209 protein-coding genes, 2 tRNA genes, 4 pseudogenes and 1 riboswitch (1 of these 216 cut by a window edge) are annotated in these 230,686 nt (G+C 57.5%); of the genes and pseudogenes, 108 read left to right on the top strand and 107 right to left on the bottom strand.

Features of this window, described 5'->3' with window-relative positions:
- Positions 1-1,464, top strand: partial view of an AAA family ATPase gene (locus FHK92_RS03025; RefSeq protein WP_181286758.1) — the 3' portion only. 546 nt of this gene lie to the left of the window's left edge; the window shows 1,464 of its 2,010 coding nt (coding positions 547-2,010); its start codon lies off the left edge, out of view; it ends in the stop codon at positions 1,462-1,464.
- 486 nt (positions 1,465-1,950) lie between these two features.
- Here the strand turns inward: FHK92_RS03025 and FHK92_RS03020 are convergent, their stop codons facing one another.
- On the bottom strand, positions 1,951-2,883 hold the full coding sequence (locus FHK92_RS03020) for a LysR family transcriptional regulator (protein ID WP_181286757.1): 933 nt from the start codon (positions 2,881-2,883) through the stop codon (positions 1,951-1,953).
- 166 nt (positions 2,884-3,049) lie between these two features.
- Here FHK92_RS03020 and FHK92_RS03015 point away from each other — a divergent pair, with 166 nt between their 5' ends.
- The 7 genes from FHK92_RS03015 (at position 3,050) to FHK92_RS02985 (ending at position 9,479) form a co-directional block, all read left to right on the top strand.
- Entirely contained in the window at positions 3,050-4,390 is a 1,341-nt protein-coding gene (locus FHK92_RS03015) for a cation:dicarboxylate symporter family transporter (RefSeq protein ID WP_181286756.1), read from the top strand.
- A 15-nt stretch (positions 4,391-4,405) separates the two neighbouring features.
- Positions 4,406-4,966, top strand: coding sequence for a carboxymuconolactone decarboxylase family protein (locus tag FHK92_RS03010; RefSeq protein WP_181286755.1), 561 nt, complete (start codon positions 4,406-4,408; stop codon positions 4,964-4,966).
- 10 nt (positions 4,967-4,976) lie between these two features.
- Positions 4,977-5,795 carry an SDR family NAD(P)-dependent oxidoreductase gene (locus FHK92_RS03005; protein WP_181286754.1) on the top strand — a complete coding sequence of 273 codons (819 nt, stop codon included), beginning with the start codon at positions 4,977-4,979 and terminating at the stop codon, positions 5,793-5,795.
- A 61-nt stretch (positions 5,796-5,856) separates the two neighbouring features.
- Positions 5,857-6,801 carry an amidohydrolase family protein gene (locus tag FHK92_RS03000; protein WP_219915927.1) on the top strand — a complete coding sequence of 315 codons (945 nt, stop codon included), beginning with the start codon at positions 5,857-5,859 and terminating at the stop codon, positions 6,799-6,801.
- A 26-nt stretch (positions 6,802-6,827) separates the two neighbouring features.
- The gene (locus FHK92_RS02995) at positions 6,828-7,763 is read left to right on the top strand and encodes an SMP-30/gluconolactonase/LRE family protein (protein WP_181286753.1); all 936 of its coding nucleotides are present in this window, start codon (positions 6,828-6,830) and stop codon (positions 7,761-7,763) included.
- Between the two features lie 28 nt (positions 7,764-7,791).
- On the top strand, positions 7,792-8,583 hold the full coding sequence (locus FHK92_RS02990) for a molybdate ABC transporter substrate-binding protein (protein WP_181286752.1): 792 nt from the start codon (positions 7,792-7,794) through the stop codon (positions 8,581-8,583).
- Positions 8,584-8,600: 17 nt separating this feature from the next.
- Entirely contained in the window at positions 8,601-9,479 is an 879-nt protein-coding gene (locus tag FHK92_RS02985; protein ID WP_181286751.1) for an alpha/beta fold hydrolase, read from the top strand.
- A gap of 56 nt (positions 9,480-9,535) precedes the next feature.
- Here FHK92_RS02985 and FHK92_RS02980 read toward each other — a convergent pair whose 3' ends face one another.
- The 7 genes from FHK92_RS02980 to FHK92_RS02950 form a co-directional block, all read right to left on the bottom strand.
- The gene (locus tag FHK92_RS02980) at positions 9,536-11,599 is read right to left on the bottom strand and encodes a 3-hydroxyacyl-CoA dehydrogenase NAD-binding domain-containing protein (protein WP_181286750.1); all 2,064 of its coding nucleotides are present in this window, start codon (positions 11,597-11,599) and stop codon (positions 9,536-9,538) included.
- Between the two features lie 61 nt (positions 11,600-11,660).
- On the bottom strand, positions 11,661-12,908 hold the full coding sequence (locus FHK92_RS02975) for an OprD family porin (RefSeq protein ID WP_181286749.1): 1,248 nt from the start codon (positions 12,906-12,908) through the stop codon (positions 11,661-11,663).
- Between the two features lie 81 nt (positions 12,909-12,989).
- Complete coding sequence (locus FHK92_RS02970; protein WP_181286748.1) at positions 12,990-13,985, bottom strand: ABC transporter substrate-binding protein; 996 nt, start codon at positions 13,983-13,985, stop codon at positions 12,990-12,992.
- A gap of 36 nt (positions 13,986-14,021) precedes the next feature.
- Positions 14,022-14,789, bottom strand: coding sequence for an ABC transporter permease (locus FHK92_RS02965; RefSeq protein ID WP_181286747.1), 768 nt, complete (start codon positions 14,787-14,789; stop codon positions 14,022-14,024).
- A gap of 26 nt (positions 14,790-14,815) precedes the next feature.
- Positions 14,816-15,643 carry an ABC transporter ATP-binding protein gene (locus FHK92_RS02960; protein ID WP_181286746.1) on the bottom strand — a complete coding sequence of 276 codons (828 nt, stop codon included), beginning with the start codon at positions 15,641-15,643 and terminating at the stop codon, positions 14,816-14,818.
- A gap of 205 nt (positions 15,644-15,848) precedes the next feature.
- Entirely contained in the window at positions 15,849-17,945 is a 2,097-nt protein-coding gene (locus FHK92_RS02955) for an acetate--CoA ligase family protein (protein ID WP_181286745.1), read from the bottom strand.
- Positions 17,942-18,751 carry an enoyl-CoA hydratase/isomerase family protein gene (locus FHK92_RS02950; protein ID WP_181286744.1) on the bottom strand — a complete coding sequence of 270 codons (810 nt, stop codon included), beginning with the start codon at positions 18,749-18,751 and terminating at the stop codon, positions 17,942-17,944. The genes FHK92_RS02955 and FHK92_RS02950 overlap by 4 nt, the downstream gene beginning before the upstream one ends.
- A gap of 118 nt (positions 18,752-18,869) precedes the next feature.
- Between FHK92_RS02950 and FHK92_RS02945 the strand changes: the two genes are divergently transcribed.
- Positions 18,870-19,667: an IclR family transcriptional regulator gene (locus FHK92_RS02945; RefSeq protein ID WP_181286743.1), complete on the top strand. Its 798-nt coding sequence runs from the start codon at positions 18,870-18,872 to the stop codon at positions 19,665-19,667.
- Here FHK92_RS02945 and FHK92_RS02940 read toward each other — a convergent pair.
- On the bottom strand, positions 19,664-20,989 hold the full coding sequence (locus tag FHK92_RS02940; RefSeq protein ID WP_181286742.1) for an MFS transporter: 1,326 nt from the start codon (positions 20,987-20,989) through the stop codon (positions 19,664-19,666). The two genes, FHK92_RS02945 and FHK92_RS02940, sit on opposite strands and share 4 nt — an antisense overlap.
- Positions 20,990-21,230: 241 nt before the next feature.
- Here FHK92_RS02940 and FHK92_RS02935 point away from each other — a divergent pair, with 241 nt between their 5' ends.
- From FHK92_RS02935 to FHK92_RS02925, 3 genes and pseudogenes are all read left to right on the top strand, one after another.
- A complete protein-coding gene (locus FHK92_RS02935) occupies positions 21,231-22,103 on the top strand; it encodes an alpha/beta fold hydrolase (protein ID WP_181286741.1) in 873 nt (290 codons plus the stop codon).
- A gap of 410 nt (positions 22,104-22,513) precedes the next feature.
- Positions 22,514-22,846 (top strand): annotated as a pseudogene (locus FHK92_RS02930) (DUF4113 domain-containing protein); the annotation flags it as partial.
- Between the two features lie 769 nt (positions 22,847-23,615).
- Positions 23,616-24,584, top strand: coding sequence for a toll/interleukin-1 receptor domain-containing protein (locus tag FHK92_RS02925; RefSeq protein ID WP_181286740.1), 969 nt, complete (start codon positions 23,616-23,618; stop codon positions 24,582-24,584).
- Between the two features lie 1,228 nt (positions 24,585-25,812).
- Here FHK92_RS02925 and FHK92_RS02920 read toward each other — a convergent pair.
- Both FHK92_RS02920 and FHK92_RS02915 read right to left on the bottom strand, forming a co-directional pair.
- Positions 25,813-26,310, bottom strand: a complete 498-nt coding sequence (locus FHK92_RS02920; RefSeq protein ID WP_181286739.1) for a hypothetical protein — start codon at positions 26,308-26,310, stop codon at positions 25,813-25,815.
- Between the two features lie 165 nt (positions 26,311-26,475).
- Entirely contained in the window at positions 26,476-26,757 is a 282-nt protein-coding gene (locus FHK92_RS02915; protein WP_181286738.1) for a hypothetical protein, read from the bottom strand.
- Between the two features lie 202 nt (positions 26,758-26,959).
- Between FHK92_RS02915 and FHK92_RS02910 the strand changes: the two genes are divergently transcribed.
- The 5 genes from FHK92_RS02910 (at position 26,960) to FHK92_RS02890 (ending at position 33,361) form a co-directional block, all read left to right on the top strand.
- Positions 26,960-27,595, top strand: coding sequence for a helix-turn-helix domain-containing protein (locus FHK92_RS02910; protein WP_258232554.1), 636 nt, complete (start codon positions 26,960-26,962; stop codon positions 27,593-27,595).
- Between the two features lie 223 nt (positions 27,596-27,818).
- Positions 27,819-29,024, top strand: a complete 1,206-nt coding sequence (locus FHK92_RS02905) for an ABC-three component system protein (protein ID WP_181286737.1) — start codon at positions 27,819-27,821, stop codon at positions 29,022-29,024.
- Positions 29,021-29,527, top strand: a complete 507-nt coding sequence (locus FHK92_RS02900; RefSeq protein WP_181286736.1) for a three component ABC system middle component — start codon at positions 29,021-29,023, stop codon at positions 29,525-29,527. Before FHK92_RS02905 ends, FHK92_RS02900 begins: the two co-directional genes overlap by 4 nt.
- On the top strand, positions 29,511-31,502 hold the full coding sequence (locus tag FHK92_RS02895; RefSeq protein ID WP_181286735.1) for a DUF3732 domain-containing protein: 1,992 nt from the start codon (positions 29,511-29,513) through the stop codon (positions 31,500-31,502). The genes FHK92_RS02900 and FHK92_RS02895 overlap by 17 nt, the downstream gene beginning before the upstream one ends.
- 299 nt (positions 31,503-31,801) lie before the next feature.
- On the top strand, positions 31,802-33,361 hold the full coding sequence (locus FHK92_RS02890) for an RNA-directed DNA polymerase (RefSeq protein WP_181286734.1): 1,560 nt from the start codon (positions 31,802-31,804) through the stop codon (positions 33,359-33,361).
- A gap of 50 nt (positions 33,362-33,411) precedes the next feature.
- On the opposite strand, the gene FHK92_RS02885 is transcribed toward FHK92_RS02890, so the two are convergent.
- The 3 genes from FHK92_RS02885 to FHK92_RS02875 all read right to left on the bottom strand — a co-directional run bounded on the left by FHK92_RS02885 (position 33,412) and on the right by FHK92_RS02875 (position 39,485).
- Entirely contained in the window at positions 33,412-36,039 is a 2,628-nt protein-coding gene (locus FHK92_RS02885; RefSeq protein WP_181286733.1) for an AAA family ATPase, read from the bottom strand.
- A 244-nt stretch (positions 36,040-36,283) separates the two neighbouring features.
- The gene (locus tag FHK92_RS02880) at positions 36,284-36,652 is read right to left on the bottom strand and encodes a type II toxin-antitoxin system CcdA family antitoxin (protein ID WP_181286732.1); all 369 of its coding nucleotides are present in this window, start codon (positions 36,650-36,652) and stop codon (positions 36,284-36,286) included.
- A gap of 316 nt (positions 36,653-36,968) precedes the next feature.
- Positions 36,969-39,485 carry a UvrD-helicase domain-containing protein gene (locus tag FHK92_RS02875; RefSeq protein ID WP_181286731.1) on the bottom strand — a complete coding sequence of 839 codons (2,517 nt, stop codon included), beginning with the start codon at positions 39,483-39,485 and terminating at the stop codon, positions 36,969-36,971.
- Between the two features lie 430 nt (positions 39,486-39,915).
- On the opposite strand from FHK92_RS02875, the gene FHK92_RS02870 reads away from it, so the two are divergent.
- The 6 genes and pseudogenes from FHK92_RS02870 to FHK92_RS02845 all read left to right on the top strand — a co-directional run.
- Complete coding sequence (locus FHK92_RS02870; RefSeq protein WP_181286730.1) at positions 39,916-41,544, top strand: HamA C-terminal domain-containing protein; 1,629 nt, start codon at positions 39,916-39,918, stop codon at positions 41,542-41,544.
- 101 nt (positions 41,545-41,645) lie between these two features.
- Positions 41,646-43,787 carry a DEAD/DEAH box helicase gene (locus tag FHK92_RS02865; protein WP_181286729.1) on the top strand — a complete coding sequence of 714 codons (2,142 nt, stop codon included), beginning with the start codon at positions 41,646-41,648 and terminating at the stop codon, positions 43,785-43,787.
- Positions 43,788-43,889: 102 nt separating this feature from the next.
- The gene (locus FHK92_RS02860) at positions 43,890-44,219 is read left to right on the top strand and encodes a hypothetical protein (RefSeq protein WP_181286767.1); all 330 of its coding nucleotides are present in this window, start codon (positions 43,890-43,892) and stop codon (positions 44,217-44,219) included.
- An 84-nt stretch (positions 44,220-44,303) separates the two neighbouring features.
- The gene (locus FHK92_RS02855; protein WP_181286728.1) at positions 44,304-45,842 is read left to right on the top strand and encodes an AAA family ATPase; all 1,539 of its coding nucleotides are present in this window, start codon (positions 44,304-44,306) and stop codon (positions 45,840-45,842) included.
- Positions 45,839-46,732 (top strand): hypothetical protein, encoded by an 894-nt coding sequence (locus tag FHK92_RS02850; protein ID WP_181286727.1) that lies wholly within the window; start codon positions 45,839-45,841, stop codon positions 46,730-46,732. The genes FHK92_RS02855 and FHK92_RS02850 overlap by 4 nt, the downstream gene beginning before the upstream one ends.
- Before the next feature lie 964 nt (positions 46,733-47,696).
- Positions 47,697-48,302 (top strand): annotated as a pseudogene (locus FHK92_RS02845) (mechanosensitive ion channel family protein); the annotation flags it as partial.
- A gap of 110 nt (positions 48,303-48,412) precedes the next feature.
- Here the strand turns inward: FHK92_RS02845 and FHK92_RS02840 are convergent.
- Entirely contained in the window at positions 48,413-49,279 is an 867-nt protein-coding gene (locus FHK92_RS02840) for a carboxylate/amino acid/amine transporter (protein WP_181286726.1), read from the bottom strand.
- Between the two features lie 225 nt (positions 49,280-49,504).
- On the opposite strand from FHK92_RS02840, the gene FHK92_RS27725 reads away from it, so the two are divergent.
- A complete protein-coding gene (locus tag FHK92_RS27725) occupies positions 49,505-49,807 on the top strand; it encodes a transposase (protein WP_258232552.1) in 303 nt (100 codons plus the stop codon).
- A complete protein-coding gene (locus FHK92_RS02835; RefSeq protein WP_258232551.1) occupies positions 49,804-50,640 on the top strand; it encodes an IS3 family transposase in 837 nt (278 codons plus the stop codon). The genes FHK92_RS27725 and FHK92_RS02835 overlap by 4 nt, the downstream gene beginning before the upstream one ends.
- A gap of 226 nt (positions 50,641-50,866) precedes the next feature.
- Here FHK92_RS02835 and FHK92_RS02830 read toward each other — a convergent pair whose 3' ends face one another.
- On the bottom strand, positions 50,867-51,466 hold the full coding sequence (locus tag FHK92_RS02830) for an FMN-dependent NADH-azoreductase (protein WP_181286725.1): 600 nt from the start codon (positions 51,464-51,466) through the stop codon (positions 50,867-50,869).
- A gap of 149 nt (positions 51,467-51,615) precedes the next feature.
- The gene (locus FHK92_RS02825; RefSeq protein ID WP_030141160.1) at positions 51,616-51,930 is read right to left on the bottom strand and encodes a hypothetical protein; all 315 of its coding nucleotides are present in this window, start codon (positions 51,928-51,930) and stop codon (positions 51,616-51,618) included.
- 50 nt (positions 51,931-51,980) lie between these two features.
- Between FHK92_RS02825 and FHK92_RS02820 the strand changes: the two genes are divergently transcribed.
- From FHK92_RS02820 to FHK92_RS02805, 4 genes are all read left to right on the top strand, one after another.
- Complete coding sequence (locus FHK92_RS02820) at positions 51,981-52,904, top strand: LysR family transcriptional regulator (protein WP_181286724.1); 924 nt, start codon at positions 51,981-51,983, stop codon at positions 52,902-52,904.
- Between the two features lie 14 nt (positions 52,905-52,918).
- Positions 52,919-53,722, top strand: coding sequence for an alpha/beta fold hydrolase (locus tag FHK92_RS02815; protein ID WP_181286723.1), 804 nt, complete (start codon positions 52,919-52,921; stop codon positions 53,720-53,722).
- 4 nt (positions 53,723-53,726) lie between these two features.
- Positions 53,727-54,281 carry a peptidylprolyl isomerase gene (locus tag FHK92_RS02810; protein ID WP_030141163.1) on the top strand — a complete coding sequence of 185 codons (555 nt, stop codon included), beginning with the start codon at positions 53,727-53,729 and terminating at the stop codon, positions 54,279-54,281.
- 84 nt (positions 54,282-54,365) lie between these two features.
- Positions 54,366-56,198, top strand: a complete 1,833-nt coding sequence (locus tag FHK92_RS02805) for an ABC transporter ATP-binding protein (RefSeq protein WP_181286722.1) — start codon at positions 54,366-54,368, stop codon at positions 56,196-56,198.
- A gap of 187 nt (positions 56,199-56,385) precedes the next feature.
- Here FHK92_RS02805 and FHK92_RS02800 read toward each other — a convergent pair whose 3' ends face one another.
- From FHK92_RS02800 to aceK, 5 genes are all read right to left on the bottom strand, one after another.
- On the bottom strand, positions 56,386-57,510 hold the full coding sequence (locus tag FHK92_RS02800; protein ID WP_181286721.1) for a GNAT family N-acetyltransferase: 1,125 nt from the start codon (positions 57,508-57,510) through the stop codon (positions 56,386-56,388).
- 138 nt (positions 57,511-57,648) lie between these two features.
- Positions 57,649-58,959, bottom strand: a complete 1,311-nt coding sequence (locus tag FHK92_RS02795) for an OprO/OprP family phosphate-selective porin (RefSeq protein ID WP_181286720.1) — start codon at positions 58,957-58,959, stop codon at positions 57,649-57,651.
- Positions 58,960-59,322: 363 nt separating this feature from the next.
- Entirely contained in the window at positions 59,323-60,444 is a 1,122-nt protein-coding gene (locus tag FHK92_RS02790; RefSeq protein ID WP_181286719.1) for a beta-ketoacyl-ACP synthase III, read from the bottom strand.
- Positions 60,445-60,781: 337 nt separating this feature from the next.
- A complete protein-coding gene (hrpA, locus tag FHK92_RS02785) occupies positions 60,782-64,693 on the bottom strand; it encodes an ATP-dependent RNA helicase HrpA (RefSeq protein WP_181286718.1) in 3,912 nt (1,303 codons plus the stop codon).
- Positions 64,694-65,034: 341 nt separating this feature from the next.
- On the bottom strand, positions 65,035-66,756 hold the full coding sequence (gene aceK, locus FHK92_RS02780) for a bifunctional isocitrate dehydrogenase kinase/phosphatase (protein ID WP_181286717.1): 1,722 nt from the start codon (positions 66,754-66,756) through the stop codon (positions 65,035-65,037).
- Between the two features lie 130 nt (positions 66,757-66,886).
- On the opposite strand from aceK, the gene FHK92_RS02775 reads away from it, so the two are divergent.
- A complete protein-coding gene (locus FHK92_RS02775) occupies positions 66,887-67,777 on the top strand; it encodes a DMT family transporter (RefSeq protein ID WP_181286716.1) in 891 nt (296 codons plus the stop codon).
- Between the two features lie 127 nt (positions 67,778-67,904).
- Here the strand turns inward: FHK92_RS02775 and FHK92_RS02770 are convergent, their stop codons facing one another.
- From FHK92_RS02770 to cysK, 3 genes are all read right to left on the bottom strand, one after another.
- Positions 67,905-68,768, bottom strand: a complete 864-nt coding sequence (locus tag FHK92_RS02770) for a DMT family transporter (RefSeq protein WP_181286715.1) — start codon at positions 68,766-68,768, stop codon at positions 67,905-67,907.
- Between the two features lie 336 nt (positions 68,769-69,104).
- Entirely contained in the window at positions 69,105-70,043 is a 939-nt protein-coding gene (locus FHK92_RS02765) for an aspartyl/asparaginyl beta-hydroxylase domain-containing protein (RefSeq protein ID WP_181286714.1), read from the bottom strand.
- 354 nt (positions 70,044-70,397) lie between these two features.
- Positions 70,398-71,372, bottom strand: a complete 975-nt coding sequence (cysK, locus tag FHK92_RS02760) for a cysteine synthase A (RefSeq protein WP_030141173.1) — start codon at positions 71,370-71,372, stop codon at positions 70,398-70,400.
- A 126-nt stretch (positions 71,373-71,498) separates the two neighbouring features.
- On the opposite strand from cysK, the gene FHK92_RS02755 reads away from it, so the two are divergent.
- Positions 71,499-72,575: a DUF748 domain-containing protein gene (locus FHK92_RS02755; RefSeq protein ID WP_181286713.1), complete on the top strand. Its 1,077-nt coding sequence runs from the start codon at positions 71,499-71,501 to the stop codon at positions 72,573-72,575.
- Here the strand turns inward: FHK92_RS02755 and FHK92_RS02750 are convergent.
- Positions 72,572-73,072: a DUF2442 domain-containing protein gene (locus FHK92_RS02750; RefSeq protein WP_181286712.1), complete on the bottom strand. Its 501-nt coding sequence runs from the start codon at positions 73,070-73,072 to the stop codon at positions 72,572-72,574. The genes FHK92_RS02755 and FHK92_RS02750 overlap by 4 nt on opposite strands.
- A gap of 399 nt (positions 73,073-73,471) precedes the next feature.
- Between FHK92_RS02750 and FHK92_RS02745 the strand changes: the two genes are divergently transcribed.
- Both FHK92_RS02745 and FHK92_RS02740 read left to right on the top strand, forming a co-directional pair.
- The gene (locus FHK92_RS02745; RefSeq protein WP_003184225.1) at positions 73,472-74,317 is read left to right on the top strand and encodes an AAA family ATPase; all 846 of its coding nucleotides are present in this window, start codon (positions 73,472-73,474) and stop codon (positions 74,315-74,317) included.
- 34 nt (positions 74,318-74,351) lie between these two features.
- Positions 74,352-75,530 carry a vWA domain-containing protein gene (locus FHK92_RS02740; protein ID WP_003198888.1) on the top strand — a complete coding sequence of 393 codons (1,179 nt, stop codon included), beginning with the start codon at positions 74,352-74,354 and terminating at the stop codon, positions 75,528-75,530.
- A 104-nt stretch (positions 75,531-75,634) separates the two neighbouring features.
- Here FHK92_RS02740 and FHK92_RS02735 read toward each other — a convergent pair whose 3' ends face one another.
- From FHK92_RS02735 to FHK92_RS02705, 7 genes are all read right to left on the bottom strand, one after another.
- Positions 75,635-76,555: a 5-oxoprolinase subunit C family protein gene (locus FHK92_RS02735; RefSeq protein WP_181286711.1), complete on the bottom strand. Its 921-nt coding sequence runs from the start codon at positions 76,553-76,555 to the stop codon at positions 75,635-75,637.
- Positions 76,552-77,256 carry a 5-oxoprolinase subunit PxpB gene (gene pxpB / locus FHK92_RS02730; protein ID WP_181286710.1) on the bottom strand — a complete coding sequence of 235 codons (705 nt, stop codon included), beginning with the start codon at positions 77,254-77,256 and terminating at the stop codon, positions 76,552-76,554. The genes FHK92_RS02735 and pxpB overlap by 4 nt, the downstream gene beginning before the upstream one ends.
- On the bottom strand, positions 77,253-78,005 hold the full coding sequence (locus FHK92_RS02725) for a 5-oxoprolinase subunit PxpA (RefSeq protein ID WP_181286709.1): 753 nt from the start codon (positions 78,003-78,005) through the stop codon (positions 77,253-77,255). Before FHK92_RS02725 ends, pxpB begins: the two co-directional genes overlap by 4 nt.
- A gap of 63 nt (positions 78,006-78,068) precedes the next feature.
- Positions 78,069-79,355 carry an MFS transporter gene (locus FHK92_RS02720; protein WP_181286708.1) on the bottom strand — a complete coding sequence of 429 codons (1,287 nt, stop codon included), beginning with the start codon at positions 79,353-79,355 and terminating at the stop codon, positions 78,069-78,071.
- 217 nt (positions 79,356-79,572) lie between these two features.
- On the bottom strand, positions 79,573-80,115 hold the full coding sequence (locus tag FHK92_RS02715) for a DUF2937 family protein (protein WP_003184238.1): 543 nt from the start codon (positions 80,113-80,115) through the stop codon (positions 79,573-79,575).
- A gap of 12 nt (positions 80,116-80,127) precedes the next feature.
- Positions 80,128-80,904, bottom strand: a complete 777-nt coding sequence (locus FHK92_RS02710; RefSeq protein ID WP_181286707.1) for a class II glutamine amidotransferase — start codon at positions 80,902-80,904, stop codon at positions 80,128-80,130.
- A 31-nt stretch (positions 80,905-80,935) separates the two neighbouring features.
- Positions 80,936-81,430 carry an MFS transporter gene (locus FHK92_RS02705; protein ID WP_181286706.1) on the bottom strand — a complete coding sequence of 165 codons (495 nt, stop codon included), beginning with the start codon at positions 81,428-81,430 and terminating at the stop codon, positions 80,936-80,938.
- A gap of 158 nt (positions 81,431-81,588) precedes the next feature.
- Between FHK92_RS02705 and FHK92_RS02700 the strand changes: the two genes are divergently transcribed.
- Together FHK92_RS02700 and FHK92_RS02695 are read left to right on the top strand one after the other, a co-directional pair.
- Positions 81,589-83,643, top strand: a complete 2,055-nt coding sequence (locus FHK92_RS02700) for a S9 family peptidase (protein ID WP_181286705.1) — start codon at positions 81,589-81,591, stop codon at positions 83,641-83,643.
- Positions 83,644-83,860: 217 nt separating this feature from the next.
- Positions 83,861-84,334, top strand: coding sequence for a cyclic nucleotide-binding domain-containing protein (locus FHK92_RS02695; RefSeq protein ID WP_030141184.1), 474 nt, complete (start codon positions 83,861-83,863; stop codon positions 84,332-84,334).
- 140 nt (positions 84,335-84,474) lie between these two features.
- Here the strand turns inward: FHK92_RS02695 and FHK92_RS02690 are convergent, their stop codons facing one another.
- Positions 84,475-84,759, bottom strand: coding sequence for a hypothetical protein (locus tag FHK92_RS02690; protein ID WP_181286704.1), 285 nt, complete (start codon positions 84,757-84,759; stop codon positions 84,475-84,477).
- Between the two features lie 76 nt (positions 84,760-84,835).
- Between FHK92_RS02690 and FHK92_RS02685 the strand changes: the two genes are divergently transcribed.
- The 4 genes from FHK92_RS02685 to FHK92_RS02670 all read left to right on the top strand — a co-directional run bounded on the left by FHK92_RS02685 (position 84,836) and on the right by FHK92_RS02670 (position 87,130).
- Positions 84,836-85,522 carry a spermidine synthase gene (locus FHK92_RS02685; RefSeq protein WP_181286703.1) on the top strand — a complete coding sequence of 229 codons (687 nt, stop codon included), beginning with the start codon at positions 84,836-84,838 and terminating at the stop codon, positions 85,520-85,522.
- A 49-nt stretch (positions 85,523-85,571) separates the two neighbouring features.
- The gene (locus FHK92_RS02680; RefSeq protein ID WP_003184246.1) at positions 85,572-85,946 is read left to right on the top strand and encodes a YajD family HNH nuclease; all 375 of its coding nucleotides are present in this window, start codon (positions 85,572-85,574) and stop codon (positions 85,944-85,946) included.
- A 258-nt stretch (positions 85,947-86,204) separates the two neighbouring features.
- Positions 86,205-86,675 carry an RNA methyltransferase gene (locus FHK92_RS02675; protein ID WP_030141187.1) on the top strand — a complete coding sequence of 157 codons (471 nt, stop codon included), beginning with the start codon at positions 86,205-86,207 and terminating at the stop codon, positions 86,673-86,675.
- Positions 86,676-86,752: 77 nt separating this feature from the next.
- Positions 86,753-87,130, top strand: coding sequence for a YgaP family membrane protein (locus FHK92_RS02670; protein ID WP_181286702.1), 378 nt, complete (start codon positions 86,753-86,755; stop codon positions 87,128-87,130).
- A gap of 214 nt (positions 87,131-87,344) precedes the next feature.
- Here FHK92_RS02670 and FHK92_RS02665 read toward each other — a convergent pair whose 3' ends face one another.
- Both FHK92_RS02665 and FHK92_RS02660 read right to left on the bottom strand, forming a co-directional pair.
- Complete coding sequence (locus FHK92_RS02665; protein WP_181286701.1) at positions 87,345-88,574, bottom strand: hypothetical protein; 1,230 nt, start codon at positions 88,572-88,574, stop codon at positions 87,345-87,347.
- Between the two features lie 31 nt (positions 88,575-88,605).
- Positions 88,606-89,055, bottom strand: coding sequence for a YcgN family cysteine cluster protein (locus FHK92_RS02660; protein ID WP_030141190.1), 450 nt, complete (start codon positions 89,053-89,055; stop codon positions 88,606-88,608).
- Positions 89,056-89,214: 159 nt separating this feature from the next.
- Between FHK92_RS02660 and FHK92_RS02655 the strand changes: the two genes are divergently transcribed.
- Entirely contained in the window at positions 89,215-89,808 is a 594-nt protein-coding gene (locus FHK92_RS02655) for a nitroreductase family protein (protein ID WP_181286700.1), read from the top strand.
- A gap of 200 nt (positions 89,809-90,008) precedes the next feature.
- On the opposite strand, the gene FHK92_RS02650 is transcribed toward FHK92_RS02655, so the two are convergent.
- From FHK92_RS02650 to FHK92_RS02625, 6 genes are all read right to left on the bottom strand, one after another.
- Positions 90,009-90,941, bottom strand: coding sequence for a D-2-hydroxyacid dehydrogenase (locus FHK92_RS02650; RefSeq protein ID WP_181286699.1), 933 nt, complete (start codon positions 90,939-90,941; stop codon positions 90,009-90,011).
- Between the two features lie 119 nt (positions 90,942-91,060).
- Positions 91,061-91,354: a YcgL domain-containing protein gene (locus FHK92_RS02645; RefSeq protein ID WP_030141193.1), complete on the bottom strand. Its 294-nt coding sequence runs from the start codon at positions 91,352-91,354 to the stop codon at positions 91,061-91,063.
- The gene (gene rnd / locus FHK92_RS02640; RefSeq protein ID WP_181286698.1) at positions 91,351-92,484 is read right to left on the bottom strand and encodes a ribonuclease D; all 1,134 of its coding nucleotides are present in this window, start codon (positions 92,482-92,484) and stop codon (positions 91,351-91,353) included. The genes FHK92_RS02645 and rnd overlap by 4 nt, the downstream gene beginning before the upstream one ends.
- Before the next feature lie 121 nt (positions 92,485-92,605).
- On the bottom strand, positions 92,606-93,247 hold the full coding sequence (locus FHK92_RS02635) for a class I SAM-dependent methyltransferase (RefSeq protein WP_181286697.1): 642 nt from the start codon (positions 93,245-93,247) through the stop codon (positions 92,606-92,608).
- Between the two features lie 69 nt (positions 93,248-93,316).
- The gene (locus FHK92_RS02630; RefSeq protein ID WP_181286696.1) at positions 93,317-94,966 is read right to left on the bottom strand and encodes a phosphoethanolamine transferase; all 1,650 of its coding nucleotides are present in this window, start codon (positions 94,964-94,966) and stop codon (positions 93,317-93,319) included.
- 164 nt (positions 94,967-95,130) lie between these two features.
- The gene (locus FHK92_RS02625; RefSeq protein WP_181286695.1) at positions 95,131-96,513 is read right to left on the bottom strand and encodes a glutamine synthetase family protein; all 1,383 of its coding nucleotides are present in this window, start codon (positions 96,511-96,513) and stop codon (positions 95,131-95,133) included.
- Between the two features lie 461 nt (positions 96,514-96,974).
- Here FHK92_RS02625 and FHK92_RS02620 point away from each other — a divergent pair, with 461 nt between their 5' ends.
- Positions 96,975-97,901, top strand: a complete 927-nt coding sequence (locus FHK92_RS02620; protein ID WP_181286694.1) for a LysR family transcriptional regulator — start codon at positions 96,975-96,977, stop codon at positions 97,899-97,901.
- A gap of 3 nt (positions 97,902-97,904) precedes the next feature.
- Here FHK92_RS02620 and FHK92_RS02615 read toward each other — a convergent pair whose 3' ends face one another.
- Positions 97,905-98,270 carry a 5-carboxymethyl-2-hydroxymuconate Delta-isomerase gene (locus FHK92_RS02615; RefSeq protein WP_181286693.1) on the bottom strand — a complete coding sequence of 122 codons (366 nt, stop codon included), beginning with the start codon at positions 98,268-98,270 and terminating at the stop codon, positions 97,905-97,907.
- A gap of 72 nt (positions 98,271-98,342) precedes the next feature.
- Complete coding sequence (locus tag FHK92_RS02610; protein ID WP_181286692.1) at positions 98,343-99,278, bottom strand: LysR substrate-binding domain-containing protein; 936 nt, start codon at positions 99,276-99,278, stop codon at positions 98,343-98,345.
- A gap of 163 nt (positions 99,279-99,441) precedes the next feature.
- Here FHK92_RS02610 and FHK92_RS02605 point away from each other — a divergent pair, with 163 nt between their 5' ends.
- The 3 genes from FHK92_RS02605 (at position 99,442) to FHK92_RS02595 (ending at position 100,971) form a co-directional block, all read left to right on the top strand.
- Positions 99,442-99,633, top strand: coding sequence for a YegP family protein (locus FHK92_RS02605; RefSeq protein ID WP_039593327.1), 192 nt, complete (start codon positions 99,442-99,444; stop codon positions 99,631-99,633).
- Positions 99,634-99,694: 61 nt separating this feature from the next.
- Positions 99,695-100,501: an AraC family transcriptional regulator gene (locus tag FHK92_RS02600; RefSeq protein WP_181286691.1), complete on the top strand. Its 807-nt coding sequence runs from the start codon at positions 99,695-99,697 to the stop codon at positions 100,499-100,501.
- Positions 100,502-100,602: 101 nt separating this feature from the next.
- Positions 100,603-100,971 (top strand): cupin domain-containing protein, encoded by a 369-nt coding sequence (locus FHK92_RS02595; protein ID WP_181286690.1) that lies wholly within the window; start codon positions 100,603-100,605, stop codon positions 100,969-100,971.
- Between the two features lie 11 nt (positions 100,972-100,982).
- Here FHK92_RS02595 and FHK92_RS02590 read toward each other — a convergent pair whose 3' ends face one another.
- From FHK92_RS02590 to FHK92_RS28090, 3 genes and pseudogenes are all read right to left on the bottom strand, one after another.
- Positions 100,983-101,729, bottom strand: a complete 747-nt coding sequence (locus tag FHK92_RS02590; RefSeq protein WP_181286689.1) for a phytanoyl-CoA dioxygenase family protein — start codon at positions 101,727-101,729, stop codon at positions 100,983-100,985.
- Between the two features lie 13 nt (positions 101,730-101,742).
- Positions 101,743-102,522: a methyl-accepting chemotaxis protein gene (locus FHK92_RS28095; RefSeq protein ID WP_375154597.1), complete on the bottom strand. Its 780-nt coding sequence runs from the start codon at positions 102,520-102,522 to the stop codon at positions 101,743-101,745.
- A 78-nt stretch (positions 102,523-102,600) separates the two neighbouring features.
- Positions 102,601-103,377: pseudogene (locus FHK92_RS28090) on the bottom strand (MCP four helix bundle domain-containing protein); the annotation flags it as partial.
- Between the two features lie 344 nt (positions 103,378-103,721).
- Here FHK92_RS28090 and FHK92_RS02580 point away from each other — a divergent pair.
- Positions 103,722-103,988 carry a short-chain dehydrogenase gene (locus tag FHK92_RS02580; protein ID WP_181286687.1) on the top strand — a complete coding sequence of 89 codons (267 nt, stop codon included), beginning with the start codon at positions 103,722-103,724 and terminating at the stop codon, positions 103,986-103,988.
- 445 nt (positions 103,989-104,433) lie between these two features.
- Here the strand turns inward: FHK92_RS02580 and FHK92_RS02575 are convergent.
- The 5 genes from FHK92_RS02575 to dapA all read right to left on the bottom strand — a co-directional run bounded on the left by FHK92_RS02575 (position 104,434) and on the right by dapA (position 108,123).
- A tRNA-Ser gene (locus FHK92_RS02575) sits at positions 104,434-104,523 on the bottom strand.
- Positions 104,524-104,606: 83 nt separating this feature from the next.
- Positions 104,607-105,320, bottom strand: a complete 714-nt coding sequence (gene purC / locus FHK92_RS02570; protein ID WP_181286686.1) for a phosphoribosylaminoimidazolesuccinocarboxamide synthase — start codon at positions 105,318-105,320, stop codon at positions 104,607-104,609.
- A 28-nt stretch (positions 105,321-105,348) separates the two neighbouring features.
- The gene (locus FHK92_RS02565) at positions 105,349-106,107 is read right to left on the bottom strand and encodes an MBL fold metallo-hydrolase (RefSeq protein WP_181286685.1); all 759 of its coding nucleotides are present in this window, start codon (positions 106,105-106,107) and stop codon (positions 105,349-105,351) included.
- A 4-nt stretch (positions 106,108-106,111) separates the two neighbouring features.
- The gene (gene bamC / locus FHK92_RS02560; protein ID WP_181286684.1) at positions 106,112-107,227 is read right to left on the bottom strand and encodes an outer membrane protein assembly factor BamC; all 1,116 of its coding nucleotides are present in this window, start codon (positions 107,225-107,227) and stop codon (positions 106,112-106,114) included.
- 17 nt (positions 107,228-107,244) lie between these two features.
- Entirely contained in the window at positions 107,245-108,123 is an 879-nt protein-coding gene (dapA, locus tag FHK92_RS02555; RefSeq protein WP_181286683.1) for a 4-hydroxy-tetrahydrodipicolinate synthase, read from the bottom strand.
- A 315-nt stretch (positions 108,124-108,438) separates the two neighbouring features.
- Between dapA and FHK92_RS02550 the strand changes: the two genes are divergently transcribed.
- Complete coding sequence (locus FHK92_RS02550) at positions 108,439-108,999, top strand: glycine cleavage system protein R (RefSeq protein ID WP_030141212.1); 561 nt, start codon at positions 108,439-108,441, stop codon at positions 108,997-108,999.
- 10 nt (positions 109,000-109,009) lie between these two features.
- Complete coding sequence (locus FHK92_RS02545) at positions 109,010-109,483, top strand: peroxiredoxin (protein ID WP_181286682.1); 474 nt, start codon at positions 109,010-109,012, stop codon at positions 109,481-109,483.
- Between the two features lie 136 nt (positions 109,484-109,619).
- Here FHK92_RS02545 and FHK92_RS02540 read toward each other — a convergent pair whose 3' ends face one another.
- On the bottom strand, positions 109,620-110,690 hold the full coding sequence (locus FHK92_RS02540; protein ID WP_181286681.1) for an AI-2E family transporter: 1,071 nt from the start codon (positions 110,688-110,690) through the stop codon (positions 109,620-109,622).
- 30 nt (positions 110,691-110,720) lie between these two features.
- Positions 110,721-110,960 carry a sulfurtransferase TusA family protein gene (locus FHK92_RS02535; protein ID WP_181286680.1) on the bottom strand — a complete coding sequence of 80 codons (240 nt, stop codon included), beginning with the start codon at positions 110,958-110,960 and terminating at the stop codon, positions 110,721-110,723.
- A 98-nt stretch (positions 110,961-111,058) separates the two neighbouring features.
- Here FHK92_RS02535 and FHK92_RS02530 point away from each other — a divergent pair, with 98 nt between their 5' ends.
- Positions 111,059-112,492: a M48 family metalloprotease gene (locus FHK92_RS02530; RefSeq protein ID WP_181286679.1), complete on the top strand. Its 1,434-nt coding sequence runs from the start codon at positions 111,059-111,061 to the stop codon at positions 112,490-112,492.
- Between the two features lie 59 nt (positions 112,493-112,551).
- Here FHK92_RS02530 and FHK92_RS02525 read toward each other — a convergent pair whose 3' ends face one another.
- From FHK92_RS02525 to rpoE, 4 genes are all read right to left on the bottom strand, one after another.
- Positions 112,552-113,982 carry a DegQ family serine endoprotease gene (locus FHK92_RS02525; RefSeq protein WP_181286678.1) on the bottom strand — a complete coding sequence of 477 codons (1,431 nt, stop codon included), beginning with the start codon at positions 113,980-113,982 and terminating at the stop codon, positions 112,552-112,554.
- A 231-nt stretch (positions 113,983-114,213) separates the two neighbouring features.
- The gene (locus FHK92_RS02520; protein WP_181286677.1) at positions 114,214-115,161 is read right to left on the bottom strand and encodes a MucB/RseB C-terminal domain-containing protein; all 948 of its coding nucleotides are present in this window, start codon (positions 115,159-115,161) and stop codon (positions 114,214-114,216) included.
- A gap of 8 nt (positions 115,162-115,169) precedes the next feature.
- Complete coding sequence (locus FHK92_RS02515) at positions 115,170-115,757, bottom strand: sigma-E factor negative regulatory protein (RefSeq protein WP_030138292.1); 588 nt, start codon at positions 115,755-115,757, stop codon at positions 115,170-115,172.
- A gap of 30 nt (positions 115,758-115,787) precedes the next feature.
- Positions 115,788-116,369 carry an RNA polymerase sigma factor RpoE gene (gene rpoE / locus FHK92_RS02510; protein ID WP_003172477.1) on the bottom strand — a complete coding sequence of 194 codons (582 nt, stop codon included), beginning with the start codon at positions 116,367-116,369 and terminating at the stop codon, positions 115,788-115,790.
- Between the two features lie 557 nt (positions 116,370-116,926).
- On the opposite strand from rpoE, the gene nadB reads away from it, so the two are divergent.
- Positions 116,927-118,543: an L-aspartate oxidase gene (nadB, locus tag FHK92_RS02505; protein ID WP_181286676.1), complete on the top strand. Its 1,617-nt coding sequence runs from the start codon at positions 116,927-116,929 to the stop codon at positions 118,541-118,543.
- Here the strand turns inward: nadB and FHK92_RS02500 are convergent.
- Complete coding sequence (locus FHK92_RS02500) at positions 118,512-118,964, bottom strand: protein YgfX (protein WP_181286675.1); 453 nt, start codon at positions 118,962-118,964, stop codon at positions 118,512-118,514. The genes nadB and FHK92_RS02500 overlap by 32 nt on opposite strands.
- Positions 118,948-119,202, bottom strand: coding sequence for an FAD assembly factor SdhE (locus tag FHK92_RS02495; RefSeq protein ID WP_181286674.1), 255 nt, complete (start codon positions 119,200-119,202; stop codon positions 118,948-118,950). The genes FHK92_RS02500 and FHK92_RS02495 overlap by 17 nt, the downstream gene beginning before the upstream one ends.
- A 149-nt stretch (positions 119,203-119,351) precedes the next feature.
- Between FHK92_RS02495 and ygfZ the strand changes: the two genes are divergently transcribed.
- Positions 119,352-120,293, top strand: a complete 942-nt coding sequence (gene ygfZ / locus FHK92_RS02490; RefSeq protein WP_181286673.1) for a CAF17-like 4Fe-4S cluster assembly/insertion protein YgfZ — start codon at positions 119,352-119,354, stop codon at positions 120,291-120,293.
- A gap of 36 nt (positions 120,294-120,329) precedes the next feature.
- Positions 120,330-121,151, top strand: a complete 822-nt coding sequence (locus FHK92_RS02485) for an HDOD domain-containing protein (RefSeq protein WP_181286672.1) — start codon at positions 120,330-120,332, stop codon at positions 121,149-121,151.
- A 189-nt stretch (positions 121,152-121,340) separates the two neighbouring features.
- Here FHK92_RS02485 and FHK92_RS02480 read toward each other — a convergent pair whose 3' ends face one another.
- Both FHK92_RS02480 and FHK92_RS02475 read right to left on the bottom strand, forming a co-directional pair.
- Entirely contained in the window at positions 121,341-122,732 is a 1,392-nt protein-coding gene (locus tag FHK92_RS02480; protein WP_181286671.1) for a sensor histidine kinase, read from the bottom strand.
- On the bottom strand, positions 122,725-123,396 hold the full coding sequence (locus tag FHK92_RS02475) for a response regulator (protein ID WP_030138298.1): 672 nt from the start codon (positions 123,394-123,396) through the stop codon (positions 122,725-122,727). Before FHK92_RS02475 ends, FHK92_RS02480 begins: the two co-directional genes overlap by 8 nt.
- 454 nt (positions 123,397-123,850) lie before the next feature.
- Between FHK92_RS02475 and FHK92_RS02470 the strand changes: the two genes are divergently transcribed.
- The 4 genes from FHK92_RS02470 to FHK92_RS02455 are packed head-to-tail and all read left to right on the top strand — an operon-like array spanning position 123,851 to position 127,914.
- A complete protein-coding gene (locus FHK92_RS02470) occupies positions 123,851-124,843 on the top strand; it encodes a Bug family tripartite tricarboxylate transporter substrate binding protein (protein ID WP_030138299.1) in 993 nt (330 codons plus the stop codon).
- Positions 124,844-124,900: 57 nt separating this feature from the next.
- On the top strand, positions 124,901-125,362 hold the full coding sequence (locus FHK92_RS02465) for a tripartite tricarboxylate transporter TctB family protein (RefSeq protein WP_181286670.1): 462 nt from the start codon (positions 124,901-124,903) through the stop codon (positions 125,360-125,362).
- Position 125,363: 1 nt separating this feature from the next.
- A complete protein-coding gene (locus FHK92_RS02460) occupies positions 125,364-126,878 on the top strand; it encodes a tripartite tricarboxylate transporter permease (protein ID WP_181286669.1) in 1,515 nt (504 codons plus the stop codon).
- Positions 126,871-127,914 (top strand): AbrB family transcriptional regulator, encoded by a 1,044-nt coding sequence (locus FHK92_RS02455; RefSeq protein ID WP_181286668.1) that lies wholly within the window; start codon positions 126,871-126,873, stop codon positions 127,912-127,914. The genes FHK92_RS02460 and FHK92_RS02455 overlap by 8 nt, the downstream gene beginning before the upstream one ends.
- A 128-nt stretch (positions 127,915-128,042) precedes the next feature.
- Here the strand turns inward: FHK92_RS02455 and ung are convergent, their stop codons facing one another.
- Complete coding sequence (ung, locus tag FHK92_RS02450; RefSeq protein WP_181286667.1) at positions 128,043-128,735, bottom strand: uracil-DNA glycosylase; 693 nt, start codon at positions 128,733-128,735, stop codon at positions 128,043-128,045.
- Positions 128,736-128,866: 131 nt separating this feature from the next.
- Here ung and FHK92_RS02445 point away from each other — a divergent pair, with 131 nt between their 5' ends.
- Positions 128,867-129,979 carry an enoyl-CoA hydratase/isomerase family protein gene (locus tag FHK92_RS02445; RefSeq protein ID WP_181286666.1) on the top strand — a complete coding sequence of 371 codons (1,113 nt, stop codon included), beginning with the start codon at positions 128,867-128,869 and terminating at the stop codon, positions 129,977-129,979.
- Positions 129,980-130,138: 159 nt separating this feature from the next.
- Here FHK92_RS02445 and FHK92_RS02440 read toward each other — a convergent pair whose 3' ends face one another.
- Positions 130,139-130,537, bottom strand: a complete 399-nt coding sequence (locus FHK92_RS02440) for a hypothetical protein (protein ID WP_181286665.1) — start codon at positions 130,535-130,537, stop codon at positions 130,139-130,141.
- 304 nt (positions 130,538-130,841) lie between these two features.
- Positions 130,842-130,943, top strand: a riboswitch (guanidine-I (ykkC/yxkD leader).
- 60 nt (positions 130,944-131,003) lie between these two features.
- Here FHK92_RS02440 and FHK92_RS02435 point away from each other — a divergent pair.
- The 18 genes and pseudogenes from FHK92_RS02435 (at position 131,004) to FHK92_RS02350 (ending at position 153,270) form a co-directional block, all read left to right on the top strand.
- Positions 131,004-132,071: a putative urea ABC transporter substrate-binding protein gene (locus FHK92_RS02435; RefSeq protein WP_181286664.1), complete on the top strand. Its 1,068-nt coding sequence runs from the start codon at positions 131,004-131,006 to the stop codon at positions 132,069-132,071.
- A gap of 15 nt (positions 132,072-132,086) precedes the next feature.
- Positions 132,087-132,902 (top strand): ABC transporter permease, encoded by an 816-nt coding sequence (locus FHK92_RS02430; RefSeq protein ID WP_181286663.1) that lies wholly within the window; start codon positions 132,087-132,089, stop codon positions 132,900-132,902.
- The gene (locus FHK92_RS02425; RefSeq protein WP_181286662.1) at positions 132,899-133,687 is read left to right on the top strand and encodes an ABC transporter ATP-binding protein; all 789 of its coding nucleotides are present in this window, start codon (positions 132,899-132,901) and stop codon (positions 133,685-133,687) included. The genes FHK92_RS02430 and FHK92_RS02425 overlap by 4 nt, the downstream gene beginning before the upstream one ends.
- Positions 133,688-133,700: 13 nt before the next feature.
- Positions 133,701-134,426 carry an urea amidolyase associated protein UAAP1 gene (locus FHK92_RS02420; RefSeq protein ID WP_181286661.1) on the top strand — a complete coding sequence of 242 codons (726 nt, stop codon included), beginning with the start codon at positions 133,701-133,703 and terminating at the stop codon, positions 134,424-134,426.
- An 11-nt stretch (positions 134,427-134,437) separates the two neighbouring features.
- Entirely contained in the window at positions 134,438-135,079 is a 642-nt protein-coding gene (locus tag FHK92_RS02415; RefSeq protein WP_181286660.1) for an urea amidolyase associated protein UAAP2, read from the top strand.
- A gap of 297 nt (positions 135,080-135,376) precedes the next feature.
- Entirely contained in the window at positions 135,377-139,018 is a 3,642-nt protein-coding gene (uca, locus tag FHK92_RS02410) for an urea carboxylase (RefSeq protein WP_181286659.1), read from the top strand.
- Positions 139,019-139,040: 22 nt separating this feature from the next.
- Positions 139,041-140,819 carry an allophanate hydrolase gene (gene atzF, locus FHK92_RS02405; RefSeq protein ID WP_181286658.1) on the top strand — a complete coding sequence of 593 codons (1,779 nt, stop codon included), beginning with the start codon at positions 139,041-139,043 and terminating at the stop codon, positions 140,817-140,819.
- Between the two features lie 256 nt (positions 140,820-141,075).
- Positions 141,076-141,687, top strand: a pseudogene (locus tag FHK92_RS02400) (GGDEF domain-containing protein); the annotation flags it as partial.
- The gene (locus tag FHK92_RS02395; RefSeq protein WP_181286656.1) at positions 141,680-141,898 is read left to right on the top strand and encodes a cysteine-rich CWC family protein; all 219 of its coding nucleotides are present in this window, start codon (positions 141,680-141,682) and stop codon (positions 141,896-141,898) included. The pseudogene FHK92_RS02400 and the gene FHK92_RS02395, both read left to right, overlap by 8 nt.
- A gap of 35 nt (positions 141,899-141,933) precedes the next feature.
- Complete coding sequence (locus tag FHK92_RS02390; RefSeq protein WP_181286655.1) at positions 141,934-142,626, top strand: pseudouridine synthase; 693 nt, start codon at positions 141,934-141,936, stop codon at positions 142,624-142,626.
- Between the two features lie 309 nt (positions 142,627-142,935).
- Positions 142,936-143,820, top strand: a complete 885-nt coding sequence (locus tag FHK92_RS02385; protein ID WP_181286654.1) for an alpha/beta fold hydrolase — start codon at positions 142,936-142,938, stop codon at positions 143,818-143,820.
- Between the two features lie 242 nt (positions 143,821-144,062).
- A tRNA-Gly gene (locus FHK92_RS02380) sits at positions 144,063-144,136 on the top strand.
- Positions 144,137-144,818: 682 nt separating this feature from the next.
- Positions 144,819-146,198 (top strand): tyrosine-type recombinase/integrase, encoded by a 1,380-nt coding sequence (locus FHK92_RS27980; RefSeq protein WP_181286653.1) that lies wholly within the window; start codon positions 144,819-144,821, stop codon positions 146,196-146,198.
- A complete protein-coding gene (locus tag FHK92_RS02370) occupies positions 146,195-149,545 on the top strand; it encodes a hypothetical protein (RefSeq protein WP_181286652.1) in 3,351 nt (1,116 codons plus the stop codon). Before FHK92_RS27980 ends, FHK92_RS02370 begins: the two co-directional genes overlap by 4 nt.
- Positions 149,545-150,102, top strand: a complete 558-nt coding sequence (locus FHK92_RS02365; protein ID WP_181286651.1) for a hypothetical protein — start codon at positions 149,545-149,547, stop codon at positions 150,100-150,102. Before FHK92_RS02370 ends, FHK92_RS02365 begins: the two co-directional genes overlap by 1 nt.
- On the top strand, positions 150,092-150,496 hold the full coding sequence (locus FHK92_RS02360) for a hypothetical protein (protein ID WP_181286650.1): 405 nt from the start codon (positions 150,092-150,094) through the stop codon (positions 150,494-150,496). The genes FHK92_RS02365 and FHK92_RS02360 overlap by 11 nt, the downstream gene beginning before the upstream one ends.
- A 3-nt stretch (positions 150,497-150,499) precedes the next feature.
- Positions 150,500-152,341, top strand: a complete 1,842-nt coding sequence (locus FHK92_RS02355; protein WP_181286649.1) for a hypothetical protein — start codon at positions 150,500-150,502, stop codon at positions 152,339-152,341.
- Between the two features lie 356 nt (positions 152,342-152,697).
- Complete coding sequence (locus tag FHK92_RS02350) at positions 152,698-153,270, top strand: hypothetical protein (protein WP_181286648.1); 573 nt, start codon at positions 152,698-152,700, stop codon at positions 153,268-153,270.
- Positions 153,271-153,822: 552 nt separating this feature from the next.
- Here the strand turns inward: FHK92_RS02350 and FHK92_RS02345 are convergent.
- The 4 genes from FHK92_RS02345 to FHK92_RS02330 form a co-directional block, all read right to left on the bottom strand.
- Positions 153,823-154,821 carry a DUF4238 domain-containing protein gene (locus FHK92_RS02345; RefSeq protein ID WP_181286647.1) on the bottom strand — a complete coding sequence of 333 codons (999 nt, stop codon included), beginning with the start codon at positions 154,819-154,821 and terminating at the stop codon, positions 153,823-153,825.
- A gap of 62 nt (positions 154,822-154,883) precedes the next feature.
- Positions 154,884-156,425 carry an LA2681 family HEPN domain-containing protein gene (locus tag FHK92_RS02340; protein WP_181286646.1) on the bottom strand — a complete coding sequence of 514 codons (1,542 nt, stop codon included), beginning with the start codon at positions 156,423-156,425 and terminating at the stop codon, positions 154,884-154,886.
- Positions 156,426-156,487: 62 nt separating this feature from the next.
- Positions 156,488-156,784 (bottom strand): hypothetical protein, encoded by a 297-nt coding sequence (locus FHK92_RS02335; RefSeq protein WP_181286645.1) that lies wholly within the window; start codon positions 156,782-156,784, stop codon positions 156,488-156,490.
- Between the two features lie 303 nt (positions 156,785-157,087).
- The gene (locus FHK92_RS02330) at positions 157,088-157,342 is read right to left on the bottom strand and encodes a hypothetical protein (RefSeq protein ID WP_181286644.1); all 255 of its coding nucleotides are present in this window, start codon (positions 157,340-157,342) and stop codon (positions 157,088-157,090) included.
- Between the two features lie 783 nt (positions 157,343-158,125).
- Here FHK92_RS02330 and FHK92_RS02325 point away from each other — a divergent pair.
- The 3 genes from FHK92_RS02325 to FHK92_RS02315 all read left to right on the top strand — a co-directional run bounded on the left by FHK92_RS02325 (position 158,126) and on the right by FHK92_RS02315 (position 160,672).
- Positions 158,126-158,386: a hypothetical protein gene (locus FHK92_RS02325; protein WP_181286643.1), complete on the top strand. Its 261-nt coding sequence runs from the start codon at positions 158,126-158,128 to the stop codon at positions 158,384-158,386.
- Between the two features lie 18 nt (positions 158,387-158,404).
- On the top strand, positions 158,405-159,802 hold the full coding sequence (locus FHK92_RS02320) for a hypothetical protein (protein WP_181286642.1): 1,398 nt from the start codon (positions 158,405-158,407) through the stop codon (positions 159,800-159,802).
- A 63-nt stretch (positions 159,803-159,865) separates the two neighbouring features.
- Positions 159,866-160,672, top strand: coding sequence for a hypothetical protein (locus FHK92_RS02315; RefSeq protein ID WP_181286641.1), 807 nt, complete (start codon positions 159,866-159,868; stop codon positions 160,670-160,672).
- A 219-nt stretch (positions 160,673-160,891) separates the two neighbouring features.
- Here FHK92_RS02315 and FHK92_RS02310 read toward each other — a convergent pair whose 3' ends face one another.
- From FHK92_RS02310 to FHK92_RS02300, 3 genes are all read right to left on the bottom strand, one after another.
- Entirely contained in the window at positions 160,892-161,398 is a 507-nt protein-coding gene (locus tag FHK92_RS02310; protein WP_181286640.1) for a hypothetical protein, read from the bottom strand.
- Positions 161,379-161,555 carry a hypothetical protein gene (locus FHK92_RS02305; RefSeq protein WP_164673168.1) on the bottom strand — a complete coding sequence of 59 codons (177 nt, stop codon included), beginning with the start codon at positions 161,553-161,555 and terminating at the stop codon, positions 161,379-161,381. The genes FHK92_RS02310 and FHK92_RS02305 overlap by 20 nt, the downstream gene beginning before the upstream one ends.
- 436 nt (positions 161,556-161,991) lie before the next feature.
- The gene (locus tag FHK92_RS02300; RefSeq protein ID WP_181286639.1) at positions 161,992-162,324 is read right to left on the bottom strand and encodes a hypothetical protein; all 333 of its coding nucleotides are present in this window, start codon (positions 162,322-162,324) and stop codon (positions 161,992-161,994) included.
- Between the two features lie 465 nt (positions 162,325-162,789).
- Between FHK92_RS02300 and FHK92_RS02295 the strand changes: the two genes are divergently transcribed.
- From FHK92_RS02295 to FHK92_RS02285, 3 genes are all read left to right on the top strand, one after another.
- Positions 162,790-163,188, top strand: a complete 399-nt coding sequence (locus tag FHK92_RS02295; protein WP_375154596.1) for a hypothetical protein — start codon at positions 162,790-162,792, stop codon at positions 163,186-163,188.
- Between the two features lie 66 nt (positions 163,189-163,254).
- Positions 163,255-164,241 carry a hypothetical protein gene (locus FHK92_RS02290; RefSeq protein WP_181286638.1) on the top strand — a complete coding sequence of 329 codons (987 nt, stop codon included), beginning with the start codon at positions 163,255-163,257 and terminating at the stop codon, positions 164,239-164,241.
- Between the two features lie 116 nt (positions 164,242-164,357).
- Positions 164,358-165,818, top strand: coding sequence for a Shedu immune nuclease family protein (locus tag FHK92_RS02285; protein WP_181286637.1), 1,461 nt, complete (start codon positions 164,358-164,360; stop codon positions 165,816-165,818).
- A 189-nt stretch (positions 165,819-166,007) separates the two neighbouring features.
- Here the strand turns inward: FHK92_RS02285 and FHK92_RS02280 are convergent, their stop codons facing one another.
- Positions 166,008-166,349 carry a GIY-YIG nuclease family protein gene (locus tag FHK92_RS02280; RefSeq protein WP_258232549.1) on the bottom strand — a complete coding sequence of 114 codons (342 nt, stop codon included), beginning with the start codon at positions 166,347-166,349 and terminating at the stop codon, positions 166,008-166,010.
- A 355-nt stretch (positions 166,350-166,704) separates the two neighbouring features.
- Positions 166,705-167,196: a transcriptional regulator gene (locus FHK92_RS02275; protein ID WP_181286636.1), complete on the bottom strand. Its 492-nt coding sequence runs from the start codon at positions 167,194-167,196 to the stop codon at positions 166,705-166,707.
- Positions 167,197-167,422: 226 nt separating this feature from the next.
- Between FHK92_RS02275 and FHK92_RS02270 the strand changes: the two genes are divergently transcribed.
- From FHK92_RS02270 to FHK92_RS02250, 5 genes are all read left to right on the top strand, one after another.
- Positions 167,423-167,815, top strand: a complete 393-nt coding sequence (locus FHK92_RS02270; protein WP_181286635.1) for a DUF6957 family protein — start codon at positions 167,423-167,425, stop codon at positions 167,813-167,815.
- 42 nt (positions 167,816-167,857) lie between these two features.
- A complete protein-coding gene (locus tag FHK92_RS02265; protein ID WP_181286634.1) occupies positions 167,858-168,304 on the top strand; it encodes a hypothetical protein in 447 nt (148 codons plus the stop codon).
- A gap of 90 nt (positions 168,305-168,394) precedes the next feature.
- Complete coding sequence (locus FHK92_RS02260) at positions 168,395-168,778, top strand: hypothetical protein (protein ID WP_181286633.1); 384 nt, start codon at positions 168,395-168,397, stop codon at positions 168,776-168,778.
- 1,363 nt (positions 168,779-170,141) lie between these two features.
- Positions 170,142-171,059: a hypothetical protein gene (locus FHK92_RS02255; RefSeq protein ID WP_181286632.1), complete on the top strand. Its 918-nt coding sequence runs from the start codon at positions 170,142-170,144 to the stop codon at positions 171,057-171,059.
- Positions 171,060-171,074: 15 nt separating this feature from the next.
- Positions 171,075-171,500, top strand: a complete 426-nt coding sequence (locus tag FHK92_RS02250) for a hypothetical protein (RefSeq protein WP_181286631.1) — start codon at positions 171,075-171,077, stop codon at positions 171,498-171,500.
- A gap of 374 nt (positions 171,501-171,874) precedes the next feature.
- On the opposite strand, the gene FHK92_RS02245 is transcribed toward FHK92_RS02250, so the two are convergent.
- The 7 genes from FHK92_RS02245 to FHK92_RS02220 all read right to left on the bottom strand — a co-directional run bounded on the left by FHK92_RS02245 (position 171,875) and on the right by FHK92_RS02220 (position 177,591).
- Complete coding sequence (locus FHK92_RS02245; RefSeq protein ID WP_181286630.1) at positions 171,875-172,351, bottom strand: hypothetical protein; 477 nt, start codon at positions 172,349-172,351, stop codon at positions 171,875-171,877.
- Positions 172,348-172,557 carry a hypothetical protein gene (locus FHK92_RS02240; protein ID WP_181286629.1) on the bottom strand — a complete coding sequence of 70 codons (210 nt, stop codon included), beginning with the start codon at positions 172,555-172,557 and terminating at the stop codon, positions 172,348-172,350. Before FHK92_RS02240 ends, FHK92_RS02245 begins: the two co-directional genes overlap by 4 nt.
- 104 nt (positions 172,558-172,661) lie before the next feature.
- Positions 172,662-174,938 carry a hypothetical protein gene (locus tag FHK92_RS02235; RefSeq protein ID WP_181286628.1) on the bottom strand — a complete coding sequence of 759 codons (2,277 nt, stop codon included), beginning with the start codon at positions 174,936-174,938 and terminating at the stop codon, positions 172,662-172,664.
- 451 nt (positions 174,939-175,389) lie between these two features.
- Complete coding sequence (locus tag FHK92_RS28250; protein ID WP_445758190.1) at positions 175,390-175,632, bottom strand: DUF7693 family protein; 243 nt, start codon at positions 175,630-175,632, stop codon at positions 175,390-175,392.
- 235 nt (positions 175,633-175,867) lie between these two features.
- Positions 175,868-176,488, bottom strand: coding sequence for a glycoside hydrolase family 19 protein (locus FHK92_RS02230; RefSeq protein WP_181286627.1), 621 nt, complete (start codon positions 176,486-176,488; stop codon positions 175,868-175,870).
- A 25-nt stretch (positions 176,489-176,513) separates the two neighbouring features.
- A complete protein-coding gene (locus FHK92_RS02225) occupies positions 176,514-176,912 on the bottom strand; it encodes a hypothetical protein (protein WP_181286626.1) in 399 nt (132 codons plus the stop codon).
- A 1-nt stretch (position 176,913) separates the two neighbouring features.
- Positions 176,914-177,591 carry a hypothetical protein gene (locus FHK92_RS02220; RefSeq protein ID WP_181286625.1) on the bottom strand — a complete coding sequence of 226 codons (678 nt, stop codon included), beginning with the start codon at positions 177,589-177,591 and terminating at the stop codon, positions 176,914-176,916.
- 1,306 nt (positions 177,592-178,897) lie between these two features.
- On the opposite strand from FHK92_RS02220, the gene FHK92_RS02215 reads away from it, so the two are divergent.
- From FHK92_RS02215 to FHK92_RS02205, 3 genes are all read left to right on the top strand, one after another.
- Positions 178,898-179,362, top strand: coding sequence for a 3'-5' exonuclease (locus FHK92_RS02215; protein ID WP_181286624.1), 465 nt, complete (start codon positions 178,898-178,900; stop codon positions 179,360-179,362).
- Positions 179,363-179,820: 458 nt separating this feature from the next.
- The gene (locus tag FHK92_RS02210) at positions 179,821-180,435 is read left to right on the top strand and encodes a hypothetical protein (RefSeq protein WP_181286623.1); all 615 of its coding nucleotides are present in this window, start codon (positions 179,821-179,823) and stop codon (positions 180,433-180,435) included.
- Positions 180,435-182,384, top strand: coding sequence for a caspase family protein (locus FHK92_RS02205; protein ID WP_181286622.1), 1,950 nt, complete (start codon positions 180,435-180,437; stop codon positions 182,382-182,384). Before FHK92_RS02210 ends, FHK92_RS02205 begins: the two co-directional genes overlap by 1 nt.
- A gap of 175 nt (positions 182,385-182,559) precedes the next feature.
- Here the strand turns inward: FHK92_RS02205 and FHK92_RS02200 are convergent, their stop codons facing one another.
- The 5 genes from FHK92_RS02200 to FHK92_RS02180 all read right to left on the bottom strand — a co-directional run bounded on the left by FHK92_RS02200 (position 182,560) and on the right by FHK92_RS02180 (position 187,736).
- The gene (locus tag FHK92_RS02200) at positions 182,560-183,114 is read right to left on the bottom strand and encodes a restriction endonuclease (RefSeq protein WP_181286621.1); all 555 of its coding nucleotides are present in this window, start codon (positions 183,112-183,114) and stop codon (positions 182,560-182,562) included.
- Positions 183,115-183,243: 129 nt separating this feature from the next.
- Complete coding sequence (locus FHK92_RS02195; RefSeq protein WP_181286620.1) at positions 183,244-183,612, bottom strand: hypothetical protein; 369 nt, start codon at positions 183,610-183,612, stop codon at positions 183,244-183,246.
- 134 nt (positions 183,613-183,746) lie between these two features.
- Positions 183,747-184,514, bottom strand: coding sequence for a hypothetical protein (locus tag FHK92_RS02190; protein WP_181286619.1), 768 nt, complete (start codon positions 184,512-184,514; stop codon positions 183,747-183,749).
- Positions 184,515-184,600: 86 nt separating this feature from the next.
- A complete protein-coding gene (locus tag FHK92_RS02185; RefSeq protein ID WP_181286618.1) occupies positions 184,601-186,016 on the bottom strand; it encodes a UvrD-helicase domain-containing protein in 1,416 nt (471 codons plus the stop codon).
- Entirely contained in the window at positions 186,006-187,736 is a 1,731-nt protein-coding gene (locus FHK92_RS02180; protein ID WP_181286617.1) for an ATP-dependent nuclease, read from the bottom strand. The genes FHK92_RS02185 and FHK92_RS02180 overlap by 11 nt, the downstream gene beginning before the upstream one ends.
- A gap of 596 nt (positions 187,737-188,332) precedes the next feature.
- Between FHK92_RS02180 and FHK92_RS02175 the strand changes: the two genes are divergently transcribed.
- Positions 188,333-189,910, top strand: a complete 1,578-nt coding sequence (locus FHK92_RS02175; RefSeq protein WP_181286616.1) for an ATP-dependent nuclease — start codon at positions 188,333-188,335, stop codon at positions 189,908-189,910.
- Positions 189,911-189,943: 33 nt separating this feature from the next.
- On the opposite strand, the gene FHK92_RS02170 is transcribed toward FHK92_RS02175, so the two are convergent.
- Positions 189,944-190,498 (bottom strand): hypothetical protein, encoded by a 555-nt coding sequence (locus FHK92_RS02170; protein WP_181286615.1) that lies wholly within the window; start codon positions 190,496-190,498, stop codon positions 189,944-189,946.
- A 379-nt stretch (positions 190,499-190,877) separates the two neighbouring features.
- On the opposite strand from FHK92_RS02170, the gene FHK92_RS02165 reads away from it, so the two are divergent.
- A complete protein-coding gene (locus tag FHK92_RS02165) occupies positions 190,878-191,474 on the top strand; it encodes a hypothetical protein (RefSeq protein ID WP_181286614.1) in 597 nt (198 codons plus the stop codon).
- A 10-nt stretch (positions 191,475-191,484) separates the two neighbouring features.
- On the opposite strand, the gene FHK92_RS02160 is transcribed toward FHK92_RS02165, so the two are convergent.
- The 3 genes from FHK92_RS02160 to FHK92_RS02150 form a co-directional block, all read right to left on the bottom strand.
- Positions 191,485-191,670 carry a hypothetical protein gene (locus FHK92_RS02160; protein ID WP_181286613.1) on the bottom strand — a complete coding sequence of 62 codons (186 nt, stop codon included), beginning with the start codon at positions 191,668-191,670 and terminating at the stop codon, positions 191,485-191,487.
- 121 nt (positions 191,671-191,791) lie between these two features.
- Positions 191,792-191,986 carry a hypothetical protein gene (locus FHK92_RS02155; RefSeq protein ID WP_181286612.1) on the bottom strand — a complete coding sequence of 65 codons (195 nt, stop codon included), beginning with the start codon at positions 191,984-191,986 and terminating at the stop codon, positions 191,792-191,794.
- Between the two features lie 203 nt (positions 191,987-192,189).
- Positions 192,190-192,666: an Lrp/AsnC family transcriptional regulator gene (locus tag FHK92_RS02150; RefSeq protein WP_181286611.1), complete on the bottom strand. Its 477-nt coding sequence runs from the start codon at positions 192,664-192,666 to the stop codon at positions 192,190-192,192.
- A 144-nt stretch (positions 192,667-192,810) separates the two neighbouring features.
- On the opposite strand from FHK92_RS02150, the gene FHK92_RS02145 reads away from it, so the two are divergent.
- The 3 genes from FHK92_RS02145 (at position 192,811) to FHK92_RS02135 (ending at position 194,333) form a co-directional block, all read left to right on the top strand.
- Positions 192,811-193,440 carry a LysE family translocator gene (locus tag FHK92_RS02145; protein ID WP_181286610.1) on the top strand — a complete coding sequence of 210 codons (630 nt, stop codon included), beginning with the start codon at positions 192,811-192,813 and terminating at the stop codon, positions 193,438-193,440.
- A 266-nt stretch (positions 193,441-193,706) separates the two neighbouring features.
- Complete coding sequence (locus FHK92_RS02140; RefSeq protein WP_181286609.1) at positions 193,707-193,922, top strand: type II toxin-antitoxin system HicA family toxin; 216 nt, start codon at positions 193,707-193,709, stop codon at positions 193,920-193,922.
- Complete coding sequence (locus tag FHK92_RS02135; RefSeq protein ID WP_181286608.1) at positions 193,923-194,333, top strand: type II toxin-antitoxin system HicB family antitoxin; 411 nt, start codon at positions 193,923-193,925, stop codon at positions 194,331-194,333. It begins immediately after the preceding gene.
- 126 nt (positions 194,334-194,459) lie between these two features.
- Here FHK92_RS02135 and FHK92_RS02130 read toward each other — a convergent pair whose 3' ends face one another.
- A complete protein-coding gene (locus tag FHK92_RS02130; RefSeq protein WP_181286607.1) occupies positions 194,460-194,606 on the bottom strand; it encodes a hypothetical protein in 147 nt (48 codons plus the stop codon).
- A 179-nt stretch (positions 194,607-194,785) separates the two neighbouring features.
- On the opposite strand from FHK92_RS02130, the gene FHK92_RS02125 reads away from it, so the two are divergent.
- Positions 194,786-195,190, top strand: coding sequence for a low affinity iron permease family protein (locus FHK92_RS02125; protein WP_181286606.1), 405 nt, complete (start codon positions 194,786-194,788; stop codon positions 195,188-195,190).
- 44 nt (positions 195,191-195,234) lie between these two features.
- Here the strand turns inward: FHK92_RS02125 and FHK92_RS02120 are convergent, their stop codons facing one another.
- The 3 genes from FHK92_RS02120 to FHK92_RS02110 form a co-directional block, all read right to left on the bottom strand.
- The gene (locus FHK92_RS02120; protein WP_030138467.1) at positions 195,235-196,143 is read right to left on the bottom strand and encodes an SDR family oxidoreductase; all 909 of its coding nucleotides are present in this window, start codon (positions 196,141-196,143) and stop codon (positions 195,235-195,237) included.
- A 77-nt stretch (positions 196,144-196,220) separates the two neighbouring features.
- Positions 196,221-196,724: a DUF4142 domain-containing protein gene (locus tag FHK92_RS02115; protein WP_181286605.1), complete on the bottom strand. Its 504-nt coding sequence runs from the start codon at positions 196,722-196,724 to the stop codon at positions 196,221-196,223.
- A 350-nt stretch (positions 196,725-197,074) separates the two neighbouring features.
- Positions 197,075-198,424 (bottom strand): sensor domain-containing protein, encoded by a 1,350-nt coding sequence (locus FHK92_RS02110; RefSeq protein ID WP_181286766.1) that lies wholly within the window; start codon positions 198,422-198,424, stop codon positions 197,075-197,077.
- A 443-nt stretch (positions 198,425-198,867) separates the two neighbouring features.
- On the opposite strand from FHK92_RS02110, the gene FHK92_RS02105 reads away from it, so the two are divergent.
- Entirely contained in the window at positions 198,868-200,103 is a 1,236-nt protein-coding gene (locus FHK92_RS02105; protein ID WP_181286604.1) for an aminotransferase class I/II-fold pyridoxal phosphate-dependent enzyme, read from the top strand.
- Positions 200,104-200,115: 12 nt separating this feature from the next.
- Positions 200,116-201,279, top strand: coding sequence for a multidrug effflux MFS transporter (locus FHK92_RS02100; protein WP_181286603.1), 1,164 nt, complete (start codon positions 200,116-200,118; stop codon positions 201,277-201,279).
- Here FHK92_RS02100 and yiaY read toward each other — a convergent pair.
- The gene (yiaY, locus tag FHK92_RS02095; RefSeq protein ID WP_181286602.1) at positions 201,276-202,424 is read right to left on the bottom strand and encodes an L-threonine dehydrogenase; all 1,149 of its coding nucleotides are present in this window, start codon (positions 202,422-202,424) and stop codon (positions 201,276-201,278) included. The two genes, FHK92_RS02100 and yiaY, sit on opposite strands and share 4 nt — an antisense overlap.
- A 142-nt stretch (positions 202,425-202,566) precedes the next feature.
- On the opposite strand from yiaY, the gene FHK92_RS02090 reads away from it, so the two are divergent.
- Entirely contained in the window at positions 202,567-203,586 is a 1,020-nt protein-coding gene (locus FHK92_RS02090) for a DUF4917 family protein (protein ID WP_181286601.1), read from the top strand.
- A 14-nt stretch (positions 203,587-203,600) separates the two neighbouring features.
- On the opposite strand, the gene FHK92_RS02085 is transcribed toward FHK92_RS02090, so the two are convergent.
- The 5 genes from FHK92_RS02085 to FHK92_RS02065 all read right to left on the bottom strand — a co-directional run bounded on the left by FHK92_RS02085 (position 203,601) and on the right by FHK92_RS02065 (position 207,995).
- Positions 203,601-204,182: a DJ-1/PfpI family protein gene (locus tag FHK92_RS02085; RefSeq protein WP_181286600.1), complete on the bottom strand. Its 582-nt coding sequence runs from the start codon at positions 204,180-204,182 to the stop codon at positions 203,601-203,603.
- 202 nt (positions 204,183-204,384) lie between these two features.
- Complete coding sequence (locus FHK92_RS02080; RefSeq protein ID WP_181286599.1) at positions 204,385-205,602, bottom strand: class I SAM-dependent methyltransferase; 1,218 nt, start codon at positions 205,600-205,602, stop codon at positions 204,385-204,387.
- A gap of 284 nt (positions 205,603-205,886) precedes the next feature.
- Positions 205,887-206,504: a TPM domain-containing protein gene (locus FHK92_RS02075; protein ID WP_181286598.1), complete on the bottom strand. Its 618-nt coding sequence runs from the start codon at positions 206,502-206,504 to the stop codon at positions 205,887-205,889.
- 28 nt (positions 206,505-206,532) lie between these two features.
- A complete protein-coding gene (locus FHK92_RS02070; protein ID WP_181286597.1) occupies positions 206,533-207,279 on the bottom strand; it encodes a TPM domain-containing protein in 747 nt (248 codons plus the stop codon).
- Positions 207,280-207,386: 107 nt separating this feature from the next.
- Entirely contained in the window at positions 207,387-207,995 is a 609-nt protein-coding gene (locus FHK92_RS02065) for a LemA family protein (RefSeq protein WP_181286596.1), read from the bottom strand.
- A 250-nt stretch (positions 207,996-208,245) separates the two neighbouring features.
- On the opposite strand from FHK92_RS02065, the gene bglX reads away from it, so the two are divergent.
- A complete protein-coding gene (bglX, locus tag FHK92_RS02060; protein ID WP_181286595.1) occupies positions 208,246-210,537 on the top strand; it encodes a beta-glucosidase BglX in 2,292 nt (763 codons plus the stop codon).
- Positions 210,538-210,665: 128 nt separating this feature from the next.
- Here bglX and FHK92_RS02055 read toward each other — a convergent pair whose 3' ends face one another.
- The 5 genes from FHK92_RS02055 to FHK92_RS02035 all read right to left on the bottom strand — a co-directional run bounded on the left by FHK92_RS02055 (position 210,666) and on the right by FHK92_RS02035 (position 215,104).
- Positions 210,666-211,823 (bottom strand): phospholipase D-like domain-containing protein, encoded by a 1,158-nt coding sequence (locus FHK92_RS02055; protein ID WP_181286594.1) that lies wholly within the window; start codon positions 211,821-211,823, stop codon positions 210,666-210,668.
- A 1-nt stretch (position 211,824) separates the two neighbouring features.
- Positions 211,825-212,415: a YceI family protein gene (locus FHK92_RS02050; RefSeq protein WP_181286593.1), complete on the bottom strand. Its 591-nt coding sequence runs from the start codon at positions 212,413-212,415 to the stop codon at positions 211,825-211,827.
- A 227-nt stretch (positions 212,416-212,642) separates the two neighbouring features.
- Positions 212,643-212,954, bottom strand: coding sequence for an amidase (locus tag FHK92_RS02045; RefSeq protein ID WP_181286592.1), 312 nt, complete (start codon positions 212,952-212,954; stop codon positions 212,643-212,645).
- Entirely contained in the window at positions 212,951-214,045 is a 1,095-nt protein-coding gene (locus tag FHK92_RS02040) for a serine hydrolase domain-containing protein (protein ID WP_181286591.1), read from the bottom strand. Before FHK92_RS02040 ends, FHK92_RS02045 begins: the two co-directional genes overlap by 4 nt.
- Positions 214,046-214,228: 183 nt before the next feature.
- Positions 214,229-215,104, bottom strand: coding sequence for an acyl-CoA dehydrogenase (locus tag FHK92_RS02035; protein WP_181286590.1), 876 nt, complete (start codon positions 215,102-215,104; stop codon positions 214,229-214,231).
- A gap of 156 nt (positions 215,105-215,260) precedes the next feature.
- Between FHK92_RS02035 and olsB the strand changes: the two genes are divergently transcribed.
- Both olsB and FHK92_RS02025 read left to right on the top strand, forming a co-directional pair.
- Complete coding sequence (gene olsB / locus FHK92_RS02030) at positions 215,261-216,016, top strand: L-ornithine N(alpha)-acyltransferase (protein ID WP_181286589.1); 756 nt, start codon at positions 215,261-215,263, stop codon at positions 216,014-216,016.
- Complete coding sequence (locus FHK92_RS02025) at positions 216,016-216,810, top strand: lysophospholipid acyltransferase family protein (protein ID WP_181286588.1); 795 nt, start codon at positions 216,016-216,018, stop codon at positions 216,808-216,810. Before olsB ends, FHK92_RS02025 begins: the two co-directional genes overlap by 1 nt.
- Positions 216,811-216,926: 116 nt before the next feature.
- On the opposite strand, the gene FHK92_RS02020 is transcribed toward FHK92_RS02025, so the two are convergent.
- A complete protein-coding gene (locus tag FHK92_RS02020) occupies positions 216,927-217,511 on the bottom strand; it encodes an acyl carrier protein phosphodiesterase (RefSeq protein ID WP_181286587.1) in 585 nt (194 codons plus the stop codon).
- 155 nt (positions 217,512-217,666) lie between these two features.
- Here FHK92_RS02020 and FHK92_RS02015 point away from each other — a divergent pair, with 155 nt between their 5' ends.
- The 4 genes from FHK92_RS02015 (at position 217,667) to FHK92_RS02000 (ending at position 221,037) form a co-directional block, all read left to right on the top strand.
- Positions 217,667-217,969, top strand: coding sequence for an ArsR/SmtB family transcription factor (locus FHK92_RS02015; RefSeq protein ID WP_042730869.1), 303 nt, complete (start codon positions 217,667-217,669; stop codon positions 217,967-217,969).
- A gap of 17 nt (positions 217,970-217,986) precedes the next feature.
- The gene (locus FHK92_RS02010) at positions 217,987-219,153 is read left to right on the top strand and encodes an MFS transporter (RefSeq protein ID WP_181286586.1); all 1,167 of its coding nucleotides are present in this window, start codon (positions 217,987-217,989) and stop codon (positions 219,151-219,153) included.
- Between the two features lie 32 nt (positions 219,154-219,185).
- On the top strand, positions 219,186-220,235 hold the full coding sequence (locus tag FHK92_RS02005) for an alkene reductase (RefSeq protein WP_181286585.1): 1,050 nt from the start codon (positions 219,186-219,188) through the stop codon (positions 220,233-220,235).
- Between the two features lie 175 nt (positions 220,236-220,410).
- Positions 220,411-221,037, top strand: coding sequence for a hypothetical protein (locus tag FHK92_RS02000; RefSeq protein ID WP_181286584.1), 627 nt, complete (start codon positions 220,411-220,413; stop codon positions 221,035-221,037).
- 200 nt (positions 221,038-221,237) lie between these two features.
- Here the strand turns inward: FHK92_RS02000 and FHK92_RS01995 are convergent, their stop codons facing one another.
- Positions 221,238-221,870 (bottom strand): TetR family transcriptional regulator, encoded by a 633-nt coding sequence (locus FHK92_RS01995; protein WP_181286583.1) that lies wholly within the window; start codon positions 221,868-221,870, stop codon positions 221,238-221,240.
- Positions 221,871-222,136: 266 nt separating this feature from the next.
- Here FHK92_RS01995 and FHK92_RS01990 point away from each other — a divergent pair, with 266 nt between their 5' ends.
- From FHK92_RS01990 to adeC, 3 genes are read left to right on the top strand one after another with little or no spacing between them, the layout of a single operon-like run.
- Positions 222,137-223,294, top strand: a complete 1,158-nt coding sequence (locus tag FHK92_RS01990) for an efflux RND transporter periplasmic adaptor subunit (RefSeq protein ID WP_030142283.1) — start codon at positions 222,137-222,139, stop codon at positions 223,292-223,294.
- 3 nt (positions 223,295-223,297) lie between these two features.
- On the top strand, positions 223,298-226,462 hold the full coding sequence (emhB, locus tag FHK92_RS01985) for an efflux RND transporter permease subunit EmhB (protein WP_181286582.1): 3,165 nt from the start codon (positions 223,298-223,300) through the stop codon (positions 226,460-226,462).
- Entirely contained in the window at positions 226,459-227,916 is a 1,458-nt protein-coding gene (adeC, locus tag FHK92_RS01980) for an AdeC/AdeK/OprM family multidrug efflux complex outer membrane factor (RefSeq protein ID WP_181286581.1), read from the top strand. The genes emhB and adeC overlap by 4 nt, the downstream gene beginning before the upstream one ends.
- A gap of 234 nt (positions 227,917-228,150) precedes the next feature.
- Here the strand turns inward: adeC and FHK92_RS01975 are convergent, their stop codons facing one another.
- A complete protein-coding gene (locus FHK92_RS01975; RefSeq protein ID WP_181286580.1) occupies positions 228,151-228,504 on the bottom strand; it encodes a DUF6124 family protein in 354 nt (117 codons plus the stop codon).
- Positions 228,505-230,075: 1,571 nt separating this feature from the next.
- On the opposite strand from FHK92_RS01975, the gene FHK92_RS01970 reads away from it, so the two are divergent.
- The coding region (locus FHK92_RS01970) for an OprD family outer membrane porin (RefSeq protein ID WP_181286579.1) at positions 230,076-230,686 on the top strand (611 nt) is incomplete at its 3' end.

The raw sequence follows: 230,686 nt of genomic DNA, 5'->3' as shown, positions 1-230,686 counted from the left end.
TGGCTCGACGAGATGCTTCCCTACGTGGATGAGGACAACGCGAAAGAGGTTGCTCGATGGGAAAGCATCGTCACCGCCTTGGATGATGACGTTGAAATTAATAAATTTCGATTACACCTCAACAAAAACCGACCAGTTTTTGTCCTATACAGCAACTACTTCCGCGTTAAGCCTATCATTCACCTCGGGAATTTAGCTAAGCGTTTGGAAGCCAATAGCTTAGATGACGACGCTTATGACTATGGCAATATGTGCTTGCTTAAGCTGCTTGGATTTACGGCCCAGGAGCTTTCTGACCTTGGAAAAGCGTCTGACCCAAGCCACACCACGACTGACCTTGAAAATTACCGAGCAAAGCTGGATCAGAGGGGGTACGAGCTGAATGCTGCCAGCGTTGAACTGACCCAGCAGATCATTAAGGTCTGGAATCCCGATGATACGAAAGCTGAAGCCAGCAGGCTTAAGCTGAATGCAGATGGCCAGTACCTGAAGGTGGTGGTAGAAGACAATATCGGGGTGGAGGTGGAGCTTGATCAGCGTTCGGAGGGGTTCCAGTGGCTGGTCTCGTTCTTCATCGTTTTCTTTGCTGAAGCGAAAGGTAAGCACAAGAACACCGTCTTACTCTTAGACGAGCCAGGGGTAAGCCTTCACGCCCTGAAGCAGCGAGAATTCAGAAAAACCATTTCGATGCTTGCAGATGAAAACCAAACTATTTACTCGACCCACTCTCCATTCCTAGTTGGCCCGGATGAACTCGACTTGGTCAGAGTAATAGAGCTGACGGATAGAGCAGTCGGTACCAAGGTTCACACAACCGTATCCTCCAGCGATCCTGCGGCGCTGCTGCCCCTTCAAGAAGCGTTGGGTTATGACCTGGCTCAGAGTCTTTTTGCCAGTCAGCGGAACCTAATTCTGGAGGGACTAACTGATTACTGGTATGTCGAGGCAATTGCCAACTTGCTCAAGGAAGGAGGAAAAGCGGCGCTACACGAGAAAATTGCGCTAGTCCCAGCCAACACCGCGAGCAAGATCGTTTATTTTGCAACTATCCTAACTTCCCATAACCTCAAGGTTGCAGCGCTACTCGATTCGGATAATGCCGGAGACCAAGCTGCCCGCCAGGAAACTTTGGTACATCGCCTTGGCAACAAGCGAATCCTTCGCACGTCAGACTATGTAGTTCCCGCGATCAAGCACGCAGAGGTCGAGGACTTGTTACGAAACACATTGGCAAAAGTAGCTAAAACTGATCTCAATTGGGATATCGACACCGCACTTGCCAATGCCCCCGATATGCCTATAATCGAAATTCTTCTGAAAACAGTCGGTAAGGAGTTTTCGAAGTACAAGCTGGCAAAAGCCTTTCTCAGGTGGTCGCGCGACCACTCAGTCTCTGAACTGGCGGCACATGAGATCGTAGGCTGTTCGAATCTCATTAACGCAATCAACGCTGCTTTGAAGTGACCAATTTTATCGAGTGAAGAACCGACCATGCGCGCCCGACAACCGTGCGCCCTTGATCGGTACTTCATCGGCGGATGAATCCGATCTCAAGCCCCTCCCCTCTCTATCGCAACTCCAAAAACAGGGCCGCTCCTGGCCTCAAGTATCCAGATCCTCGCAACGTAAGCGTCCTGTGAACGCGACGTTAAGCGTCTTGTTAAGTCGCCTTCATGTAAAGGATTGGCGGTGGCAAGTCCAACGAAGCTGACGTGATCCTTGCCCCGGTCACTAACGCAGGTTTGCCTCTGAAACAATTGCTGGCGCTGCATTGTTTCTGCAGCAATCGTAACTGGGGGATAGCCATCGGATAGTTCCCTGACCTCTTTCATGCAGGCGACTCACTAAGGCTCGCGTGCGAGGATGAAGCACATAATCCAAGTCTGAAAGCGACAAGAAGCTCGCAGTAGGTTGGCATCTTCCTAACATTGAACTCACCTACACCATCGTTCAGTCATTGTTGATCAGCCATTGCGTTGCATCTTTCCATGCGCCAGTGGTGACCAACTCCTCCAATGTCTCCAAGAGAAGGCTTTCCCAGCTTAAGGCAAGACGATTGGTTCTGCGATCCTTCAGGGTCGTCAAAGACACCGTCGAGCGGATCCCAGGCCTATCGATTGAATGGCCAACTAGCAGGCCACGAGCGATGTCTTCTTGAACGGCTGCGTGAGCAAGGATCGAGTAACCCAACCCTTCGGAAACTAGACGCTTGGTTAAGCTAACGCTGTCGACTTCAAAGGCCACATTGAGGCGAAAACCATTCTGCGCTGCCACCTGATCAACCAAGCGCCGGTTACTGTGAGGTAATCCAGGAAGTATCAGCGGGAAATCTCCAAGCCCGGCCATCCGCACCGATCGGGGGGGCTCACCCGGAGGCCCGACAAGCACCATCTTTTCGCTGAACAGAGGCCTAACGTCGAAAGCCTCTAGCAGCGGCTGGTTGTAGACAACCGCGACTTGGATACGCCCATCCAGGAGCCACTCCTGGAGCGACGTACTCAATCCCTCCAGGGCATGGAAAGAAGCTTTAGGCCATTTTTCTCTGAACCTGCGGATCAGTTGTGGCCCCACGATCATTCCGATGGCTGGAGGGAGCCCAATGGCGAGGTGGCCACGCTCCTCGGCTGCGCTATTGCGCACATGGTCGCTGGTTTCTTCCATGTACCGAAGCATCATCTCGGCGCGCTCAAGCAGCCGTGAACCAGCTGCTGTCAACTGCACGCCTCGGCCATGTCGGACAAAAAGCTCAACCTGGAGTTGCTCCTCAAGCTTCGCAATCTGTCGGCTCAGAGCAGGCTGCGCGATGAATAGCTCACGGGCAGCGCGGCTAAACCCACCGCACTGTGCGACCTTTACGAACGAACGAAGCTCTCTGATATCCATGGTTAATCCTATGCCGGTGCAGCATGGCTTTGTATCAAAATAAGGTTTTTGTGCATAGCCTTAGATTTTTCTATGCTCCAAACAGATAGCTGAAAACTGCTGGCTGGCCATTTTCACTTTGCCTCAACACAAGAATAATTACGCCCGATCCGGGCTAGGAACTGCCATGAATCAGTTAAAAAAGCTCCACGTGCAGGTTCTCATCGCACTTGCCGCTGCCGTAATCCTGGGCTTCGCAGCACCTGAGTGGGCGGTTGCGATGAAGCCTCTTGGTCAAGCATTCATTGCGTTGCTGAAAATGATGCTGGCACCTATCGTTTTCGTCACCCTCGTCCATGGCCTTACGCACGTTCAAGACATGCGCAAGCTCGGTCGCCTCGGCCTCAAATCCCTCCTTTACTTCGAAGTGGTAAGCACCATCGCGATGCTTGTGGGCTTCGTCCTGGTCAATGTCATCGAACCTGGTGTTGGTATGCACGCTGGCGGCATGGCGGAGTCCAGCGATGCCATCAAGGCCACCTCGGCGGCTGGTAGCGTTTCGATGGTGAGCTACCTTCTGAGCCTTATCCCCCACACGCTCGTGGATGCGTTTGCAAAAGGCGACATCATTCAAGTACTGCTGATTTCCATGTTGGCGGGTATCGCAATTAACCGGGTCTGTTCCCCCGACTCCGTGGCCATCAAAGCGATCAACGAAGCACAAAACATTCTCTTCAAAATGCTCAGCTTCATCATGAAACTCGCCCCAATCGGTGCATTCGGCGCTATGGCTGCTGCCATTGGTAGCTACGGTGGAGACACACTGGTTTATCTGCTGAAGCTGATCGGGGTCTACTACGCCGCCTCTATCTTCTTCGTATGCGGTGTGTTGGGCACCATCAGCTGGGCGATCGGCCTGCCGTTCGGCAGCGTGCTTCGACTGATCCGTGACGAAATCCTGCTGGTATTCGGTACTGCGTCCGGAGAGGTTGCATTCCCCCGCCTGATTGAAAAACTGAAGCGCAGTGGCTGTGACGAAGTCGTGGTCGGTTTTGTGCTTCCTGCTGGCTACAGCTTCAACCTTGATGGCACCGCGATCTATATGGCCATCGCAATCGGATTCATCGCTCAGGCGACTGACACACCATTCTCCCTGCTCCAGCAACTCGGCTTGCTGGCCATCCTCAGCATCACCTCAAAGGGTGGTACGACCGTGGCGGGCGGCGCCTTCATCAAGCTCGCGGCAACCCTGCAGTCCGTTCAAACCCTTCCACTGAGTGGACTGGGCTTGCTGTTCGGTATTGACCGGATCATGGCTGTGGCCACGGCGCTGACCAACATTGTTGGCAACACCATTGCAGTCTTCGCTATCGCTCGCTGGGAAGGTGCGTTCAACCCTGAAGACTTCAAGCGAGAAACAGGCCGTACTCCGGGCCGCAGCCTCCTGAAGCCACCAGCGAATGCCGAAGCGCAGACGGAAGTCGATCAGTCTGCCCAGAAAAACCAGCCGCACACCCAGCGTACCTGACAGGAATCTCTACCCATGAACCGTCTGCCTCCAATCGACCCTAACAATTTGAGCGAAGCACAGCGCGAAGTTTATGACCGCATCGCTAACGGCCCGCGCAAAGGGGTACGAGGCCCACTGGCTATCTGGCTGCACCGCCCTGAACTCGCTGAATGCGCGCAGGCTCTGGGCCGCTATTGCCGCTACGACACGTGCCTCGAACCACGCCTTTCTGAGCTCGCAATCTTGCTCATGGGCCGCCACTGGCTCGCAGAATATGAATGGGCGGCTCATAAACCGTTCGCTCTGGAAGCGGGGCTTGCGCCTGAAATCATCGACGCCATTCGTGATGACGATGAACCAGCTTTTGCCCAAAAAGACGAGGCGCTCGTCTACAAATTCGTACGCGAACTGCACGCTCAACGTGGCATCAGCGACGACCTGTACAGCGAAATTGTCGCGCTGATGGGTACCGACGCTGCAGTCGATCTGGTGGGCATCGCCGGCTACTACACGCTGATCTCCATGACCATCAAGGTGTTCGAGGTTCCGCCACCTGCCGGTGCGATCCCTGAACTGCCGACCACCCTTAGCTGAGGATTCAACCATGACCGATATTCTTCCAACCAGCGATCGCCTGAAAGGCAAAGTAGCCATCGTCACCGGCGCTGGCTGTGTCGGCACAGGCTGGGGAAATGGCCGTGCAGTGGCTGTATTGTTTGCCTTGGCCGGCGCCAAAGTCTTCGCCGTTGACCGCGACCTGAATGCCATGGAGGAGACTCTGGGCCGCATTCGCGAAGCCGGCGGTGAAGTCACCGCTCATACCTGCGACGTGACGGACAGCGCTGCAGTCGAAGCCATGGTGGCTGCATGCAAAGCTACCTACGGTACTGTCGACATTCTAGTGAACAACGTGGGCGGTTCAGCTGCTGGCGGCGCAGTGGCATTGTCTGAGGAAAAGTTCGACGCACAGATCGCGCTCAACCTCAAAAGCGTTTTCCTGTCTTGCAAGCACGTACTGCCCATCATGGAAGCCCAAGGAAGCGGGTCGATCATCAATACCGCTTCCACTTCCGGGATTCGCTTCACGGGATCAGCTCAGGTCGCCTATGCCGCAAGCAAGGCCGGCGTCATTCATCTGGGTCGAGTGACCGCTGTCGAATATGCCCCTAAAGGCATTCGAGTGAACACGATCATACCCGGCCAGCTGCACACGCCAATGGTAGAGGTTCGCCTCGCAGGACAACGCACGGGGGGCGACGTGAACAAGCTCCTGGACTCGCGCCTGGCTCGTATCCCAATCGGCTTCATGGGAGATGGCCGCGATACCGCCTACGCGGCCCTTTACTTGGCCAGCGATGAATCTCGCTTCGTCACCGGCACTGAAATCGTAGTCGATGGCGGCATGACGGCTCGCTGCGACTGATTTCTTCGGGGGCCTCTCATCATGGGGCCCCAGTTCTAAAAATAAGAAGAGCCAGGTGACTATGGACGACCTTTCACTCGAACAGGCGGCACGCCGTCTTTTCCTCAAGCAAAGCGCAGTCGCGTCAATCGGCATAGGTTTAGCCGGCGGCGCGTTTGAACAGACTCTTGGAGCTACCGTGTCGACATCCTCTAACCCCTCGGGAGTGTGGGATTGCCACACTCATATCTACGGCCCATGGAGTCAGTTTCCCCTCCCAGCCAATGCCGCGTATACACCTGCCCCGGCTCCGTTTACAGAGCTCCTCGCTCTTCATCAACGTTTGGGTATCAGCAACGGTGTCCTGGTGCAGGCAGCCCCGTATGGCACTGATCACTCGGCCATCCTTGGCGCAATCGCAAGCACTGGGGGGCGTTATCGCGGGGTGGGAATCATTGACGAAAGTACCACTGACGATGAGCTCCAAGCGCTTCACAAAGGTGGCTTGCGTGGTATCCGCTTTAACCTGATGGGCCACCTGCCAGGTGCCCGCGACCCAATAAAGCTTCGGCACATGGCTGAGCGCGTCGGGCCCCTGGGATGGCATGTGCTGGTGCATGGTGAGCTATCTGACTTGCTGCCATTTCTGAAGGAATGGGAAGACCTTGCAACCCCTTTGGTCATTGATCACATGGCACGCCCGGACTTCACTAAACCCATAGACGCGAACCAATTGGCAGAGCTGCGTACTCACCTGAGTCACCCACATCGGTGGATCAAACTGTCGGGAGTAGATCGGGCAATGCAAGGCGCTCCTGGGCCTTGGCCACAAGCTCTTGATCAGGCTCGTGGATTGCTCGAATGCGCACCACAACGCGCAATTTGGGGATCGGACTGGCCTCATCCGAACATCAAAGGCCCTGTTCCTGATGACGCGCAGCTGCTCAGCTTCATTCGTCAGGTATGCAGTACTTCTGCGCTGCAGCAGGCAGTTCTTATCGACAACCCAGCCCGCCTCTACGCCTGAACTTAGATCAACTAGGAGACAAAAAAATGGACGAGTCAACATGGCGTCCAAGCACTCGCGTACCCGATCCGGCAGTGCGAGAGTTGGATCCTCGGTTTGCGCATTACCGCCTTGCCCATGCAAAAGTCGAACGCCTTGGCGGCGGCCTTCGCTGGGCTGAGGGCCCCGCCTGGTTTGCCGACGGCAGATTTCTGCTCTTCACGGATCTGCCAAACGACCGAATCATGCGCTGGGACGAGGCGACTGGAGTACTCGGTGTTTTCCGCCAGCCATCGGATCAAGCCAATGGTATGACGCGAGACCGCCAAGGGCGCCTACTGGTCTGTGAGCACGGCGGTAGGAGAGTCACGCGCACTGATTATGATGGAAGCATCACGGTGCTCGCTGACAGCTACGCAGGCAAGCCATTGAACTCGCCGAATGACATCGTCGTGAAATCGGACGACAGCATTTGGTTCACAGACCCACCCTTTGGCCTGGTAAGTGATTACATGGGGCGCCAAGGCACACCGTCCCTGCCTGCAAACCTCTACCGCTTAGACCGCGACGGCACGCTCAACTGTGTTGCCGAAGATATTGAAGGCCCAAACGGACTCGCGTTCTCGCCCGATGAAACAACGCTGTATCTGGTTGAGTCCCGCGCGCGCCCTCGCCGCATCGTTGCTTACGACGTCAATGAACAAGGCGACATCAGCAATCGCCGATTGCTGATCGATGCGGGTACCGGCCTGCCCGATGGACTTCGCGTCGATGTCGACGGGAATCTTTGGTGTGGCTGGGGTGCGCCGGAGCCAGGTCTGGATGGCGTACGAATATTTGCGCCCGATGGCACTGCAATCGGCCACATAGACCTGCCGGAGCGCTGCGCAAATCTGTGTTTCGGAGGCCCTCGGGGCAACCGTTTGCTCATGGCATCTACCACATCCTTGTATTCGCTGTTCGTAAACACTCGCGGCGCTTAAGCACGCTGCACCTATCGAAGGAAGCACCATGAAAAAAACAAAAACTGCTCCGCTACTAGTGACGACAGGGCTCGCTAGCTTGTTGTCCTTTACCCAACTGTCAGAAGCTGCCGAGCTCAAAGTCATCGCAAGCGGTGCACTCAAAGGGGCAATGCAATACCTGCAGCCCGCATATGAAAAGGCCAGCGGCAATACTCTAAACATCAGTTGGGGCCCTTCGATGGGCGACTCGCTTGAATCGATTCCTCAACGGATCAAGCACAAAGAACCGATGGACTTGGCCATTATGGCTGACGAAACGCTCGACCTGCTCTCGCCGACCGGTGTTTTTGATCTCTCAACCCGGCGCGAAATCGCTGACTCTCGAATAGGTGTCGGGGTACCCGCTGGAAAGTCACACCCGGACATCTCAAGTGTTGAAACGCTGAAATCGGCGCTTCTAAAAAGCGACAGGATTGCCTATTCGCAGGGTGCCAGTGGTGTGTATGTCCGCACTCAGTTGTTCCAGCACCTCGGCATCAGCGATCAGGTGAAAGGTAAGACCGTAGAGATTGAGGGCAAAGAGCTCGTGGGCACAGCGCTCGCCCGGGGCGAAGCCGACATCGGCATGCAGCAAGTGAGCGAGCTGAAAGTAACCCCAGGCGTGGATTACCTAGGCCCACTGCCCGATGAGGTGCAAAAGATCAGTCGCTTCTGTGCTGCCGTCGCCAAGGACACCAACAACGCCCTGCCAGCTCAAGAATTCATCGCGTTTTTGAACAGCCCGGCTGCACGTCAGCTGCTGGAAAAAAGCGGCCTTGAACCAGCACGCAACCAATAACTCTCAGGACAAAAAAAATGACAAAAATTTCCTCTTTCATGCTGGGCGCAGTGCTGACACTTAGTTCGGCTGTTTCCATGGCGAGCAGCACGCTTGAGCACAACGTTGTGAGCTACGATAACGTGCAAATTGAAGTGCTCTCCCAAGGCAAAGGGCCAATCATCGTAATGCTGCCCTCCCTAGGCCGTTCCGGACGGGATTACGACAAGGTTGCCGACTATCTGCAGACATCGGGCTTTCGTGTAGTGAGACCTGAGCCTCGTGGGGTCGGCAAAAGCAAAGGGCCCATGGAAAACCTGTCAGTACACGACTTCGCTCGTGACGTAGCAGCAGTAGTCGAACACGAGAATAAGGGCCCTGTAGTCGTGGTCGGCCATGCTTGGGGCAACTTTCCAGCACGCATGCTAGCTGCCGATCGACCTGACCTGGTGCGCGGGGTCGTTCTAGCCGCTGCATCAGCTGGCAAGGTTCCGCCTGGCTCGACAGAGAAGCCTATCAACGCTGAAATGCGCCAAGCGATCGATGGCGCAGGTGATATGTCTCTGTCTGAAGAGCAGCGCCTAACCTATCTGCGCAAGGCCTTCTTCGCGCCTGGCAATGACCCGACCGTATGGCTTGGTGGTTGGCATGAGGAAACTCACGACGCCGAAGGGCATGCTCGCAACACCACACCTGTTGATGACTACTTCGCTGCTGGTAAAGCCCCTATTCTAGATCTCCAAGGCGAAGCCGATGCGGTTGCACCACGCCGTTTCTCCGGTGTCCTGAAAAGCATGCTTGGTGACCGAGTTCAGGTAGTGGTGCTGAAAAATGCGGGCCATGCAATGGCGCCAGAACAGCCCAAGGCCATGGCTGAGGCAATCTCTAAGTTCGCTCATACGCAGTACAAGCAGTAAAGATAAGCTCAACGAAAAAGGCGCACATAGTGCGCCTTTTTCATTTCTGTGTTGGATCACAGAAACGTCGAACGCTCGCCAAGATAACTAGCAAGTTCGGCGCCGGCGTCTCGGTTGTATGATCGAAGCGACTTCAAAATGTGCTTCAAGCCGAGTTGATCGGCGTAGTAGGTCAATCCTCCACGATGCCTCGGAAATCCGTACCCTTTGAGCCACACCAGATCAATGTCACTCGCTTTTTCGACGATGTTGTTGTCCAGCAACCAAGCCGCCTCGTTGATCATCGCGAAGAGACAGCGTTCCTCGATCTCCTTGTCTGTGATGTGGCGCACCTGGATACCCAAGGCATGGCGATGCTGATTCAATACATCCTCGATCCAGGCGTCGGGCTGGGCACGGCGGCTTCCATCCTCGTAGCGGTAGAAACCCGCTGATGCTTTCTGCCCCAAGCGCCCAGCGGCGTAAAGTTTGTCTACCCAGTCGCAGCGGCGCTCTCGCTCCGTAAGCTGAGCAAGCCGTCCCTGACGATTACGCCAGGCGACATCTACCCCAGCCATATCACGAAGCTCGAATGGCCCGATTGGGAAACCGAAGTCCCGCATCACGCGATCCACGCGCTCGGGTGTTGCGCCCTCCTCCAGAAGGAACATCGCCTCACGCTCGCGAGCAGCAAGAAGGCGATTGCCTACAAAGCCGTCGCAAACGCCAACCGCGACGGTGACCTTCCCCAAGCGTTGACCCAAGACAAGCACTGAAGCTAACACGCCCTTATCGGTCGCAGGCGTGCGCACCACCTCCAAAAGCTTCATCACTGGCGCAGGGCTAAAGAAGTGCATACCGAGTACATACTGGGGCCGATTCGTGCAGTTTGCGATTGCCTCCACATCCAGATAGGACGTGTTGGTTGCAAGCACCGCCCCAGGTTTGCAGAGGTCATCCAGGTGACGGAATACATCACGCTTGACGGACATGTCCTCGAAAACCGCCTCGATGACAAGATCAGCAGAGGCTACCGACGCCAGAACATTACTGGGTTTGATGAGCGCACAAAGAGCAGCAGCGTCTTCTTCACTCAGGCGGCCTTTGAGTTGGGCATCGCGGTAGTACTCCTGAACAACCTGCATTCCCTTGTTCAAGGCGGCGTCCTGGACATCGATGAGTTGGACGCTGATTCCTGCATTGGCAAGGCAGATGGCGATGCCGGTACCCATCGTACCGGAGCCGATGACCGCGACCTCCTGAACCGACGGAGCGTCACTAACGCTTGCGAGCTTACGAACACGACCTGCCAATTCTCGTTCGGCAAAAAAAGCATAGCGAAGAGCCTTGGCTTGAGCGGACTGCCGCAACTCAACAAACATGGCGCGTTCGAGTGCCATCGCGTCATCAAATGGGAGAGAAAGCGCAGCGTTAATGGCCTCAAGCGCTTTCGCCGGAGCGTGCTCACCCTTCTTTTTGCTGAGCAGAGCTGACACCCTTTGCTGAAGTTGATCAGCATCGTTCTCAGGTGGCACACGATCCCGTGTACGAGACCACTCTTTGCTTGCGGCAGTCATGGCCTTGGCTTCGTAGATGGCCGCCGCCAAAACATCCGCAGACACAACCGAGTCCACCAGGCCAGCATTTCGAGCCTGAGTGGCGTTGAGACGGTCACCCCCGATCACCATATCCACGGCGACCCGGTGCCCACACAACCGGGTCAATCGTTGTGTACCGCCCGCACCTGGTATCAACCCCAGACTGACCTCTGGCAGCCCCAGTATTGAGGTATCCAGAGCGACGCGCATATGGCAAGCCAAGGCGAGCTCCAATCCTCCCCCCAATACCGAACCGTGGAGGGCTGCGACAACAGGCTTGATACAGTCCTCAATAACTCGCAGAACATCGGGCAAATGAGGAGGGCCCAATGGAAGGTCAAATTCCTTGAGATCTGCGCCGGCCACAAAGGTACTCCCGGTACACGCCACTACGATGGCTTTGATCTGAGAATCAGCCTGAGCGCGGATGGTGCAATCCAACAACTGCTCTCGTACACGCTGAGACAAGGCGTTGACGGGAGGATTACTGATTTCGATGACGCCGACTTCATCGACAGTTCTAAGGTTTACCGAAAATTCCATGGAGGCTTCCTCATGTGTCAAACATGCGGCCAGCAGCGATCCCTCGACGCCAGCCAAGGTATCAAAGGATCGAGAAGGGATAACTCACGATTACCCGCGTATCGTTGGTGTCGCGGGTAAAATCTGCTCGGTAGATCGCGTTACGAAGACGGATATCAAGAGCCTTGAAGGGCCCGGACTGGACGCGGTATTGCAACTCGATGTCCAGCTCGTGCTCGCGACCGTCATCTGTCGCTAGAACCTCAGCGTTGGAGCCTTTCAGGTAACGAGTCATGAACGTCATTCCCGGCAGGCCCCAAGGAGCGAGGTCACGCTGGTAACGTACCTGCCAGGAACGCTCGTTCTTTTCAGCGAAATCCCCAACCTGCACAAAATTCACCAGGTAGGGATCGGTACCGTCAACATAGGGGAACGCGGAGCTGCCGAACATTTGCTGATACCCTAGGCTGAAGGCGTGGCCCTTCCATTCGTAGGTGGCCATCGCGCTCAATGCCCGGTTGTCGATATCGCCACCATTAGCGTGACCCGTGTCGTCGCTGACGAAGAAGCGAACATCAGATTTGAATCGTCCCCAGCTACCCTCCTGTGAGGTCTGCAAGCCGAAGAAATGCTGCTGGTAAACGTCCTCCAGCCGAGCCAGTTGATAGGTGAGCTGAGCTTTATCCCAGCGGTAAGCCGCGCCACCAACGTCGAACGAACCAGCATCCAGCGTTCCTGAAAACCGCCGATTTTTGTTGTTCAACGATAGCCCTGTGGCTGCCGTCTGATCTCGATCAGTGACTCGATCGAGGTGCCCGCCGACCAGCTCTAACCCACTCCACTCTCGCGACTCAACCATTCCCCCCTGGAACGTTTGAGGAAGCAAGCGCCCAAAATTCGGTTGCAACGTCGGGAGCTTGGGGATCAGCGTTCCGAATCTGAGCACGGTTTTCGAGGCGCGTATTTTTGCGGTCAATCCGGCCTTGGAGTATTCATCCGGAGCGCGTCCGTCGTCGTGGACGGGCAAGATACCGGTGCCTGTCCGATCCGGACTAGAGTCCAGCTTTAGCCCAACCATTGCGATTGCATCAAGACCAAACCCTATCGTGCCTGGGGTGAAGCCCGACTGCGCTCGGAGGATAAAGCCCTGGGCCCACTCGTCGCGCTTTGATTGACCCGACCCGTCTCGAAAATCGCGGTTCATGTAGAAATTTCGGGCCTCCACATCTACCTTGGCATCTTCAAGAAAGCCTGCTGCTTGAGGCGTGCCAAACCAAGGGCAGATCACGCCAACGAGTCCCCATGCCCCAACACAATTCTTATTATTCATACGTTATTCCAGGCAGCACTTCACCTCGCCGCCTTTAGCTGGGCGGCGTGGCTAAGCTTCATTCAGGTAGTTTGGGTTCGACTAACGCATCGAGGTCATGTAGTCAGTTGCGGTACCAGGTATCGACTGGCCTTGCACGTTTCCGAGGAAGCGGATCGCCCTGGCGACATCCTCTTCGCTCAGATAGGGAGTCTGAGGGAATGAGTGCTTGTTGGACTTCCAAGCGGCGGCGTAGACATCGTCCGGAGTACCTTCGAAGCGACTCCGTACAAGCTTCATGGCCTGATCAGGGTGCTCGTTAATCAGTGTGGTTGCCTGGGATAAGGCGCCCATGAAGGCTTTAACGGTTTGCGAATTGTCTGTTGCCCAATCCGTGCGAGCGCTCAGCGCAATGGACGGATACCCATCCAGCTCTTTCACTTGCCCATCGGCCATGTCCAGCAGCGTGAAACCTCGGTGCTCCAAGATGGCGCTATCAGAGGTTGGCGACGACAACGCAAAACCGTCGATCCGACCTTGAGAGAAAGCAGTGAGAATGGCGCTCGCACTGTTCAGATACAGAAGGGTGAAGTCTTTCTCCGCTGATAGCCCGGCTTTCTCGCCGAGGAATCGGACAAGAAAATCCGCGCTTCCACCGGCGCCACTTACCGCGATTTTGAGCCCTTTCATCGCTTTCAAGCGCTGGTCAATCGGCGTGTCAGAGGTGATCCCAAGAGCCGCAGCTTTTTCCTGGCTGATAACCACGTTGCTAGCGTATTGACCGACCATTCGCGCCAAGAGGGTTAGGTCGGCGCCCTTAACTTTTGCGTTGATTGAGTTCTGAATGGCGCAGGAGCAAAACTCGACACTGCGACTCGCCAGACCTGAGGTCGCAGCGCCTCCGCCTTTGAATTTTATGAGCTCAACTTCCAGACCCTTGGCCTTGAAGAAGCCCCCATCAACGGCCACGAACAACGGCATGTGAACAAAACCGTCGGTACCCAGAGCAACCTTGATCTCTTGCGCATGAGCTACCACGGAAGACAGTGCTAGGGCTGCAGAAAGACCGGCGCTGGCTACGATTTTTTTGAAAAACATAAATTCACCTGTTTCTTGTTGTGGTTTATGGACAGGTCATACTGAAGCTTCGCGTTCGTTGAGATCCTTCTTCCAGGGCATCAACCGTGCTTCCACCCATCGCACGACTGCCTGAAGAATCAGGGCAAGCGCGATGATGGCGACCAAGGCCGCAAACACTCCCGCTGTATCCAATTGGCCTGCTGCGTCTTGGAGCAGATAGCCGAGCCCTCTATTGGCGGCCATGATTTCACCGACAATGGCTCCGATCAGTGCGTAAGGAACCGACAACTTAAGGCCGGTGAACACCCACTGGATGGCAGAGGGGAAGACCACCTTGCTAATCAGGTGATGCTCCTTGGCACCCATCAGACGCAAGATCTCCAGCTGCTCGCGGTCAACGGCACGGACTCCGCTGTAGGTATTGAGGAATACCAAGAAAAACACGATCGTCGCCGTCAGGATGATTTTCATCTCGATGCCAATGCCGAACCACATAATGAACAGCGGCGCCAAGGCGACTTTCGGAAGGCTGTAGATCGATATGAGGATGGGGTCGAGCAGTTTCGCCAGTAGTTCGTTGCGACCAAGCAGGAGCCCAACTGAAATACCGGCAAACGCACCGAGAACGAAGCCGGCCAGCGTTTCAACGACAGTAATCCAGCCATGAGCGACCAGCCTGCCGCTAGCAACCAAATCGTAAAATCTAGAGGCAATTTCAACAGGTGAGCTGACAAAGAATGGGTCGATCAATGGGCCAGATGCAACCTGCCAAGAGGTGAAAAGCACGATAAAAATCGCTAAACGGCCAAGGAATATTTTCATTGTTCTATCCTTCACAAAGGGTTGAATCAGTCCTGAAGCGATGGCGACATGAAGTCCCACAGGTCTCCGCAGAGCTGGTGGTATCGTGGGTCTTTACGAAGCTGGAGGATGTTTCGCTCATCCCCCAGAGGAATCGGAACGTCCTTCACGACCGTTCCTGGTCGACCAGCGAAAATCAGGCAACGGTCGCCAAGGGCAACGGCCTCATCCAGGTCGTGGGTAACGAAGATGACTGTCTTGTTCAGCCGTCGACTGAGTCGGAACAGCTCCGTCTGCATCCGCATACGCAACTGAGCATCGAGGGCGGCAAAAGGCTCATCCATTAGCAGTGTTTCCGGATCGTAGGCCAGCAACCTGGCCAGCGCCGCACGCTTGCGCATCCCGCCTGACAGTTGGCTTGGGTACGACCGTTCGAAACCTTCAAGCCCTACTAGCTTCACCAACTCCTGCACTCGGGACTGGCGTTCTGCTTTAGACAGACCACGGATTTCGAGAGGGACAGCGATATTGCTTGCCACGTCGCGCCAAGGGAGCAGATGGTCACTTTGAGTCATGTACCCGGTGCGCCCGTTGATTCCGGTAACCGGCTTGCCGTCGTAAATCACTTGCCCAGTGGTAGGGGTAAACAATCCCGCAACCATGTTCAGTAACGTCGATTTGCCGCAGCCTGATGGGCCCACTACCGTGACGACTTCACCTTTGCGAATGGCGAGGTTAATACTGTGAGATGCCTGCTTGGGCACGCCCTTGACGGTGAACGACTTGGAGACATCGGCGAACTGAATAAGCGAGGTGGCACCGTCGACGCGGTCAGCCCCCATTGGATGAGAAACAGCTTTGAGTGCGACTGACATGGTTAACCCCCGACCTGAGAACGATGAATCGACACACCAGCATCGATGCCAAAATTACTACTCAGCGAAGTCACCCAACCTGCTTGAAATCTCGTGTTCATAGCGACCTACTTGTTTTTATGAGTCGTTGATGAAGCTGATTTGATTATGAGACGACGACCACGAGGGTCAATCAGCCTGTTCCACAGAATGGAACAGGCGAGTTTCAGTTGAGGACGGTTAGGCCATCCACAGCTCTTACGCCTAGGCCCTCGTCAAACACCCGCAAAGGATTGATTTCAGCTTCTTGAAGTTTTTCACCCAGCACCTCAGCCATGTTGGAGAAGGCAAGGATGCAGTCCACTACCGCGCTGACATCTGCCTTCGGTGCGCCCCGATAGCCGTCCAGCAGCGCGAATGTCTTCAACTCCTTAAGCATTGCTGTGGCCTGCTGCCGATCGATGGGCAGCAAACGCATGGTCGTATCCCGGATCAACTCCGCCGCGACGCCTCCCATACCTAAGAGCAACGCTGGGCCAAGTTGAGGATCACGATGGAAGCCCAAGATGAGTTCATGGCCACTGCCGACCATCTCCTGAATTAGGAAGCGGTCGGGTACGATCCCCGCCTTGGAGGAAACAGTTAGCCGCATTTCATCAAGGGCTTGGGCGATCGTGTCTTCGGTCAAACCGAGGGCGACTCCACCGACCTCGGTTTTATGCGTGATCTGATCAGACAGAACTTTCAGGGCAACCGAGCCACCGAAGTCGCGCGCCACCCCAATCGCTTGCTCAGCGTTTTCGACTGCGACCTCCCGCGTCACCGGTACGCCAAATCGAGCGTACAAGGTCTTACTCTGCAGCTCGTTCAAGGTGCCAGGAGGAAGGCTATCGACCTCAGCTGCATTCATTGCAACGACACCAGCCGCTATCTGCTCTTCGACGTGGGACTCCACGGCATTGGTGATTTGAAGAGCCAGCAATGCGCTTGCACAGGATTCTGGTGCGGTGAAGGCGACGCCACCGTTACTGTTGATGCGGAGCAACGCATCGGGGGCATGCGGACTGACATAGGCCAGGACTGGCTTGGCGCTGTCTCGCTGACTTTCCCGTATGGCGTCAGCCATGAGCGATGGACGAGCTACACCAGAGGAACCAACGACGCTCACCACTGCATCGTAGTCCTCGCTCTCCAAGAGGATACGCATAGCCTGCTGCATAATTTCTGGCTGCAAGCCTGCGAGCGTCAGGTCAATCGGGTTGCGATCCAGCACTGCTTGATCCCCGATATCGAGATCCCGCAGTCGTCCCGCCGTGAATTGGCCTGGCGGCGGAGTATCAAAACCACTGACGCCCAAGGCGTCGGCGATCAACGTCCCAGCCCCGCCTGTCGATGTGAGAATCGCAACTCGCTTCCCTGGCATTCTTCGCCGACTGGCAAGGGCGAACGGAAGGTCGAGAAGATCAGCAAAATTTTGCGCTCGGATGATGCCCAATTGATGGAAGTACACATCATAGAGAGCGTCAGCTCCGGCCAGGGCCCCTGTGTGCGATGCCGCTGAACGCGCACCTGCTTCTGACCGGCCCACTTTGAAGACCACAATAGGTTTACCGGCAGCCCGAGCCTTGAGCGCTGCACGGCTGAATTTTTCAGTATCGCGCAGCCCCTCAAGGTACAACGCGATGACTTCAGTGGCCTCGTCTTCAACCAGATGTTCCACAAAGTCGGCGACATCAAGGTCGACTTCGTTGCTCGTCGCAACAAGCTTTGAAAAACCAATACCCGCCGCTGCACCTCGTGACAGGATTGAACCCAGGATGCCGCCGCTTTGAGAGATGACGGCAATATTGCCAGCCCGCAAAGCATCCTGATCCAGTGCTCCGCTCGCGGATAACGTGATTCCCTCGGTCAGGTTGATCAGACCGATTGTATTGGGCCCAAGGATGCGCATTGACCCACGTGCATCCTGGAGAGCTTGCTGACGCACCACTCCACTCACACCGGCTTCACTGTAACCACCGGCCAAAACGATTGCTGCGCGCGTGCCTCGTGCGGCGAGTTCCGCAACAGCTTGGTTGGCACGATCAGGGCCCAGCAAAATGATCGCCGTATCCGGTGCTTCTGGAAGAGCCGAAATGCTCGGGTAGCAAATCGTCCCATCAATGTTTTCGTAGCGTGGATTGACCGGGTACAGACGCCCCTTGAACCCATGCTTTTTGAGAAAGGTAATAGGACGGCCTGCGGTTTTAGATGGATCACCAGAAGCACCAATCACCGCAACGCTTCCTGGGTTAAACAGGAGAGAAATGCTGTCCATGGTCATACCTTCTTCGCTTTAGTGGCCAGGAACGCAGCGACAGATGTCTGATGCTCAGACGAGGTGTAGCAAATACCCTGCGCCTGGCTACCCATTGCCAGAACCTGAGCTTGGGTCAGCTCAAAGGTGTTGTTGAGAATCGACTTACTCAACCCTAGAGCGGTCGCTGACCCCTTGGAGAGTTCCTTCGCCCAACTTGCCGCCTCTGGCAAAAGATTGTCGTGAGCGACCACTCGATCGACCATCCCGATCGCAAGCCCCTCCTCGGCTTCAACCTTGCGCCCAGTGAAGATGAGCTCCTTGGCCTTGGTAAGCCCCACACGACGTGGCAGGACGTAGAGGCCACCACCGTCAGGGATCAGACCGCGAGCGATGTAGCTCATCGCGAAAGTGGCCTGTTGCGATGAAAAAACGAAGTCGCAACTGAGCGCCATGTCGCACCCCAAGCCAGTCGCAGCTCCATTGACCGCAGCAATGGTGGGTTTGGGTAGGTTCATCAACAAGGAAACCGCATGGTGGACGCGCTGCTGACGCCGCCAACCATTGAACGCCACCTCGCCAGCAGGTGCGCTCATCCGCTTCTCCATGCCCTTGATGTCGCCGCCAGCACAGAAGCCTTTGCCTGCACCGGTGATGACCAGCGCACGGATCTCGCTGTTCGCTGCGACTTCTTCGAGGCGCTCAATCAACAGGGTGCGCATCTCGTCGCTAATAGCGTTGCGAGCTTCTGGGCGATTAAGGGTCAGGATGGCAATGCCGTCAGCATCGACGGACATTTCGATGGGCGAGGTAACACTTTGCAACATCGTCATGGCGATTTTCTCTCTTGTTGTAGGCAATGTGTGAAGCTCCTTCGGCTACCTCACACTTGACCCCAGTCTATGGAGAGGCCAGTGTTTAACAATCCAGCTATTCCACAGGGTGGAACAGATGTCTCGTAACGTTGCAGACACGCCAGGCTCCGGCAAAGCCACTCTCAACAGGTCACTGGAGAGAGGCCTAGAGATACTCAGGGCATTCCGAGCGGGCACCGAATACTTGGGGAATGGGGATATCAGCGAGCGTACGGGACTATCGAAATCCACAGTCAGTCGCCTCACGCAGACGCTGATCCACAGCGGCATGCTCGTATATGACGGACAACGAAGTGCATACAGACTTGCGCCGGCGGCGCTGTGCTTTGGCCACGCGATGTACAACAGCAGCTCGTTGCTGCAAATAGCCGCTCCACTGATGAAGGAAGCGGCATCGGAATTGAAGGTCAACGTGGGCTTGGCAGCCGCTGACCGAGACGAGATGATCTATTTGGAGTCCATTCGATTAAGTCGTAAACACACTCCCCGCACGGTCTTGTCGGGCCAGCGTGTGCCCATGGAGTTCACCTCCTTAGGCCGAGCCTATTTGGCAACCCTTTCTGAAGAGAAGAGACAGCCATTGATGGATGTATTCAAATCGCGACGCTGCGAGTCACGATGGTTCACTCTTGAGTCAGAAATATTGAGCGGCATTGAAAGTGTCCGACAGGTCGGATTTTGTGCAGCGTCATGGCAGGCAGAAGTCGTGGCGATATCGACACCCCTTAACATTCATACCTGCAATGATCACGTGCTGAATATCAGCCTGTCGACGCCAGATAGGATCGAAGATGTAGTGAGGTTGTATTCCGACAATCTATTAAAGCTCGCCGATAAAATTCGCACTGCATCGATATCCGCCATCGAACTTTAAGCGGTCACTCCCTGCGCTTGAGTTTTACCAGCATTCGTATTTTTGACAACAACCATCAACACCAATGTCAGCAAAGTAGCCAGACAAAGCATACCAGCCATTGCAATCAACCCCGAATTAAAAGACTGAGTATAGTCTTTGAGCAACCCTACCGCGTAAGGCCCTACTAGTCCGCCCAAACTACCCACTGCATTGATAAATGCAATCCCGCCTGCTGCCGCCTGCTTACTCAGAAATGTACTAGGGATACTATAGAAACACGTTCGTACAGAACTCAATCCGATAAGCGCAACGGTCAAACCAACCATAGCCAGCATGAAGTCGCTATAGATCACGGAAAATATAAAGCCCGCAGCTCCTGTGGCACAAGTAATAGCCAGATGCAGCATGTATCGCCGCTTACGTGCCAGTACTTTCGCCCAAATCAGCATCGCCACACTGGCGATGAGATACGGTATTGCAGAAACCCATCCAATTTGAGTGGTGGTCAGGTCATGAGACTTGAGAATCTGAGGCAACCAGACGCCAATACCCAGAATACCAATGATGTAGCTAAACAGGATTGCAGCCAGCAGCCACACCCGAGCGTCCTTTATAGACTGACGGAAGCTATGTGACTCTTTTGCTTCGTGCTCAGCGTCAATCGCAGACTGCAAAGCCAAACGCTCCTGAGCTGTGAGCCAGGACGCGTCAGCAGGTTTATCCGCAAGGACTTTCAAACACAGAATTCCGAGGAAACAAGCTGGAAGGCCTTGAAGGACTAGCAGCCACTGCCATCCCGCAAAACCAAACAGACCATCCATTCCCAGCATAGCGGCGGACAAAGGCCCACCTAAAACTGATGACACAGGGATGGCGAAAAGGAACCACGCCATTACACGGGTTCGGTAACGAGCAGGAAACCACAGCGAAAGGAAGAAAATGACACCTGGAAAGAAACCAGCCTCAGCAATACCAGCAAACAACCGGATCACGGCATAACTGGTTGCGCCTTGAGCCAGAGCAGTAGCAGCTGAGAACAATCCCCAAGTGATCATTATCCTGGCCAACCAGCGTCGAGCACCGAAACGATAAAGTGCTAGATTGCTCGGAACTTCAAATAAGCAGTACCCTATATAAAAGATACCAGCAGCGAAACCGAATTGAGAGGCTGTTAGCCCCAGGTCTTCGTTCATTGTCAACGAAGCAAAACCCACGTTAGTTCTGTCAAGATAGTTAAAAAAATACGCAATCGCTAACAATGGCACTAGCCGAATTGCAGCCTTTCGACACGCACTAGCTTCTGCGGCCTCATTACTCAACAAGTTTTCAGACGTTACCATACTGACAACTACCCTTTATTTTTGTATTAGAGATATTTCAGGCTATAGGAGATCGGTACGTGCTCGCCAACACCTTTGCGCCATAGCAACTCATAACATCTGAGCATGAGTCGCGCCGCTAGACGACTATGCCGCAATGACATGGCTTTCTATGTCAACAAGGCATTTGATGTTTTCTCGCATATCAATAACCTCGCATTGCTGGCCGCTTCGAGCCCAGCTAAAAAAACAAGAGGTGTACATGCGCTATTTGACTTATCTTGCCCCTGCAATGCTTGCAGCACTATTCAGTTGCTGGGCCGCAGCGTCCGACGCTGTGCAGGTCGTCACTGCCAAAAAAGGTGATGTGCAAATCGAAGCTCTCGTTCAGGGTGACGGCAAATCCATCGTGATCTTGCCTTCCAAGGGACGTGGAGCTCATGACTACGATGAGGTGGCGAGATATCTTGCTGCAGACGGGTATCGTGTGATTCGCCCAGAGCCGCGCGGCGTGAACGGTAGCCGGGCGCCCATGGACACGCCGACGCTTCACGACTTTGCGTCGGATGTGGCGTTGATCATGGATAAAGAGCACACGGGCGCGGCAGTGGTTGTAGGCCACGCGTGGGGCAGCATGCCCGCTCGCGTACTAGCAGTAGACCGCCCAGATCTGGTTAAGGGCGTTGTCTTGGCAGCAGCATCGATCGGTAAACTGCCACCAGGTTCGTCAGAAAAGCCCTATGGCAGGATGATCGAAGCCATCAAAGGCGCTGGTAACTATTCACTGCCAGAGGCACAACGAATCAGCTACCTCCGTGAGGCATTCTTCGCACCAGGCAACGACCCTCGCCCTTGGCTGACCGGGTGGTACGAAGCCACTCATAAGGCGCAAGATCATGCACGGGACACGACTCCGATAGAGAGCTACTGGTCGGCGGGCGATACTGTGCCCATCCTTGACCTTCAAGGCGAAAGCGATGCCGTAGTAATCCCCAACATCCTGAAAGGTATGCTAGGTGAACGGGTAGAACACAAAACCATTGCAGGCTCAGGTCATGCCATGGCTCCTGAGCGTCCCCGGGAAATGGCGGACTCGATTGCGAGTTTTGCTGCCAAAGTGTACGGCGCGAAATAGCGCCCCCAACGAACCGCCTCCAGGGCTATCGCTCTGAGAGGCGAGTATTGATGAACAGCGAAGGTCTAGGTGTCCTTTCAGGCCTTGGCTGAGCGGCACTCTCGCTGCTCTGTCCGCATAACGAGACGACGATTACCGTTCAACCAGCTAAACCCCGTCCCCAACGATCATCATGTATTGGAAGGTCTCTGAACCTATATCGTTTGCGGCGCTGATCAGTTCGAAAAGCGTAATCGTGAACCAGAGCGACCTCGCTTGAAGGATGAACAAGGCGAACCGGAGCAAGGGAGGTAAAGCGATCCGCAAGCCTGCAGAAATCACGGTGATGGGCAACGCATCAGCAGGACTGATTCACAGGGGCTGCGACGCTTCGCGTAGGCCAACGGCGGCAGCATCCAAGCTCGCGCGAATATCCGATCAACGACGTGAGGCTGACGACGAAGGCTGCGACCGAAGCGGTCAATCACCTCTCCCGATCGGGCTACAAATACAGCAAAGCCGAGGTTTTGCTGATGGATCTGCGACAGCCTAGCGAATTCACTGATGACCTCTTTGCGCATTCGCAGCCTGTAATTGCGGACAAAGTGATGCGTGTCCTGGATGAGATCAATATTCGCTGGGGACAGGGAGTGCTGCGTTTAGCCAGCGTGCCTGCCGCGCCTGGTTGGGCGATGCGCAGAGAACTGATGAGCCAGAGCTATACGACGAAGATTAACCAGCTGTGGACTGTCATTGCTAAGTAATGAGCGAATGTTTCAGCCTCACACGCCCAAATCAGCAGCAAACAGCGCATCTCGGAGCGCCGGTGCGACCTGATTACCTAGAACGAGGCGGCGAAGTAAGTACTGCTCAACGTGCTCTTTGAGGCGACCATGCAATTCAACATAAGCGTGCGAGCTCTCACCATTGCCCTTGGGCCACTGCTGGATTAGCGCTTGTCTCAAAGCTTGAAAAGCCTCGTCACCTACCGCGCTCGGGTACAAGCGCTGCATCTCATCGTAGCCGGCGCTGCGCTTGAGCTAGCAAAAGGCCTCACTTAATACCTTGCTCAGAGATTCTCCGAAGACCTGCCACGACTGTTCCCAAAGCAGATTCGCTACCTCATCCTGCACGCTAACCTCTTTAATTTCCTCGGGCACTGCCTAGCTTTCAACCCGTCGCCCTTCACTTACAGAGAGCAAGCTGATGCAAATCGAATTCGACCTTAACCAAAACGACCTAGAGGCCCTGTTACATCACCGTCAATCGCACAAGCCTGTAAGCGGCAACCCTCGGGAAGATCGCCGTTTGGAGTGCGCTCTCGCAGCTCTAAAAGAAGCGCTACTCGAAGCTAACGCACCGACGTGACTAAGAATCGCTCCCAATATATCGATTACCAGAGCTATGACAATTTGCGCTTTATGAATCGCACGACACGCTGCACGTTGCCCTACACGGGAAAGTTAAGGCCTGTACTTCGGCATCGGACAGCCCCTAAGATCTAAGCCGTCACCAATCCATGGAGCGCCGATCTTGCCAAGCGTATTTTTTTCATACTGCCATGCCGATGAGGCGCTTCGTGATCAGCTGGAAAAGCAGCTATCGATGCTCAAGCGCCAGGGCGTTATCGACACTTGGCATGACCGCAGGATCGGCGCTGGTCAAGAAATCGATGCAGCCATCGACGACCACATCAACAGCGACGAAATCATCCTTCTCTTGGTCAGCCCCGACTTCATCGCCTCTGATTATTGCTACAACATCGAGATGGCTCGCGCCATGGAGCGCCACGCCGCGAAGGAAGCGATCGTCATCCCTGTGATTTTGCGCGCGTGTGATTGGCATCATGCTCCGTTCGGTAAGCTGCTTGCCACGCCTGAGGATGGTAAACCCGTCACCCTGTGGCCTGACCGCGATGTAGCTTTCCTGCAAGTAGCGCAGGCAGTACGCAAAGCTGTAGAACGATGCCGCAAGGATGTGCCCATTCCTGCATCGCAAATCGCGCGCTCGGCGCCAGCTATTCCACAGCCGCCCTCCCCGCTACCGGCCACTGGCCCCCGGTCAAGTAACCTTAGAGTTGCCAAGAGCTTCACCCAGCGGGACAAAGATCAGTTCTTGCTGGACACCTTCGAATACATCGCTCGCTACTTCGAGAACTCCCTGCAAGAGCTTCAAGCTCGTAATCCTGGCTATGAAGGTGTTTATCGTAGAATCGACGCCAATCGCTTTTCTGCGGTCATCTACAAGGACGGACGGGACGTTGCTAGGGGGACGGTGTTTACGGGAGGTCAGCTGGGTGCCGGGATTTATTACAGTCAAGGCGATTCGTTCGCGGGCAACAGCTATAACGAGTCACTTTCGGTAAACGCTGATGATCAGACCCTGTACTTGAAAACTCTGGGCATGTCCCACTTTTCCGGACACGACCAGAAGCTGTCTCAAGAAGGTGCTGCGGAGGCGCTCTGGGGAATCGTCATCACGCCATTGCAACGCGAGAGATAAGCTTTCCTGATCAACCACAGGGACTTCGTGATGGAGTGGAGGCGAGACGCGCATCGGGTGCTTATCGCCTGGAGTCAATGTCTGCCACTACTTGGGGCGCTTCGAAGCAATAAGGGCATCGAAGGCCTCCTTGCTCGAACGTCCCTCCCGCATCCTCGCGACCAAAAAATCCGCATCCAACCCTGCTGGGTCAAAATTCTCTCTAGCATGCCGGACGATAGCCAACCAGAGCTCGAAAGGGACTGCAGTAGTATCACCATTTCTGCACCGGTAACTTGGGCGCTGAAGCAACGCCGGCGCTCGTAACACTAGTTCGTCACACAGCCGTTGGAAAATTCGGAAGGGTGTCTCGCTCATCCCGATTAGGGAGGGATGGGTGAGGCGGCTGATCGATTGGATAGCTGACTCGGTATCGACGGTGTGCAGGCTCGATAAAAAACGTACATCGGCCTCGAACGCCGCTGGCCCGATTGACGCTACTAGTCGTTCAACAGATCCGAGTTCTGACAGGTTGTCACGGCCCAGCGTTCTTACGTGCTGCTCCATCATTCTCCTCCTGCGGACTAATTCCCTGCTTCCCACGTTCAAGATGCCACTCTGATCCACTGGAGTAATATCGCGGGCATTCGGGAAATTGCTGTTACTCGTCATCGAGTGCCAATCGATGTTGTTCCACGTGCGCGTCGTCGCGCTCCCAAGCCTCTAGAAAATCAGTCCAGTCATGCCAGTAGAATCCTGCCTCCACGCGACCTGCTGGCCCCAGAGCCACCGCGAAGCGGGATCTCCAAGGTTCTGGGATATCTGCCTCCCGGATAATCCAGCACCCTACGGGATGAGCCTCCCTAGGCAGCCGAACCAGTTCAGCGTGGTCAAGATGGCAGGGGCTCAATGGAACTTCATGATCAAGTCGTTCAAGCTCATCCAATCGTTCCAGGATCGTTCGTGCGCTTTGATCGCCTGGTACCAGTTCAGCGAGCTGCCATAGCGCCTTCCTTCGTTCTCGTTCTCGTAACCAGATATCACTCATTACGACGCCCTGAGAGCACGTAAGTACTCATGGTTAGTTGAGTGGGTGCTGCGCAGTTGTCCGTTAGCTTTATCCATGGATTGCAAGCCCAGCTACGCCACACAAGCGAAGGTCGGACGGGAGACAGGGAGGTCAGCTTCATAAGTTGCGGCCTCTCGACTACCGCAGCCGAAACGCATATCCAAACGACACTTGCGGAAATTAACGAACTTTGATTCCGTGCTGCGCAAAATCGTTAAGGAGTGTCTTGCGACTCAGCATCGCTGGAAGCTTGAAAATGTTCCTGTAGCCGTACCAGAGGCCCATAGGCATGATCACTAACCCAAGCCCAAATGTGGCCGTAGCTGCAATAATGGCCGCTGGGATGGAGCCGAGCGAGAACACCACGCCTTTCAATATTGTCGATCTAGCGATCAATCGGATGTCATCCAGATCGTATTCAGCTTTTCCATTTTTGTTTTCAAAAGCCAGCACCACAATGGTCTTTTTGGAGATTCTCTTGAAATACCAGGTTCGTGGAGTTTCGGTCGCCATCGCACCATGAATTTTTAGGTATTTCGGAACGACCACCTGTTTGAAATAGAATGTTTCTCCTTTTTCATCTTCAAGTCTCACTCGACCGTAAAGAGCATCAAGATCGCCTTGCGCTTGAATGTCATAATTTTTGATCGTCACGGTTATTTTTTCGAGGTCAGCCATTTTTCATCCTTAAGCGCTTCGGTTTTCGGAAGGCGCGGCTATCTGAATACCCATCAAACCCCTCCTAGTGGCGTCGTTCATGCCGTACACGTTTGAAAACGAAGTTGGGGTTATTGTCCTTTCGTCTCCCAATGGGGCTGAAAGACAGTCGGAGCCTTAAGGCTTTCAACAATCGTGCTCGCTTGTGATCACGTAGTGATCTCCTCCGACACTGCGAACCAGCTTGAAGCCGTCTTTCTCGGCGATGCACCGCACGGGAGGTGTCGCGATTGTCATACCGTTTTTCGACACTCCCGACTGGTCGCTGAAGACAAGCGCGACATAGCGCGCGCCCACTCTCGCGGCGCCGAAAAGGAATGCGTCGACACCGACCGACCAGTCGACGTGCTGAGCCCGAACGACTTCTGGAGGCAAGCCTTGTAAGGCGCCCTGGTGTTCCTCAGCCATCTGGCGGTCTCGCGCACAATCACAATTGAACATCTGCTTGGTTCTCGACAATTGGTGAAACTATTACGAACGAGGAGCGATTACGCCGCCCATCTTCCAGTAGGCTCCCAGTACGCGGTGCGATTTAGTAAATAATTGGAGGAATTTAGTGAGCCTCCAACCGCAGTCACGCTGCGTACGCAAACCGTACCCTGGGCTGTGCATGCTGAGCTCGCCGTGTCCTACCACGCCGCTGATTGGTGCGCCGGCCAGCGCAAGCGAGATCACCGACAGCAAGCTGTACGGTTTTATACATCATATGACGTGTAACTGTACACGGCAACATGGCTACATCCTCTCTTTTGAGGACATCATCTTGTTGAAGCCAGCACTGGCAGCGGTCGTTCGAGCAGTTCGAGGGAATCTAGGCTTCACTCAGGAAAACCTTGCCCACGCAGCATCGCGCACATACCTGAGCAAAATCGAGAACGCCGAAAGCAGCCCCACTATTGATAAATTCGTAGAACTTGCCGAGGCTCTTGGCATGAGCCCCTTGGCTTTCATGGCGCTAATTCTCTCAACTCATAAAATGACGCCCTCCTCCACTTTGCTCGCAAAAGCCGCCGAGGAATTGGAGGCCCTCCAAGAACGCGTCAGCGACGCTGACATCGCCGCGCATCTTGCTGGATTTGATCTAGTGAAGCGGCCTGCCGCTCGACCAGTGAATCTGATCAAGCTAAAAAATGTGCTGGAGTGCAAAGAGATTGGCTTGAGCAAGGCAGAGACCGCCAGGCGGCTCGGGATAAGTCGATCAACCGTGGGTTTTCTTTGGGAACGGTCGGTACCGACTGAAGACTGACTGACTCAGAGAGAAGCTTGCAGCATGCTAGGACATGCCAAGCCTAAGGAGTAAGCCACCGTTAACTCCTCGCCTCCCTTACAGAATCCACACCGTCTGCTGCCCCCCGAAAACTATGGCAAAATGACATCTTCGCCGGTACATTTCTGTTTCCATTACGCCATGGATCAAGGATTGGGGGGCATGGGCCCGCCGTTATAAGGGTGGACTGAGAGATGGAAGGATGAAAGATCCAGACGCTAGCCCCAGTGCAGCGGGGTACGGATACCAGTACGAACGCGCGTTGTACCGTATTTTCACAGCACCCAACACGCAGACTAGGTTTGGGATTGAAACGGCTGATGATGTGGAAGAAATCAGCCAGACGGCGACAGGTTCTCGGCGCGTTTCAGAACAAGCAAAACTCTCCGTACAACCTAGCAAAAACCCCCTACAGGACAGCAGTAAGAACCTGTGGAAGACACTCCGCATCTGGCTGAACGGGCTAGCGGCTGCTCGGAAAGAGTATCAGGAGCTGCAATTTCTCCTCGTCACCAATCGGCTGGTGAAGAAGGGAACGCTTGCCATGCGACTTTCTGATGCCGCCTCAGAGCAGGAAGTTGCAGACGCAGTCGTTGCACTTCGAACCCATGCTAGCGGCATGAAAGGCAAGCCTGGCGTAATCGCTCAGGATGTCCTCTCGTACTCGGACGCCGACTTGGCATTTTTGATCGAGCGGATGCACATCGAGGATGGCCAACTCAACGCCCAGATGAAACAGCGCGTAATCGCCTCTCTTCATCTTCCAGAGGATGCAATCGCGAATGCTCAGGACATTTACTACGGCCTTGTCGGCTTTTTGTTTGATAGTTGCCAGGAGAGCTGGGTAGCGCGCAAGCCCTTCTGGACGACCTCACAGCCTTACTTCAACAAACGACAAACGCTCGTTGATGCGTTCATGCACGGCCCATGGGAACCTCTGCCTTTCGAGAGAACCGAGTTCGCACAGTGGGCGGAGAATATCAATCCCACGGACATGCTTTTCGTGGAGCAGCTCAACAAAATCAATATGCCAAAAGACCTGCTGATGCAGCAGTTCAGCTTTTTCTGTGCCGCCTATTCCGAACGTATTCGCCTACTAGATTCAGGTCGAGTTTTGCTCAACGACTTCGATTCAGCTGAGCGGGCGCTGGGTGATCGCTGGGGATCGATCAACAGCCGCCACCGGCTAACAAACTTGAAGGCGGCGGATCAATTCGACATCGCCGATTACAACGCTGTGATGGTCAGCACGCTGTTTCCAGACACCTTTTCAATGAAGGTTGGACGGGTGAACTCTTCGGCGCAATACCTCTTCAGCGGTACCTATCACCGAATGGCCAATGGAGATGGTACGCATTCGCCCATCTATTGGCACCGTGATGCTCCATCCTCAGAGGACGAGTCATGAGTGATGCGTACCTGGATCGTCAACTGATACATAACTCGTCACTGGCTTGCTTCCTCTTGACGCATTTTATCGGCGAATACCAAGAAGCAGGCCTAGGGCAAACCCCAGACTTGCCAAAACTGATGTTAGTACTTCCTCTGGTATGGAGCCAGAGCTCGCGTGAAGCCTTAAGCAGGCGAACCAGCCGCTCCACAATTGCAGCTGTGCTACGCGAGACACCTTTGTTGAAAATTGATCTGCAGCGCAGGGTATCCGCTCATGCGGGTACAACACTTCAGGGTCTCAATCTCGCCATGTCTTCTCGTCTAATTGGAAAAGTTGGGGCGAGAGGGAGTGAGGTGAGCTTTCAAGTCGTGGTCGACCGATGGCCACGAGGCATTAAGAACACCATCCCTGCCTCCATGCTTCAAACCGCTGAAAGATTGGCGAAGTGGTTTGCCACTGACACTACAGAAAATCTGTACAAACTCTTGTTTGGGATACCCCATGAAATTCACGATTGACGCTGTCATCCTCTGGGCTAGATGCCCTGGCTTGGAGCCTCGGGTCATTCCCTTTCAAGAGGGGAAGATCAACATCATTTACGGACTGAGCGGCACCGGCAAATCGTCGATTATTCACATCATTGACTATGTATTGGGCGCGACCAAATGTCAGATCCCTATCGGCATCATCCGTGACACTGTTGAGTGGTTCGGGATGAAAATTCGTCTTCTCGATACGACTTACATCGTAGCGCGACGCACTCCTGGAAACTCGCAAGGCTCGAACGATCTTTGCATGATTGAGGCGGATGATGACGGTATTCCCGATTCCATTTCCCGAACCCACTCATTGATTCAGTACAAAGCCGCGTTTGACGGCATGGTACGTGTAAGTGACCTGCCCCACTCCGACGAGGATGAGCCAGCGAGTTTTGATCGCCGTAGTTCGTACCGGGACATGGCTGCCTTTAACTTCTTGCCACAGCACATCGTGGCCAACCCCAACACGCTGTTCTTCAAAACAGACTCTTTTGCTCACAAGGAACGCCTAACGAGGGCGATGCCGTATGCACTTGGCATGGTGGATGCGAACTACATTATGAATGAGCGCCGTCGGGACGAGGCGCAGCGCGAACAGGATCGACTGCGTAAGCAGATGGCGGTACATGAAGCGGCCAAGGCAAGCCTCCATACTGATGTCGACCAATTGTTTGATCGCTGCATTCAACTAGGCTTACTGGAACGCACTAGCGTCCGAGGCGCTCAGAAAGTTGAGTTGCTAAAAAGCGTCGTGATCGCCACCCATGAGGGACGGCTTGAGCAAACACTTCTGGAACCGCAACGACTGCATATCTCTGAAAAGCTGAAGATGGCCATCGAAGAGGTAGGAAAACAGCAACGTATCCTAGATGACTTTGACGCCCAGATTGACGGCTTCGATCATCTGGCACGTAACAGCAAACAATTCGTCGCCGCGATAGACACTGAGAAGTCTCATGTCATCGGTCTCGATTGGCTGAAACAAAGTGTCTCTGACGGTGGACATTGCGTGGCCTGTGGCTCGTTCACAAATGCCCTGCCCTTGGTGATTGAGAACTTGGAAGAAAGGGTCAACAAGGTTACTCGGATTTCGGACGCGCTTAAGGACAATCCCGTCGTCGACAGGCAACTGGCTACTCTAAAACGTCAGCGCACCAAGGAAGAGCGTGAACTGTCTCGTCTCAAGCGTGAGCAGATTCGTTTGATCCAGGAAGATGCACGTACCCGCAATGCCATTGGTCAAATTTATTACGTTGCAGGCGAAATCAGCCGGCTTCTCAAGCAACTAGATGGTTCTGTTGCCGACGGTAGTCTGGTGCAACGTCTGAACGAGCTTGAGAGCCTAATTAGGCATTACAACTATCAAATATCGTTGACTGACATGGCTGAGCAGGAACGAAAGGTAGACGCGCAACTGGCACCAATGTTTGAGGACTACGCTGACCAGTTTGCCTTGAACGGCACCCCTGGCGCTCAAATTTATCTTGATAGAAAAGAGCTCACGCTTCGCTTCGAGTCGCACGGACAGCGAGACTATTTGTGGGAAATCGGCAGCGGCGCTAACTGGATGGGATACCACATCGCGGCGTTTCTAGGCATCCATGAATACCTGTCAAAAGAGGAAAATCGCAAGCTCCCACCGTTCAGTTTCATCGTGATCGACCAGCCTAGCCAAGTCTACTTTCCAAGCAGCACCGGCGGCGTGAATGCACTAGATGCTGGTTTCAAAGCTGTCAATCAAGCTAGGCCAGCGGACGTTATTGCCACCCGCCGAATCTTTGAAGTATTGGCTGAGGGACTGAAACGAGCAGGTCACTTTATCCAGATTATCGTATTGGAGCACGCAGGCCCCGACATCTGGGGGAATGTGGCTGACACCGTGCCCGTCGCTGCTTGGGAAGGCAAAGACGATGGGCTCATCCCAGCTCAATGGATTCATTCACACATTGATTAACGCAGACTCCCTTGGCCAGTTGTACTTTCGGGGCACAGCTGGCCGAACACCTGAACCTTGTTCCTCCGCGTATTGGCCGCAGCCGTAGGAAGGTGGGGGCTGTTCAACAGGGAAGCGCTACACAGCATCTTGTTTTGCGCCACAAATGAGTCGAGTAACTCCTATGCTGGTAGGAGAGATTCAAAAAAGACAGTCCCGCGCACTCGGGGGCTACAGAAATGGGAAGATATTTCCATATTCCACAGCTTGAGTAAAAATGTTCCTCTCTTCTCGATAATGACCGATCAGCCAGGTAACCCATGCATCTCACGGAAGACGCTCTTGAGTTCGCTCGGCGCCACATCAGCGCTTATTACGATACGGACTTCTTCCCAAAGCCGTTCGAATTTTCTGCCCTGTGGCATTGCTGGGAAGAGGTCAAAGCCTACCTGCTAAATACCCCGTTAAAAGATGTTTTGAGCACTCAACCAAAAGTGGTTGCTTGGCATAAAGCACGCGGTGGGTATCGGGTAGTGCATCAGCTCGATCCAGTAGACGCAATCATCTACACCGCTTTGGCTTTTCTGATCGCAGGCAAAGTGGAGGCTGCTAGAATGGGGCCTCACGTATCGTGCGCTTACCGCATTGAGGTCAGCTCAAATAGCTTCTTCTCGCGCGGCTCAGGATTCGATATCTACCGAAAAAATTGCGAACGTCTCGCAGAGGAATACGACTACGTCCTGGCAACTGACATCAGCGATTTCTACAACCAAATCTACCTCCATCGCGTCCGTAACGCTCTGGAGGACATTGGAGCCGAGCCGGATCTAGCTCAAGAAATCGAAAGCTTCCTGATGAGGCTCAATCATAAGGCATCGCAAGGACTGCCCATCGGGCCAGCGGCCTCCATCATCCTGGCGGAAGCTGCACTCATTGATGTTGACCAATTTATTTACCAGCACGGTTTGGAACATGTTCGGTATGTCGACGACTTCCGTATTTTTGCTAAAAGTGAAGATAAGCTCAAAGCAGTGCTGGAGGAGCTAGTCGTTTACCTGCACCAACAGCATCGCCTGGGCCTCGTTTCGGAAAAGACAAAGATTCACGAATCCCAGACCTTCATTCATGAAGAGCTGAAGAACGCCTATCAACTCGAAAAACTTGATCTCATGCGCAGCATTGAGGCCGGCAATCAATATGGCGAATTCGCCTCCGACGATGATGACGGTCAATTCGAAGATGGAGGGTTCGACGACGATGAGGAAGACGACCCGACTCCACTCGGCGACCGCTTGGCGGAAGCGCTCAGTCGAGCACGCGATTCAGGAGTACTTGACCTGGGAGTAATCCGCGCAATTATTCGCCGTGCAAAGCACGCTCATGATAGTACGATTGTTTCTCTGCTCTGCAAGGATTTGCCATTTTATCTGCCGGTGATAAACGACGTCGCGCTTTACTTCGATTCATTATTTTCTTTCGATCATGATGAAGTGTGCGATGAACTATCGGAAGCCTGCGATAAAGGTGACCTCGCCAGCCAGGGAGCCAAGGTCTGGATAGGTTGGTACCTTGCACGTCATGTTGAAAAGCTCGACATTACCCTTCGAACCTACCTCCAAAGCTGTGACGTACCAACGATCACTATTGCGGAGCTCGGCAAAAAAAATCTGTCTTGGTCGAAAGCAGCGAAGCACAAAGTGTCGAGCTCTGCGTCATGGGATCGAAGAGCCTACATTTACTCTCTGAGCGGATTGTCCACCGACGAGCGTAAGGTAAGTCTCCACACCATCAGACGAACCGTCGCGTTGTCACAGATTGACAACTGGGTACTCAACTGGGTGAGCAATGGAGCTCCGGATCCGAAGCCTGCTCCTCACTGAATTTCCCACATTTGAAAGAGGATGGCCTCTGAAAGATCTCCCCTATCGCCTCAACCGTTTCGCAACGCTTCAAGCCCCCGATCCATCGACATGGCTGCAGCCACGATTGCACTCACAGCGGCTCGGTCAAACTCATGGTCTTGCTGCCCGTCATGAGTACCGCTATTCAGGCAGCCCCATTCTATAGAAGCCCCGTTTATCCCGACCAACGCATCGAGCCCAGCAAGGATCTGGTCAACGCCCTGAGGAGGGTTTTGAAGCCTGGCGAGTCCGCCTCGAAGCTTGACGCACTTATTGTTGAGTTCGAACTTGGCCCGAGGGCCTCCAAGTTTCAACTCTAAAACCCCACCGTGCCTCCGGCCAAACCACGTCCACGCCCGATCTGTCAGACTCTCAATTGCCGCCCTGGAGTGGCGCAATGCATCGCGTTTTTGCTCTGCCTGCAATGAAGCCTGCGCTAACAAAACGTAGTTTTTCGTGGGAGGGTCAGTGTCGATACGTAAATGGTGCTCTCCGTGGTGTGGAAGAAACGAATACTTGCGAATTTGAGCAGCCCGCTTCGCACCAAGCTCCTGCTGGATCCGATGCAGGAACTCCTCAGCGTGAGAGGTCAGAACCACTTGCTTGGCATCAAGCAGGCCGCTTTCAAAGAAGGTACGCCAGATGCCATCTCGATGCTCGTCATCGATCGCGTTGACGACGTCGTCAAAGATCACAATCGGACAATTTTCGGCAAGATTCTTTGCGAGTAGAATAGCTAGGCCGAGGCACCGGATATGCCCCTCGCTCAAGATCATTAGTGCATCGAAGACTTCACCTGGTTGGCCTATGAACTCGATCTCGATTCTTCCGTTTTCAGCCAGGGGCAACCTGAGTGCATAGATCTGTGCAGGCAGAGGATCCTCCCGGTTAAACAGGTTGTAGAGATCTCGGGCACTATCACCTAATCCTTGCAGCAATTGGGCAGGCAATGCAGCGAGGTACGCCTGCAGCTGGGGGAGATAGGCGTCGTAGGCAGCCTTCACCCGCCTATGATGCTCTACCGTCTGTGCTTCAATACGCACCTCTTCGATGAGTTGCTGGTTATCAATTTCGAATTGAGCAATTATTGCCTGCGCTTGCGTGAATGCATCCAACGCTTGTGACCGTAGAAGCTTGCAGCGCTCGATTTCGAGTCTGAACCCATCAACCCTCGTGCGTTGCTCGGCAATCCCTTTTCTTTCCTCGATGGTCTGACGACTAGCCGCATCTGCCTGTTCAATGCGACCTGCTAGCTGCACCAGACCTTGCCACGCTCTCTCGTTGTAATCCATCCAAGGCTGAAGCCATTGGCCCGCTGAAGCAAGCGGTAGAAGCGGTAGATGAGCTGCCTGCAGTTCATCGGGACAGACCTGCGCGGCGACTACAGTCACACGTTGCATCTCAGCCAAGAGCGAACGCAGGGCCTCGTCGCAGTTATTCTTAGTCTCCTCGGACTGTAGCTGTAGCGCTTTGAGTTCAGCGAGTTGCGCTAGGCCTATCCGCGCGCGTTGAAATGGGTCGTACCCAACGCGATCCAGCTGCGTACCACAAGCAGGGCACGTTGTTGCACCCTGCGCCAACTTCAGAACAGCGTCGTAGAGGTTTGAATAGGAAACGTCAGCGGCCCGAGCACTGAGTGCCTGCTGTGCTACCTGGCTTGCCGCGTACAGGTTGTAAACCTGCGCGCGTTTCTCCTCCAGGCCTGCAGCGGTACATCCATGAATCACCGGCAACGGTGATTCCAGGACTCCTTGCAAATACGCCAATAATCCCTGAGTTCCCGGTGTACCCAGAATCCAATCAACACATGCTTGGTAAGGACTGCCCGCATGGATTCTTGTGGCTAAGGCCTCTTCTTCATTAGCAAGCCCAACAAGCCGCTGTGGGTAGCTGTCCACATTCTGCTGCGATGCGGCGACTTGGTTACGCCTCGCCTCCAGCTGAAAAGCTTTGACGCCAGAGACATTCAGGCTTTCGTCAAGCGAGGCATTGAAGCCTCGGACGAACTCGCTGAATTGATCAACGCCGAACAAGGTAGCGATCAATTGCCGCTGGTCGCCTGGAGTCCTGGCAGCTATCCTGCCGAAGTCGTCGAGCCGGTTTTTCTCGACGAAGCAGAACCGAAAGCTTTCTTCATTCGCGAGTACCTCAGCTTCTGGCCCTCCGTTCAGAGAACCCAGTAGCCGTGGCAGCACGTGTCGGCGCAAGCGTGCGTTATTGCAATAGGCACGATGGTCAAAACGCTTCGCATCAGCTTCACTGATCAAACCCACCATCGCCAATTCTAGCGCTTCGAAAAAGCTGCTTTTCCCCGTCCCGTTCGGCCCGTAGACCAGGGTGATGTCATGGCTGAGATCGAAGACCTCAGGCTGCATAAACCCGCGAAACGGGCCGACCTCCAGCCGATTCAATCTCAAATGACTACGGGGCGCCTGAGCGAATTGGGCAGCTTCAGGCAATTCTATAGGTGCACAAGGTAATTGCTGGAGTGCGATCGGAGCCAACCTGATAGAGCGTCCTCGCCGATGAGTGCCAACCTCGGACAAAGTTTGCAGATTGGCCATGACTAGATTAGCCAAGCGTCGCACATCCGCATCAACTTGTTGCGCAGCCAGATAGACCAAAAAACGCTGATATTCCGCGTGTAAACTCGACATAGACGCTCCATGTGTTAACCAACTGGCGGCATCACCTCTTTGGGTAGCTCGGCATTGAGCGTAGTCGCAGTTTTGGATAGCGGCATGACGCCATCAGATACGCTGGAAGAGTGTCTCTGTTAATCGACCATCACCAAGTCTTTCTAGTTGCCGCTTTAAGCACCGAACTGCTCTCGCAGAAATGTCGAGGGGGGAGGAGCTGTGAAACGCTCCGCCGCGTACTGCCGAGGCAAGGGAATGGCAGCTAGGCGCAAAAGCCGTGCGCAAGGCGCTCGATCACTTCCAATGCTTCTTGGGTGTCAGCATCAACTGGACATTTGTGACCTAGGGCGCGAACAGGTGTATTCAGCCACTTTATTGCCTGCGTCTCGTTGCCAAATAAACCAACTGCAGCAGCCAACAGCACGGCATCAATGCCTTCCACTGATCCAGTTGGTTCGGTCTGTCGATTTTCTGCACCGAGGTGCTCGGCCTGAGCGATAGCTTCCAGTAGTGCTTGCTCCAAGGTATCGCCGAGGTTCACATTCAATTCCGCCGCCCTGGCAAGCAGATCAGCATCGATGCTTAGGCTGACGGACTTCTTGGTGGCTCTAGGGTCGTAAACTGCGGGCATGCTTACCTCCTGAATCACCTTGATTTAAGACTATACATCAGTCTTCGAAACGGTCTCAGCCATTGTCAGCATGTGGCCAGGGAGGCGATGCTCCCTTGGCGCTCAGAGCCCCGCTGCGACCAGCTCTCGCGCTTCATCTTGCACGAGAACCTCTCAGTTGCGACGTCGCGTTGCAGCAACAGCTTGTCGACACAGTCAATCACACGAGTCGCAGTCTGACCAACGATCCTGACCAGGAAAATCAAACTCAGATCGCTGATCAAACCGTCCTACAAGCTCAAGCGGGCTGATGCTTACATACGTCAGTTCGACGCCGCTACACGAAGCGTCGGGAGCCCGCGCGACGACCAGCTTTCGCCTTCCAAGGCGCCCTCTGCTGGGCAGCGGCAGAGGGCACTACGTCCCAGCAGTCCAACAGCGGATCAACGTGCCGACTCGCCTTCTCAAATGCTCGGGTTTTGCCTTCCTTACGATCAACATACCAATAGCAATAGGTGACGGCGCGAGTAATGGCGACGTAGGCCGTGCGAAGAGCTTCCTGACGTTGCGACGTATCGTACCCGCACGGATCGCTACCCCCCATCTGAGCTTGACGGAAGACGTCGTTCTTGGAAGGTGAGGTGGTGGTCATTTCGCAATCTCCCAGCAGAAAAACTGCGTCCGCTTGCAGACCTTTGGAGGCATGGTAAGTCAACAGCTTCAAATCCGCTTCGCGCCCTTCTTCCTCCGCTTGGCGGATCAGCCCACTCAGGTATTTCTCCACTGCAGCTTTGGTTCGACCGATTCGGTATAGCACCAAAATCTTCTGGCCAGATTCATAATGGAACGTGGCTTTCTCCCGCAGATGCGTGAAATCCAGATCACGCATCTGCACTGGCACCCTGTTGCCTGTCACCCGAGGGTTTGCCGCTTTACCATTTTTGTTATCAAAGCCCCCAGTACGCTTGACGATGGCTTCCGCTGCATCAATCACCCACTGATGGGAGCGGTGGTTTTCTTGCATGAATACGCGAGTGGTAGCCGGCGCAGGGAAGTACTTGTTGAATTCCACAAAGAACTGCGGAGAGCTGCCGCGCCAACCATATATGCTTTGCCAGTCGTCTCCGACGGCCATCAGAGACGCGTAGCAGCCGGGCCCATCGGTAAGCACGGGTAGGTTTCTGCGCTCGATTTCAGCGAAAGTAGCTCTTACCCAGGAAATCGTGTTTGCCCCGACGTCTTGAAATTCGTCAATCAGTAGGGTCGTCATGGGTTGTAATACGCCGCTGGGTATCGCCCTCAAGTTGGCAGCTCCACGCTCGCCAAACATTGCGAACATCTTGTTGAAGGTCAACACAGGCGGATTCATCGACTCCAATTGCGTGTCTAAAGCACTCCAAAAGATTGCCAACGCGTTAAAGAAATCGACGTCAGGATCGTCGTCCGGTAGATCCATCTGCTTGATCGCGTGGATTACATCGAGGCCAAGGTTTTCGATGAAAGACGCAGCAGAATAGAATGCCTCCAAGATGTATCGCGCAGAGATCTCCCCAGTGACTTTGTACCGGAACTTTGGGCAGGAATTGGCAAGGTTGATCATGGCGTCCACCGACGCACTAGCGTCGGTATAGGCGTTCAAAAAGATGACGGGTTTCGAGCAGAACGCCTGGAACAGAATGCGCTTGTCAGCCACGTCCAAGGTGAGATATGGCCATCGATCAGGATCTAACTTCAGGCTCTTCGGTTCGTCCCCATCCACACCGAGAATCACGTAGGCGCCAATTTGAGGAATGAAGCCATTAGAGTGGAAGGTCTTTCCGAGCAACGTAACGGGCATTCGACTCGGCTGCACGCCTGGAATAGGCCACTTGCCTGCGGCACGCCAAAGCTCTTCGAGTTTTCCGCAAAGGGCGTCATCGATGCCCTCCATCTCTGTGACCTTGTCTTTGCGAGCTTTGGCATCAGGGCTGTCTGCTTCCATGGACTCCAGCATGATGGCGCGCCGCGCAAGCTTAGCGATTAAGTCCTTGAAAACCGGATCACCTTCATACAACGACTGGTAGCATTTGTTCATGAGCGTCAACTGCTCGGGCTTGAGCTTGACCTGAAACATGGAGCCGGCCTTCTCATCATCCTCGCTCTTGAGATCTAGAAACTCAAAAGCCTGTGCCCTTTCGAGGCCAGGAAGGCTTCGAGTAAAGGACAGGATGCGCGAGTGAAACGTCCTGACGATATCCAGCGACTCTTCTTTGGTAATGTCATATTGCCAAAGCTTGAAGACTTCGCGCACCTTGTGCGCGAAGTCCAGTTTCGATTCTCGGGTGAAAGTGATCACCGTAAGACTCTCGAAGCGTATCCCAAGATAGTGATGAAGCACCAAGAGCCTCAGCACCATCGTGGTTGATTTCCCACTCCCCGCCCCCGCGACAACTGAAGTCGTCGGGGTCTTGGAGAGGATCATTTTCCACTGATCTTTTGACGGCTGATGTTCTAACAGCTGGGCAAAGTCATTCCTGATTTCTTGTTCAAGTTCGTCGGTAATTTCAAATGACCAGTTCTTGAAAAGCGTCGGCGGATGCGTCTTCGGCCCACCCGGTTCCTGGCTTGGCCCAGGACGCAACTCAACGATCAGCTTGCCATCCTCAAGCCCTTGTTCATGCCCGTCAGCGTACCCTTTTTTAAAGCCTTCCTTTCGACCCTGGGAGCGCCCAGCACGCCAGGACGAGGCTTGTTCAACACCCACCTTGTCTAAGAACCAGTCGACGATTTTGAATATCAAGCCCTTGGATACATGCGGATCCGCATCATCCGGCGCAAAGGTGGGCGCGGGTATGGATTTGCTGTTTGATTTCACTGCGAAAAAAGCTCCTGCTCATCAAGCCAGGCCCCAATGGCGGGGCTGCTGGAGGATCCGAAACAAGAGAGCCTACCACCGAGGTGGAAAATTCCTACAACCAAACGCAGAAGCTGATGACCCTCGCCTCTCCCGCCCGAGATCGGGATTGTCGTTTTGACTTGTCATCGACCACAGCAAACTGGAGGTGTCGGTAGCCCACGCGAACGAAAAAGCCACTCAAAACGTCGTTCGAAGCATCCATGGCGAGCCTATTTTTTCCGCCAACACGAATTTCGATCATCGAATTATATTCATATTGCGGATAGCAGCCAGTGGCTATTATTGGTAGCGTAACGGGATTCACGAGCTTGCTGTCCATGGCACGACCTGCCTAAGTTGGTGTGCTTGCTTCGGTTATCAGCATGTCTAGCGATACAGGGACGTCATGATGCGTATAAATAGCCCATCCAACAAAGGTGGGCCTGCGGCAAGGCAGGGCTTCAAGTATCAAGACCACGTGGCCGTCAGCTTCATTTTCAAGATGCTGCGTGATAGCAACTATATCCAAGTAGAGTGCGAAACCGCCGACGATATCGTGGTCGTATTCCAGTGCGGGGGTCAGCTCGTCAACGAGTACATTCAGGTCAAGACGACTGAGGGTGACCACAAATGGAATATGGACGAGGTGACCGAGCTGGATGGCACCAAAGCAAACTCGTCCTTGCTTCACAAATCGCTGAAGTGCGATGTGCGCCCAGGCCTTGCTCGCTTCCGAATCGTGACCAAGCGCGACGTCGCTAAGATTCTCGACGGTTTCAAAACGGAGCTGGACAAGAGGGTTCTGCCTGACACCACCACAGCCCGAGGCAAAGTTCTGCTGCGGAAATTCAAGACATTCATCTCCCCACAAAATCGGAATTTCGCCTATTGGGCAGAGAACTCCGTCTGGCAGGTCTACGGTGATATGGAAGCACTGGAAGCGGTCAACATCAAGGCCCTTTCCAAGCTTGCTGAGGATTTCGGGAACCGTCCCAACAATACCCAGATGCAGGCAATTTACGATGATTTCTTGGAGATGGCTGACAAGGCTGCCACGGCCAACGTGAAAACTGGAGCATCGACGAAGATCATTCTGCGGGAACCGGCCCTGGCCCACCTGAAGCAGCTATTAGAGTCGGCTGATGACAAGTCAACGGCTACAGCCAAACCCTATAAAAAGCGTCCAGATCCCTTCCTTGTCGAGTTTCATGCAAGCACCGAAGAAGGTCTGCTGCACTCATTTTCCGGCTTTGACGTACGCTATGCGCTGAAGGCGTGGCGGCATGATGGTTTTGCTAAACATCTCGTCGAATGGCTCCCGGAATTTTCCCTCAAGGCGAGCGAGATCGTGAACATCCTCGCGCACAATGCCGAAGCCATCTTGGCACGATCCATCAATGCGTTCACCGACAGCGAACTGCCTCGCGATAGGCTGATCGCCGAACTGATCCTCCACGCCATCCTGCGTAGCCGCCAAAACAGCGAGCCTGTCGCGTGCAAGGTCTTCTACAAATCCTCAGGCAAGCTTTCCGAGTTTGGCAACGCTCACATCGTGCAGATACCTGGCCAGGACGATCAGTTATGGCTCGGGCTCGCGCGCCTGATTCAGGCAGGTGCCATGGACGCGACCCTGGCACAGATCTGCGGCGTCCTAGACGCCACCATATCGGAGACGGTGTTGTCGTCGGAACGCGAAATCATTATCAACCTGCGCGAGCCCCTCCACCATCAACCGAAAGCGGACGCCTTCAATCAGGCACTGCACAAAAACTCGCCAGTCGATGACATGATGAATGTCCTCTGCTTTCCCATCCTGTTGACCTACGACAGTCACGCACTCTCGTCAGGTTGGCTCGCTGATTACGTGAACCATCTTAGAAAGGAGATCGAGGCCCACTTCAGCACCTTCACCAAACAGCTGCCACAGAACATCAAGCAAGTGAAGGTCATGGTCTTCCTCGTGCCGATGGAAAGCATCGAGAAGCTGATCAATGAATTCAATACCCGGTGCAAAACACTTGGAGACCTGCAGGCATAAGCTGAGGCCTGTGTTCGATCTGCACGGCTGAAAACACTACAGGGTGAAGTCATGCCGAGCTGGTTAAGCCGGCTTCGGTGAACTCAAGGAACGATGCGGTAATGAACTACGAAACGATCAAGAACAGCCTGGCGAACCTCAGTGAAGAAGGCGCTTCGACAGTCGATGTGCTGCTTGCCGTCAACGCCATCGTCAACAGAAGCAACGCTGAGTGGGAAGGACGCGACCTGGTGATCCGCGCGCTCGACAAGTTCGCGCTTTTTGACGTAGTCGAACAATCGCTCTTGCTCAACATGGTGCGAGCCGTTGGGCTCTTTCCTTACATCACGCCACATCTGAGCAACATGGCCCTGTCTGACCGCTTGGCTTACGAGGCTCACAGGGTTGAGGGTGTGGAACCAGGCATGGTGTTTCATCACCTTCAGGCCCACGTTTTCAGCTTGATCATGCAGGGCCGAAACGTCGTCTTGAGCGCCTCCACCAGCGTCGGTAAAAGCTTGGTTATCGACGCGGTACTTGCCCAGCGCCGGTTCAAGAAGGTAGTGGTGATCGTTCCTACCATCGCGCTGATTGACGAAACCCGGCGCCGCTTGGTCAAACGCTTCAGAGACTTCAACCTGATCACACACCCCAGCCAGGAAGCCGTGCTCGACGTCACCAACGTCTACCTCCTGACGCAGGAGCGCGTTATTCAGCGTCCTGATCTGGATGATGTGGAGTTCTTCGTGCTGGATGAATTTTACAAAATCGATTTGGGGGGCGATAAGGATAAGAGCACACGCGCCGTCGATCTGAGCTTGGCATTCCACAAGCTCGCAAAGACCGGAGCGCAGTTCTACATGCTCGGGCCGCACATTCAGAAGATCTCCGGGTTGGACGGTTACGAGTACCATTTCATCCCGTCCGACTACAGCACCGTCGCGGTCGATATCCAGAATTTCAATCTGGGCATGCGCTCAGAGGAGCGAACACAGAAACTCCTGGAACTGGTCAGGACGCTAGAGTCCCCTACCCTGATCTACTGTCAGGCGCCGGCAAGCGCAAACAGGGTTGCAGAGTATCTGATCCAGGATGCCGGGTTGACCCCGGTGCCAGAGACGCAGGAAATCGCTGCATGGATCTCCAAGCATTACCACCCAGAATGGAACGTTGCCAAGGCGATCGCCCTAGGTATCGGAATACACCATGGCGGGGTGCCTCGCGCGCTGCAGCAATACATCGTCAAGCTGTTCAACGAAGGCGTCATCAAGCGAATCATCTGCACATCGACGATGATCGAGGGCGTCAATACCTCGGCTGAGAACGTCATCATTTACGACCGCCGCCTCAAAACGTCGACGTTCGACTACTTTACCTACAAGAACATTTCCGGGCGCGCTGGCCGCATGAACAAATACTTCATCGGCAAAGTGTTTATGCTCGAAGCCCCGCCTATTGAGCAGGGACTGACAGTCGAGTACCCGATCGGCCACCAGGATGAAACCTCACCTATCGGCCTATTAATGCAACTGGAAAACGAATATCTCACGGACATGTCGAGAGGCCGTCTCCAGGAAGCGTATGCCAACCCGGTGCTGTCCCCGGCCACCTTGATCGAAAACCGCCACATCCCTATCGAGCGTCAGGTCGAGGTCGCGAAAACGATCATCACTGACCTTCCTGACAGCCATGAGTTGTTAGGCTGGAAAGGCATTCCTGAGCCGAACCAACTGAATTACTTATGTGAGCTGGTCTACATCTTGGAAGGTAAGAACCTGATGGATTACCTGATCTCGTCCAGTTCTCAGTTGGCTTGGCACATCAATGAACTTCGTAATCAGAAAAACTTGCCGGACTATCTGAGCGAAGCGGTAGAAAATCGGTGGGAGAATGTCTCGGCGAGTGAATCCATTAACCTGCGCTTGAAATTCATCAGGAACATGGTGTGCTTCAGATTACCTCAGGACATCATGGCGATTCACAAAATTCAGCTCGACGTGCTGGAGCAACACGGATACGAGCTTGGAGACTTCAGCTTCTTCGCTGAGCAACTGGAAAACATGTTCCTTGACCCCCTACTCACCGCACTGGACGAGTACGGAATTCCCACTCAGATCTCAACCAAGATCAAGCACCTGATTTTGCCATCAGAGCACCTGAACGATTTGCTGGCAAAACTACGATCGCTTGCCCCTCGGGTGGAGAGCCTTCAGCTCACCGCCTTTGAAAAAGGCCTGATGCAATGGGCGGTCGCTGAAATGTAATGATGGAAGTCAATGGACGTGCGCGGTGTAGTAATGCTCGCGGAGAGTTTGGTCTTCCAGCGTTTGACGAGTTTGCCGAATAACCCTAGAAGCGGAACGACAATGCCAAACCAAGTGGTCATCAAAGGTCAACGTTTTTCATCCCAGACGGAGGCGGAGCGCTTTTTTTATGCAATGCGTGACAAAAATCTCGTTAGCGGTGGAGATATTCAAGGCTCCTCTGAATTCGATCTGCTCGAAGACCTGTACGTCCGATATTGCCAAGCGACCAACTGGCTAACACCAGGACATCCTATTGCCTTTTACGCGCGCACTATAGCGCGTGGGGTTGGCCCCCACGGTGGCACTACGCAAGGCTTTGTCGTGAAGTTCGATGATGGTAGCGAGCAGGAGTTTTCCATAAAGAAGGCCGTTAGGGCTGTGGCAACGTAATTACTATCAACGATCCGAAATTGAAAAGTATAAATTACGAGCGCCGCTCCTCAACAGTCTTCTATAAAATATGAGCTCGTGGACATGATAAGCAAGATCGAAGTAGATGAAAGAGTAATTAGCCTAAACCTTGCACCTGAAGGCACACCAAATATCTTTGACGTCGATTCAATATCGCTAATTATCGGAAATAACGGTTCTGGCAAAACATCCATATTCAGAAAAATAATTAGACAATTTCTTCCCTCATCCAGAAGAGACCCTTATTGCTGCGACATCTATCTCGATAACGGAAAAAGCTTGTCGTTTGCAGAAATGCGCAGCAAGTGGGGAGTAATTTATTACGCACCAATACAATCAGGTCGCCGCCCTCATGCAACTAGAAACTTCGTGGATATATCGCCAAAATGGGGCGAATCACTTTCAGCATTTGATTTACGCCCTCACGCAGACATTCTCGCAGAATTCAATATTTCCCCTAAGATATATGCTGTAAGCAGAATAAATGTAAGGGAAGTATGCAAATCCCTTGTGGACGTTCTGCTGGTGCGACCTTACCCGAATAAAGAGGACATTCCCACTTCGTTTATGGATATATTTCCCGAGCTATTTAACCTTCTAGACGAGAGTCGTCCAATCAAATCGCTCATGACATTAGAATCCATCACCTCAATTGAGTCAATGGAAGCCCAAGAGCAACACCAACTAGAACAAGAAAAATCTAAAAAAAAGGTTATTGACGATTCCGCAGGCAAGCTTTATCGCCGACTTGCTTCGCAAGCCACAACCGAACATAAACTATTTGCCCTACTTGCTGTAATCAACCATCTAATTAAAAACATCCGAAAAAATGAAAAAGTCATACGCTTCATAATTTTTGATGCCATGGGATTACGTGACCGGTGGTTCTTGGGTGATCAGCCCCCAAGGACAGCAGAGTGTCTAGGCGACATAGAATCCCTTGAATTTTTCATGAAACAACGCTCTGCAGAAATCAAACTTGGCAGTTTAGCGTATTCGGAAATCGCCCTAGAGCCATTTGAAGACTCATCCATTTTAAAACCATCAAATCTTGATCGTTTTTTCGATGTTGGCTTCCAAAATATGAGCTCCGGACAATTTGCTGTTATTGCGCAACTTGCACTCATTTCTGAGACAGTAGCATCATATTCAAAAAAAGGACTGAAGAAAATTCTACTCTTGATTGACGAAGGGGATGCGTTCTTGCATCTAGAATGGCAGCGCAAGTACATAGAGCAACTAAATCGAATGTTATCAAGCTTAAAAAAACGAGAAGGAATTGTGTCTCTTCAGTTGATCATTGCCACACACTCACCCTTGCTTGCAACTGATATTCCTAAGCAATTCGTTTGCCGAATGGAATGTCTTGGTGAGAGTGATGCACCCAGCGCATTTGCGGCTCCTTTACACACGTTGCTTACTCATTCCTTCGGCGCCAAAACCATTGGAGAATTCGCATCTGCAAAGATAAAGTCCGCAGTCGAATCCATAAAATCAGGGCATGTAAGTGAAATTGATAGATTCGTGATTGAAAGCATCGACAACCCCATCATTAAGGCCGAGGTGCTCAATATAACAAATCGTCATGGAGGTGGAAATTGATAGCTGCTATACGTGATAACTGGAAAGCAGCAGAAGATGACCACGCCAAATATCACAACAAGATCATTCAGGACTTTATTGATTCTCAATTCAATGAGTGCGGGCCCAAAAAACCGGCATTTTATTTTGTATATAGCACAAGAGAGCTCGTAGTTTCCTCCAAGCTTTCAGACTTGCTGAAAAGCATTGAAATTCTAGAATCTTACTCTAAAGAATTAGGTGATCGTAAAACTCTCTTCATGGAAGAGCTTGAGCAAATATTTAATTACGACAAATTTATCAGCAAATATGGGCAATGGAATGCTTATGCATTATGCAAAAAATCCAAGACAAGAATCTGTCCATATTGCAACCATGCCTATGCGTTCACCATAAAAACTAAGGGAGGCTCATTCCGACCTACGCTGGATCACTTCTTTTATAAGGATCAATATCCGCACCTTGCGTTAACCCTATACAATCTCGTTCCAAGCTGCTCAAGTTGCAACTCCAGCCTAAAAGGAAAGAAAGACTTTTTCAAGAGCCCGCACCTGAACCCGCTATTTGATGACGAACAAATTAAATTCCAACTCTCCAACTCAGGAAACCCTGCTGGTCTTTCTGATGCTATCACTGGCGACAGCGATAAAGTAAAAATCATTGCATGCGCCCCGGACGAGTGTGAAAAATCTCAGAATTCTCTCAAGACGTTCATAGTGAATGAACGGTATGACATACTGTTGATGGAAGCCATTGACTTCTTCATCGCGAAAAGAAATCTTGAAGAAGCCAAGATAAACACGCAACTTGGCCTTTCGTTTAATGAATCCGAACTATTGAGATTTGATCGCACCAACTACAACAAATATCTACTCGGAAAAATGTTTGCTGATATCTATGATTCATTCTGACTCTATAAATGCTTTGATATTTTTAAAGTTCAAGCTTTACGACATCCCCGATATCGTCAAGCCGGAGCTCGGCGTTCGATCACCGAGAGCAGCAGAACGAAGGTCGCTCGGGAATGCAACCAGCTGCCATAACTCGCCCCGTCACCACCTACTGCAGCGGTAGGCGTGGACAGGGCTCTGAGGCTGGTGGGATATGAGATTTTCCGTTTCGGTGCTTCCGAGCTCCTGGAGCCCAATGCCGAAGAGGTGCTGATTGGGTTCTATCGCTCGCTGTTTGAGCGGTACTCGTTGCACGGCGCCATGACTCAGGGCTTTCCCCGCACTAGCGCGGGCGCGATCAGACGCTTGTCTGGACTGCTAGCCAGGCACAGGCACAGGTCATCATGGGAGGGGGGTAAACCAAAAAAATGATCTGTAAAGCATGGAGGTTTACAGTGCATTTTTTGAGTTTACAGCTTGATCTTACTGGGCCCGATGGGCGTCCTGATTGACCGTTATGAATGACGTAAAGCCATGCCGTGCGAACTAGCGCACATAGGCATCAGCCGATACCGTTCGAACCGGCCAGAGACTACGCTGCAGCAGGCCAAACGGTGAAAACGCCGATCACCACGCCATGGGCGGGTGACCGACAATTCACACGATCAAATCAGCCTCTTGGTGAAACCATATCTCCCAATCTTTTTGCTTTTCGTGAAATGCTGATAATTCATATGAGGGATGAGTGCCATATCAGGCTCCTTGTTCTCAAATATAATTACTTGGGAATCTTTGATGGAGCAGCAGCTCTGGGTCTACCTGCAAGGGTCGTGAGGGGCCTGGTGGGATCGAGGATTATGGGACTGCGTGGGTTGCGGGATGGCAGGCTGTCCATCGTCTTGAGGAAAAATGGACAATGGACAAAAAATCTCAAACAGCTGATTTGTATAGGTTTTGCATGTCCATTCAGAGTCTAAGTTCACACGTGCAGAATTTCGACAAGACCATCGTCTCGATCCCGACCTGGCGCTTGATGTCCGAGTCGTTCAAGAACTGGCGCGGAATGCAGCAATCCGGTGGACGGCGGATCAAGCGCAGCCTGTTCATCGACGCCAGTGGCGTGCGTTTCCTGCACGACGAGGAAGAACAGCGCCTGTCCCAGGTTCGCCTGCTGACTGACTATATGGGCCGCAAACAGGCCGAGCTCAAGGCCTGGAACGAGGCCCAGGGCAACGTCGCGGCCATGTCGGCCAACCGTCGGCGCATGACCAACCTGGGCACGTTCCGCGCCTATGCCCTGGCCTATCTGAAAAGCCATCCCGAGATCCAGCCGAACATGACCTGCATGGTCCGCCAGCTACAAACCACCGCCCAAGGCATTCCTCTGGAAATCTACTGCTTCACCGGCACCACCGTGTGGGCCGACTACGAGCGCATCCAAGGGGATATTTTCGATTACCTGCTGGCGGTGATGCCGGAATTCGGCTTGGGCCTGTACCAGCAGCCGAGCGGCACGGATCTGCGGGCGGGGTTGCTGCCGGCGGTGCTGGGGGCGAGTCACCTGCCGGAGCCGCAGAAGCAGGTGGTCTGAAGCCAACCCGATTCCCCTGTGGGAGCGAGCTTGCTCGCGATAGCGGTGTGTCAGAAACATAGATGCTGACTGATAGTGCGCCATCGCGAGCAAGCTCGCTCCCACAGGGGTTAGGGTGAAGGCTGAGATTGGCGTACCCCCAACCGACTGATCCACACCGCCGCCAAAATCACCGACCCACCCAGCAGCAACCGCCCCAGCGCCTCGTGCTGGTTCCAGATCAGCAGGTTCACCAGCAGCCCCACCGGCACGTGCAGGTTGTTCATCACTGCCAGCGTGCCGCCGTTGACCAGGCAGGCACCTTTGTTCCACCAGTACAGCCCCAACGCGGTGGAGACCAGCCCGAGGAAGACCAGCACGCCCCATTGCAACGGCGCCTCCGGCCAGAAATCAGCCTTGCCGAACAGCAGGAACGCCGGCAACGCCACCATCAGCGCGCCGAGGTAGAAATAACCGAAACGCCGATAATGCGGCAGGTCGCTTGGGTGACGCGCCACCAAGTGCTTGTACAACACCTGCCCGGCCGCGTAGGTGAAGTTGGCGAGTTGCAGCAGCAAGAAGCCCATGAAGAAATCCGGGTTGATCCGGTCGTAGCGAATCACCGCCGCGCCAGCCACTGCCACCAGCGCCGCGATCAAGGCCCACGGATTGAAGCGACGATTGAGGGCGTCTTCGATCAAGGTCACGTGCAGCGGCGTAAGGATGGTAAACAGCAGCACTTCCGGCACGGTCAGCACTCGGAAACTCAGATAGAGGCAGACGTAGGTCACGCCAAACTGCAGAGCGCCGATCAGCAACATGCCACGCATGAACGATGGCTCGACCTGACGCCAGCGCGTCAGGGGAATGAACACCAGTCCCGCCAGCACGACGCGCACCAGCACCGCGAAATAACTGTCGACATGCCCCGCCAGGTACTCGCCGATCAGGCTGAAGGAAAATGCCTGGATCAAGGTCACAAAAAGTAGATAGCCCATACCGCCCCTCGTTTTGAATGGCGGCGAAGATAGCGGGTTTTGGTGGTTGTCGCTAATTACCTCCATACACAGACCCTGTGGGAGCGAGCTTGCTCGCGATGGCGGCAGGCCAGTCAACATCTACGTAGCTGATCCACCGCTATCGCGAGCAAGCTGAACTGGCCTAATGATTTTGGACACCTCAATCGGGCGCTATGATGGCGCCCAAATCTGAGGTGTTTGGATATGCGTAAATCTTATTCCAGAGAGTTCAAGCTCAAGGCGGCGAGCTTGGTGTTGGACGAGGGCCAATCGGTCCCTGAGGTCTGTGCCAGTTTGGATATTGGCCCTACGGCCCTGCGCCGTTGGGTTGATCAGGTGCGTCAGGAACGCTTGGGCTCGACCCCGCAAGGAGCCAAGGCAATTACCGCCGATCAGCGAGAAATCCAGCAGCTCAAGGCATTGCTCAGGCAAAAAGACCTGGACATTGAAATCTTAAAAAAGGCCAGTGCTCTCCTGCTTTTGGACTCCAAAGATCGTTCTCGTTGATCAGCGAGCTGGACGAGCATTACGGCGTTAACAATTGCTGCCGGGCGTTTGGAGTCAACCGCAGCAGCTTTTACGCCTGGCGTCAGCGCCAAGGCAAGGTGAAGCCTGCGCGCGAGAGATTGAAAACCATGCTGGTCGAACATCACAAGGAATCCAGAGCGTCCGCGGGATCTCGCACCCTTTCAAAGGAGCTACAAGCAAAGGGACATCGTGTTGGGCGGCACATGGCTCGCAGTTTGATGCGTGAAGCCGGTGTTGTTAGTCGTCAGCGTCGGCGGCACAAGTACAAATCCTCCGGCGTAGAAGCCTTGGTGGTGCCGCACCTCCTCAAGCGCAAGTTTGATGTCTCGGCGATAAATCAGGTCTGGTGCGGGGACGTGACATATATCAAGGTCGGCAAGCGGTGGCTGTATTTTGCGGCGGTTTTGGATTTGTATGCTCGTCGGATTGTCGGGTGGTCGTTCTCGATGATTTCCGACGCCACGCTGACCTGCGAAGCGCTGCGGATGGCGGTCGAGTTGCGAGGCCGCCCAAAAGAGGTGCTATTTCATTCAGATCAAGGCTGCCAATACACCAGCCATAAATTCAAAAATGAAATACGCAAGCATGGACTTGTGCACAGCATGAGTCGTAAAGGTGAATGCTGGGACAACGCCCCGATGGAGCGTTTCTTTGGAAGCTTGAAGTCAGAATGGGTGCCGGAGGATGGCTACAGCTCGGAGCATGAAGCCCGTGTAGATTTGCAGGGTTATGTACTGCGGTACAACAATATCAGGCTCCATAGCTACAACGACTACCGGTCGCCGATAGCTATGGAGAAACTGGCAGCGTGAAACCTTAACTGGTGTCCAGAATTACTTGACCAGTTCAAGCTCGCTCCCACAGGGTCCTTGGCGCCCATCAAATCCCAGGCAAAAAAAAGCCCGATCTCGCTAAAGCGTTCAATCGGGCTGATGCACTCAGGAGCAATAAGTGCAAAGGGAGGTTCGATGCGCAAAACGGTTTGAAGGGAAGCGCCGAGTCACTAGACCACTCGGCGATTACCCGAGGATTAACGCCTCAGGCGACCTGGGACAGCTTGGCGTTGGCCTGATTCAGCCCCTTCTCCTGGAAATCACCACCCAGGTTCATGCCCTCGGCATGGATGAAGGTCACGTCATGGATACCGATGAAACCCATGACTTGGCGCAGGTACGGTTCCTGGTGATCGGAGGCGCCACCGGCGTGAATGCCGCCGCGGGCGGTGAGCACGAAGGCGCGTTTGCCGGTCAACAAACCCTGGGGGCCGGTGGGGGTGTACTTGAAGGTCACACCGGCACGCAGTACGTGGTCGAGCCAGGCTTTCAAAGTGCTGGGGATCGCGAAGTTGTACATCGGCGCGGCCATCACCAGTACGTCGGCGGCCAGCAGTTCGTCGGTCAGTTGGTTGGAGCGCTCCAGCGAAGCATTTTCGATGTCGTTGCGCTGCTCGACCGGCTTCATCCAGCCGCCCAGCAGATTGGCGTCGAGGTGCGGAACCGGATTGACGGCCAAGTCGCGAACGCTGATTTCGTCGGCCGGATGCGCAGCTTTCCATTGGCTGATGAAGGTCTGGGTCAGTTGACGGGAAACCGAATCTTGCTGGCGGGCACTGCTTTCGATGATCAGGACGCGGGACATGGCTTGTAGGCTCCATCTGAAAATGTTGTCAGTCGATGGAGTGAAGGTTAAGCGCGACCATATCGATGGAAAAGCGCAAATAATTGCTGCAACACATCGATATTTTCGTTTATAAGCGGAGCAAGCTTATGGCGCTGCCCCGCCGCCGGCTATTTCGGCTTGCAGGTCAGCTCGATGCGCAGCTTGATGATGTTGCGGTTGAACTTGGCGGTGGCGTTCTTGAACTTACCGGCGGCGACTTCGATGTTGCGGGTGCGCGGCGCTTCCGGGCCGTTGCGAAACACCACCTTGCAGGCCGCATCGGTGCTGCCGTAGTTGTTGACCTGGATCGAGCCGATGTCGGCATCGGTGTCGTAGGCGTTGTAGTCGATGCTCAGGCCGTTGAGGTGTTTTTCCACGTCGATCGGGTAGGCAAAGGCAGTCAGCGGCAACAGGGCCAGCAGCGCACAACAGATTTTTTTCATTCGGCAGTCTCCACCAAGGGACCGCCAGCTTAGGACAAGAGGAGCTCAATATGAAAGCGCCCCGCGTGACCCTTGATCAATGGCGAACGTTGCAGGCGGTGGTGGACCACGGTGGTTTCGCCCAGGCCGCCGAAGTGCTGCACCGCTCCCAATCCTCGGTGAGCTACACCGTCGCCCGCATGCAGGACCAACTCGGCGTGCCGCTGCTGCGCATCGACGGACGCAAGGCCGTGCTGACCGAAGCCGGGGGCGTGCTGTTGCGCCGTTCCCGCCAACTGGTGAAGCAGGCCAGCCAACTCGAAGACCTGGCCCACCACATGGAGCAAGGTTGGGAAGCGGAGGTGCGCCTGGTGGTCGACGCGGCCTACCCGAGTGCCCGCCTCGTCCGGGCGCTGACGGCGTTCATGCCGCAGAGCCGAGGCTGCCGCGTGCGCCTGCGCGAAGAGGTGTTGTCGGGCGTCGAAGAAGTGCTGCTCGAAGGCGTGGCCGACCTGGCCATCAGCGGCTTCAGCATTCCCGGTTATCTGGGCGCGGAATTGAGCGACGTCGAATTCATCGCGGTGGCCCACCCCGAGCATCCCCTGCACCGCCTCAACCGCGAGCTGAACTTCCAGGACCTGGAAAGCCACCTGCAAGTGGTCATCCGCGACTCCGGTCGCCAACAGCCCAGGGACGTCGGCTGGCTCGGCGCCGAACAACGCTGGACCGTCGGCAGCCTCGCCACCGCCGCGACCTTTGTCGGCAGTGGCCTGGGATTCGCCTGGCTGCCCCGGCACATGATCGAACGGCAACTCAATGAAGGCGTGCTCAAGCGTCTACCCTTGGAACAAGGAGGCAGCCGCAACTCGACCTTCTATCTGTTCTCCAACAAGGAAAAACCCCTCGGCCCAGCGACGCAGATCCTAATCGAGCTGCTGCGCACCTTTGACACGGCGCCGCTGGATGCCCCGTTCGCCGCCCCTGAACAAGCCTGACAAGGACTTCGCCGATGGCCTATTTTGCGCACGAAGGTTGCAACCTGCACTACGAGGAATATGGTCACGGCGCGCCCTTGGTGCTGGTCCATGGACTGGGTTCCAGCACGCGTGACTGGGAAAAGCAGATCCCGGTGCTGTCCGCCCGCTATCGCCTGATCGTGATGGATGTGCGCGGCCACGGTCGCTCAGACAAGCCGCGCGAGCGCTACAGCATCGCCGGTTTCAGCGCTGACCTGGGCGCGCTGATCGACCACCTCGAGCTGGGCCCGGTGCATCTGGTGGGCTGGTCCATGGGCGGGATGATCTGCTTCCAACTGGCCGTAGACGAACCCGCGCGGGTCAAGAGCCTGTGCATCGTCAACAGCGCCCCCGAGGTCAAGGTCCGCACGCCCGATGATTGCTGGCAATGGCTCAAGCGCTGGAGCCTGATGCGCCTGCTCAGCCTGGAAACCATCGGCAAGGCCCTCGGCGCCAAGCTGTTCCCCAAGCCTGAACAGACCGAGCTACGACTGGAAATGGCCCGGCGCTGGGCAACGAATGACAAACGTGCTTATCTCGCCAGCTTCGACGCCATTGTCGGCTGGGGCGTGCAGGAACGTCTGTCGCAAGTTGCCTGTCCAACCCTCATCATTTGCGCCGACCACGACTACACCCCGGTGGCGCTGAAAGAGGCTTATGTAAAGCTATTGCCTGACGCACGACTGGCAGTCATCACCGATTCCCGGCACGCTACGCCGCTGGATCAACCTGAACGCTTCAACCAGACCCTGCTCGAATTCTTGACCGCAACCGATTCCACTACCCAGGATCATTGAACCCATGCTGAAAAAACTCGCCCTCGCCGCCGGCACCGTCCTCTTTGCCGCCAACCTGATGGCCGCGCCTGCGCCGCATGTCTTGCTGGACACCACCAACGGCCAGATCGAAATCGAACTGGACCCGGTGAAGGCCCCTATCAGTACCAAGAACTTCCTTGAGTACGTCGACAGCGGCTTCTACAACAACACGATTTTCCACCGTGTGATTCCGGGATTCATGGCCCAGGGCGGCGGTTTCACCCAGCAGATGCAACAGAAAGACACCAAGGCGCCGATCAAGAACGAAGCCAGCAACGGGCTGCATAACGTGCGCGGCACCTTGTCGATGGCCCGCACCTCCAACCCGGATTCGGCCACCAGCCAGTTCTTTATCAACGTGGCTGACAACGCCTTCCTCGATCCGGGTCGCGACGCCGGCTACGCGGTGTTCGCCAAAGTGGTCAAGGGTATGGACGTGGTGGACATCATCGTCAACTCCCAGACCACCACCAAACAAGGCATGCAAAACGTGCCGATCGACCCTGTGATCATCAAGTCGGCCAAGCGCATCGACTAAACCCGCAGGGCAAGCCTGGGCGGCGTCGGCGATCCCGCGCCGCCCACAGCAAAAAAGGAGAGCCCTGCCCGGGCTATGTAACCCATGGTTTATCGCCGTTTCGAAAAACTGATCGACATCTTCCGCGACGCCCCGACCTCGGCCCCGCCGAACCGCGTCCTGCCCTTCTACACCTATTACCTGAAACAAGTCTGGCCCAGCTTCGCCGCGCTATTGGTGGTTGGCCTGATCGGCGCGCTGATCGAGGTGGCGCTGTTCAGCTACCTGAGCCGCATCATCGACCTGACCCAGGCCACGCCCAGCGCCGACTTCTTCAAGGTCCACGGCCTCGAGCTGGCGTGGATGGCGGTGGTCGCGCTGGTGTTCCGGCCGATTTTCGTCGCGCTGCACGACCTGTTGGTGCACCAGACCTTGAGCCCGAGCATGACCAGCCTGATCCGCTGGCAGAACCACAGCTACGTGCTCAAGCAAAGCCTCAACTTCTTCCAGAACGACTTCGCCGGGCGCATCGCCCAGCGCATCATGCAGACCGGCAACTCCTTGCGGGACTCGGCGGTGCAGGCCGTGGATGCGTTGTGGCACGTGCTGATCTACGCCATCAGTTCGCTGGTGCTGTTCGCCGAAGCCGATTGGCGCCTGATGATCCCGCTGTTGATGTGGATCGCCGCCTACATCGGCGCGCTGTATTACTTCGTACCGCGGGTCAAGGAACGCTCGGTGGTGTCGTCCGATGCCCGCTCCAAACTCATGGGGCGGATCGTCGATGGCTACACCAACATCACCACCCTGAAGCTATTCGCCCACACCAACTTCGAACAGCAATACGCCCGCGAAGCCATCGAAGACCAGACCGAAAAAGCCCAGCTGGCCGGCCGCGTGGTAACGAGCATGGACGTGGTCATCACCAGCATGAACGGCCTGCTGATCGCTGGCACCACGGCCCTGGCGCTGTGGTTGTGGACCCAATCGCTGATCAGCGTCGGCGCGATTGCGCTGGCCACCGGCCTGGTGATCCGCATCGTCAACATGTCCGGCTGGATCATGTGGGTGGTCACCGGCATTTTCGAAAACATCGGCATGGTCCAGGACGGCTTGCAGACCATCTCCCAACCCGTCAGCGTTACCGACCGCGAGCAGGCCAAGCCATTGGCGGTGGCTCAGGGCGAAGTGCGCTTCGAGCACGTGGATTTCCACTACGGCAAGAAAAGCGGGGTGATCGGCGACCTGAACCTGGTGATCAAACCGGGCGAGAAGATCGGCCTGATCGGGCCATCCGGCGCAGGTAAATCGACGCTGGTGAACCTGCTGTTGCGCCTCTATGACGTCCAGGGCGGGCGCATCCTCATCGATGGCCAGGACATTGCTCACGTCGGCCAGGAAAGCCTGCGCGCGCGCATCGGCATGATCACCCAGGACACGTCGCTGCTGCACCGTTCGATCCGCGACAACCTGCTTTATGGCAAGCCCGACGCCACCGACGCGCAACTCTGGGAAGCGGTGCACAAGGCGCGGGCCGATGAGTTCATCCCGCTGCTCTCGGATGCCGAAGGCCGCACCGGTTTCGATGCCCACGTCGGCGAGCGCGGCGTGAAGCTCTCCGGCGGCCAGCGCCAGCGCATCGCGATTGCCCGGGTGCTGCTCAAGGACGCGCCGATTCTGATCATGGACGAAGCGACCTCAGCGCTGGACTCGGAAGTCGAGGCAGCCATCCAGGAAAGCCTCGAGACGCTGATGCAAGGCAAGACCGTGATCGCCATCGCCCACCGCCTCTCCACCATCGCCCGGATGGACCGGCTGGTGGTGCTGGAGAAAGGTCGGATCGCCGAGACCGGCAGCCATGCCGAGCTGTTGGCCCAGGGTGGGTTGTATGCGCGGCTGTGGCAGCATCAGACGGGGGGATTTGTCGGGATCGACTGAACCCTGGTTAGGCACAAACCCGTGGCGAGGGAGCTTGCTCCCGCTGGGGTGCGAAGCGCCCCCAAAAATCAAGGCTTCAACACAATAAACGGGTTGGACATCCAGCTTATTGGGGCTGCTACGCAGCCCAGCGGGGATAAATCCCCTCGCCACAGCAAGCTCCCTCGCCACGGGGTCTCAGACAACTTCAGCACTGCCGATAAGGCAGTGCCGTCCTGGCCTCTTCGGCATACGCCATCACGCCCTCGTGTTCGCGCGCGAGAAAATCCGCCACCGCCGCTTTCAGGCCTGGATGACGCAGGTAGTGCCATGAACGCGTGAGCACCGGTTCGAACCCGCGTATCAATTTGTGCTCGCCCTGAGCCCCGGCGTCAAAACGCTGCAGGCCGTTGGCAATCGCATAGTCCATGCCCTGGTAGAAACACGTCTCGAAATGCAGGCGATCGAATTCCGCCAGGCATCCCCAGTAACGCCCATAGAAACTGTCCCCTCCCACCAGGCTGAACGCCATCGCCACCGGCCGCGGACCTTGCTTGGCGAGTACCACGCGAATGGCTTCGGGCATGCGCTCGGCCAGCAGGCTGAAGAACGCGCGGGTCAGATAAGGCGCCTGACGACGCACCGCGTAGGTGTTGGCGTAACAGGCGTAGACAAAGTCCCACTGCGCCTCGTCCAGTTGACGACCTTCCAGCCATTCGAAATCGATGCCCTGCCCCGCCACCTGCTCACGCTCCTTGCGCATCTGCTTGCGCTTGCGGGAACTGAGCGCATCGAGGAAATCCTGGAAATCCCGATAGCCACGATTCTGCCAGTGATATTGGCAGCCGATCCGCTGCAACCAGCCCTCTTGTCGGGCCAGCGCGGCGTCAGTGGAGGTATCGGTGAAATTGATGTGGGCGCTGGAAAGCCCCTCGATTTCCAGATAGCCCGGCAGGCTGCCGAGCAACTCCAAGCCGTCCTCCGCACGCGCCGTCAACAGTCGCGGGCCACTGACCGGACTGAACGGCACCGCCGTCAGCAGCTTGGGGTAATAGTCGATGCCGGCCCGGGCGCAAGCGTCGGCCCAGCCGTGATCGAACACGTACTCGCCGTAGGAATGCCATTTGCGATAGCTGGGCAACGCCGCCAGCAGCAGCCCCTCTTCGATGTGCAGCAAATGCTCGGGCTGCCACCCGGTATGCGAACCCAGGCTGGCGCTGTCTTCCAGGGCGGTGAGAAAAGCGTGGCGCAGGAAGGGTTGGTTGACGGGCACCAACGCGTCCCATTCTTGCGGTGAGATGGCGGACAAGCTGTCCAAGACGTGAAGCGGCATGCGGTTCCCCGAGATCCAGACGACGGATTGCGCGAGTATCGCCGATCCTGACCGGACGGTGATAAAAAAACCCCGCCAGAGGCGGGGTTCAAAGGAGCTGTAACGGATGAAGATGTAGCGGTGTATCAGGTCAGCGATTTAGAACACGTACTGGGCGCGCATGACAAAGCCGTCGCCGTCGTCATCACCGTTGACGTTGGTGACTTTGTCGGTCTTGGCCTTGACGTAGGCGGCCGAGATTTTCACCGCTTCGTTGGCGTACCAGTTCACACCCAGGTTGTGCACCTTGGCTTCGGCGTCGCCCACGTCACGGGTCGCGGTAGCGGTGGTGATGTTGTCGTCTTCGACGGTCATGCTGTCGTAGCGATAGAAGACTTCCCAGGCGCCGATGGACTTGTTCTGCGGTTTGATCGCGTCGAACTTGCCGACTTTATAGCCGCGAGATTCGCCCGTGAGGGTGTAGGCACCCTGGACGTAGAAGCCGTGGCCCTTGATGTCTTCGAAACCGTCCGCGTCAGCCTTGGTCTTGCGGGTGATGTATTCACCTTGGATCGACGCTGGGCCCATGGCGAAAGCGGCTTCCAGGCCGAAAGCAGTGTCACGGTCGTAAGAGCCGGCCGGGGAGTTGTTGGCGCCGCCCAGTACCGGACGGTTGCCGTTTGGACCAGCGTCATTGCCGCCCAGGGTTTCAACACCACGCATGCCCAGACGGGAGCGGTAACGGGCATCAAACACGGTGTCGGATACGTCACGGGAGGCCACGTTCAGACCGAAGTGCAGCACGTTGCCGGCATCGTGCATCGGAGCGAACACGAAGCGACCATTGACTTGCTTGACGCTGTCGCCGTCGGTGTCGTCGGTGTCCTTGCTGAAGACGCCAGCCGAGGCATAGAACGAATCGGCGAAGGTGCTCGACGCCTGGATACCCAGGCCGTTCTGGTGGCTGTTGGCCCAGTCGATCAGGTCGTAGGCGGCGTTACGCTCTGGAGCGGTCACCCACTTGGAACTGGTGGCTTTTTCCAGGCCGAAGTCGGGGTCGAAACGACCAACCTTGATCGAAACAGGCTTGAAGCCGTTGTAGGCCAAGGACGCTTCGTCGAAGTAGCCGTTGTCGGAGTCACCGCTGTTGTGGGACATGTCGTAGTTGATGGTGTAGGCCCAGTCCGTGTACAGCACACCGGACAGTTCCAGGAAGGCGCGACGGATGTAAGCGGCATCCGCCGAGTTGCCGTTGTCGGTGTAGATGCCATCGAATTTGCTGTAGTCAGCCTGCAAACGACCGCCGAGCTTGAAGCTGAACTCTTTGTCAGTGGTAGCGACCTCCAGGCCGCCCTTGGTCTTGACCACGATATCGGCGCCGTCAGTGGTCACGGTGCCGGCGAAAGCCTGGGCGGTTACTGCCATTGCCAGTGCGCTGGCGGCAACACCTGCGAAGTGCTTACGGATCATCGAAGAATTCCCCTAGTTGGTAGTCTATGCGTTAGAAAACACGCGGAACTGGGCCCGCTGGTGTTGGGAGGGGATCTTGGCGATGGGTTATGTCAGGCGAGTTGCTATCACATAAAGATTTTATGACAGCGGAACTTTTTACTTCGAAAGGGAATAACAGAAATACAGCTTCGGGAGGGCAGTTGCGAGCTGCAAGCTAGGGCGGTGGAGAAGCAGTTGCTCTTGTGGCGAGGGAGCTTGCTCCCGCTGGGGCGCGAAGCGCCCCCATACCGACAGGCATCACAGTTCTGGGAGTGATAAGGGCTGCTGCGCAGCCCAGCGGGAGCAAGCTCCCTCGCCACGGGGGGATCGAGCAGCTTCGGATCAATGCTTGCGCAGGATCACGCTGCCGATCGAATAGCCGGCACCAAACGAGCTGAGCACCGCGACCGAGCCGCTAGGCAAGTCGTCCTGGTACATGTGGAATGAAATCACCGATCCGGCCGAGCTGGTGTTGGCGTAGCGGTCGAGGATCACCGGGGCTTCCTCTTCGGTGGCTTCGCGTCCCAACAGCTTGCGCACGATCAGCTGGTTCATGCTCAGGTTGGCCTGATGCAGCCAGAAACGCTTCACTTCGCCGACGTTCAGCTGGTTTTCTGCCAAATGAGCGCCAATCAGCTCCGCCACCATTGGGCAGACATCACGGAACACCTTGCGGCCTTCCTGGACGAACAGTTTGTCCCGCGTGCCGATGCCTTCTTCCGCTGCGCGGTTGAGGAAGCCGAAGTTGTTGCGGATGTTGTTGGAGAACTTGGTGAGCAGCTTGGTGCTGACCACGTCGAACTGGTACGGCGAGGTCGCCTGGTCCGCGCGCTCGATGATCACGGCGGTGGCCGCGTCGCCGAAGATGAAGTGGCTGTCGCGGTCGCGGAAGTTCAGGTGGCCGGTGCACACTTCCGGATTGACCATCAGGATCGCCCGGGCCTGGCCCAACTGCACGCTGTTGGCGGCGGCCTGGATGCCGAACGTCGCGGAGGAACAGGCTACGTTCATGTCGAAACCGAAACCTTCGATGCCCAAGGCTTCCTGGACTTCGATGGCGATGGCTGGGTACGGGCGCTGCAGGTTGGAGCAGGCAACGATCACGCCGTCGATGTCGGCAGCGCTGCGGCCGGCGCGCTCAAGGGCTTGTTTCGCCGCGCCGACGGCCATTTCGCAAAGCACCGACCACTCGTCGTTGGAGCGCTCGGGCAGGCGTGGCGTCATGCGTTGAGGATCGAGAATGCCGTCCTTGTCCATGACAAAGCGGCTCTTGATGCCCGACGCCTTTTCGATGAACGCCGCATTGGATTCAGTCAACGCTTCCACTTCGCCGCGCTCGATGGCCTCGGCGTTATCGGTGTTGAACTGCGCGACATAGGTATTGAAAGATTGCACCAGCTCTTCGTTGGAGATGCTGTTGGCCGGGGTGTACAGGCCGGTGCCGCTGATGACGACGTTATGCATGGTCGTGTCTCTGATCTGTTCAGGCAGAAAATATTGGCACCGACGTACCAACACACAAAGGGACTTTTCCCATCCGGGGGAAGCAGCCCTGGCATCGCTTTATTCCGATCCGCCCGTGACATTGAAGCGCAAAACCACGGGACCGGCATTTATAGCCGCGAAGTTTGCCATAAACGCTGGCGTTTGGCCCATGTTCCATTCGCTACAACGCCTTCCCTGTGGGAGCGAGCTTGCTCGCGATGGCGGCGTATCCGTCAACATGATTGCTGGCTGGACCATTGCTATCGCGAGCAAGCTCGCTCCCACAGGGTCCTGGAGGGTTGTCGGGTTGGTGTGATCACCCCTCCACCAACCCCCACTGCTTGCCCAGGCGCTTGTCGGAAATCGGCACCTTGGTGCCCAGCTGCTGGGCAAACAGCGACACGCGGTATTCCTCCAGCCACCAGCGGTACAGCTCCAATTGCGGGTCGCGCTTGCCTTCCTGGGCGTGTTTGCTGGCGCGGGCCTGGTATTGAGCCCAAAGGTTTGAGAGTTCGCCGCTCCAGACCCGGTCCTTCTGTACCTGGCTGCCCAGCTTCTCGAAGCGTTGCTCGATAGCCTTGAGGTAGCGCGGCAGTTCCTTGAGCCACTGGTGCGGGGTTTCCCGCACGAAGCCCGGGTACACCAGATGGCTAAGCTGCTGCTTGATGTCATTCAGGGCCACGGCCTGGGCCAGGTCGATCTTGCCCTTGAAGCGTTTTTGCAGGCCGTGCCAGAGCTTGAGGATGTCCAGGGTCAACTTCGCCAGGCGTTCGGCGTGCTCGGTCCAGCCGCCGCGCTTGCGTTCGGCTAGGGCTGCCAGCGCGGCGCCGTCACGGGGCAGGCTCGGCTCGCCTTCGAGGATGCAGCTGTCGAGGCTGGCCAGCAGGATGTCTTCCACCAGACCGTCGACGCGTCCCAGATCGCGATAGAGCAGGCCCAACTCCGTCAACCCCGGCAGCTTGCCACGGAGGAATTTCGCCGTTTCGGCGAGTTGCTGCATGAGCAGACGCTGCAAGGCTCGACGATGCTGGAACTCGGCTTCGGCCGGGGTCGGGAAGCGCCCTTCCTTGACCACGCCGCCCTCTTCCACCAACGCCGGGTAGACCGTCATCGACAGCCCGGCGATCTTCTGCTGGGTTTTTTCCGCAACCGGCGCGAAGACTTTTGCCTCCACCGGCGCCTGGCTCTTCGCCGTTTGCGGCACGGCCAACGCCGCCTGGCTGGCTTCGGCAAACCGCGCCGTCAGTTCGGCCAGGTCGCGTCCCTCGCCGAGGAACTTGCCCTGGCCGTCAACGATTTCCAGGTTCATGCGCAAATGGCTGTCCACCTGCTGCGCCGCTTCGGCCCAGGCTTCATCGCTGACCCGCGCGCCCGTCATGCGCAGCAACTCACGCCCCAACGATTGTGGCAACGAGCCCTCGGCAAACGTGATGCGCTGCAGCGCCGCCTTGACGAAATCCGGCACCGGCACGAAGTTCTTGCGCAAGGCCTTGGGCAAGTTGCGCACCAGGGCGATGCACTTGGCTTCGATCATCCCCGGCACCAGCCAGTCCAGGCGCTCCGGCGGTAGCATCGGCAGCAGTGGCGCCGGTACCCGCAAGGTCACACCATCGCGCGGGTGGTTGGGCTCGAAGTGATAGCTCAACGGCAAGGTCAGGTCGCCGACGCGCAAAGTGTCGGGGTACTGGTTGGCCGTCACCTCGCTGGCCTCGCGGGCCAGCACGTCTTCTTCGCGCATGATCAACAGTTGCGGGTCTTTCTGGCTGTTGATCCGGTACCAGCTGTCGAACGTCGCGGTCTGGTGGATTTCGGCGGGCAGGCGCGCATCGTAGAAGGCGAACAGGGTTTCCTCGTCCGCCAGGATGTCGCGGCGACGAGCCTTGGCTTCGAGCTCGTCGAGCTGTTCCAGCAACCGGGTGTTGGCGCTCAGGCACTTGGCCTTGGACTGGATCTCACCGCGCACCAGTGCCTCGCGGATGAACAACTCACGGGACACCACCGGATCCACCGGCCCGTAATGCACCGGTCGGCGACCGACCACAATCAGCCCGAACAGAGTGATCTGCTCATAGGCCACCACTTGCCCGCGCTTCTTCTCCCAATGAGGTTCGAAGTGGTTTTTCTTGATCAGGTGCCCGGCCAGCGGTTCGATCCAGTCCGGCTCGATCTTCGCTACCATGCGTGCGTACAACTTGGTGGTTTCCACCAGCTCGGCGGTCATCAGCCACTGCGGACGTTTCTTGCCCAGGCCCGACGAGGGGTGGACCCAAAAGCGTCGCTGGCGAGCGCCGAGGTAGTCGCCGTCTTCGGTTTTCTGGCCGATCTGGCTCAACAGGCCCGACAGTACGGCCTTGTGCAGTTTCGGGTAGTCGGCCGGATCCTTGTTGAGGCTCAGCTGCATGTCGCGGCAGATCAGGCTCAACTGGCGATGGGAATCGCGCCATTCGCGCAGGCGCAAATAATTCAGGAAGTTCTTGCGGCACCAGTTGCGCAGCGGGCTGGCGGTCAGGGCCTGGCGCTGCTCTTCAAAACCGCGCCACAGATTGACCAGCCCGGCAAAGTCCGAATCCGCGTCCTTCCATTGGGCGTGGGCCTGGTCGGCGGCCTGTTGCCGTTCCGGCGGGCGCTCGCGCGGGTCCTGGATCGACATGGCGCTGGCGACGATCAGCACTTCCTGCAAACTGCCCAGCTTCGCCGCTTCCAACAACATGCGGCCCATGCGCGGGTCCACCGGCAGGCGCGCCAATTGCCGCCCCAACGGCGTCAGCTGGCTGTTGCGGTCCACCGCCGAGAGTTCTTGCAGCAGGTTGAAACCGTCGCTGATGGCCTTGCCGTCCGGCGGCTCGATGAACGGAAAATCGGTGATCTCGCCGAGGCGCAGGTGCAGCATTTGCAGGATCACCGCCGCCAGGTTGGTGCGCAAAATCTCTGGATCGGTGAATTCGGGGCGCGCGAGAAAATCTTCTTCGCTGTACAGGCGCACGCAAATCCCCGGCTCGACCCGCCCACAGCGGCCCTTGCGCTGGTTGGCGCTGGCCTGGGAAATGGCTTCGATAGGCAGGCGCTGGACCTTGGCGCGATAGCTGTAGCGGCTGATGCGCGCGGTGCCGCTGTCAATCACGTAGCGGATGCCCGGTACGGTGAGCGAGGTCTCGGCGACGTTGGTCGCCAGCACCACGCGACGGCCCGGGTGGGACTGGAAAATGCGCTGTTGTTCGGCCGGCGACAGGCGCGCATACAGCGGCAGGATTTCGGTGTGCTTGAGTTGGGCCTTGCGCAGCATCTCCGCGGCGTCGCGAATCTCCCGCTCACCCGGCAGGAACACCAGCACATCGCCGGGACTGCGCCGTTCGCTGCGCTCGTAGGCGGCGATTTCGTCGAGGGTGGCGAGGATCGCCTGGTCGACGGTCAAGTCGTCCTCGACCCGGTTGCCCTCTTCGTCCTGCTCCAGGGTCAGCGGGCGATACCAGGTTTCCACCGGGAACGTGCGGCCCGAGACCTCGACGATGGGCGCGTCATCGAAGTGCTTGGAGAAACGCTCCAGGTCGATGGTCGCCGACGTAATGATGACCTTCAGGTCGGGGCGACGCGGCAGCAGGGTCTTGAGGTAGCCGAGCAAAAAGTCGATGTTCAGGCTGCGTTCGTGGGCTTCGTCGACGATGATCGTGTCGTAGCGCTCGAGGTAGCGGTCGTTCTGGGTTTCGGCCAGCAGGATGCCGTCGGTCATCAGTTTGATCAGGGTGTTGGCGTCGCTCTGGTCCTCGAACCGCACCTGATAACCCACCAGCGCCCCCAACGGCGTGGCCAGTTCTTCGGCGACGCGACTTGCGACACTGCGGGCGGCGATGCGGCGTGGCTGGGTGTGGCCGATCAAGCCATGCTGGCCCCGGCCGATTTCCAGGCAGATCTTTGGCAACTGAGTGGTTTTGCCCGAGCCGGTTTCGCCGGCGATGATCAGCACCTGATGCTTGAGCAGCGCCTCCTTGATTTCGTCGCGCTTGGCGGCGATCGGCAAGTTGTCGTCGTAGCGAATCGACGGCACGCTCGCCTTGCGCGCCAGCACCTGGTCGCACGACGCCTGCATGCGCGCCACCCACTGGGCCAGCTTGGCTTCGTCGGGTTTCTTGCGCAGCTCGAGCAGCTGCCGCCGCAACCGGTGACGGTCGGCGAGCATGGCGTGATCGAGGTTTTTCAGCAGTTTGTCGATTGCGGGGGCTTGGTCAGTCATCAGGTACGCAAGGGTCGTCGGTTTGAGCAAGGGGGCGATTGTCGCAGATTTGCGGCTATTGCGCCGAGCACACAAACAGCCACACCTTGTGGGAGCGAGCTTGCTCGCGATGGCGGTGTGTCAGTCGACATTCATGCTGGTTGATCCACCGCTATCGCGAGCAAGCTCGCTCCCACAGGGGATTCGCGTCAAGGCTGCTTTTGTGGCGCGGGAGCTTGCTCCCGCTCGGTTGCGCAGCAGCCGCTAAATCCTGGGGCCGCTTCGCAGCCCAGCGGGAGCAAGCTCCCTCGCCACAAAAGCCACAAGCCACAAGCCACAGGGACTTCGTTCAACCGGCACGGTTACTCGTTGTCCAGGTCTTTGCGCCGATACGGGAACACGTCGATCACCTTCCCCGCCCGAATCGCCTCTTGCAGGCTTTTCCAGTAGTCGGCGTTGTACAGCTCGCCATGCAATTGGTCGAACAGCTTGCGCTGCCCGGCGTCGGCGAACAGGAATGGTGGGAATTCTTCCGGGAAGACGTCCAGCGGGCCGATGGAATACCAGGGCTCGGAGGCCATCTCGTCTTCCGGTGTACGCGGCTGGGGAATGTGGCGGAAGTTGGCTTCGGTGAGGAAGCAGATTTCATCGTAGTCGTAGAACACCACGCGGCCGTGGCGGGTCACGCCGAAGTTCTTGAGCAGCATGTCGCCGGGGAAGATATTGGCCGCCGCCAGTTGCTTGATCGCCAGGCCATAATCTTCCAGCGCCTCGCGCACCTGGGCTTCATTGGCATTTTCCAGATAGAGGTTCAGGGGCGTCATCCGGCGTTCGGTCCAGCAGTGGCGAATCAACACCGTGTCGCCCTCCACCGACACCGTGGACGGCGCCACCTCGAGCAACTCTTCCAGGCAGGCCGGCTCGAATTTGCCCAGGGGGAAGCGGAAGTCGGCGAACTCCTGCGTATCGGCCATGCGCCCGACCCGGTCGACGCTTTTCACCAGTCGGTACTTTTCGATCACCGTGGCCCGATCGACGTTTTTCGACGGCGAGAAACGGTCCTTGATGATCTTGAACACGGTGTTGAAGCCCGGCAGGGTAAACACACTCATGACCATGCCGCGCACGCCCGGCGCCATGATGAACTGGTCGTCGGTGTTCGCCAGGTGGTTGATCAGTGCCCGGTAAAACTCGGATTTGCCGTGCTTGTAGAAGCCAATCGACGTGTACAGCTCGGCGATGTGCTTGCCCGGCAGGATGCGCTTGAGAAAGCCGATGAATTCCGCCGGCACCGGCACGTCGACCATGAAATACGAGCGAGTGAACGAGAAAATGATCGACACCTGCGCCTCGTCCGTGATCAGCGCGTCGATCTGGATACCGCGACCTTCGCGGTGCAGCAGCGGGATCACCAGCGGCCATTGGTCGTCGCGGGTGTAGATGCGGCCCACCAGGTAAGCGCCCTTATTGCGATAGAGCACCGAGGAAAACAGCTCGACCGTCAGTTCCGGATCCTTGCAGACCCAGTCCGGCAGGTTCTCGCGCAGTTGGCTTTCGAGGCGTTGCAGGTCACCCGGCAGGTCGGCGTAATCCTCGCTGAAGCGATAATCGGCGAAAATCGCCGCGAGCATCTTGTCCAGTTGCCCTTCGGGCTTATAGGTACGGGTCTGGGCCGCGCGGGCACGACGCAGGCTCGGCCGGGTCGTGTGGATGAACATGGTGCCGTCGCTGATCAGGTCATGACTGAACAGGCCGCAAAAGATCGAGTTGTACCAGGTCTCCGACAACTCATCGTCAAAGCGCAGGTCGATCAGGCTGATATAGGCGCTTTTTACCAGTGGCCAGCATCCGACATCCATCAAGGCTTCGGTTGCGAAGGCGTTGCGCAACTTGGCGACGGTCTCGAAGACTTTTTCTTCATACAGATTGATCCGCGCCGCCGACGCCGCCTGCGCCTCCAGCCATTGGGCCTGCTCGAACCGGGCGCGGGCGCCATCGGTGATCTGCCGGAAATGCTCGCGATAATCGTCGAAGCCGTCGAGGATCGAACGGGCGATATCGGTGGCGGGCCATGGCTGCGGCATAGGGTAAACCTCGGCGGGTCATGCTTGTTATTGGCGACTGAGCTTAGAGGCCAATCCCTCGGCAACGCAACCATTGCCATCGGTGTTTGGCGGGGCGACACTTGCGGCCCGATCAAGGAAGGACACATTCGTGAACCTCGTCGATATCCTGCGTTTGCTGTCACTGGCCGCCATCTGGGGCGCGAGCTTTTTGTTCATGCGCATCATCGCCCCGGTCATTGGCACGATTCCTACGGCCTTCTTCCGCGTTTCCATCGCCTTTGTCGGTCTGCTGGTCATTCTCGCGCTGATGCGCGTCGACTGGAATTTTCGCGGCAAGCTGAAAGCCGTGATGGTACTGGGCTTGATCAACTCGGGCATTCCGGCGACGTTCTACTCCCTGGCAGCGCAAGTATTGCCAGCCGGTTATTCGGCGATCTTCAACGCGACGACACCGCTGATGGGCGTGCTGATCGGTGGATTGTTTTTCCGTGAGCCACTCACGGCGGCGAAGGTCAGCGGGGTCTTTCTCGGCCTGATGGGCGTCGCGATCCTCACCCGCGCCGGCCCGGTGGCCTTCGACATGCAACTATTGATGGGCGCCCTCGCCTGCCTGCTCGCAACCACCTGCTACGGCTTTGCCGGTTTCCTCACCCGGCGCTGGCTCGATCACCAAGGCGGGCTGGACAGTCGCCTGTCCGCGCTGGGCAGCATGTTCGGCGCCACGCTCTTCCTGCTGCCGCTGTTTGGCTACAGCGTGATCACCCACCCGCCGGCCAGTTGGGGTGGCTGGAGCGTCTGGCTGTCGCTGCTGGGCCTGGGCCTGGTGTGTACGGCGCTGGCCTACATTCTTTATTTCCGGCTGCTGAGCTCCATCGGCCCGGTCAAGTCCATGACCACGACCTTTCTGATTCCGCCGTTCGGCGTGTTGTGGGGCGCGTTGTTGCTGGATGAGCCGTTGGGCATGGCGCATGTGTATGGCGGGGTGTTGATTGCGGCGGCGTTGTGGTTGGTGTTGAAGCCTGGGGTGTCTAGCCGGTAGTTCATTGGGATGGCCGAAAAGCTTCGCGAGCGGGCTCGCTCCCACAGGATTGCGCGTAACCTGTGGGAGCGAGCCTGCTCGCGAAAGCGATGGTGCTCGCGAAAGCGATGGTGCTGCCAGCGGTTAGCTAGCGGCTCTTACGAAACACAAACACCAACCCAACAATGATCAGCGCCATCCCCAGCAAGCTCAACAACGCCAACCGGTTGCCGAACACCAGGTAGTCCATGATCGCCGTCACCGCCGGCACCAGGTAGAAAAGACTGGTGACGTTGACTAGGTTGCCGCGGGCAATCAGCCGGTACAGCAACAGCGTCGCCAACACCGACACCACCAGCCCCATCCACAGCACCGGCACGATGAAACCCGCGCTGTGCTCGAAGTAGAACGGTTGGAACGGAACGAACACCGCGCACAACACGAGCCCGGCCAGGTACTGCACCGGCAGCGTGCCCAGCGGATTATCGGTGATGCGCTTCTGCATGATGGACCCCGCCGTCATGCTCACCAGCGCCAACAACCCGCACAGCATGCCCGCCAGGGACATACCGGCGAGGCCGATGCCTTGGTAAACCACCATGATCAAGCCCACCAACCCCAGCGCCAGGCCGAACATCCGCTGCCAGGAACGCTGGCGTTCCATGAGCACCACGGTAAGGATCGGCTGCACGCCCATCAGCGTGGCCATCACGCCGGGGGTCACGTTCAGTTGCAGCGCCAGCAGATAAAAAATCTGGTAGGCGCCCAACAACACCAGGCCAGTCGCCGCCGCGTACCACATTGGCTTGCCGGCGCTGGGCAACTTGAACTTCAACATGGGTACCAACAGCACCAACGCACACAGTGCGATAGCAAAACGGATCAGCAGGAAGGCGAAGGGGGACGCGTGGGCGAGGCCCAGTTTGGAAAAGATCGCCCCGCTGCTCCACAGCAGAACGAACAGGCTCGTGGAAGCCGCCGCCAATAAGGCGTTTTTGGAAAGGGAAAACATGAATACCACCTGTAGTCAGGCAAGAAGCCAACTCAGCCGAAGCTGAAATCCAGTCGTTTTTTTTCAGGCGGGCACAGGGAACGGCAACCGTTGCCGATCAGCCCCGAACACCAACACCCGGCGGTGATACGCAGGCGTATACCGGAGAGCGACTGACAGGTGGAGGGTATTGACCGATCTGCTCAGGCGACCGATTCCCGCACGGCACGACGCCAGCGTTGAACGCTGGAACCACAACCGCGGTGAAAGGGAATGCAGGCATGAGCCGATCTCTTGGAGGATGGGTCCGAAAACCGAGCGCCGACTATAACCAGTGCTCGATGTGTAACGCAATATTTAAACAAACAACCAGTAGCCCAGCGCCGTCAACACAGCGACAGCCAGCACCGGACGCATGACCCGATAGGCCTTGGGATGCTTGCGTTTGAATTGCTTGACCTTGCCGCTTATGCCGTCGCTGAACGACTTGCTCCACGCATAAGCCTGGTTAATACCACCGACGCGTTCGTCGTCGAGGTTTTGCGGCGCAGTGGCGCGCCCGAGAAAGGCGCTGATGGCGCGGTTGAGTCGGGTCATGAACCGGTTGCTCAACGGCCGCTCGACATCGCAAAACAGAATTACTCGAGTATGTGGCGTCTCGTTCTTGACCCAGTGCACATAGGTTTCATCGAACATGACGTCTTCACCATCGCGCCAGGCGTAAATCTGCCCGTCGACAAAGATCCGGCAATCATCGGAATTGGGCGTGGACAGCCCCAGGTGATAACGCAGTGACCCGGCGAATGGATCGCGATGGGGGTTCAGGTGGCTGCCCCCCGGCAACAAGGCAAACATCGCGCCTCGCACGTTGGGAATCTGGCTGACCAGCTCGACGGTCCTGGGGCACAGCAACTCGGCTGACGGCAGCGGTTTGTCGTACCACTTGAGGTAAAAGCGCTTCCAGCCTTTCTTGAAGAACGAGCCAAAGCCAGCATCGTTGTTCTTCTCGGCGGCGCGAATGTAGCCCTCGTCGAACAGGTGCATCGCTTCGTCGCGGATCACCTGCCAGTTCTCCTTGAGCACATCCAGCTCGGGGAACTTGCTGCGATCGAGGTAAGGCTTGGAAGGCACGCCGGAAAACAGGTACATCAGGGCGTTATAGGGAGCGAACAATGCCGAATGGTTGACGAACTGGCGCAGCACCGGCAAACGCGCCTTGCCACGCAAGTGCACATAAAGTGTGCTGCACAGGAACAACAGCAACACCGAGGCCTTGAGGGCGAACGAAACGGTCATTCTTTCAACTCCTTGTCTGGAACCACTTGCGCAACGTCATTAGCCCGACGCGGCGGCCGGCAATGTTAAACGTCCTTATCCCGATAAAACACCGCAGGGCGCAACATTCACTGTTGAGGATTACGCAACAAAGCCCTTGTTAACATGCGTCGCCTGAACCTTGGCTGATGCACGGAGCACTCAGTCAACTTGCCTTCTGGATGGCGAAGGGCTTTTGTGGCGAGGGAGCTTGCTCCCGCTCGACTGCGCAGCAGGCGCCTTGGACTTACCTGAATCGCCAAATCCCAGGGGCGCGCTTCGCACGCCAGCGGGAGCAAGCTCCCTCGCCACAAAAAGCGCCCCATGTCGTCCGTATTACTGCTGAATCTCCTGCTCGGTAAACAAATCACTGAACAGCATGCTCGACAGGTAGCGTTCACCCGAGTCCGGCAGGATCACGACGATGGTCTTGCCCTGCATTTCCGGCTTCTCCGCCAGGCGCGCCGCCACGACCATGGCCGCGCCGCAGGAAATGCCGCAAAGGATGCCTTCTTCCTGCATCAAGCGCAGGGCCATGGCCTTGGATTCGTCATCCGTGACCCGCTCGACCTGGTCCACGATCGACAGATCGAGGTTCTTCGGCACGAAACCAGCGCCGATCCCCTGGATCTTGTGGGGGCTGGGCTTGATCTCCTGTCCCGCCAGCGCCTGGGTGATCACCGGCGAAGCCTCGGGCTCTACCGCCACCGACAGGATCGGCTTGCCACAGGTGTTCTTGATATACCGCGAAACCCCGGTAATGGTTCCGCCGGTGCCTACGCCAGCGACCAGCACATCTACAGCGCCATCGGTGTCGTTCCAGATTTCCGGGCCGGTGGTTTTCTCGTGGATCGCCGGGTTTGCCGGGTTATCGAACTGCTGCGGCATGAAATACTTCGACGGGTCGCTGGCCATGATCTCGGCGGCTTTTTCGATGGCACCTTTCATGCCCTTGGCGGGCTCGGTGAGCACCAGCTCCGCGCCCAGGGCCTTGAGCACTTTGCGCCGCTCGATGCTCATCGAGGCGGGCATGGTCAGCGTCAGCTTGTAGCCACGGGCGGCAGCCACGAACGCCAGGCCGATACCGGTATTGCCTGAAGTCGGCTCGACAATGGTCATGCCAGGCTTGAGTTTGCCGGAGCTTTCCGCGTCCCAGATCATGTTCGCGCCGATCCGGCATTTCACCGAGTAACCCGGGTTACGCCCTTCGATCTTCGCCAGGATGGTCACGCCGCGTGGAGCGATGCGATTGATCTGCACCAATGGCGTATTGCCAATGGAATGGGCGTTGTCAGCGTAGATACGACTCATGGCCGGGTCCTTAATGCAGAGAAAATTTAGCGTTCAAAGGTAAGCCTGTTGCCGAAGGCCGTCCAGTTGCACCGAACGTTCCCGTTGTTACGACAGTCAATGGCATTAACAACGGAGACTACTCTTATGAAGCGTCGATACAGCTGGCCACTGTGGACATTCGTCGCCATCGTTGCGTTGCTGGTGGCCCTGCATTTTGCCTTGCCTTATCTGGTGCGCAATTACCTGAACGATAAACTGGCCCACATGGGCGATTACCATGGCCAAGTCACGGACGTCGATCTGGCGCTCTGGCGCGGTGCCTATCGGATCAACGGTCTCAAGATCACCAAGGTCGACGGCAAGGTGCCGGTGCCGTTCGTCGACGCTCCGTTGGTCGACCTGTCCGTAAGCTGGCACTCGCTGTGGTATGACCATGCGGTTGTCGCCGAAGTGGAGTTCGCCCACCCGGAAGTCAACTTCGTCGACGGCGGGGCCAACCGCGAGAACTCCCAGACAGGCCGGGGCACCAACTGGCGTGAACAACTGAGCAAGCTGATGCCCATCACGCTCAACGAGGTGCGTATCAACGACGGCAAGCTGACCTTTCGCAACTTCGACTCCAAGCCGCCAGTGAACCTGCGGGCCACGAATGTCAACGCCAGTTTTTATAACCTGACCAACGTCGTGGACACCGAAGGCAAGCGCGACGCCCGTTTCGAGGGCAAGGCCCTGGTGGCCGAACACGCGCCGCTGGAAGTCCAGGCCACTTTCGACCCCTTGAGTAATTTCGAGGACTTCGACTTCCGCTTGCGTGCCACCAACATCGAGCTCAAGCGCCTGAACGATTTCGCCGCGGCCTATGGAAAATTCGACTTCAACGCCGGCCACGGCGACCTGGTGATAGAGGCCGAAGCCGACAACGCCCGGCTCAGCGGTTATATCAAGCCACTGCTGCGTGATGTGGACGTATTCGACTGGCAGCAAGACGTGGAGAACCAAAACAAGAATATCTTCCGCTCGGTCTGGGAAGCCTTGGTCGGCACAAGCGAAACAGCCTTGAAAAACCAGCGCAAGAACCAGTTCGCTACCCGGGTCGAGCTCAGTGGCAACGTGCATCAGCAGGACATCAGCGCCTTCGAAGCCTTCCTGCAGATTCTGCGCAATGGTTTCGTCCAGGCCTTCAATGCCCGCTACGAGCAACCGCCGCCTTCGAAGGATTAAGTCTTGGGCGTTACGCGATAGCGACCTTTTTGCTCTGCCACTGCTCGGCCCGCTCCGCTTTGCAGCGAGTCCCAGCCCAGGCATGCCAGAGCGAGCGAGCGCGGTACGGCCTCACGACCGCTGCTGTAGCGACTGATGCTACGGGCACTCACGCCCAGCGCTTCGGCCGCCTTGTTCAGTGGCAAACCGGTACGGGCACGCCAGTCGATGAAAATGCGAGTGTTTTCATCCACGGCATTCTGCGCCAGCGCATCGAAATACAAGGTATCAGCGCCGATCTGAATATCCAGATCGGGCCATTCGACGCTCCAGCCATCATCACCCAGGGTTACACCGGAAAACGCGTCCTTATCCAGCAAGGGCCTCAGGCCGGGGTAACGTTGCACATCAGCGCTCAAGTCCAGCGTCAATCGCTGGCCGTCGATAAACGTCAACTCGAGACTGAACGGTAATGAAGGCTGTACGGCCAATAGCCGGGGCCTTTTCATGGGTAGCATCGTTGCCAGTCCTCCAGCAATTGCGCCTGATGGGACCTTACCCAGTCCAGCGACTAAAACATGACTTTCGCGTTGCGCATTTGTGGCGAGGGAGCTTGCTCCCGCTGGGCTGCGAAGCGGCCCCATAAAGTTGCGAGCGCTGCGCACTCGAGCGGGAGCAAGCTCCCTCGCCACAGAAGCTCTTCGCCTTAAAACACTTCGGCTTCAATGTATCGCCAATTTGGCGATATGCAATACTGGCAAGCCGCCGAGACTGAGTCAACATGTGACGACCCATTCAGAGACTGAATACAGCGTCTGCGTTCACAGTCGGCGGGGCCTCGCGTTATAGTCGGGCACGACATTTATTTCGCACGCCCTGCCTCGTCCAGGCCGGCGACACCGTTCGAGGAATTGCAGATGAAGTTCGAAGGCACCAGCGCCTACGTGGCTACCGATGACCTGAAACTGGCCGTCAACGCCGCCATCACCCTGGAGCGACCGTTGCTGGTCAAGGGCGAGCCGGGCACCGGCAAGACCATGCTCGCCGAACAATTGGCGGAGTCCTTCGGCGCGCGCTTGATCACTTGGCACATCAAGTCCACCACCAAGGCCCACCAGGGCTTGTACGAGTACGACGCGGTCAGCCGCCTACGGGATTCGCAGCTGGGCGTGGACAAGGTCCACGACGTGCGCAATTACCTGAAGAAGGGCAAGCTCTGGGAAGCGTTCGAGTCCGAGGAGCGGGTAATCCTGCTGATCGACGAGATCGACAAGGCCGACATCGAATTCCCCAACGACCTGCTGCAAGAACTCGACAAGATGGAATTCTATGTCTACGAGACCGACGAAACCATCAAGGCCAAGCAGCGCCCGATCATCATCATTACTTCCAACAACGAAAAGGAACTGCCGGACGCCTTCCTGCGCCGCTGCTTCTTCCACTACATCGCCTTTCCCGACCGCGTCACCCTGCAGAAAATCGTCGATGTGCATTACCCGGACATCAAGAAGGACCTGGTCAGCGAAGCGCTGGACGTGTTCTTCGACGTGCGCAAGGTGCCGGGCCTGAAGAAAAAACCTTCCACCTCCGAACTGGTGGACTGGCTCAAGCTGCTGATGGCCGACAACATCGGCGAAGCGGTGCTGCGCGAGCGTGATCCGACCAAGGCGATTCCGCCGCTGGCCGGCGCCCTGGTCAAGAACGAACAGGACGTGCAACTGCTCGAGCGCCTGGCGTTCATGAGCCGTCGCGGCACCCGCTGATCCTCTTCGTTTAACAAGAGCGAGGGCGATTGCCATGCTGCTTAACCTGTTCAATGAGATGCGCGCCGCCAAGGTGCCCGTGTCGGTGCGTGAATTGCTGGACCTGATCAACGCGCTGAAACAGCGGGTGATCTTCGCCGACATGGACGAATTCTATTACCTGTCCCGGGCAATCCTGGTGAAGGACGAACGGCATTTCGACAAGTTCGACCGGGCGTTTGCCGCGTACTTCAACGGCCTGGAAAAACTCGACGATCACCTCCAGGCGCTGATCCCCGAAGACTGGTTGCGCAAGGAATTCGAGCGTTCGCTGACCGACGAGGAACGGGCGCAGATCCAATCCCTGGGCGGCCTGGACAAGCTGATCGAAGAATTCAAGAAGCGCCTGGAAGAACAGAAGGAACGCCATGCCGGCGGCAACAAATGGATCGGCACCGGCGGAACCAGCCCATTCGGTTCCGGCGGCTTCAACCCGGAGGGCATCCGCGTCGGCGACGCCGGCAAGCGCCAGGGCAAGGCCGTCAAGGTCTGGGACCAGCGCGAATACAAGAACCTCGACGACCAAGTGGAATTGGGCACCCGCAACATCAAGATCGCCCTGCGCCGACTGCGCAAGTTCGCCCGCCAGGGCGCGGCCGAAGAGTTGGACATCGACGGCACCATCGACCACACCGCGCGGGATGCCGGCCTGCTCAACATTCAGATGCGTCCCGAGCGACGCAACACCGTCAAGCTCCTGCTGCTGTTCGACATCGGGGGCTCGATGGATGCCCACGTGAAAATCTGCGAAGAACTGTTCTCGGCCTGCAAGACCGAGTTCAAGCACTTGGAGTATTTCTACTTCCACAACTTCGTCTACGAATCGGTGTGGAAGAACAACCTGCGCCGCACGTCGGAGCGCACGTCGACCCAGGACTTGCTGCACAAGTACGGCGCCGACTACAAAGTGATTTTTATCGGCGACGCCGCCATGGCGCCCTATGAAATCACCCAGGCCGGCGGCAGCGTTGAACACTGGAACGAAGAAGCTGGTTATGTGTGGATGCAGCGCTTCATGGAGAAATACAAGAAGCTCATATGGATCAACCCGTACCCCAAGGACACCTGGGGGTATACCGCCTCGACCAACATCGTGCGCGAGTTGGTGGAGGACCGGATGTATCCGCTGACGCTGCGGGGGTTGGAGGAAGGGATGCGGTTTCTTTCCAAGTAGGATTTCGGGTGCCCTTTAGGGCCTCATCGCGAGCAAGCTCGCTCCCACAGAGATCTTCGTCACACATGAGATCTCTTGTGGGAGCGAGCTTGCTCGCGATGCTTCTAGCCTTTCAAAAACACCTGCAGGCATTCAACCTGCTGCCGATGCGCAACCTCCTGCACCACCGGCCGCAACCGCACCGGTGTTCCCGGCAGGCATTGCGCCAGCCGGGCCAGGGACAGCGGGGTCAACGCGCCCAGGCGTGGATAACCACCGATGGTTTGCCGATCGTTGAGCAGCACGATCGGCTGGCCGTCCGGCGGCACCTGAACGGCACCCAGTGGAATACCTTCGGAAATCATCGCCGGCCCCTGGTATTCCAGCGCAGTGCCCAGCAGCCGCATGCCCATGCGGTCGGCGCGACTGTCCAGTGTCCACTCGGTATTGAACACATCAAACAGACTGCGCCCACTGAACGCGCCGTTCTGCGCGCCGAGAATCAGGTCCAGCGGCTGCACCTGCTGGAAATCCGGAATCCGCGTGTACGGCATGGGCCGCGGCGTCGCCGGGCCTGAATAGCTCAAGCGCTCACCGCGACTCAGCGCCCGCCCTCGCCCATCCAGGCCACCGAGCTCTTCGCGCACGACGGTCGAGCGGCTGCCCAGGACATGCGGCGCGTCGAACCCGCCGGGCGCCGCCAGGTAGGCCCGGGCGCCAAGCACGGGCTGGGTGAGCGCCAGCACTTGGCCTTTGCGCAAACTGAAGAAGCGCCACGACGCCACGCCCTGGCCATCGATACGCGCGCCGAGGTCCGCCCCGGCCAGCGCCAGCACGCAATCGTCTTCGGCCACTACCGTGAAGCCGCCAAGGGTGATCTCCACCACCGCCGCGTCCAGTGCGTTGCCGAGCATCCAATTGGCCCAGCTCATCGACAGCCAGTCCGCCGCGCCGCCCTGGGTCACGCCCAGATGCCTCACGCCGAACCGGCCGGCGTCCTGCAACAGGCACAGCGGGGTGCTGGCCTCGATCAATAGACGGCTCATGCCTGCGCCTCCAACGGTGTGTCGTCACCGCCCAGGGCGATGAATTCGGCGTGATCGACGGCGGCAAAACGCACCGTGTCACCGGGCTGCATCAAGCTGTAGCCGTCGCGCTCGCGGTCGAACAATTTGGCCGGGGTTCGCCCAATCAGATTCCAGCCGCCCGGTGAGACCACCGGATACGCCGCTGTCTGGCGTTCGGCAATGCCGACGCTGCCTGCCGCTACACGCTTGCGCGGGGTGTCGAGGCGCGGTGCGGCCAGCACTTCGTCCACCAATCCCATGAACGCAAAACCTGGCGCAAAGCCCAGGGCAAACACCTGGTATTCGCGCTCGCTGTGGCGGCGGATCACCTGCTCCACCGTCAGCCCGCTGCGACTCGCCAGCAAACCCAACTCGGGTCCGACGCTGGGGTCGTACCACACCGGCAGCACATGGCATTGCCCAGCAGAGCGGGCATCCGGGGAAAGATTGTTCAGCGCTTCCCCGACCAGATCGCGGGCCTGGGCCGGCGTCAGGGCAAGCAAATCGTAATGCACCATCAAGGTCGTATAGGACGGCACGAGGTCGATCAGATCGTCGGCGAAAACCTGACGTAGACGCTCGCTGGCGGCGAGCATCCACGGCATATTGGCCTCGGCGATTTCATCGAACAGGCGCACCATCAGGCAATCCACCGCCACCACTTCCACCCGTGGTTTCATGGCGTACTCTGCCGGTCCAAGGCTTCGCGGATGCGTTGCACGGCGGCCACCGAACTGGCGTTGTCGCCGTGCACGCACAAAGTGTTGGCCTTCAGGTGCAAAGCGCTGCCGTCGTTGGCGGTCAGCGCATCGCCACGAGCGATCGTCAAGGCCTGCCCGATGATGACTTCGGGATCGTGATGCACCGCGCCTGGCGATTGCCGCGAGACCAGGCGACCGGCGTTGTCGTAGGCCCGGTCGGCGAAGGCTTCGAACCACAGGGTCACGCCGTACTCATCGCCCAAGGCCTGGGCGGCGCTGTTGTCACGGGTCGCCATGAGCATCAACGGCAACTCTCGGTCATAAGCGGCGACGGCCTGGATCACGGCGCGCAGCTGCGCAGGGTTGGCCATCATGTCGTTGTACATCGCGCCATGAGGCTTGACGTAGCTGACGCGTCCACCCTGGGCGCGGCAGATGCCGTCGAGGGCGCCGATCTGGTAGTGCAGCAGATCCTGCAGTTCCTGGGCGCCATAGGCCATGGAACGCCGGCCGAAACCCGCCAGGTCCTGATAGGCCGGGTGCGCGCCGATCCGCACGCCGTGGCTCAGGGCCAGGCTGACGGTCTTGCGCATGATGCTCGGGTCGCCGGCATGAAAGCCGCAGGCGATGTTGGCGCAGTCGATGAAGGGCATCACCTCGGCGTCCAGACCCATGGTCCAATTGCCGAAGCTTTCGCCGATGTCGCAGTTCAATAGCAGGCGGTTCACGGTGAACGCTCCTGTAGGTTCTTTCTTCTATGACCGTGGGATTTGCATCCCACAGGTTATCAGTTACTCGGCTTCCAACTGCTTGCCTTGGGTTTCCGGCAGGCTCAGGGCCGCCAGGATCACCACGCCGTAGGACACCGCCGCGAACGCACCGATGCCGACACTCAACGGCACCTTCTGGCTCAGGATACCGATCAACAGCGGGAACAACGCCGCCACCGCCCGGCCAATGTTGTAGCAGAACCCCTGGCCCGAACCCCGGATGCGGGTCGGAAACAATTCGGTGAGGAACGAGCCCATGCCGCTGAACATCCCCGACGCGAAGAAACCCAGGGGAAAGCCCAGCCAGAGCATCACGTTGTTGCTCACCGGCACCTGGGTATACAGCAATACGATGGTGAACGAGCCCACGGCAAACAGGACGAAGTTTTTCTTGCGACCGAGGATGTCGCTCAAGTACGCGCTGATCACGTAACCCACGTACGAACCGACGATAACCATCGCCAGGTAGCCACCGGTACTCAGGACGCTCAGGCCACGCTCGTTCTTGAGGAAGGTCGGCAACCAGGACGTGATGGCGTAGTAGCCACCGAGGGCACCGGTGGTCAGCAGCGAAGCGCGAATAGTGGTGAAGAGAATGCCGGGGGCGAAGATCTCGTAGAACTTCGCCGGATTTTCTGGCGTCAGCCGCGCCTTGGTCTGGTTATAGACTTCCGGATCCTTGACCAGGCGGCGAACGAAAATCACGAACACGGCAGGCACGATGCCGAGGATGAACAAGGCGCGCCAGGCGTCTTCCGGTGGCAACACCGAGAACAGCAGCGCATACAGGATCGCCGTCATGCCCCAGCCCAGCGCCCAGCCCGATTGCACCATGCCTACCGCCTTGCCGCGATCCTTGGCACGGATCACCTCGCCCATCAACACCGCGCCAGCGGTCCATTCGCCGCCGAAACCGAAGCCCATCAAGGTGCGGGCGATCAGCAGTTGTTCGTAGCTCTGGGCAAAGCCGCACAGGAAGGTGAAGAACGCGAACCACAGCACCGTCAGTTGCAGGGTGCGCACCCGACCGATGCGATCCGAGAGAATACCGGCGACCCAGCCGCCCAAGGCCGAGGCAATCAGGGTGCTGGTGTGGATCAACCCGGCCTGTCCGGTGGTGATACCCCACATCGCAATCAGGGTCGGCACCACGAAGCTGAGCATTTGCGTGTCCATGCCGTCCAGGGCGTAGCCGATCTTGCAGCTCCAGAAGGTGCGGCGTTCCTGTTGGTTGATGTTGCGGTACCAATCGAACGGACCGGAACGGGCCTGGGGTTGGGGGACGCCGAGCGTGTCGGGTGCACTCATGGTGGTTCTCCACGGTTTTATTGTTGTGAGTCTCGACGACGCAGACGTGGAGACCGTTGCCCCGATTCTTGAGCGCACAGCCGATCGCGTCCAACGAATAAAACCTTGGCCGGGTCATAAGAAAAATTTGATTGGGAGGGCGAACAGCCAGAGAACGGAGAGGACACCGTTGTGGCGAGGGGATTAATCCCCTCGCCACAAAAAGCCCGCGGCGGCGCTACAGCCCGCGCAGGTCGCGCTCTTCGATCGGCCGGCTCTGGCGCAGCCGCTTGCCGCCCAGCACCACCCAGTCGATCAGGCGGAACAGGCATTCCAGGCCGAACGATAGCAACATCGCGCCGCTGATGCCCCAGATCATCGCTTCCGGGGTCAGCAGGATCTGGTAGCTGTAGCCGTTCCAGGTTTCCTTGCGAATATCCGGGTCGGCCGCCAGCGCCACTTGCAGCAGGCGGATGTACCAAGGGCCTTGCATCGCCTGGAACTGCTTGTCCAGGGCCTGCTGGCGCACGAGCAAGGTGTTCAGGCTGTCGGCGTCGCTGCGAAAGATCGGGTCTTCGCTGGCGCGGTAATGGGCCACCAGGGCCTGCATGTCACCCTTGAAGAATTGATTGGCGGTGCCCTGGAAACCTTGCAGGCCGGTTTGCGCCTCGATCAGGTGCGCCTCGACCCGCTTGGCGTAATCATTGATGAAACCCGGCACCTGGACCCCGACCAGCAGGCCCACCGCGAACAACACCAGCCGTAGATAACTGAGCAACATAACGTGACGTCCTTATTCGGTGCGGCCATGGCTGACGCATTCACCGCGTCGCCACAGGCTCCATTGACCCGGTTCGTAGCGGGTCCAGGTTTCGTTTTCGGTCAAGGGTTCGGTGGCGATCACCGTGACCACATCGTTGGGGGTGGTTTCAGCCTGGAAATCCACGATGACGTCGACATCCTTGAGCCGCGCCGGGCCGAACGGCGCGCGCCGGGTGATCTGGGCCAGTTTGGTCGAGCAATAGCAGAACAGCCAGTCGCCATCGCTGAGCAGGCAGTTGAACACGCCTTTGCTGCGGTATTCGGTGCAAGCCTCTATCAACGACGGCAGCAACTGTTCCACTTCCACCGGCTCGGGGAAGGCCTGGCGCACGCGGTTGAGCAGATCGCAGAAAGCCGCTTCGCTGTCAGTGTCGCCCACCGGGCGGTAGAAGCTTGCGCCCGGCTGGAAATCGGCAAGCTGGCCGTTGTGGGCGAAACACCAGTTGCGGCCCCACAACTCGCGCACGAACGGGTGCGTGTTGGACAGGCAGACCTTGCCGACGTTGGCCTGACGGATGTGCCCGATGACCACTTCGCTCTTGATCGGATAGCGCTGCACCAAGTTCGCCACTTCCGACTCGCTGCTCGCGGCCGGGTCCTGGAACAGGCGCAGGCCACGGCCTTCGTAGAAGGCGATGCCCCAGCCGTCACGGTGCGGCCCGGTCTTGCCGCCGCGCTGCATCAGCCCGGTGAAGCTGAACACGATGTCGGTCGGCACATTGGCGCTCATGCCCAATAACTCACACATGCTCGAACCCTCGATTGATTGGGCAGCCCGACTACAGGCGTGGTTCGATTCGCGAACGCTGGGGGTTGCTCGGCACGGGTGGCCGACCGTAACGGTCGTCACCGGCCACACCGAACGGCGGCTCGTCATCAGGCTCCGCAGCAGCGGCGGCTTTCGCGGCGGCCGCCCGCTCCCTGCGAGCGTTGGCAGCGCGCTCGATGGGGAAGCGGATCAGCACGAAAAGCAGATAAAGGCCAAACGCGATCATGCCGTACATGAGCAGATCGGACGCCGCGCGCCAGACGTTGTTTCCCACCTTGAACAACAGGTCCAGGGCGGCGATGGCCAGCGCCGGGGCAAACTTTTCCTTCACCGGGTCCACGATGGTGGGGCTGAACAGCAGCACTGCCATCAGCAGCCGCAGCGGCTCGCGCAACCAGCGCCACATGAAGCGGGTCATGCGCATCCAAACCAGGAGGCAGCCCAGGGCGGCAAAGGCGTACAAGCCCCAGGCAATCAGATAGTCGTTCTCGGTCATGGTGTCCATGGCAAGGCAGGCAAAGAGGCGCTTATAGTAACGGCTTTTCGCTCGCCAGGCTGCCCCGGCTTCTGCAGCAGACTGATGCGGTCAAATTTCCAGCTCGGCGACCGAACCGACCCTGCAGGCCACTTGTCCCTTTTCGTATCACGCTCGAGAGTTTTTCCATGCCCCTATCTGCCCAAATTTGCGATGCCCCGATTGCCCGCAAGGACCCCGGCGTCGACCCGTATGCCTGGCTGCAGGAGCGCGACACCGATGCCGTGCTCGAATACCTCAAGGCTGAGAACAGCTATCAGGAAGCAGTGCTCGCCGACCAGGCCGAACTGCGCGAAACGCTGTTCCAGGAAATCAAGGGACGGATCCTCGAGACCGACCTGTCGCTCCCTTCACCGTGGGGCCCGTACCTGTATTACACCCGCACCACGGCCGGCGACGAATATCCGCGCCACTACCGCTGCCCGCGTCCGGCCGACAACAGCCTGACCGTCGACGAAAGCCGTGAACAGCTGCTGCTGGACCCTAACGCCCTGGCCGGTGGTGGGTTCTTTGCCCTGGGCGCGTTCAGCATCAGCCCCGATCACCAGCGCCTGGCCTACAGCCTGGACACCACGGGCGATGAGATCTACACACTGTTCGTGAAGGAATTGTCCAATGACAAGGTCAGCGAACTGTCCTTCGAGAACTGCGACGGCAGCATGACTTGGGCCAACGACAGCCTGACGCTGTTCTTTGGCGAACTGGACGAGACCCATCGCCCGCATAAGCTGTTCCGCTATCGCCTGGACGGCACCGCCGCCGAAGAAGTATTCCACGAGCCGGACGGGCGTTTTTTCCTGCACTGCTACCGTTCAAGCTCGGAACGCCAGCTGATCCTGTCCCTGGGCAGCAAGACCACCAGTGAGGTCTGGGTGCTCGACGCGACGCAACCGCAGCTGCCGTTTACCTGCGTGGCGCCACGGGTAGAAGACCATGAATACGACATCGATCATGGCCTGCTCGACGGTGAATGGACCTGGTTCATCCGCAGCAACCGCGACGGTATCAACTTCGCGTTGTACCAGGCGGCCGACACAGGTGCGGCGCCGATCGAGGCTGACTGGCAGAACCTGATCCCCCACAGCGACACGGTGATGATCGACGGCCTGAGCCTGAACGCCACGGCCATGACCTTGAGCCTGCGCGAAGGTGGCCTGCCGATCATCGAAATTCACCCACAGGGTTCGCCGAAATATCGGGTGCAATTGCCAGACGCGGCCTACAGCCTGCACGTACAGAACAGCCTGGAGTTCGTCAGTGAGCGCATCCGCCTGCGCTACGAGGCGCTGAATCGCCCGGCGCAGATCCGCCAGCTGGACCTGGCCAGCGGCAATCAGGTCGTGCTCAAGCAAACCCCGGTGCTGGGCCCGTTCGATGCCGATGCCTACGTGAGCCAACGACTCTGGGCCACCGCGCCGGACGGCACACAGGTGCCCATCAGCCTGGTGGTCAAGCGAGAATCCCTCGGCAAACCCGTGCCGCTGTACTTGTACGGCTACGGCGCCTATGGCGAAAGCCTCGACCCGTGGTTTTCCCATTCGCGGCTGAGCCTGCTGGACCGCGGCGTGGCGTTCGCCATCGCCCATGTGCGCGGTGGCGGCGAATTGGGCGAAGCCTGGTATCGCGCTGGCAAGCAGGAGCACAAGCACAACACCTTCAGCGACTTCATTGCCTGCGCCGAACACCTGGTCGCCAAGGGATTGACCACCGCCGACCAGTTGGCGATCAGCGGCGGCAGTGCCGGCGGGCTGTTGATCGGCGCGGTGCTCAACCAGCGCCCGGAACTGTTCAAGGTCGCGATCGCGGAAGTGCCGTTTGTCGACGTGCTCAACACCATGCTCGATCCCGAGCTGCCATTGACCGTGACCGAATACGACGAATGGGGTAATCCCGAGGAGCCGGACGCCTATGATCGGATCAGGGCCTACGCCCCGTACGAAAACGTCCGCGCCCAGGCGTACCCGGCCATGCTGGTGATCGCCGGCTACAACGACAGCCGCGTGCAGTATTGGGAAGCGGCCAAGTGGGTCGCGAAGCTGCGGGCCACCAAGACCGATGACAACCCGCTGCTGCTCAAGACCGAACTGGGCGCTGGCCATGGCGGCATGAGCGGTCGCTACCAGGGATTGCGTGACGTAGCACTCGAATATGCGTTTGTGTTGAAGGTTTTGGGAGTGGCCTGAGGAACTCTGGACGATGGCCGGGTCTTAGCTCCATGCGCTGGGCCCCGGATGCAACACAATCCCCTGTGGGAGCGAGCTTGCTCGCGATAGCGGTGTGTCGGTCAACATTGATGCTGGTTGAGCTGACGCCATCGCGAGCAAGCTCGCTCCCACAGGTTCCGCCATACATTCATGGCGATCCATAACCGCAAAAACGATAAGAAAAGACCGTGACGACATGTCAGAACCGACCTTACTGAACAAAGAAATCCGCGATTGGCTGATGGACTGCGGTCTGTTCGACCAATTGCTGCCCGTCGACTTTGCCGCCGCCTCGGGTTACTTCAGCATCAGCACCATCGCCCAGGGCGAGGCGATTTTCCGTGAAGGTGATGCCGGCAGCTTCATGTGCATCCTTCACACCGGCCAGGTGGCCGTGCAGAAAACCGGTCCCGACGGCCAGCCAGTGACCATCGCCACGCTGCGCAGCGGCCGGGCGTTCGGTGAAATGGCCGTGCTCGACGGCGAACGGCGCTCGGCCAGTTGCATCGCCGCCACCGATTGCCAGTTGCTGAACCTGGGCAAGGACTCCCTGGAAAAAATGCTCAACGACGCGCCCAAGATCGCCGCCAAGATCATCCGCGCCCTCGCCGTCTCCCTGTCCAAGCGACTGCGAATGGCCGATGGGCAGTTGCTGTCGCAGCAGGTCTAGCCCCTCTATTAGCTAAAACACAGAACCTGTGGGAGCGAGCTTGCTCGCGAAGGCGGCGGGTCAGTGGGTATCAATGTTGATTGACACACCGCTATCGCGAGCAAGCTCGCTCCCACAGGGAATGGCGTCGTATTCGCAATCTACCCCCCCGGCGACTTGACCTTCGGCGGCTTGGGCTCCAGCCCCGGTATCGGCTGATCCTTTGGCGGCCTGGGCATTTCGATAGGCGGCAACAGGGGCGGGCCGTTCCCTGGCGCCACCTTGGGCACGCCGCTGGGCGTAACCGGCGGATACGGCATCGGCGTGGCGGTGCCCGGCGACCCGGGAATGCTGGGCGGGCTGACCGGAATGGTCGGCTGCTGGGCTTGGGCGCAACTTATCGAGAGCGCCGCCAGGGCAATGGCCGTTAGAATGATGCACTTCATCAATGGCTCCGTGGCTATTGTCTGCTTTCAGGCTAGCCCCTGACGGGCCGGTCTGCTCCTTCCCCATGAGATTTCCATGAAACGTTTTGTTCTGCTCGACACCACGCCTATCCCTGACAACGGCGGCGCCCTGTGCCTGTTCGAGTACGGCGAAGATTTCGTGATCAAGATCCAGGGCGGCGACGGCGGGCAGTTGATGAACACCCGCATGCACGGTTCCGAAGACGCGCTGGCCGAGATCCCCTGCCGCAAGGTTGCCGGTCGCCCTGGCTCGCGCGTGTTGATCGGCGGACTCGGCATGGGCTTCACCCTCGCCTCGGCCCTGAAGCATCTGGGCAAGAACGCCGAAGTGGTGGTGGCCGAGCTCGTGCCGGGCGTGGTGGAGTGGAATCGCGGGCCCTTGGGTGAAAAGGCCGGGCGACCGCTTTCGGACCCGCGCACGGTGATCCGCATGGAAGACGTGGCCAAAGTGCTGCAAGCCGAGCCCCAGGGGTTCGACGCGATCATGCTCGATGTCGACAACGGCCCGGAAGGCCTGACCCAAAAAGCCAACAGCTGGCTGTATTCAGCCGGTGGCCTGGCCGCATGCGCCAAGGCCCTGCGGCCCAAGGGCGTGCTGGCGGTCTGGTCGGCCAGCGCCGACCGGCAGTTTTCCGACAAATTGAAGAAGGCAGGTTTCAAGGCCGAAGAGGTGCAAGTGTTCGCCCATGGCAACAAAGGCACCCGCCACACCATCTGGATTGCCGAGAAACTCAAGGGCTGAGCTAAACTCTGTCCAACCGTCATTCAGTCTTTTCTACAAAGGTGAACCCATGAGTTCGTCCACCCCACCGTCCAACACCGCCAAGCTGGACCGCATCCTCGCCGACGCCCAGCGCGACCGGGAAATGGGCTACCGCGACAAAGCCCTGAAAATGTACCCCCACGTCTGTGGCCGCTGCGCCCGTGAGTTTTCCGGCAAGCGCCTGAGCGAACTGACCGTTCACCACCGCGACCACAACCACGACAACAACCCCCAGGACGGCTCCAACTGGGAGCTGCTGTGCTTGTATTGCCACGACAACGAGCACTCGCGCTACACCGACCAGCAATATTTTGGCGACGGCTCCCTCAGCACGCCGAAGATCGCCAAGGCGACCCACAACCCGTTCGCCGCGTTGGCTGGGTTGATGAAGAAAGACGAGTAACGAGCCTTTGTGGCGAGGGAATTTATCCCCGCTGGGCTGCGCAGCAGCCCCAATATCTCATTGACCTAACGCAGGGGGGCCGCTACGCGACCCAGCGGGGATAAATCCCCTCGCCACAGGAATTCCTTGAGCGACACAAATCCAGTGTGGGAGCGAGCTTGCTCGCGATGGCAATCCACCAGACACCACACATCTCGAACCTGACCTCCCTCCCCCATTCCCCGTATAATCGCGCCTTTTCCCAAAGGCACCCCGTCCGTGGCCAACAAACGCTACAGCTGCATCGGTCTGTTCAACCCCAAGTCACCGGAAAACGTCGGTTCGGTCATGCGCGCCGCCGGCTGTTACGGCGTGGCGTCGGTGTTCTACACCGGCAAGCGCTATGAACGCGCCGCCGATTTCGTCACCGACACCAAGAAGGTCCACTACGACATTCCGCTGATCGGCATCGACGATTTGAAGAAGATCCTGCCCCTGGGCTGTGTGCCGGTGGCCGTCGAGCTGGTGGAAGGCGCCCGTCCATTGCCCGAATACACCCATCCGGACCGAGCGCTGTATATCTTCGGTCCCGAGGACGGTTCGCTGGACAAGGACATCCGCGACTGGTGCGAAGACGTGATCTATATCCCCACCAACGGTTGCATGAACCTGGCGGCCACGGTCAACGTCGTGCTCTACGACCGCATGGCCAAAGGCAACAACACGCGCTCGGGTCCGCAATTCCGCTGACCGGCGGGAAATTCCATGGAACGACGGATTCGCTCTGGCAGTCAGCTTTATACAATTCCCCACACTGGAGACAGATCATGAGCGATAACAATCCGTTCGGGCCGGTGGATACCACCCCTTTCCAATCCCGCAGCCCGCAAAACGTGCACGGCTGGGAGCGCATCGGTTCATTGGCCGGTGGGGTACTGATGATGGGCAAGGGCTTGCGCCGTGGCGGTGTGATCGGCCTGGCTCAACTGGCGATCGGCGGCATGGCCCTGGCTCGCGGCATCACCGGCCATTGCACGGCGAAAAGCCTGCTGGAAAAAAATCGCCAACATCTGCATGACGCCCGCGCCCGCATCGAGCAGGCGGGCGATGAGCTGAGCCGCATGAAAGCCAATGCCGAAGCCGCGACTGGCACGGCTACGGTGACGGGGAATGATTCGTTGAGTTCGCCTAAGGCTGGGCTCTGAATTTGCCCCAGAGCAACTTCCCTTCCACAGATATTTTGGAATTGCACAGCCTCGTGGCGAGGGAGCTTGCTCCCGCTTGACCGGGCTGGCGCTCCAGTGCGAAGCGCTCATCGCTTTTTTGGGCCGCTGCGCGCCCCAGCGGGAGCAAGCTCCCTCGCCACAAAAGCCTCCAGGCCAGCGCGTAAAACTGTGGGGCCTGCTCGCGATAGCGGTATTACTGAAGTAACCGGGTATCCAACACGGTAGAACCCTCACCCAGGATGCTCTCGCTGAGCTGCACAAACTCCGGTGTGTCCACCGTCTCCAGGCGCATCGCCCCTTGCAGCACGTCATCGAGCGAGCGCTTGTTGCGGGTCTTCAGGCGAATCTCCCGGTCCAGTTCCTGCAGCAACAGCACGGCCTTGGCGACCATCGCCGGGCTCACCTGCTCGCCACGCAAGGTCGTGACGCCCTTGCTGTCCCGGGCGAGACGAACATTCAGGGCTTCATAGCGCTCATCGCTCATGCCGCCGGCACGGCGCAACAGTTCGATGGCGTAGTACTCGTTCAATCCTTCGCTGATCCAGTCACTGCGATCTTGATCGTTGATGCGCACCAGCATCTGCATCAACTCCCGCAACAACGGACTGCTGCCCCGTTCGCTGACCAACGGCGGGCGGCTGTGCAGGTAGATCGATTCGTGGCCCGCCTGGACGCCACGCCACATCGGATCCCCGGCACCGACGATCAGCAGTTTGGCCGGATGACGCGGCACCACTGCCTGCACCTGCGGCCAGACAAAAGTCAGCAGCGTCAGCACATCCATCCGCCGCATGCCCTGGCCCAAGGGCGAAGCCACTGTCACTTCGGTCTCGCCCAGGCGCGTGCGGCGACTGCCGAGTTTGCCGGCGAGCATCCAGCCCGTGGGGCGATCGAACAAGCGCGAGGGGTTATCGATGCGAAAGCGTTGCTTGCCGATACGCGGCCAAGGCGTCTCGATGCTTTTCCAGCCGTTGGGCAGTTCGAACTCCAGGCGAGAGACCAACTCGATGCCGTCCTGCTGGTCCAGCTTCGCCGGTGGCACCAGGTCATCGCCGCGCAGCAGCGCCCAGCTCGGCGTCATGCGGGTTTCGAAAGAGCCGTTCTTGCGCGATTCGCTGATGCGCACGCGGTAGGTCAGGCTCGCCTTGTCGGCGGCGGGACGCCAAACGCCCCGCGATGCCTTGCCAGGCGTGAGCTGCCATTGGCCGTCCGCCTTGAATCCGCTGTAGCGACCGTCATCGCCCAGGTCGAAATCCAGGCTACGCACTGCCGAGCCTCGCGCGAGGGTCAGGCGCACTTCAGCCTGGTCGCTCTGCGGCAACAGGTGAACGTGGTAATCCAGATCAACTTTCTGTGCTGCCCACAGCGGCCCGCACACCGCCAGCAGCCCCGCCGCCAGCATCCATTTCAATCCTGCAGCCATGGGCGCTCCCTGGTGATGCGATGCCTTGTGTTCAGCCCGCGCGAAAGATCAGGTGGTCTTCCCAGTCTTCTTCGGCCACGCTGCCTTCGGCCAGCATGCGCCCGGATTGGGAAATGCGTTCGTGGTGCACGGCGTCGCGATCACCGCAGACCAGGTGGTGCCACAGCGGCAGGTCCTTGCCCTCGCTGACCAGGCGATAACCGCAGGTCGGCGGCAGCCATTTGAACTGATCGGCCTTGCCCGGCGTGAGCTGAATGCAGTCGGGAACGAAGTCGCGGCGATGGGCGTAGTCGGTGCACTGGCAGGTTTTCAGGTCCAGCAGTTTGCAGGCGATACGCGTGTAATAGACGGTGTTGTCGTCTTCATCCTCAAGCTTTTGCAGGCAGCACAGGCCGCAGCCGTCGCACAGCGATTCCCACTCTTGTGGATCGAGCTGATCGAGGGTTTTGCGTATCCAGAACGGTTCGACTTTGGCGGCCATGGCTCAAGCATCAACATCATGTGGTGAAAAGGCCGACAGTCTAGTGCCGCGACCTCCCGAGGCCAAGCATTGGCGACTGTCGGTAGAAGGGGCTTGTCAGGCCGGACGCCGGGACGTAGGTTGCTTGATCACGTTTCCGAACCCAGCCCAGGTGAGCCCATGAGCGCCAATTCCCGCATCGCCGATTACACCATCCATCCTCAATTCATCGAGCGCTGGTCGCCGCGCGCCTTCACGGGCGAGACCATTGCCGAAGAAACCCTGCTGAGCTTTTTCGAAGCCGCGCGCTGGGCCCCTTCGGCGTACAACTCACAGCCGTGGCGTTTTCTGTATGCCCGTCGCGACACGCCGAACTGGGAGCGCTACCTGGGCCTGCTCAACGAATTCAACCGTGGCTGGGCCCAACACGCCTCGGCGCTGGTGATCATCGCCTCGAAAACCACCTTCGCGGTGCCCGGCGCCACGGAAGAAACCCCGGCCCAGTGCCACACCTTCGACACAGGCGCAGCCTGGGGCCACCTGGCGTTGCAAGCGAGCCTCAGCGGCTGGCATACCCACGGCATGGCCGGCTTCGACCAGGAGCTGACCCGCAAGGAATTGAAGATCCCGGACGGCTACGCCCTGCACGCCGCCGTGGCGATCGGCAAGCTGGGGGATAAGTCCACCTTGGCCGACTACCTCCAGGCCCGCGAAGTCCCAAGTCCGCGCCGGCCGTTGAGCGAGTTGGTGGCCGAGGGTGATTTCACTCTTTAAAGCAGAACCACGGTGTCTACTCAAGTGTGAAACCGAACCCGTGGCGAGGGAGCTTGCTCCCGCTCGGCTGCGCAGCAGTCGTAAAAACTTTCAGCCGTTGCCTGATGCATTTTGCTGAATGGTTTTGGGGCCGCTTCGCAGCCCAGCGGGAGCAAGCTCCCTCGCCACGGTGGCTCGCACACTTTGAGTAAAGTTGGGCTTCAGTAACCCCGACTGAAATCCACTTCCCCGCGCAGCGCTTCCCCAGCCTGGTAGGCGCGCAGGTTTTCCAGGAACAGCTGCACCATCATCGGCGGCGAGGTCGGTGCCGAGCTGTGGCCAGTCAACAGCAGGCCCCAGGCCGTCCAGAACGGATGACGCTGCGGCAACGGCTCCTGGCGACACACGTCGATCACCGCACCGGCCAGGTGTCCTTCCTTCAAGGCTTGCACCAGATCCGCGTCCACAACCGCCACGCCACGACCGACGTTGATGAACAACCCGCTGGGCTTGAACTGCTTGAACAGCGCCGCGTCGTAGATGTCATGGGTATCGGGCGTGTTCGGCAGCAGGTTGATCACGTAGTCCGCTTCGCCCACCAGGCGCGGCAAATCCTTCATCGCGCCAACCTCGATAAACGGCGCCAACTCACGGGCCTCGCTGGCGATGCCGTACAACTGCACGCCAAACGGCACCAGGAACTGCGCCACCCGCTGGCCGATATCGCCCGTCCCGACGATCAATACCTTGCGCCCTGCCAGGCTTTGCCCCTGGCGGTTGTCCCATTTGCGCTCCACCTGGCTGACCAACCGCGCCAGGACTTCACGTTCATGCCCCAGCATGTAGGTGAGCACATATTCGGCCATCACCTGGCCGAAAATGCCGACCGCGCGGGTCAGGCGATAATCGCGCGTCAGGCCTTCGGCCAACAGCGGCGTGATGCCCGCCCAGGTCGATTGCAACCAACGGGGGCGATGACCTTGACGCAACAGGGTAGCCAACAGGTCAGGCTGGCCGAGCCAGACCGGGCAATCAGTCGCCAGCCGCGACAGCTCGGCGGAATCGCCGCTGGTCAGCACTTCGAGGTCGGGAGCAGCCTGACGCAGTAGCTGGGCATAGACCGCGTGGTCGTGTTCGGCAATCAGAACGCGCATGAATCAAACCTTTCCAAACAGTGCAGACGGCCGCTGACAGAGTGTTGCTCCATCCATGCGGCCCATCGCCAATAATCATTTCAATATTCAAGAGGTCCCAGGACGGGCGCCTCGAAGTATCAGACCGGATCGTTGCGTCGCAGCAACTCTTCGGGCAGATGCTCGATGTATTCGTCTTCAGCCGGTGGCATCTGCAAGTGATAGCCCTGGGTGTCGAGATTTTCCAGCACCTTGTTGATGTCCTCCCGGGACAGCTGCCGCTCCGGGCTCAATACCAGGTCGAAGGCATGGATGGCCTTGCCGAACGCGGCCATCAACGGCTCGGGCACCCGGGCCAATGCCTCGCTTTTGAGCACGTAGAGGTACATTTCGTTTTTCTTCGAGCTGCGGTAGATGGAGCAAATACGTTTCAAGGCTGTTCTCCGGCGGTGGCCAGGCTGTCGAGCAATGCCTGGCCCATCAACTCGCGGCGCCAGCCACGCAGCGAATCGGGCAATTGGTAAGGCCCCTCGGGAAAGCCGCTCTTGATCAGGGCTTCGAGGGTTTTCTTGCGTAGCATCAGTTCCGGGGCAATGCCCAGCCGCTCGGCTTCAGCCTGCCCAAGCGCCTTGAGCTGCTTGAGCAGCGCCGAGGCCTCGATCGGCAGCGGTTCTGGCACTGCGGGCGGCCATTGTTCAGGTGGCAGACTGCCCGCGCGCTTGATCAGGTCGAGCAGGAACTCACCGTCCTGGCGCACGGTACGCGGGTGCATGTCTTCGATCTTCGCAAGCGCACCGAGGTTATCCGGCTGCGTGCGGGCCAGGGGCCATAGCGAATGCTCGCGAATGATGCGGTTGCGCGGCAGGTCACGGGCCCGCGCCTCGCGCTCGCGCCAGGCGCACAGTTCGCGCAGTACGGCCAATTGCGCCCGGGACAGTTTCCAAGCCAGTTTGGCCTCGCGGTACACCTCGTACGGGTCGATCTCGCGGCGCAGGTTGGCCACCAGTTCGGCGCCATCCTGCAGGACCCAGCTGTATTTTTCGTCGGACAGCTTCGGCCGCAGCTGTACGAAAACTTCCGCAAGATGCACTGCGTCCTCGGCGGCATAGCTGATCTGGGTTTCGGACAAGGGTCGTTGCAACCAGTCGGAACGGGTCTCGCCCTTGGGCAATTCGATGCCCAGCACTTCCTGCACCAACCGCGAATACCCCATGGAGAAACCCAGGTTCAGGTAGGCGGCGGCCAATTGCGTGTCGAACAACGGCGCAGGCAGACTGCCGGTCAGGCGCAGCAAGACTTCAAGGTCTTCGCTGCAGGCGTGCAAGACCTTGAGCACCGCCGGGTTTTCCAGCAGCGCGGCCAAGGGTTTCCAATCGTCGATGGTCAAGGGGTCGATCAGGTACGCGCTTTTGCCATCACCGATCTGCAGCAGGCCGGCAATGGGATAAAAGGTGTCGACCCGCATGAATTCGGTGTCGAGGGCGACGAACGGCAACTGTTGCCATTCGGCGCAAAACCGACCGAGGCTATCGTTGTCGCGAATCCAATGAATATCGATGGCCACACGGCTCTCCCTTGAAGAATGGCGCGCAGTATATATCGCCGTCGGCGATTGCGAGCATCTACGGAGCAAGAGCTTTAGAGAAATCGCCTGCGCGCACGTAAGAATAGTCCTACATCCGCCGTTATCCGGTCTTACGTAATACATACACCCGTTTAAATGCCAGGCCAGGCAGGAAATCCTGATGCCACACCACGCTGAAACCGGCCGCGAGAAATTCGGCTTCGACGCAGGCCTTGTCGGCCAGGTTTCGTTGCGAAGCATGGCCGAGCTTGAGACGCCCCTCGATCTGGACTGACACGATCACCGTGTCCCGGCTGACCCGGTGGAATTCCCGCAGCAAAGCCAGGCGATGTTCGCTGGCCTGGATGTGCATAAACAATTGCAGACAAAAAATGCAGTCCACCGCGTTCGCCGACAACCCGAGGGTAAACGCCGAGCTGGGAAAGGTCTTGACCCGCTTGAGCAACGCACCGCCATGGTGGCTGCGGGCATGATCGAGCGTATCCGGCGACGGGTCCGCCGCCAGGATCACCCGGTTGGCATGTTCGCCCAGCACTGGCCAGAACCGCCCCGCCCCACACGCGACATCCAGCACCAGCCCAGGCTCACCCGCGACTTTCAGGGCGTTGCGTACCAATTGCTCGTCACGCCAGAAGGTCAGCCGCAGCCGCCGAGGTGTCGGTTGACAGCAGATTTGCGCGTGCTCCTGGTCATGCTGCCTGGCGAACTCAAGCTCGACGGTGGAGGGGGATTGCCCGGGCATACTCACGGCTCACGGAAAAGGTTGAACGACAGGTTAAACAGGGCTACGTGAAAAAAAGGTGTAGGACGACTATTCCCTGGCCAACACCCCATCGATCACTGCGCTGCGGCAACTGGCGAACATGTCCAGGTCCTGGTTGTAGACCTTGCTGTTGACTTCCAGCAGCCCGAGCATCGAATGAAACAGGTTGTCCTGGCTCAAGGGTTTGTCCCGACTCATTTGCAGGCAATGCGTGTCGACCGAGAAGGACTTCTGATAACTGTCGGAAAACCAGGCCAGCATCGCCACATGCTTCTGTTGCTCAGGGGCCAGCATGTAGGGCGTGCCATGGAGGAACAAGTTGTATTCACCCAAGGACTCGCCGTGATCCGACAGATACAGCATGGCGGTGTCGACCTTGTCCTGATTGGCTCGCAACAAATCGATCAACATCGACAGCACGTGATCGGTGTACACCAGCGTGTTGTCGTAGCCGTTGACGATGCTCTCGCGGCTGCAATTGTTCAGCGCATTGCTTTCGCACACCGGGGTGAAATGCTCGTATTCCTTCGGGTAGCGCTTGAAGTATTCCGGCCCATGGCTACCCATCTGGTGCAGGACCAGCACGGTGTCCTTGTCGAGGGTGTCGATGAAATGTTGCAAGCCCTGGAGCAGGATTTCGTCGCGGCACTCACTGTTGGCGCACAAGGCCGGATCCTTGAGGTTGCTGACGTCCTGCAACGTGACCCGATCGCAGGTGCCTTTGCAGCCGGACTGATTGTCCCGCCAGATCACTTCCAGCCCGGCGCGCTTGAGCACGTCCAGCAAACCCTCTTCATTCTTGGCCTTGCTCGCGTCGTAGTTCTTGCGGCCCATGTTGGAGAACATGCACGGCACTGACACGGCCGTCTCGGTGCCGCAGGAATGCACGTTGGTAAAAGCGATCAGGCCGGCCTCCTTGTCCAACTGCGGCGTGGTATCACGGTTGTAGCCAAGAATGCCGAAATTTTCGGCGCGAGCACTTTCGCCTACCACTAGGACAGTGAGAGATTTTCGGGCATGGGTTTGCCAGGCCGGGTTGCGACTTGCATCCTCGCCCAACGTGACGAACGGCTGCTTGGCCGACGCGACCTGCTCGCGCAAATAGCCGACCGACGCCCCGATGTAATTACTTGGCACGACCATCAAGCGCAACTCATGGTGGTTGCGAAACAACGAAGACAGCCCTTGATAATTGATCAGGGCCACCGCACCGAGCACCGCAGCCGAGGCCACGCCGACCAGCAACTTGCTCAATAACTCCTTGGGCCAGCGGCGATAATTGATGGGCGTCTTGAACAATAACCAAGAGGGTAATGCGCCTAACAAGCCGATGTAGACGAACAACTTCAACGACAACAGATCGCGAACTTCCGTGGCATTGGTTTCGGCGAAATTCCGCAACATGCCGGCATCAATCAACACGCCGTATTGGGCCATGAAATACGCCACACCCGCGCTGATCATGAACAACGCCATCAACAACGGCTTGAGCACTGGACGAAACGCCAGCAACGTCAACACCAGGTTGAACGCGCAGAATACGATCACCCCAAACGCCAGGCACAGCAGCAGGCCGCGACCATCCGACGCAGTGATCACAAGCAGGTGCTGCCAGAGAATAAAGTTGAAGCCCACTAACAAAAAGGCACTGGCGACCAGCGTCACCCACTCGGGGCGCACGGCTTTAATAGTCAGCATGATGGTTGGGGGCTTCCTGAAGTTGCTCTTTAAAAGAAAGTGCCGCAGGCAAATGGGAAAATTTCATTCCCTACGGCAACACAAACTTTAGGCAGCCCACCATCAATTTTTCGTGAAAAAGTTGCCAGTAAATAATTATTTAAGGAACTTTTTCACAGCCGACGTCAGGCTTGGTGCAAATACCAACGCCAGTCCTGTTCGCCTACTTCTCCCATGAATTGACGATATTCGGCGCGTTTGACCGCCAGATAGACACCGAGAAATTCGCCGCCAAACGCTTCTCGTGCCCAGGCCGAGGTCTCAAGCGCACTCAAGGCTGTAAGCCAATCGGTGGGCAGCAACTCGGTCGCCTGGGCGTAACCATTGCCTTCGATTGGCGCGCCGGGATCACGCTGTTGGCGTATGCCGCGGTGAATCCCGGCCAATATCGCGGCGGCGGCCAGATACGGGTTGGCATCGGCGCCGCAGACGCGGTGCTCGATGTGTCGCGAGAATGCCGGGCCGCCAGGCACCCTCAAGCTGACGGTGCGATTGTCGACGCCCCAGGTCGGTGCCAGCGGCGCATAGCTGTTGCTCTGGAATCGACGATAGGAGTTGGCGTTCGGGCAGAACATCAAGAGCGAATCCAGCAGGGTATCGAGCATTCCCCCAACCGCATGACGCAACAGCGGCGTACCTTCGGCGGCTTCGCTGGCAAACAGGTTGTTCCCATCCCGGTCCGCCAGGCTGACGTGCATGTGCATGCCGGAGCCCGCCAGATGCGCGAACGGTTTGGCCATGAAACACGCCGCCATGCCGTGTTTATGCGCCACGCCCTTGACCAGGCGCTTGTAGCGCACCGCCTCATCCATGGCTTGCAAGGCATCGGTGCGGTGTTCAAGTGTGATTTCGACCTGCCCCGGTGCGTATTCCGAAATAGCGGTTCGGGCCGGAATGCCTTGCTGCTTGCAGGCGGCATAAAGGTCGGCCAGGAATGGCTCGATCTGTTCCAGCTCGCGCAAACCATAGACTTGCGTGGTCCGCGGTCTGCCGCCGTCCGCGTCGCGCGCCGGTTGCGGCCGGCCCTGGCTGTCGCGCTGGGCATCCAACAGATAAAACTCCAGCTCCGCCGCCATCACCGGGTAATAACCGTCGGCCTGCAAGGCGTCGATCACCCGACTGAGCAGAAGGCGCGGGTCGGCGACCGCCGCAGGCATGCCTTCCTCGGGATGCATGCCGACCTGCACGGCCGCGGTGGGAATCAACCGCCACGGCATGCGCTGCAAGCTGCCGCTGAGGGGGTAGGCGCGGCAATCGATGTCGCCGACATCCCACACCAACCCGGAGTTTTCGACGTCGTCGCCATTGAGGGTCAGCCCGAGCATGGTGCTGGGCAGCGGTCGACCGTTTTCGTAGACCGCCAGCAGTTCGTCCCGATGCAATAACTTGCCCCGTGGTACGCCATTGTTATCAAGGATAAACAGCTCGAAGAGCTCGATATCAGGGTTCTGATCGAGAAACGCCTGGGCGTGTTGCACGGGCGCGAAAGCATTTTTTGCAAGGCTCATAAGAAAGCTCATATTTCCATGTCGGACGGGCGACCAGGCGCCGTCGGTCTGTGCTCGCCGGCGACGAACACGGTATTTGATCAACAGGAAATACGGGAGTCCGGAGGACGCGCGTGGCGACAGTGCCACAAGGCCCAGAAGGCCAGCTCGGACGGCAGCGCACTGAGGGACGCAGGCATGACGGGCGAAGACCTGCCGAGCGGATCGACCGCGGCGGATGAAAGGTATCGGAGCACCAGGGGCCAACCGTTCATGAGCGCATCACAGGGACTGGACCCAGCAAGCGTCCCACGGCCTTCACGGATCATTAAACCTGGATTTGATGGAGCTTGGATCAGAACGAACTAAACATAAGCAAACGAACCACACTGTGGACAACATTCTCCTCGGCCTCTCGTTCCGCTAGGATCATCCGCCTGGTTTGCGCAAGATCCGCGCAAGGACACAGCGAGACAGAACGGATGCTGAACAGTAACGCCCTCAGAAAGCTCGACATGCAGGATCTCATGGTGTTTAGCGCCGTGTATGAACAAGGCAGCGTCACCGCTGTATCCGAAGCATTGTGTGTCAGTCAGTCGACCGTCAGTTATTGCCTGAAGACACTGCGCGCCTGCTTCGAAGATGAACTGTTCATCAACAGCCGTACCGGCATGCGCCCGACCTATAAAGCCGAGGGGATGTACGAGCATGTGCGCGCCATCCTGCAGCGAATCAACCAGTGTCATGCCGGCTCGCCCACCTTCGATCCAAGGCGCCAGGCAATCACCTTCGATATTTGCGCGCCTGAATACTTCGAACAACTGATCCTGCCACGATTGCTTCGGGCCTTGGATCACGCCGAGTTGCCGGTGATGGTGAACGTGCAGAAGCTCGAAGCGGACATTCCCGTCGACGCCCTGCGCAATGGCAGCCTGGACCTGGTGATCTGCTTCGGCCCGAATTTCCATAGCAATCACGCCGATCTCAAATCCAGGCCGCTGTTGGACGACGACTTGGTCTGTGTCGTGGATAAACGGGCCGCGCCACTGGAATCGCCGCTGAGTCTGGAAAGATTCCTACAACGCCGGCACGTTTTTCCGACGCCCTGGGCTTCGTCCAGCAACATGATCGACGGCTGGCTGGCGATGCAGGCGCAGCAACGCCAGATCGCCGCTCGCGCCAACAGTTACGGTGCGGCATTGAAGATGATCGCGGGTACCGATTTCATCCTCACCCTGCCCCGCCGCATCCAGCAACTGCTCGCCAATGACGCGGGTTTTCATCACTACGACGCGCCTGAAGGCTTGCCTGGTTTTACCCTGGACATGCAATGGAGCCTGGCCGCCGATCAGGACAGCGCCAACACCTGGTTGCGTGGGCAGGTCATCGAGGCTTGCCTTGGGCACTGAACCTCAAAGGCCAATGGCAGCCTTGGCGTACGGACCACGATCAATGTCGAGGAGCTCCACGCACAACTGCACGCTGACGCCGGCCGGCCAAGGCCCGAGGTCCTGAAGTACCGCCAGCAGATTATCGGCCAGCTGCTTCTTGATTTCCGCCGAGCGGCCACTGAGCAAGGCCAGTTTCAAATGCACGAACCCGCGCTCGCCGATGCCGGTACCGACCCGAAATGTGTCGATCTTCACCGCACGGCTCTTGATGTCGTGCTCAGCCGCGAACTGACCGGAAGCCACCAGCGCGTTGTTCAAGCGCAGCAGCGCGACGTCGGCGTTCAGCTCGGTCAGGTTGGCGGTGTATTCCATGTGCAGGTGAGGCATGTGTTTCGACTCCGATTCGAAAAAGCGAGGGTGGGATGACAGCCGACGCAACCATACCTCGACTGGGCTGGGTCAGGCAGGTTTTGTTTCGTCCGCCAGAGGCATCCGCTCGCTCATGAACGCCTCCAACCGCGACCTCAACCACCGCTCGGCCGGGTCGTTGTCGACGTGGCTCAGCCAAACCATGGACAAATCCACCGTCGGCGTCTCGAAGGGGAACGGTTCACAGAACAATTGCCCGGAAGCGGCCATGGCCGTGGCGGTGTAGTCCGGCAGGCTGGCGATCAGATCAGTGCCGGCCAGCAATGCCGGCAAGGCGCTGTATTGTGGCACCGACAACACCACGTGGCGCTTGCGGCCGATTTCAGCCAGCCATTCGTCAGCCAGGCCGGCAATGTTGGCCGTATGGGAAACCAGCACCTGCGGTCGCGCGCAGTATTCATCCAGGGTCAGCGGTGTTTCCGAGGCATCGGCCCGCAGCACGCGGGCCCGGATGTGCCGCAGCAGCTTGCGTTTGGCATTGGCCGGCAGCCCTCGGGTCTGGCTGATGCCGACCGTAATGTCGCCTGAGGCAAGCAAGTCGGGAATGCGCCAGTAATCGACGTGCTGGACCACGAACACAACGTTGGGTGCTTCCTGGCGCAGGCTGCGCAACAGCGGCGGCAGCAGGCCGAACTCCACGTCGTCGGACAGGCCGATGCGGAATGTCATGGTGCTGCTGGCGGGGTCGAAATCATGGGTCAGGCTCAGCGCCACTGACAGCGAGTCCAGTGCGGGCGACAGGTGCTGGATGATTTCCTCGGCCCGGGCGGTTGGCTCCATGCGGTGGCCGACGCGAATGAACAACGGGTCGTTGAACATCGCCCGAAGGCGATTGAGCGCCGAGCTGATGGTCGGTTGGCCGAGGAACAATTTTTCCGCCGCCCGTGTCACGTTGCGCTCGAGCATCAGCGTTTCGAAGACCACCATCAGGTTGATATCGGCCTTGCGCAATTCGTTGCGGTTCATCCCTTGCTCCTGGTTCCAGTCGATGTGGCAGGCGCTGCAATTTGCTGAAATATCTCACCATCATTGGAAACGTATTTCCATTAGCGAAAATTATCAGCTTGGCTAGGCTTGCGACGACATGTCCCAAACATGTCCTGAATGATAAATCGCATGGAGCGAACCGATGTACTTTGAAATCTACCGACAGACCCGAGGCACCCCAAGCACCGGACAAGGCCAATGGCGCTGGCGCTTGAGGGCCGGCAATCATGAAACCATCGCCAGCGGTGAATCCTACGTGAACAAGGCTGACTGCCTGCACGTCATCGGGTTGATCAAGAGCGCGCACGGCGAGACACCCGTCAAAGAAATCTGAAGCCGTCCACGGGCCGACCATCTGAAGTATCGTATGCAGCGAACAGCGAGAGGTCGGGCCCATGGCTCAATCCAATAACCGTAGCGACTGGATGGTGCGCGCGCCTGAGTCGAAGAAACTGGAACGCATCGAAGCCTACTTCAGTGGTCACGGCTACAGCGCCCACCGGCATGACACCTACGCCATCGGCTTTACGCTTTCTGGCGTCCAGAGTTTCAACTACCGGCACAGCAAACGTCATAGCCAACCCGGTGGAACCATCGTGCTGCACCCCGATGAGGTTCATGACGGCGAAGCAGGCACCCGCGATGGCTTTCATTACCGGATGTCCTACATCGAACCGTCATTGATCCAGCAAGTGCTGGGTGGCAGGCCCTTGCCCTTCATCGAGGGCGGGTTGTCGAACGATCCCCGGCTCAACATCGCGACCCGCAGGTTGCTCAATACGCTGGAGCATCGCCTCGATCCGCTGGAGGAAGACGACGCCATCTATGACGTGGCCCAGGCGCTCGCTGTCGCGGCGGGTCGCCAACGCGGACGCCGACTGCTGGATTACCCCGCCGCGGAGCGTGCGCGCCTGTTCATCCATGATGCCCTTGGCCAGCCGATTACCCTGGACGATCTGGTCGAGGCCAGCGGCCGGGATCGGTGGAGCCTGTCTCGGGATTTCCGCGCCATGTACGGCACCAGCCCCTATCGCTACATCACCCAACGTCGGTTGAACGAAGCCCGGCGCCTGTTGATGCATGGCCTGCCATTGAGCGAAGCAGCCCTCGCCTGTGGCTTTTTCGACCAAAGCCACATGACCCGGCTCCATACCCAGGCCTTCGGCATTTCACCGGCACGCGGGCTGAAAATGCTCCGTTGAAATCCTGCGAAACATGCTGTGAAAAGCTGCACGATCATCCAATACCCGCCTCAACCCGGACAGTAAGGTAGCGCTCATCTTCCACCATGGAGCATGCCCCGATGAATCATTACTCTCCCATCAACTTCGCCCAGAAACACGCGCTGTTCGCCGAGCAATGGGCGCCCAAAGTCATCGCTGAAATGAATGACTACCAGTTCAAGATCGCCCGGCTCGAAGGCGATTTCATCTGGCACACCCATGCCGATACGGATGAAACGTTCATTGTGCTGGAGGGTGAACTGCGTATCGACTTTCGTGACGGCGCCGTGATGATCGGCCCGGGCGAAATGTACGTCGTCAAGAAAGGCGTCGAGCATAAACCCAGTGCCGAGCAGGAAGTGAAACTCTTGTTGATCGAGCCTCGCGGCGTCATCAATACCGGCGAAGAAACCAACGAGCGAACGGCGGTCAATGACGTCTGGATCTGACCGGGCCAGACTCAGTCGTATTCGGCTTCCTGATGATCGCCGAGCAAGCGTCGTTGGCGGTCTGTCGCGGCGGCGAGCACCGCGGGATTGAACTGCCAATGCAGATAGGGCGAGAACTTCTGCGCGACCATCCGTCGACCGTAATGCACCTGGAGCATATAGCGGGTGCGATCGGCGGTCCGGTTGTCACTGCCGGCGTGCCATAGCTCGCTGCGCAATATCAAGACATCGCCCGCCCGGCATAGCACCGGCTGCGCCGAGCGCCCATTCCATTGCGTTTCGCCCGCAGCGGGCGCTCGCCCCGCCTTGTGGCTGCCGGGGATGACCCGTGTCGGGCTCAGGTCGGCATCGATGTCGTCGAGGTAGAACTGCGCGGTGAACACTTGCATTGGCAGTTCGAAGCCGGGATCGGCCAACAAGCCCGGCGGCAGTTCCATCGGCAGGTAATCCAAGTGCAACGCAGCACCGACGAAACCGGGATGGCAGCGCCAGGCCGTCTGGCCGATGATGTGGCAGTCGTCGCCCAATGCTGCCTCGGCGAGCTCGATCACCCCGCTCACATCCAAGTAAGGCAGCCAGAAAGGGTCGCGATTGAACACACATTTGTAATGATCGATGACGCCGCTGTAGTCCCAGTGCTCGGGTTTCAGCAGGTCGATCGCACGACGCATGTCAGCGATTTGCGTGGTATTCAACACACTGCGCATCAGGACAAAGCCGTCCCGATGCAGGGCTCGCAGGAGGTCGTCAGTCAACACGACATCACCTGCTTCAGGTGCGGAAGCGGCCGGTCAGCTCTGCGAGGCTTCTCGACAGGCTGGAAAGCTGCTGGCTTGCGTGCATGCTCTGGGCGGAATTGGCCGCTGCTTCGTTGGACAGATCACGGATGTCGGAAATATTGCGCGCTATTTCCTCGGTGACGCTGCTCTGCTCCTCACACGCATTGGCGATTTGCGCGGCCATGTCGTTGATCCGCTGGATCGATCCACCGGTGCCGCTGAGTACCTGATCGACACCCGCGGCGCGCTCGACGCTATCGCGCGCCTTGCTGCTGCCGACCTGCATCGCTTGGACAGCCTTGGCGACACCGCTCTGCAAGCGTTCGATACGAATCTGGATGTCCTTGGTGGAATCCTGGGTGCGGGCCGCAAGCGCCCTCACCTCATCGGCCACCACGGCAAAACCACGGCCCTGCTCGCCGGCCCGCGCGGCTTCGATCGCAGCGTTCAGCGCCAACAAGTTGGTCTGCTCGGCAATGCCACGAATCACTTCGAGCACAGCACCAATGCTGGAAGTTTCCTGGGCCAACGCCTCGATCGTACCCGAGGCGCTTTCGACTTCCTGGGCCAACTGGCGAATCGACTCGATGGTGCTGCTGACAACAGCGGTGCCGTCGCGAGATTGACTGCTGGCTTGCTGCGCGGCGTCCGATGCGTTCACGGCGTTGTGGGCCACCTCATGCACAGCGGCACTCATTTGGGTCGCGGCGGTGCTGACCTGATCGAGGGCCGCATGTTCGCTGCTGATCAATTGATCGTTGGTCGCTGCCATAGCGGCCATGGCGCGCGCGGCGGCATCGACCTCCCCGGTCACTCTGCCCACTTCGGCAATCAGCGGTTGCAGCTTATCGAGGAAGCGGTTGAACGCACTGCCGAGCTGGCCCAACTCATCAGCCGAACGTACTTCGAGACGGCCCTTCAGATCGCCACCGCCCTCGGCGATCTGCTCGACGCGGTGCAGTAAGCGACGCATCGGACGCAGCACGACCATGGGCAAGGTCACGATCAGCAGGATGCAACCGAGCAGACCGACCAGCAAAATGCCCCCCTGCTGCAGGCCCACGGCTTGTCCATGATCGATCGCAGCCTGGCCTTCCCGCTGGGACGCCTCGTCTTCCAGCTCACCCAGTTTGTCGATGGCATCGCGCATGGTGTTGAACTTATTCTCGCCATCACCAAAACTCAGCGCACTGGCCGCCTGCGGATTGCTCGCAGCTTGCTCAACGACCTGCCGCGAGATCTGTGACCACTGCCCAAAGCGATCATTGAACTGACCGACCAGCGCCTGCGCCTCGGCACCCGGCTGCATCGCCGCGTACTTTTGCACGCGGTCATACGCTTGCTTCAGATTGTCCCTGTGACTGGCCCGCAGCGCCTCGACATGACTCCCCGCCCCGCCGCCCAGCAAGCTCCGTTCGGCAACGAAAGCCTGGTACAAGTCGCGATCCGCATTGAGCAACAGGCTGATGGCCGGCAGGTAACGCTTGGTCAACTGCGTGCTGGATTCCGTCACCTGGCCAATCCCACGCATGCCCGCGACCCCCATCAGCACGAGCAAGACAGCCAGGAACACCATCGGCAAAGTGATTTTCCAACGAAAGCCCAAGTCGGCGAAGAACCGCAGCATGGTGTCATTCCTTATACGGGGGGAATTACCTGCCTATCGGCAGCCTTGTCTTGAGCTATAGACCATTAGTCCAGTTGTTACAAAGCTTTGGGTGTGGGAAGGGCTTTGGCTAAGCAGGTCGAGGCGGGGTTGCGCTGGGTGAAAATGATAGAAAGGTTGCCAGTGTTTTGGGGAAATTTTCTGACATTTCCTGCCCACATAATTCTAGGAGTCTTCTTACGCATCGTCTGATTGATGGTTTTAACGGTAAGCCTTTATAGTCCGAGGCGTCGTTCGTAAGAGCGGCTTGGGTTTGGCGACTCAATGACAAATGGTAAGAAAGCCCTCATCCGATGGAGTTTGAAATGAACAAATACATGGCTCTTACCAGCAATACCGACGATCAACCGCTCTTTGTCGATACTTCAGCGCCGTTGCACATCCTGCTGGATACGGCGGGTTATAGAATTCGCGCGGTCGCTCAGTTTTTAGAGAACCTCGCGATGCGGGGAGATGTTCCAAGTGACTCAGTGATCCTTCAGGATTTTGCACAGCTGTGCTGCATTCCGTTGAGGGATGGTTGCGACTTGCTTGATGTCATAGCCCGACGCTTGGATGCAGAGCCGGCCTAGTTCAAAGGGCCACGGGTAATACCGATCAGAAAGTGGGGGCCACGAGGAAACATACAAACCGTGGCGAGGGAGCTTGCTCCCGCTGGGTCAAACCGCAGCGCACATCATACGTCTTACAATCCGCAGCCCGAAGTTCACGCTCGCGGTATCGTCACGCAATCCATATCGCCGCACTCCCGTACGCGAAAAAAGCCCAGAAACGAAAAAGCCCAGCGGATATGCCGGGCTTTATGGGGAACGGATGGCTTTATTCTTCCTCCGTTCCTGTCGTAGAACTTCCATATTCCAAGACGGCCCACCGAACGCAATTATTTCTGACGTACGGCCATAAGGGGGAACGGGGGAGATCCCGGTAAGATTATGGAACGACATCCGCACCCATCCCCCAAAATCCCCCAAATACAAAAAAGCCCCGAGGCGGTTAAGCGCTCGGGGCCTTTATATATGGCGGAGAGATAGGGATTTGAACCCTAGGTACTGTCGCCAGTACAACGGATTTCGAATCCGTCCCGTTCGGCCACTCCGGCATCTCTCCAGTGGCGCGCATCATACCAGCACATTCGCCGGAAGCGAACCCCCAGGCGAATTTTTTTCCGTGCTATCAGATGCTTGCGTCGTTTACAGCGGCACACCCAGGCGCTGGGCGACTTCTTCGTAAGCCTCGATCACGTCGCCGAGGCCCTGGCGGAAGCGGTCCTTGTCCATCTTCTTCTTGGTGGCCTTGTCCCAGAGGCGGCAGCCGTCCGGGCTGAACTCGTCGCCCAGAACGATGGAGCCATCGCTGAATACGCCGAATTCAAGCTTGAAGTCCACCAGCAGCAGGCCGGCGTCGTCGAACAGCTTGCTCAGCACGTCGTTGACCTTGAGGGACAATTCCTTCATGCGCGCCAGTTGCTCGGCGGTGCCCCAACCGAATGCCACGACGTGGGATTCGTTGATGAACGGGTCGCCCTTGGCGTCGTCCTTCAGGAACAGCTCGAACGTGTAAGGGTTGAGCTTCATGCCCTCTTCCACGCCCAGGCGCTTGACCAGGCTGCCGGCGGCGTAGTTACGCACGACGCATTCGACCGGGATCATGTCCAGCTTCTTGACCAGGCATTCGTTGTCGCCCAGCAGCTTGTCGAACTGGGTCGGCACGCCGGCTGCTTCGAGCTTCTGCATGATGAAGGCATTGAACTTGTTGTTCACCATGCCCTTGCGGTCCAGCTGTTCGATGCGCTTGCCGTCGAACGCCGAGGTGTCGTTGCGAAACAGCAGGATCAAGCGGTCAGCGTCGTCGGTCTTGTAAACCGACTTGGCTTTGCCGCGGTAGAGTTCTTCACGTTTTTCCATGATGGGCTCCGCTTGCTAAGTAGATGGGCTAGGCGATATGTCGCCAGTCGAGCCCTGAATCTTGATCGGCCAGTTGCAGCCAGTCCGGGTCGCACCCAAGGGTGTCGACAAAACATTGCCGGGCCAGCTGCGGCAGGTTGTTCTTGCTGCTCAGATGGGCCAGGACCAGGTGTTGCAGGCCTTGCCAGCCCAACTCGGCCACCAGGAACGCCGCCTGGTGGTTGTTCAAATGTCCGTGTTCCCCACCTACCCGCTGCTTGAGAAAGTAGGGGTAAAACCCACGCGCCAGCATCTCCCGGCAGTGGTTGGACTCGATCATCAATGCATCGAGATCCCGGTAGCTGTCCATGACCCTGTTGCAATACGACCCCAGGTCGGTGAGCAATCCGAAGCGCCGCTCCCCGTCGCTGAAAACATACTGCGTCGGCTCCCGGGCATCGTGGGCCACGCTGACCACGCTGATGTCCAGGGCACCGATACGCAGTTGTTCGCCACCGGCCACGAAACCGGCTGGCTCGATGGGCTTGCGCAGGCCTTCCAGCGTGCCACGACTCAGGTACACCGGCAGATTGTAGCGCCGAGACAGCAAACCCACGCCATGCACGTGGTCGGCATGTTCGTGGGTCACCAATATCGCGCTCAGTTGCGCCGGGTGCACACCCAGGCGCAACAGGCGCTTCTCGGTTTCCCGCAGGGAGAAACCACAATCGACCAGCACGTACGTGCCAGCACTGGCTATCAGCGTGCCGTTCCCCTGGCTACCGCTGCCGAGAACGGCGAAACGCATTGGATCAGCCCAGGTTGTCCTGAATCACGCCCAACACCTTGCGAGCCACATCGGCCGGCGCCACGGTGTTGATGTTCTTCTCGACGGTGACCTGGACGTTGTCGCCGACCTTGCTCAGGCGAACCTGGTAACGCTCGGCGCGGGCTTCGATTTCTTCCTTGTCCGGCTTGCTGCCGAACAGACCACTGAAGAAGCCAGGTTTCTCGTCTTTCTTCTCGGCTTTTTCGGCCAGGTTGATGTAGTACAGGCCCAGGCTGCGGTTAATGTCTTCAACGCGCCATTCGCCCTGCTCCAGCGCACGGCCCACGCTCGACCAGGCACGGTCGAGGTCGGAGCCGACGTTGAGCACCGGGTTGCCGCTGCCGTCTTCGCTCAGGCTGACGCGGCTTGGCGTGTCGTAGTCGCGGGTGGCGAGCATCGACACCGAGCCGCCCTGCTCGGCGGTGCGGCTCATGCTCGCGAGCATGTCGTCCACCAACGCGGCGTCGAGGCCGGTGTTGACCGAACGGTTGGTGAAGGCCACGTCGGCGGTGCTGCCGGCGGGACGCTCGGCGCTGACCACGTAGATTTCACTGGTGTTGCGCTGCACGCCCGGCTCGATCCGCACACGCACGCGGGTTTCGCTGTCGGCTGCGACACCGGCGGCGCTCAGGCGCTTGGCCATGGCGGCGGACAGTTCATCCGAGCGCTGCCAGGTGGTGGTGAACTCGCCCGTTTGTGGGCGCTGTTCGTCCAGGCGGAAACCGTTGTCCTGGAAGAACTGGATTGCCACGGGCCAGACTTCGGCCGGTGGGTGCTGGCCCATGACCCAGCTGGAATCGCCGCTCTTTTGCAGGGTGTAGTCGCTGGCATCGGCCACGGCCGCCAGCGGCTGTGGACGTGGGACAACGTATTCGCCCTTGACGCTGTCGTCGGCGACGTTGCGCGGGATCGGCAGCAGCGGATCCAGGCGCTTGGCGACGCTGACGTCCGGCGGCAATTGCATCGGTGCAGTCTGTTGCGCTTGGAGGTAATCGCTACCACGGTCGCGGAAGTAACCATCCGGTCCCCAGATCCATCCGCAGCCACTGGTGCTGGAGATAATCAAGGCAAGTGCGGAAAGTCCGGCCATTCGCTTCATGCGTTGTACTTCCTCAATTAAACCAGGACGCCGGACTGGCGCATGGCCTGCCGCAGCGTTTCGTGACAAGGGGTGCTCAGCCAGGTCAGTGGCAGGCGGATGCCTTCGTGCATCAGGCCCATTTCGACCAAGGCAAACTTCACCGGGATCGGGTTGGCTTCGACGAACAGGTCCTTGTGCAGCGGCATCAGTTTTTCGTTCAACGCCCGAGCGGTCTCGGCGTCGCCGTTCAGCGCCGCCTCGCACAGGTCGGCCATTTCGCGCGGGGCAACGTTGGCAGTGACGGAGATGTTGCCCTTGCCACCCATCAGGATCAGTTCTACAGCGGTCGGATCATCACCGGACAGCACGAGGAAATCCTTGCCCACGCCATCGAGGATGGCCTTGGCGCGCTTCAGGTCGCCGGTGGCTTCCTTGATGCCGATGATGTTCGGTACGGTGGACAGGCGGATCACGGTCTCGGCCTGCATGTCGCAGGAGGTGCGGCCGGGAACGTTATAGAGGATCTGCGGGATGTCGACGGCTTCGGCAATATGCTTGAAGTGTTGGTACAAGCCTTCCTGGGTCGGCTTGTTGTAGTACGGAACGACCAGCAGGCAGGCATCGGCCCCGGCTGCCTTGGCGTTGCGGGTCAGCTCGACGGCTTCGCGGGTCGAATTGGCGCCCGTGCCGGCGATGACCGGAATACGCCCGGCAACCTGTTTGACCACGGCTTTGATCACGGCGATGTGTTCTTCTACATCAAGGGTTGCCGACTCGCCGGTAGTACCGACTGCGACGATGGCATGGGTGCCGTTCTTGAGATGGAAGTCCACGAGTTTGCTGAGGCTGTCCCAGTCAAGACGCCCTTGTGCATCCATGGGAGTGACCAGTGCCACCATACTGCCCGCAATCATGAAACCGCTCCTGCCGGAAAAAGAGAGCGGTAATGGTACTGGCGCCAAGATGCTTGTACAAGCGAACTCCCATTCCCCTTGGCGATGGTTTTCGCTACCCTTCAGGCTTTGATCGGTACTGATAAGCTCATACGCCGGTTCCTAGCCTCCGTTTTCGTCGCTCCAAGCCCCGATCCTGCGTTTATCCCGGGTGTATTTGTGTTGTCCTGCAACGCATTGCCCCCTCCAGGCACAGGGCTTGAACCGTTCGGTTTCCCAGGCTGTCACCGCGCCGAGCTGAAACGTATCGACCGCTCATCGCTTTAGGAATGCTGCATGTCCACCCCCACAGTCCGCGAACAATTCCTTGTCATCAGTGCCCTTGGCGCCAACCCCATGGAGCTGACTAACGTCCTGTGCCGCGCCAGCCATGAGAATCGCTGCGCCGTCGTGACGTCACGCCTGACCCGTCATGGCGAATGCAGCGCGCTCGTGCTGGAAATCTCCGGCAGTTGGGACGCCCTGGCCCGCCTGGAGGGCAGCCTGCCCTTGCTGGCCAAGAAGCACGCGTTCACCGTCAACGTGGTACGCAGCGCGGCGCTGGAAAATCGTCCCCAGGCCCTGCCCTATGTAGCCTACGTAAGTTCGGCCTATCGCCCGGACATCATCAACGAGCTATGCCAGTTCTTCATGGATCATCACGTCGAGCTGGAGAACCTGACCTGCGACACCTACCAGGCTCCGCAGACCGGCGGCACCATGCTCAACGCCACGTTCACCGTGACACTGCCGGCCGGCACCCAGATCAGTTGGCTGCGCGATCAGTTCCTGGATTTCGCCGACGCGATGAACCTGGATGCCCTGATCGAACCGTGGCGTCCACAAAACCCAATGTAAGGAAGCGTTCATGGCCGTTGCCGTCGACCAGCCGGTTACCGATTTCCAAGCGCCCGCCACCAGCGGGCAGACCGTCAGCCTCGCGGCCCTGAAAGGCAAGCAGGTGGTCATCTACTTCTATCCGAAAGACAGCACCCCCGGCTGCACCACCGAAGGCCAGGGTTTCCGTGATCAATACGCGCAGTTCCAGGCCGCCAACACCGAAGTGTTCGGCGTTTCCCGGGACAGCCTCAAGTCCCACGAGAACTTCAAGTGCAAGCAGGAATTCCCCTTCGAGCTGATCAGCGACAAGGACGAAGCGGTTTGTCAGTTGTTCGACGTGATCAAGCTCAAGAAGCTGTACGGCAAGGAATACCTGGGCGTTGATCGCAGCACATTCCTGATCGACCAGAACGGTGTGCTGCGCCAGGAATGGCGCGGCGTGAAAGTGCCGGGGCATGTGGATGCGGTGTTGGCGGCGGCTCAGGCGCTGAACAAGGCCTGAAGTTTTTCGCTGTCAGCACTGGCCTCTTCGCGAGCAGGCTCGCTCCCACACTGGATTAGTGGCGTTAATCAATCCCCTGTGGGAGCGAGCCTGCTCGCGAAAGGGCCGGCAGCCTCACCCACTTACAGTTCGGCCACTATAGTAACGGCGCCACCACCGGTTCCTTGCTCGGCCACGCATCCAACACCGCCTTGAACAGCGTCGCCAGGGGAATCGCGAAGAACACGCCCCAGAATCCCCACAGCCCGCCAAACAACAGCACCGCACAGATGATCGCCACCGGATGCAGGTTCACCGCCTCGGAAAACAGCAGCGGCACCAGCACGTTGCCGTCCAGCGTCTGGATGATTCCGTAGACCGCCATCAGGTAGATGAACTGATCGCTCCAGCCCCACTGGAACAGCGCAATCAACGCGACCGGCACCGTCACGACCACGGTGCCGACGTAAGGCACCACCACGGAAATACCCACCAACAAGGCCAGCAACGCAGCGTAGTTGAGGCCCAGGGCGACGAAGCCGATGTAAGTCACGCCGCCGCAGATGAAGATTTCGATGACCTTGCCGCGGATGTAATTGGCGATCTGTCGGTTCATTTCCTGGGCGACCCGGGTGATTAACGCCCGTTCGCGCGGCAGATAACCGCGGACCCAGCGCCCGATCATCTCGCGGTCCTTGAGAAAGAAGAACACCAGGATCGGCACCAGCACCAGGTAGATCATGATGTTCACCAGCAGCGGCAAACTGGACAAGGAAAACGTCAGCGCCCACTGGCCGAACTTGCCGATTTCGCCGCGCACCACTTCGATCGTCTGCAGCACCTGTTCATCGGAAACTAGATGGGGATAGCGTTCAGGCAGTAACAGCAGCAGCGATTGCCACTTGGCGAGCATCCCTGGCAACTCGTTGAACAGGGTCACCAACTGATGCCAGAGCAAGGGCACGATCACCACCAGGAACACCACCAGCAGCCCCATGAACAAAGCGAACACCAGCCCCACCGCCAAGGACCCCGGCAGCCGCATACGCTCCAGCGTGGTGACCAGCCCTTGCATCAGGTACGCCAATACCATCCCCGCCAACACGGGTGCGAGCATGCCGCCCAACGTCAGGACGGCGGTAAACCCCAGGAACAGCAGCACGGCCAACACCACTGCTTCTTCATCCGAGAAGTAGCGCTGGATCCAGTCGCGTAACACCTTGAACATTAAAAATCCTTATGGGAGGGCTGCGGGCTTTCAGGCCTTTTTCAACCAGTAACGGTAGACGCCGTTCTCGTCCTCTTCGCGCAGCAGCGTATGACCGGCCAATCGGGCAAAGGTGCGGAAATCACGCTGGGAGCCCGCGTCCGTGGCGGTTACCTTGAGCACGGCGCCGCTGGCAAGGCGATTGAGTTCCAACTTGGCCTTGAGCAACGGCAACGGACAATTCAGGCCGCTGGCGTCCAGTTCGGCATCGTGGGCTACATCATCGGTCATTGCTTCACTCCGCAACAGGTCGTCGAGCCGCCTAGAATATCTGGTCCCGGACACGCTGTCCGGCTACAGTAAGGTCTTTGTCGACTAAGGCTTCGTGCATGACATTTCTGCGCCCCACCCTGCTGACGCTCGCTTGCCTGCTCGCCTCACCGGGCTTCGCCGACGACCTGCCGTCACTTGGCGATGCCAGTTCTGCCATCGTCTCGCCGGAACAGGAACACCAATTGGGCCGCGCCTGGCTGGCCCTGCTGCGTAGCCAGGTCTCGCAACTCAACGACCCGCAGCTCAAGGATTACGTCGAAACCAGCGTCTACAAGCTGGTGGAAACCAGCCAGGTCAATGACCGGCGCCTGGAGTTCATTCTGATCAACAGCCCACAGCTCAACGCCTTCGCCGCACCCGGCGGAATCGTCGGGGTCAACGGCGGCCTGTTCCTCAACGCACAAACCGAAGGCGAATATGCCTCGGTCATGGCCCATGAACTGGCGCACTTGTCGCAGCGCCACTTCGCCCGCGGCGTGGAAGCTCAACAGCGCATGCAAGTGCCGATGATGGCGGCACTGCTGGCTGGCATCGTGGTTGCCGCCGCCGGTGGCGGTGATGCCGGGATTGCTGCCATCGCCGGGACCCAGGCCGCGGCCATTCAGGAACAACGGCGCTTCTCGCGCCAGAACGAGCAGGAAGCCGACCGCATCGGCATCCAGAACCTGGAAAAGGCCGGATACGATCCTCGGTCCATGCCGACCATGTTCGAGCGCCTGATGCGCCAGTACCGGTTTGACGCCCGCCCTCCGGAGTTCCTGCTGACTCACCCGGTTACCGAGTCGCGTATCGCCGACACCCGTAACCGCGCCGAACAGGCCAAGCCGGGGGGCATAGAAGACAGCATGCGCTATCAACTGATTCGCGCGCGGGTCCAGTTGACGTATGAAGAAACCCCGGGGCTGGCCGCCAAGCGCTTCCGCGCGCTGCTCGACGAAAACCCGAAGAACGACGTGGCCCGCTATGGCCTGGCAATTGCCCAGGTCAAGGGCGGCCAGCTGAATGAGGCCCGTGAAAACCTCAAGCCGCTGCTGGCCAAATCACCCAACGAGATCATCTATAACCTGGCCCAGGTGGATCTGGACATCACCAGCAACAAACTGCCAGACGCTCAATCTCGCGTCGACCGCCTGCTGACCCAGTACCCGGGCAATTACCCACTCAACCAGGTCCGTGTCGACCTGCTACTCAAGCAGAATCGTCCCGCCGATGCTGAAAAAGCGTTGGAGACCCTGCTCAAGAGCCGTCCGGACGATCCGGACGTCTGGTACATGGTCGCGGAGACGCGTGGCTTGTCGGGCAACATCATCGGTTTGCACCAGGCCCGCGCCGAGTACTTCGCGTTGGTCGGCGATTATCGTCAAGCCATCCAACAACTGGACTTCGCCAAACGACGTGCGGGAAGCAATTTCCCGTTGTCGTCGCGCATCGATGCCCGGCAGCGGGAGCTCATGGAACAAGAGCGGATGGTCAAGGACATGATGGGTTGAATATCCATCAGGCATAAAAAAACCGCCTCGACATCGAGGCGGTTTTTTTTCAGCTCGGCTTATTCGGCCAGCTTGAAGGTGATGAAGCTTGCACGCCCCTGACGCAGGACACGCATCGACACCGAGCGGTTCTTCGGCAATGCCTTGGCAATGTCGGTGAACTCCTTGGCGGAGCCGATGGCCTGGTTGTTCAGGTGCGTAATGATGTCGCCTGGTTGCAGGCCGATCAGCGCAGCAGGACCGTCCTGCACTTCCTTGATCACCACGCCACCCTGCAGCTCCAGGGTCCGCTTCTGCTCTTCAGTCAGCTCGACCACCGCAACACCGAGGCGATTGCTGCTGCGCTCGACGCCGGACTTGGGCTGAGATTCGAGTTCCTTACCCTCTTCCGGAATCGCGCCGACAGTCAGCTCGACATTCTTGCGCTTGCCTTCGCGGATCACTTCCAGGTTGGCCTTGGCGCCAGCCTTGAGCGCGCCCACCAGATGTGGCAAGTCGGCGGACATGATGATTGGCTGGCCATTGAGGCTGAGGATCACGTCACCCACCTGCAAACCGCCCTTGGCGGCCGGACCACCTTCCTGAATCTGCGCAACCAACGCACCGGCGGGTTTCTCCAGCCCGAACGACTCGGCCAGATCCTTGTTCACTTCCTGGATGACCACACCCAACCAACCGCGGCTGACTTTACCCTCGCTTTTCAGTTGGTTGGATACATCCATGGCGACATCGATCGGAATGGCGAACGAAACGCCCATGAAGCCGCCCGAACGGGTGTAGATCTGGGAGTTGATGCCCACCACTTCACCGTTGAGGTTGAACAACGGCCCACCGGAATTACCCGGGTTGATCGGCACGTCGGTCTGGATGAAAGGCACATAGTTTTCATTCGGCAGACTACGCCCGATGGCACTGACAATACCTTGGGTCACGGTGTGGTCAAAACCGAACGGCGAACCGATGGCGACGACCCATTGACCGGCCTTCAGATCCTGGGACTTGCCTAGCTTGAGCACCGGCAGGTCCTTGCCGTCGATTTTCAACAGCGCCACATCGGAGCGCGGGTCGGTGCCGATCAGCTTGGCCTTCAGCTCGCTGCGATCGGCCAGGCGCACCAGGATCTCATCGGCATCGGCGATCACATGGTTGTTGGTCAGGATGTAGCCATCAGGCGAAATGATGAAGCCCGACCCAAGGGACTGGGCTTCACGCTGGCGACCGCCACCCGGCGAACGCGGTTGCTGCGGCATCCCCCGCTCGAAGAACTCGCGCAACATCGGTGGCAGGCCTTCGAGATCCGGCATCTGCTGGTCCGAGACTCGGCGATCCGGCAACTTCTGTGTGGTACTGATGTTCACGACAGCGGGCGAAGCCTGTTCGACCAATTGTGTGAAGTCCGGTAATTCCACTGCCACGGCAGGAACGGCCTGACCGAGGACCAGCACGGTGGCAACTATGGAAAGATAGGTTTTCAAGCGTGGTATCGACATACGGCTCCCGTTACGACGAGCATGGTTAAGCGATATGGAGCAAGGACTACCGGAGAACGATACGCCGGTATTACTGTTCCGCAAACAGACAAGGCCAGAGCCGAGCGGCTCTGACCTAATAGAAAAAAATTGGTTATTTTGCAAATGAAAATGCTGACAGGAAGTTTCGGCATTTCGATCAAGCCTTGGCGTCATCGGCCTCTTGCGCAATCGAGCCACCTGAGCAAAGTACTATTGGGCTGCCGGGACATCAGAGCGCATGGACAATGCGATCCGTTCCGCCGTACCGATAGGAATCTCGCCCACCACCGTGACCATCATTTCGCCTTGGGGCGTGGTCAGTCTGCGGGATACCGCAGCGGTGGGACCAAGCTGGGTCCGAGTGTCGGTTGCGGTGGCGCCATTCAGCGCTTCCAAGAATACCGAGAAACGAGCGAGCCCGTCGTCATACATGAGGCTATTGACCTGGATCTTGGTATCCGGATCATTGCGTGCCACGCTGCTGGTCAGTTCAAAACCAGGCGGAAGCCAGTCTGAATGCCAGGTAGTCTTCACGGCGGTAGCTTTATTGGAATCCTGAATGACAGCCTTGCACTCGACACTCGCCTGAAGGTCACCTTCCGAAGGCTCAGAGGTATTCAAACGAGTGAACTGGAAGCGTTCGAGTAACTGACCCTTGTCATTAAGCAACAGGGATTGGAGCGGCAACCCGGTCTCTTTGTCCAGATGCAGCTCGAAGCCATAGCGATGCTGGTCTTTAGGGGTCAGGGCGACAATGACAGCCTGACGCCCGGCCACGCGCGACTTGCCAATGACGGCAAGGTCGTACCAATTCTTGAGTTTTTGCGGATCGAGCGTCCGTGCAGTGCCATCAGGCGCGTTTCCCAGCCCGGCGATCAAGGTGCCGCTGACGCATTGAGTATGTCCGTCAATGCGCATGACCTCCTGTGCCGAACCGTCGAGCTGGAGCAACCGCTCGCGGACTTTGCCATCCTGGACGCGATGCCAGATGTTATGGGTAGAAAAACTACCGTTACGCTCGTAAACGAAAGTACCTTGGAAGCTCTGCTGTTGCTCGGCCTGACTCAGACGATTGAGCCAGTCCTGAGCCTCACCGGCATAGGCTGGAGCCACACACCAGCCACCGAGCAGAAGCGAAACGAGAGGTATGGCGCGCATGGTCCTCCTTAACGGTTTTCCAGACTGGCTGCACGAGCATATGGCAGAGCGCTTTCAGTACCTTTCAACGCAGCTTGTTGAGCATGCTGGCGCAGATAGTTGGGCAGACGCTGATCGTGCCAGCCAGGCTGTCCTTGCAGAACCCCGTTGGTCATGGGACCTGCGGCTTCCGAACTTTCGCTGTAACCGGCCAGAACCGCAGGACCTTTGACCTGTGGCGTCGCCAGGCTTGGCTGGTTGGACTGCTGCGCCATTTGCACGCCAGCTATCTCATCCTGGTTGTACAGACGTACACCCGCCAGCACGGCGACGGTGACCGAAGCGGCAACAGCCAGTCGGCCCAGGCTGCGCCATGGTCCGCGGGAGGCTTTCGCCGGTACGGCTTCATCAGCCAGTGCAGCAGAAACCGCCGCAGCGATGTCCAGACGCGGAAGCAGCAGATCCTTGTGCATGACAGCCCGGGCGATCTGGTAACGAGCCCAGGTCTCACGGGTTTCAACATCGTCAAAGGCATTCAATACCCGACGCAATTCCAATTCGTCCGCTTCGTTATCCATCACTGCGGACAGCGATTCCTGCAGGGCTTCACGACTCATGGCGTTCCTCTCTTGGCTGTCGCCGCTGTCTCAGTTTTCCTGCAACAACGGTTGCAGGGCTTTATCGATGGCCTCCCGAGCGCGGAAGATCCGGGAGCGCACGGTACCCACCGGACATTGCATGACGCTCGCAATGTCCTCGTAACTCAGACCGTCGAATTCACGTAAAGTTAAAGCCGTACGCAAATCTTCAGGCAGTTGCTGGATGGTTCGATGGACGGTGCCTTCAATCTCATCCCGCAGCAATGCACGTTCTGGTGATTCGAGATCCTTCAGGCCATGATCGCCATCGTAGAACTCGGCATCCTCGGAACTCACATCGCTATCCGGCGGCCTGCGGCCGCGTGAAACCAGATAGTTTTTCGCCGTGTTAATGGCGATGCGGTAAAGCCACGTGTAAAACGCGCTATCCCCGCGAAAATTTCCAAGTGCGCGGTAGGCCTTGATGAAGGCTTCCTGGGCAACATCCTGGGCTTCATGGGTGTCGTGCACGAAACGCACGATCAACCCGAGAATTTTGTGCTGGTATTTCAGCACTAGCAGATCGAAAGCTCGCTTGTCGCCGCGCTGAACGCGTTCGACCAGCTGCTGATCCTCTTCCTGGGTTAGCATGAACACTCCTCGATGAGCTCGAAGGAGGCTTGCATTACCAATTGACCGGGCTTGCAAACATAGACTCGGGCTTTTCGCAAAAGTTCTCCCCCTTCAAAGCAAGTTTCCGGCGCGCTCTGATCCGGCACGCACGAAAAACGCAGCACGAGATTCCCCGGCCGCGCGAATAATCTGTCGCCGGGCCTGTCGGACGAGGATTCAGATGAATTCCTGCACCAACCCGACGCTGTTCCCTTTTGCAGACAACCGTCTATTGAACGTACGCGCTTGGCAAAAGTTCCCACTATTTATCGCTCTTCAACGCGAAGATTTAGCGACCATGACGAGATAAACAGCGTTCTGTCCTCGAAAAGGTCGCGTTGTCGCACATTCATCGAAACCTTGATCCGACGAAGCGCATCGCTTTCCTGTCACACTGGTTTCACATTGCCATGAACGCCCGGCTATTGTGCCGATCCCCCCCTCTATATACTAGTGGGCTGCGTGGCTGCCTGACCCGTCGAAGCGGTGTCTGGCGCCAACCCCGACCCGGGTCGCTTCAAGCGGAAACCATTCGAATGAGCCAACAGTTCCAACATGATGTTCTGGTAATCGGCAGCGGCGCCGCCGGGTTGAGCCTGGCCTTGACCTTGCCCGCGCACTTGCGCATCGCAGTGCTGAGCAAAGGCGACCTGGCCAACGGTTCGACGTTCTGGGCCCAGGGCGGCGTGGCTGCCGTGCTGGATGATGCAGATACCGTCCAATCCCACGTCGACGACACACTGAATGCGGGCGGCGGGCTGTGCAACCCGGAAGCGGTGCGCTTCACGGTCGAGCACAGTAGGGAGGCCATTCAATGGCTGATCGACCAAGGCGTACCGTTCACTCGGGACGAACAATCCGGCACCGAAGATGGCGGCTTTGAGTTTCACCTGACCCGCGAGGGCGGACACAGTCATCGGCGCATCATCCATGCCGCCGATGCAACCGGTGCGGCCATTTTCAAGACGCTGCTGGCCCAAGCCCGCCAGCGCCCCAACATCGAATTGCTGGAACAGCGAGTCGCGATCGACCTGATCACGGAGAAACGCCTGGGCCTGGAGGGTGATCGCTGCCTGGGCGCCTATGTGCTCAACCGCGGCACGGGAGAAGTCGACACCTACGGTGCGCGCTTCGTGATACTGGCCTCCGGTGGCGCGGCGAAAGTCTATCTCTACACCAGCAACCCCGACGGAGCCTGCGGTGACGGCATCGCCATGGCCTGGCGCTCGGGCTGCCGGGTGGCGAACCTGGAATTCAACCAATTCCACCCTACCTGCCTGTATCACCCGCAGGCCAAGAGTTTTCTGGTGACCGAAGCCCTGCGTGGCGAAGGCGCTCATCTGAAGCTTCCCAACGGGGAGCGCTTCATGCAGCGCTTCGATCCTCGCGCCGAATTGGCGCCCCGGGACATCGTCGCGCGGGCCATTGACCATGAGATGAAGCGCCTGGGTATCGACTGTGTCTATCTGGACATCAGCCATAAACCCGAGGCGTTCATCAAGAGCCATTTCCCGACGGTCTACGAGCGCTGCCTGGAATTCTCCATCGACATTACCAAGCAGCCGATCCCAGTGGTACCGGCGGCGCACTATACCTGTGGCGGGGTGATGGTTGACCAGCATGGGCGCACGGACGTGCCCGGCCTGTACGCCATTGGCGAAACCAGCTTCACCGGCCTGCACGGCGCCAACCGCATGGCCAGCAACTCGTTGCTGGAATGTTTCGTCTACGCGCGCTCGGCGGCGGCCGACATTCTTGAGCAATTACCCCAGATCGCCATCCCGACGGCCCTGCCCTCATGGGACGCCAGTCAGGTCACCGACTCGGACGAAGACGTGATCATCGCTCACAACTGGGACGAACTGCGGCGCTTCATGTGGGACTACGTCGGCATCGTACGCACCAACAAGCGCCTGCAACGGGCGCAGCACCGGGTGCGCCTGCTGCTCGATGAGATCGATGAGTTCTACAGTAACTATAAAGTCAGCCGCGACCTGATTGAACTGCGCAACCTGGCGCAGGTGGCCGAACTGATGATTCGCTCGGCCATGGAGCGCAAGGAAAGCCGGGGCCTGCATTACACGCTCGATTATCCGAACCTGTTGCCCGAGGCGCTGGATACTATCCTGGTACCGCCCACCTACGCCGGCTGAACCGGAGCTGCACCCGCAGGCGCCGATGGACATCCGGCGCCAGCGCGTCGCGAGGCACGCATAACGAGCGGATCCGCCTCTCGCCCTTAAGGCGAAAGCGCAGCACCACGATCATGGGCAATGCGAGGCTGTCAGGTCGCAACTGCACCGGTTGCCAGCCGCCATCGACGCGCCAGAGCTGCCAGCCATCGGCGTCACGACGCAAGCCGCGAAAGGCCAGTCGATGGGTCAGCAGCAAATGTCGCGGTAACACCCAGGCGCCATGGCCCAGGCACAGCATGACGCCAACGGCTGCGAAGCCGGACGGGACAGCCAGGAGCAGCAACGAGCCCAGGGCGAACGCCTGGGCTACGAGGTACGCCGCCAGCAATTGCCCGGAGGCCTGCCAGCGGCATTCGAAGCGATTACTTGGGCTGGACACGATCCAGAATCATCCGGACCATGCGTTGCAGTTCCGGGTCTTCGGATTCACTGCGCTCCATGAACCAGCCGAACATGTCCTGATCCTCGCACTCGAGCAGACGGACGTAGCAGGCACGATCGATCTCGTTAAGGTGGGGGTAGACCTCTTTCACGAACGGCACCAGCAGCACGTCAAGCTCAAGCATGCCGCGGCGGCTATGCCAGTAGAGGCGATTCAGTTCAACATCTTCGACCATGGAGCGCTCCTCAAATAGAGCGCAAGTATACAGGCCCCGCCGTGGCGTGACAGACGGCTTTGGTCGGGCGCCGTCAATCCTTTGTGAACTACCCATTTCATGGGCGTCCCCTTATGATGTCTACCAGACTTTTTACCCTGCGATGACCCATGGCTGATTCCGCATTTTTCTGCACCCTGTCCCACGAAGGCATACTCGCGGTCCGCGGCGTGGATGCCGGCAAATTCCTGCAAGGCCAATTGACCTGCAACCTCAACTACCTCAGCGACAGCCGGGCCAGCCTGGGCGCCCGTTGCACTCAGAAAGGCCGGATGCAATCAAGCTTTCGGATCGTCCTCGAAGGCGACGGCGTACTGATGGCCATGGCCACGGAGCTGCTGGAGCCGCAACTGGCGGACCTGAAGAAATACGCGGTGTTCTCCAAATCCAAACTCACCGATGAAAGCCCGGCGTGGGTTCGCTTCGGATTGGAGAACGCGGACACCGTGCTGAGCGGGCTGGGCCTGGAGCTGCCAGCCGAAACCGACAGTGTGATTCGCCAGCAATCGCTGATCGCTATTCGCGTCTCCCCCGGCCGCGCTGAACTCTGGGCTCGCGCCGAACACGCCGATACGCTACTGACACAGCTGCGCGAGCAACTGCCCGAAGGCGACTTGAACCGCTGGCTGCTGGGCCAGGTCCGCGCGGGAATCGGCCAGGTCATGGCGGCCACGCGCGAATTGTTCATTCCGCAGATGCTCAACCTGCAAGCCGTAGGCGGCGTGAGCTTCAAGAAAGGTTGCTACACCGGCCAGGAAATCGTCGCGCGCATGCAGTACCTGGGCAAGCTCAAGCGTCGCCTGTATCGCCTGCAATTGGACGCAGACGAACTGCCGGCGCCAGGCACCCCGCTGTTTTCTCCCACCCATGGCAGCTCTATCGGCGAAGTCGTCATTGCCGCCCGCGCGGAACGAAATATTGAACTGCTGGCAGTATTGCAGGCCGAAGCGGCAGAAGATGGCAATTTGCACCTCGGTGCTTTGGAAGGACCCGCGCTACAATTGCTGGACTTGCCTTACGAACTGGACCGCGACCGCGAAATCCAGCGTTGATCGCAACATTTTGTCGCAACACCCTAGAGAACCGAAATGAGCGATTTGGCGGATAAGGTCCAGCGGGATTTGGTGGCGGCCATCGATAATGATGACCTGGTCTTGCCAACATTACCGGAAGTGGCCATGCAGATTCGCCGGGCCGCCGAAGACCCGGAAATCAGCGTCAGCAACCTGAGCAAAGTGATTGGCCGTGACACCGCCCTTTCGGCGCGCCTGATAAAAGTCGTCAACAGTCCGTTGCTGCGCGCCACGCAGGAAGTGACGGACCTGCACACGGCCATCACTCGGCTGGGCGTCAACTACAGCAGCAACCTGGCGATTGGCCTGGTCATGGAGCAGATTTTCCATGCCCGCTCCGAGGTCGTGGAACAGAAGATGCGCGAAGTCTGGCGCAAGAGCCTGGAAATAGCGGGTGTCAGCTACGCCCTCTGCCGCAGCTACACGCACCTCAAGCCTGATCAGGCGGCCTTGGGCGGATTGGTCCATCAGATCGGCGTCCTGCCGATCCTGACGTATGCCGAAGACAATAATGAATTGCTGTCGGACCCCGTCAGCCTCAACCACGTCATCGAGACGATTCACCCGGTGCTGGGCGACAAGCTGCTCAGTGTCTGGGAGTTTCCGGAAAGGTTGGTGAAGCTGCCGGGGTTGTACCTGGATTTCAACCGAGACTCCAAACAACTCGATTATGTCGACCTGGTGCAAGTCGCCGCGCTGTATTGCTACAAGGACACCGACCATCCGTTGAGCCGGATCGACGCGCTTGGAGTGCCGGCAATCAAGAAGCTGGGCATCGACCTCGACGATAAGGATCGCTGCGCGGACATTGAAGAAGCGCGGACGATGTTTTACTGAACAGCCCAGACATCGAACCTGAACCTGGCATCAACCCTGTGGCGAGGGGATTTATCCCCGCTGGGCGCAAGGCGCTCCTCACGGCCTAAGGGCAACGATAAATAAATCTTGGGGCCGCTTCGCGACCCAGCGGGGATAAATCCCCTCGCCACAAGTAAGTATCCCGCCAGGACAGCATTCAACTGGGGCTTATTCTGAGCCCGGGATGAAACTCACCCGCACCTTCAGCCCACCGTCCTGACCGTCGTGCAGCGTGATCTGCGCCAGATGCGCACGGCAGATTTCCCCGACGATCGCCAGCCCCAGGCCCGAGCCGGCCACTTGCTGGTTTCGCCGATAGAAGCGCTGGAACACCCGTTCCCGCTCAGTTTCAGGAATACCGGGGCCGTCATCCTCGACTTCCAGCACTGCGGGCGCGACGACCCGCAGGATCACGTTGCCACCCGACGGTGTATGGGCCAGCGCGTTATCCACCAGATTGCTCAACAGCTCGTTCAATAAGGTCGGCTCGCCCCGCAACCAGACCGGCTCATCGGCTTCCAGCGCCAGCGCGACGCCACGGGCGTGTGCCAAGGGAGCCATGGCCATGCCCAGCTCACGGGCCAATTGGCTCAGGTCGAGCAATTGCGCACCGCCCTCGGCAATCGCCCGGGCGCCGTTTTCCACTCGCGCCAGTGACAGCAACTGGTTCGCCAGATGGGTCAGGCGGTCGGTGCCCTGGGCCGCGGTTTCCAGGGTCTCACGCCAGGTCGCCGGCTCGCTGGCGCGCAAGCCCAGTTCCAGGCGCGCCTTGAGGGCGGCCAGGGGCGTGCGCAGTTCATGGGCGGCATCGGCAATGAATTGCGCCTGACGCTCGAATTGGCCACGCAGGCGCTCGGTGAAATGATTGAGCGCCCGGACAAGCGGCCACAGCTCATGCTGGACTTCCACCAACGGCAGCGGCCGCAAATCGTCCGGCTGACGCTCTTCCACCGCCGTACGCAGGCGTTCCAGCGGACGCAACGCGGCGCTGACCGCGAACCACACCAGCAACAGCGCACCGACGGCCAGCATGCCCAGCCGCAGTAGCGTGTCGGCCATCAGGCCCCGGGCCATGCTGATCCGCGCTTCTTCGGTTTCCGCCACGCGAATCTCCGCCATGCCGTTCATTTCCGGCTCGCTCACGGCTTTGAGCAGGCTGACGACGCGCACGTCCTGGCCTTGGTAACGCGCGTTGTAGAAACGTGCCAAGGCCGGATAATCGTCGGTGCGCGGCGTGCCGGGCGGCGGACCCGGGAGATTTTCGTAACCGGAAATCAGTTGTTGGTGGATATCGTTGACTTGGTAGTAGATACGTCCGGCGCTGTCATAGGCGAAGGTGTCCAAGGCCACGTAAGGCACGTCCGCGCTGAGCGTACCGTCACGTTGTGAAAGGCCGGCGGCGATGGTCCGGGCCGAGGCCAGCAGCGTCCTGTCATAGGCGGTATCGGCGGCCTCCCGGCCGTTCCAATAGGCGCTCAGGCCACTGGCGAGCATCAGCACCACCAGCAGCGATGCGAGGTTGCGCAGCAGCCGCCAGCGCAGGCTGTCGGGCTTATGCATCCCGGGTTTCCAACAGGTAGCCCAGCCCCCGGAATGTCACGATCGCCACGGCGTGGCCGTCGAGTTTCTTGCGCAAGCGATGCACATAGATCTCGATCGCGTCGGGGCTCGCTTCTTCGTCCAGGCCGAAGACCTGGGCTGCCAACTGCTCCTTGCTCATCACCCGCCCGGGCCGGGCAATCAACGCCTCCAGGACAGCCTGTTCGCGGGAGGTCAACGTCATCAATTCGTCGTCGAGGGTAAAGCGCCGGGTGTCCAGGTCGTAGACCAGTCCTCCGCAGCGCTGCTGGCGTTCGCCACCCAACACGCTACGGCGCAGCAGCGCCTTGACCCGGGCCTCCAGTTCGGTGAGTTCGAACGGCTTGGCCAGGTAATCATCGGCGCCAAGGTTCAGCCCATGGACGCGGTCCTTGACGTCGCTGCGAGCGGTCAGCATCAGGACCGGCGTGGTCTTGCCCCGGGCCCGCAGGCGCGCCAGCACTTCGAAACCGTCCATGCGCGGCAGCCCGACGTCGAGGACCACCACGGCGTATTCCTCGCTGCCCAAGGCCAGGTCGGCGGCCACGCCGTCATGCAGCACGTCCACGGTCAAACCGGTGCTCTTGAGGGCTTGGGCGACACTTTCGGCGAGCTGCAGATGATCTTCGACGAGCAGAACACGCATGGTTTTTCCTCGATTCAAGGGATGGCCGACGCCATTCTTTGGCGCGGAGTTTACAGCCGCATCCGCAACTGTGAAGCCAAAAAGCATCCTGAAAGCTATTGAAAGGTTAGCGAAAGGTTGGCCGGCTAGAGTCCCGATACGAACAGTTACGACTGTAGATCGCGTAACAGATCGCGAACGAAAAACGCCTCGAAGCGTTTTCGCCAAATAAAAACAATAAAGCGGAGTCACCACCATGCTGTCCCTACAGCTTCAGGCTTCAATGCCCGCCCGTCTTTCCAGCTCCAACCAGACTACCCTTTCCTGTGCCGTTGCCCGCGCCGATGTCCATCGACGTCAGGATGCATCCGCGCAGCGCGATCTGCCGCACCCGTGAATGCCGGTGCCGGTCAACTTCGCCCGGCCTTGGCCATATTTTTTGCAACACACAACAACAACTCCTGTGGAGACAAAAATGAACCTATCACTGCGTAAAGTAGCCCTGGCCGTCGGATGCCTCGTGTTCGCGGGGCCGTTGCTCGCCGCTGACGCCTCCAAAGAGCCCAAGCGCCCGGAATGCATCGCACCCGCCGCCCCGGGTGGCGGTTTCGACTTGACTTGCAAATTGGCGCAAAGCGCACTGGTCAACGAAAAACTGCTGACCAAGCCGATGCGTGTCACCTACATGCCCGGTGGTGTCGGCGCGGTGGCCTACAACGCGGTGGTCGCCCAGCGCCCGGCTGACGCCGGCACGCTGGTGGCCTGGTCCAGCGGTTCGCTGTTGAACCTGGCGCAAGGCAAGTTCGGCCGTTTTGATGAAACCAACGTACGCTGGCTCGCTGCCGTCGGCACCAGCTACGGCGCCATCGCGGTGAAAAGCGATTCGCCCTACAAGAATCTCGACGACCTCGTACAAGCCCTGAAGAAAGACCCGGGCTCCGTGGTCATCGGTTCCGGCGGCACCGTCGGCAGCCAGGACTGGATGCAGACTGCATTGATCGCCAAGGCCGCCGGTATTGATCCGCGCAAACTGCGCTACGTGGCCCTTGAAGGCGGCGGCGAAATCGCCACCGCGTTGCTCGGCGGACATATCCAAGTGGGCAGTACCGACATCTCCGACTCCATGCCACATATCCTGAGTGGTGACATGCGTCTGTTGGCGGTGTTCTCCGACAAACGCCTGGACGAGCCGGAAATGAAAGACATTCCGACCGCCGTGGAACAAGGCTACGACATCCGCTGGCCGGTGGTACGTGGCTTCTACCTGGGCCCGAAAGTCACCGATGAAGAATACGCCTGGTGGAAAAATGCCTTCGACAAACTGCTGGCCTCCGAAGAGTTCGCCAAGCTGCGCGACCAGCGCGAACTGTTCCCGTTCGCCATGACCGGCCCGGAGCTGGACGCCTATGTGAAAAAGCAGGTAGCCGACTACAAGGTGCTGGCCAAAGAGTTTGGCCTGATTCAGTAATCGCCTCTGTTCTCGTGGTGGCGCCGAGCTGAACTCGGCGTCACCCAGGAGTTTGTCATGCTCACCATCCAACGTATTTTTGCCTCGGTGCTGCTGCTGGCGTGCATCGGCCTGGCGCTGATGGCCTGGCCGTATCAGGCACCTTTTTCCTACGAGCCGGTCGGCCCGCGCGCCTTCCCCTTGCTGATGCTGGGGCTGATGGGCCTGGCGCTGCTGTACATGGTGTTCCGACCCGCGCCCATCGTGCACAGCGATGACGACCCACAACTGGACCGCGAGACCTTGCAGAAAATCGGCATTTGCGTGGTGCTGCTGTTGGTCTTCGCCGGAACGTTCGAACCCCTGGGGTTCATCCTCTCCAGCATTCTCATCGGTGTGCCGATGGCGCGCCTGTACGGCGGTCGCTGGGTGCCGAGCGTGGTGATCATCAGCCTGATGGCCATTGGTCTTTATCTGTTGTTCGACAAGGTGATGGACGTGCCGCTGCCCTTGGGCCTGCTCGACGTCCTGGAGAATTGATATGGATACCCTGAATTATCTCGGCCAGGGTTTTGGCGTTGCACTGACCCCCTACAACCTCGTCACGGCCCTGAGCGGTACCTTGATCGGCACCGTGGTCGGCCTGCTGCCGGGCCTGGGTCCGATCAACGGCGTGGCGCTGCTGATCCCGATTGCCTTCGCACTGGGGCTGCCGCCGGAATCGGCGCTGATCCTGCTGGCGGCGGTGTACCTGGGTTGTGAATACGGCGGGCGAATCAGCTCGATCCTGCTCAACATCCCGGGCGAAGCCTCCACCGTGATGACCACCCTCGACGGCTACCCAATGGCTCGCCAGGGCCTGGCCGGGGTGGCGTTGTCGCTGTCGGCGTGGAGTTCGTTCATCGGCGCGCTCATCGCCACCTGCGGCATGGTGTTGTTCGCACCGTTGCTCGCCAAATGGGCGATTGCCTTCGGGCCGGCGGAATATTTCGTCCTGATGGTATTCGCCATTGTCTGCCTTGGGGGCATGGCCGGTGATCGTCCGCTCAAGACCTTTATCGCGGCGCTGATCGGCCTGTTCCTCTCCAGTGTCGGCATCGACGCCAACAGCGGTGTCTACCGTTTCACCGGCGATAACATTCATCTGACCGACGGGATTCAATTCGTCGTACTGGTGCTGGGCCTGTTCTCCATCAGCGAGATCCTGTTGCTGCTGGAAAAAACCCACCGTGGCCAGGAAGCGGTAAAGGCCACCGGGCGGATGATGTTCAACTTCAAGGAAGCGGCGTCGGTATTTGTCGTCAACCTGCGCTGTGGTGTGCTGGGCTTCATCATGGGCGTGTTGCCAGGTGCCGGTGCGACGCTGGCCAGTGCCGTGGCCTACATGACCGAGAAGCGCATCGCCGGTGCCAGCGGTACGTTCGGCCAGGGCGACAAGCGCGGCCTCGCGGCGCCGGAGACCGCCATTGGCGGCGCTGCCTGCGGTGCACTGGTGCCGATGCTGACCCTCGGCGTTCCAGGCTCAGGCACCACGGCGGTGATGATCGGCGCGCTGTCGCTTTACAACATCACCCCTGGCCCGCTGCTGTTCCAGCAGCAACCGGATATCGTCTGGGGCCTGATCGCCTCGTTGTTCGTCGCCAACGTCATGCTGGTGATCCTCAACATCCCGATGATCCGTATCTTCACCCGCATCCTGGCCGTGCCGAACTGGGCGCTGGTGCCGGTGATCGCAATCATCACGGGCATCGGCGTCTATGCGGTGCACGCCACCACGTTCGACCTGTTCCTGATGATCGGTATCGGTATCTTCGGCTATATCCTGCGCAAGCTGGACTTCCCGCTGTCGCCGGTCTTGCTGGGTTTCATCCTCGGCGGGCTGATGGAGCAGAACCTGCGCCGTGCGCTGTCGATCTCCAACGGTGCGCTGGAAATCCTCTGGTCGAGCCCGATCACCTTCGGTTGCTGGATCCTGACGGCGATCATGTTGTTCATGCCCCTGCTGCGAATCTGGCGTCGTCGCAGCGCCCAGCGTCGTGCCCTGGCCAATGTCTGAGGCAACAACTTTCAGACATTGGTGGGGAACACCGCTGGTCGGCTTGGCCGGCGGTTATCTGGCCAGCCTGATCGGCTGGCCCTTGCCCTGGATGGTCGGCTCGCTGTTGGCGATCATCCTGGTGCGCTGCCTGACGCCGTGGCAATTGATGGAAATCCCCGGCGGCCGCAAATGCGGCCAATGGGTGGTGGGCATCGGCATCGGTTTGCACTTTACGCCGATGGTGATGGAACAAGTCCTGAGCCACTTCGGCCTGATTTTCTTCGGCGCGCTGATCACCAGCGTGTCCAGCGTGGTGAGTGTCTGGCTGATGCGCCGCACCGGCGAAGACCGCGCCACCGCTTTCTTCTCCAGCATGCCTGGCGGCTCCGGCGAGATGGTCAACCTTGGCGCCCGCAACGGTGCGATGCTCAGCCATGTTGCCGCGGGCCAGAGCTTGCGGGTCCTGGTGGTGGTGCTATGCGTGCCGGCCGCGTTCAAGTATCTGCTGGGCGATGGAACCCCGGTGCAACACGCCACGACAGTGGACTGGATGTGGCTGGCGATCCTGTTCCCGGCTGGCGCCCTGCTCGCCTGGATCTGGGAACGCTTGCGCCAACCCAACCCATGGTTATTCGGGCCGCTGCTGGTCAGCGCGGCGGTGAGCATTGGCTGGGATCTGCACATCGGCCTGCCCCACGGCGCCAGCCAAGTCGGCCAGTGGTTGATCGGCAGTGGATTAGGTTGCCATTTCAACCGGCAGTTCTTTCGTCGGGCACCGTCGTTCATGGGACGCACGCTGGTTGGCACGGTATTGACGATGCTGATCGCGACGCTTGCGGCACTGGGCCTGAGCACCCTGACCCAGCTGGACTTGCGTTCGCTGACACTGGGCATGATGCCCGGTGGCATCGCCGAAATGAGCCTGACGGCGGAAACGCTGCAGTTGTCGGTTCCGTTGGTCACGGCGTTGCAGGTGATGCGGCTGTTGTTCGTGCTGTTTCTGGCGGAGCCGTTGTTCAGGTATTGGATGCGCAGGCCGGATTCAAACGCTTAAACCGAGTCGCCTTCATCGCGAGCAAGCTCGCTCCCACAGGGGATTTGCGGCGTACAGGAATCTGATAGCCGCTGAAGATCCAGTGTGGGAGCGAGCTTGCTCGCGATGGGGGCCGTCTGGTTGGCGTATCAAACCGGCGGCAACCGCCATTCGATCGGCTTCTCGCCATGTTGCTCAAGGAACTTGTTGGTCCGGCTGAAATGCCCGCAGCCGATGAATCCCCGATGGGCCGACAGCGGTGACGGATGCACCGAGGTCAGCACCAGATGCTTGGTCGCATCGATCAGCTTCTGCTTGCTCTGGGCATGGGCGCCCCACAACAGGAACACCAGGTGAGGCTGGTGTTCGCTGACCACCTCTATGACCCTGTCGGTAAAGTGCTGCCAGCCCTTCTTGGCGTGGGCGTTGGCATTGGCGCGCTCCACGGTCAAGGTTGTGTTGAGCAGCAACACCCCCTGGTCGGCCCAGCTTTGCAGGTAACCGTGGTTGGGAATGTCGATGTTCAGGTCGCGCTTCAATTCCTTATAGATGTTCACCAGCGAGGGCGGTGTCGGCACGCCCGGCTGCACCGAAAAACACAAGCCATGGGCCTGGCCCGGACCGTGATACGGGTCCTGGCCAAGGATCACAACCTTGACCTTGTCCAGCGGCGTGGAATTGAGCGCATTGAAAATCAACGGCGCGGGTGGGTAGATCTCCTTGCCGGCGGCGAATTCCTGGCGCAGGAATTCGCGCAACTCTGCCATGTAGGGCTGGTCGAATTCGGCACGCAGTGCCTGCTTCCAGCTCGGTTCGAGTTTGATACGGTCGTCAGCAGTCATGGGCACACCCGGTAAAAACAATGGGCGCACCCTAGGAAAGCCTACAAGGCTTGTCAATTGATCTGACGCTGATCCGACACTTTCCACCACAGCAGTCATACTGATCATTCAAATTTCTGATCGAGGTCACGATGAATCTGCACTTCGAAGAACTTACCGGTAGCAATGGTGCGCGGCTCGGCATCGCCACCCTGGATGCGGAAAAATCCCTGAATGCCCTGACGCTGCCGATGATCAACGCCCTACATGATCGCCTGGATGCCTGGGCCAGGGAGCCGCAGATCGTTTGTGTATTGTTGCGCGGCAACGGCGCCAAGGCCTTCTGCGCCGGTGGCGAAGTGCGCAGCCTGGTGGAGGCTTGCCGCGCTCATCCCGGTGAGGTGCCACCGCTGGCCGCGCAGTTCTTCGCGGCTGAGTACCGCCTGGACTTCAACCTGCACACCTACCCTAAGCCGCTGCTGTGCTGGGGCCACGGTTATGTGCTGGGCGGCGGCATGGGTTTGCTGCAAGGCGCAAGCACACGGATCGTTACGCCGAGCAGTCGCCTGGCGATGCCGGAGATCAGCATCGGCCTGTATCCGGATGTCGGCGCCAGTTGGTTCCTGTCGCGCCTGCCGGGCAAGCTCGGGCTGTTCCTCGGCCTGACCGGTGCCCACATGAATGCCCGTGACGCCATCGACCTTGGCCTGGCCGACCGTTTCCTCCTGGACGGTCAACAGGACGATTTGATCGAGGGCCTGCTGCAGCTTAACTGGCAGGAACAGACCGAGATGCAGCTCAACAGCCTGCTCAAGGCCTTGCAGCAAGAAGCCCTCGCCCAGTTGCCCGAAGCCCAATGGCTGCCCCGCCGGGAGAAGATCGACGAATGGCTGGATGTCAGCGATGTGCGCTGCGCCTGGAAAGCCCTGAGTTTGCTGGTGGATCACCCCGATCCGCTGATCGCCAAGGCAGCCAAGACCATGACCGAAGGTTCACCGCTGACGGCGCACCTGGTCTGGGAGCAGATCAACCGGGCGCGGCATCTTTCCTTGGCCGGGGTGTTCCGCATGGAGTACACCTTGAGCCTGAATTGCTGCCGTCATCCGGAGTTCAGCGAAGGCGTGCGGGCACGGTTGATCGATAAGGACCACAAGCCCCGTTGGCACTGGCCAGACATCAATCGTGTGCCGGAAGCGGCGGTCGAGGCGCATTTTCACAAGGTGTGGGAGGGGCGGCATCCGTTGGCGGACTTATCCAACGAGTGAGCCTTTGTGGGAGCGAGCCTGCTCGCGAAAGCGGTGGGTCAGGTTACGACAATCGTGAATGTGCCATCGTCTTCGCGAGCAGGCTCGCTCCCACGGGGATGGATTTATGGCAGGCACAAAAAAGCGGCGCTCAATGCGCCGCTTTTTGTTGTCCGGGGATCAGCGGTGGTTACCCCGTCCATCGCGGTCACCACGTCCACGCTCACCGTGTCCCCAATGATCCCGCCCGCCACGACCGCCTCGGTCGTCATTCCAACCACCCCGGTCACGGCCACCCCAGCCACCCCGATCCGGATAAGACCGATACGCTCGCGGTGGCGAGTAATAGCGCGGGCCTTGCTGGTAATACCGCGGTGCCGAGTAATAGCGTGGCGCCGGTTGGTAATACCGCGGTGCGTAATAGCCACGCGGTGCCGAATAATATCCTCCGCTGTAGTAGGCCGGCCCTGGCGAGGTGTAGACCTCTGAACGGTAATAGCTCGAGTCTCCGTCGTAGTAAGGCACGCATGCCGAAAGAGTCAGACCAAGAAACGCAATGAGGAGCAGTCGTCGATACATGGCGGCCTCCTGGACCGCGAATGGGCCACATCAGCGACGCTGATGGGCGGCAGTCAACGTTGTGTGACTGACGAATATTCAGACAGCAAAATCGGAATCTGGTGCGACCTGGCAACAACTGGAAACATGTCACTCGTCGCCCTCTTCCGGTGCGCCATGGCACCACAAGCAAGCACAAATCCGCCCTCGATCATCCCTCTCCGACGCCCGCGCGCTCTGGCATGGGCCTTTGCCCGAATTGGCACGGCTCTCGCTTTAACAATCCCCGTGCAGGAGTCATCACAGGTTCGCGGCACCACAATTTGCAATGGCTGACTAGGGTTCCGGCTCGCCTTTGGCGAGTGGCTGGTCCGAGAGTTGGCGACCTCCAGTTGAGGTTACACGGCGGGACAAAAGCCCGGGAGACAAGCCACCGTTCGCGGTGCCGCGTTGCTCCTGTCCGCCCTTGATCAACTGGAGAACCACCATGTTCAAGCTTCGTCTGTCCGCCCTGCTCCTCGCCGCATTCGCCGGTCTCGTGAGTTTCTCGTCCGCCGCCGCGCAAAAAGACCACTTCAGCGTGTGTTGGACCATTTACGCCGGCTGGATGCCCTGGGAATACGCCGGCAGCCAAGGCATCGTCGATAAGTGGGCGAAAAAATACGGCATCACCATTGATGTCGTGCAGCTCAACGACTACGTCGAATCCATCAACCAATACACCGCCGGCCAATTCGACGGCTGCACCATGACCAACATGGACGCCCTGACCATCCCCGCCGCCGGTGGCGTGGACAGCACTGCGCTGATCGTCAGCGATTTCTCCAACGGCAATGACGGCATCGTCCTCAAGGGCGACGGCAAGAAAGTCGCCGACCTCAAGGGCATGGACGTCAACCTGGTGGAGCTGTCGGTGTCCCATTACCTGCTGGCCCGCGCCCTGGACTCGGTCAATCTCACCGAGAAAGACCTGAAAGTCATCAACACCTCAGACGCCGACATTTCCGCCGCCTTCAACACCGACCAGGTCAAGGCCGTCACCACCTGGAACCCGATGCTCTCGGACATCAAAGCCCAGCCAGGCGTGAGCGAAGTGTTCAACTCCAGCCAGGTGCCCGGCGAGATCATGGACATGATGGTGGTCAACACCCAGACCCTCCAGGACAACCCCGCCCTGGGCAAGGCTTTGACTGGCGCCTGGTTCGAAGTCGTGGCGCTGATGAATGCCAGGAATGCCGCCGCCAACGCTGCGCTGGAACACATGGCCAAGGCGTCGGGCACCGACCTCAAAGGTTTCCAGGCGCAACTGGACACCACCAAATTGTTCGCCACGGCCAAGGAAGCGCTGGGCTTCGCCACCAGCGATCAACTGCCCGCCACCATGGGCAAAGTGGCCGAGTTCTCGTTCAAGCACGGCTTGCTGGGTGAAGGCGCCAAGAGCACCGACGCAGTCGGCATGACGTTCGCCAATGGCGTGACCCGCGGCGACAAGGCCAACCTCAAGCTGCGCTTCGACCCCACTTACGTGCAGCTCGCCGCCGACGCCAAGCTCTAGACCGGAGGACCTGGCATGCGCCTGATCAATCGCTACCCGGATCGCCCCAGCCGCTTGCTGCTGGTCATCCTGCCATTCGCGCTGGTGCTGTTCGCCTATTTCATGGGCTCGGCCGAACGACTGACAGAGAACCCCAACGACAAGCTGCTGCCCAGCGCCGTGCAAATGGTCGATGCGGTGAAACGCCTGGCCTTCACCGCCGATGCCCGCAGCGGCGACTACCTGCTCTGGCAAGACACCGCGTCGAGCCTGCGTCGGCTGGCGATCGGCCTGGGCATCAGCGCCCTGGCAGGGCTGTGCCTGGGCATTGCCGCCGGCACGCTGCCGCTGTTCGGCGCGCCGCTGTCGCCCTTGCTTACCGTGGTCTCGATGGTGCCGCCCCTGGCGATCCTGCCGATCCTGTTCATCGTCTTCGGCTTGGGGGAACTGTCGAAAGTGATGCTCATCGTGATCGGCATCACGCCGTGCCTGGCGCGGGATCTGGAACAGCGCGCCCGGGAGATTCCGTCCGAACTGCTGATCAAGGCCCAGACCCTCGGGGCCTCGACCTGGACGCTAATGCTGCGGGTGGTGCTGCCGCAACTGCTGCCACGCCTGCTGATCTCCCTGAGATTGATGCTGGGCTCGGCCTGGCTGTTCCTGATCGCCGCCGAAGCCATCGCCTCCACGGACGGGCTCGGGTATCGGATTTTCCTCGTGCGTCGCTACCTGGCGATGGACGTGATCCTGCCGTACGTGGTGTGGATCACGCTGCTCGCCTGGCTGATGGACTGGGGGCTCAGGCGCCTGACCCTTCGAGCGTTCCCTTGGTACGAGGGGGCGAGAGCATGAGCTTCATCACGGTAAACAACGTCTGGCAGCAATACGCCGACCAGGTCGTGCTGGAACGCTTGAACCTGAACGTCGCCGAGGGTGAGTTCTGCACGCTGGTGGGTGCTTCGGGTTGCGGCAAATCGACCTTCCTGCGCTTGTTGCTGGGCCAGGAGCGCACCAGCCGCGGACAGATCCTGCTGGATGGCGAACCCTTGGCGGGCGAGCCGGATGCCAGCCGGGGCGTGGTGTTCCAGCGCTATTCGGTGTTCCCGCACCTGACGGTGCTGGACAACGTCGCCCTGGGCCTGGAGTTGCCGCGTTCGCCTTTGCTGGGCCGTCTGTTCGGCAGTGCCAAGCGCCAGGCTCGCGAAGAGGCGGCGCAACTGTTGGACAAGGTCGGCCTCGGCCACGCGCTGGACAAATACCCGGCGCAGCTTTCAGGCGGCATGCAGCAACGACTGGCGATTGCCCAGGCCTTGATCATGAAGCCGCGGGTCCTGCTGCTGGACGAACCCTTCGGCGCCCTCGACCCCGGCATCCGCAAGGACATGCACGCGCTGCTGCTGGCGTTGTGGCGCGAGACCCGATTGACGGTGTTCATGGTCACCCACGACCTGTCCGAAGGTTTCAGCCTCGGCACGCGCCTGCTGGTGTTCGACAAGGTGCGCGTCGATCCCCACGCCCCCGGCGCCTACGGCGCGCGCATCACCTACGACATTCCATTGAACAGCGACCGCCGCACCGCCCGTGCCGCCGTCGACGCCCTGCCCGCCGATTTGGCCGGCACGTTGCGTATTGCTTGAGAGGAGTTTTTCCATGACCGATTCGATCCAGTTGTTTCCCCCCTTCGCCGAAGAATTGCTACCCGGTGGCGGCCACCGCTCCTTCGTGCTCAAGCGCGGCCAACTGCTGCGCCTGACCGATCTGCGCGGTGGCGCCAACGTGAGCCTGACACTGCTCAACGCCAACGAAAAAACCGAACGCCTGAACCTTCCGGACAGCCTCAAATGCCAACACACCGCCAAGCTCACCGCCGGCCATTGCCTGTATTCGGACATGGGTCGAGTGCTGGCGGCGATCACCGCTGACACCTGTGGTTGGAGCGACAGTTTTGGCGGTGTGCTCTGCGCCGAGGAAGTCGCCGAGAAATATGGCCAGGGCCGCTACCAGGAACTGCGCAACGGCTTCTTTCGCAACGGCACCGACAACCTGCTGGTAGAACTGGGCAAATGGGGCTTGGGCCTGTCCGACCTGCTGATGACCCTCAACCTGTTCAGCCGGGTCGATGTCGACGCGGCCGGCCACTTTCACTTCGTCGAGGGCAATTCCAAGGCCGGCGATTACATCGAGTTGTATGCACCGATGGACACCTTGGTGGTGCTGACCGCGCTGCAACACCCGATGGACCCGAACCCGCAATACGCCCCGCAACCGCTCAAGCTCAGTTGGATGAACGCTGATGCCAGCGTCGCCGAACACTGCCGCCTTTCGCGCCCGGAAAATCAGCGCGGCTTCATCAACACCGACCGCCTGTTCGCTTGAGGATCGTCGCCATGTCACTTGCTATCGCCACCACAGCCAAGCAACCCGATACCGCCGTCTACCGCGCCACGATTCCCGCCGGGGAGCCGTGGCTGACCGAGGTCAAGGCCGGCCAGACCCTGCGCATCCTCGACCTGGAGGGCAACCAGGCGGTCGATACGCTGTTCTACAGCCTGGCCAACCCCAAGGAACGCTATGACGTGCAACGCACCTTGCGCCGACAGAACAGCGTCTACCTGACTAGCGGCAGCGTACTGTATTCCAACCTCGGCCGCCCCATGCTGACCATCATCGAAGACACCTGCGGGCGCCACGACACCCTCGGCGGCGCCTGCGCCCAGGAAAGCAACACCGTGCGCTACGCCCTGGAAAAACGCCACATGCACAGCTGCCGCGACAACTACTTGCGGGCCTGCGCCCACGATGGCCGGCTGGGCAAGGGCGACATCGGACCGAACATCAACTTCTTCATGAACGTGCCGGTAACCGCCGACGGCGGCCTGACCTTCGAAGACGGGATTTCAGCGCCGGGCAAATACGTCGACCTGCGGGCCGAGATGGACGTGATCGTCCTGATCTCCAATTGCCCGCAATTGAATAACCCGTGCAACGCCTACAACCCCACGCCAGCGGAGCTTCTGATATGGAACTGAAATTCGTGCGCCTGCGCCGCTGGTTGTTCGCGTTGTGCCAGAGCCGGTCGGGGCAGTGCATCAAATGATCGGCTGAACGCCACCGGCCCTGTGGGAGCGAGCTTGCTCGCGATAGCGGTCTGTCAGCTGCATCGAGGTTGGATGTGCCGCCGCTATCGCGAGCAAGCTCGCTCCCACAAGGTCTGATGGTGTTTTTAAGAAAGTTTCGCCCACGGGGACGACCCCGTCGGCCATCGAAAACTGCGGGACGGCCCGCATCCCAGTTCAGGCAGCACGCAGGCCTGAGGGGGCAATGCCATGTTCGAAAAAATCCTCATCGCCAACCGTGGCGCCATCGCCTGCCGCATCCTGCGGACCTTGCGCGAATTGAAGATCCAAGGCGTCGCGGTGTATTCCCAAGCCGACGCCGCCAGCCTGCATATCCTCCAGGCCGACGAAGCCCACTGCCTGGGCGAAGGCGCGGCGGCGGGCACCTACCTGGCGGTGGATAAGCTCCTGGCGATCGCCAGGCACAGCGGCGCGACGGCGATTCATCCCGGCTACGGCTTCCTTTCGGAAAACGCCGCGTTCGCCGAAGCCTGCGAGGCCGCCAATATCGCCTTCATCGGCCCGACACCGGAGCAACTGCGCGTGTTCGGCCTCAAGCACACCGCGCGGGACCTGGCCCGCCGGCACGGCGTGCCGTTGCTCGAAGGCACCGAATTGCTCGACAGCCTCGACGCGGCGTTGCTGGCCGCAAGGCAGATCGGCTATCCAGTGATGCTCAAAAGCACCGCGGGCGGCGGCGGCATCGGCATGCGCGTGTGTCGCAGCGATGTTGAACTGAGCGAGTCCTTCGAAGCGGTCAAGCGCCTGGGACAGAACAACTTCAGTGACGCTGGCGTGTTCATCGAGAAGTACATCGAGCGGGCGCGGCACCTCGAAGTCCAAGTGTTCGGCGACGGCCACGGTCAGGTGATTGCCCTCGGCGTGCGCGACTGCTCGGTGCAGCGGCGCAACCAGAAAGTCATCGAAGAGACGCCCGCGCCCAACCTGCCCGAAGGCATGGCCGACGAACTCTGCGCAGCGGCGATCAAACTGGCCCGGGCAGTGAATTACCGCAGTGCCGGCACCGTGGAGTTCGTCTACGACAGTGACGCCGGGCGCTTCTACTTCCTGGAGGTGAACACCCGATTGCAGGTGGAGCACGGCGTCACCGAGCAGGTGTGGGGCGTGGACCTGGTGCGCTGGATGGTGCAATTGGCCGCCGGCGAACTGCCGCCGTTGAGCGAACTGAGCCTGGGGTTGAAAGCCTGCGGCCACGCGATCCAGGCGCGCCTGTATGCCGAGGACCCAGGCCGGGATTTCCAGCCAAGCCCAGGGCTGCTCACTGCCGTGAAATTCCCCAAGGCCGACGGCCGACAACTGCGCATCGACACGTGGGTCGAGGCCGGCTGCCAGATCCCCCCCTACTTCGATCCGATGATCGCCAAGGTCATTCGTTGGGCTCCGACGCGTGAGCTGGCGCGCCTGGGCCTGTACCAAGTGTTGGACGAAAGTCTGCTGTACGGCGTGGAAACCAATCGCACCTACCTGCAACAGATTCTGCTCGACGCGCCCTTCGCCAACGGCCAGCCCTGGACGCGCTGCCTGGAAACCCTGGCCTACCGCGCCAGCACCTTCGAGGTGCTCAGCCCCGGCACCCAGACAAGCGTCCAGGATTACCCTGGCCGCCTCGGTTATTGGGCCGTGGGCGTACCGCCGTCGGGTCCGATGGACAGCCGTTCGCTGCGCCTGGGCAATCGCCTGTTGGGCAATGACGAAGGCGCGGCGGCCCTGGAAATCACCATGAGCGGGCCGCTGCTGCGCTTCAACTGCGACGCGCGAGTGGCGGTGACTGGTGCGCAAATTGCCCCGACCCTGGACGGCGAGGCGGTGCCAATGAACACTCCGCTGTCGATCGCCGCCGGATCCACCCTCGCCCTGGGCACCATCAGCGGCGCCGGGGCGCGCAGCTACCTGTGCCTGCAAGGTGGCTTGCAAGTGCCGGATTACCTGGGCAGCAAAAGCACCTTCACCCTCGGCCAGTTCGGCGGCCACGGCGGACGGGCGTTGTGCACCGGCGATGTGCTGCACCTGGCGGCGCTGGATGAGCACGCCGCGTTGCCGCCAATCGACGCGCCGCCGCTCCTGTTGCCACCCGTGCGGCACATCCGCGTCATCTACGGTCCACACGGCGCACCGGAATATTTCACCGAGCGCTATATCCAGACGTTCTTCGACACGTCATGGGAAGTGCATTTCAACTCCAGCCGAACCGGCGTGCGGCTGATCGGGCCGAAGCCGGAATGGGTCCGGGCCGACGGCGGCGAAGCGGGCCTGCACCCATCCAACATCCACGACAACCCGTATGCCATCGGCGCCGTGGACTTCACCGGCGACATGCCCGTCATCCTCGGCCCCGACGGCCCGAGCCTGGGTGGTTTCGTCTGCCCGGTGACGGTGATCGAGGCAGACCTGTGGCAATTGGGGCAGCTCAAGGCGGGGGACAAGGTCAGGTTTGTGCCGGTGGATATCTCGACCGCCCGATCACTGGTCCTGCAATGCCCCCCCTGTGGGAGCGAGCTTGCTCGCGATAGCGGTCTGTCAGTCCCATCGATTCTGGATGTCCCGCCGCAATCGCGAGCAAGCTCGCTCCCACAGGGAGTGGTGTCGCCGGTGGTGTTGGATATCGGGCAGGACGATACGCGTCTAGTGGCAAGATTATCCGGCGACACCCATCTGCTGCTGGAAATCGGCGCCCCTGAACTGGACCTGGTGCTGCGCTTCCGCGCCCACGCCTTGATGCAGGCACTGGAACAAAAGCACCTGCACGGCGTGATCGACCTGACGCCGGGCATTCGCTCGCTGCAAGTGCATTACCAACCCGAGCAACTGCCGCTGGCCGACCTGCTGGCCATCGTCGCTGGCGAATGGGATGCCGTCTGCGCCGCGCAAGACCTGCAGGTGCCGTCGCGCATCGTCCACCTGCCGCTGTCCTGGGACGACCCGGCCTGCCAACTGGCCATCGAAAAATACATGACCACCGTGCGCAAGGACGCCCCTTGGTGCCCAAGCAACCTGGAGTTCATCCGACGCATCAACGACCTGCCGAACCTCGACGAAGTGCAACGCACGGTATTCGACGCGAGCTATCTGGTGATGGGCCTGGGGGACGTCTACCTCGGGGCGCCGGTCGCCACCCCGCTCGATCCACGGCATCGGCTGGTGACCACCAAATACAACCCGGCCCGGACCTGGACCGCGGAAAACTCGGTGGGCATCGGCGGCGCCTATATGTGCGTGTATGGCATGGAAGGTCCGGGCGGCTATCAGTTCGTCGGGCGCACGTTGCAGATGTGGAATCGCTACCGGGACGTCGCCGCGTTCGATGGCAAGCCCTGGCTACTGCGGTTCTTCGACCAGATCCGCTTCTACCCGGTCAGTGCCGATGAGCTGTTGCGCATCCGGCGGGATTTTCCGCTGGGCCGCTTCGACCTGAATATCGAACACAGCCAACTCAACCTCGCCGATTACCAGGGTTTCCTTACCCGGGAAGCGGACAGCATCGCCGCGTTCCGCCAGCAACAGCAACAGGCGTTCCGTGCCGAGCGTGAGCGTTGGATCGCCAGTGGCCAGGCACATTTCGACAGCGAGGAACCGACACCCGCACCGAGCGAAGAGGCGTTGCTGGGCGAGGGCCAATTGAGCATCGATAGCCACATCGCCGGCAATCTCTGGCAAGTCCAGATAGAAGTGGGCGCGCGAGTCGCAGCCGGTGACGTGTTGGTGATTCTGGAGTCCATGAAGATGGAGATCCCGGTGATCGCGCCCATGGCCGGGGTGGTACGCGAAGTGCGCGTCCAGCCCGGTTCCGCGGTGCGCGCCGGACAGCGTGTCGTGGTGCTGGAACGTGACTGAACTCAACCAAGGGACTCATGCGATGAACCTCTCTCTGCGCCTGGACAACCTGCGTGACGCCTACCGCAACGGCGAAACGACACCGCGCGAACTTTTGCTCGCCCTGCGGGAAAAAGCCGCTGCGCTCAACCCGGACTATCACCTGTTCATCCACCTGCTCTCGCCCGAGGAGCTGGAGCCCTACCTGACCGCGCTGGAAAGCCGCGACTTGGAAAGTCTGCCGTTGTACGGCGTGCCGTTCGCCATCAAGGACAACATCGACCTGGCCGGCATTCCCACCACCGCCGCCTGCCCGGCGTTCGCCTACGTGCCGCAGCGTTCGGCCACAGTGGTCGAGCAATTGCTGGCGCTGGGCGCCATTCCCCTGGGCAAGACCAATCTCGATCAATTCGCCACCGGGCTCAACGGCACCCGCACGCCTTACGGTGCCTGTCGTAACAGCGTATTGGCGGACTATCCGTCGGGTGGCTCGAGTGCCGGCTCGCCGCTGGCGGTGGCCCTGGGCGTGGCAAGCTTTGCCTTGGGCACCGACACTGCGGGCTCAGGCCGTGTGCCTGCGGCGCTGAATAACTTGGTGGGACTTAAAGCCACCAAAGGCTTGATTTCCACCGCAGGCGTGGTGCCGGCCTGCCGGACGCTGGATTGCGTGACCACATTCACCGCGACGGCGCGGGAAGCCAGCCAACTGTTGGCATTGACTGCGCATCTCGACCCGCGCGACGAATACAGCCGCCGCAACCCGCAATGGAACGACGGCTCGGCGTTCGGCGCACCAAGGCGCTTTCGCTTCGGCGTGCCTCGTTGGCAAGACCTCGAATTTTTCGGCTGTGACGAAGGCCCACGGTTGTTTCGCGAAGCCATCGAGCGACTCGAACACCTGGGCGGCGAAGCCGTCGAGCTGGATTTGTCGCCGTTCCTCGAAGCCGCACGCTTGCTCTATGAAGGGCCTTGGGTCGCCGAGCGCTACAGCGTCGCCGGGGAGCTGATAGAGGAAGAACCCGACACGGTATTGCCAGTGATCCGCGCCGTATTGGCGAAAGCGCCTACCGTGACGGGCGTCGAAACCTTCCGCGCCCAGTACCGTTTGCAAGCGCTCAAGGCCCGGTGCGACCGTGCGATGGAAGCGCTCGATTGCGTGCTCACCCCGACCATCGGGCGCCCGGTGACGCTTGCCGAACTCGCCGCCGAACCCGTGCTGCGCAATGCGGAGCTGGGTTACTACACCAACTTCATGAACCTGCTGGACTACGCCGCCGTCGCCGTGCCCAGCGCCTTCATGGCTAACGGTCTGCCTTGGGGCGTGACGCTGTTTGGCCGGGCTTTCACCGATCAATACCTGCTGGGCGTGGCCGACGCCTTGCAACGCCAGCAACTGCCTGACTTGCCAATACCCGCCCATCCGGCGCGCCATGATCGGGCTCGATTGGTGGTGTGCGGCGCGCACCTGGATGGGTTGGCATTGAACTGGCAACTCAAGCAACGCGGCGCCCGGCTGATCGAGGCGACCCACAGCTCGCCGGATTACCGCCTCTATGCCTTGGCCGGCGGCCCGCCACTGCGTCCCGGCATGCTTCGCGTCGATGAAGGCGGCGTGGCAATCGAAGTGGAAGTCTGGGAGCTGCCGAGCAGTGAGTTGGGCTCGTTCCTGACCGGTATTCCCGCGCCGCTTGGGCTGGGCAAGGTGCAACTGGCCGATGGGCGCTGGGAAAGCGGTTTCATTTGCGAGCCGTATGGCCTGGAGGGGGCGCAGGACATCAGTCACCTGGGAGGTTGGCGAACTTATCTGCTTAGTCTGAAATAACGGTGAACCTGTGGTGGGGGAGCCCGCTCGCTCACCACAGCATCCAGACACCGCAAATCCAAATACCTTTTTCCGCAAGGCCACTAAACTGATTCCATTGGGTCACTTCAAGGGAATCGCCATGTCGCTTCGCTCGCCGTTGTATTCCCAGCGCTCACCATTGCTGCTGTTGACCATTTTGCTCGGGGCCGGCTTCCTGGTGACTTCGTTGCTGGGCTATTACGCCGCCAACACCTCGCTGCGGGAAAATGCCCTCAAGGCGTTTTACCTCAATCTGCTGATCGGCCTGCTGGTGACAGCGGCAGCACTCGTGGTGCTCTATCGGTTGATCGCCAGCTACCAGCGCCGGATCGACGCCCAAGCCATTCTCGACGGCCTGACCGAACTGCCGAATCGTCGAGGTTTCGACCTGTTGGCGGTACAAGCCCTGCACGAAGCCCAACGCGAGCCCAAGCCCTTGAGCGCGCTGTTGCTGGAAGTGGATAACTTCAAGCAACTGGACACCACCCATGGCCACATCGCCAGCGATCAGTTGTTGACCGGCCTCGCCCATGACCTGACCGATAACCTGCGACATTCGGACATTATCTGCCGCTGGAGCTCCGACGCCTTCGCCCTGCTGCTCAAGGACACCGACGGCCAGAATGGTCTGAAGATCGCCGAGAAGATTCGCCAGCGCATCGAGCAGCAGCGCTATTTTTGCAGCGGAAAACAATTGCGGGTCACCATCAGCATCGGCGTCACCACGCTGCAGAATGAAGACACCTTGCACAGCCTGCTGTCCCGGGCCGATCATGCGCTGCAGCGCGCCCGACAGACCGGGAGCAATCGAACCTGCGTGGAAATGCCCCATTCCAGCTATGAATAATCCTGAACTCTGCCCGGCCTGCGGTGCTGCCAATGACTGCACGCTGGCCAATCCGAAAACCGCCGATCGCGCCTGCTGGTGCTACGGCGTGAGCATCGACCCGGCTGTGCTCCAGGCATTGCCAGCCGAGCTGCGCGACAAATCCTGCCTGTGCCCGCAGTGCGCCCGGGTGGATGATCAACTGCGCGCCAAGCCCCGACCGATCGCGTAAGATGCCCGCCCTCCGCTCCCTTGCCCGAATTGTCCATGCGCGTTGACCGCTTCCTCAGCAATCTGCCGCGTTTCAACCGCCAACAGGTCCGCCTCTTGTTAGTGGAACGTCGCGTACGGATCGACGGCCAGACCGTCATCGATCCGCAGGCACAGGTGCGTGAATTCAGCCGCGTCGAGGTGGATGACGAAGTGCTGCAAGCAGGACGACCGGCGCGGTATTTCATGCTGCACAAGCCGCCCGGCTGCGTCAGCGCCACGCGCGATCCGCAGCACCGGACCGTGCTCGATTTACTCGACGAACCGGACAAGGATGACCTGCACATCGCCGGTCGCCTGGATTTCAATACCACCGGGCTGATGCTGATCACCAACGACGGCAGTTGGTCGCGACGCCTGACCCAACCGCAGACCAAGCTGCCGAAGGTCTACTACGTCGAGACCGAGCAAACCATCACCGCCGAATACGCCGTCACTTTTGCCCAAGGCCTGTACTTTGCGTTCGAGGACCTCACCACCCAACCGGCGGAACTGACGCTGCTAGGGCCGACGTCCGCACGCTTGAGCATCGTTGAAGGCCGCTACCATCAGGTCAAGCGCATGTTCGGTCACTTCAACAACAAGGTGCTGCGCCTGCATCGCGAACGGATGGGGCCGCTGGTGTTGGATGCCCAACTGGAGCCTGGTGGCTATCGCGCCCTGAGCCCGGAAGAAATCTGTCTGGTCTGAAGAAAATGACCGCTGGGCAGAAGTGTCGAACAATTTTCGATGAGCACTTGCGCAACGGCTGCCCCCCTGCTTGAATCAAACCGTCGGCCGAAATGTGACCGACGAGTCACACCATACCTCTAAGAAACTTTTTGCCGGCTGGAACCCTCAGGTTCCGCCTCATGCGTCGGCAAACTGCCCGCCATAACAATACCCGTCGACCGGCTGTCATGGATCGACATGGGCCTTATCTTCCAGGCGAATGCCTACCTGTCACATTGCCCGTGCAATCTCATTGCGCGCATACCCGCTTGCCAGGAGTCTTATGACATGAGGCCAGAAATCGCTGTGCTGGATATACAGGGTCAGTATCGGGTTTACACGGAGTTCTATCGCGCAGACGCCGCGCAAAAGACCATTATCCTGGTCAACGGCTCGATGGCCACCACCGCGTCGTTTGCTCAGACCGCGAAAAACCTCTACCCGCAATTCAACGTTGTGTTGTACGACCAGCCCTACGCGGGCAAGTCCAAGGCCCACAACCGCCACGAGAAAATGCTGACGAAGGAAATCGAAGGGCAGATTCTCCTGGAGTTGATCGACCACTTCGCCGCCGAGCATGTGTTGTCGTTTTCCTGGGGCGGTGCCGCCACGCTGAGCGCCTTGGCGCAACGGCCACGGCGCATCGAAAAAGCCGTGATCAGTTCGTTCTCACCGGTGCTCAACGCACCGATGCGCGACTACCTCGAACGCGGCGTTGACTACCTGGGCAGCCTGGACGGCGACCGTGTCGGGCACCTGGTCAACAACACGATCGGCAAGCACCTGCCGCCGCTGTTCAAGCGTTTCAATTATCGCCACGTCAGCAGCCTGGCCGAGCATGAATACGGGCAGATGCACTTCCACATCAGCGACGTGCTGCACAGCGACCAGCAGTGCTACATCAACGCCGCCAAGAAGGTTAACGTTCCGGTGCTGTTCCTGAACGGCGAATGGGACGAGTACACCTCTGCCACCGACGCCAGGCTCTTCGCCGACCATGTCCAGCACAGCACCTTCACCACGCTGCAAGCCACCGGGCATTTCCTGGACATGGAACACAAAGCCGCTTGCCGCGACAGCCGCGACGCATTGCTGGGCTTCCTCAAGCCGACCCGCCACGAAAGCCGACCGCGCTACAGCTATGTGCAGGACTACCATGCACTGGCTATCTGAAAAGTCATCGCGAGCGAGCCTCCGACAACGAGGCTCGCCCGCGAAGACCGCTCTGCTTTGAGGCCTGCGCAGACGGACAACCTCACCGTCCGGAAAGAAAAACTTCAAATCCAAGGCGACATCTGGTACAAAGTCAGCCGCTCTGAGCGGGTGTCGTATAATGGCATTACTCCAGCTTCCCAAGCTGATAACGAGGGTTCTTATAGGACATCCCGTTTTGTGAGCAAAGAAATATGTGTAATGCGGGTATAGTTTAGTGGCAAAACGAAAGCTTCCCAAGCTTTAGTTGAGGGTTCGATTCCCTCTACCCGCTCCACAACACAGCACCACGCCCCAGCAAATATGGACTTCCCCTCCCTGATCCCTGATCAGCATTCCCTCCATCCCAACCTACTTTCCAATCGCACACCCCCTTCCCTCCGCGCCAATAAACAACCATCCGCGATCACATCAAGTTGTGAATAAAGAAACCCTGAAACGCACGCCAAACGGTAACTATCGGACGCAGTGAATACACGCTAGGCAGTGAGACCTGCATGAGGCAGGAAATCATAGAGAACCTCCGTCGCGCATCAGACCAAGACAACCTACAAAACTCCACTGAGAGCTCTAAGCCCATACAGCATTCGCACAGCAGCGTGCCCGACGGATGTCTGGCTTATCGAGCACAGGGAACCGGACAAGAGACGCGAATGATGTGGGAGTTATTGCCAAAGAAACTGCGGAGGGAATAAGCGACTTCCCATAAATCTACGAATGACGGAAGGCTCGAAACGCCTATATTCCTTAACACAGCCAAAAGTAAAGTTTTAATTCCAAAAAGGAATTACACAATTGAAATGCTAGATGCGTAGAATTCGGCATTAATTTATACACCACCATGCCTTGGCGCGTCAATATATGCTTAATGTTTTTACACAGAATTGTCAGTCTTCTCCATTCCCAAGCGCAGATAACCGGCTGTCAGCTCGGGCCCTCCAGGTCGGAAGGAGAGCCCTGTGAAGCATGTTTACCTCATTCAGATGGACACACCCCGCCTATTCGAGGTAGCCACCGAACGCCCGATTGACGCCTTCAACAGGTATGCGGGATACAAGACGAAAGAAGTGGGTCATGCGTTTGGTGAATCTGTGCCCTACCAATATTGCAGCTCGGTAGCTCATTTCTTCGACTACTGCTACGAAACAGGTGTGATGGGGGGCCAGCCCATGCCACCCGAAGTCGCTCAAAAGACCATTAACCTGTACTGGGAGTTTTTGACCAAAGGGGTTAACAGCACTGACTTCATCGTGCGCCGAGCTGCTAAAGCCCTGGGAAAGACTCCAGTCAAAACTGTGAGTGCTCAAAAGTATTTGGCCGGGGTTAATGACTTCCTTCGCACCAGCCAAATGAAGCTCAATGACTTGGCATCCCTCATTCGGATCCTCACCAAGAGCGACGCATTCGCCAACGTCATGTCTCTACCCCAAACGCAGGACAGACGGCGCACCAAAGCCGAAATGGACAACATTCATAACAACACGTTGACATTCGGCAATACACCTAAGGATGCCCATGCTTACGCCCCTGGCGGCATTCCCGGCGGTAAGGTCAAAAGCTCTCACGTTAGTCGGAATTTCCCCACTGAACATGTTCTGACGCTACTCAATAGCATTGAAGACCCTCAATGCAGGTGCGCTGCCGCAATGATTGCCGCAGGCGGCTTACGCCATTCAGAAGTTTGGGGGATTAGACGGTCGGACATCGATATTGATTCGCGTACCATCCGGATTGAAGATCCTAACTTCCACCGCAACCCTGCGGCGGAGAAAGCAGCGAGAAAGCTGCCATTCAAAGGCAGAACACTTGCGACCATTGTAATGTTCGAGCCCTTCAAGAGCCTGTTTTTTGAGTCTCTGGCTGACTATCTGGATGTACGGCCAACGACCGACAGTGACTATCTATTCGTTTCGAACGAAAGACAGACATACGGTGAGTCCATGCTTCTCTTGAGGAATATGAATTCGCTCAACAGGAATCTGAATAGGGCCTTGAGGAAGGCGCAGGTGGATCTTGGCACTATCTCACCTGCTACTGGGGCGCCTTATACCTCTCACAGCCTGAGGCATTTTTACGGGGTATGGGCAAGAAACTTTGTTTACATCCCCGGTCGTAATCAGATGGGGCTTACCTTGTCCGAGATAAAGCTTTTGATGGGCCACAAGGACATAAGATCGACGGAAAAGTACGCACGACTCAGCGAAGAAACCGTAATCGCTGAAATCGAGGCGGCAGAACGTATGAAAGCTTTATGGGGACGAAACCCTCACATTGATCAGATCAGATCCGCTATATACGCCGAGCTTGCCTATGATCTTTCGCAGCGAATTGCCGCATGATTAACACCTCCGAAAAAGTCATCCTAGCTCCAAACGTGAACATCCAGGAAGAGGTGCGCGAGGCCTTTGATACACTTTGCGAACAAATGCGCCAGGAGTATGGAAATAAAATTGATCAAGCCTTGGATAGCTCCAGCCGACAAGATCGAAGTAGGTTTTCGCTTTTCATTCTTAAAAGTTTAACAGGCTTCAAAAAAATCAACAAAACCCAGCTCGACTTGATGTATGACCTATCACTAATTAAAACAGAAGACACTTCCGGCGCAAGCACGCTTTATGAAAAACTTACCGGACGCCTACCTATCATCATTGAAGACGCTATAGGGTTACGGGTATCTTTTCGGGCAATGTTTGCGATCTTGTGGTCGAAAGGCCTAGCGACCTTACCTCATACATTTGAACTCCAAGGTATTTGGTCAAAATTCCCTCTCCTCGAACCGCTAAGTAAAGGCTTTATCTACGAGCACTCACAGGGTTTCCCAGAGACCATCAGAGCTTCCAGGGTCTTTCAATACAGAACTAACTGGCTTAAAGCTGAGGATGTAAGCCTTGAAGAACTATGGGAAGCTGCACCCAGTGTTTGCGACAACCGTGTGCCCGACCCGAAAGTTTTCCGCTACCTCCCCTGGATCAAAACCTTTGCAGCCAGACACCCGACGATCATATCGCCTGCAGATGCCTATAATCTAGAAAAATACCACCAATATCTACAGGCAAAATCCACTGCATCCATCTCCGCCCACGACTTCAAAATGAGCATTGAGGAGTTCAAGGACTATTTCGCAGTCCCGTTCGAGGACGCGGTGGAGATGACGCCAAAACAGCGTGAGCGTGCCAGACGAAATTACAAATCTGACTGGGCAAAAAAAACAACGGCAATTACAAGGCGCGTAAAGGATGCAACGATTGCCAAACAAATCTCGACACAACAAGATTTGACGGTCGAACAGCGCTACATGCTAACGCCCAAACCAGAGCGCACCACCAAAAATTTTAGCTGGCTCAAGAGCACGTATTATCCAGGCCGTGAACACGTTAACATTTGCAACCTATCCAAATTTTGGCTAGCTGCCGCAAATTATTATCTTGTTTATCTGGACAAGCATAATCACGCGACCAAAACGCGAAAAGGTAAAATCAGGGCCATCTTCTTACTTTTGGACTACCTGCTTTGCTACTTACCGATGTGGCTAGAAGAGAACCCTGACACACTGGTGTGCTTCCCTCTGCGCCCATCCGAATTCGAACGAGTTCTTTTTTGGAATAACACCATCTCTCAAGATGAACTAAACAGCAGCTTATTTGATTTTGGCCACCCGATCAGCGGAATTACTCTTCCATGCACGCTTACCCAGATATACGATATGACTTTCTCTCCCAAGACCAAGTCAGCTTTCGTCGCGACAATTCATGAGTTCTTTGAACTTATAATAAAGAACAACGCGTTCGTTAAAGCCGACGGTGAATGGGTGGTCGAGAAAGGTTTCGAGAATCCAGTCAGCCTCCTGTTTGATCGCTCAGGAAGCGGCGCACGGGGGAGCACCGACAAGGTGCCCCTGCCTCTCGACTCAACCGTAATCGCTAAAGCGTACCTCCAAGCGGTTGAACATGTCGGCCTATCCCTCCAGCAGCAGATTCTCAAGGGCGAACTTAAAGGCGATCAACTGGATGAAGTTCGACGAGCAGAGTGGATCGACCTATCTGAACTAGGTTTAAGTCACGAAATCCAGATCAGTAATCCTGACGACGAAAATGACGCGCTGGTTATTCCAGTTACGCGCATCATCAACGTTTACTCATGGTATTCCGGCCTGTATGGAGCCGCAAGTACCGAAGTTTACATGCCTTGGATAAGCGTCGTGAGGATGCTATCCATCGCCCTGCATGGTGGCTTGCGCCTTCAAAATTGCCAATGGCTCGATATCAATACATTCGACAGACTACTTAGCAAGCCTGAGCATCGAATACTCAACTCCTGCATTCTTTATGTTAATACAGATAAAGACGGGCAAGATCGTCCAGTTGTGATTCCCGATGACGTCATGGACTCCTTGATCGCTGAGCGGCATTTTCAGCGCAAGGTTTTCCAAAGCCCGCTGCTTCCGACGTACTATGAAAATGACCCTACAGATCCTAAAGAGTATGGAGAAATCCACTCCCTATTCCGCAGTCCTTGGAATCGCCATGCACTGCCCTTTTCTGACTCGAACTACTCCGAAAGATGGACACAATTACTATATGGCGTACAGGATGTTTACAACAGCCTAGTTCCTACAGAGCGCCATCATCAATTCGTTACTTATAACAAACACGGACAAATGAAGTCTGTCCATACACCACACTCGCTGAGGGCTACCTGGCTCACCCACGCTCGGATCTATGGCCACCTTGACATTCGAGTTGCTCAGCAGCAAGTCGCTCATAAAAACGCTTATACCACGGATTACTACACCATCCCGGACATCTCCGAGTCGATTAAGGCGATTTCGGAATCCAACAAGCTTATAATGCATAGCGCTTGGTCGCAGATGATGCCTGCTGCCAGCAGCACCTATATGACGCCCAATGCGATTAGCTCCGGCTGGCGCTTAGACCGAAACAAACTGGCCCAAGATCAGAATTTTATCAGCGTAAGTTCAGCAGTTATTGAGCACGAAAAGACTGGCATGCAAATTATTGCCTCAGACAAAGATCCAGACGTGGGCTTTTACTCAAACTGTATTTGCCTTAAAAACGGGAATTGCCCTAAAAACCTCATCGATTTCACTGGCAGATCTAGAGTCTGTGGGCTGTGCCCGATTGCCGCTTTCGGCATCGACCATTTGCCTGCGATAAACTGCCTGATCAGAAAACTGACTGGCGAATCGGAAAGCCTGGTGGGCAAACTTAAGAGCCTCAAGGCAAGCAAAGCAAACAGACACGAAATCGATGCAGTCCATCACGAGCTGACCGTGGCGAAGCTTGAATTAGGTAGCTACCACCTTGTTAGGCAGGCTTTAAAAGATCGTCTCGAGAAGGACGCTACTGGGCCACGACTGATCACCAGAATGCGGGATCTGAAAGACTTCCAATCTCATGAGATTGACATGAACAATCCTGCACAACGCGTGATAGCTCAATTGCTAGACAGCCAGGATTACCCTCAATTCACATCGCACAACTATCCCTACATGATTGAAAAAATCGCCAAGAACCCTGACTTACTTAAGATGGCCATTGCTCAGGATTCTGACCGGGACAAATATGCTGGGCAAGTCCTTTCAATCATGAAGACTATGAACCTGTCCGTGGCGGACATTGCCGACCGCATCGTCTCCAATTCACTCCCAATCGGCAGTCACCTTTAATGAAGCGAAAACCAAACTGCGCTGCCTACCAGGCAAACCAGCTTGCCAATACTCTCCGAGGCATCGAGAGCTGTTTAATACTTCTCAAAAAGGGGAAGCCGTTCCCCTCGATTAACCGGCTCACGCTAGAAGTTGGCAAGCAGTTGGACATTGATCCTTCTATCTTTCGCAAGCCTACAAGCGAACATCGAAAGCTACTAAACAAATACATTAAGGATTTAGTTTCAAGAGGCAGAAAGGAAACCGACGAACCTTCAGTCGATGCGCTTAAGATTCGGAATATTGAGCTCACCCGAAAGGTCTCCATCCTAGAAAAAGAGCTGAAAACCCCGCACAACAAACTGGCATTGGTGGCACCCAAAATTGCCAAGTCCGATCCAAGGCAATTCGACCTAGATAGCCTTTGCATGTTTATTGATGACATTTTGAAATGCCAGAGAAACCTACAATTCAAAGATGGCGCTCTATATAACCTGGAGACGTTTTCGGAGGAAGATGAGCTAGTATCAACCAATAATAATTGCAAAGTCTATCTGGAGTGGAAAAATGGACGTTAACACTCTCATCGAAATCTTATTGAAAATGCCAGTTGGGAACACAAAGGCTATAAAGCTCCAGAAGGTCGTAGTTGAGATTTTACGCAGCGGCCAAAGCCTGATGCTGCATCATGGCGAAGTAAATCTTTCGTCCCTCGCCGCGCTGGTGGGTTGTACGCGCCAGTGTTTTTATCCAGGTCGAGGACATGATGATATGCGAGCGATTGTTAGTCTTCTAAATACCCACGCTTCGGTGTTGGCAAACTGCGTGTCATCCTCCACTCCGCCAAAACTTGGAAAACTCAACGTTTCGCTCCACAAGGTTTTATCAGATAATGAAAAACTCAAGAGGGAACTACTAAAAAGCCAGGCGCGCTGGAAGGATCTTTACAACCAGCGTTTGATAGTGGACTAACTAATGGCGACGTCTTTGATCGTTAAAGTGATACACCGCCTTGACGGTACTGTAGTCGTCAAAGGTGTATTACCATGGAATCAACGGCGCGTGGTCTTCAGGCTTGAACGCGCACCAACGACGGCAATCCTGCTAGGCAAAACATACGGCGTGCGACGTTCTCAAGAAAGGATAGATTTTACGCTTACGTCGACCTCTGCTGCTCATTGGCACCTGCTGGTCAAGCACCACTTCTACTTGCCAGAACTGTACTTACCAAGGCGCGAGCAAGTTAGGCTCCTGGCTTTGAGTACCCAAGGTATCTCAGCCGCACTATTGGCGTTGGAACAGCAGGATCACAGAGCTCTGTGCATGTACATCTCTGAGCCGTATGCAAGTCAGCTGGCCTATCATTTCCATCGTCAATCTTGCCTCTTCGATGCAGCCACCTTCATGCTTGAATCCGGTTTTTGTCACTATCAGGCGCTTAATATCTGCCACCTCCATGGCCCTGGAGGCACTCGTGCACTATTTGAGACACCCGCCAAAGCGTTTCCATTCCTGGGTATTAGACATTTGCAGGACAACTCCTCGACCGCCAGCCAGCTCGCGAGCACTCCCAGTTATCAGCTAATCACCAAGATGCTCACCGACGCCAAGCGGGGGGCAACGGTTCTGAATGCCTTAGATCTCCCGGCGTCTCTCAGGTCGGCGCTACCTGATTGCTTGGACAAGAATCTGGTTGTTGGACACCATGATAATTTTCAACTCATGGGCCACCACCTGATCCAGAGTTCAATACGCTCGCAACTCCAGACGCTAACTCATGCCTTTTTTCCTACGTACTCCGACCGCGAGATCGAGTATGCCTACGTCCGGTATTCCAGCTTATACGGAGCCCTCAATGACTCTGACCACGGCCAGCTTGTTGGTGACGCGATTAATTCGCGGTTTTCCATATTCACTTACTCAAGTAACGAATCGGCTTCGTCGTTCTGTGACGAGTTTTCTTCCATTCTGCAGATTCTAGGAGGCTCTGAACCGGGTATTGTTCATCAGGGTCTATCTGGGCGGTATGGCTCCGAAGGCCATCTGGTAAATTGGGAATCTATACCTGCGGGACGAGGCGAGTACCGAACCTTTATTGTCTGGGACTTTCAATGGTACAGCGCGGTGGAAGTATCCCTGCTTCTAGGCCACTTCACCCCCTGTGACCGGGTCATCTTTCTTTGCAACCAAAAAACTGCAGTCGACGGCAGCTTGAATAGCCGCATTGTTAATCAGCTCCAAGGCTACTTCCCCAGTCACCACATTGAGCCGCCTCTTGGCGCTATCTCAAGCCTACCGTCAGGTCATTCGTCTCTGGATCAAGCTGTCGCGGGACTGCAGGCTGATCCCAACCTTGTCGCCATATGCGACAGCTACCAACTCTGCGAGGTGATCAACGAGTTAGTGCGCGAGCGTGGTAAACCAGTGGCCTTGGAAACGCAGTGGGACACCTACTCAAAGGGAGATCGACTGCTCCTCAAACAGACGCTTCCCAAACGGGTTAGCTACGCCAGGTTGGTCTCGACCGATGACCGGGGCTTGCGTGTCGAGACTCAGGGGAGACACTGGCGGATCGACACGGAGACGGTGAGGGAATCTGTATGCGCCCTTGGAGCCGCCATGACCATCGATGATGCGCTGCACGCCGGGGTAAGGCGCGCGATGGTGGTTGCCGGCGTGGCTCGAATGTTGGGACTTGCTCGGGCGGTCGAAGAGTACGGTGTCGATTTGGTGGGAGCCTTCGCACATGACCTGTCAAATGCCGGGGCCTCAGTAGTGGGCGTTTCGATGCAACGGATCACGCCAACTGTTGAATAGAATGCGGCCTGAAGTGGGAAGGCAGAGACGGTATCTTCGTCAATCCATGATCATGTCGCCCGCCTTAAATACTGATCATCTGGGGCTACAGCTTGACCAGCTACAGGGTAAATTACACACTCGTTTCTCCTCCTTCGGCTGTGATGGAAAACATGCTTCGACTGGTTGGCAGCTCCCTCGATATCACATCAGCCATCAACGATTTCAGGCTGTCCTACCATAAGGACTTCGCAAACGTGCAATCGATTGCACGTCGATATCTCAATGCGCCGTCGGGCAGCGCAAATGCAGCCCTACTCGCCCAGGCGCTATCTACAGCCTTGCGCAACTGGGGCGCTTGCAGACGGAGAAGCCCAATGCTTCGCCGCGTCCCGCAAATCGAAAGTGCTCTAAAGAACAAACAGCTTCATGGGCGCCTACTCAGATTGAGCCAGCAGAGCCTTGCGTCCTTCAGCCTCAATCTACAGGGGCATCGTCTCTTGGACAGCGATGCACCACTCAATGATGTTGGAGCCTTCGACCAGGAAATTCTGGAGATCCTGAATACGCTGGCGGATGTGCTGTTTATCAACAACACCCGCGTCACTTATCCCATGAAAGCCCTGCTTCTCATCACCGGACTGTTGCCGGCCCTGGATAGTCGGGTGAGAGGTGGCCTAACCCGAGCAGGGAAAGCTGGCTTCACCGGACAACAGCTACTTCCCAGAAACGCGCAGCAAGCCGCAGGCCGTCGGATCTGCGAGTTGCCATTTTATCTGGGGCACTGCTGGAGGCTACACCAGGAAGTGTTCGTAAAGGGGATTCAGGGGAGCAACCACAAGGGGCTGCAAGACACACCTGGCCGGGTTTTCGACATCCTGCTGTTCATGCAGAACCAAGCTATCCGAAATCAACTCCTCGCCTTCAAGATGGATAGTGAATGGCCATAACAACCATCCCCTCTCCCTCCCCCCCAATTAAGACTGAGCGCTGGGTAGTCGGTGTGCGCCTCCTGCGGTTAGCCTCATTTGAGTGGGCATCCGCAACGTTCATGATACCGGCACCTTAGCTCAGCAATCGAAGGATGCTCAGCATCGCTACGTGCCTTGGGCTTCGGGGGCGACTGTCGTTCACGTCAATCCAGTGCGGTTCGATATCAGCGGTCAGGAGTATTTTCTCCACGGCTCTGCCTCGGTCATGGTGCAGAGCCTGTTTCGCGAGGCATTCGGCCACCTTCCTACCCCGTAGCTTGATGTCGTTTCACAGTGCATCCGCTTTGGGCTTGCCCCCTTCGGGGTGCGGCTGTCGTGAACCAAACCCCGTCTGCGCCGGTTTTGGCCCTTCGGGCGTCCATCCTCAAGCCTTTGGCCCTTCGCGGGCCGGCGCGCTCCGCTTGCGCTGTAGGGGGTGCCACCAATAGATAATCCTGATACTCAGAATATGTTCATGCCTCTTAATGCCGTGTCCCATCGACTGCAGAAAGCTCCGGACGCCGCACGAGTTCAGGCTGATTCATCTTTGTGAGGTATCCACTTTGGCTTGGCTTCTCGTGATCCGAAGACGAACCTACCTATTGAGACTGTCTGGGCGCCGAACTCCAGCGAGGAGTGGTCGAACACCGGGGACAGCGCGCTATGCGCCTGAATAACTTCCTCCTGTCCTGGTTTTTGGGCAATGACAGCTCCATAGCCGAAGCGACAGGTTTGGGTGTTTACATAATGTACCCATTCAACGTCAGGTATCTCACCATGCATAAGCCCCTCCCTGCAGTAGCGCTCTCGGTATTCTCTCACTCCAAATAACATCATGTGTGGACTGATGGGGAACTGGATCGCTATCGGCCCATCAGGGGAAATGCTATAGGGATTCTGGCTTTCAATTGGAATTGATGGGTCGTACCAAACGACTGGATTGTCGCTTGTGAGAAACGGCACGTCTGACGTGTTATGGATGATGGCCAGGCCAACCGTATCGAAAAGCTCGCCGACCTTCTTGATAAGGCCAGGCATCGCATGAAGGCTTTGATGAGGGTCGATGGACACCTCTACCTTGTCGAGGATGTCTTCAAAACCTAGGGGTGGCGGTGAGAGCCTTCCATTCCTCACCAGCACTTTCATCGTGTCCTTAACGGTTGCCGCCAACCCCGCCTCAAACGCATCTCGCGCCGCAGGCACACGAGCTCGCTGAAGCGCAACAAACTGGATGAAGGGCTCAATGTCATCGTTTATGGAGTCTTTCCGAGCCAGCCTTTCAACAAGGGCTGGCCATGCGGACTCTACCTCACAGAAGATGTCTTCGAGGGTGTTATTGTCCTGACCGCCTTCGGGTAGCGGTTGCGAATAGTAATAGCGCTCAAACTGCGTTGTATCTGGCCTGGCAGGGAGCGCCCGACCAGGGTTGTCTTTACGGTAAACGAGAACTTGGCCGCCCTGATTCGCGAACGCTTTGAGATACGCTTTGGGGACAAAGTGATGGCGTTTTTTTTGCTGAGTAGAGTTCACTGCTCACCTAGATATCAATAAAGAATACGACGCTGACCGAATGCTCCGGCTGCTCCAAGGGATCAGAGTTCCTCATCTTCACCGCGAATCCAGTGGTGATCAGGAACGATCATTGTTCCGATAAGGCCATCCGTTTGCTTTCTCAGGATTTCCTCCTGCTGGGAAATTGCCAGTGCGAGCATCTGGATTGCAGCTCTCGCGACCCGAAGGGCACGCAAGGCCTCATCGATAAAATCTGAGCGGTTGAGATGCTCGATTTCAGGGGCTTGCCTCGCTTGCGAGGGATCCCCAAGGTCATGAAGCACTACGAATCGGTGCGTACCCGAATTTCGCAGATCCTTCTGTGAGCGGAGAATTCCATCTATACCGTCATAGTCTTCTGCCAGCTCGGCCAGGCCGTACATTGCGTATACGCCTGCACGAATCAGTGCCTCCACTTTTTTTGCGAGCGGAGTACCTGTTTTCTTGTCTGCGGAATCTCTCCACAGCCTTCCGAAACTGACCTTGTTAGGAGCTGCTCCAAGCTCGAAATAATAGTTCGCCGTTACGGCCACCTTGTCGAGCAGGTCAAGGGCTGTTCGATGCGCCAGTATGAGTGCCGAGGTATCAGGGCCATACATTGCGTAGTCGAGCGTGTCCGCATACTGGCCTGTTTTCGGCCAAACGCTTCCATCACTTGCACGCCATGCCAAATCCCGTGCGAGAACAAAATCGCTCTTCAGCATATTGAACATGGCGAACAATGGCGGCGGCCTCCCGCCCATTTCTGGTTCACGCTCGAGAATACCTGGAAGGGAAAGCCAGTCGAGCTTGCCCAAGGATGGATCGACGAGTTCTACCGCAGGGGCAAGCGTAAGACGTTCCTCTTCAACCCACCTAGTGAATGGATTGATGTGCTGAGAGCGCGAGGGAGGATCGCCTAGCTCACTGGCTAGCGCTTCAACATTAGCTGCGACGCTTTCACCGGCATACTGAACAATTCGCTCCCTATGTCGAAGCGCTTGCTTGGCTAACATCACGGCTTCCATGTGCGTTAGCTCTGAGCAGCCTCCACGCCTATAAAGCCACATTAGATCCAATGCTGCGCAGAATGCGGCGACGCCGTTTTTTGGATCAACCTTTAGCGCAGAAAGGCGGGCATCATGAGCCTCAGAAAGCCGGTAGGTTTTTGCGAACAAATTAGCGAGGTTCGTCCAGGCTTGCGTGCGTAATTCCACATCGGCATCTACGTCTTGCACCACCCTCCAATAGCATCGTCGAGCTTCGGCTCTGTAGGCCCGAGCCTGTTCCTGATGATCTAACCATTTAGAATCAGCGCTCCCACAACTCGCTGATTCAACTAGCCCGTTTGCTAAGTTGTAAGTGATGTCTGCCGTCGGATACAAGTCGTAAAGTTCGCGGTATAGCTCAAGGCCCTCATCGATTGCATCTTTACGACCAAGCGAGGCGCCGGCATTGACCAGAGTAGCCGCACGGAGGGACATCATATTTAAACGATCCCGCCCATCTAGAACGAGGTCACGAGCTTCTTGTATCGCAAGGTTGGGGTCAGCATCCACCAGGGAATTGAGGTGTGATGAGAGTTCCGAAAATTTGCTCAACATACAAAACGCCTTCTTTGATATGGGCGTTACAACTGAGGCCACTTAATGGAAATCCAGAGTATCTACGTCGTCACTGCGCCCCAAGCCCAATCACCACCGACAACAACGAAGATCTCAGATTTGAAAAGTCGTGCTCGAAAGGCAGCTTGTACCGCGTTACGGACATCGTTCCGTACAGCCGCCACGCTGGTGCCGTTAAAGAATCCCATCGTAGAGGTGGTAGGAATGACCACATGCTGCCCGTCGTCTCCCTTGACCACCTTCGCTAAGCCGATCCGCTGAAGATCCGCATACGCATTCTCATAGTCTTTGGAAGACGCGTTTTTCAGATCAAAGGTGCAATAAACCAAGTAGCTCATCACTCAAACTCCTAGAAACCTCGTGACCAATGAAATGGGGCCAGCCCAATTATGCGGCTGGCTCCCTCCCAGAGACCTACCGTCTAGCCTCTATCTATTGGGTGTGGCACACCGAGGAACACGTCCGGCAACCGTTCGATTGCCGGTAGGTGTTGCGAGCTTGGCGAACAGCGGTCGCACAGGTGGTGTGATAGCCAAGATCAAGGCGGTTGTGAACTGCCGGCAAATAGATGCACGTACTGGTATGCACCTCGTGGTCACCGTTGGTCTGTGCGTTGCGGTTGACGAAATACTGAGCCATTTTTACTCACCCCGCTCTTTGTTCGATTGGGCGAGTACCGAGGCCGCGAGGGTCTTGGTGGTGGCGTTGTACTTGTTGCTGTCGAGGACATGACTGGCCTTGGTCTCCATGTCGGCACCGGTTTGTTTACCGCTGGAGGCCTGAGCCATAGCCGACCCTGCCAATTCTTTCTGAATAACCGAGGAGCTATCGCTACGCAGGATTTTGGAGGCTAGGCTGGCCACTGGGGTCGAGGTTTTTTTGGTATTTTTAGGCACGGTTAGGTGCTCCGGTATCTAATAAAATTGAGTAGGCAGGAGCAACCCCTTGAGCGGAAAACCGAGCTGAATGGTTGACATCCAAAGTCGGTTTTTCTCTAATGCGCGTCCCACCAGTGTCTGCATTGGTCAGGGATAGGCGGGTATGTGTGCGCGGCGACCAAACTTTGCACGCATACCCGCTGTGTTCACTGAAACCTCAGCCTCCCGCCAAAAAACACAACATGTAGTGCTTATGTCAAGATGACCCACAAGATAATGTGGTCACTTTGACATTGCAAGATGGCAAAGCTGTGGATAACGTGTGGGCAAATTTTAAGTTGGATCCATTCCTACCCTGTATGGATGCCCAGGCCCTTCTAGATCGCGGCCTGCGCCCCCGCCGACCTGACACAATCTGAAACACTATCCCTACTGATGATCTTTTAATCGCCTGAAACCACGCGTTGACGCACTTAAAGATGACAATTCAATGGCGTCATTTCTTTGCTTGAATAACTTCCGAACTGCCATTTTCGCTGGCTCTTCAGGGCTGCAAACTCCCTTCTTGTCGCTTGGCTTATGTACCCCTAATCTGCCCGTTACGGCCTCTAAACAGCCCTAATGTGCTATTTAGGGATCATTACGCTTAGCGAATCATCACGGCGCTTTACTGTGCAGGGGTTGCGAAAACGGCTCTTCCACCAGTCGCCAAAAAATTAAATCGGATTCCTTGCTCGAAGGTGAGTAGTGGATCTTGGAGACTTACCTCGCAGTCCCAACCACTAAAACCTGAGTTTTCCCATGATCCGTAAATCCGCTTTCACTGGCTGGTCAGCCCCTAAAGACTCATACCACCTGCAGCAAACCCGCGAAAATTTCTCCGAGCCTGACTACCTTAACGCTCTCGCCCAAAGTATCCAGGACGTGAAACCAAGCACCTGCTTCCGCGACGCCATGCTCCAAGCCATCACAGTAGATAAATACACTCTCGGCGGCCAAGAGCTGGGTAAGCGCACTCGAGCGATCCTCGAAGCACAAACGCAACAAGCCCCTGCTTTTTAACTATTTCAAGAAGCCATCATGAACGACAAAGCAGCCAAAAAACTTGCCGAGGGTGAGCTGGCCCGTAAGGGTCGAGCGCTCCAGAGCATTAAGGAAATTCTGGGGCTCACCGACGAGACCTACCAGTCATGGGTTAACAGCATGACTGAAAACGAACGAGCGACTCACAACGCGGAGGTTGAGTGGTACATGGTGACCTGCACGATCATGTCCGCTGAATACGTGCAGTGGTCGAGTCAACTGCTGCTCGCCGCTCCGGAGGGCGTGGAGTCTGAAAACACATACCAGTCTAGCCTTCTTGCGCCGATGGGTGCCGTACTGCTAAACGCCCTAGAGAAGAATCCTGGGGAAGCCGTTCCTCAGAACCTTCGCGGCGCAGCGAACCAAATTAAGAGGTTGGTAGACGCCAAGCACCGCTTCCTGACTGAGCTTAACAAGAACCTGCGTGAGGAAGAGAAAGCAACCTATGGCGATCTGCTGCAAATCTGCGACCCCTTACTCTGCGCTATGCCAGATCTTCAGCTGTACGAGACCTTCTATAGGCTGAATTTGGCTTGGAATTTCCGGGCCAAGCTGCTCGTGAGACCTCAGGACAGCATACCTGAACATAAAATCGGGGAGGCCGTCGCCAAAGCGTACCGACGTACAACTGAGCTTTCCAGCATCGCTGTCCAGCGTGTGCTCGAGTCCGCCGCAACTCCTGAAAAGGACTCGCTTGCTGCAAGACTGATGCTGGCCACCATGGTGAACCGTTCGCACTGGGAGCTTCTCGAATTCGAGCGCATGGAGCAGATAGCCACCCAAAGCCTTTCCAGGCTTGTCCGTGGACTTCAGCGGATGGGCAACCGCCTTGTTCCGGCTTACCTCGAAAAGGAAGCTTTTAAGGAATGGCTGATAAAGCAGTTCTCGCAGGACGACTTTCCAGGCGAGGCGGAGTGGCGAGCGCTAAAGCCCCAACACCTTGAGCGCTTCTACACCCAAGCAGGTTGGGTTCTGCAATGGGAAAAACTTGACTTCGTGGAGCACGAAGAAAAAAAGGAGGTTCTGCTCAATATATGCGCCCTACACCTCGCCTGGAGCTACTGCACTGCCGAAAAGCATGACCTCAGAGTGCCAGATGTCAAAGATCTCGATCTCGTCAATGGACGCGAAATCAAGAGCGGCGAGCAGGTGCCGTTGACTCGGATCATGTACCAACAACGACAGCTGAACACGATGGTCAGGAGCCATCAGCACTACGAGCTCAATCCTCACAAGCTGGAGACGCACACCCAGTGCAACGGGGATGGCCGGCGCCAAAATATGCACTACATACGCTCGAATCTGCATAACCTTTCACTGGCGCAGTGGAAGAGCCTCACTCGCGGCGTATGGGATGTGCTTACGCCACTGCTGTTGAAGCGCGGCGAGTTGTAACCATGGCACGGCGGGCGGCATAGCTGCTGGCCGGTTAACCCAAAAACCTATCCGGGCCCTGATATGTATCAGAAAGACCACTGTCCTCACGAAGCTCCCAGCGAAATGCTGGATGAAAATGGCAATCGCCTGAAGAATCCGAATCGCATCACGATTAATCAGCACGTGATTCCCCAGCAACACCTGAAGGAATGGCTGGGAGGGGAACACCTCATCAAAATATACCGCAAGCAGGGTGGCGACCCAGTCTACCGAGCCCCGAAGGATGCGTTCGTAGTTGCCAGGTTGTGGGATCAGCCAGCCGAGCAAGGCATGATCAAAGTGAACGAAGATAATTATCAGCAGCAGATAACGACTTTGAGAAAGCAGGGGAGCATTGCCCGCCATCCCTTCATCACAGAGTATTTCGTGATGCTGGCAGCAAGAGCTTACCTTGCCGCCAAAGAAAGACCACTTTACGACTCCATCCTGACGTCGCCCCACTGGATGCCATCTCAGGTCGAGCTGGAGGAGGATGAGGTAGGGCAGATTAATGAAACAGTCCGCTCTTTTAGAGGCGCTGGGAACCCACATGCAATCGCCCGCCAAGTCGCCTCGATGGCTCTAACATCGTTTTTCATCCAGGGGAGAGAGCGGCTGAGAGAAACAGTGTGGGTGCCTTACGCGACGACTGGTGAGAAGTTCATTCTTCCCGACTCAAACGTAGCACTGTTCACCGCACGCTTTCTCGCTATCCCTGTGAGTCCTGATCTTGTATTGATGGACGAGAAACTGCGCGCTCAACTCCAAGGGGCCGGTCAACTAACACCGGAGTACCTGAACAAAAAGTTCTTGGAGTCGTCAGTTCGCTATCACGTGGCTCCCAAGTGACCCTCGCACGAGGAGCCGTGCACCTAAGTCATGGCCGGCCAAGCAGGCCCCTGAAGCACTTCGTGCCGGCGCTCGCTGCTTTCACAACTTGATGAGAACGCAAAGGTTACATATGCGAAGCTCAGAACTCCGGAGGTGATCTTGAACGGCGATGATTTTGGTAGGGAGGGGAGCCGAACTGTGACTACCCCGAGTATCAAGGGCCGACAGGAGTCGAGGTCAGGAGGCTTCGTCGATCAGAGACGGTAGGCCGGCCTCTTTGATGAATTCGTAGATCCGAACCCGAATCTCTCGCATCCGCTTTGGATTGAACTTCTCGCCGCCCACGCCGAACATGTCGTCGTGATCAAGCATAAAGCGGATACTGGCGGTATGGCCAGCCACGCCATCTTGAACCTGCTGCTCAAAAACGACCACAGCTAAAGGATCATTCTCACCGCCGCGCTGAATTCGAGCATGGTAAAGGCCCATGTACCATGGCGTAGACCCAGGAGTGGAATTGGAGTCTTTGACACGTCCCCAAGCTCGATCATGGTCTTGGGTGTAAATTTCTACGAAACCCTGATTCGCCCATAGATCCATCAAATCTTGCAGGTGGGTTACGTAAGTGCCAGCGATGTCGTGGGTATAGCCGATTTCGTTGCTGATTTCGAAAAAAAGATGACTAAGTTCGACGCCGGTAATGTCACGTCGAATGATGGTGCTGTCAATGGGCGACTCGGGCATGATTGCGAGCTCTTTCCTTCGAAATCTCGAGCGCCTTTAGAATTTTTTCCAAAGTGCCTGCCCGATCCTGGGGACAAATTTTGATGCCGCCCACACCATTTCCCAGCTCTGCCAGGGTTTTCACCTCTGGTCGCAGTGTCTCGGTACGGTTGGTCATAGCATTAACCTCTTAGAAGGGAAAATAAAATCCGGCCCTTGTCACACAAACGTATCAAATTTGATCAACGGACGCAATTAAATCGGATTTCTTGAGCGACTCACTGGCGCATGGTTGGCCGGCTATTTGCTGGCTTGGACATCTCACCTACTTCTTGGCTTCGGCCAACCACAACAGGCTAAATTTCGCGCAAGAGCTCTGGCTCATGCGCGCGCGAATTAGCGGTGGGACATTGCCGACCAGCAACAGACTTTCATTGGTACAAGGTTGGTAGGGATGTCGGAAATGTTCGAAATCAGGGCTCGCATCTGATTCAGCCGCTTTCCTTGGCCTCTGATGTCGATGATTGAGCAGAGACGCGACACCGTAGCCCAGCAGAGGCCTCACGTTTTGTGTAGGCACATGGACAGCTACCTCATTAGCCCAGCCGCGTTTTTTACATCGACTTAACCGATACTACTTCCACGTACTTGTACTTCTGCCTGGCAGCCCTCACGGTATCTTGCTCAGCAAGCAACGAACTCAGCGTGTCGGCCTCATGGATCAGCTCGTGCATCGTCCCCTCGAATTCGTTTCCAACCCGAAGCGTGACCCTGAGCCTAGGCGTGAACGGTTTCGCCGGCTTCTTCTTGGCTGCAGATGCAGCTATCGGCTTGGTGATGACGACTTCTGCCACAGGTTCCGGTGCTGGAGGTGCAAGAACCTCTTCGGGCTTAGCCGTACCGAACAAAGCGCGGCGCATTTCTTCTTCAGTTAAATCAGCTTTCATAAAACGTCTCAATGGAGCAGCAGGAGATTTCAAATGCCCAGCTCAATTTCAAGACAAGAACCCCTCCAGGCTCGCGAAAGTTGCCCCTTCGGCAGTAATGTAATGAGCCCGTCCGCTAGGTCACTGGCGTGCCGGGCGTACAGCATCACTGTGCCCGGAACCGGTGTTCGATCCGCAACGAAAGCACCTACTCGCTCTTGGGCAATTTTCAGTATATTCAGGACTTCTTGGCTCACCAGTTTGGTGGACAGGTATTCAACGATTGGTATGGGCGGAGGAGCGGCCTGACTCCACATCTCCATGACTACTTTGAGGAGCCCGTCTGAACCAAAATGCTTGAGGGCCATTTCCCATAGCTCACCCTCCTGCGCCATATCTAGGCGAGCCCTAGTCATTAAGGAGCTCTAACAAAGTGAGACTCTTTTTCTTGATTGCGAGTTTACCCGGCTCTCGGCAGCTGCGAAGCTGATATCACTCGCATTGGTGGCTGGGGATGGGCGCGAATTCTACGTCGAATTGCTCGATACTTGGCAAGAAGAAGACTGCAGTGATTTGGTAAACGAGATCGTGCTTCCGCAGCTGTGGGGTGGGAGCTACTCGCTACCCACAGCTGAAGCCAGGTTGTCTCTGCTCAAGTTTCTGACGTCGTTCAAAAATGAGGTCGAGATTGTCACTGATGCCTCCCAGTACGATTGGGAGCTTTTTTTCGACCAGGTCTATGAGGACGGACGATGGCCCAGAATCGTTCGTAATTTCCCCACTGATGCAACGACCCTTTCTTCGACTAGCGAGGGTGGACAGCTACCACACCACGCGTTGCACGACGCCAGGATTATTGCCGGCATGTTTGCGTCAGTGAACTGAGGGAACGTTATCCTGATTAGGAACACGGATCAACAATCTGGATTGGGCTGAGAAGTGAGGCGAAGGATGAAATGGAAAGCGCGCACGACGGAGCAAGTCGCGGAGTTGATCTGTGGTGACAACACGGAAGGCTACTTTCGCTACCTTACCGGCCCAAACCTGACTCGTTTCTTCAGGGATGCCGACACGGAATTCGTCCACGACGGCTCAACACGGAGATTCTGGGTCGCGGATGTTCTGCAGAAAATTCTGGATCTGCCAAGCTCAAATCCGCTGATGCCACCAGATGCCATGCTCCGTGTGATTCGTCTTCTGATCGATAGTGAGGATGCCTTCAATGTAAAGCCACCTCGCCTGAATGCGCTCAAGGCGCTGAACGGGGCGATCAAGCGTGAGGGCTTTGAAGCATTTTTCGCAGATGACGATCAGTGCTATCTCCGCCACTCCCGCACCGGCGCGGTAGGAAATGAATCCGCGAGCCCCCACCGCCCTCTCTCTCCCGCAGAAATAGAGAAAAAAAAGCAACTGATCTCGTACCTTGATCAGTGCTCAGAAGATGATCTGATTGAGCATTTTCTGCTTCCTCTATTCAGGCAGCTCGGTTTCACACGAATTACATCTGCCGGGCACCAAGACAAAGCCTTGGAATACGGGAAGGACATCTGGATGAAGTTCACGCTGCCGACCCAGCATGTCATCTACTTTGGCATCCAGGTGAAGAAAGGAAAACTCGACTCTTCCGGAGTGACGAAGGGAGGACAAGCCAATGTTGCGGAGATCCATAACCAGGTGCTAATGATGCTAGGCCACGAGATCTTCGACTCAGAGCTCAGCCTGCGCGTTCTGGTCGACCATGCCTTTATCGTAGCCGGGGGTGAAATCACCAAGGCCGCACGCAACTGGATTGGTGGCAAGCTCGACCAGTCCAAACGGAGTCAGATCCTCTTCATGGACAGGGAGGACATCGTCAACCTCTTCGTGGTGTCGCCGTTAACTTCGCCGCAAGTGCCGACAAAAGCACCTATCCAGTTCGACGATCCAATCCCCTTTTAGATGCGGATGTGCACTCACCTGCCGTGGGGTACATCCCAGTTCCAAATGAACCAACAACGACGCCCTACGACAACGGATGATAGCAAACGCCTTCTATGCGCCCCTCCCAATACGCCATGCAACAGCGCACCGATGGAGGCCCTTTTCTTCGAATTGATCTTAGTGATGTAGTGATGCTAACCGAGGAGGAGCTCAAGGCCGTTGAATCAGAAGATGGGTATGAATTGATTAGCGACGAGGTCTATGGAACGTCTCGTGTTTATTACAGCGATATCTCTTTGTCGGATGATGCGCCTGGTTGGCATCTGATTTTGGTGGTGGATCCTGAGTACCTGACGCTTTATCCCATCAATGCCCGGTCTGAACATCCTGAATACGCCCAGCCCAAGTACGACTCCGTCACTTCGATCATAATTGCCAGGCCCGTTTACCAGCCTTATAAACATCCAACCGACCAGTACGAAGTCGATGAGCTGCTTAGCGGCATACCAGCAGGATTATCAAAGGACTGGCGCTATGGCCTAGGTTTTCATTACGAATACCGATACCTAGCAAACGCACTGAGTCAATTGGAGGGAGTGGACACGCTCATCCTTCACGGCGGAACTGGTAGCAACGATGCGAAGATTAAAGGCAACGAATTCTACCTGGGCATTGATCGTCTTGAGCATCTGAAGAAAAACTTGGATCGATTGACCCAGCGGCATCAGCGAGAGACTGCTGCGGACAAAAAACTCGTTTGTTACACAAGTTTGGTGCATCAGGCAGCGCCGGAGCTTTACCCAGCCCAAGCACGAAAGCTGCCCCCGGATCTGCTTGCCAGCTTGGTTGCACTGGGGTCGGCGACGCCCACTCTTTCCTCTAAAGATCAACAGCAGGCAGTCAAGCTGGCGCAACAGAGCGTCCCGACCCTGGTGAAATCCGCACCAAAGACTCTCTACAGCCTGAAGGCAGAGATTGAACTGGTTACCCTTGGCCAGCTTATTGGCGTCTATAAAAAAATGATGGAAAGCAACGTTGCGGAACCGAAATGGCAGACCTTCCTCAGCGAAAACCCATTCATACTCGACATGGCCTTTGGATATCCCGTTAAGAAAATTGCCGACCAACCCTACGTAGGGGGTAAAAACTTCTGTGGGCGAGGTGGTCAGTATTCGGACTTCCTCATGGCTGCAAAAGCCACCGGCAATATCGCCCTGATCGAGATCAAACACCCACAGCATGACCTGCTTGGGAAGTCGTACCGTAAAACCTATATTCCGTCCTACGAGCTCAGCGGTTCGGTTGGCCAGATCATCAGTCAGCGTGGCAATGTTCAGCGCGAGATTTTCGGCCTTGCACATGACCTTAAAGAGCGTGTTCATGCCCATGCAGTTGCGGCCATTGTTATCATTGGGCGCACTCCTGAAGATGAGGATAAGCAGGAAGCCTTTGAACAATATCGAAACAGCTTGAAAGACGTTTTGGTGGTTACGTTTGATGAGCTGCAGACACGACTCGAGAGTATTCACCTAGCGCTGACGTCAAAGCCCTTAGTGACTCCAGAGCCAATCAGGGATGAAGACCTGCCGTTTTGAAACGCTCAGCTCCGAAACGGTAGTTGGGACGTTTCCTATACGACGTCACTCGTCTTCCTGATGACTTAGGAAATCAAAGCTTGTCAGCGTGTCGCAGTTGAGGCAGTGATACATGCCGGAGGCGTTTTGGAAACGCATACCGCAAAAGCTTCCGCAGAAAGGGCAGCACTCGTGCCATTCCCGGTTGCCCTAGCTCCATACGTCGAGGTACTCGGGCACACCAACCCGGTCATGGCTGGTGACCTCAAAGGAATCCTCGGTCGTACCGACAAACCCATCGATGCCAAAGTGCTCAAGGATGGGCAAAATATCCACCGGATCCAGGCTGAACCATTCACCAGTGCCACGCAGATGAGAGAATTGCTGATGAATCTCTTTTTCTAGCCGCACGTCATCATCTGTACGAACCCACCCCAGAAGTAAAAGCTTCCTCGGGTTCCCGGTTTGGAGGCCTTTTCTACGGCGCTCGATGTCCTTGGCCCGACCTATCTTCACCTTCTCATTACTATCTTCAATGAAAAAATAGATCATTCCCGCTCCTTCCGTACGCCCGCGAGTCCTTGTCTTTAAGTATAGGCAAAGAGGTCGTCTGCCCTGGTGATGTATCCCTGTATGCAGCAGAGGCAATCGTCGTATTGGTCACATTACTCGCTCAGCGTAATGTGCCCGAATAGGGCCATTGAGCCCAAAAATGATGATTAATGTGCCGTATCGGGGACATTAGCCTGACACGTCATACGGACATGTCCGTTGCATTGGGTTTCAAGACGGCAGTTAATTCTCTGAGTCGCTAGGCTCACGGCGAGCCCAGCGCAATGTAGCTACCGCAGTTCCCCACAGCAGTCCTTCCCGTGACATTTCCAGCAGGGAGCTGTTCATTGAAAAATCATTCGGAATCAGTTTGCTCGGACGTGGTTGTTTTCAGATATCTGCGGACGGTTGATCTCGACAGCCCCAACCTCTCTGCGATTTCGGACACCGGTACTCCGGCACTGCTTAGGCGATCAGCTTCAGCCGCCTTTTGTGTCGCATCGGATCGGACGGGTCGACCAGGCGGCAGCTTTCCGGCTCGTGCCAGTGACTCCATCTCCTGATCGACGCTTTCTTTTCTGATTCTGTTCAGCTGTTTGGAAATGCGTTTGAGGCCCTCTCCGAACGGCTCATTAGATTGCAGGGACGTCGCCATGAGAATCAATGAGGCCGGCTCGACTTCCAGCAGCGCTGCGAGACGAATGAGAATATCAATCGTGATGTTTACCTCCCCACGCTCTATCTGACCCCAGTAGGAACGGTCAATCGTGATCAAGTTTTCCTGCGTAAGACCCTTTCTCCTACGCAGTGCGCGTACTACTACAGCTAGGGCTTGTGCGGCCTCCATGAATTTTCCCCAAGCAAATCGAGGATGAGGCCATATTGCGGCGCACCATAACACGGGCTATCATCCGTATTATGGTGCATTTGCTGCATTCTGGCTGGCTTCCCGTGATCCGATTAACGTCTCTAAGCCAACGCAACTGGCGTGCGGAGAGACTCTTTGCGAGGGGCGAGCGCCAACAAGCGGGATTGAATTGTCAATTTCCGGGTTATTAATTGAGGTGAAACCTATGGCTAGCGTCCAAGAGCCCGATTTTATGAAAGGGCCTAGAACGCCCCTCGAGGGTCTGACGGGGACTTCCGAAGCCCGAGCTTTAGCAGTCGAACGATTTCCTAAAAAGCCTTACTGCCTGGTTCGTGACTGGACAATATTTCGCATCGAAGTCACCCGCGACGAGCTCTTCAAATTTCATGCAGCGGGCCAGCTTCCGATGATCCTGTTTGCTCACAACGTGGCCGAGGACAGCCAAGGCCGTTTCGAAAGGGGCGACTGGGTTCGTTCAAGCATGTGTACCGATTTCCACGACGGTGTTGTGTTCGAAACGAGAAACACGATTTACGTTTTGATTGGCCCAGGTCATGAACAACCCGCGAGCCTGAAAGACGTTTTCTCCCTCTTCTAACTGCGCTCCGTATCGGAGCCCCTTCCAGGCTAAGGACACACGATGTTTAGAACACACGACTCCGACATGCTCGGGCTGCCGGGCATGTTCGGTGCCGGACAGTACCAATGGCATCAGATCTCGAAAGTGCTTCGCACTCACTGGTATCACGTCACCGTCCAGACTAAGCATCAGGGGCGAACCTCGGAGGTTGTTCTGATGATCGACAGTGAGCCTCGACTGCAGCAGATGCTGATTTCCCAAGACATTGAGACGATCATCACAGAGGTACAAGTAGTCACTCCCGCCCATATGAACGGAACGGGAGGCTGGCGAATGGAGACTCTGATCAAGGTGACGCTTGGTGAAGACGAGAACGAATGCGTGGTGTGTTTATTGCAGGTGGAGACGGGCTCCAAATATCACAGTTCTCACCGACCTGGCTTCAACTGTGATGTGCTGCGCAACCTTCGTCCGGTCTATCACGCGAACATGATTCGTACAGCCTGAGATTTACCAAGAGCTCTGCACGACACCAACACAGATGGTTCCGTGAGGACTTCCTGGTAACGCCATAGGGACTGCGAAAGGAACACAATTTTGTTGAACCCAATTGATGTAAATCTGCACGGGAAACGCCATACAGATTTCGATCTCACGCGGATTATAAAGGCCCAGGCCCAGGGCTTCGATGAACCGGTGACCGCTTACCTTTGTGGAGTTTCCATCCGCTCGCGCGCAGGTATCGGTGTGGTTTTTGGCCACAACCGAAAAGATCAGTACGGTCGGCTTGGCGATGGTCATCTGATCAGGACTTCTGACGTGTTGAAAGTCGAGCGTGAAGGGCGATTCTGGGTTATGACAACCGTTAACTCCCGGTATGTGCTCGCCACGTTCCAGCGCGGTAATGGGCGATCAAGTCTGCGCGAATTTCTACGTCTTTCAAAGAAGCACCACCATTTCTCGCCAGGGGTGCTGCAGTAATAGTCGTTTTCACTTTCGTCATGGGTGGAACCTCCTGAGAAATAGATAATTTGATGAGGGGCTCCTTCGGTTTCTCTTGGAAAGAGGCTTCGTCATCGAAATGCCTTGCTGGAAAATTTACCCGGGCGCTTGGTGTGAATTCGAGACCAGAGAGGAAACAGGCGATCTCTGACGTTGCTCGTAATTAGGCATGCGTTCACAAGTTGTACCTACGTTCGAATGCTCTCACTGAGTCACCAGGCTAGTAGCAGGTGATCATTGCCGGGGGAAACGAATCAATGAACAGTTGTATTGATCTGCCGGAGAAAATGTGGGAATTTGATAGCTTTGACACAGGACAACCTGCATGAGCTCAAAGCTATCGGGGGCCTAGTCTCAACTCTCGGTGCCAAGCGCTTCGTTTTTCTGGCGTTACAGTTAGCCTACGAATATCCAGTCAAGTTCGAAGAGCCTATCAATCTATACCTAAACTGCATCACAGTTCCGTCATAGGCATGAGTGACTCTCCGTTTCAGGCGCTGGGTATCGGTTATTAACCAAGCTCCTGAGCTGCTGCGGATACCGTCATATCGTTATCGACACGAGCATCGCACTACAGCCCCCCATGGGCTTTGGTTACATTTTCTAGAGCTGGCTCATCGAGATAGGTCTCGACCCGACTCTGCGAGTTCGGAGGTAGCTGATGGACGCCCGCGCCCGCATATTGTTGCCGCCTTCCACGGCTTCATCGCTGACAACAGGGCGACGCTTGACCAAGAATTTCTACTCGCACGTAAGCGCGAATATTTATCAGCCAGCGAGGCCGTCGAGAGCCTAATCGCACACAGACGGGGCTCATGCAGTAGCTGGCGGAATGCAGAGGTGGACAAGTAGCCTCTCTCGCCTGCGCTGAGCGTCACCGAGCACTGAACTTCTTGCTCAGCCACGACTGAAAGACTCCTTATAACCTTGAAGAAAGACGAAGTCATCTGCACGTATGCTCGTGGGTAGGGAGCGAATAAAAAACAAGCAGCCCGGTGAAATTTAAAAGATTTATTAAGATAAATTGCGATAAGTGTTATGCCGTTTTAGGAGGTTCCATCTTCAGAAACGAAGTAGCAGAAAACATCAAAAAACCCGCCGGATCGGCACCTTGAATAAACATGAAAAATATTTCACATATCGACTGGACGAACTGATGGCCTGGCACTACTGTTGTTTCTGCGCCAGTGCAAGAACTTATAAATAGGTGTCTATCATGCTGTTGGAGCTCGTTTGCGCGTGAGAGAGACGATGGTGACATTCTGCCATTGAGCTGTAACTGTAACAATTTTGAGAGTGCCGAAACTTAGTTATCCAAAAACCCAATCAGAGGAATACTGCTATGCGCAGATTTTTGGATCAACGAATTAAAACATGGAAGCTGACTGTTAAGCTGAGTGGTGCACTGGTCGCTCTGATAATTCTTCACGGATGCGCCAACCTTGAAGAAGTGAGAGATTTTTCAAACCAATCTGCCGCACTGGCTGCAGCACCGCAAGCTGTTGATTATTGGGTTGGCTGGGGGGAGCGCTCCAAGAGATTTGATGCAATTTTGAATCGGCTTCCACCCAAAAACGGTATCAAGGCAGAAGGCCCAGTTGGCCCCAACTCAACGCTCACAAAGCCTCAAATTGAAGCAGTGAAATCGCTTCATGCCTTACTGGCCGCTTATATGACCAAGCTGGGTGCGCTGGCAGATGATGATTTGGTGGATGTTTCCAAGCAAGTAGATGGGCTAGTCACTAATCTTGATGCTCTGCCTTTAGCCACGGATGAGAAGAAAAAAGCTAACGCAGCCTACGGCTCTATCTTGAAACTGGTGAAGCTGCCATTAAATGGGTATAGGCACTATAAATTAAAAGAGTTGATCGTCGAAAATGATGGATCAGTTCAACAGCTGACAAACATATTGGCCACCTCCCTAGGCAGCATTTCTAAGTTTATATCCGCTGAGAAGTATAGCGTGTTGAGCTGGTACGATGAAACAACCCGTCAATACCCAATACCGGCGAATTTTACTAGCGCCTATCAGTGGGAAAAAGATAAACGTTCCGTAGTCGAAATCTACGATAATAAAGCTGAAGCAATTGCTGCATACGACGTAGCTTTGCGAAAGGTAGGTGAGATGCATCACAAAATGGCAATGGAGTTGAGCTCATTCAATACCGACTCGTTCAAACGATTGGTGGGCGAGCTTAAAGTGGCGAAAAACGAAATATCAAAAACTCGTGAAGAATACAAAGCTGCATTCAAAAACTAACGAGAGGTATGCATCATGCCTAACAAAACACTGACTGCAAAAGAACACTTTAACTTAGCCAATCAATATCTAGCCGTATACATCATTATAAATCAGGAGCTGCAAAATCCATCAACTACGCTTTCCCCAGCAGAGCTATCCGATCTCTATCAAGGAAGCAAGCCGCTGATCAAGATTGCCCAAGAGTTTCAAAAAATGGCCTTTAGAGCGATGGCTGTAGACTTGCATTCTTCCGTAGAGGATTTAGAAAGTTCAGTTGAAGCAGCTGCTAAAACGATAAGCAATATAGTTATAGTTGGCAAGGTCATCGAAATTGTTGCCGATCTTGTCGCTATTGGTGTTGTAGTGGCTGTTCCTGACCCTAAGATTACCAGCCTGACTGTCATTCCGGCACTCGTAAAAGAACTGTACGAGGATGTGAATGATCTTGCTGAAGGTTAAGAGCAGTGATATCCCTTTCTAATTTAATCCTAGTAATGGATGGGGGCTTCATTGGTCATCATTGCCAATTCGTGGACATCCCAGAGTGACTTACTGTACATAATTGGTGCAGTTTCGGGAGCATGCCACAAATTCTCTGGCATGCCGGAATGCTGATGAAGAAATGGAAACGTCTGAGCCTGGCGTATGCTAAGCGCTCAGGTGGCTCGGTTGAACTTGACCTTGAGGCGTGTCTTTTTAGTCAATTGCCCATAAGGCAGCGAAAAGAATCAGGAGCGGGACAGACTATGACTGAAATTTCTTATGCATATCCATCGCTCACGCTCAGCAAGCGGTGTCCAGCCTGTCGTCCTGACCAACCTCGCGTCATCAATCTATTGCGAGCGCAGCCAAGTTTCCATTTTTTGCAGCTTACCTAGCTCGAAAAGCTTGGGCTTACCCATGTCAAGCATCGCGAGCAAACGCTGTCTTTCTGCTTGGGAGGGAAACCACTCGTCAATCTCGACACTGCAGTGATCTGAGCAGCTAAGGGCCCATTTCACACTCATGTCTGCTGCGGCTCTGTAGTGATCCGCCATGTACAGCTTTCGCCCCTCTGCAGGCCAACCACGCTGAGACAGTTGGTCTGTGATGTCGATGATGCCTACGTCGACAAAAAAACTGCTGGTATCAGGATAGTGGATGCCCGCCAACGACACCTTGACGACCCCAGCCTCGCGGTCAAAGTACGACAGGAAGTGCCACCCCCCAGTGGTGGTTTGAGGGCGCGGAAAATTGATCGCAGCTTTCCCGGTTATGTAGTGCTCGCGTGAGACGCGTTTGAGATCAAAGTCAAATAGCGGCTGGGTCATACTGGCTTGCTGAGGCGGGCTAGACCTTGCTTAATATGTCCGGCGTTCTCGCCAATTGTTTCCAGGGCGCCACGGACATTATCCCCCACATCTTCATGACCGTGAGCCTCGAGGTGGAGGGTCAATTCCATCAGAGCTGCCTCAAGGGCGAGTTGGTTCTCATACATCCTTTCCAAGATGTCTGATAATGAGTATTCGCTAGCCACTTTTTTTACTCCTGTTTTAAGCCGAGCATACCAGCAGCAAATAGGGTGATGGTGGGACAGGACAGGGAAGCAGGGCACACTGAGAGGTGGGCTCTAGATCTGTATCAGTTGATACCGAGCAGCGCCTTGATCCCATCCCATGTCCCGCCCGTGAAGATACCTTCGCCAGCGATCAATGCTGGGGCAACGATGACCTTACGACCGACCCAGCTCAAGAATTTGCTCAGCTTCCAAGAGCTCAGATGAGGCTTGGGCTCGACGTATTTCGCTGAAAAGCAGAAAGCTAAAGTCAGAGGGAGAGTGGCTGCGAAAAGACGCAAGCACAGTACCCTTGTATCTGTGGTTACCACCGGCAGCATTTCGGGTGTTAAAGCACTGCTCAAAAAATATATACCCAGACCTAGTAGGGTGGGAAGCACGAGAAAAATCCCGACATATTTGATACGTGTGAGTGATCTCTCAGCGGCTTCGGCACGGTCTCGATGAGCCTGGATCTCGTTTGTGGCCTCGTTAGCTTCCTGCAGGTGCTGTTGCAACTGAGCCTGTGCAGTCTCGAGATCTTGAGCCCTCTGCTCGGCAATCCTCCGCTCGGACTCTAAATCAGCGATCTGCTTGGCGGTGATGTCCTGTCGACCTTCTACGGCAGAACGGGCCGCCCGCTCCTCAAGCAGGTGCTTTTCCTTTTCATCCAGTACGGCCTTGGCCTCTTCAAGCTGCTGGGAAACGTTTCGGTGGTGGCTCAACAGCTCATCATGTACTAACTCGAACACTTCCTGATTGGAGGTTTCAATATTGCTGATCCGCGCGCGAAGCGCCCGATTAGTAAGCACCACGCGGATGGCGGATTCTGGGAGATCTCCAACATTTTCGAATCTCGACATTGACTCCAGCACCTTCAACGTCGCCCTTTCATCCTCAAGATCGAACGATTGGAAAAAAAGTGGCAGACGCAAGGAGTCAACCAGACTTTCCTCGAGTTCTGGGGAGCGAGGCACCCAAAACTGGATGAGCTGTACCAAGTTGCTTGGATGCAGTACCACCGGCAGCTTCGAGCGGATGGCTGCGCGTTTTGCTCGGTCAAAGCCGATTAGACGCCAGTCTATGGAAACTGCCCAATACTCAGTTTCGAAAGGCGACTCATGATTAGGGAGGCGTCGGTCGTTGACGGCATGCCACAGAACGGCGTCATGCAGCAGAGCCTCGTACCCTTTGCGACGTTTCTCCGGGAGTTCTTTTGTCTCCCTCTCAACCTCGTGCATAACATCGTCGATGACATCCTGGCGTGTGTGATAGATGCTTGGATGTGCATCCAGTACGCTTATTCCTTTTTCCTCTAGGATGAACCTAAGCTCATCAATGTAAGGGCGAAAGAAATCGGCAGCAGAAAGATTTGCCGTCGAGGCGGCGGTGCTGAAGAACTTTTTGGCGATGCTGGGTAGCGGCTGAGTCATGGCTACTCGGGACATCGCCTGAGTGACCCGTATGCGGTCAATAATATGCAGCTGTGCGATTAGAACGCGCTTGGCTTCTTCCAGAGTGCTCGGCAACACGTAAAGCTTTATATCCAGCTTCCCGTTGCTCTTGTGAGCCAAATCAACGAGTGATAACGCTGCCGCGTCAGCCGGGTTGTCGTGAAGCTGGAGCACGGAGAAAAGGAAATTGGTGTCCAATACCACCTTAATTGTTTTCACCTTACGAGCCTGGTTGATGGCAGCAAGGGTTTCAGGGTTGAGGCGGGTTGCCTCCGCGAAAAAGTAGGCCGTCATGAAGCGGAGAATCTGGCTTCGACAGACTTGATTTCCCGGATTGAAGAAGAACATCAAGACTTTGCGCAGCCCCTCTCGGTTGTCGGTATCCACTTTGTGGAAAAGGCTATTCAACCAGTCGAAATCATTCTGCAACTTGCCACCGACCAATAGCTTGAAGAGGTTGGCACCGCTGATGCGGATCGCACGCGAAAGCGCCTCAGTGAAATCTTTCCATACCAGGTTGGAATCAAGGGTTGGACAATGTTCCCGGCAGGTCGCAATAAAGTCCGCCTCGCACGCATCCTGCTCCGCATGTGCAGTGGCAGCTTGAGCAGAAAGATCGTTAAAAGCTCGCTCGGTCAGCTTGTAGGCTGGCCCTGGTAAGATCGAAACGGTTCCCTGATCGCGGAGATTATTCAGTTGCCTTTCGAGCTCGTCATCAGATCCAAGGGCTCCGGGCGCCTCTGCACGAATCGCGTCATGTAGTGCATTCAACCCCAGCGCTGCTCCATGATTCTTCCAAAGCACGCCTTTTACAATCTGGCTAACACCTTTTTTCCACCAGCCAGACTCGTTCAACTCCACGTGGTGGATTAGTGCGACGATATCCGGAGAAAGCTGTCGGTTAGCCATGGTGACAGCTCCTAAAGGCCTTCAATGCGCGTCGTTCCTTCACAAATGCTCCTTTTTATTATTGATTTCACCAGCGGAAAGAAGCGAGTGGCTTACCCGCTCAAGGATGGTACGAGGTGCCCTAAGAACTATGCAATAGCATCTTGCCATTGCTCAGCACTGCTAGGTGAGTGCATGACAGAGGTCATGACTTTCTCAGTCTCTCAGAAATAAGCGCCTAGTCTCAGTTGCCTCGGATGAGGTAACGGACTCTCCCATTAGCGACGAAGAGTAGGCAAACCGAGCATCGAAGGCAGTCTTTCTGTCGTTTAGAGACGTGTTCAACGCAAGCGGAGCGCGCGGGCCGAGGGGCCGAGACGTAAGGATGGAAGCCCAGAGAGCCAAGACAGCGGACACCGTCGGCTTCATTTACGACAGCCGTCCAATGAGGCACGCACAAACCAAATTTTCTTCACAACGCCTTTAACATCCGCTCAAGTGTGTGATGCTCCCAATTGCTAAGCAGCGCCACCGGATCAGTGCCAAATCGACTCCCTGAGTCAAACGACCATCGCCGCCCATCTGGACTGACGCATTGTTCGCAGTAGTCGAGGTGATAGCAGTCGTTGTAAATCGACATCTCCCAACCGTCTACATCGATCTGGAAGTGGCCCGCATAAATCTCGTCCCACGATTCATGACCCACCTTACTCATGACAATCAGGTTCTAGGGACGGATACGAAGAGCACCGATTATCGTGTCCCCATTTCTTTGCTTGCATCTACCACCTTGACTCTAATTGGCTGTCTCTTTGACCAGCATGCTGACCTTAGGACTGGCATGAAACAGACAATAAGATCTTGGTCATTAAGAGGTGGTGTCCAGTCCGCTCTATGCGAAGCGGCGGAAAGGCTGGCTGCGTCGCTCACAATGGCAAACCCCACTAAGATCAGCCAACCGTATAGCTGATAGCTGCGTAGTAGGTTTTCGCGTAACTGGCAACGAGATCGGCACTTTCCAGGCCGTTAACGATCCTGCGCGCCTGCACCCAGTTCTCCTTGGACACGTTAAAAAATTCAGATAGTTTGGCGGAAGTGAAGAGTCCGTTTCGCATCCCAACGAACAGCACTTTCAACGCCGTATCGAGATCCATCGCTCGGTCTGGATTGGTGATGAGATCGACATCAATAGCCTTGCCAAGCTTTTGGTAGTTGGTCTTGTGCGTCAGCTGAACGAAACCTCGCCCAAACCATGACTTTCCGTCGGCATCGCGGTGCCAGTAGGGCGTTTTGACCCACGGCAGTCTGCCGGTAGACCAAGCCTTTTCAAGTCGCTTGATTGCGTCGTCGTCCGTTACAGCGAAAGTCTCACGCACCGGCTGCATGGTTCGGCCAGTCTCGTGATGCGTAGTGCCAAGAATATAAGCCAGCCACCTATCATCGTCTTTCGAAGACTCCGCTTCCCATTTGTCGAGGATCGCAATTATCCCATCAAGTTGGCTTTGACGGAGTGAACCCTTGAATAGGAATTCACGGATATGGTCAAAGAAAAAATCTCTGTTGATACTCATCGGAACTCCCTAGTAAGCACGACTGTCATTCACCATGGGCGCTCATTCCTGTGCTAGTAGAACCGCCTCCTTTAGTCATCTCAAACTTGCATTGAGGCTGGCATTCGCTCCATATATCTCTAACATTAATATTTTTTTGACTTAATGCAACGCTTGTTTTGTTTATTCCTATTTTTCTTAGGTTATCGGCGAGCACCTTAATGAACGGGCAATTTCTATTTCGCTCGTATACTTCAAAAAACGCTTTACTCTGCCAATTAGCTTTATCTTTATTTCCAGAATTAAAAGCGTCTTTAGTTTTGTCGTAGGCTTCTTGGGCGTCCTCATCTGCAGTGGCACATTCCTGGTTGTCGCCAGCCTCGGCCATTGTGGTGAATGAAAGAAGTCCTAGCCATAGCGCAAGCATCAGTGTAATAGCTTTCATTTTAAGGCTTCCCAACTGCTTCCAAAGACTCGTTGTATTGTTTTCGTAGTTCCGATGATGTCGGCAGTAAAATAGGTGGCGGTGAGTTGGTCTGTGCTTCTTTTGGTTGCGTACTTCCTGAAGTAATTTTTATACGCTCAGGTGACGTGTAGTCATGTGTAGATCGAGCAAATAACGCGGCGACAATGATGATGCCGCCCATAAAGATTCCAACAATACCTGGAGTATGGGTTGCCACCAGTGCTTTAAATGATTCACCAGCAGCCGGTAGAGCCTGAAGAGAAATTCGATGTGAGTCACTGCTCGAAAAGAAGGAGACTGCCAAGCCACCGAAGATAATCCCGGCACCTATCAGCATGGCCAGCAATCGCAGGAGCGTATTGTTGATTAATCCAAGGCCGGAAAAAGTGAACGCTAGGTCATCACCACTGTTGGCATCAATGATCGAGGTCGTTCTAAAGATGGAAGTGGCAACCAACCCGATGAGCAGAAGGCCTGCGATTCCAAGGGCGATGCCTACACCTTTCCACATTCCGGCTTGCCACGCAGACCAGTGAAAAATATGCATCCGTTTATCAACGACTTCGTCATTTACTGGGAGAGACGCAGTGACAGTAGGGGGTGATGGGACGGAGGCAGTGGCTGGCTCTACAGCAGCGTCTTGATCGGTGTTGGACATATCAGAGCCTCTTGAATGGCTGAGCGACCCTTGATATGCCGTAACCGGCAGAAGCCGCATTATTTTCTGACCAAGCCTTTAGAATCTCAGCTGACAAACCATACTGACATGCCTGCTGATAAAGCTTAGCTATTAACGTTTGCTTTGCAAACCAAGACATTTTGTTCAGCCATTCATGCCTGTCACCAGCCTAGGAAAATCCATCAGCCTGGTGAAAAATTGAAAGCATGAAAAAATCCGTTGAGGTCATCGACGGCTTTTAATTGGGTGATGTCCGATCCTGCTTTCAATGTCCAAGGGGTAGATCCAGATGCATTTTTTGAGGCGAGTTACTCAAGCGTTTTAAGCGAACCATGGAATTCTTTCGGATTCATTTCAAGAATTTTGCTTGGTGATCAACATCGAAATCTTCTACATTCATGCAAGAGAATTTGAAGAACGCACCAAAGCTGCACCCTTCGATATTTCCAGATTCTTCAATTAGCACGGGCATGGGTAGGCCATCGCTCGGATCAGAGCGTCCGAAGCATTCGCCACTGACCTGGTGAGGACATCCATTGGGTATCCCATACTTCGCGAATCCACATGCGAGACTATGCACGACTCACTTCATCCAATCACTGCGTCTGGATTACGACGAGGCTTTGGGCTATTTACTCGTGGAAAGGTGACACGGGTCAGTGCAAGCGGAGCGCGCAGGCGTGCTGGATGAAAGCCCGTAGGGCCGAGACGTGGCTTGCCACGGCTCGGTTCACGCCAGCCATCCGCCGGAGGCGGCACGCCATAACCACCGCCCAGCTTTGTGAAAAGGAGGCTGAAATGACCTGCGATTTACTCCGCGAGCGTGAGAGAACTAGGCGAAGGGTTCTGTGGGCCCTTGCATGCCTCCGTCCTGGTGATCCCAACGCATCCGACCTCCTTGCCATCCTCGATGATCTCGATGACCAAGAGCGAAACAACACCCCCTGTAGCGATAAGCCACTCGACCTCATTGAGGTTCGTAACTCTGTCTCGGTGAGGCGTCATAACTCCGGAATCGACATCATCTTGGAGCGCGATATCCCGCAGCCCTGGCGAGAACGCTTTCTGCAAGCGAGCATCGGATCAACCAGAATTCCTGATGGGCCCTACGCCACAGACTGGGAAAAATTCCTGACTGAATGGGAGCATGAGATGCAGCATCTGCAAAATCACCGAGTTGCACAGGCTGCTAACAGCTAGAACGGCTGGTTCGAGCGATAGCGGCGCGAACACACAAGCAGTTGGCGTAGCCGCTGAAAATCCAGCCTCAAACAGGAGCAGCAAGGTGGAACGGCCTTCTTTTTTTATCGATTTCGAGGCATCAGGGATAGCCCCAGATAGCTATCCCATTGAAGTTGCCGTCGTGTCGAGAGAGATCTCCTTCAGCTCGCTTATCAAGCCAGTCCGATACTGGACGCACTGGTCGTTCGATGCGCAAGACATGCACGGTCTCTCTCAAGATCAGTTACATCAGGAAGGTGATACGCCCCACGCCGTGGCGGAGCGAATGAATCAGCTGTTTTCAGGGCAGGAGCTTTGCGGTGACTCACCTCAAGACGGGTTTTGGCTAGATGTCCTCTACGAGGCAGCAGATCTGATGCCGACCTTCGAGTTGAAGCCTTTGGAGGTGTTGGTGGGTCGGGAGGCGGCTAGTGACATTTATCGCTTACTGCCTACAACCAGGCGCCATCGAGCTCTGCATGACGCTACTGCTTTGATGGAGGCCTGCCGTGCTTTTTTCGAAGATTGAACTATCAGATGGGGATACTGCAGTCAGCTATGCGAAAGCGATGAGTCCATTGAAGTACGAATGTAGCTTAGCTTGAGCGACCGCTCGAACCGAAGTTAGGTGCTCAAGGCTTGGTCGGCATGGCAAGCTGAGCGCGCAGGCGTGTAGGGTGGAAGCCCGAAGCGCCGAGGCGCAAAATCGGTTAACGACAGCCTTTCCCTAAGGGCACTCACCAAGTTACGCGATGGATGTGATGCTAACGACTGGACTAACTGGTGAACTCGGGGTAAGACGGACGATGACGACACAGCATACTGCGACATCTAGATGCCGGCCACGGAAGGCATAGAGCTATTGCGGCTGGTACACGTTGCAAAACTCGAAAGCCTGTGGGGCGCGATAAGATCTCTAGGCCAGTACATCATGCGTATTACAGTTTTTATGGCTTGCGCCTTATCAGGATCCACTAGGAATTAGTTATGAGCGTGAAGGTTCCATTCCCTTTTGATGAAGAAGCTCAGCTAGTGATGCAGTCTTATATGCGAGATGCTCAGAGGAAGCTTGGGGTGCTACGAGAAAATTATGTGGATCCCAGAAACGTTCATCATTTCTGTCATGGCACCTCTTGGCAGTCTCACAATAGTTATGCCCCTGACCGAGTTTCCCTGCTTCAAACGCAGTCGCATGAGTCTTACGTCCGCTTTGAAGATGTCTCAATGGGGAGACTGCCGATAATCGCCGAATCGTTGGACTCTCTTGTGAAAAGCTTAATTGAAGGTTTCGGAAGTACGTTTATCACAACTATCTCGCAGGTCTGCGAGGAAAACGAAAGGGTAATACACACTGCCGGTGATGCCGGAGAGCGGTATATAGCAGCCTTGGAATCAGTCGAATTTTCCGTGGGTAGAGATGGGACTGTGCACCAGCCGCAAGTAATGGTTGGCAGTGACACTATGAATCAGCTTTTAACCGACCCGTCTCTGCAGTCCCCGCAGTTGCATACCCGACTAGATGCGCTTAACGCACGCAAGTCTGCTGAGGCCTTGCAGCGCGAGTCAGCTAGGAAGGCAAGATTTGTGAAGGAAGAGAATTGATGCCATCCCGGATGCTTTTGAGTATTGGCTGTGATGTGTACCAACACATGGATAGTCTTAACGGCGCCGTTCTGGATGCTGAGGCAATACACCTGGAGCTGTCCCAGGGTGAGCATAACCGGATAAAATCTGAAGACGCCTGCCTGTTGCGATCACCTACCACCGCGCAGCTTGTCGACGCTTTGGGAGCAATCCAGGACAGGTACTCGGAGCTTGAAAGTTTAACAATTTTTTTTGCTGGCCACGGCGGAGAATCTAATGGTAGTTACTACCTTTGCCTAGCGGACACCAGAGAAGACCGTCTTTCAACGACTGGCTACCCATTAAGTCGACTTTTCGAGTTTTTGAATGAGCTTAAAGCTGCGCACTGCAACATCATCATCGATGCCTGCAACGCGGGGGGGATGGTTGCGGACTTACATTCTTTGCTTAAGCCGGCGGTGATAGGTAGGTCTAACACGTTTGGCGTGTCGCTCTTTATCTCATCAGCCGCTGACCAATATGCGACTGAGAATGCCCAGGGTGGCTACGCTACTAACGGCATTCTCAAGGTGCTACGAGGTGAAATTGATACCGGGGTTCGCAGAGACTTTCTCGACCTGCTAGACATTGGCAAACCCGCTGCCCGATACGTTGCAGAGATGACCGGAAATGCACAGATGCCCTCAGTCTGGGGGGTGAATCTCTACGGACACATGCCACTCTTTGCCAACCCACATGCAAGCGGCCACGCGGCTTCCTCCTTGCTTGAGCTCACTGGAATCTCTCCAACTTCCCCAGCCGGACAAGCCATAAGCGAGGGGGCGGGGTCGCTTTACTCTCTGGTGCATTCATCCGAGTTTGGGCTGACCACAGACATGATATTTGAAACGCTCCCAAAGTTCGTAAACCGACTGGTAGACATGCCTGGGGCCGCAGCTGTGTTCGTGGAAGGGATATGGCACTCGTTAGAAAAGCAAGCTCGCGATGGGACTAACACATTTCGACGCGTCGAACTCTCAGCGAGTTGCATCGCTCTTCTGCTAGAAAGCTCGGAGCGCGATCCCATATCTGCCGCTTACCTCCTTCGTTTTGGACGGGAGCTTATTGACGAGACCGAGCGGGTGTTAGCTGGGCTTGCCGTAACCTTGAGTGAGAACCGATATGCGCTCTGCCGGAACGGTATCCCTGACCTCTTTTACCTCCCCCAGCGAATTGCACGGATACTGGGGTGGGCTGGTGCGGCTTTGCATATCGCCCGTGAATTGGAAAAAGATGGAAGCTCTATCCGTCGAGCGTTAACGGACATTTGCGGATCTTTAGTAGACCATTATGCTGCGGCATGTGCCGGGATGAGTGAAGCGGAGGCTCCTTTTTGGTGTGCTTTCCTCACTGCAACAAACGCAGACGAAATGGGAGGTATAGGGGAGGTCATCGTTTCCACACTGCTCAACGCTTTGATTGAAAATGGCGGCAGCCTGGCCAAGCCACATCTGGAGGCGAAGGAAGTCTACCCTTACCTCGTTGCTCGGATGGAAAAAGACAAGAAGGCTATGCAGGCACACGCTAGCTCCCCGTCAGAAATTTTAGCGCTCGTTCTGCTTATCAGCCCACGCTACGAATTGCAGCATACCGTGGATGTCAGTCTGGAATACCTGGATCACGAGAGCCTTTCCATTTTCGTCCCAGAAAACCACCTTGAATTCAGCAAGCCTTGTATAAGAAATGGTATCAATAACGTGTTCCAAATAGGCCATAAAATTTGGACTGTTGGAGATCTGATTGAGCGATGGAGCGAAGCTTGCGTTCCTCAGATCTACGGTGCCTCTTCTATACACCGTACAGAAACCAGAATAGGAGCAGTTTGCGCTTCGCTGCTTTTTCCTGACCGCGTACCTTGGTTTCTATTGGCCGACCCCATTTCCTCAACCTCTGGCCTTGGTAAGGGAGAGGTAGTTGGAGCGAGCTAAGCGTGGGCAGTTAGTTTTTCGGCCCAACCAATGGCTTTTACAACATGGTCTCTTCAACACCGTCCTATCCTAGGCCCACTATCCTATGGCCCGTGTTGCCAGTAGTCTCCGTACAGCCACCAGAGCGCAGACTTAGTGCTTCCATGGCAATCGGTAGTTGAATGCCAAGATGGGTTTAATCACCCAACATCTCGTTGATCTCTGTGCCAGCACGGCCTAGGTACTTCATTGAAATGTTACCGGCGTCGTTCTCACCCACGTGGAAAAGCGCGAATTTCGGAAGGTTGAGCCAAGCCGGCGGCTTGGCCGCAACGGACAAGGCAGAGCGGGTTTGGTACGTTGCCGCACCGTCAATTATCGACACCAACGCTATGCCATGCGTTTTGGCGTATTTTATCGCGCCGGATTGAAACCCTGTCGTGGTGAACAACATTCCTTTATGAGCACCGATGGATCTCACCTTGTCATGCAGCACCTGAACTAGCTCCCGCTCGACTGCGTTCCGGTATTTTTTGCACTCAATCAGCACGGTGAATTCGGCGCCTCCAAAGGCTTGGAATTTCGCTAGCACGTCGATCTGGTAGGTCGAGTCGTAGGCCTCGACTTTTGCGTCGTGCGTAACCTCTAGGGATGTCAGCTCACCACCCTGTTTGAGGATCCAGTCCCTGACCAACCATTCGAATTCAGTGGCGCTGATTTCGAGATTGGGTTCCGCCATTGGTGGAAACATTTGTCGTCCTTAACCTGAGAGGTTGCCCGTCCAGCTAGTGGCTAGTGAGCAGTGAAGTTATGAAAGAGTCGAGCACACCCGTTGTGTAGCCGGTAACGGGTTATGCGTGGCTTCTAGCCAATGTGGAGCCTATTTTCCTTCCGACTTAGGCTTAGCGTCCGCGCTGAACTGCTCACCACGTTTAATCTCTTCTCTCGTCAAGGACATGCCTCTGGTAAGGCCCATATAATTGATTTCTGGCCTTGATTTGTAAGCGAAAAAACCCCAGGTTAAGCTAGCCAGCATGGTGATTGCGCCGAAGCCGCCGGCAGTAATCTTGATGCTCGGGGACTCGAACCAGATGACCTGTTCTCCGGCAACTCCGACGAAAAGCATCACAATTCCAGCAATCAAGGTGATCATCCCGCCAGCAACCATCGAGTAGCAGATCAGAGCTCGTTGCTTCAGGTGCATCAAAAATAAATTGACCTCTGCCAACGCGACCTTCTTTCTTTCCATCGATACCTCCATACTACAGAACTGATTGTTAATGCGAGGTAGTAGCAGTATACGGGGCAGCCGATGAAAACCCACTATTTCAACTCAATCCCGTACTGGGCGGTACTGCTCGCTGCGTCGAGTAATCTTTCCAATTAAAGGCCCGAAAGATTCGGAAACTCTTTCACCATGAAATCCTCCACGAATGAATTCACAGGCGGTTGCTCGGCATAAACACCAGCCAAATATCCAGGATCAAAAATCACGTCATTTTTTGAAAAAATGTTCACCTCTTGGAACGTTCTTGTTTTTCCGGGAAACTCATATTTAACCTGCATGAGACTCCGCCGTCCCTCGGGCAAATTCCAATACTCATTTGTATTCGAGACGCTACCCTTATAGAAAAATCTGAAGCCGTAGTCTCGAAGATAGCGCTTATCTTTCGGCAAGGGCATGAAGTCCATGAGTGTCAGCAGTACAGCCAGCACATCTTGAACGCGCATGCCCCGATACCCCCACATGCCATGGCGGCTAGCGTATTTGAGTATCTTGCTGAAGTCGAAAATCGAGGCGTACTGAATGATCCGATTAAACTCCATCCAGTGAAATTTCCAAGTCTTGAAAAATGCGTTCTTAAGTGCCATTGCTGCTTGCGGGTCAGCGTCGACCGGATTGAGCCTTCGATATGCCTCAGCGTTAAAGTCTTTTGCAGGACAGAAGCTGCTATTGCCTAGGTGGCTAAAATTAGGGATGCGGTGCTGGCTATGCTCAGCGCGGAGGTAAACGTCCTGGTCACAGATATCGCATATCGCGTAATCACGGTGCCGCTCGTTACCTGCGCCGTCGATGGGCTTACCATAAATTTCTTCATACCGAGCAGCGGTCAGAACTTGGCGTGTGACTCGATGTAAAGCGGTGCGCATAAGATTTCCATATCAAAGACCTGATCTTCTCAGCAAAGCGAAAGCTCATCAATACGGAACTGGTACCGCTGCGTTGTCTTTGTAGTTCAAGCCGGCTGCAGAATAGGTGTGCCCGAGCAAATCAGAATTTTTTTGGCTCCTCGGGTCAACGCGACGTAGAGGTGATAAGCATCCATCCCTTGAGGTTCAAGGATCACCGCTACGTCCGCCTCAAGACCTTTGAGTAGTAGTGTGCTGCCTACTGCTCGGCGGCTTAACGGCCTGCCTGAGAATCGTGCTTTGTCACGAATCTGGACGACAGCCTGATGGAGAGTGTGTGTTCCTGTCATAGCCATTCTCATAGCCGCCACGCAACACCTGAGCATTTCTGGACGATACAAATGGGTCTCTTGCAGTCGCGAATAGTGCTCAAGCAACTCTGCGGCACTCGCTAAGCTGGGTGCATGACCATAGGTTACAGTAATGTGTTCAATCGGAGAGGGGGGAGTTCGATTTCGTCCGTTTTGGATGCTTTGAACTCTGGGTAACAAAGCAGCAGGGCCTATACCTGTCATGAGGCTTGCTGCGAAGCGAACCAGGAGCTCCATCCCATTCGCCGCTCTAGGGTCAAAATTTCTTGAGAAGCTGACAAGGTCGGTGAGCTCTACGTTCTCTACGACCGTCGCACCTGGTATCTGGCTCGTCAACCGTTGGCGACTGATTACATTAATGGAGTCTCCAATGATCAGGACATTTTCGCCATCCTGCACGCGCACCATGGCAGCATTCCGGCGTTGCTGATCTGCATTGGCAGGCGTCGTTTCAATCCATTGGATGCCGGCAGGAGCGCCCCGTAAATCGACTGACTGACCGGCCTCTAAAAGCCTACGAGCCTGTAGTAACCAAGTGCCGATATCTTCCATGCCAACACGGCGCCAACGCCATGGAGTGTTCAGCATCCCTATGGCAGGGAAGTGAGGTAGGACGTCGTCATTCCAATCGACCAGTCGATTACCGCCGAAGCCGAATATCGCCTGCATAGGATCGCCGAGAACGTAGGTAGGTAGCGCTTGGCCAAGCCAGGCGACGATCACATGCTGAGCTTGGTTGCAGTCTTGGTACTCATCCACAATCACGCGAGAGTACGTGGCTTTCAACACTCCGCTGATGTGACCTGCACTCAGCAACTGCCCAGCAGCTGCTCGAATTGCGGGATAGTCATTGCGACGATCCAAAAGCAAAAGAATCGCTGGATTATGCCCGCTTCGCATCGGAAACTTACTGATAATACGAATGCAAAATCCGTCCAGAGTGCCGATCTCATATGACTCGCCGGGTATCCCCGCACGTTTCAAACGGTTCCGCAAGGCGGCGACGCCGGCGTTGGTATGGGTGAGCACGAGTACCGGCTTGGCCTCTCGGTGCTCGGCTAGGGTATCGGCAATGAGCTGGGTCTTTCCGCAGCCAGCTGGGGCAGTAATTGAGCCACGGGGGAAGTCGAATATGCGGATCTCAGGCGGCATGAATCCAATCCTTTATCCCGTTGATGATTTGCTGGAAGCCAATATCTGAGTTGGCTAGGTGAGGCCCGATTATGTCTTTCGCTATGTATTGATAGGATGTCACTGATTTAAACCATCCGTTCCTCCTGATCCGCGAGGCGACTCCCAAAAAACTGCGCTGCTCAGGTTGATAAGGGATGAACTGTTGGCGACTATCAAACACTTCATTCAAGGTCAGCCGGCCTTGTGATTTTGACCGGATATGTTCAGCTACCAGCTCTTGCCCTTGGTCTTCGATAGCCTTCGTGATCAGGGCATCCAAAGCCGCGTCGGGCAGGCTGGCAAAAAGCTCATCCTCCAATGCACGGCCAACTCCCCAGGTTATCGACCGTCCTCCTGCATCGAGGAAGGCTTGTAGAACCTCAGGGGTGGGTGGCTTGTCGGCGTCAACGAGGGCAAGTACGCGATAGCCCAGTCCCAGTAAAGCCAGCCCTCGATTGTAGCTATTGTCGGTCGAGCCGCCGTTGACGTCGACATAGGCTCCTCCTAGGGCCATGAAGGAGGGTAGTCCTAGCGTTCCCCAATAAAGATCCAGACCTCGGACGAGACCGACCTCACTAGCGCCTTCGCAAACAATCACATGCTTTGCCAAGAAAGCCTCAGGATCCGTCCTAAGCGTGCTCTGGACGTCGTTAGACGTTCCTGCCAGGCGTACTTCGTGCTGATCACCTCTCTTGCGTACGATATGAAGTTGATTTCCCGATAACTCTCGCAGGGCTACCGGGGAGTGAGTTGTCAGGAACACCTGAAGGGGCGGTACACTTTCCTTCGCTCCCATTGAGTCCAGAAAGCGTATCAATCGATGTGGCTCGAGGCCGAACTCAACTTCGTCTACCAGTGCAATGGAGGCTGCTTGAGCCGCTCGCCGCTGCAGGCCTGCAACTAGCAGTCGAGACGAGCCAGTGCCAAGCGACCTCAGGGGTATACCCGCCGCATCGTGTAAGGCTATGGCGCCATCTCCAATTGATACAGAGTGAGCATCAAGCAGTGCCTGAGCACCACCACCCATGGGTACTCCAAGACTGTTGGCGGTTTCGGTGACGATTTGCAACGGCTGTTGAAGCTCTACCCCTGCCTGGCTCCCAAAGCTTGCTCGAGCTTCTCGGGCCGCTGCGGCTAGCGCCCCACCGAGCGCGGCACGCTCCTCCGTCAGCTTGTTCAGTATCGAATTACGACTCCAGGACAGATTCATGCTGGCAAAGCTACCGATGCGTGCAGGCGCGAGACGAGCTCGATCTTTCCAAACTAGACCACGCTCCAGCCCTTGCTCGGCGGCTCGCTCTGAATGGAGAGTCCAAGCGGGCTCCAAGTCACTATCAACTTTCAGTCTGAGTGTGAGAACGGTCTCTAGGCCCATCCTAGGTTCGTCCTCGATATTGCCTGTGGCTGGATCGAACCCGCGCAGGAAATCTCCATACGTGTCCAGATTGATCAGGTCATCTGGGAGGGCGCCAATGGTCGTGTTGATTACAATTGGCGTGGTGACATTCAAACCATAAAAGTCTGTGTCGCCGATGGGCACGCTCCGGCGTGCTCCGAGGCACATATCAATAGCGTCTAGAATGCTAGATTTTCCACTGTCGCCGGGGCCTATGAGGCAGTTGATGCCCGGCGACGGCGTCCAGGTAAGTAGTCGGATAGATCGAAAGTTTTGGATCTCAAGCTTGCGAATCCTTGCCATTTTTTTGCGCCTCTCTTCCCAGCATCAGTTCTAATGCCTCCCTGAGCATAGTCTTGTGCCTACATGTCACCACTCAATGGAAATATGAATTTTTCAGGATGTTGCGCAGATAAGTTGCCCCCACCTCCGAGGCTGCGAAGACCGCATGTGGAACGGTGGGTCGCGGTTGTCTACTCAAGCGCGGATAATTCTGGCTCTCCATCATGGCTTCACACATGAAGGCATCCATTTTCGGACAAGGATTTGCTATTCCATTGGGGCTTGAGTGGAGCCAAACTGGCTGGCGATGACTACAAGTCATTACTGCTCGCTTCCTGAGCGACCTTGAAGGCCCGCTTGAGATTAGCCCGGACGCTCCGGATTGGGATTGGGATCTCTTCTGCCAGTTGGCCTACGTAAACCATGTTGGCCAGCAAATGCGGCCCATCGCGCGACCAGTCTCATCGAGCTTTTTAGGCATATCGAAGCGAATGACATCGACAGCATGACACTGCTTGTACCCTACGATCTCAGTACGCCAGGCATCTCGGAGGCTGATTTTCAAAAGATGTTTAATGAGTGCGTCTACCAAAATCAATTAGTAAAGGAATACGATCTTGCATATTAAAAGTTTTGGTCTGCTGGGGCTTCGAACACTCTGCCTCAATAATATCATGCAGACCAACTCCCTCAACCCGCGTGATGTGCCTCAAGTCAGAGCTTCAAAGGTTAATATTTTCGTCGGCCCCAACGGCGGCGGCAAGTCAACTGTGCTAGATATGGTGCGAGCACTAAAGGACGTTGAGATTATAAAAACGATTGCTCGTGAAAACATGCGATCCAGTACCGTGGCGACGTCCATCATCTACTTTGACAAGGGAACCTGGGTAGCTTCAATATTTAACAAGCTAGACATTGATGAATATGGCACATACATTGCCGTTACTACACGAGATGAAAGACACCTATTCGAGGGAAGCATCTACAGCAAACCGTCAAAACCACCAAAAGAACTTGTAAAGGTATTGGATAAACTAGAAGCCATAATCAGTTTTCGCTCATCACACGACGAGCGCGGGGTTTGTATCCAAAGAGTCATCAGTGCACTAAATAATGATGGAAAGCATCTCGTGGGACTCGCGCCACACCCATTACAGCCCGACCAAGTAGATTATAAGAGGCCTCCGAATGAAGATCACACCTACAAGCATGCCAACCCAATTAGCTTTCTTGATAAGAAAACTGTAGGTGTCTACCTCAACGATGACTTAGGTCAGTTCAACCATATCCCAATAAAGATGCTGCCGTCTGGATGGCGGGCTTTTGCTGGACTAATAGGATGGCTAAACTCAGTTAATGATAACCAGATATGTGTCATCGAGGAGCCTGAAGTCCACCTGCATCCAACCCTTCAGAGACTTATGATGGCTAGGGTTTCTGAAGTCGTAACTCGCAAGAACCTTCAGCTTTTCATCTCCACGCACTCGTCTGTGCTTCTAGATATATCAAGCTGGTCTGTACCAGACACAAAGCTATTTGAAGTCAATGGTTACGCAATATCAGAATTAACATCACCTGCAAGGGCTCTGTCAGGGCTCGGCATAAAGCCAAGCGATGTTTTCCAAGCCAACGGCGTGATATGGGTCGAAGGGGCGTCTGATCGAACCTACATTTTGCACTGGCTTTCGCTCTGGTGCTCGACACATGGTAGATCCATGCCCATGGAAAATCTTGATTTCTCCTTCGTTTTTTACGGCGGGTCTATGCTTGGCCATTTCACATCAAATGCTACGCCAGGATTAATTGACATATTCAGTATAAACAGGAACTCCATAGTAGTTATGGATCGAGATCTAGACTTTCAGCGCGCAGCTGACGGCACTGATGAATGCATTAACCAAAACTGCGTGAAATATCAGGTTTGGGCTGACATTGCTGAACATGAGTCGAAGACGGGGTATTGCTGGGTGACTGAGGGCTATACGATTGAAAGTTATTTGCCAGCAGCTTTTCGCGACAAGCATTATCGGATTTTCGGCGCTAGACTAAAGCAGATTACTAGCTATTCAAAAGTTACAATCGCGAACAAGTTCGTAGCCGGGGGTAGCACTTTCAACCATAGCCATGACCCACGAACCGACTTGCCAACTCAGATTGAAAGGCTTTTCAACACTATTGAGGCATGGCAGATGTAGGCTCAAGCATCGGCAAGCCTCGCCTCAAGGCAATCACAGGTCTGCATCCCAAGCATCCATCGCCTCGCTCACAGTAGCCAGCCAGCGGAGATGATCGTTCTGTATGGCATTGGCGACGTGTTTGGCGGTGTTGGCTTCGATCCAAGATGGGAGGCTATGTGTGCAGCCCGAGTACAGGCTTGCGGTCATAACAGCGAATCGCCCCGTACTCGTAGCTTGGAGGCACACATAACGCACTGCGGCGCCACTGTGCAACCGACGCCAAGCCACCACCTCGATACAGTCCATGGAGCTCACCGGAGCCTCTGCGGTGGGACTCATTAACGGTTCCACCTGGGCATCTCCCGCTGCTATGACTAATCGGCTAGGCGATTCTCGTCTGTGGACAAGATGCTTCAACTGCTCCCGCGAGGCGATTATCTGATCTCGAAGTTCATCGGGATCGATGGACATCCCACCCTCCGGTGTCACCTTGAGGGTCTTCAAGGAGTTCGCCGCCAGGATGAACTCGCGTTCGCGCGCTTTCTCACGCTCGGAGCGGCGGTCGGGATAGAGGATGTTAAAGACGCGTTTCAAAACCTTCAGCATCATTCCTAGCCTGAATGGAGGGAGGCAAGCTAAGACGATCATACCTTACAGCTTCAATGATGCTCACTCTGCCAATGGTTGTACTACCCCCCTAAAAGGTCTCCTGTTCAACAGTCACAATGTGAGTCAAGACGGAGCTGAGGAATCGCAACTTTGTAGCCAACAACTTCAGGGGCGAACGCAGCTCGCCCACCTACACACCTACACAACCTTCGTACCTCCTTGTCCATTAAGGGTTCGATTCCCTTCACCCGCTCCAATCGAATTGTGGTCCTGCGTCGTGGTGGTTTTGACGGGGGATTAAAAAACCGGCTCTTGGTGGCCGGTTTTTTTTGGTCTCGATTTATGGGATCTCAGCAAATATAGAAAGGAAGCAAGGATGCACCTGATCGATTCATATCTGCCTGTGTACCAATTCCGTGAACTGCATGCATTGGACATCCCGACAGATCCGCCCAACGCAATGGCGGCAATCCTGGCCCATCGCCCCGAAGACGTCCGCTTGTTTCGGTACGCAATCAAGCTTCGCGAATTGCCGATGCGCCTGTTGGGCCATTCTCAATCCCACCGCACCGCTCAATCCGCTTCATTCGGTCTGGACAACTTCACACTGCTTCAGCGCCACGGCGACGCAGAGATTGCCTACGGGCTCGCCGGCAAGCTCTGGAAAGCCGACTACGGCCAAGTCCCCATCGCTGATGCCGAGGCGTTCGAGGCCTTCAACGAGCCGGGAAACGTGAAGCTGGCGATAAATTTCACCTGCGAGCTGCTGCAACCAGGCCTGACCAGAGTTACCACCCAGACGCGGGTGCAGTGCATCGATGCTGATGCGTTGCGAAGTTTTACTGCCTATTGGTATTTGATTCGTCCGGTCAGCGGCCTCATTCGTCGACGCATGTTGAAGGCTATTGCGAGGCGATGCGCGGCAGGAGCTTTGGAGCGTACGTCAGGGGACCACACCGATGATTTGATTTAGTGACAGCGAATCAAACATGTTTTACGGCAAAAGCGATGACCGCAAACATGGTCAGGGCAAACGCAGCACCGATGCTGAACGGCAGCAACGTAACCCGGACTATAGCCGGGGCCGGGCGCCTCATTTCTTCGGCTAGCGCTTCCACCTCTTGATGCAATTGCTCGATGCTCGCTTGATAATTACGAGGTGTGGACACGTCTCTTTCTCCTCCAGGGCTGCGGCTCTTGCTGAGTCTTTGAACTACTCCGGGCAAAGCGCAGTACTTTATAGCTCAAGTACCGTAGTGTGGGTATTGGCGCATCGTGGCGAACCAGCGTTTAGATTCTAATCCCAAAACCCACAACAGCGACAATGGCGGTCATTACCGCTGCCCCAACTGCGTACGGGTACCATAAGGCTTCATGCTTGAGCTTTGTTTCCTCGGCCGTAAGCTTACGAGTCTCAGCCAACAATTTTCGGGTTTCGACCAGCAGTTTCTCAAGTTCCAAATTATCGCGGTCGTCCTGGAGCATCGATCCTCCTTTAAGGGTTAAGCCACCGCCCTAAGCGTCTCTTTCTGCGAAGCCGGGAGAACCTGCCCCACGTCAATCGCTCATCGCCAACCGTTCATTTCGTCTGAGGAACACTATTTCCTATCCGCTCGGTTACGGATAGCGGGTGATTTCCGCGTGGTTTGTAGGCAAAACCAGCAGGTTGCGTACGACAGACAACGGTCTCAATCGCCAACCAAATGCCCCAACGGCAACGGCCCCGGCGCCTTCACCGTATTGATCGCAAAATTGCTGCGAATATCACTGACACCTGGCAGCTTCAGTAGCTTGCCTGTGACAAAACGGTCATAGGCCCGCAAGTCCGGCACCACCACCTGCAGCAAAAAGTCGGACTCGCCCGACACCAGGAACGCCGAGATCACCTCGGGCAACGCGGTCACCGCCTGACGAAACGCCTCGGCTCTTTCGTCGGTGTGCCGTTCGACCTTGATGCCGACAAAGATCGTCATCCCGAGGCCCACTTCATCGCGGTCCAGGATGGCTTGATAGCCGCGAATCACCCCCGCTTCTTCGAGCATCCGCACACGGCGAAGGCATGGCGAAGGTGACAGGCCAATTTCTTCGGCCAGTTGCACGTTGCTCAACCGGCCGTCCCGTTGCAGTGCGGCGAGGATTTTGCGGTCGAAGGCATCAAGCTTCATGATTTGGCATTTTCCGATTGAATTACTGAACTGCTTGGCAGGTTATGCCAATTTCCAAAGCTTGAGAAGCTGACTACGCAACCACCTGCCCTGCCCATCGGCCATAGACTGGCACTTCCAATTCACTGAATGCGGGGGGCCGCGATGACAGAGCTCTGGTTGTTTTTCATGGCGTTGACGGTGGCGTACTTGTTGCCCGGGCCGGACATGATTCTGGTGCTGCAAACCGGCGCCCGTCAGGGCAAGGGCGCGGCGCTGGCGACAGCGGTGGGCCTGGGCGTTGCTCGGGCATGTCATGTCGCGTTGGCAGCGATGGGGCTCTCCGTGTTGTTCAAGACGGCGCCCTGGACCTTTGATGTGGTGCGCCTGGCCGGGGCGGCTTACCTGGCCTGGATCGGCTTTCAATGTTTGCGGACGACGTTGTTGCCCAGCTTCGAAAGAGACGCCGCTGCGATCGGAAAGCGGCAATGGCATCAGGCGATCCAGCGCGGCCTACTGACGAACCTGCTCAACCCAAAGGCTTTGCTGTTTTGCTCGGTGTTGCTGCCGCAGTTCATCCATCCGCAGGACGGGCCGGTGCTGGAGCAATTCGCGATCCTGGGCGTGGTGCTGGTTGGCGTCGGCCTGCTGTTCGATTCCGCCTATGCATTGATGGGTGTCGCACTCGGGCGCTGGCTCCAACGCTCGCCTTCGGCCCAGCGCGCGCAGCAGTGGCTGTTTGGCAGTGTGCTGATTGGTTTTGCGGTGCGGCTGACGTTTGTGCAGCAGTCGTAGGTCCTGTGAATAAAAAAGTCCTTTTTGGAATCGGGCTCAAAACCGGGGCTGCTTCGCAGCCCAGCGGGAGCAAACTCCCTCGCCACGCCAGGCCCCGTCTCATCCTGAAATAAAGGCACCCTCGTTCTCCCCCGTCCTTGCGTGACGCCGCTTCTAGACTTCAAGCGCAGCTCCCACCAGCCCAACCGTCGCCCATGGTGGTTATAGTGTTGATCATTCTTTTTCAGTAGGTATAGTACCCACCAAGAACACCACATGGAGGTGTTGTGAATAGCCGATTCTTGATAAGCCAAATTGTTGCGGATGGTTGGTATCTGGTGCGTATCCGAGGCAGCCACCATCATTTCAAACACCCGACCAAACCGGGGCTGGTCACGGTTCCTCATCCCAAGAAGGACCTGCTCAAGAAAACGGCAATCAGTATCTTGCAACAGGCCCTTCTCCAGACGGCCAGTTGCCCCGCTTTTCCGGAGGACGATTGAATGCTTTACCCGATTGCGATTTCCATGGGCGATGACAAGCACGCCTGGGGTGTTGAGGTGCCGGACATTCCGGGTTGTTTTTCCGCAGGTGATGACCTGGATGAGGCCATGGCGATGGCGCGTGAGGCCATCGAGGGCCATTTCGAGATTCTGGCTGAGGACGGCTCACCGATTCCATCGGCCAATACTGTCACCCTGCACGCCGCCAATCCGCACTATGCTGGCTGCACCTGGGCGCTGGTGGACATTGATGTGACCAAATACCTGGGCAAGGCGCAGAAACTCAACATCACGTTGCCCGGCTACCTGCTCAACCGGATTGATGAATATGTGTTGCACCATCCTGAAGAGAAAAGCCGCTCAGGCTTCCTGGCATCGGCAGCGTTGAAGGTGTTGCAGCAAGGGCGATGAGCAATCGCTGCTAAGAAAAGAACCAGTGGGAGCGAGCCTGCTCGCGATAGCGGTGTGTCAGCGCCCTTGATGTTGCTGACCTGACGCCATCGCGAGCAGGCTCGCTCCCACAGTTTTCAACAGCTCCTATTTGCTGTCCGACTTGGACTCCTGCATCTGTACCGAAGACTTGGTGCCATCGGTGTTGTCCTTGGTCTCGTTATCCGAGTTGTCAAAACAGCCATGCAGGGCGAACAGGCAGCAGGCGAGGCAAAGCGTGCGGGCGATATTCATGTCGTACTCCGATGCTGAGGGCTTTCAGGAGTGACCTGTGAGCGTGGCAATGGTTGCGACTGTCATCGTGCCGGACGATGAACGTCGAAGGGGAACGCTTGCGGTTGAAATGTAAGTAGAATTTTCACCGACTCGTTGCTGTCACACCAGACAGGTGCATCCAATAAGGAAACACGGCAATGACGTTCGCAAAGATCGCACAAAAACTTTCCCTCTGGGCGGGGAGCCCCAAGACATTCCTGGGGGCCATCGTGTTGTTGACGCTCTGGGCTGCCAGCGGACCTTTCTTCGGTTTCAACGACACCTGGCAATTGATCATCAACACCTCGACCACCATCATCACCTTCCTGATGGTGTTCCTGATCCAGAACACACAGAACCGCGATACGGATATCTTGCATCTGAAAGTCGATGAGTTACTGCGGGCGTCCAAGGACGCGCAGAACGCAATGCTCGGTCTCGAGTCGCTCGATCTCAAGCAGCTTGAAGCCCTGAGGAAGCAGTATCAGGACATGGGAAAAGACGAAGCCAAGAGCCTTGACGGTATTGAGCAAAAGAACAAGATCGACTTGAACCAGTGCTGATGCAGATGCGCGAGTGGTCCATGCCACTCGCGCATTTTTCAACATCAGGGCAACGGGTTGCCTCCCGTCACGCCAAATACTTCCCCGGTGATATAACTCGACTCTTGCGATGCAAGCAGCACATAAAGCGGCGCGCATTCCGCAGGCTGTCCAGGACGCTTCATTGGGACCTGGGAGCCGAACGTAGGAATCTTCTCCCTGGGTTGCCCACCGCTGGGTTGCAGCACGGTCCAGATCGGCCCCGGCGCAACCGCATTGACACGGATGCCCTTGCTGATGACTTGCCCGGCCAACGCCTTGGTAAACGCCACGATCGCCGCTTTGGTGGTGGCGTAGTCCAGCAGCGTCGCGGACGGATCGTAGGATTGGATCGACGCGGTATTGATGATGGTCGCACCGGCCGGCATCAGCGGCACCGCGGTCTTGCAGATCCAGAACATCGCATAGATGTTGGTTTTCATGGTGTCGTCGAACTGCGCGGTGGTGATGTCGGCGATGTCTTTCTGCGCCTCCTGCTTACCGGCGACATTGACCAGGATATCCAGGCCGTCGAGTTGCTGTTGCGCCATCTTGACCATCTGCGCACAGAACGCTTCGTCCTTGAGGTCGCCCGGAATGGCGATGGCCTTGCGCCCCTCAGCCTTGATCAGCTCAATAACCTGCTGCGCGTCGCGCTCTTCACTGGGCAGGTAATTGATCGCGACATCAGCGCCTTCCCGGGCGTAGGCGATGGCGGCGGCGCGACCGATCCCGGAGTCGCCGCCGGTGATCAGCGCCTTGCGCCCTTCCAGGCGTCCGAACCCCTGATAACTTTTTTCACCATGATCGGGTTGCGGCAGCATGTCCTGGTCGATGCCTGGCGGGGACTGTGGCTGGTCCGGAAACTCCGGACGCGGGTATTGGGTCAGCGGATTCTGCATCGCGTATTGGTTGGGTTCTCGGCGTGTAGACATCGAGGTTCTCCTTTTCGGCGGGCAAAACGAGCCGGGACGCTGGCGTCCCGGTCCTGAACATAAACAGGTGCAGAGGATCAGCGGCTGGCCTGCAACGCCCTGGCCATCTCGAGATGGGTTTGCAGCTTGGGCAGCGTTTCGTCAGCGAACGCCTTGATCTCCGGCACATCGGTGGTCTGGGCCTGCTGCTGGATCTGCTCGATGGCTTCTTCAGTGGCCTTGACCTGGCTGGCGGCATAAGCCGCTTCGAACGACTCGCCCTCGGCCACTGGTGGCATCAGGGTCTTGGCCTTGTCCGCCACTTCTTCCCGTGGCGCGACAGGCAAGTCGAGCTTCTTGGCGATTTTCGCCAAATGTTGGTTGGCGGTGGTGCGGTCGTTGATCACCATGATGGTGTAGTCCTTGACCTCCCGTGACTCCGCTTTCGAATGCGCCTCACGGCTGGCCTCGATGTCGGCCATGCCTTTGGCGGATGCATCGTTGATGAATTCGACAGGTGACTGGGCCCAGGCGCTATTGGCACCCAGGCCCATTAGCACGACAACACTGGTGGTACGTAAAAAGGTGGCCATCCGGCTCATGGTCGCGCCCTCCTCTGAAAGAAAAATCGCGACGGAATCTACGTCGCGGAAATCAGAACCACCGTTGGATATTCAGCGAGACGTGCGACCCGGCTTGCGGCCAATCTCGGCTTTCAGCGGGCTTTTATCGACGCTCGCGATGGTGGTTCTCCCACTTTTGCGACCCGCTTCGGACACCTTCGTTCGATCGTGAGCAATGTTTCCCGGATAAATGTTGCTTGACCCGCGCATAGCCCGGCCCTCCGTATTGCAAGAAATGACGGGCACGCATGCCCCGTATTTCATTTGAAATGGCCCAGGTCTCAAGGTTTGGAAAACACGCGAGTGCCACGACGAACGGTGGCGCGCAATTAAATGCCGAAGGCTCGGTGGTTGTGGCGCTTGGCGGCGTACATCGCTTCGTCGGCGTGGCGGAACAGGGTGATGTCTTCGGTGCCATGGTCGGGAAAGCACGCCACGCCGATGCTCGGTTCGATACTCAGGCAGTGACCATCCAGCCGCAGCGGCTCAGCCAAGGCACGGCGGATTTTTGCTTGCACCCGCTCGGCGTCCGTGACGTTCTGGATGCTGTGCAGCAGGACGACAAATTCATCACCGCCGATGCGCGCGACGGTGTCTGTTTCGCGTATGCAGCCCCTGAGCCGACTCGCCACCGCTTGCAGCAGCATGTCGCCAACACCATGGCCATACGTGTCGTTGACCTGCTTGAAACGGTCCAGGTCGATATAGAGCAAGGCCATCCGCCCCGATGCGGCACGGGCCGTGGCCAGCGCAGCCTTGAACCGCTCGCGCAGCAATTCGCGATTGGGCACTTGGGTCAGTTGGTCGTACTGCGCCATGTGCTGCAATCGGGCGTGCAATTGCTGGCGCTCGATGGCGAGGGTGATCTGAGCACAGACGTATTGCAGCAATTCCTTGTCTTGCTCGGTATAGCGTTCGCTGTCCGGCGCACTCTTGACGATCAAGGCGCCGATCGTACCGTTCTGCGAATTCAGCGGCACGCCCAGCCAACAAGGCGCCTGCGGCGCAGACACAAGGTCGCGGAATTCTGCGGGCAAGGAACTGCAACCGGGGGTGAGCAGGATCGGCTGGCCACTGCGGATGACTTCGGCGCACAAGCGTCCGATCATCGTGCCAGGCAATTCGGGTTGTCGCTCTCGATCGTCGACGTGGTACGCAAAGTCGATCTGCTCGCATTGCTCGTCATACAGCGCCACCGAAAAATTCAGCGCCGGCAGCCACTCGCCGATGATCAGGTGGATCCGCTTGAACAAGGCCAGCAGGTCAGCAGCGGCATGGGCTGCCTCGGAAATCGCATACAACGCCGCCTGACGGGACTCCGCCTGCTTGCGCTCGGTGATGTCACGCGCCACGGCGATGCGCAGCTGGTCAGCCTCCGACCAGCGCGCCGACCACAGGATATGCACTACACCACCGTCCTTGCGCAGGTAGCGGTTCTCGAAATTGAGCTTGGGCTCGCCCTCCATGATTTCACGCGCGGCCTCGAGGGTCCGCTGGCGGTCGGCGGGATGCACCAGGTCGATCATCCGCCGGCCGATCAGTTCCTGTGGCGTGTAGCCCAGAATGCGCTCGCACGCCGCGCTGACGAACACGATACAGCCTTGGGCGTCGACGGCACATACGGCGTCCAGCAGCAAATCGAGGTAGCTGGCCAGCGGCGCGGAACTTCGAATATCCATGACGCGATAAGCCATCCGGGTGATACAGCCATGGGGGAACCGGGCATCCGTCATTCGCGCCGCCCTGCAGACGTACGCAATCACGTATACCCACGTTATCGATGAGGATAGCGCAGGCAATCGGACCGCCCCTGGAAAATTGACATCATTTTGCCAACACACGATGGACACGACCGAAGCGAAATCCGTATTCGATGGGTTGGCCAAGCGCTCAGGGTAGCCAAACCCCGCAATTTCACGGGTCGAACCCCCACTCCCACGCCGCAAATGGATTCCCCGTCCAGCTCCCTAGGCAAGATCCTACGCGCAACTCTCCGATCACGCTCAAACACACCGGAAACAGCCGATTCAAAGCCCTGCCCAACAGTCTGTAAAGTCTCGACATACACACAAAGTGAAACACCCACGGACAGCAACACATAACCAAGGAATGTACTCGAACCATGAACCAGACTGCGCTACCACCCCATCGCTTCACCAACTATCGCAAGGTGATTTCCCTGGCGGACCAGGATTGGCAGAACGCCCATGTTGGAAAAGCCGCGGGGCTGAATGTGGAGGTCAAGAGCCCCAATGTGTTGGTGGATCAATACGGTCGCACCCTGCATCACTTCTGTACGACGTCCTACTTGGGCCTGGATTATCACCCCGCCTTGCTGGACGGTGCCATGACGACGCTTTGGGAAGCCGGAACCCTGCGCGTTGCCAACTCGAAAAATCGCTGCAAGCTGGAAATCCTCGACCAATACGAAATCCAACTGTCGGAGTTGTTCGGCGCCAGTTGCCTCAGCGCATTGTCTTGCAGCGCAGCAAGCTCAGGGATACTGCCCTTGCTGGCCAGTGGTGCCTTGACCGGCAATCGACCGCCGGTCATGGTCTTCGACAAGCAGGCCCATTATTCGATGAACCATATCAAGGCCGCCTGCGCGGATGAAACCCAGGTCATCACCTGCCCGCACAACGACATGGATTTCCTCGAAGACGTCTGCAAACGCCACGCTAACGTGACCTACGTGGCGGACAGCGCCTACAGCATGGGCGGCATGGCGGACCTGGATAGCCTGATGTACCTCAAGCAGCGCCACGGCCTGTTCCTTTATCTGGACGACTCCCATGCGTTGTCCGCCGTGGGACCCTCCGGCATTGGCCTGGTGCGATCGCGAATTCCGGCGGTTGACGACCGCACCCTGATTGTCGCTTCGCTGGCCAAATCATTCGGTGCCAGCGGTGGATTGGCCATGTTTGGCAGTGAACGGCACAAGACTCTGGTGCAACGTTACGGCGGCCCAAGCAATTGGTCGCAAAGCCTGAACTCCGCCGCTATCGGCGCAGGCATGGCCTCGATCAGCTTGCACCGCAGTCCCGAATTCAGTTCGTTGCAGGAACGTTTGCAAGCTAATATCCGCCTGTTCGATAGCCTGATCCGCACCGAACAGTACGCCAGCCCCATGGCGATCCGGCTGGTGCACTGCGGCGAGGCGGCCCTGGCCACGCGTCTCGCGGTCGAACTCGCCGAACTGGGGTATTTCACCTCAGCGGTCTTTTTCCCCGTGGTGCCACAAGACAAAGCCGCGATCCGGATCACCCTGCGTGCCGACATGGAGCCGGAGGTGATTCGTTCGTTCTGCGAGCAGGTCATCGACCTGCTATTGGCCCACGGGCGCGACACCCGCCCTTGAATCGAGCCCTTGATGAACAACCGCACAACCCTGATCGTCACCTGCGCCACCGTTTTCCTCGCACAACTGGGCATGAGTATCTACCTGCCGGCCGTGCCTGACATTGCCCTGGACCTCAAGGCTAATGCGGCCCAGGTGTCGTGGGGATTGTCGGTCTACCTGATCGGCATGGCGCTGCCCATGCTGTTATGGGGCAGCCTGAGCCAGCGGCTTGGGCGCAAACCCGTCTTGCTCGCGGCATTGGTCCTGTACGGCCTGGGCAACCTGGCCTTGCCGTTGGGCACGTCACTGGAAACATTCCTGGCGTTCAGGTTGATTCAGGGCATCGGTGCCAGCGGTATTTCGGTGATGGCACGGGTGTTGATCCGCGACACGTTCAGCGGCGACCTGCTGGCCAAGGCGCTGTCGTGGATATCGATCGCCTTCGTGGTTGCCCTCGGCATCGGCCAGTACCTCGGTTCGTTGATCCAGGTCGCTTTCGGGTGGGAGGCGATTTTCCTCGGCTTGGGTGCGGTCAGCCTGGCGATGGCGGCGGCGGTGTCCAGGGCCCGGTTCCCGGTATTGGCGGAAGTGAGTGGCGGGCAGTCGGCGTGGCGGGTATACGGGCAGATCATCAGACATCGCGGTTTTCTGCTACCTGCACTGGCAGGTGGGCTGGGGTATGGCGTGATCATCGCCTTCAATACCGGCGCGCCGTTGATCTTGCAGGAAAGCTTCCATTGGTCCGCCGTCGAGTACGGCCTGTTGGGTTGGCCGATCAGCGCGGCGTACCTGCTAGGCGCGCTGGCGGTGAATGCATTCGTGCTACGCACCGGCCAGCGTCGATTGATGGGTTGGGGCATCACGCTGGTGCTGGGTGGCAGCGTGACCATGCTGGCGGGGAGCATCGCATTGGGCAGTGTTGCCCTGCTGTTCTGGCTCCCGTACTGCTTCGCGGTGTTCGGCCAGTCGTTGAATTACCCCATCAGCCTGTCATTGGCGAACGAGGGCTCGCCGGTCGCCGGCGCATACGCCATGGCCCTGAGCGGTTTCCTGCATCAGTTGTTGGCCTCGGCGATCGGCGCCTTGGCCAGCCTGTTGTTGAGTCAACAGGCCTGGCCATTGGCGCTGCTGTGCACGCTGTTGGCAGTGGCGGCGATGCTGTGCGCCAGGTTCATGCCGCCTCGGGCCAGTTAGAATGCGCCGCGGAAAATCTCCTCGATCTGGCGCTGGTCCGCCGCTCTCGGGTTGGTCAGGCCGCAGGCGTCCTTCAAGGCGTTGGCGGCGAGTACCGGCACGTCATTGAGGCGCACGCCCAGCTCACGCAAGCCCGCTGGAATGTCCACATCCACGGCCAGGCTGCGAATCGCCGCGATGGCAGACTGGGCGCCTTCTTCAGGGCTGAATCCACGGATATCGGCCCCCATGGCATGGGCAACATCCGTCAGCCGGGCGGCACAGACCGTGGCGTTGAAACTCTGTACATGGGGCAGCAATACCGCGTTGCACACGCCATGAGGCAGGTCATAGAAGCCGCCCAACTGGTGCGCCATCGCATGCACGAAACCCAGCGAAGCATTGTTGAATGCCATCCCCGCGAGGAACTGTGCATAAGCCATGTTCTCCCGCGCTGCCAAGTCATTGCCGTCACGCACGGCCAGGCGCAGGTTGTTGCTGATCAAGGTAATCGCTTTGAGGGCACAGGCGTCGGTGATGGGCGTGGCGGCGGTGGAGACATAAGCCTCGATCGCATGGGTCAGCGCATCCATGCCGGTCGCGGCGGTCAATCCTTTGGGCATCGCCACCATCAGGGCCGGGTCGTTGACCGACATCAGCGGCGTGACGTTGCGGTCGACGATGGCCATTTTCACGTGGCGCGTCTCGTCCGTGATGATGCAGAAACGGGTCATTTCACTGGCGGTGCCTGCCGTGGTGTTGATGGCGATCAGCGGCAGTTGCGGCTTGCTGGAGCGATCGACGCCTTCATAGTCGCGGATCTGCCCGCCGTTGGTCGCGCACAACGCGATACCCTTGGCGCAATCATGGGGGGAGCCGCCACCCAGCGACACGATGAAATCGCAGCGGCTTTCCTTCAGCAGGCCGAGCCCGAGTTCAACGTTGGCGATGCTCGGGTTGGGCTTGGCACCGTCGTAGATCACCGCGTCGACATCCTGTAATGCCAGCAATTGGGCCACCTTGGAGGCGACGCCGGCCTTCGCCAACCCCGCGTCGGTGACGATCAGCGCCTTGCGAAAGCCGTAGTTGCGGATGGCGGTCATCGCCTCGTCGAGGCAACCCAGGCCCATGATGTTCACGGCTGGAATGAAAAAAGTGCTGCTCATGGGGACACGCTCCTGAAAGAGGCCGGATCGGCAGGGGCGTACAGGATTGACCGACTGGTCACAACGTATCTTGATCTGGCTCAAGACTGGGTCGTGATAAAGTCACGCCCTGCCTTTGCCACGTTTTGAGATGACTTTCGCAATGACCGATTTCCAGGAATACGACGCCCGGCTCGAAGAGTGGGAGACCTTGCGCGCCAGCACCGCCTTCAGCGGCCTGTTGGTGGGTAATGGCGCCAGCCGCGCCGTGTGGGACGATTTCGGCTATGACTCGTTGTTCGAGAACGCCCGTACCGTCGAGGAAAAACCCCTGAGTCCGTCGGAACTGAGCGTGTTCGATGCGCTGCAGACACGCAGTTTCGAACAGGTGCTGGGTGCGCTGAAAACCACCAGCCGGGTCAACAAGGCCCTGGCAGTGAGCTCCGCCGCGCCGCGCAATCGCTACTACGCGATCAAGGAAGCGCTGATCAACGCCGTGCACGCCATGCATATCCCCTGGCGGCTGGTGCAAGCGTCAACCCTGCAACACCTGAACCAGGAACTGGGCCGCTACCGCACGGTGTTCACGACCAACTACGATTTACTGAGCTACTGGGCGATCCAGCGCGCTCCCGACACCGTCACCGACCTGTTCCTGGGAGCCGATCACAGCTTCGACCTGAGCCAGGCCAACACAGACAAACCGCGCCTGCTGTACCTGCACGGTGGCTTGCATCTGGTGCGTAACCAGGACGGCACGGCGCGCAAGCTCACCTCCACCGAGGGCACGCTGCTCGGCAGTTTCGCCATCAACAACACCCTCAAGACCCTCGATGATGTTCCACTGTTCATCAACGAAGGTCCGAGCCAGGACAAACTCAAGACCATCCACAGCAGTGACTACTTGTCGTTCTGCTACGACCAGTTGCTGCACCACGGCGACAACCTGTGCCTGTTCGGCCACGCCCTGGGCGAGCAGGACAGCCATATCGTGCATGCGCTGCGCCAAGCCGCGCCGAGGACCATGGCCATCTCGATCTACCCGCGGAGCCAGGCCTTTATCCAGCACCAGAAACGGCATTACGCCAAGCTATTCCAAGGCCTCGACATCGAGTTGCGCTTCTTCGATGCCAAGAGTCATCCACTGGGCGATCCGAAGCTGGCGGTGCCGGTGGAGGTCTAGCCTCCCGGTGGTGCCTACAGGGTAATCGCCGTGCCCAGCAACGTCAGGAATCCGGCCAACCAGTTCGGATGTGCCGGCCAGGCCGGTGCCGTGGCCAGGTTGCCCTGGACATGGCCTTCGGTCACCGGGATGTCGATAAACGTCCCGCCGGCCAGACGCACTTCCGGGGCACAGGCCGGATAGGCGCTGCACTCGCGGCCCTCCAGGATGCCCGCCGCCGCGAGCAATTGCGCACCGTGGCACACCGCGGCGATCGGCTTGCCGGCCAGATCGAAATCACGCACCAGTTGCAGGACCTCTTCATTCAAGCGCAGGTATTCCGGAGCGCGACCGCCCGGCACCAGCAGCGCATCGTAATCGGCGGCCTGGACCTTGGCGAAGTCATGGTTGAGGGCAAACAAATGCCCCGGTTTCTCGCTGTAGGTCTGGTCGCCCTCGAAATCATGGATCGCGGTACGGACCGTCTGGCCGGTCGTTTTTCCCGGGCACACGGCATGCACCGTGTGGCCGACCATTTGCAAAGCCTGGAACGGCACCATGACTTCGTAATCTTCGACGTAATCGCCGACCAGCATGAGGATTTTCTTGGCGGCCATGGAATGGGCTCCTTTGGAATGCGTGAGGGTGAACGCATTAAAGGTAGACCGCTGCAACAGCAGCCCGTCATTAACTGACAGACTGCACCGCTTTTTTGTGGGAGCGAGCCTGCTCGCGAATCAGGCAGCGCGGTTAGTCAGATGCACCGCGTTATCGTTTTTCGCGAGCGGGCTCGCTCCCACAGGGTTCAGGTCGGTGTTGTCAGGCGAGGTAACCATCCGCCCGCAGCAGCGTTTCGAGGCAGTGCTCGGTGATGTGATAGAACGCTTTGAGTTCTTCGATCCTGGCGAGCAGTTCGGCGGGATCCGCCGGTTCGGCACGCTTGACCGCGAGGATCATCTTGTTTTTGTTGGTGTGGTCCAGGGAGATGAACTCGAACACCTTCGTCTCGTAGCCGCAGGCTTCGAGGAACAACGCCCGCAAGCTGTCAGTAACCATTTCCGCCTGCTGGCCCAGGTGCAAGCCGTATTGCAGCATCGGCTTGAGCAGCGCCGGACTCTGAATCTGCAGGCGGATCTGTTTGTGGCAGCACGGCGAGCACATGATGATCGAGGCGCCCGAGCGAATGCCCATGTGGATCGCGTAGTCGGTGGCAATGTCGCAGGCGTGCAAGGCGATCATCACATCCACCGCGCTTGGCGCCACGCTGCGCACGTCACCGTGCTGGAAACTCAGGCCCGGGTGCTCCAGCCGCGCGGCGGCTTCGTTGCACAGCTTGACCATGTCTTCACGCAACTCGACACCGGTCACCACGCCTTCGGCCTGCAAGGTGTTGCGCAGGTAATCGTGGATGGCGAAGGTCAGGTAGCCCTTGCCCGAGCCGAAGTCCGAGACCCGCACCGGCTTGTCCAGGGCCAGCGGCGAAGACGTCAGCGCATGGCTGAAGACCTCGATGAACTTGTTGATCTGCTTCCACTTGCGCGACATCGCCGGAATCAGTTCGTGCTTATGGTTAGTCACGCCCAGGTCAGCCAGGAATGGCCGGCTCAAGTCGAGGAAGCGGTTCTTCTCGCGGTTGTGCTCGGCCGATGGCACTTCTCGCAGTTGCTGGGGCTTGCTCTTGAACAGCGAGCTCTTGCCCTTCTTGCTGTACTCCAATTGCGCTTCGTCGGTGATCGCCAGCAGATGCGCGTTCTTGAACGAAGCCGGCAACAGCGCGGCGATGGTATCCACGCCTTCGGCCAGCGGGAAATTCTTGGTGATGTCGCGGGTCTTGTAGCGATAGACGAAGGACAGGCAAGGCTGATCCTTGACTGTGAGCTGCTTGATGATCAGCCGCTGCAGATCGGTTTCGTCACCGACATACTTGGCCAGCACCAGCTTGATGAACGCGTTCTGCTCGAGGCTGGTGTGCAGCAGCGCGATGAACTGAGCGTGATGATCCGGCGCGGAACGGGCGGGAGTTGCGGTAACGGACATGGAAAAGCGGCCTCGGGGCGGGCGGATCGGGAATGGCGGCTATTTTAGGGGGGATGGGGTGCCAGGGCACGGGGAATTTCCCCAGCGGTGCTAAATTCGCAGCGTAATCTTTGCATGACCACGCGCTTGCGTGGCGAGGGAGCTTGCTCCCGCTCGGCTGCGAAGCAGTCGTCGATTTGCGAGCCCTTTGCCTTACTTTGAGACCGATGGGGACCGCTTCGCGGTCCAGCGGGAGCAAGCTCCCTCGCCACAAAGGCACTTTCGCCACGGTGTCCGGCAGAACATCAGCTTAAAACCACCAACCGATTCGGCAATTCGTTACGCGCATGGGTCACCGGCACGTGCTCCTTGAGCAATTCGCCGCAGGCCTCGATGCACGTCACGAAACCCTGCAACGTCTGCCCTTGGCGAACCTGCTGGGTGAATGCCGCGACAATCGCATCCCAATGTGTATTGTCGAGTCGCTTGGAAATGCCCTCGTCCACCAGTATCTCCACATAGCGCTCGGCCTCGCAGACGAAGATCAGCATGCCGGTGCTGCCCACGGTGTGGTGCAGGTTCTGTTCGAGAAACTGCCGGCGGGCCAGGTTGGAAGCCCGCCAGTGGCGTACGGAACGAGGAATCAGGTGCGTGGTGATGCGAGGGATGCGAAACACCAGGCACAACACGATGAAACTGGCCCACTGGACCCACAGCAGACTGTGCAGGGTCAGCCAGCCCGTCAGGTACTGCAGGGCGCCGGGAACCACCAGCGCCAGCAAGCTGGCCCAGAGCAACGGGATGTAGGCGTAGTCATCGGCGCGGGCAGCAAGCACCGTGACCAGTTCGGCGTCGGTGTCGCGCTCGACCTGGGCGATGGCCTCGGCCACTTTGCGTTGTTCGTGTTCAGTCAGTAATGCCATGTTTAAAAAAGCCCGCTCATTATTGTTGTCACCAGCCGCCCGACGAACCGCCGCCACCGAAACTGCCGCCACCGCCGCTGAAGCCACCGCCTCCGCTGCTGCCGCCACCTCCGCCACTGGAATAGCCACCGCCACTGGACCCACCACCGCTGGGCAGGATACCGAGCATCTGGCAGACGAATACCGTCAGGATAAAAAGCATAACCAGGAAGATGAACAGGCCTGGATGGCGCTCGACGAAATCCTTCTCGTCCGGCCCACCCGCGCTGTATGCGGCAGCCGGTTCATCGAGGGAACTGCCGCCCAGGACCACGAGCATCGCCGCCACGCCGTCACTGATGCCCTTGTTGAAATTGCCCGTCTTGAACGCCGGGGTGATTACCTGATTGATGATCACCGAACTCTGGGCGTCAGTCAGACGATCCTCCAGGCCATAACCCACTTCGATGCGCAGTTTACGATCATCGCGGGCGACGATCAGCAGCGCGCCGTTGTTTTTGTCTTTCTGCCCGATGCCCCAGTGGCGGCCCAATTGATAGCCGAAGTCTTCGATGCTGGCGCCCTGTAGGTTGGCCAGCGTGACGACGACCACCTGTTCGCCGGTGGCCTGCTCATGGGCCTTGAGTTGCGCATCGAGTTGCGTTCGGACCGACGGGTCGAGCAGTTGGGCGGCGTCCACCACCCGCCCGGTCAATGCCGGAAATTTCAACTCGGCCTGGGCCGTGATGGCAAAGACCCAGAGCAGCAGCACCAGGCCAAATTTCAACACTCGCATCAGAACTCCTGTGTGGGAGCGAGCTTGCTCGCGATAGCGGTGGATCAGTTTGCATCAATGCTGGATGTGTGGCCGCCATCGCGAGCAAGCTCGCTCCCACAGTTTTTTCAGAACTTCACTTCAGGCGCTTTTTCGGCATTCGGGCTGGTGGCCTCGAAGGTTTCGCGGATCGGCAAGTCGCTGTACATCACGCTGTGCCACAGGCGACCGGGGAAGGTGCGGATCTCGGTGTTGTACTTCTGCACCGCCAGGATGAAGTCACGGCGGGCCACGGCGATGCGGTTCTCGGTGCCTTCGAGCTGGGATTGCAACGCCAGGAAATTCTGGTTGGCCTTGAGGTCCGGATAACGCTCGACCACCACCATCAGCCGGCTCAATGCGCCGCTCAGCTGGTCCTGGGCCTGCTGGAACTGCTTGAGTTTTTCCGGGTTGTCCAAGGTGCTGGCGTCCACCTGGATCGACGTGGCCTTGGCCCGCGCCTCGACCACTGCGGTCAGGGTTTCCTGCTCGTGCCGGGCGTAGCCCTTGACGGTTTCCACCAGGTTGGGAATCAGGTCGGCGCGGCGCTGATACTGGTTCTGCACCTGGCCCCAAGCGGCCTTGGCCTGTTCGTCCAGGGTCGGGATGTTGTTGATGCCGCAACCGGCCAACAACGTGGTGAGCAGCATCAGCGCCAGCATCGGCAGGCTGCGAAGGTGATTCAGTCGAGGATTCATCGGATATAGCGCTCCCTTGCATGACATAGGAAAACCCGGCCACCTATCCCGCCGACGTCTGGGGCATAATCTGCCGCCGCGCTGGATTGAAACGGGCCGATGGGCTAAAAGATGCGCAGTGCGAAACTAAGTTCAGCCCAATGGGTTCGAAAGTGTGCTGCATTTAACTGAACAACAATAGCCGCTCCTCACATTTTGGCTGACCGGCGTGGTGTGATCCCCGCCCTTTAGGCTTGCGAGAAAATTATTCATGAAGAAGCTGTGTTTGCTGGGCCTGTTTGTCAGTCTGGCCAGTCAATCCGTATTAGCCGACAACCTGCCAGCCCCCATAGAGAACAAGGATGCGTTCATCAGTAACCTGATGAAGCAAATGACCCTCGAAGAGAAGATCGGCCAATTGCGCCTGATCAGCATCGGCCCGGAAATGCCCCGGGAGATGATTCGCAAGGAAATCGCCGCTGGAAGAATCGGAGGTACATTCAACTCCGTCACTCGTGCAGAAAACCGGCCTATGCAGGACGCTGCCCAACTCAGTCGCCTGAAAATCCCGATGTTTTTTGCCTATGACGTCATCCATGGGCAACGCACCATTTTCCCTATCAGTCTGGCGCTGGCGTCCAGTTGGGATATGGATGCCATTGGCCTGAGTGCACGGATCGCCGCGAAAGAAGCCAGTGCCGATGGTTTGGACATGACGTTCGCCCCAATGGTCGACATCGCTCGTGACCCTCGTTGGGGTCGGACTTCAGAAGGATTCGGCGAAGATACTTACCTTGTCTCGCGTATAGCCAAAGTCATGGTCGAAGGGTTACAAGGTTCATCCCCCAGCGCTCCAGATAGAGTCATGGCGAGCGTTAAGCATTTTGCCCTGTATGGCGCCGTTGAAGGAGGCCGAGACTACAACATCGTCGACATGAGTCCTGTCCGGATGTATCAGGACTACTTGCCTCCTTACCGAGCAGCCATTGATGCAGGGGCAGGCGGTGTCATGGTTGCGCTTAACTCTATCAACGGCATTCCCGCCACCTCCAACACCTGGTTAATGCAGGATCTACTGCGCAAGGAGTGGAAATTCAAGGGGCTTACCGTTAGCGATCACGGGGCGATCACCGAACTGATCCGGCACGGCGTCGCCAGGGATAACCGCGAGGCAGCCAAGCTGGCGATCAAGGCCGGTATCGATATGAGCATGAATGACCAAGTCTACGGTACCGAATTGCCAGGATTATTAGCCTCTGGTGAAATTTCCCAAAATGACATAGATAACGCCGTGCGCGAGGTATTGGGCGCTAAGTACGATATGGGATTGTTCGCCGCACCGTACCAGCGCATTGGCAAAATAGAAGACGATCCAACAGACAACAACGCCGAAAATCGTCTGCATCGGGCAGAAGCCAGAGAAATTGCCCGAAAAAGCCTCGTGCTGCTGAAAAATCACCAACAGGCACTGCCGCTCAAAAAGCAAGGCACCATCGCGGTAATCGGCCCGCTCGCAAAAAGTAAGATCGATATGTTGGGCAGTTGGTCTGGCGCAGGGCAACCGAAGCAAGCGGTAACTGTTTATGACGGGATCGCAAGCGCGATAGATGGAAAGGCCAAATTACTCTACGCTCGTGGCAGCAACATCATTGACAACCCTAAAGTCGCGGCCTACCTCAACCACATCATCTATGATCGACCCGAAGTCGAGATTGACCCTAGATCCTCGGCGCAAATGATTGAAGAAGCGGTCAAGACCGCGCAACAGGCCGATGTCATTGTCGCCGTGGTAGGTGAAGCACGCGGCATGTCGCACGAGTCTTCAAGCCGTACAAGCCTTGAATTACCAGGGCATCAAAGTGAGTTGATAAACGCCCTCAAAGGTACCGGAAAGCAGTTGGTATTGGTCCTGATGAACGGTCGGCCACTCTCCATTGGCAAAGAGCATGAGCAATCGGATGCTGTCCTCGAAACGTGGTATGCAGGTACGGAAGGAGGCAACGCGATTGCCGATGTGCTATTCGGCGACTACAACCCATCAGGAAAACTTCCTATCAGTTTCCCGCGCTCAGTCGGCCAGATCCCGACTTACTATAATGCGTTGCAGATTGGTCGCCCCTTCAAAGCCGGGGCAGCGGCCAACTATACTTCGCAATATTTTGAAGAAGACGTTGGCCCGCTCTACCCGTTCGGCTACGGCCTGAGCTACACCGAGTTCAGCCTGTCGGACATGGCCCTGTCGTCGACCACGCTGAACAAGACCGGCAAGCTCGATGCCAGCGTGACGCTGGAAAACACGGGTAAGCGTGACGGTGAAACCGTGGTGCAGCTGTACATCCAGGACGTGACCGGTTCGATCATTCGCCCGGTGAAGGAACTGAAGAACTTCCGCAAGGTGATGCTCAAGGCCGGCGAGAAGAAAGTCATCCACTTCACCATCACCGAAGACGACCTGAAGTTCTTCAATGCCCAGCTCAAGTACGCCGCGGAACCGGGCAAGTTCAACGTACAGATCGGCCTGGACTCCCAGGACGTGAAGCAGCAGAGTTTTGAGTTGCTCTGATCCAGCAACACCGCAATACCCTGTGGGAGCGAGCTTGCTCGCGATGAGGCCCCATCAGTCACCGCATCATCGACTGTCAGGCCGCTATCGCGAGCAAGCTCGCTCCCACATTGTTTTGCGGTGGATGGTTAACCCCGCCGATCCAACAGGTTCACCACCACCCGATCCACCAACCCCCACACCCGCTGCTTGAAGCGCTTCCACAGCGGCCGGCGCTGCCACGCGTCGAGGCTCACTTGCAGGCTCTGCTCGAAGTCCCGTTCAAAACTAGCCGCCACGGCCTTGCTCAGCCCGGAGTCCAGTGCCTCCAGATTGGCTTCCAGGTTGAAACGCAGGTTCCAGTGATCGAAATTGCAGGAACCAATGCTGACCCAATCGTCCACCAACACCATCTTCAGATGCAGGAAACACGGCTGGTATTCGAAAATCTGCACGCCGGCCTTGAGCAGTCGTGGGTAGTAACGGTGCCCGGCGTAACGCACGGACGGGTGATCGGTGCGCGGGCCGGTCAGCAGCAGCCGCACGTCGATGCCGCGGGCGGCGGCCTTGCGCAAGGAGCGGCGCACGTTCCAGGTCGGAAGGAAATATGGCGTCGCCATCCAGATGCGTTTCTGGCCACTGTTCAATGCCCGGGACAGCGATTGCAAAATGTCGCGATGCTGGCGGGCGTCGGCATACGCCACCCGGCCCATGCCCTCGCCCACCGGCGGGACGCGAGGCAGGCGCGGCAAGCCGAAGTTGGAGGCTGGTTTCCAGGCCCGCCGATGACGGTTGGCGAGCCACTGGCGGTCAAACAGCAACTGCCAGTCGAGCACCAGCGGGCCGACGATTTCCACCATCACTTCGTGCCAGTCACTGCGGTCGTCGAGGGGGTTCCAGAATTCATCGGTCACCCCGGTGCCGCCGACCACGGCCAGGCGTTGGTCCACCAACAGCAGCTTGCGGTGATCGCGGTAGAGGTTGCGCACCCAGCGGCGCCAGCTCAGGCGATTGTAGAAACGCAACTCCACCCCAGCCTCGGTCAGGCGCTTGCGCAGGGCCAGGGTGAACGCCAGGCTGCCGTAGTCATCGAACAGGCAGCGCACGCGAACGCCGCGCCCGGCGGCCTGGACCAGTGCCTGGACCATCGCCTCGGCGCAGGCCCCCGCCTCCACCAGGTACAGTTCCAACTCGACCTGTTCCTGGGCTCGGGCGATCTCCACCAGCATGCGCGGGAAAAACTGCGGTCCATCGATCAGCAATTCGAAGCGATTGCCTTCGCGCCAAGGAAATACCGGGCCGCTCATGTCAGCGCGCCGTGAAGATCAGCACCGCATTCACCGGCACCGATAGGCTGATGGCCGACAATCCGGCCAGGTGGCGCAGCTTTTCCAGACCCGGCGCCAGATCGAAATCCGCCGCGTTGAGCACGACTGGCTCCAGGGTCACGACCTGGAAGCGGCGCTCGTCCAGGCGCGTCGCCAGTAGTTGAACGTTGTATTCGTGCTGCTTGCCATGCAAATCCACCGTCACCGGCAGGCGCAGTTCCAGTTGCGCGCCATTGGCCAAATCCTGGATCGGTATCAGGTCGAGCTGCGCAGTGATGGTGGCCTCGGCGAACTGCTTGATTTCAAACAGCTCGGCGCGCATGCGCTCGTCCCGCAGGGGAATGCCGCTATTGATGGATTCGAGTTCGACCTCCAGTCGCGCAAGGCCCTTGGGCTGGACTTGGCCGTGCAGCACGAGGAAACGCTGGACCTCGGAGACATTGCCGTTTTTGCTACTGATAAAAGAGAGCCTCGACGACTCGCCGTCCAGGTACCAATCGGCCTCGGCCGGCAGCGCGGCGCAGGCCAGCAGCAAGGTGGTGACAACGTGGGAGAAAGACCGCTTGAACATACAGACTCGGGGGGCAGATAAACCTGTGGCGAACCTTAACCGGGCCGAGGGCGCTTGCAAACTGTCTGTTTCACAACATCCGTGCTGCCCACATAACCCGGTGGCGAGGGAGCTTGCTCCCGCTGGGCTGCGAAGCAGCCCCAAGATCGCGGCTGATTGAAAAATTTGCGAGCGCTGCGCACTCGAGCGGGAGCAAGCTCCCTCGCCACGAAAGCAGCCCGTAAACTTCAGGGTTCCAACCGACACCCCTGCCGCTCCCCCATCCACCGCGCACTGTGGCTGCGCCCCAAGCCGCTGACGGTGACGCGCTTGGCTTCAGGTGTGTCGAGAAAGTCGTTGGTGGGCACCGACTGCTTCACATAACCCCGGCAATATTCGGCCGGCTGCTGCATCACATAGCGACACGAGCAGTATTCCTTGGCGGTATAGGCGCTGATGATGTCGGGAAATGCACGCAACGCCTCCCGCTCTTTCCAGACCCAACCGAACAAGGCAACCAGCAGCACCGCCATCAAGGTAAGCGACACTTTGCGCATCATGGCTGCACCGTCCCGGCGAACGCCGCCATGGCCCGCTTGAGCAATTCGTTGTGGCGATAGCTGCCGTCGCGGTCATCGCCGTAGCGCACGATCACCAACCTGGCGCTGGGAATGACGTACAGCGCCTGGCCCCAATGGCCCAGGGCGGCGAAGGTATCCGGTGGCGCGTCCGGCCACGGACGGATCGTTGGGTCAGCGGCGCGATTGAGCCACCAGTGTCCGCCAGGCACGGCCTCGTCCTGACCAGCCTGGAAGCGGGCGAACGGCTCACGATTGAACGCAACCCATTCCCGGGGAATCAATTGCCGATCGCCCCAACGGCCATCCTGTTGCATCAACAGGCCGACACGCGCCAGGTCCCGCGCCGTGAGATAGGCATAGGACGAACCGACGAACGTGCCGCTGGCGTCGGTTTCCCAGGTCGCGTGACGGATGCCCAAAGGATCAAACAGGGCCGTCCACGGGTAATCGGCATAGCCCGCCGGACCGACGATATTTTTCAGCGCCGCCGCCAGCAGATTGCTGTCGCCGCTGGAATAGCGGAACGCCTGCCCGGGCGGGCTGAAGCTGCCGTGCGTGGCGGTGAACGCCGCCATGTCGTGGCGTCCGCGGGTATAGAGCATCGCCACGACCGAAGAGTTGAGCGGCGCGTATTCGTAGTCTTCTTGCCAGTCCAGGCCGGACGCCCAATGAAACAGATCGGCCAGGGTCATGCCCGGGTGTCGCTGCAGCGGTGGATAGTACCGGGCGGCCGGATCATCCAGGGCAAAGCGTTTTTCACCGTAGGCCACGCCGAACACTGTCGCCAGCAGGCTTTTGCTGATGGACCAGGTCAGGTGCGGGGTCTGTGCGTCAGTCGGTCCGGCATAGCGTTCGTAGACCAGCCGACCGTCCTGGATCACCAGCAGCGCGTCGGTGCGAATGCCTTGGCGGGTGGCGTCGTCCCTTGGCGCAAAGGCGTATTGCTCCAGGGCTTCGATGGCCGGCCCGGTGGGGGTCGGGCCGGTCGGCCATTGCTCGGCGGGCCAGTCTTCGGCCTGGGCGGTCAGGTTGAGCAGCAATAGCGGGATCAGGAACCAGCCTTTGGACATTCGCGGGGCTCGCAGGATTGAACCTTCAGAGCCTATTCAGACTTGATGACAATTTCGAGGCGTGTGTGGCCCCCTGTGGGAGCGAGCTTGCTCGCGATAGCAGAGTGTCAGCTAAGCATATGGCGACTGACAAACAGCTATCGCGAGCAAGCTCGCTCCCACAGGGGGCAGCCGCTTGAGGGGCTACCCCAACGCCTTGTCCAACCGCTTGGCCCGCGCCCCCGCCGCAATGTCCATCACCGCCTTGTCACGCCCCCACATCTCACGCCACGGCGCAGGTCCACCGGCCAAGGCGTCGTTCAGTTCGGCTTCGAGCCCTTGGAACTGGGCGAACAGGCCACCCAGCAGCACATGCGTGGCCGCGCTCGAAGGATTGTGGCGGCTCGCCTCCGCGCACCCGGCGAGCAGCGCCAACAGGCGCAGTCGCAACGCCTGGGGCCAGGCGCATTCTTGCCCGACGCCATACAACCATGCAGTCATCGCGCTGAGCACATAAAGGTCTTCCAGGGTACGAAACGGTTTGACGTAGGCGTCCCAGCCATCACCCGCCAGCAATTCGCACAGCGCGCCCTCCAACAGCACCCGACCATGGCTGATCTCCGGCATGAAGGGCAGGCCCGGGAGTTTTTCGAGCACCACGCCCGGTTCGCCTGCGTAGGCCACCGCCAGGCTCAATCGCGGGCGCTCCTCTTCCGGCGCCTCGCTTCGGGCCGCGACCAACAACCACTCGGCAGCGTCGCCCGCGGTGACGAAATCCTTGCGCCCGCTCAGCCGCAAATCGATCAGGCGCGTCTGCATATCCGCCGGTCGCAGGCTGCGCTGCTCAGTGGCACACAACGCGCCGAGGCTTTGCGGCGCGCTCGGCCAAAGCGCCCGTAGCGCCGCCTCGTAGCCCACCAGAAACGCCAACCCCGGCGTGGCCATCAACCGCGCCCCGACCACGGCCAACTCGAATGGCGTGACCGGTCCCAGGCGGTGCAACAACGCGGCATAACCTTCAGCCAGATCCACCCAGGCAGGCAGCCGCTCGCTGCGTTCGATCAGGGTTTGCCAAGGCATGAAGGGGCTCCTTTCGTGGGCTGTCATATAAGCATCACCAAAGCTTCATGGCGATGACACCGGGGCTACATAGCCTGACTTTGCACAACATGGCTGCATAAAGAAAGTCGATTGGCTCAACCCAAGACGGGTAGACAGCCCGCACGGAGACTCGCTATGACCCAGATCGCCCGCATCCGCGACACCGGCAATGAACGCCGCCTGCAAGCCGAACGCCTGATCGGCGCAAAGGCCTTGCAAGAAGCACAGGCCCTGCGCTTCAACGTCTTCAGCGGCGAATTCAACGCCAAGCTCAAAGGCGCGGAAATGGGTCTGGACATGGATGACTACGATGTTCACTGCGCCCACATCGGCGTACGCGACCTGAACACCGGCCGCCTCGTGGCAACCACCCGGCTGCTCGACCACCAGGCCGCCAGCAGCCTGGGACGTTTCTACAGCGAAGAAGAATTCGCCCTCCACGGCCTGGTCCATCTGCAAGGCCCGATCCTGGAAATCGGCCGTACCTGCGTCGACCCGGCCTACCGCAACGGCGGCACTATCGCGGTGCTCTGGGGCGAACTGGCCGAAGTCCTCAATGAAGGCGGCTACAGCTACTTGATGGGTTGCGCGAGCATCCCGATGCAGGACGGCGGCATCCAGGCCCAGGCGATCATGCAGCGCCTGCGCGAACGCTACCTCTGCACCGAACACCTGCAAGCAGTGCCGAAAAAACCCTTGCCGAGCCTGGACGTACCGTCCAACGTCATCGCCGAAATGCCGCCGTTGCTCAAGGCCTACATGCGCCTGGGCGCAAAGATCTGCGGCGAGCCGTGCTGGGACGAAGACTTCCAAGTGGCCGACGTGTTCATCCTGCTCAAGCGCGACGAACTCTGCCCGCGCTACGCCCGTCACTTCAAGGCTGCGGTCTGATGAGCCGGTTGCGGGTGTACGCGCGTATCGCGCGAGTATTGCTGGTGGTGGCGCTGGGCCTGGGCATGGCCAGCGTGTTCGGCCTGTTCGAACGCCTGGGAATCGCCAACTCCATGGTCCGTCGCCAACGCTGGTCGCGATTTTTCATGACGCGATTGACCAATGCCCTGCCCTTTTCGGTGACGGTCCACGGCCAACTGCCCCGCCAGCCGATGTTGTGGGTCAGCAACCATGTGTCCTGGACCGATATTCCGCTGCTGGGCATGCTCACGCCGCTGTCGTTCCTGTCCAAGGCCGAAGTGCGCACCTGGCCGGTGGCCGGATGGCTGGCCGCCAAGGCCGGCAGCCTGTTCATCCGTCGCGGTTCGGGCGACAGCCAACTGATCCGCAAGCAGATGAGCCGTCATCTTGAACAGGCTCATCCGCTGTTGATGTTCCCGGAAGGCACCACCACCGATGGCCGTTCGCTGCGCACCTTTCACGGTCGCCTGTTGTCGGCGGCCATCGATGCCGACGTGGCCCTGCAGCCGGTGGCGATCCGTTACCTGCGCAACGGCGAACCGGATTCGCTGGCCCCATTCATTGGCGATGATGATTTGCTGTCGCACCTGATGCGGCTGTTTGCCAACGATCGCGGCGACGTGGAAATCCATCTGCTGGAACCGATTGCCTGCCACGGCCAGGAGCGTGCGGCGCTGGCGTTCCAGGCGCAGCAGGCGGTGCACCGGGCGCTGTTCGGCGAAATGCCTGAGAAGCAGCCAGTGCCGGTGCGGCCGGCGGCGATTGCGGCTTGAACCGGATATCTACGCAGCCCCCCCTTGTGGGAGCGAGCTTGCTCGCGATAGCGGCCTAACATTCAGCAGATGCGCTGGCTGATACACCGCTATCGCGAGCAAGCTCGCTCCCACAATTAGTCCTGTGGCGTGACTTGGGTTTGGGCGAAATCCTGAAGCTGCGGATAGAACAACCGAAAATCCTCGCTCAACGGCTCATAGAGCTTGACCAGTTCCGCCATCGCCCCCGCCAGCTCCTCCGGCCGCGACAAGCGCCGGGAAATGCCTCGCAGCACCTGCCCGATCACCTCGAATTGCTGATATGACCCCAACCAGTCATCCGCTGCCATGAACGGTGCAATGTGCGCCAGGCGTCCCGGCAGTTGCGGTTCGGCGGCCAGGACCTGGTAGACCCGGGAGGTGAAGTCCATCAGCGGCCCCTCACCGTACAGCGTCCAATCCCGGGCCAGGCAATGGTCGAAAAACACGTCCAGCACGATCCCGGCATAACGCCGCCGCACCGTGGAGAAACGCGACAAGGCGATGTCCACCAACGGGTGGCGATCGGTGTACATGTCGATGCGTCGATGCAGGGCAATCGCCGCTTCGATCCGTGGGTCGAATTGCCCTTGCAGCGGCCCTTTGACGAAGTCGCCATAAAGACTGCCGAGCAGTTGTTCCCGGCCAGGGCCGCCGAGGTGCAGGTGCGCGAGGTAGTTCATGGCGGGCAGCTTAGCACCACCGCGCCCATATCGTTATAACCCGATATAGCGATTTGTTCGGGGTTCAGATCAAATACATATTGGTATATCGCGAAATAACGATTTAAGGTTCGCCTCATCGCGATATAGCGTTTTACTCACCCGAGCCTGCCACCATGACCCTCGACCTCGACGAAATAATAAAAGCCCTGGCGCACCCAGTACGGCGAGACATCCTCAACTGGCTCAAGGACCCCAAGGTTCAGTTTCCCGAGCAGTTGCACAACCATGAATTCGGCATTTGTGCCGGTCAGATCGACCAGCGTTGCGGCCTGTCGCAATCTACGGTCTCCGCGCATCTGGCGGTGCTGCAACGGGCCGGGTTGATCACCAGCCAGAAGGTCGGTCAGTGGCACTTCTTCAAACGCAACGAGGAACTGATCCAGCAGTTTCTCCAGCAAATGAGCCAAGAGCTCTGACCTGACAAGGATTCGACATGCCCCTTTCCCTCTTCATCCTGGCGCTGAGCGCCTTCGCCATCGGCACGACGGAATTCGTCATCATGGGCCTGTTGCCCGATGTGGCGGCGGACCTCGGCGTATCGATTCCCGGCGCCGGCTGGCTGGTCACCGGCTACGCCCTGGGCGTGGCCATCGGTGCGCCGTTCATGGCCCTGGCCACCGCGCGGCTGCCGCGCAAGGCCGCGCTGGTGGCGCTGATGGGGATCTTCATCGTTGGCAACCTGCTCTGCGCCGTCGCCAGCGACTACAACGTGCTGATGTTTGCGCGGGTCGTCACCGCCCTGTGCCACGGTGCGTTCTTCGGCATCGGTTCGGTGGTCGCCGCCGGCCTGGTGGCGCCGAACAAGCGTGCCTCGGCCGTGGCCCTGATGTTCACCGGCCTGACCCTGGCCAACGTGCTTGGCGTACCGCTGGGCACCGCGCTGGGCCAGCAAGCCGCCTGGCGTTCGACCTTCTGGGCGGTAACGATCATCGGCGTAGTCGCCCTGATCGGCCTGATCCGCTTCCTGCCGGCCAAGCGCGACGAGGAAAAACTCGACATGCGTTCGGAGCTGGTGGCACTCAAGGGAGCAGGCCTGTGGCTGTCGTTGAGCATGACCGCGCTGTTCTCCGCCTCGGTGTTCACCCTGTTTACCTACGTCGCCCCGCTGCTGGGTGAAGTGACCGGCGTATCGCCCCGTGGCGTGACGTGGACCCTGGTGCTGATCGGCCTTGGCCTGACACTGGGCAACATCATCGGCGGCAAGCTGGCGGACAAGAGCCTGGCGAACACGCTGATGGGTGTTTTCCTGACCATGGCGGTGGTGTCCACCGTGTTGAGCTGGACCAGCGTGGCGTTGATCCCGACCGAGATCACCTTATTCCTCTGGGCCACCGCCTGTTTTGCCGCGGTGCCGGCACTGCAGGTCAACGTGGTGACCTTCGGCAAAGACGCACCCAACCTGGTGTCCACCCTGAACATCGGCGCCTTCAACATCGGCAATGCCCTGGGCGCCTGGGTCGGCGGCAGCGTCATCGACCACGGCCTGGGCCTGACGTCCGTGCCCCTGGCCGCGGGCGCGCTGGCCGTGCTGGCGCTGCTGGTCACCCTGATCACTTTCCGCCAGGGCGGCAATGCCGACCTGGCCCCTGCCACTCACTGACTTTTAATCCTTCACTTGCGAGGTTGTATTTCATGGCGACAATTTTCGACCCCATCAAACTTGGCGACATCGAGCTGAAGAACCGCATCATCATGGCCCCGCTCACTCGCTGCCGTGCTGACGCAGGCCGTGTACCCAACGCCTTGATGGCCGAGTACTACGTGCAACGCGCATCCGCCGGCCTGATCCTCAGCGAAGCCACGTCGGTGACGCCGATGGGCGTAGGTTACCCGGACACGCCAGGCATCTGGTCCAACGATCAGGTCCGCGGCTGGGCCAACGTGACCAAGGCCATCCATGGCGCTGGCGGCAAGATCTTCCTGCAGCTCTGGCACGTGGGCCGGATCTCCCACCCGTCCTACCTGGACGGCGAGCTTCCTGTGGCGCCGAGCGCCATCCAGCCCAAGGGCCACGTGAGCCTGGTGCGTCCGCTGGCCGACTATCCGACGCCGCGCGCATTGGAAACCGCTGAAATCGCCGACATCGTCGATGCCTACCGCGTCGGTGCGGAAAACGCCAAGGCCGCCGGTTTCGATGGCGTGGAGATCCATGGCGCCAACGGCTACCTGCTCGACCAATTCCTGCAAAGCAGCACCAACCAGCGCACCGATCAATACGGCGGTTCCCTGGAAAACCGGGCTCGCCTGCTGCTGGAAGTGACCGACGCCGCCATCGAAGTCTGGGGTGCCGGCCGCGTGGGGGTGCACCTCGCACCGCGCGCCGACTCCCACGACATGGGCGACGAGAACCGCCTGGAAACCTTCAGCTACGTTGCCAGCGAGCTGGGCAAGCGTGGCATCGCGTTTATCTGCTCTCGCGAGAAAGAAGGCGAAGACAGCATCGGCCCGCAGCTCAAGCAAGCCTTCGGCGGCCCATACATCGCCAACGAACGCTTCACCAAAGAGAGTGCCAATGCCTGGCTGGCAGAAGGCAAGGCTGACGCCGTGGCGTTTGGCGTGCCGTTCATCGCCAACCCTGACCTGCCTGCACGCTTGAAAGCCGACGCGCCATTGAACGAGCCGCATCCAGAGACGTTCTATGGAAAAGGTCCGGTGGGCTACATCGATTACCCAGTGATGTAAGTTGCAAAAAACACAAAAAGCCCTGCCTTGAAAGAGCCAGGGCTTTTTTATATACGCGCCAAATATCCAGTCAAACATCCAAACTTCTAAATCCCTCTAACTATCCATACTATCGCCAACAACAAGACAACACGTCTTGCCCGCTTGCAATCACTCTCTTTGAAAAGGATTTCAAATGAACACCACCCCGGAAAACAGTCAACAGGCCCACAACGGTATTTACGAACTCATCGCTTCTCAATTCAGTTGGGCACCGTTGGCCGTGTTGTACCAATTCCTCAAATCACTCGATACGCAAGAATATATGCCGATGCTCACGGCGCTGATAGAGAAGGCGAACCTGAATGACAAGGTCAACGAGCAGGTTAAAGCCTGGGAACAGGAACGCATCAACCCTAACCGCACCCGCATCATCGTAAAGTTGATCAACCATACCGACTTGGACTTTGATACTGGCGAATGCACGCTGCAGTTGAACGCGGGTGAGCAATACCCCTCACAGATACTTCCCTGGGATATCCAGGCTTGGAAGTTCGACCTGGCTTATACCCGGCGACTGGGCAGTCGCAGTAAGGACATATTCAAACATTACATTGTGTTCGGCGATGAAGCGCTTGGCTTTCGCTTTGACTTCGGTTTGCGCGTCAATACGTCCTTCGGTGTTATTTCACCGACACTGACCCCCATCCAGACTCACAAACTGACCTCGATTGGAACGAGCCCGATCCAATGCACGACACAAATCACTCGCACAGTAAGTGAAGACCCTTATGGCTTTACTGTGGAACTCAAGCTGAGCTGAAAAAATACAGCCTCGCCAGGACAGTCTGGCGGGGCATCGGCCGGTCCGTTCGGAGCAGATTCTGACCGCACATTCACCAGCGCGAAACAAATTCCCTACAAAATTCGCCGTCGATTGCCTATCAACCGCGCCAACGTCGGTTTATAAAAGCACTCTTGAGCGCAGCGTTGACACAAACCGACGTAATTACGCATTTTGTTTCATTTGCGCAGGCTAGGGCTCAGGTGCAGCATGTCCAGCCCGATCTCCACCCAGCGCGCGGCATCATCCGCCAGGGCGAAGCTGTCGGGGGCCAGCAGCCACTGGTACAGAATGCCATCGATGTAGGCATGAATGGCGACTGCCGCCCTTTCAGGGTCCAGATCATCCGGCAACTGCCCGCGTTTCATCGCATTGCGCAACGACAGGGCGATGCGCACATTGCAGTCAAGGCTGACCTCGCGTCGCTGCTGGCGCAAATCGCACATTTCATCGGTGAACTCACACTTATGGAACAGGATCTCATTAATGCGTCGGGTCTTCGGGTCCAAAGCCACTTGCTGGAACAACCGGACCAACAGCTTGCGGATACAGCCCAGCGGATCGAGCTCCTCTTCACTCTCACTGGCGCGGGCCAGCTCATCGAGCGGTTCATGCAACGTATCGAGCATGGCCTGGAGCAAGTCCGCCTTGTTGCTGAAATGCCAGTAGATGGCGCCCCGCGTCACACCGGCAAGCGTCGCGATGTCAGCCAACGTGGTGCGCGCCACGCCTCTTTCGAAAAACGCTTTTTCGGCCGCTTCGAGTATCTGGCTGCGAGTCTCCAGAGCCTCCTCTTTGGTACGACGGACCATGGCAGTTAACACCTCAATCAGGATGCATAAGCGATGCGTAAGGTTCAGCATGACAATCCGTGAGGCAGTGCCCGTCGAAATGCGTCCCCGATTCGCATCGGCCTTTGTAAGGCTTTTGTAAATACGGATGGTACGCAATTTGGCTGTTTACAAACAACCGTGTACGTAAGTATATTTCTTAGCATCCTACTAATTGAATTACCGCTGCTTTTTTACCTTTCCACCTTTCGAGTGCGCTCGTTGCGCGCCTGGACCCGAGGATTTCCATGCAATTCAAGCCAGCTGTTACTGCTCTGGTTACCGCCATCGCCCTGGCATCGCTGCTTAGCGGATGCAAAAAGGAAGAGGCTGCACCTGCTCCTCCCCCTCCTCAGGTCGGCGTCGTAACCCTCAAGACCCAGCCCTTTACCCTGACCTCCGAACTGCCGGGCCGCACCAGTGCGTTCCGCGTCGCGGAAGTACGGCCACAGGTCAACGGCATCATTCTCAAGCGTTTGTTCAAGGAAGGCGCCGACGTCAAGGCCGGCCAGCAGTTGTATCAGATCGATCCAGCCGTTTATGAAGCGACCCTCAAGAGCGCCGAGGCCAACCTGCGCTCCACCAAGTCGATTGCCGATCGCTACCAGCAACTGGTCAACGAACAGGCCGTAAGCCGGCAGGAATACGACACCGCCGTGGCCAATCGCCTGGAGTCGGAAGCCAATCTGCAGACCGCCCAGATCAACGTGCGCTACACCAAGGTCTATGCGCCGATTTCCGGTCGCATAGGACGCTCCTCGGTCACTGAAGGTGCGCTGGTGAGCAATGGCCAGACCGATGCCCTGGCAACCATCCAGCAACTGGACCCGATCTACGTTGACGTGACGCAGAGCTCGGTGGAACTGCTGCAACTGCGCCGCGAGCTGGAAAGCGGCCGCCTGCAAAAGGCAGGCGACAATGCCGCCATGGTCAAGCTGACGCTGGAAGACGGCAGCCAGTATCCCCACGAAGGCAAACTTGAATTCTCCGAAGTCTCGGTCGACCAGACCACCGGCTCCGTGACCTTGCGTGCCGTGTTCCCCAACCCTGACCACACCTTGCTGCCGGGCATGTTCGTCCACGCACAATTGCAGGCCGGTGTGAACAGCGCGGCAATCCTCGCACCGCAACAAGGCGTGACCCGCGACCTCAAGGGCATGCCGACCGCGATGGTGGTGGGCGCCGACAACAAGGTCGAGCTGCGCCAGCTCAAGGCCAGCCGCACCGTCGGCAACCAGTGGCTGATCGAAGACGGCCTCAAGGCAGGTGATCGCCTGATCACCGAAGGGTTGCAGTACGTGCGGCCAGGTGTGGAAGTCAAGGCCACCGAAGCCACCAACGTTGGTGCCAAGAACCCGGCCCCCGCCCAGGCAGCTGACAAAGCCGCCGGCGGCAAAGGGGAGTAAACCATGTCGAAATTTTTTATCGACCGTCCGATCTTTGCCTGGGTAATCGCCCTGGTGATCATGCTGGTCGGTGCCCTGTCGATCCTCAAGTTGCCGATCAACCAATACCCGAGCATCGCGCCACCGGCCATTGCGATCCAGGTCACCTACCCGGGTGCGTCCGCGCAAACCGTGCAAGACACCGTAGTGCAGGTCATCGAGCAGCAGCTCAACGGCATCGACAACCTGCGTTACGTGTCGTCGGAAAGTAACTCCGACGGCAGCATGACCATCACCGCGACCTTCGAGCAGGGCACCAGCTCCGATACCGCGCAGGTCCAGGTCCAGAACAAATTGAACCTGGCCACCCCGCTGCTGCCGCAAGAAGTGCAGCAACAGGGTATCCGCGTGACCAAGGCCGTGAAGAACTTCCTGATGGTGATCGGCGTGGTCTCGCGTGACGGCAGCATGACCAAGGACGACTTGGCCAACTACATCGTGTCCAACCTGCAAGACCCGATCTCGCGTACCGCCGGTGTCGGTGACTTCCAGGTCTTCGGTGCCCAGTACGCCATGCGGATCTGGCTCGACCCGGCCAAGTTGAACAATTTCAACCTGACTCCGGTGGACGTGAAGAACGCCATTGCCGCGCAAAACGTCCAGGTCTCGTCCGGCCAGCTCGGCGGCTTGCCTGCCCTGCCCGGCCAACAACTGAACGCCACCATCATCGGCAAGACCCGTTTGCAGACCGCCGAGCAGTTCAAGGCGATCCTGCTCAAGGTCAACCCGGACGGCTCGCAAGTGCGTGTCGGCGACGTCGCCGATGTCGGACTGGGCGGTGAGAACTACAGTGTCAGCGCCCAGTTCAACGGCGCCCCGGCGTCGGGCCTGGCGGTCAAGCTGGCCAACGGTGCCAACGCCCTCGACACGGCCAAGGCGCTACGCAAGACCATCGACGGCCTCAAGCCGTTCTTCCCGCAAGGCGTGGAAGTGGTGTTCCCGTACGACACCACGCCAGTGGTGAGCGAGTCGATCAAGGGTGTGGTGGAAACCCTGGTCGAAGCAGTCGCGCTGGTGTTCCTGGTGATGTTCCTGTTCCTGCAGAACTTCCGCGCCACCATCATCACCACGATGACGGTGCCGGTGGTGTTGCTGGGTACCTTCGGCATCCTCGCGGCGGCCGGCTTCAGCATCAACACCCTGACCATGTTCGGCATGGTGCTGGCCATCGGCTTGCTGGTGGACGACGCCATCGTCGTGGTGGAAAACGTCGAACGGGTGATGAGCGAAGAAGGCTTGTCACCCAAGGAAGCCACCAAGAAATCCATGGGCCAGATCCAGGGTGCGTTGGTGGGTATCGCGCTGGTGCTGTCGGCGGTGCTGTTGCCGATGGCGTTCTTCAGCGGTTCCACTGGCGTGATCTACAAGCAATTCTCCATCACCATCGTCTCGGCCATGGCTCTGTCGGTGCTGGTCGCCTTGATCTTCACCCCGGCCCTGTGCGCCACCATGCTCAAGCCGATCCCAAAGGGTGAGCACGGCACGCCGAAACGCGGCTTCTTCGGCTGGTTCAACCGCAACTTCGACCGCGGCGTTCGCAGCTACGAGCGTGGCGTGGGCAACATGCTCAGGCACAAGGCCCCGTACCTGTTGGCCTACGTCATTATCGTGGTTGGCATGGTCTGGCTGTTCACCCGCATCCCGACGGCGTTCCTGCCGGAAGAAGACCAGGGCGTGCTGTTTGCCCAAGTGCAGACACCGGCCGGTTCCAGCGCCGAGCGCACCCAGGTGGTGGTGGACAAGATGCGTGAGTTCCTGCTGCGTCCAAGCAAGGATGGCGGCGAAGGCGATGCCGTGGCCTCGGTGTTCACCGTGACCGGCTTCAACTTCGCCGGTCGTGGCCAGAGCTCAGGCATGGCCTTCATCATGCTCAGGCCGTGGGAGGAGCGTAACGCCGACAACAGCGTGTTCAAGCTTGCTGCCCGTGCCCAGCAGCACTTCTTCACCTTCCGCGACGCGATGGTGTTCGCCTTCGCCCCGCCGGCCGTACTGGAACTGGGTAACGCCACCGGTTTCGACGTGTTCCTGCAAGACCGCGCCGGCATCGGTCACGACAAGCTGATGGAAGCCCGAAACCAGTTCCTGGGGATGGCTTCGCAAAGCAAGATCCTCTCCCAGGTGCGCCCGAACGGCCTGAACGACGAGCCGCAATACCAGCTGGAAATCGACGACGAGAAGGCCAGCGCGCTGGGCATCACCTTGTCGGACATCAACAACACCCTGTCGATTGCCCTTGGCAGTAGCTACGTGAACGACTTCATCGACCGTGGCCGGGTGAAAAAAGTGTACGTGCAAGGTCAGCCTGGCGCTCGCATGAGCCCCGAAGACTTGAAGAAGTGGTACGTGCGCAACAGCGCCGGGACCATGGTGCCGTTCACCGCCTTCGCCAAGGGTGAATGGGTCTACGGCTCGCCGAAGCTGGCGCGCTACAACGGCGTCGAAGCGATGGAAATCCTCGGCGCCCCGGCCCCAGGCTATTCCACTGGTGAAGCCATGGCTGAAGTCGAAGCCATCGCCAAGAAGCTGCCGGCCGGTGTCGGTATTTCCTGGACGGGCCTGTCCTACGAGGAACGCTTGTCGGGTTCCCAAGCGCCAGCGCTGTATGCCCTGTCGCTGCTGATGGTGTTCCTGTGCCTCGCGGCACTGTATGAAAGTTGGTCGATTCCGATCGCGGTCATGCTCGTGGTGCCGCTGGGGATCATCGGGGCGCTGATGGCGACCAGCCTGCGCGGCCTGTCCAACGACGTGTACTTCCAGGTGGGCTTGCTGACGACCATCGGCCTGGCGGCGAAAAACGCCATTCTGATCGTCGAGTTCGCCAAGGAACTCCACGAACAGGGCCGAACCCTGGTGGAAGCCGCCATCGAAGCCTGTAGGATGCGTCTGCGGCCGATCATCATGACGTCCCTGGCGTTCGTCCTCGGCGTCGTTCCGCTGGCCATCTCCACCGGCGCCGGCTCGGGCAGCCAGCACGCCATCGGTACCGGCGTGATTGGCGGTATGCTCACCGCGACGATCCTGGCAATCTTCTGGGTACCCTTGTTCTTTGTGACGGTGTCGTCCATCGGTCGTCGGAAAAATATCGACCAGGACAACACTCCTGAAACTTCTAAAGAGGCTGGCCAATGAGCAAGTCGCTACTTTCCCTGACCATCGCCGCCGTCGTGCTCAGCGGTTGCTCGCTGATCCCCGACTATCAGCGGCCCGAAGCACCGGTCGCGGCGCAATACCCGCAAGGCCCGGCCTACGAGCCGGCCAATGCGCCCGGCCAGGCCGCCGCCGAGCAAGGCTGGAAGCAATTTTTCCATGACCCGGCGTTGCAACAGCTGATCCAGGTCGCCCTGGAAAACAACCGCGACCTGCGCGTCGCCGCGTTGAACATCGACGCCTACGCGGCGCAGTACCGTATCCAGCGCGCGGACCTGTTCCCGGCGGTCTCGGCCACCGGCTCCGGCAGCCGCCAGCGGGTACCGGCACGGGCCTCGCAAACCGGTGAAGCAGCGATCAGCAGTTCCTATTCGGCGACCTTGGGCATCAGTGCCTATGAACTGGATTTGTTCGGCCGCGTCCGCAGCCTGAGCGAGCAGGCGTTGCAAAGCTACTTCGCCACCGAAGAAGCCCGCCGCAGCACCCAGATCAGCCTGGTGGCCAACGTCGCCAACGCCTACCTGACCTGGCAGGCCGACAAGGAACTGCTCAAGCTGACCCAGGAAACCCTGGGCACCTATGAGCAGAGCCTGAAGCTAACCTCGCGCAGCGCCGAAGTCGGCGTCGCTTCGGCCCTGGACCTCAGCCAGGCCCGCACCGCGGTGGAAAACGCCCGCGTGCAACTGGCCCGCTACACCCGCCAGGTGGCCCAAGACGAAAACAGCCTGACCCTGCTGCTGGGCACCGGCCTGCCGGCCAACCTGCGCACCCAACCGTTGAGTGATGACCTGCTCAGCGAAGTGCCGGCCGGTTTGCCGTCGGACCTGTTGCAACGTCGTCCGGACATCCTCCAGGCCGAACGCAACCTGCTCGCCGCCAACGCCAACATCGGCGCCGCGCGGGCCGCGTTCTTCCCGAGCATCAGCCTGACGGCCAACGCCGGAACCCTGAGCCCGGACTTGTCCGGTCTGTTCAAGGGCGGTTCGGGCACTTGGACCTTCGCGCCGCAGATCAACCTGCCGATCTTCAATGCCGGCAGCCTGCGGGCGAGCCTGGATTACGCCAAGATCCAGAAAGACATCAATGTCGCGCAGTACGAGAAGTCGATTCAGACCGCGTTCCAGGAAGTCTCCGACGGCCTGGCCGCGCGCCAGACCTACAACGAACAGTTGCAGGCCCAGACCGACTTCGTCGCCGCCAACCAGGATTACTACCGCCTGGCCGAGCGTCGCTACCGCATCGGCGTCGACAGCAACCTGACCTTCCTCGACGCCCAGCGCCAGTTGTTCAGCGCGCAACAGTCGCTGATCACCGACCGCCTTGCGCAACTGACCAGCGAGGTCAATTTGTACAAGGCCCTGGGCGGTGGCTGGAATGCCGAGACGGGCAAGAACGAACCGGTGGCGGAGGAAGCGCCGGAGACGAAGTTGTTCTGATCTGACGTCTGAAAACACGAAGCCCACCGAAAGGTGGGCTTTTTGTTTTTAAGGATTAATAAATATCCGAGTTCGACACACAACCCTGTGGCGAGGGGATTTATCCCCGCGGGGTTGCGCAGCGACCCCAAAGGCCCGATGCGAAATCTGACGAACCGAGGTGGCGGGCGTATGAGGGGCTGCTACGCAGCCCAACGGGGATAAATCCCCTCGCCACAATACGGTCCGATTAGGCTAACGGGGATCGACGATATCCAGCGCTCGATTGGCCAGCAACTCGCTCAAGTCAATCATCTGCGCCACACCTAGCGCGACATGCCGCCGCGAGCCTTCCAGATCGAACGCCAGGTCGTTGAGCATGGCATTGGCCGAGGCCAGGGTTTCGCTGAGATTTGCCAGAAGGCACTCGGTGTCGAGGGTATCGATGACGGTGAACACTTGAGCGGTTGAGGCCTTGGGTTTGGAGGCGGGAGTAATGCCCAGATGGTAATCGAGTGCTCGGTCCGCGGCTTCTTGGAGTTTTTGTGGATCGGGGTCGTTGTAGGGGAAGGTGGATTCCGATGGTGAAGAAGGATGATGTTTTTTCATAACGGCGCTCCTGAATCAATTGGAGCCCGAGACGTGGGTCCGGGCGCTGGCGCCTAACGAATTCGGCGGGCTTGCAGTCCCGGTCGCTGAGTTGGCAGCGACATGAACAAGCTAGAGATATCGCTTCCGAGCGGCAACCCTAAAACCTCGTCGGAAAAGTCGTCGCGTCTGTCAGACCGGCCACAAATCTTGTGGGAGCGAGCTTGCTCGCGATGGCGGTCTTACGGCTGACCAGGACTTTGTTGATCGGGTACATATCCATTCCTGCGGTAACGGCCGCTTAGGGTTTCGCCCTTACGGCGAGTCACTTTCGAAAAGCCCGGAAGCCGGCCCAGTCGAAAGTAACCAAAGCGCTCCTGCCCCACCACTCGGTGCCTCGCCTAGGCTCGGCATGCCCGCACTCCGGCCTTGCTCCGTGGGCCCGCCGCGATGGGCCATCCATGGCCCTGCGCGGCTACCTCGGCATCCATGCCGAGGTGCCCACTCCACAACGCCTGCGTGCGGCCATCGTGGTTAAAGGGGCGCCCGAGATCAACGTCCACCACGAGGCGGCCTAGTAGCCGACCTGATTCTGGTTGTGGATCGTGTTTCTCCTGTGGGAGCGAGCCTGAACTCGCGATGGCGGTGGGTTAGCTTGCATCGAATGTGCGAAGCCTTCCCCCCAAGGAAATACTTTTTTCTTAAGGCAGATAGTGGCCCCGTGGCGAGGGAGCTTGCTCCCGCTCGGCTGCGTAGCAGTCGTAAAAAACCACCCTACAGTTTTCCCGATACACCTTGCTGGTTTTGGGGCTGCTGCGCAGCCCAGCGGGAGCAAGCTCCCTCGCCACGGGGGACATCGTTTTCCTTAAGTGCCGCATTCAATGAAAATGTCGAATGCGCAATGTCTCTCGAAGAACAAGGTGCTCCAACAGAAAGAACGCGTTCACCTAGAGCCAGGTCGGCTCTAAGGCCGCCTCGTGGCGGACGTTGATCTCGGCGCCCCGTTAAACCACGATGGCCGAACGCAGGTCTTGCGCAGTGGGCAACCCGGCAAGGATGCCGGGTTAGCCGCGCAGGGCCATGGATGGCCCATCGCGGCGGGCCCACGGAGCAAGGCCGGAGTGAGGGCATGCCGAGCCTAGGCGAGGCACCGAGTGGTGGGGCATGAGCGCTTTGGTTACTTTCGACTGGGCCGGCTTCCGGGCTTTTCGAAAGTGACCCGCCGTAAGGGCGGAACCATAAGTAGCCGTTACCGCCAAAATGGATATGTACCTAGTCAACAAGAGCAAGGTCAGCTGACAGGCCGCCATCGCGAGCAAGCTCGCTCCCACAGGGAACCGCATTCATCCAATCAGTCGTTTTGCCGTTCGATAATCGCCCAGAACCCGAAAATCGCAATTGAACCGATCCCAAGCCGCCCTCCACCATCGCCCACACTAAACCAATAACAACAGGTTCGATGCCATGTCCCCACGCCCTGCACCGTCCGGCTGATCCTCGGTCGCTTCAACAACCTGGCCCCACCGTACCGTTCGCAACCAAAAGATGCGGCAACAGCTCGCTTCGTCCACAAAAAATAAGAGACAACGCCCATGAAGCCCACACAGCACCTGCTCCCCAGCCTCATCGCCGTCGCCCTGAGCAGCACCGCCCTGCCCGTCCTGGCGGCGGAATCGGGGTCTGTCGAAGACGCCAAGGCCACGCTGAACCTGCGCAACTTCTACTTCAACCGCAACTTCACCAACGACAACGCCACCCAGGGCAAAGCCGAAGAGTGGACCCAGAGTTTCATCCTCGATGCCAAGTCCGGTTTCACCCAGGGCGTGGTCGGTTTCGGCGTGGACGTGCTGGGGACCTACTCGATCAAGCTCGACGGCGGCAAAGGCACTGCCGGCACCCAATTGCTGCCGGTGCACGACGACGGCCGCCCGGCCGACGACTTCGGTCGTTTGGGTGTGGCCTTGAAAGCCAAGGTTTCCAAGACTGAGCTGAAGGTCGGCGAATGGATGCCGGTATTGCCGATCCTGCGTTCCGACGACGGTCGTTCCCTGCCGCAAACCTTCCGTGGTGGCCAGGTGACCTCCACCGAGATCAACGGCTTGACGCTTTATGGCGGCCAGTTCCGCGCCAACAGCCCGCGTAACGACGCGAGCATGGAAGACATGTCGATGAACGGCCGCGGTGCCTTCACCTCCGACCGTTT

It is taken from the genome of Pseudomonas brassicacearum subsp. neoaurantiaca (assembly GCF_013608025.1).
Taxonomy (GTDB): Bacteria; Pseudomonadota; Gammaproteobacteria; order Pseudomonadales; family Pseudomonadaceae; genus Aquipseudomonas.
This window is presented reverse-complemented; position numbering and strand designations above follow the sequence as displayed.

Bases quoted from the DNA above. Each gene is read 5' to 3' on its own strand.
- FHK92_RS02455 (WP_181286668.1), top strand. From the start codon at position 126,871: ATGTCTGAGGCAACAACTTTCAGACATTGGTGGGGAACACCGCTGGTC.
- FHK92_RS02110 (WP_181286766.1), bottom strand. From the start codon at position 198,424: ATGGATATTCGAAGTTCCGCGCCGCTGGCCAGCTACCTCGATTTGCTG.
- FHK92_RS02395 (WP_181286656.1), top strand. From the start codon at position 141,680: ATGAATAATCCTGAACTCTGCCCGGCCTGCGGTGCTGCCAATGACTGC.
- FHK92_RS02285 (WP_181286637.1), top strand. From the start codon at position 164,358: ATGCAACAGCGCACCGATGGAGGCCCTTTTCTTCGAATTGATCTTAGT.
- FHK92_RS02965 (WP_181286747.1), bottom strand. From the start codon at position 14,789: ATGAAAATATTCCTTGGCCGTTTAGCGATTTTTATCGTGCTTTTCACC.
- FHK92_RS02475 (WP_030138298.1), bottom strand. From the start codon at position 123,396: ATGCGTGTTCTGCTCGTCGAAGATCATCTGCAGCTCGCCGAAAGTGTC.
- FHK92_RS02820 (WP_181286724.1), top strand. From the start codon at position 51,981: ATGAAAGCGCCCCGCGTGACCCTTGATCAATGGCGAACGTTGCAGGCG.
- FHK92_RS03005 (WP_181286754.1), top strand. From the start codon at position 4,977: ATGACCGATATTCTTCCAACCAGCGATCGCCTGAAAGGCAAAGTAGCC.
- FHK92_RS02325 (WP_181286643.1), top strand. From the start codon at position 158,126: ATGATCCGTAAATCCGCTTTCACTGGCTGGTCAGCCCCTAAAGACTCA.
- FHK92_RS02445 (WP_181286666.1), top strand. From the start codon at position 128,867: ATGAATCTGCACTTCGAAGAACTTACCGGTAGCAATGGTGCGCGGCTC.
- FHK92_RS02170 (WP_181286615.1), bottom strand. From the start codon at position 190,498: ATGCTGAAGGTTTTGAAACGCGTCTTTAACATCCTCTATCCCGACCGC.
- FHK92_RS02165 (WP_181286614.1), top strand. From the start codon at position 190,878: ATGCACCTGATCGATTCATATCTGCCTGTGTACCAATTCCGTGAACTG.
- FHK92_RS01975 (WP_181286580.1), bottom strand. From the start codon at position 228,504: ATGAAAAAACATCATCCTTCTTCACCATCGGAATCCACCTTCCCCTAC.
- FHK92_RS02230 (WP_181286627.1), bottom strand. From the start codon at position 176,488: ATGAGTATCAACAGAGATTTTTTCTTTGACCATATCCGTGAATTCCTA.
- FHK92_RS02150 (WP_181286611.1), bottom strand. From the start codon at position 192,666: ATGAAGCTTGATGCCTTCGACCGCAAAATCCTCGCCGCACTGCAACGG.
- FHK92_RS02690 (WP_181286704.1), bottom strand. From the start codon at position 84,759: ATGAAGTGCATCATTCTAACGGCCATTGCCCTGGCGGCGCTCTCGATA.
- rpoE (WP_003172477.1), bottom strand. From the start codon at position 116,369: ATGCTAACCCAGGAAGAGGATCAGCAGCTGGTCGAACGCGTTCAGCGC.
- FHK92_RS02225 (WP_181286626.1), bottom strand. From the start codon at position 176,912: ATGAAAGCTATTACACTGATGCTTGCGCTATGGCTAGGACTTCTTTCA.
- FHK92_RS02705 (WP_181286706.1), bottom strand. From the start codon at position 81,430: ATGGACACCATGACCGAGAACGACTATCTGATTGCCTGGGGCTTGTAC.
- nadB (WP_181286676.1), top strand. From the start codon at position 116,927: ATGAGCCAACAGTTCCAACATGATGTTCTGGTAATCGGCAGCGGCGCC.
- FHK92_RS02935 (WP_181286741.1), top strand. From the start codon at position 21,231: ATGCGCTATTTGACTTATCTTGCCCCTGCAATGCTTGCAGCACTATTC.
- FHK92_RS02735 (WP_181286711.1), bottom strand. From the start codon at position 76,555: ATGAGCCGTCTATTGATCGAGGCCAGCACCCCGCTGTGCCTGTTGCAG.
- FHK92_RS02865 (WP_181286729.1), top strand. From the start codon at position 41,646: ATGAACTACGAAACGATCAAGAACAGCCTGGCGAACCTCAGTGAAGAA.
- FHK92_RS02305 (WP_164673168.1), bottom strand. From the start codon at position 161,555: ATGACCAACCGTACCGAGACACTGCGACCAGAGGTGAAAACCCTGGCA.
- dapA (WP_181286683.1), bottom strand. From the start codon at position 108,123: ATGATTGCGGGCAGTATGGTGGCACTGGTCACTCCCATGGATGCACAA.
- FHK92_RS02480 (WP_181286671.1), bottom strand. From the start codon at position 122,732: ATGCATAAGCCCGACAGCCTGCGCTGGCGGCTGCTGCGCAACCTCGCA.
- FHK92_RS02655 (WP_181286700.1), top strand. From the start codon at position 89,215: ATGAGCGCCAATTCCCGCATCGCCGATTACACCATCCATCCTCAATTC.
- FHK92_RS02495 (WP_181286674.1), bottom strand. From the start codon at position 119,202: ATGGTCGAAGATGTTGAACTGAATCGCCTCTACTGGCATAGCCGCCGC.
- FHK92_RS02695 (WP_030141184.1), top strand. From the start codon at position 83,861: ATGTCAGAACCGACCTTACTGAACAAAGAAATCCGCGATTGGCTGATG.
- FHK92_RS01995 (WP_181286583.1), bottom strand. From the start codon at position 221,870: ATGGTCCGTCGTACCAAAGAGGAGGCTCTGGAGACTCGCAGCCAGATA.
- FHK92_RS02235 (WP_181286628.1), bottom strand. From the start codon at position 174,938: ATGGCTAACCGACAGCTTTCTCCGGATATCGTCGCACTAATCCACCAC.
- FHK92_RS02115 (WP_181286605.1), bottom strand. From the start codon at position 196,724: ATGAGCCGGATGGCCACCTTTTTACGTACCACCAGTGTTGTCGTGCTA.
- FHK92_RS02605 (WP_039593327.1), top strand. From the start codon at position 99,442: ATGTACTTTGAAATCTACCGACAGACCCGAGGCACCCCAAGCACCGGA.
- FHK92_RS02440 (WP_181286665.1), bottom strand. From the start codon at position 130,537: ATGTATCGACGACTGCTCCTCATTGCGTTTCTTGGTCTGACTCTTTCG.
- FHK92_RS02895 (WP_181286735.1), top strand. From the start codon at position 29,511: ATGAAATTCACGATTGACGCTGTCATCCTCTGGGCTAGATGCCCTGGC.
- FHK92_RS02465 (WP_181286670.1), top strand. From the start codon at position 124,901: ATGCTCACCATCCAACGTATTTTTGCCTCGGTGCTGCTGCTGGCGTGC.
- FHK92_RS02960 (WP_181286746.1), bottom strand. From the start codon at position 15,643: ATGTCAGTCGCACTCAAAGCTGTTTCTCATCCAATGGGGGCTGACCGC.
- FHK92_RS02360 (WP_181286650.1), top strand. From the start codon at position 150,092: ATGGACGTTAACACTCTCATCGAAATCTTATTGAAAATGCCAGTTGGG.
- FHK92_RS02010 (WP_181286586.1), top strand. From the start codon at position 217,987: ATGCCCCTTTCCCTCTTCATCCTGGCGCTGAGCGCCTTCGCCATCGGC.
- FHK92_RS02970 (WP_181286748.1), bottom strand. From the start codon at position 13,985: ATGTTTTTCAAAAAAATCGTAGCCAGCGCCGGTCTTTCTGCAGCCCTA.
- FHK92_RS02080 (WP_181286599.1), bottom strand. From the start codon at position 205,602: ATGTCCGTTACCGCAACTCCCGCCCGTTCCGCGCCGGATCATCACGCT.
- purC (WP_181286686.1), bottom strand. From the start codon at position 105,320: ATGGAAAAACGTGAAGAACTCTACCGCGGCAAAGCCAAGTCGGTTTAC.
- FHK92_RS02940 (WP_181286742.1), bottom strand. From the start codon at position 20,989: ATGGTAACGTCTGAAAACTTGTTGAGTAATGAGGCCGCAGAAGCTAGT.
- FHK92_RS02460 (WP_181286669.1), top strand. From the start codon at position 125,364: ATGGATACCCTGAATTATCTCGGCCAGGGTTTTGGCGTTGCACTGACC.
- FHK92_RS02715 (WP_003184238.1), bottom strand. From the start codon at position 80,115: ATGTTGCTCAGTTATCTACGGCTGGTGTTGTTCGCGGTGGGCCTGCTG.
- FHK92_RS02155 (WP_181286612.1), bottom strand. From the start codon at position 191,986: ATGCTCCAGGACGACCGCGATAATTTGGAACTTGAGAAACTGCTGGTC.
- FHK92_RS02085 (WP_181286600.1), bottom strand. From the start codon at position 204,182: ATGGCCGCCAAGAAAATCCTCATGCTGGTCGGCGATTACGTCGAAGAT.
- aceK (WP_181286717.1), bottom strand. From the start codon at position 66,756: ATGCCGCAGCCATGGCCCGCCACCGATATCGCCCGTTCGATCCTCGAC.
- FHK92_RS02955 (WP_181286745.1), bottom strand. From the start codon at position 17,945: ATGACCATGGACAGCATTTCTCTCCTGTTTAACCCAGGAAGCGTTGCG.
- FHK92_RS02535 (WP_181286680.1), bottom strand. From the start codon at position 110,960: ATGACCGATGATGTAGCCCACGATGCCGAACTGGACGCCAGCGGCCTG.
- FHK92_RS02910 (WP_258232554.1), top strand. From the start codon at position 26,960: ATGCTGAGCTCGCCGTGTCCTACCACGCCGCTGATTGGTGCGCCGGCC.
- FHK92_RS02190 (WP_181286619.1), bottom strand. From the start codon at position 184,514: ATGCGCACCGCTTTACATCGAGTCACACGCCAAGTTCTGACCGCTGCT.
- FHK92_RS02635 (WP_181286697.1), bottom strand. From the start codon at position 93,247: ATGCCCGGGCAATCCCCCTCCACCGTCGAGCTTGAGTTCGCCAGGCAG.
- FHK92_RS02825 (WP_030141160.1), bottom strand. From the start codon at position 51,930: ATGAAAAAAATCTGTTGTGCGCTGCTGGCCCTGTTGCCGCTGACTGCC.
- FHK92_RS02975 (WP_181286749.1), bottom strand. From the start codon at position 12,908: ATGAATAATAAGAATTGTGTTGGGGCATGGGGACTCGTTGGCGTGATC.
- FHK92_RS02595 (WP_181286690.1), top strand. From the start codon at position 100,603: ATGAATCATTACTCTCCCATCAACTTCGCCCAGAAACACGCGCTGTTC.
- FHK92_RS02105 (WP_181286604.1), top strand. From the start codon at position 198,868: ATGAACCAGACTGCGCTACCACCCCATCGCTTCACCAACTATCGCAAG.
- FHK92_RS02810 (WP_030141163.1), top strand. From the start codon at position 53,727: ATGCTGAAAAAACTCGCCCTCGCCGCCGGCACCGTCCTCTTTGCCGCC.
- FHK92_RS02700 (WP_181286705.1), top strand. From the start codon at position 81,589: ATGCCCCTATCTGCCCAAATTTGCGATGCCCCGATTGCCCGCAAGGAC.
- FHK92_RS02900 (WP_181286736.1), top strand. From the start codon at position 29,021: ATGAGTGATGCGTACCTGGATCGTCAACTGATACATAACTCGTCACTG.
- FHK92_RS28250 (WP_445758190.1), bottom strand. From the start codon at position 175,632: ATGAGTAAGGTGGGTCATGAATCGTGGGACGAGATTTATGCGGGCCAC.
- FHK92_RS02665 (WP_181286701.1), bottom strand. From the start codon at position 88,574: ATGGCTGCAGGATTGAAATGGATGCTGGCGGCGGGGCTGCTGGCGGTG.
- yiaY (WP_181286602.1), bottom strand. From the start codon at position 202,424: ATGAGCAGCACTTTTTTCATTCCAGCCGTGAACATCATGGGCCTGGGT.
- FHK92_RS02600 (WP_181286691.1), top strand. From the start codon at position 99,695: ATGGCTCAATCCAATAACCGTAGCGACTGGATGGTGCGCGCGCCTGAG.
- FHK92_RS02915 (WP_181286738.1), bottom strand. From the start codon at position 26,757: ATGGCTGAGGAACACCAGGGCGCCTTACAAGGCTTGCCTCCAGAAGTC.
- FHK92_RS03000 (WP_219915927.1), top strand. From the start codon at position 5,857: ATGGACGACCTTTCACTCGAACAGGCGGCACGCCGTCTTTTCCTCAAG.
- FHK92_RS02630 (WP_181286696.1), bottom strand. From the start codon at position 94,966: ATGCTGACTATTAAAGCCGTGCGCCCCGAGTGGGTGACGCTGGTCGCC.
- FHK92_RS02245 (WP_181286630.1), bottom strand. From the start codon at position 172,351: ATGACCCAGCCGCTATTTGACTTTGATCTCAAACGCGTCTCACGCGAG.
- FHK92_RS02275 (WP_181286636.1), bottom strand. From the start codon at position 167,196: ATGGAGGCCGCACAAGCCCTAGCTGTAGTAGTACGCGCACTGCGTAGG.
- FHK92_RS02750 (WP_181286712.1), bottom strand. From the start codon at position 73,072: ATGCTACCCATGAAAAGGCCCCGGCTATTGGCCGTACAGCCTTCATTA.
- FHK92_RS02145 (WP_181286610.1), top strand. From the start codon at position 192,811: ATGACAGAGCTCTGGTTGTTTTTCATGGCGTTGACGGTGGCGTACTTG.
- FHK92_RS02880 (WP_181286732.1), bottom strand. From the start codon at position 36,652: ATGCCCGCAGTTTACGACCCTAGAGCCACCAAGAAGTCCGTCAGCCTA.
- FHK92_RS02435 (WP_181286664.1), top strand. From the start codon at position 131,004: ATGTTCAAGCTTCGTCTGTCCGCCCTGCTCCTCGCCGCATTCGCCGGT.
- FHK92_RS02980 (WP_181286750.1), bottom strand. From the start codon at position 11,599: ATGGAATTTTCGGTAAACCTTAGAACTGTCGATGAAGTCGGCGTCATC.
- FHK92_RS02270 (WP_181286635.1), top strand. From the start codon at position 167,423: ATGGCTAGCGTCCAAGAGCCCGATTTTATGAAAGGGCCTAGAACGCCC.
- FHK92_RS02720 (WP_181286708.1), bottom strand. From the start codon at position 79,355: ATGAGTGCACCCGACACGCTCGGCGTCCCCCAACCCCAGGCCCGTTCC.
- FHK92_RS02870 (WP_181286730.1), top strand. From the start codon at position 39,916: ATGCGTATAAATAGCCCATCCAACAAAGGTGGGCCTGCGGCAAGGCAG.
- FHK92_RS02830 (WP_181286725.1), bottom strand. From the start codon at position 51,466: ATGTCCCGCGTCCTGATCATCGAAAGCAGTGCCCGCCAGCAAGATTCG.
- FHK92_RS02300 (WP_181286639.1), bottom strand. From the start codon at position 162,324: ATGAAAGCTGATTTAACTGAAGAAGAAATGCGCCGCGCTTTGTTCGGT.
- FHK92_RS02195 (WP_181286620.1), bottom strand. From the start codon at position 183,612: ATGGAAAGAAAGAAGGTCGCGTTGGCAGAGGTCAATTTATTTTTGATG.
- FHK92_RS02265 (WP_181286634.1), top strand. From the start codon at position 167,858: ATGTTTAGAACACACGACTCCGACATGCTCGGGCTGCCGGGCATGTTC.
- FHK92_RS02415 (WP_181286660.1), top strand. From the start codon at position 134,438: ATGTCACTTGCTATCGCCACCACAGCCAAGCAACCCGATACCGCCGTC.
- olsB (WP_181286589.1), top strand. From the start codon at position 215,261: ATGACCCAGATCGCCCGCATCCGCGACACCGGCAATGAACGCCGCCTG.
- FHK92_RS02985 (WP_181286751.1), top strand. From the start codon at position 8,601: ATGACAAAAATTTCCTCTTTCATGCTGGGCGCAGTGCTGACACTTAGT.
- adeC (WP_181286581.1), top strand. From the start codon at position 226,459: ATGAGCAAGTCGCTACTTTCCCTGACCATCGCCGCCGTCGTGCTCAGC.
- FHK92_RS03010 (WP_181286755.1), top strand. From the start codon at position 4,406: ATGAACCGTCTGCCTCCAATCGACCCTAACAATTTGAGCGAAGCACAG.
- ung (WP_181286667.1), bottom strand. From the start codon at position 128,735: ATGACTGCTGACGACCGTATCAAACTCGAACCGAGCTGGAAGCAGGCA.
- FHK92_RS03015 (WP_181286756.1), top strand. From the start codon at position 3,050: ATGAATCAGTTAAAAAAGCTCCACGTGCAGGTTCTCATCGCACTTGCC.
- FHK92_RS02280 (WP_258232549.1), bottom strand. From the start codon at position 166,349: ATGATCTATTTTTTCATTGAAGATAGTAATGAGAAGGTGAAGATAGGT.
- FHK92_RS02545 (WP_181286682.1), top strand. From the start codon at position 109,010: ATGGCCGTTGCCGTCGACCAGCCGGTTACCGATTTCCAAGCGCCCGCC.
- FHK92_RS02610 (WP_181286692.1), bottom strand. From the start codon at position 99,278: ATGAACCGCAACGAATTGCGCAAGGCCGATATCAACCTGATGGTGGTC.
- emhB (WP_181286582.1), top strand. From the start codon at position 223,298: ATGTCGAAATTTTTTATCGACCGTCCGATCTTTGCCTGGGTAATCGCC.
- FHK92_RS02370 (WP_181286652.1), top strand. From the start codon at position 146,195: ATGATTAACACCTCCGAAAAAGTCATCCTAGCTCCAAACGTGAACATC.
- FHK92_RS02015 (WP_042730869.1), top strand. From the start codon at position 217,667: ATGACCCTCGACCTCGACGAAATAATAAAAGCCCTGGCGCACCCAGTA.
- ygfZ (WP_181286673.1), top strand. From the start codon at position 119,352: ATGGCTGATTCCGCATTTTTCTGCACCCTGTCCCACGAAGGCATACTC.
- FHK92_RS02550 (WP_030141212.1), top strand. From the start codon at position 108,439: ATGTCCACCCCCACAGTCCGCGAACAATTCCTTGTCATCAGTGCCCTT.
- FHK92_RS02765 (WP_181286714.1), bottom strand. From the start codon at position 70,043: ATGACCGTTTCGTTCGCCCTCAAGGCCTCGGTGTTGCTGTTGTTCCTG.
- FHK92_RS02220 (WP_181286625.1), bottom strand. From the start codon at position 177,591: ATGTCCAACACCGATCAAGACGCTGCTGTAGAGCCAGCCACTGCCTCC.
- FHK92_RS02905 (WP_181286737.1), top strand. From the start codon at position 27,819: ATGAAAGATCCAGACGCTAGCCCCAGTGCAGCGGGGTACGGATACCAG.
- FHK92_RS02335 (WP_181286645.1), bottom strand. From the start codon at position 156,784: ATGAGCTACTTGGTTTATTGCACCTTTGATCTGAAAAACGCGTCTTCC.
- FHK92_RS02390 (WP_181286655.1), top strand. From the start codon at position 141,934: ATGCGCGTTGACCGCTTCCTCAGCAATCTGCCGCGTTTCAACCGCCAA.
- FHK92_RS02680 (WP_003184246.1), top strand. From the start codon at position 85,572: ATGAGTTCGTCCACCCCACCGTCCAACACCGCCAAGCTGGACCGCATC.
- bglX (WP_181286595.1), top strand. From the start codon at position 208,246: ATGAAGAAGCTGTGTTTGCTGGGCCTGTTTGTCAGTCTGGCCAGTCAA.
- FHK92_RS02315 (WP_181286641.1), top strand. From the start codon at position 159,866: ATGTATCAGAAAGACCACTGTCCTCACGAAGCTCCCAGCGAAATGCTG.
- FHK92_RS02580 (WP_181286687.1), top strand. From the start codon at position 103,722: ATGAACAAATACATGGCTCTTACCAGCAATACCGACGATCAACCGCTC.
- FHK92_RS02340 (WP_181286646.1), bottom strand. From the start codon at position 156,425: ATGTTGAGCAAATTTTCGGAACTCTCATCACACCTCAATTCCCTGGTG.
- FHK92_RS02355 (WP_181286649.1), top strand. From the start codon at position 150,500: ATGGCGACGTCTTTGATCGTTAAAGTGATACACCGCCTTGACGGTACT.
- FHK92_RS02860 (WP_181286767.1), top strand. From the start codon at position 43,890: ATGCCAAACCAAGTGGTCATCAAAGGTCAACGTTTTTCATCCCAGACG.
- FHK92_RS02840 (WP_181286726.1), bottom strand. From the start codon at position 49,279: ATGGGCTATCTACTTTTTGTGACCTTGATCCAGGCATTTTCCTTCAGC.
- FHK92_RS02290 (WP_181286638.1), top strand. From the start codon at position 163,255: ATGAAATGGAAAGCGCGCACGACGGAGCAAGTCGCGGAGTTGATCTGT.
- FHK92_RS01990 (WP_030142283.1), top strand. From the start codon at position 222,137: ATGCAATTCAAGCCAGCTGTTACTGCTCTGGTTACCGCCATCGCCCTG.
- FHK92_RS28095 (WP_375154597.1), bottom strand. From the start codon at position 102,522: ATGGCAGCGACCAACGATCAATTGATCAGCAGCGAACATGCGGCCCTC.
- FHK92_RS02020 (WP_181286587.1), bottom strand. From the start codon at position 217,511: ATGAACTACCTCGCGCACCTGCACCTCGGCGGCCCTGGCCGGGAACAA.
- FHK92_RS02425 (WP_181286662.1), top strand. From the start codon at position 132,899: ATGAGCTTCATCACGGTAAACAACGTCTGGCAGCAATACGCCGACCAG.
- FHK92_RS02200 (WP_181286621.1), bottom strand. From the start codon at position 183,114: ATGTTTCCACCAATGGCGGAACCCAATCTCGAAATCAGCGCCACTGAA.
- FHK92_RS02515 (WP_030138292.1), bottom strand. From the start codon at position 115,757: ATGAGTCGTGAAGCCCTGCAGGAATCGCTGTCCGCAGTGATGGATAAC.
- FHK92_RS02045 (WP_181286592.1), bottom strand. From the start codon at position 212,954: ATGATGCGCAAAGTGTCGCTTACCTTGATGGCGGTGCTGCTGGTTGCC.
- FHK92_RS02385 (WP_181286654.1), top strand. From the start codon at position 142,936: ATGAGGCCAGAAATCGCTGTGCTGGATATACAGGGTCAGTATCGGGTT.
- FHK92_RS02615 (WP_181286693.1), bottom strand. From the start codon at position 98,270: ATGCCTCACCTGCACATGGAATACACCGCCAACCTGACCGAGCTGAAC.
- FHK92_RS02620 (WP_181286694.1), top strand. From the start codon at position 96,975: ATGCTGAACAGTAACGCCCTCAGAAAGCTCGACATGCAGGATCTCATG.
- FHK92_RS02625 (WP_181286695.1), bottom strand. From the start codon at position 96,513: ATGAGCCTTGCAAAAAATGCTTTCGCGCCCGTGCAACACGCCCAGGCG.
- FHK92_RS02885 (WP_181286733.1), bottom strand. From the start codon at position 36,039: ATGTCGAGTTTACACGCGGAATATCAGCGTTTTTTGGTCTATCTGGCT.
- FHK92_RS02310 (WP_181286640.1), bottom strand. From the start codon at position 161,398: ATGCCCGAGTCGCCCATTGACAGCACCATCATTCGACGTGACATTACC.
- FHK92_RS02740 (WP_003198888.1), top strand. From the start codon at position 74,352: ATGCTGCTTAACCTGTTCAATGAGATGCGCGCCGCCAAGGTGCCCGTG.
- FHK92_RS02745 (WP_003184225.1), top strand. From the start codon at position 73,472: ATGAAGTTCGAAGGCACCAGCGCCTACGTGGCTACCGATGACCTGAAA.
- FHK92_RS02055 (WP_181286594.1), bottom strand. From the start codon at position 211,823: ATGAGCGGCCCGGTATTTCCTTGGCGCGAAGGCAATCGCTTCGAATTG.
- FHK92_RS02320 (WP_181286642.1), top strand. From the start codon at position 158,405: ATGAACGACAAAGCAGCCAAAAAACTTGCCGAGGGTGAGCTGGCCCGT.
- FHK92_RS02135 (WP_181286608.1), top strand. From the start codon at position 193,923: ATGCTTTACCCGATTGCGATTTCCATGGGCGATGACAAGCACGCCTGG.
- FHK92_RS02540 (WP_181286681.1), bottom strand. From the start codon at position 110,690: ATGTTCAAGGTGTTACGCGACTGGATCCAGCGCTACTTCTCGGATGAA.
- FHK92_RS02180 (WP_181286617.1), bottom strand. From the start codon at position 187,736: ATGGCAAGGATTCGCAAGCTTGAGATCCAAAACTTTCGATCTATCCGA.
- uca (WP_181286659.1), top strand. From the start codon at position 135,377: ATGTTCGAAAAAATCCTCATCGCCAACCGTGGCGCCATCGCCTGCCGC.
- bamC (WP_181286684.1), bottom strand. From the start codon at position 107,227: ATGAAGCGAATGGCCGGACTTTCCGCACTTGCCTTGATTATCTCCAGC.
- FHK92_RS02520 (WP_181286677.1), bottom strand. From the start codon at position 115,161: ATGCGCGCCATACCTCTCGTTTCGCTTCTGCTCGGTGGCTGGTGTGTG.
- FHK92_RS03020 (WP_181286757.1), bottom strand. From the start codon at position 2,883: ATGGATATCAGAGAGCTTCGTTCGTTCGTAAAGGTCGCACAGTGCGGT.
- FHK92_RS02685 (WP_181286703.1), top strand. From the start codon at position 84,836: ATGAAACGTTTTGTTCTGCTCGACACCACGCCTATCCCTGACAACGGC.
- FHK92_RS02755 (WP_181286713.1), top strand. From the start codon at position 71,499: ATGAAGCGTCGATACAGCTGGCCACTGTGGACATTCGTCGCCATCGTT.
- FHK92_RS02920 (WP_181286739.1), bottom strand. From the start codon at position 26,310: ATGGCTGACCTCGAAAAAATAACCGTGACGATCAAAAATTATGACATT.
- FHK92_RS02050 (WP_181286593.1), bottom strand. From the start codon at position 212,415: ATGTTCAAGCGGTCTTTCTCCCACGTTGTCACCACCTTGCTGCTGGCC.
- FHK92_RS02065 (WP_181286596.1), bottom strand. From the start codon at position 207,995: ATGAATCCTCGACTGAATCACCTTCGCAGCCTGCCGATGCTGGCGCTG.
- FHK92_RS02100 (WP_181286603.1), top strand. From the start codon at position 200,116: ATGAACAACCGCACAACCCTGATCGTCACCTGCGCCACCGTTTTCCTC.
- FHK92_RS02070 (WP_181286597.1), bottom strand. From the start codon at position 207,279: ATGCGAGTGTTGAAATTTGGCCTGGTGCTGCTGCTCTGGGTCTTTGCC.
- FHK92_RS02660 (WP_030141190.1), bottom strand. From the start codon at position 89,055: ATGGCCGCCAAAGTCGAACCGTTCTGGATACGCAAAACCCTCGATCAG.
- FHK92_RS27725 (WP_258232552.1), top strand. From the start codon at position 49,505: ATGCGTAAATCTTATTCCAGAGAGTTCAAGCTCAAGGCGGCGAGCTTG.
- FHK92_RS02120 (WP_030138467.1), bottom strand. From the start codon at position 196,143: ATGTCTACACGCCGAGAACCCAACCAATACGCGATGCAGAATCCGCTG.
- FHK92_RS02125 (WP_181286606.1), top strand. From the start codon at position 194,786: ATGACGTTCGCAAAGATCGCACAAAAACTTTCCCTCTGGGCGGGGAGC.
- FHK92_RS02890 (WP_181286734.1), top strand. From the start codon at position 31,802: ATGCATCTCACGGAAGACGCTCTTGAGTTCGCTCGGCGCCACATCAGC.
- FHK92_RS02565 (WP_181286685.1), bottom strand. From the start codon at position 106,107: ATGCGTTTCGCCGTTCTCGGCAGCGGTAGCCAGGGGAACGGCACGCTG.
- FHK92_RS02250 (WP_181286631.1), top strand. From the start codon at position 171,075: ATGCCTAACAAAACACTGACTGCAAAAGAACACTTTAACTTAGCCAAT.
- FHK92_RS02205 (WP_181286622.1), top strand. From the start codon at position 180,435: ATGCCATCCCGGATGCTTTTGAGTATTGGCTGTGATGTGTACCAACAC.
- FHK92_RS02485 (WP_181286672.1), top strand. From the start codon at position 120,330: ATGAGCGATTTGGCGGATAAGGTCCAGCGGGATTTGGTGGCGGCCATC.
- FHK92_RS02005 (WP_181286585.1), top strand. From the start codon at position 219,186: ATGGCGACAATTTTCGACCCCATCAAACTTGGCGACATCGAGCTGAAG.
- FHK92_RS02130 (WP_181286607.1), bottom strand. From the start codon at position 194,606: ATGAATATCGCCCGCACGCTTTGCCTCGCCTGCTGCCTGTTCGCCCTG.
- FHK92_RS02075 (WP_181286598.1), bottom strand. From the start codon at position 206,504: ATGGCATTACTGACTGAACACGAACAACGCAAAGTGGCCGAGGCCATC.
- FHK92_RS02185 (WP_181286618.1), bottom strand. From the start codon at position 186,016: ATGCCGCCTGAGATCCGCATATTCGACTTCCCCCGTGGCTCAATTACT.
- hrpA (WP_181286718.1), bottom strand. From the start codon at position 64,693: ATGACTGACCAAGCCCCCGCAATCGACAAACTGCTGAAAAACCTCGAT.
- FHK92_RS02025 (WP_181286588.1), top strand. From the start codon at position 216,016: ATGAGCCGGTTGCGGGTGTACGCGCGTATCGCGCGAGTATTGCTGGTG.
- FHK92_RS02795 (WP_181286720.1), bottom strand. From the start codon at position 58,959: ATGATCCGTAAGCACTTCGCAGGTGTTGCCGCCAGCGCACTGGCAATG.
- pxpB (WP_181286710.1), bottom strand. From the start codon at position 77,256: ATGAAACCACGGGTGGAAGTGGTGGCGGTGGATTGCCTGATGGTGCGC.
- FHK92_RS02990 (WP_181286752.1), top strand. From the start codon at position 7,792: ATGAAAAAAACAAAAACTGCTCCGCTACTAGTGACGACAGGGCTCGCT.
- FHK92_RS02670 (WP_181286702.1), top strand. From the start codon at position 86,753: ATGAGCGATAACAATCCGTTCGGGCCGGTGGATACCACCCCTTTCCAA.
- FHK92_RS02255 (WP_181286632.1), top strand. From the start codon at position 170,142: ATGCGCAGATTTTTGGATCAACGAATTAAAACATGGAAGCTGACTGTT.
- FHK92_RS02710 (WP_181286707.1), bottom strand. From the start codon at position 80,904: ATGTGTGAGTTATTGGGCATGAGCGCCAATGTGCCGACCGACATCGTG.
- FHK92_RS02995 (WP_181286753.1), top strand. From the start codon at position 6,828: ATGGACGAGTCAACATGGCGTCCAAGCACTCGCGTACCCGATCCGGCA.
- FHK92_RS02430 (WP_181286663.1), top strand. From the start codon at position 132,087: ATGCGCCTGATCAATCGCTACCCGGATCGCCCCAGCCGCTTGCTGCTG.
- FHK92_RS02805 (WP_181286722.1), top strand. From the start codon at position 54,366: ATGGTTTATCGCCGTTTCGAAAAACTGATCGACATCTTCCGCGACGCC.
- FHK92_RS02770 (WP_181286715.1), bottom strand. From the start codon at position 68,768: ATGTTTTCCCTTTCCAAAAACGCCTTATTGGCGGCGGCTTCCACGAGC.
- FHK92_RS02530 (WP_181286679.1), top strand. From the start codon at position 111,059: ATGACATTTCTGCGCCCCACCCTGCTGACGCTCGCTTGCCTGCTCGCC.
- FHK92_RS02790 (WP_181286719.1), bottom strand. From the start codon at position 60,444: ATGCATAACGTCGTCATCAGCGGCACCGGCCTGTACACCCCGGCCAAC.
- FHK92_RS02350 (WP_181286648.1), top strand. From the start codon at position 152,698: ATGCTTCGCCGCGTCCCGCAAATCGAAAGTGCTCTAAAGAACAAACAG.
- FHK92_RS02650 (WP_181286699.1), bottom strand. From the start codon at position 90,941: ATGCGCGTTCTGATTGCCGAACACGACCACGCGGTCTATGCCCAGCTA.
- FHK92_RS02470 (WP_030138299.1), top strand. From the start codon at position 123,851: ATGAACCTATCACTGCGTAAAGTAGCCCTGGCCGTCGGATGCCTCGTG.
- FHK92_RS02210 (WP_181286623.1), top strand. From the start codon at position 179,821: ATGAGCGTGAAGGTTCCATTCCCTTTTGATGAAGAAGCTCAGCTAGTG.
- FHK92_RS02855 (WP_181286728.1), top strand. From the start codon at position 44,304: ATGATAAGCAAGATCGAAGTAGATGAAAGAGTAATTAGCCTAAACCTT.
- FHK92_RS02000 (WP_181286584.1), top strand. From the start codon at position 220,411: ATGAACACCACCCCGGAAAACAGTCAACAGGCCCACAACGGTATTTAC.
- FHK92_RS02945 (WP_181286743.1), top strand. From the start codon at position 18,870: ATGTCTCGTAACGTTGCAGACACGCCAGGCTCCGGCAAAGCCACTCTC.
- FHK92_RS02800 (WP_181286721.1), bottom strand. From the start codon at position 57,510: ATGCCGCTTCACGTCTTGGACAGCTTGTCCGCCATCTCACCGCAAGAA.
- cysK (WP_030141173.1), bottom strand. From the start codon at position 71,372: ATGAGTCGTATCTACGCTGACAACGCCCATTCCATTGGCAATACGCCA.
- FHK92_RS02525 (WP_181286678.1), bottom strand. From the start codon at position 113,982: ATGTCGATACCACGCTTGAAAACCTATCTTTCCATAGTTGCCACCGTG.
- FHK92_RS02950 (WP_181286744.1), bottom strand. From the start codon at position 18,751: ATGACGATGTTGCAAAGTGTTACCTCGCCCATCGAAATGTCCGTCGAT.
- FHK92_RS02040 (WP_181286591.1), bottom strand. From the start codon at position 214,045: ATGTCCAAAGGCTGGTTCCTGATCCCGCTATTGCTGCTCAACCTGACC.
- FHK92_RS02035 (WP_181286590.1), bottom strand. From the start codon at position 215,104: ATGCCTTGGCAAACCCTGATCGAACGCAGCGAGCGGCTGCCTGCCTGG.
- FHK92_RS02090 (WP_181286601.1), top strand. From the start codon at position 202,567: ATGACCGATTTCCAGGAATACGACGCCCGGCTCGAAGAGTGGGAGACC.
- FHK92_RS02420 (WP_181286661.1), top strand. From the start codon at position 133,701: ATGACCGATTCGATCCAGTTGTTTCCCCCCTTCGCCGAAGAATTGCTA.
- atzF (WP_181286658.1), top strand. From the start codon at position 139,041: ATGAACCTCTCTCTGCGCCTGGACAACCTGCGTGACGCCTACCGCAAC.
- FHK92_RS02815 (WP_181286723.1), top strand. From the start codon at position 52,919: ATGGCCTATTTTGCGCACGAAGGTTGCAACCTGCACTACGAGGAATAT.
- FHK92_RS02365 (WP_181286651.1), top strand. From the start codon at position 149,545: ATGAAGCGAAAACCAAACTGCGCTGCCTACCAGGCAAACCAGCTTGCC.